The sequence below is a fragment of the Leifsonia aquatica genome (assembly GCF_014190775.1).
Lineage (GTDB): Bacteria > Actinomycetota > Actinomycetes > Actinomycetales > Microbacteriaceae > Leifsonia > Leifsonia aquatica.
This window is the reverse complement of the sequence record NZ_JACHVP010000001.1, coordinates 1,862,381-2,058,765: the sequence shown is the minus strand read 5'-3', so window position 1 is coordinate 2,058,765 and position 196,385 is coordinate 1,862,381. Positions and strand designations below refer to the sequence as shown.

Annotated in this window: 175 protein-coding genes, 3 tRNA genes, 1 pseudogene and 1 riboswitch (1 of these 180 cut by a window edge); of the genes and pseudogenes, 96 read left to right on the top strand and 83 right to left on the bottom strand. The window is 70.8% G+C overall.

Features of this window, described 5'->3' with window-relative positions:
* Positions 1–818, bottom strand: an 818-nt coding sequence (serC, locus tag FHX33_RS09835; RefSeq protein WP_183428399.1) for a phosphoserine transaminase, incomplete at its 3' end; no start/stop codon positions are given.
* Positions 819–948: 130 nt separating this feature from the next.
* Here serC and FHX33_RS09830 point away from each other — a divergent pair.
* The 4 genes from FHX33_RS09830 to FHX33_RS09815 all read left to right on the top strand — a co-directional run bounded on the left by FHX33_RS09830 (position 949) and on the right by FHX33_RS09815 (position 3,803).
* The gene (locus FHX33_RS09830; protein WP_039920651.1) at positions 949–1,644 is read left to right on the top strand and encodes an iron-dependent transcriptional repressor DtxR; all 696 of its coding nucleotides are present in this window, start codon (positions 949–951) and stop codon (positions 1,642–1,644) included.
* Between the two features lie 221 nt (positions 1,645–1,865).
* Positions 1,866–2,840 (top strand): C40 family peptidase, encoded by a 975-nt coding sequence (locus FHX33_RS21360; protein ID WP_221209342.1) that lies wholly within the window; start codon positions 1,866–1,868, stop codon positions 2,838–2,840.
* 360 nt (positions 2,841–3,200) lie between these two features.
* Positions 3,201–3,698 carry an HNH endonuclease gene (locus tag FHX33_RS09820; RefSeq protein WP_021763774.1) on the top strand — a complete coding sequence of 166 codons (498 nt, stop codon included), beginning with the start codon at positions 3,201–3,203 and terminating at the stop codon, positions 3,696–3,698.
* Between the two features lie 33 nt (positions 3,699–3,731).
* Positions 3,732–3,803: transfer RNA gene (locus FHX33_RS09815), tRNA-Arg, on the top strand.
* A gap of 515 nt (positions 3,804–4,318) precedes the next feature.
* Here the strand turns inward: FHX33_RS09815 and FHX33_RS09810 are convergent.
* From FHX33_RS09810 to FHX33_RS09795, 4 genes are all read right to left on the bottom strand, one after another.
* On the bottom strand, positions 4,319–5,524 hold the full coding sequence (locus FHX33_RS09810; protein WP_021763772.1) for an exonuclease domain-containing protein: 1,206 nt from the start codon (positions 5,522–5,524) through the stop codon (positions 4,319–4,321).
* Between the two features lie 445 nt (positions 5,525–5,969).
* Positions 5,970–6,599, bottom strand: coding sequence for an SHOCT domain-containing protein (locus FHX33_RS21355; RefSeq protein WP_021763771.1), 630 nt, complete (start codon positions 6,597–6,599; stop codon positions 5,970–5,972).
* 9 nt (positions 6,600–6,608) lie between these two features.
* Positions 6,609–7,847, bottom strand: coding sequence for an McrC family protein (locus tag FHX33_RS09800; protein WP_021763770.1), 1,239 nt, complete (start codon positions 7,845–7,847; stop codon positions 6,609–6,611).
* A gap of 2 nt (positions 7,848–7,849) precedes the next feature.
* Positions 7,850–9,616 (bottom strand): McrB family protein, encoded by a 1,767-nt coding sequence (locus FHX33_RS09795; protein ID WP_021763769.1) that lies wholly within the window; start codon positions 9,614–9,616, stop codon positions 7,850–7,852.
* Positions 9,617–10,160: 544 nt separating this feature from the next.
* Here FHX33_RS09795 and FHX33_RS09790 point away from each other — a divergent pair.
* The 4 genes from FHX33_RS09790 to FHX33_RS09775 all read left to right on the top strand — a co-directional run bounded on the left by FHX33_RS09790 (position 10,161) and on the right by FHX33_RS09775 (position 14,342).
* Positions 10,161–11,978, top strand: coding sequence for an ankyrin repeat domain-containing protein (locus tag FHX33_RS09790; RefSeq protein ID WP_081704011.1), 1,818 nt, complete (start codon positions 10,161–10,163; stop codon positions 11,976–11,978).
* A 438-nt stretch (positions 11,979–12,416) separates the two neighbouring features.
* Positions 12,417–13,598, top strand: coding sequence for an HNH endonuclease (locus FHX33_RS09785; RefSeq protein WP_021763766.1), 1,182 nt, complete (start codon positions 12,417–12,419; stop codon positions 13,596–13,598).
* Between the two features lie 85 nt (positions 13,599–13,683).
* Complete coding sequence (locus tag FHX33_RS09780) at positions 13,684–13,911, top strand: RNA-binding S4 domain-containing protein (protein WP_021763765.1); 228 nt, start codon at positions 13,684–13,686, stop codon at positions 13,909–13,911.
* 83 nt (positions 13,912–13,994) lie between these two features.
* On the top strand, positions 13,995–14,342 hold the full coding sequence (locus FHX33_RS09775; RefSeq protein ID WP_021763764.1) for a LysR family transcriptional regulator: 348 nt from the start codon (positions 13,995–13,997) through the stop codon (positions 14,340–14,342).
* Between the two features lie 20 nt (positions 14,343–14,362).
* On the opposite strand, the gene FHX33_RS09770 is transcribed toward FHX33_RS09775, so the two are convergent.
* The 3 genes from FHX33_RS09770 to FHX33_RS09760 all read right to left on the bottom strand — a co-directional run bounded on the left by FHX33_RS09770 (position 14,363) and on the right by FHX33_RS09760 (position 17,415).
* Positions 14,363–16,078 (bottom strand): DUF2075 domain-containing protein, encoded by a 1,716-nt coding sequence (locus tag FHX33_RS09770; RefSeq protein ID WP_021763763.1) that lies wholly within the window; start codon positions 16,076–16,078, stop codon positions 14,363–14,365.
* Positions 16,065–16,385 carry a nucleotide pyrophosphohydrolase gene (locus FHX33_RS21350; protein WP_039922812.1) on the bottom strand — a complete coding sequence of 107 codons (321 nt, stop codon included), beginning with the start codon at positions 16,383–16,385 and terminating at the stop codon, positions 16,065–16,067. The genes FHX33_RS09770 and FHX33_RS21350 overlap by 14 nt, the downstream gene beginning before the upstream one ends.
* Positions 16,386–16,476: 91 nt before the next feature.
* Positions 16,477–17,415 carry a winged helix-turn-helix transcriptional regulator gene (locus tag FHX33_RS09760; RefSeq protein WP_183428398.1) on the bottom strand — a complete coding sequence of 313 codons (939 nt, stop codon included), beginning with the start codon at positions 17,413–17,415 and terminating at the stop codon, positions 16,477–16,479.
* A gap of 225 nt (positions 17,416–17,640) precedes the next feature.
* On the opposite strand from FHX33_RS09760, the gene FHX33_RS09755 reads away from it, so the two are divergent.
* From FHX33_RS09755 to FHX33_RS09735, 5 genes are read left to right on the top strand one after another with little or no spacing between them, the layout of a single operon-like run.
* On the top strand, positions 17,641–18,987 hold the full coding sequence (locus FHX33_RS09755) for an MFS transporter (RefSeq protein ID WP_039923520.1): 1,347 nt from the start codon (positions 17,641–17,643) through the stop codon (positions 18,985–18,987).
* Positions 18,988–18,990: 3 nt separating this feature from the next.
* Positions 18,991–20,664: an amidohydrolase gene (locus FHX33_RS09750; RefSeq protein ID WP_021764718.1), complete on the top strand. Its 1,674-nt coding sequence runs from the start codon at positions 18,991–18,993 to the stop codon at positions 20,662–20,664.
* A gap of 26 nt (positions 20,665–20,690) precedes the next feature.
* Complete coding sequence (locus FHX33_RS09745; RefSeq protein ID WP_183428397.1) at positions 20,691–22,313, top strand: thiamine pyrophosphate-binding protein; 1,623 nt, start codon at positions 20,691–20,693, stop codon at positions 22,311–22,313.
* Between the two features lie 57 nt (positions 22,314–22,370).
* Entirely contained in the window at positions 22,371–23,381 is a 1,011-nt protein-coding gene (gene speB, locus FHX33_RS09740) for an agmatinase (protein ID WP_021764949.1), read from the top strand.
* Entirely contained in the window at positions 23,374–24,363 is a 990-nt protein-coding gene (locus tag FHX33_RS09735) for a C-terminal binding protein (protein WP_021764948.1), read from the top strand. The genes speB and FHX33_RS09735 overlap by 8 nt, the downstream gene beginning before the upstream one ends.
* 54 nt (positions 24,364–24,417) lie before the next feature.
* On the opposite strand, the gene FHX33_RS09730 is transcribed toward FHX33_RS09735, so the two are convergent.
* Complete coding sequence (locus tag FHX33_RS09730; RefSeq protein WP_183428396.1) at positions 24,418–24,978, bottom strand: DUF4352 domain-containing protein; 561 nt, start codon at positions 24,976–24,978, stop codon at positions 24,418–24,420.
* 173 nt (positions 24,979–25,151) lie between these two features.
* Between FHX33_RS09730 and FHX33_RS09725 the strand changes: the two genes are divergently transcribed.
* Both FHX33_RS09725 and FHX33_RS22120 read left to right on the top strand, forming a co-directional pair.
* Entirely contained in the window at positions 25,152–26,420 is a 1,269-nt protein-coding gene (locus FHX33_RS09725; protein ID WP_081703902.1) for a sensor histidine kinase, read from the top strand.
* A 38-nt stretch (positions 26,421–26,458) separates the two neighbouring features.
* Entirely contained in the window at positions 26,459–27,112 is a 654-nt protein-coding gene (locus tag FHX33_RS22120; RefSeq protein ID WP_021759928.1) for a response regulator, read from the top strand.
* Between the two features lie 37 nt (positions 27,113–27,149).
* Here FHX33_RS22120 and FHX33_RS09715 read toward each other — a convergent pair whose 3' ends face one another.
* Together FHX33_RS09715 and FHX33_RS09710 are read right to left on the bottom strand one after the other, a co-directional pair.
* On the bottom strand, positions 27,150–28,061 hold the full coding sequence (locus tag FHX33_RS09715; RefSeq protein WP_183428395.1) for a DUF2510 domain-containing protein: 912 nt from the start codon (positions 28,059–28,061) through the stop codon (positions 27,150–27,152).
* 53 nt (positions 28,062–28,114) lie between these two features.
* Entirely contained in the window at positions 28,115–28,786 is a 672-nt protein-coding gene (locus FHX33_RS09710) for an MmpS family transport accessory protein (protein WP_021765684.1), read from the bottom strand.
* Between the two features lie 205 nt (positions 28,787–28,991).
* Between FHX33_RS09710 and FHX33_RS09705 the strand changes: the two genes are divergently transcribed.
* Positions 28,992–29,186, top strand: coding sequence for a hypothetical protein (locus tag FHX33_RS09705; RefSeq protein WP_021765685.1), 195 nt, complete (start codon positions 28,992–28,994; stop codon positions 29,184–29,186).
* Between the two features lie 112 nt (positions 29,187–29,298).
* Complete coding sequence (locus FHX33_RS09700) at positions 29,299–29,466, top strand: hypothetical protein (protein WP_021765686.1); 168 nt, start codon at positions 29,299–29,301, stop codon at positions 29,464–29,466.
* A 33-nt stretch (positions 29,467–29,499) separates the two neighbouring features.
* Here FHX33_RS09700 and FHX33_RS09695 read toward each other — a convergent pair whose 3' ends face one another.
* Positions 29,500–31,854, bottom strand: a complete 2,355-nt coding sequence (locus FHX33_RS09695; RefSeq protein ID WP_021765687.1) for an arylsulfatase — start codon at positions 31,852–31,854, stop codon at positions 29,500–29,502.
* A gap of 207 nt (positions 31,855–32,061) precedes the next feature.
* Between FHX33_RS09695 and FHX33_RS09690 the strand changes: the two genes are divergently transcribed.
* The 3 genes from FHX33_RS09690 to FHX33_RS09680 all read left to right on the top strand — a co-directional run bounded on the left by FHX33_RS09690 (position 32,062) and on the right by FHX33_RS09680 (position 35,978).
* On the top strand, positions 32,062–32,835 hold the full coding sequence (locus FHX33_RS09690) for an SDR family NAD(P)-dependent oxidoreductase (RefSeq protein ID WP_021765688.1): 774 nt from the start codon (positions 32,062–32,064) through the stop codon (positions 32,833–32,835).
* Between the two features lie 131 nt (positions 32,836–32,966).
* Positions 32,967–34,418 (top strand): rifampin monooxygenase, encoded by a 1,452-nt coding sequence (gene rox, locus FHX33_RS09685; protein WP_021765689.1) that lies wholly within the window; start codon positions 32,967–32,969, stop codon positions 34,416–34,418.
* A gap of 138 nt (positions 34,419–34,556) precedes the next feature.
* Entirely contained in the window at positions 34,557–35,978 is a 1,422-nt protein-coding gene (locus FHX33_RS09680) for an LPXTG cell wall anchor domain-containing protein (protein WP_021765690.1), read from the top strand.
* 252 nt (positions 35,979–36,230) lie between these two features.
* On the opposite strand, the gene FHX33_RS09675 is transcribed toward FHX33_RS09680, so the two are convergent.
* On the bottom strand, positions 36,231–37,637 hold the full coding sequence (locus FHX33_RS09675) for an MFS transporter (RefSeq protein ID WP_021765691.1): 1,407 nt from the start codon (positions 37,635–37,637) through the stop codon (positions 36,231–36,233).
* A gap of 225 nt (positions 37,638–37,862) precedes the next feature.
* On the opposite strand from FHX33_RS09675, the gene FHX33_RS09670 reads away from it, so the two are divergent.
* Positions 37,863–38,798, top strand: a complete 936-nt coding sequence (locus tag FHX33_RS09670; protein WP_183428394.1) for a patatin-like phospholipase family protein — start codon at positions 37,863–37,865, stop codon at positions 38,796–38,798.
* 35 nt (positions 38,799–38,833) lie between these two features.
* Here FHX33_RS09670 and FHX33_RS09665 read toward each other — a convergent pair whose 3' ends face one another.
* Positions 38,834–39,550: a DUF3592 domain-containing protein gene (locus tag FHX33_RS09665; RefSeq protein WP_021763156.1), complete on the bottom strand. Its 717-nt coding sequence runs from the start codon at positions 39,548–39,550 to the stop codon at positions 38,834–38,836.
* Between the two features lie 98 nt (positions 39,551–39,648).
* On the bottom strand, positions 39,649–40,743 hold the full coding sequence (locus FHX33_RS09660) for an epoxide hydrolase family protein (protein ID WP_021763157.1): 1,095 nt from the start codon (positions 40,741–40,743) through the stop codon (positions 39,649–39,651).
* Between the two features lie 70 nt (positions 40,744–40,813).
* Between FHX33_RS09660 and FHX33_RS09655 the strand changes: the two genes are divergently transcribed.
* Positions 40,814–41,422, top strand: a complete 609-nt coding sequence (locus tag FHX33_RS09655) for a DnaJ family domain-containing protein (protein WP_183428393.1) — start codon at positions 40,814–40,816, stop codon at positions 41,420–41,422.
* A 4-nt stretch (positions 41,423–41,426) separates the two neighbouring features.
* Here the strand turns inward: FHX33_RS09655 and FHX33_RS09650 are convergent, their stop codons facing one another.
* The 4 genes from FHX33_RS09650 to FHX33_RS09635 all read right to left on the bottom strand — a co-directional run bounded on the left by FHX33_RS09650 (position 41,427) and on the right by FHX33_RS09635 (position 43,837).
* Complete coding sequence (locus FHX33_RS09650) at positions 41,427–42,164, bottom strand: hypothetical protein (RefSeq protein WP_183428392.1); 738 nt, start codon at positions 42,162–42,164, stop codon at positions 41,427–41,429.
* Positions 42,161–42,628: a DUF6114 domain-containing protein gene (locus FHX33_RS09645; RefSeq protein ID WP_021764389.1), complete on the bottom strand. Its 468-nt coding sequence runs from the start codon at positions 42,626–42,628 to the stop codon at positions 42,161–42,163. Before FHX33_RS09645 ends, FHX33_RS09650 begins: the two co-directional genes overlap by 4 nt.
* Positions 42,619–43,215 (bottom strand): DUF6230 family protein, encoded by a 597-nt coding sequence (locus tag FHX33_RS09640; protein ID WP_021764390.1) that lies wholly within the window; start codon positions 43,213–43,215, stop codon positions 42,619–42,621. The genes FHX33_RS09645 and FHX33_RS09640 overlap by 10 nt, the downstream gene beginning before the upstream one ends.
* Positions 43,216–43,291: 76 nt before the next feature.
* Positions 43,292–43,837 (bottom strand): hypothetical protein, encoded by a 546-nt coding sequence (locus FHX33_RS09635; protein ID WP_021764391.1) that lies wholly within the window; start codon positions 43,835–43,837, stop codon positions 43,292–43,294.
* Between the two features lie 72 nt (positions 43,838–43,909).
* Between FHX33_RS09635 and FHX33_RS09630 the strand changes: the two genes are divergently transcribed.
* Together FHX33_RS09630 and FHX33_RS09625 are read left to right on the top strand one after the other, a co-directional pair.
* Positions 43,910–44,482 (top strand): TetR/AcrR family transcriptional regulator, encoded by a 573-nt coding sequence (locus FHX33_RS09630; protein ID WP_183428391.1) that lies wholly within the window; start codon positions 43,910–43,912, stop codon positions 44,480–44,482.
* A gap of 9 nt (positions 44,483–44,491) precedes the next feature.
* Entirely contained in the window at positions 44,492–45,091 is a 600-nt protein-coding gene (locus tag FHX33_RS09625; RefSeq protein WP_021761759.1) for a TetR/AcrR family transcriptional regulator, read from the top strand.
* On the opposite strand, the gene FHX33_RS09620 is transcribed toward FHX33_RS09625, so the two are convergent.
* Together FHX33_RS09620 and FHX33_RS09615 are read right to left on the bottom strand one after the other, a co-directional pair.
* A complete protein-coding gene (locus FHX33_RS09620; RefSeq protein WP_021761757.1) occupies positions 45,088–45,384 on the bottom strand; it encodes a hypothetical protein in 297 nt (98 codons plus the stop codon). The two genes, FHX33_RS09625 and FHX33_RS09620, sit on opposite strands and share 4 nt — an antisense overlap.
* A 110-nt stretch (positions 45,385–45,494) precedes the next feature.
* The gene (locus FHX33_RS09615) at positions 45,495–46,400 is read right to left on the bottom strand and encodes a DsbA family protein (RefSeq protein WP_246396894.1); all 906 of its coding nucleotides are present in this window, start codon (positions 46,398–46,400) and stop codon (positions 45,495–45,497) included.
* 181 nt (positions 46,401–46,581) lie between these two features.
* Between FHX33_RS09615 and FHX33_RS09610 the strand changes: the two genes are divergently transcribed.
* Complete coding sequence (locus FHX33_RS09610; protein ID WP_248616239.1) at positions 46,582–47,214, top strand: G5 domain-containing protein; 633 nt, start codon at positions 46,582–46,584, stop codon at positions 47,212–47,214.
* Between the two features lie 29 nt (positions 47,215–47,243).
* Here the strand turns inward: FHX33_RS09610 and FHX33_RS09605 are convergent, their stop codons facing one another.
* The 3 genes from FHX33_RS09605 to FHX33_RS09595 form a co-directional block, all read right to left on the bottom strand.
* Positions 47,244–48,500 (bottom strand): alpha-hydroxy acid oxidase, encoded by a 1,257-nt coding sequence (locus tag FHX33_RS09605; protein ID WP_021761749.1) that lies wholly within the window; start codon positions 48,498–48,500, stop codon positions 47,244–47,246.
* 10 nt (positions 48,501–48,510) lie between these two features.
* Positions 48,511–49,275 carry a FadR/GntR family transcriptional regulator gene (locus tag FHX33_RS09600; RefSeq protein ID WP_021761747.1) on the bottom strand — a complete coding sequence of 255 codons (765 nt, stop codon included), beginning with the start codon at positions 49,273–49,275 and terminating at the stop codon, positions 48,511–48,513.
* 341 nt (positions 49,276–49,616) lie between these two features.
* Positions 49,617–51,062 (bottom strand): MDR family MFS transporter, encoded by a 1,446-nt coding sequence (locus tag FHX33_RS09595; protein ID WP_039921654.1) that lies wholly within the window; start codon positions 51,060–51,062, stop codon positions 49,617–49,619.
* Between the two features lie 75 nt (positions 51,063–51,137).
* Here FHX33_RS09595 and FHX33_RS09590 point away from each other — a divergent pair, with 75 nt between their 5' ends.
* A complete protein-coding gene (locus tag FHX33_RS09590; RefSeq protein ID WP_021761743.1) occupies positions 51,138–51,749 on the top strand; it encodes a helix-turn-helix domain-containing protein in 612 nt (203 codons plus the stop codon).
* Positions 51,746–53,035: an MFS transporter gene (locus FHX33_RS09585; RefSeq protein WP_021761741.1), complete on the top strand. Its 1,290-nt coding sequence runs from the start codon at positions 51,746–51,748 to the stop codon at positions 53,033–53,035. The genes FHX33_RS09590 and FHX33_RS09585 overlap by 4 nt, the downstream gene beginning before the upstream one ends.
* Here the strand turns inward: FHX33_RS09585 and FHX33_RS09580 are convergent.
* Entirely contained in the window at positions 52,971–56,630 is a 3,660-nt protein-coding gene (locus FHX33_RS09580) for an SCO7613 C-terminal domain-containing membrane protein (RefSeq protein ID WP_183428389.1), read from the bottom strand. The two genes, FHX33_RS09585 and FHX33_RS09580, sit on opposite strands and share 65 nt — an antisense overlap.
* Before the next feature lie 198 nt (positions 56,631–56,828).
* Here FHX33_RS09580 and FHX33_RS09575 point away from each other — a divergent pair, with 198 nt between their 5' ends.
* Positions 56,829–60,590: an ATP-binding protein gene (locus FHX33_RS09575; RefSeq protein WP_021764131.1), complete on the top strand. Its 3,762-nt coding sequence runs from the start codon at positions 56,829–56,831 to the stop codon at positions 60,588–60,590.
* A 31-nt stretch (positions 60,591–60,621) separates the two neighbouring features.
* On the opposite strand, the gene FHX33_RS09570 is transcribed toward FHX33_RS09575, so the two are convergent.
* Positions 60,622–61,593 (bottom strand): SGNH/GDSL hydrolase family protein, encoded by a 972-nt coding sequence (locus FHX33_RS09570; protein ID WP_021764130.1) that lies wholly within the window; start codon positions 61,591–61,593, stop codon positions 60,622–60,624.
* 237 nt (positions 61,594–61,830) lie between these two features.
* On the opposite strand from FHX33_RS09570, the gene FHX33_RS09565 reads away from it, so the two are divergent.
* A complete protein-coding gene (locus FHX33_RS09565; protein ID WP_021764129.1) occupies positions 61,831–62,016 on the top strand; it encodes a hypothetical protein in 186 nt (61 codons plus the stop codon).
* A gap of 22 nt (positions 62,017–62,038) precedes the next feature.
* Here the strand turns inward: FHX33_RS09565 and mscL are convergent, their stop codons facing one another.
* From mscL to FHX33_RS09550, 3 genes are read right to left on the bottom strand one after another with little or no spacing between them, the layout of a single operon-like run.
* Positions 62,039–62,476, bottom strand: a complete 438-nt coding sequence (gene mscL, locus FHX33_RS09560) for a large conductance mechanosensitive channel protein MscL (protein WP_021764128.1) — start codon at positions 62,474–62,476, stop codon at positions 62,039–62,041.
* 43 nt (positions 62,477–62,519) lie between these two features.
* A complete protein-coding gene (locus tag FHX33_RS09555) occupies positions 62,520–62,882 on the bottom strand; it encodes an FmdB family zinc ribbon protein (RefSeq protein WP_021764127.1) in 363 nt (120 codons plus the stop codon).
* A gap of 42 nt (positions 62,883–62,924) precedes the next feature.
* A complete protein-coding gene (locus tag FHX33_RS09550; protein ID WP_021764126.1) occupies positions 62,925–63,509 on the bottom strand; it encodes a 5-formyltetrahydrofolate cyclo-ligase in 585 nt (194 codons plus the stop codon).
* 59 nt (positions 63,510–63,568) lie between these two features.
* Here FHX33_RS09550 and galU point away from each other — a divergent pair, with 59 nt between their 5' ends.
* From galU to FHX33_RS09525, 5 genes are all read left to right on the top strand, one after another.
* Entirely contained in the window at positions 63,569–64,522 is a 954-nt protein-coding gene (gene galU / locus FHX33_RS09545; protein WP_021764125.1) for a UTP--glucose-1-phosphate uridylyltransferase GalU, read from the top strand.
* Positions 64,523–64,581: 59 nt separating this feature from the next.
* A complete protein-coding gene (locus FHX33_RS09540; protein WP_021764124.1) occupies positions 64,582–65,250 on the top strand; it encodes a GNAT family N-acetyltransferase in 669 nt (222 codons plus the stop codon).
* Between the two features lie 54 nt (positions 65,251–65,304).
* On the top strand, positions 65,305–66,390 hold the full coding sequence (locus FHX33_RS09535) for a hypothetical protein (protein WP_183428388.1): 1,086 nt from the start codon (positions 65,305–65,307) through the stop codon (positions 66,388–66,390).
* 58 nt (positions 66,391–66,448) lie between these two features.
* Positions 66,449–66,521: transfer RNA gene (locus FHX33_RS09530), tRNA-Ala, on the top strand.
* A 138-nt stretch (positions 66,522–66,659) separates the two neighbouring features.
* Positions 66,660–67,883: an MFS transporter gene (locus FHX33_RS09525; RefSeq protein ID WP_021762701.1), complete on the top strand. Its 1,224-nt coding sequence runs from the start codon at positions 66,660–66,662 to the stop codon at positions 67,881–67,883.
* 31 nt (positions 67,884–67,914) lie between these two features.
* Here FHX33_RS09525 and FHX33_RS09520 read toward each other — a convergent pair whose 3' ends face one another.
* Entirely contained in the window at positions 67,915–68,814 is a 900-nt protein-coding gene (locus FHX33_RS09520) for a helix-turn-helix domain-containing protein (protein WP_183428387.1), read from the bottom strand.
* 46 nt (positions 68,815–68,860) lie between these two features.
* Positions 68,861–69,460: a LysE/ArgO family amino acid transporter gene (locus FHX33_RS09515; RefSeq protein WP_021765096.1), complete on the bottom strand. Its 600-nt coding sequence runs from the start codon at positions 69,458–69,460 to the stop codon at positions 68,861–68,863.
* A gap of 69 nt (positions 69,461–69,529) precedes the next feature.
* Here FHX33_RS09515 and FHX33_RS09510 point away from each other — a divergent pair, with 69 nt between their 5' ends.
* A complete protein-coding gene (locus tag FHX33_RS09510; protein WP_183428386.1) occupies positions 69,530–70,420 on the top strand; it encodes a LysR family transcriptional regulator ArgP in 891 nt (296 codons plus the stop codon).
* Here the strand turns inward: FHX33_RS09510 and FHX33_RS09505 are convergent, their stop codons facing one another.
* Positions 70,421–73,291, bottom strand: a complete 2,871-nt coding sequence (locus tag FHX33_RS09505; RefSeq protein ID WP_183428385.1) for an aminotransferase — start codon at positions 73,289–73,291, stop codon at positions 70,421–70,423.
* 102 nt (positions 73,292–73,393) lie between these two features.
* Here FHX33_RS09505 and FHX33_RS09500 point away from each other — a divergent pair, with 102 nt between their 5' ends.
* Positions 73,394–73,777 (top strand): DUF3054 domain-containing protein, encoded by a 384-nt coding sequence (locus FHX33_RS09500; protein ID WP_039923230.1) that lies wholly within the window; start codon positions 73,394–73,396, stop codon positions 73,775–73,777.
* A gap of 82 nt (positions 73,778–73,859) precedes the next feature.
* Here FHX33_RS09500 and FHX33_RS09495 read toward each other — a convergent pair whose 3' ends face one another.
* The 4 genes from FHX33_RS09495 to FHX33_RS09480 are packed head-to-tail and all read right to left on the bottom strand — an operon-like array spanning position 73,860 to position 78,226.
* Positions 73,860–75,146 (bottom strand): DUF445 domain-containing protein, encoded by a 1,287-nt coding sequence (locus FHX33_RS09495; RefSeq protein ID WP_338092014.1) that lies wholly within the window; start codon positions 75,144–75,146, stop codon positions 73,860–73,862.
* The gene (locus FHX33_RS09490) at positions 75,143–76,255 is read right to left on the bottom strand and encodes an aminopeptidase P family protein (RefSeq protein WP_021764372.1); all 1,113 of its coding nucleotides are present in this window, start codon (positions 76,253–76,255) and stop codon (positions 75,143–75,145) included. Before FHX33_RS09490 ends, FHX33_RS09495 begins: the two co-directional genes overlap by 4 nt.
* A gap of 6 nt (positions 76,256–76,261) precedes the next feature.
* Positions 76,262–77,419, bottom strand: a complete 1,158-nt coding sequence (locus FHX33_RS09485) for an acyl-CoA dehydrogenase family protein (protein WP_021764373.1) — start codon at positions 77,417–77,419, stop codon at positions 76,262–76,264.
* 51 nt (positions 77,420–77,470) lie between these two features.
* On the bottom strand, positions 77,471–78,226 hold the full coding sequence (locus FHX33_RS09480; RefSeq protein ID WP_021764374.1) for an SDR family NAD(P)-dependent oxidoreductase: 756 nt from the start codon (positions 78,224–78,226) through the stop codon (positions 77,471–77,473).
* Between the two features lie 58 nt (positions 78,227–78,284).
* On the opposite strand from FHX33_RS09480, the gene FHX33_RS09475 reads away from it, so the two are divergent.
* Together FHX33_RS09475 and FHX33_RS09470 are read left to right on the top strand one after the other, a co-directional pair.
* Positions 78,285–78,887: a TetR/AcrR family transcriptional regulator gene (locus FHX33_RS09475; RefSeq protein ID WP_021764375.1), complete on the top strand. Its 603-nt coding sequence runs from the start codon at positions 78,285–78,287 to the stop codon at positions 78,885–78,887.
* Positions 78,888–78,911: 24 nt separating this feature from the next.
* Complete coding sequence (locus FHX33_RS09470) at positions 78,912–79,706, top strand: alpha/beta fold hydrolase (RefSeq protein WP_021764376.1); 795 nt, start codon at positions 78,912–78,914, stop codon at positions 79,704–79,706.
* Between the two features lie 48 nt (positions 79,707–79,754).
* Here FHX33_RS09470 and FHX33_RS09465 read toward each other — a convergent pair whose 3' ends face one another.
* Complete coding sequence (locus tag FHX33_RS09465; protein WP_021764377.1) at positions 79,755–80,354, bottom strand: TetR/AcrR family transcriptional regulator; 600 nt, start codon at positions 80,352–80,354, stop codon at positions 79,755–79,757.
* Between the two features lie 103 nt (positions 80,355–80,457).
* Here FHX33_RS09465 and FHX33_RS09460 point away from each other — a divergent pair, with 103 nt between their 5' ends.
* Both FHX33_RS09460 and FHX33_RS09455 read left to right on the top strand, forming a co-directional pair.
* On the top strand, positions 80,458–81,600 hold the full coding sequence (locus FHX33_RS09460) for an ABC transporter permease (protein WP_183428384.1): 1,143 nt from the start codon (positions 80,458–80,460) through the stop codon (positions 81,598–81,600).
* Between the two features lie 66 nt (positions 81,601–81,666).
* Entirely contained in the window at positions 81,667–82,647 is a 981-nt protein-coding gene (locus tag FHX33_RS09455; protein ID WP_021758254.1) for an aldo/keto reductase, read from the top strand.
* A gap of 76 nt (positions 82,648–82,723) precedes the next feature.
* On the opposite strand, the gene FHX33_RS09450 is transcribed toward FHX33_RS09455, so the two are convergent.
* The gene (locus FHX33_RS09450; RefSeq protein ID WP_021758253.1) at positions 82,724–83,614 is read right to left on the bottom strand and encodes a hypothetical protein; all 891 of its coding nucleotides are present in this window, start codon (positions 83,612–83,614) and stop codon (positions 82,724–82,726) included.
* A gap of 127 nt (positions 83,615–83,741) precedes the next feature.
* Entirely contained in the window at positions 83,742–84,953 is a 1,212-nt protein-coding gene (locus FHX33_RS09445) for an MFS transporter (RefSeq protein WP_021758252.1), read from the bottom strand.
* A gap of 309 nt (positions 84,954–85,262) precedes the next feature.
* Between FHX33_RS09445 and FHX33_RS09440 the strand changes: the two are divergent.
* A pseudogene (locus tag FHX33_RS09440) lies at positions 85,263–87,817 on the top strand (ribonucleoside-diphosphate reductase subunit alpha).
* A 46-nt stretch (positions 87,818–87,863) separates the two neighbouring features.
* Positions 87,864–88,853 carry a ribonucleotide-diphosphate reductase subunit beta gene (locus FHX33_RS09435; RefSeq protein ID WP_021763909.1) on the top strand — a complete coding sequence of 330 codons (990 nt, stop codon included), beginning with the start codon at positions 87,864–87,866 and terminating at the stop codon, positions 88,851–88,853.
* 65 nt (positions 88,854–88,918) lie between these two features.
* On the opposite strand, the gene FHX33_RS09430 is transcribed toward FHX33_RS09435, so the two are convergent.
* Together FHX33_RS09430 and FHX33_RS09425 are read right to left on the bottom strand one after the other, a co-directional pair.
* Positions 88,919–90,352 (bottom strand): DHA2 family efflux MFS transporter permease subunit, encoded by a 1,434-nt coding sequence (locus FHX33_RS09430; RefSeq protein ID WP_039922916.1) that lies wholly within the window; start codon positions 90,350–90,352, stop codon positions 88,919–88,921.
* A 90-nt stretch (positions 90,353–90,442) separates the two neighbouring features.
* Positions 90,443–90,994: a TetR/AcrR family transcriptional regulator gene (locus tag FHX33_RS09425; RefSeq protein ID WP_021763907.1), complete on the bottom strand. Its 552-nt coding sequence runs from the start codon at positions 90,992–90,994 to the stop codon at positions 90,443–90,445.
* 80 nt (positions 90,995–91,074) lie between these two features.
* Here FHX33_RS09425 and FHX33_RS09420 point away from each other — a divergent pair, with 80 nt between their 5' ends.
* The 4 genes from FHX33_RS09420 to FHX33_RS09405 all read left to right on the top strand — a co-directional run bounded on the left by FHX33_RS09420 (position 91,075) and on the right by FHX33_RS09405 (position 95,858).
* Positions 91,075–91,908, top strand: a complete 834-nt coding sequence (locus tag FHX33_RS09420; RefSeq protein WP_183428382.1) for a sulfurtransferase — start codon at positions 91,075–91,077, stop codon at positions 91,906–91,908.
* Positions 91,909–92,000: 92 nt separating this feature from the next.
* The gene (locus FHX33_RS09415) at positions 92,001–93,023 is read left to right on the top strand and encodes a PLP-dependent cysteine synthase family protein (protein ID WP_183428381.1); all 1,023 of its coding nucleotides are present in this window, start codon (positions 92,001–92,003) and stop codon (positions 93,021–93,023) included.
* Positions 93,024–93,051: 28 nt separating this feature from the next.
* Positions 93,052–94,353: an NtaA/DmoA family FMN-dependent monooxygenase gene (locus FHX33_RS09410; protein WP_021765082.1), complete on the top strand. Its 1,302-nt coding sequence runs from the start codon at positions 93,052–93,054 to the stop codon at positions 94,351–94,353.
* Positions 94,353–95,858, top strand: coding sequence for an aromatic amino acid ammonia-lyase (locus FHX33_RS09405; protein WP_183428380.1), 1,506 nt, complete (start codon positions 94,353–94,355; stop codon positions 95,856–95,858). The genes FHX33_RS09410 and FHX33_RS09405 overlap by 1 nt, the downstream gene beginning before the upstream one ends.
* Here FHX33_RS09405 and FHX33_RS09400 read toward each other — a convergent pair.
* Complete coding sequence (locus FHX33_RS09400) at positions 95,822–96,358, bottom strand: GNAT family N-acetyltransferase (protein WP_021764336.1); 537 nt, start codon at positions 96,356–96,358, stop codon at positions 95,822–95,824. The genes FHX33_RS09405 and FHX33_RS09400 overlap by 37 nt on opposite strands.
* Positions 96,359–96,576: 218 nt before the next feature.
* On the opposite strand from FHX33_RS09400, the gene FHX33_RS09395 reads away from it, so the two are divergent.
* From FHX33_RS09395 to FHX33_RS09380, 4 genes are all read left to right on the top strand, one after another.
* Positions 96,577–97,485: an ABC transporter substrate-binding protein gene (locus FHX33_RS09395; protein WP_021764337.1), complete on the top strand. Its 909-nt coding sequence runs from the start codon at positions 96,577–96,579 to the stop codon at positions 97,483–97,485.
* 5 nt (positions 97,486–97,490) lie between these two features.
* Positions 97,491–98,477: an amino acid ABC transporter permease gene (locus tag FHX33_RS09390; RefSeq protein ID WP_183428379.1), complete on the top strand. Its 987-nt coding sequence runs from the start codon at positions 97,491–97,493 to the stop codon at positions 98,475–98,477.
* Complete coding sequence (locus tag FHX33_RS09385; RefSeq protein WP_021765484.1) at positions 98,474–99,262, top strand: amino acid ABC transporter ATP-binding protein; 789 nt, start codon at positions 98,474–98,476, stop codon at positions 99,260–99,262. Before FHX33_RS09390 ends, FHX33_RS09385 begins: the two co-directional genes overlap by 4 nt.
* Before the next feature lie 82 nt (positions 99,263–99,344).
* Positions 99,345–100,130 carry an SDR family oxidoreductase gene (locus tag FHX33_RS09380; RefSeq protein ID WP_021765485.1) on the top strand — a complete coding sequence of 262 codons (786 nt, stop codon included), beginning with the start codon at positions 99,345–99,347 and terminating at the stop codon, positions 100,128–100,130.
* 93 nt (positions 100,131–100,223) lie between these two features.
* Here the strand turns inward: FHX33_RS09380 and hrpA are convergent, their stop codons facing one another.
* Positions 100,224–104,078, bottom strand: coding sequence for an ATP-dependent RNA helicase HrpA (gene hrpA / locus FHX33_RS09375; RefSeq protein WP_021765486.1), 3,855 nt, complete (start codon positions 104,076–104,078; stop codon positions 100,224–100,226).
* A 76-nt stretch (positions 104,079–104,154) separates the two neighbouring features.
* Between hrpA and FHX33_RS09370 the strand changes: the two genes are divergently transcribed.
* The 3 genes from FHX33_RS09370 to FHX33_RS09360 are packed head-to-tail and all read left to right on the top strand — an operon-like array spanning position 104,155 to position 106,681.
* Positions 104,155–104,763 (top strand): hypothetical protein, encoded by a 609-nt coding sequence (locus FHX33_RS09370; protein WP_021765487.1) that lies wholly within the window; start codon positions 104,155–104,157, stop codon positions 104,761–104,763.
* Between the two features lie 5 nt (positions 104,764–104,768).
* Positions 104,769–105,059 (top strand): transcriptional regulator, encoded by a 291-nt coding sequence (locus FHX33_RS09365; protein ID WP_021765488.1) that lies wholly within the window; start codon positions 104,769–104,771, stop codon positions 105,057–105,059.
* A 56-nt stretch (positions 105,060–105,115) separates the two neighbouring features.
* The gene (locus FHX33_RS09360; protein ID WP_021765489.1) at positions 105,116–106,681 is read left to right on the top strand and encodes a long-chain-fatty-acid--CoA ligase; all 1,566 of its coding nucleotides are present in this window, start codon (positions 105,116–105,118) and stop codon (positions 106,679–106,681) included.
* Positions 106,682–106,696: 15 nt separating this feature from the next.
* Here FHX33_RS09360 and FHX33_RS09355 read toward each other — a convergent pair whose 3' ends face one another.
* Positions 106,697–107,113: a hypothetical protein gene (locus tag FHX33_RS09355; protein ID WP_021765490.1), complete on the bottom strand. Its 417-nt coding sequence runs from the start codon at positions 107,111–107,113 to the stop codon at positions 106,697–106,699.
* Between the two features lie 24 nt (positions 107,114–107,137).
* Complete coding sequence (locus FHX33_RS09350) at positions 107,138–107,971, bottom strand: aldo/keto reductase (protein WP_021765491.1); 834 nt, start codon at positions 107,969–107,971, stop codon at positions 107,138–107,140.
* Between the two features lie 54 nt (positions 107,972–108,025).
* Between FHX33_RS09350 and FHX33_RS09345 the strand changes: the two genes are divergently transcribed.
* Complete coding sequence (locus FHX33_RS09345; RefSeq protein ID WP_183428378.1) at positions 108,026–109,954, top strand: thioredoxin domain-containing protein; 1,929 nt, start codon at positions 108,026–108,028, stop codon at positions 109,952–109,954.
* A 317-nt stretch (positions 109,955–110,271) separates the two neighbouring features.
* Here the strand turns inward: FHX33_RS09345 and FHX33_RS09340 are convergent, their stop codons facing one another.
* The 3 genes from FHX33_RS09340 to FHX33_RS09330 form a co-directional block, all read right to left on the bottom strand.
* A complete protein-coding gene (locus tag FHX33_RS09340; protein ID WP_039923102.1) occupies positions 110,272–110,607 on the bottom strand; it encodes a hypothetical protein in 336 nt (111 codons plus the stop codon).
* 131 nt (positions 110,608–110,738) lie between these two features.
* Complete coding sequence (locus tag FHX33_RS09335; protein ID WP_021764174.1) at positions 110,739–111,644, bottom strand: aminodeoxychorismate lyase; 906 nt, start codon at positions 111,642–111,644, stop codon at positions 110,739–110,741.
* Positions 111,645–111,806: 162 nt separating this feature from the next.
* Positions 111,807–112,082 carry an acylphosphatase gene (locus FHX33_RS09330; RefSeq protein ID WP_021764173.1) on the bottom strand — a complete coding sequence of 92 codons (276 nt, stop codon included), beginning with the start codon at positions 112,080–112,082 and terminating at the stop codon, positions 111,807–111,809.
* Positions 112,083–112,113: 31 nt separating this feature from the next.
* Between FHX33_RS09330 and FHX33_RS09325 the strand changes: the two genes are divergently transcribed.
* A complete protein-coding gene (locus FHX33_RS09325; protein ID WP_338092012.1) occupies positions 112,114–113,652 on the top strand; it encodes a DUF7059 domain-containing protein in 1,539 nt (512 codons plus the stop codon).
* Between the two features lie 3 nt (positions 113,653–113,655).
* On the opposite strand, the gene FHX33_RS09320 is transcribed toward FHX33_RS09325, so the two are convergent.
* The 10 genes from FHX33_RS09320 to FHX33_RS09275 form a co-directional block, all read right to left on the bottom strand.
* Positions 113,656–114,111: an iron chaperone gene (locus FHX33_RS09320; RefSeq protein WP_021756061.1), complete on the bottom strand. Its 456-nt coding sequence runs from the start codon at positions 114,109–114,111 to the stop codon at positions 113,656–113,658.
* A 312-nt stretch (positions 114,112–114,423) separates the two neighbouring features.
* The gene (locus FHX33_RS09315; RefSeq protein WP_039920794.1) at positions 114,424–115,797 is read right to left on the bottom strand and encodes an LLM class flavin-dependent oxidoreductase; all 1,374 of its coding nucleotides are present in this window, start codon (positions 115,795–115,797) and stop codon (positions 114,424–114,426) included.
* Between the two features lie 2 nt (positions 115,798–115,799).
* Positions 115,800–116,948, bottom strand: coding sequence for an acyl-CoA dehydrogenase family protein (locus FHX33_RS09310; RefSeq protein WP_021756065.1), 1,149 nt, complete (start codon positions 116,946–116,948; stop codon positions 115,800–115,802).
* A complete protein-coding gene (locus FHX33_RS09305; RefSeq protein WP_021756067.1) occupies positions 116,945–117,916 on the bottom strand; it encodes an ABC transporter permease in 972 nt (323 codons plus the stop codon). Before FHX33_RS09305 ends, FHX33_RS09310 begins: the two co-directional genes overlap by 4 nt.
* Positions 117,913–119,001 (bottom strand): ABC transporter permease, encoded by a 1,089-nt coding sequence (locus FHX33_RS09300; protein ID WP_021756069.1) that lies wholly within the window; start codon positions 118,999–119,001, stop codon positions 117,913–117,915. The genes FHX33_RS09305 and FHX33_RS09300 overlap by 4 nt, the downstream gene beginning before the upstream one ends.
* Positions 118,998–120,497, bottom strand: a complete 1,500-nt coding sequence (locus tag FHX33_RS09295) for an ATP-binding cassette domain-containing protein (protein ID WP_183428376.1) — start codon at positions 120,495–120,497, stop codon at positions 118,998–119,000. Before FHX33_RS09295 ends, FHX33_RS09300 begins: the two co-directional genes overlap by 4 nt.
* A gap of 30 nt (positions 120,498–120,527) precedes the next feature.
* The gene (locus FHX33_RS09290) at positions 120,528–121,550 is read right to left on the bottom strand and encodes a BMP family ABC transporter substrate-binding protein (RefSeq protein ID WP_021764886.1); all 1,023 of its coding nucleotides are present in this window, start codon (positions 121,548–121,550) and stop codon (positions 120,528–120,530) included.
* A 143-nt stretch (positions 121,551–121,693) separates the two neighbouring features.
* Entirely contained in the window at positions 121,694–122,410 is a 717-nt protein-coding gene (locus FHX33_RS09285; protein WP_183428375.1) for a UTRA domain-containing protein, read from the bottom strand.
* A gap of 11 nt (positions 122,411–122,421) precedes the next feature.
* Entirely contained in the window at positions 122,422–123,522 is a 1,101-nt protein-coding gene (gene add / locus FHX33_RS09280) for an adenosine deaminase (protein ID WP_183428374.1), read from the bottom strand.
* Between the two features lie 201 nt (positions 123,523–123,723).
* The gene (locus FHX33_RS09275; protein WP_039923515.1) at positions 123,724–124,755 is read right to left on the bottom strand and encodes an aldo/keto reductase; all 1,032 of its coding nucleotides are present in this window, start codon (positions 124,753–124,755) and stop codon (positions 123,724–123,726) included.
* A gap of 48 nt (positions 124,756–124,803) precedes the next feature.
* Here FHX33_RS09275 and FHX33_RS09270 point away from each other — a divergent pair, with 48 nt between their 5' ends.
* Positions 124,804–125,301, top strand: coding sequence for a metallophosphoesterase family protein (locus FHX33_RS09270; RefSeq protein ID WP_021764706.1), 498 nt, complete (start codon positions 124,804–124,806; stop codon positions 125,299–125,301).
* A 7-nt stretch (positions 125,302–125,308) separates the two neighbouring features.
* On the opposite strand, the gene FHX33_RS09265 is transcribed toward FHX33_RS09270, so the two are convergent.
* On the bottom strand, positions 125,309–125,902 hold the full coding sequence (locus FHX33_RS09265) for an NADPH-dependent FMN reductase (protein WP_021764705.1): 594 nt from the start codon (positions 125,900–125,902) through the stop codon (positions 125,309–125,311).
* Between the two features lie 120 nt (positions 125,903–126,022).
* Between FHX33_RS09265 and FHX33_RS09260 the strand changes: the two genes are divergently transcribed.
* Positions 126,023–126,292 carry a hypothetical protein gene (locus FHX33_RS09260; RefSeq protein ID WP_183428373.1) on the top strand — a complete coding sequence of 90 codons (270 nt, stop codon included), beginning with the start codon at positions 126,023–126,025 and terminating at the stop codon, positions 126,290–126,292.
* Between the two features lie 73 nt (positions 126,293–126,365).
* A complete protein-coding gene (locus FHX33_RS09255) occupies positions 126,366–129,284 on the top strand; it encodes a helix-turn-helix transcriptional regulator (protein WP_183428372.1) in 2,919 nt (972 codons plus the stop codon).
* Between the two features lie 6 nt (positions 129,285–129,290).
* Here FHX33_RS09255 and FHX33_RS09250 read toward each other — a convergent pair whose 3' ends face one another.
* Positions 129,291–130,310, bottom strand: coding sequence for a LacI family DNA-binding transcriptional regulator (locus tag FHX33_RS09250; RefSeq protein ID WP_021765531.1), 1,020 nt, complete (start codon positions 130,308–130,310; stop codon positions 129,291–129,293).
* Between the two features lie 127 nt (positions 130,311–130,437).
* On the opposite strand from FHX33_RS09250, the gene FHX33_RS09245 reads away from it, so the two are divergent.
* Genes FHX33_RS09245 through rhaS form a run of 4 tightly spaced genes read left to right on the top strand, consistent with a single transcriptional unit; the run spans position 130,438 to position 135,134 of the window.
* Positions 130,438–131,967: an ATP-binding cassette domain-containing protein gene (locus FHX33_RS09245; RefSeq protein WP_179701685.1), complete on the top strand. Its 1,530-nt coding sequence runs from the start codon at positions 130,438–130,440 to the stop codon at positions 131,965–131,967.
* Complete coding sequence (locus FHX33_RS09240) at positions 131,964–133,013, top strand: ABC transporter permease (protein WP_021762494.1); 1,050 nt, start codon at positions 131,964–131,966, stop codon at positions 133,011–133,013. Before FHX33_RS09245 ends, FHX33_RS09240 begins: the two co-directional genes overlap by 4 nt.
* Positions 133,010–134,050 carry an ABC transporter permease gene (locus FHX33_RS09235; protein ID WP_021762493.1) on the top strand — a complete coding sequence of 347 codons (1,041 nt, stop codon included), beginning with the start codon at positions 133,010–133,012 and terminating at the stop codon, positions 134,048–134,050. Before FHX33_RS09240 ends, FHX33_RS09235 begins: the two co-directional genes overlap by 4 nt.
* Before the next feature lie 37 nt (positions 134,051–134,087).
* On the top strand, positions 134,088–135,134 hold the full coding sequence (rhaS, locus tag FHX33_RS09230) for a rhamnose ABC transporter substrate-binding protein (RefSeq protein ID WP_021762492.1): 1,047 nt from the start codon (positions 134,088–134,090) through the stop codon (positions 135,132–135,134).
* Positions 135,135–135,195: 61 nt separating this feature from the next.
* Here the strand turns inward: rhaS and FHX33_RS09225 are convergent, their stop codons facing one another.
* Positions 135,196–135,606: a TraR/DksA family transcriptional regulator gene (locus FHX33_RS09225; RefSeq protein ID WP_021762491.1), complete on the bottom strand. Its 411-nt coding sequence runs from the start codon at positions 135,604–135,606 to the stop codon at positions 135,196–135,198.
* Between the two features lie 81 nt (positions 135,607–135,687).
* On the opposite strand from FHX33_RS09225, the gene FHX33_RS09220 reads away from it, so the two are divergent.
* Complete coding sequence (locus FHX33_RS09220) at positions 135,688–135,957, top strand: hypothetical protein (RefSeq protein WP_021762490.1); 270 nt, start codon at positions 135,688–135,690, stop codon at positions 135,955–135,957.
* Positions 135,958–135,984: 27 nt separating this feature from the next.
* On the opposite strand, the gene FHX33_RS09215 is transcribed toward FHX33_RS09220, so the two are convergent.
* Positions 135,985–136,473 carry a glutathione peroxidase gene (locus tag FHX33_RS09215; RefSeq protein WP_021762489.1) on the bottom strand — a complete coding sequence of 163 codons (489 nt, stop codon included), beginning with the start codon at positions 136,471–136,473 and terminating at the stop codon, positions 135,985–135,987.
* Positions 136,474–136,557: 84 nt separating this feature from the next.
* Entirely contained in the window at positions 136,558–137,472 is a 915-nt protein-coding gene (locus FHX33_RS09210; protein WP_246396892.1) for a MurR/RpiR family transcriptional regulator, read from the bottom strand.
* 130 nt (positions 137,473–137,602) lie between these two features.
* Here FHX33_RS09210 and FHX33_RS09205 point away from each other — a divergent pair, with 130 nt between their 5' ends.
* Together FHX33_RS09205 and FHX33_RS09200 are read left to right on the top strand one after the other, a co-directional pair.
* The gene (locus FHX33_RS09205) at positions 137,603–138,532 is read left to right on the top strand and encodes a BadF/BadG/BcrA/BcrD ATPase family protein (protein ID WP_183428371.1); all 930 of its coding nucleotides are present in this window, start codon (positions 137,603–137,605) and stop codon (positions 138,530–138,532) included.
* Entirely contained in the window at positions 138,529–141,354 is a 2,826-nt protein-coding gene (locus tag FHX33_RS09200) for an FAD-linked oxidase C-terminal domain-containing protein (RefSeq protein WP_183428370.1), read from the top strand. The genes FHX33_RS09205 and FHX33_RS09200 overlap by 4 nt, the downstream gene beginning before the upstream one ends.
* Here the strand turns inward: FHX33_RS09200 and FHX33_RS09195 are convergent.
* Positions 141,305–142,198 carry a rhodanese-like domain-containing protein gene (locus FHX33_RS09195; RefSeq protein ID WP_183428369.1) on the bottom strand — a complete coding sequence of 298 codons (894 nt, stop codon included), beginning with the start codon at positions 142,196–142,198 and terminating at the stop codon, positions 141,305–141,307. The two genes, FHX33_RS09200 and FHX33_RS09195, sit on opposite strands and share 50 nt — an antisense overlap.
* Before the next feature lie 288 nt (positions 142,199–142,486).
* A complete protein-coding gene (locus tag FHX33_RS09190; RefSeq protein ID WP_021762457.1) occupies positions 142,487–143,872 on the bottom strand; it encodes an L-serine ammonia-lyase in 1,386 nt (461 codons plus the stop codon).
* Positions 143,873–144,099: 227 nt separating this feature from the next.
* Here FHX33_RS09190 and FHX33_RS09185 point away from each other — a divergent pair, with 227 nt between their 5' ends.
* Positions 144,100–145,116: a daunorubicin resistance protein DrrA family ABC transporter ATP-binding protein gene (locus tag FHX33_RS09185; RefSeq protein WP_021762458.1), complete on the top strand. Its 1,017-nt coding sequence runs from the start codon at positions 144,100–144,102 to the stop codon at positions 145,114–145,116.
* Positions 145,113–145,931, top strand: a complete 819-nt coding sequence (locus FHX33_RS09180) for an ABC transporter permease (RefSeq protein WP_021762459.1) — start codon at positions 145,113–145,115, stop codon at positions 145,929–145,931. Before FHX33_RS09185 ends, FHX33_RS09180 begins: the two co-directional genes overlap by 4 nt.
* A gap of 114 nt (positions 145,932–146,045) precedes the next feature.
* Here the strand turns inward: FHX33_RS09180 and FHX33_RS09175 are convergent, their stop codons facing one another.
* Complete coding sequence (locus FHX33_RS09175) at positions 146,046–149,333, bottom strand: BTAD domain-containing putative transcriptional regulator (protein ID WP_183428368.1); 3,288 nt, start codon at positions 149,331–149,333, stop codon at positions 146,046–146,048.
* Positions 149,334–149,393: 60 nt separating this feature from the next.
* On the opposite strand from FHX33_RS09175, the gene FHX33_RS09170 reads away from it, so the two are divergent.
* Positions 149,394–149,975 (top strand): methyltransferase domain-containing protein, encoded by a 582-nt coding sequence (locus tag FHX33_RS09170; protein ID WP_021759898.1) that lies wholly within the window; start codon positions 149,394–149,396, stop codon positions 149,973–149,975.
* 77 nt (positions 149,976–150,052) lie between these two features.
* Here the strand turns inward: FHX33_RS09170 and FHX33_RS09165 are convergent, their stop codons facing one another.
* Entirely contained in the window at positions 150,053–150,625 is a 573-nt protein-coding gene (locus FHX33_RS09165) for a CoA-binding protein (protein WP_021759900.1), read from the bottom strand.
* Positions 150,626–150,627: 2 nt separating this feature from the next.
* Positions 150,628–151,920 carry an O-acetylhomoserine aminocarboxypropyltransferase/cysteine synthase family protein gene (locus FHX33_RS09160; protein ID WP_021759902.1) on the bottom strand — a complete coding sequence of 431 codons (1,293 nt, stop codon included), beginning with the start codon at positions 151,918–151,920 and terminating at the stop codon, positions 150,628–150,630.
* 101 nt (positions 151,921–152,021) lie between these two features.
* A riboswitch (guanidine-III (ykkC-III) riboswitch) is annotated at positions 152,022–152,087 on the top strand.
* A 12-nt stretch (positions 152,088–152,099) separates the two neighbouring features.
* On the opposite strand from FHX33_RS09160, the gene FHX33_RS09155 reads away from it, so the two are divergent.
* Positions 152,100–152,417: a DMT family transporter gene (locus FHX33_RS09155; RefSeq protein ID WP_021759904.1), complete on the top strand. Its 318-nt coding sequence runs from the start codon at positions 152,100–152,102 to the stop codon at positions 152,415–152,417.
* 15 nt (positions 152,418–152,432) lie between these two features.
* Here the strand turns inward: FHX33_RS09155 and FHX33_RS09150 are convergent, their stop codons facing one another.
* Positions 152,433–154,049 carry a S53 family peptidase gene (locus FHX33_RS09150; RefSeq protein ID WP_183428367.1) on the bottom strand — a complete coding sequence of 539 codons (1,617 nt, stop codon included), beginning with the start codon at positions 154,047–154,049 and terminating at the stop codon, positions 152,433–152,435.
* A gap of 75 nt (positions 154,050–154,124) precedes the next feature.
* Complete coding sequence (locus tag FHX33_RS09145) at positions 154,125–155,738, bottom strand: dolichyl-phosphate-mannose--protein mannosyltransferase (RefSeq protein ID WP_039923152.1); 1,614 nt, start codon at positions 155,736–155,738, stop codon at positions 154,125–154,127.
* Between the two features lie 63 nt (positions 155,739–155,801).
* Between FHX33_RS09145 and rsmI the strand changes: the two genes are divergently transcribed.
* Positions 155,802–156,623, top strand: a complete 822-nt coding sequence (rsmI, locus tag FHX33_RS09140) for a 16S rRNA (cytidine(1402)-2'-O)-methyltransferase (RefSeq protein ID WP_021764249.1) — start codon at positions 155,802–155,804, stop codon at positions 156,621–156,623.
* Positions 156,624–156,672: 49 nt separating this feature from the next.
* On the opposite strand, the gene FHX33_RS09135 is transcribed toward rsmI, so the two are convergent.
* A complete protein-coding gene (locus FHX33_RS09135) occupies positions 156,673–157,236 on the bottom strand; it encodes a dihydrofolate reductase family protein (protein WP_021764250.1) in 564 nt (187 codons plus the stop codon).
* Positions 157,237–157,362: 126 nt separating this feature from the next.
* Here FHX33_RS09135 and FHX33_RS09130 point away from each other — a divergent pair, with 126 nt between their 5' ends.
* The 7 genes from FHX33_RS09130 (at position 157,363) to FHX33_RS09100 (ending at position 161,586) form a co-directional block, all read left to right on the top strand.
* A complete protein-coding gene (locus FHX33_RS09130) occupies positions 157,363–157,785 on the top strand; it encodes a YbaB/EbfC family nucleoid-associated protein (RefSeq protein ID WP_021764251.1) in 423 nt (140 codons plus the stop codon).
* Positions 157,786–157,811: 26 nt separating this feature from the next.
* Positions 157,812–158,129: a hypothetical protein gene (locus FHX33_RS09125; protein WP_021764252.1), complete on the top strand. Its 318-nt coding sequence runs from the start codon at positions 157,812–157,814 to the stop codon at positions 158,127–158,129.
* Between the two features lie 7 nt (positions 158,130–158,136).
* The gene (locus tag FHX33_RS21570; RefSeq protein WP_021764253.1) at positions 158,137–159,426 is read left to right on the top strand and encodes a WXG100 family type VII secretion target; all 1,290 of its coding nucleotides are present in this window, start codon (positions 158,137–158,139) and stop codon (positions 159,424–159,426) included.
* Positions 159,427–159,645: 219 nt separating this feature from the next.
* Positions 159,646–160,017: an SseB family protein gene (locus FHX33_RS09115; RefSeq protein WP_039923153.1), complete on the top strand. Its 372-nt coding sequence runs from the start codon at positions 159,646–159,648 to the stop codon at positions 160,015–160,017.
* Positions 160,018–160,050: 33 nt separating this feature from the next.
* The gene (locus FHX33_RS09110) at positions 160,051–160,848 is read left to right on the top strand and encodes an ADP-ribosyltransferase family protein (protein ID WP_021764256.1); all 798 of its coding nucleotides are present in this window, start codon (positions 160,051–160,053) and stop codon (positions 160,846–160,848) included.
* Positions 160,849–160,948: 100 nt separating this feature from the next.
* Complete coding sequence (locus FHX33_RS09105; RefSeq protein WP_021764257.1) at positions 160,949–161,311, top strand: hypothetical protein; 363 nt, start codon at positions 160,949–160,951, stop codon at positions 161,309–161,311.
* Positions 161,311–161,586, top strand: coding sequence for a hypothetical protein (locus FHX33_RS09100; RefSeq protein WP_021764258.1), 276 nt, complete (start codon positions 161,311–161,313; stop codon positions 161,584–161,586). Before FHX33_RS09105 ends, FHX33_RS09100 begins: the two co-directional genes overlap by 1 nt.
* A gap of 7 nt (positions 161,587–161,593) precedes the next feature.
* Here the strand turns inward: FHX33_RS09100 and FHX33_RS09095 are convergent, their stop codons facing one another.
* Positions 161,594–162,001, bottom strand: a complete 408-nt coding sequence (locus FHX33_RS09095; protein WP_021764259.1) for a type II toxin-antitoxin system VapC family toxin — start codon at positions 161,999–162,001, stop codon at positions 161,594–161,596.
* Entirely contained in the window at positions 161,998–162,291 is a 294-nt protein-coding gene (locus tag FHX33_RS09090; protein ID WP_021764260.1) for a hypothetical protein, read from the bottom strand. Before FHX33_RS09090 ends, FHX33_RS09095 begins: the two co-directional genes overlap by 4 nt.
* Before the next feature lie 126 nt (positions 162,292–162,417).
* Here FHX33_RS09090 and metG point away from each other — a divergent pair, with 126 nt between their 5' ends.
* From metG to FHX33_RS09070, 4 genes are read left to right on the top strand one after another with little or no spacing between them, the layout of a single operon-like run.
* The gene (gene metG, locus FHX33_RS09085; protein ID WP_183428366.1) at positions 162,418–164,007 is read left to right on the top strand and encodes a methionine--tRNA ligase; all 1,590 of its coding nucleotides are present in this window, start codon (positions 162,418–162,420) and stop codon (positions 164,005–164,007) included.
* Entirely contained in the window at positions 164,004–164,933 is a 930-nt protein-coding gene (locus FHX33_RS09080; RefSeq protein WP_021763292.1) for a TatD family hydrolase, read from the top strand. Before metG ends, FHX33_RS09080 begins: the two co-directional genes overlap by 4 nt.
* Complete coding sequence (gene rsmA / locus FHX33_RS09075; protein WP_021763291.1) at positions 164,930–165,778, top strand: 16S rRNA (adenine(1518)-N(6)/adenine(1519)-N(6))-dimethyltransferase RsmA; 849 nt, start codon at positions 164,930–164,932, stop codon at positions 165,776–165,778. Before FHX33_RS09080 ends, rsmA begins: the two co-directional genes overlap by 4 nt.
* A gap of 56 nt (positions 165,779–165,834) precedes the next feature.
* Complete coding sequence (locus FHX33_RS09070; RefSeq protein WP_179701711.1) at positions 165,835–166,779, top strand: 4-(cytidine 5'-diphospho)-2-C-methyl-D-erythritol kinase; 945 nt, start codon at positions 165,835–165,837, stop codon at positions 166,777–166,779.
* Positions 166,780–166,949: 170 nt separating this feature from the next.
* Here FHX33_RS09070 and FHX33_RS09065 read toward each other — a convergent pair whose 3' ends face one another.
* Positions 166,950–169,790: a helix-turn-helix transcriptional regulator gene (locus tag FHX33_RS09065; RefSeq protein ID WP_338092011.1), complete on the bottom strand. Its 2,841-nt coding sequence runs from the start codon at positions 169,788–169,790 to the stop codon at positions 166,950–166,952.
* Between the two features lie 111 nt (positions 169,791–169,901).
* Entirely contained in the window at positions 169,902–171,074 is a 1,173-nt protein-coding gene (locus tag FHX33_RS09060) for an ROK family transcriptional regulator (protein ID WP_021765073.1), read from the bottom strand.
* Positions 171,075–171,302: 228 nt separating this feature from the next.
* Between FHX33_RS09060 and FHX33_RS09055 the strand changes: the two genes are divergently transcribed.
* The 7 genes from FHX33_RS09055 to FHX33_RS09025 all read left to right on the top strand — a co-directional run bounded on the left by FHX33_RS09055 (position 171,303) and on the right by FHX33_RS09025 (position 178,436).
* Complete coding sequence (locus FHX33_RS09055) at positions 171,303–172,427, top strand: substrate-binding domain-containing protein (protein ID WP_021765074.1); 1,125 nt, start codon at positions 171,303–171,305, stop codon at positions 172,425–172,427.
* 85 nt (positions 172,428–172,512) lie between these two features.
* On the top strand, positions 172,513–173,517 hold the full coding sequence (locus FHX33_RS09050) for a phosphotriesterase family protein (protein ID WP_021765075.1): 1,005 nt from the start codon (positions 172,513–172,515) through the stop codon (positions 173,515–173,517).
* The gene (locus FHX33_RS09045; protein ID WP_183428364.1) at positions 173,514–174,449 is read left to right on the top strand and encodes an ROK family protein; all 936 of its coding nucleotides are present in this window, start codon (positions 173,514–173,516) and stop codon (positions 174,447–174,449) included. The genes FHX33_RS09050 and FHX33_RS09045 overlap by 4 nt, the downstream gene beginning before the upstream one ends.
* Entirely contained in the window at positions 174,446–175,426 is a 981-nt protein-coding gene (locus FHX33_RS09040) for an ABC transporter permease (protein ID WP_021764309.1), read from the top strand. Before FHX33_RS09045 ends, FHX33_RS09040 begins: the two co-directional genes overlap by 4 nt.
* Before the next feature lie 9 nt (positions 175,427–175,435).
* The gene (locus tag FHX33_RS09035) at positions 175,436–176,662 is read left to right on the top strand and encodes an alanine racemase (protein WP_021764310.1); all 1,227 of its coding nucleotides are present in this window, start codon (positions 175,436–175,438) and stop codon (positions 176,660–176,662) included.
* Positions 176,659–177,399: an ATP-binding cassette domain-containing protein gene (locus tag FHX33_RS09030; protein ID WP_021764311.1), complete on the top strand. Its 741-nt coding sequence runs from the start codon at positions 176,659–176,661 to the stop codon at positions 177,397–177,399. Before FHX33_RS09035 ends, FHX33_RS09030 begins: the two co-directional genes overlap by 4 nt.
* 14 nt (positions 177,400–177,413) lie before the next feature.
* Entirely contained in the window at positions 177,414–178,436 is a 1,023-nt protein-coding gene (locus tag FHX33_RS09025) for an SIS domain-containing protein (RefSeq protein WP_021764312.1), read from the top strand.
* A gap of 9 nt (positions 178,437–178,445) precedes the next feature.
* On the opposite strand, the gene FHX33_RS09020 is transcribed toward FHX33_RS09025, so the two are convergent.
* A complete protein-coding gene (locus FHX33_RS09020; RefSeq protein ID WP_183428363.1) occupies positions 178,446–180,257 on the bottom strand; it encodes an ABC-F family ATP-binding cassette domain-containing protein in 1,812 nt (603 codons plus the stop codon).
* Positions 180,258–180,286: 29 nt separating this feature from the next.
* Positions 180,287–180,823, bottom strand: a complete 537-nt coding sequence (locus FHX33_RS09015) for a GNAT family N-acetyltransferase (RefSeq protein WP_338092010.1) — start codon at positions 180,821–180,823, stop codon at positions 180,287–180,289.
* A 37-nt stretch (positions 180,824–180,860) separates the two neighbouring features.
* Here FHX33_RS09015 and FHX33_RS09010 point away from each other — a divergent pair, with 37 nt between their 5' ends.
* On the top strand, positions 180,861–182,462 hold the full coding sequence (locus FHX33_RS09010) for an acyl-CoA dehydrogenase family protein (RefSeq protein ID WP_183428362.1): 1,602 nt from the start codon (positions 180,861–180,863) through the stop codon (positions 182,460–182,462).
* A 13-nt stretch (positions 182,463–182,475) separates the two neighbouring features.
* On the opposite strand, the gene FHX33_RS09005 is transcribed toward FHX33_RS09010, so the two are convergent.
* Positions 182,476–184,992: a glycosyltransferase gene (locus FHX33_RS09005; protein ID WP_021757011.1), complete on the bottom strand. Its 2,517-nt coding sequence runs from the start codon at positions 184,990–184,992 to the stop codon at positions 182,476–182,478.
* Positions 184,993–185,133: 141 nt separating this feature from the next.
* Entirely contained in the window at positions 185,134–185,646 is a 513-nt protein-coding gene (locus tag FHX33_RS09000; protein ID WP_021757010.1) for a MarR family winged helix-turn-helix transcriptional regulator, read from the bottom strand.
* Between the two features lie 85 nt (positions 185,647–185,731).
* On the opposite strand from FHX33_RS09000, the gene FHX33_RS08995 reads away from it, so the two are divergent.
* From FHX33_RS08995 to FHX33_RS08985, 3 genes are all read left to right on the top strand, one after another.
* Positions 185,732–185,803 (top strand) — tRNA-Gln (locus FHX33_RS08995).
* Positions 185,804–185,834: 31 nt separating this feature from the next.
* Positions 185,835–187,259 (top strand): bifunctional UDP-N-acetylglucosamine diphosphorylase/glucosamine-1-phosphate N-acetyltransferase GlmU, encoded by a 1,425-nt coding sequence (gene glmU, locus FHX33_RS08990; RefSeq protein WP_021757009.1) that lies wholly within the window; start codon positions 185,835–185,837, stop codon positions 187,257–187,259.
* On the top strand, positions 187,260–188,237 hold the full coding sequence (locus tag FHX33_RS08985; RefSeq protein ID WP_021757008.1) for a ribose-phosphate diphosphokinase: 978 nt from the start codon (positions 187,260–187,262) through the stop codon (positions 188,235–188,237). It begins immediately after the preceding gene.
* Here FHX33_RS08985 and FHX33_RS08980 read toward each other — a convergent pair.
* Positions 188,194–189,519 carry a glycosyltransferase gene (locus tag FHX33_RS08980; protein ID WP_021757007.1) on the bottom strand — a complete coding sequence of 442 codons (1,326 nt, stop codon included), beginning with the start codon at positions 189,517–189,519 and terminating at the stop codon, positions 188,194–188,196. The genes FHX33_RS08985 and FHX33_RS08980 overlap by 44 nt on opposite strands.
* A 71-nt stretch (positions 189,520–189,590) precedes the next feature.
* Here FHX33_RS08980 and FHX33_RS08975 point away from each other — a divergent pair, with 71 nt between their 5' ends.
* A complete protein-coding gene (locus tag FHX33_RS08975) occupies positions 189,591–190,262 on the top strand; it encodes a TetR family transcriptional regulator (protein WP_183428361.1) in 672 nt (223 codons plus the stop codon).
* Here the strand turns inward: FHX33_RS08975 and FHX33_RS08970 are convergent.
* The 3 genes from FHX33_RS08970 to FHX33_RS08960 form a co-directional block, all read right to left on the bottom strand.
* On the bottom strand, positions 190,231–190,575 hold the full coding sequence (locus FHX33_RS08970) for a hypothetical protein (RefSeq protein WP_021757962.1): 345 nt from the start codon (positions 190,573–190,575) through the stop codon (positions 190,231–190,233). The genes FHX33_RS08975 and FHX33_RS08970 overlap by 32 nt on opposite strands.
* Before the next feature lie 104 nt (positions 190,576–190,679).
* Entirely contained in the window at positions 190,680–192,137 is a 1,458-nt protein-coding gene (gene gndA, locus FHX33_RS08965; RefSeq protein WP_039921009.1) for an NADP-dependent phosphogluconate dehydrogenase, read from the bottom strand.
* Between the two features lie 53 nt (positions 192,138–192,190).
* Positions 192,191–193,114 (bottom strand): NAD(P)-dependent oxidoreductase, encoded by a 924-nt coding sequence (locus FHX33_RS08960; protein ID WP_021757959.1) that lies wholly within the window; start codon positions 193,112–193,114, stop codon positions 192,191–192,193.
* A 93-nt stretch (positions 193,115–193,207) separates the two neighbouring features.
* Between FHX33_RS08960 and FHX33_RS08955 the strand changes: the two genes are divergently transcribed.
* From FHX33_RS08955 to FHX33_RS08945, 3 genes are all read left to right on the top strand, one after another.
* Positions 193,208–194,260 (top strand): D-2-hydroxyacid dehydrogenase, encoded by a 1,053-nt coding sequence (locus FHX33_RS08955; RefSeq protein ID WP_039921008.1) that lies wholly within the window; start codon positions 193,208–193,210, stop codon positions 194,258–194,260.
* A 27-nt stretch (positions 194,261–194,287) separates the two neighbouring features.
* The gene (locus FHX33_RS08950) at positions 194,288–195,088 is read left to right on the top strand and encodes an IclR family transcriptional regulator (RefSeq protein ID WP_021757956.1); all 801 of its coding nucleotides are present in this window, start codon (positions 194,288–194,290) and stop codon (positions 195,086–195,088) included.
* A 170-nt stretch (positions 195,089–195,258) separates the two neighbouring features.
* Positions 195,259–196,385 carry the 5' portion of an MFS transporter gene (locus tag FHX33_RS08945; RefSeq protein WP_039921010.1) on the top strand. 304 nt of this gene lie beyond the right edge of the window, so only the first 1,127 of its 1,431 coding nucleotides appear in the window; the start codon lies at positions 195,259–195,261; its stop codon lies beyond the right edge, outside the window.

Here is a 196,385-nt window from a genome sequence, read left to right as displayed (position 1 = left end):
GCGTCGGCCCAGGCGAGACCGCCGTTGCCGTTCATCCACTCGATCTGGTTGTCGAGGAGGGCGAGGGTCGCGACGGCCGGGGTGTTCAGCGTCTGGTTGAGGCGCGAGTTGTCGATCGCGTTCTTGATGCTGAGGAACTCGGGGATGTAGCGGCCGCTCGCGGCGATGCGCTCGACGCGCTCGATCGCGGCGGGGGAGAAGAGGGCGAGCCAGAGGCCGCCGTCCGACGCGAAGTTCTTCTGCGGCGCGAAGTAGTAGACGTCGGCCTGCGACGCGTCGATGTCGACGCCTCCCGCAGCGCTCGTTGCGTCGATGACCGTGAGCGCGCCGGCGTCGCCGTTCACGCGGGTGACCGGCGCCATCACGCCGGTGGAGGTCTCGTTGTGCGGCCAGGCGTAGACGTCGACGCCCTCCACGACCTCCGCGGTGCTGCGGGATCCGGCGGCCGCCTCGATCACGTGCGGGGCGTCCAGCCACGGCGCGGCCGCGGCCTTGGCGAACTTGCCGCCGAACTCGCCGAAGACGAGGTTCTGGCTGCGCTTCTCGATGAGGGAGAACGCCGCGGCGTCCCAGAAAGCGGTGGAGCCGCCGTTGCCGATGACGACCTCGTAGCCCTCCGGCAGGCGGAACAGGTCGGAGAGGCCCTGGCGGACGCTGCCGACGAGGTTCTTGACCGGTGCCTGGCGGTGGGAGGTGCCCAGCAGCGCCGCGCCCGGGCCGGCCAGGTAGGCGAGCTGCTCGGGGCGGACCTTGGACGGGCCGCAACCGAAGCGGCCGTCGGCGGGCAGGAGGTCAGTGGGAATGGTCACATCCGGCATAAAGAGAGTGTATTGGCTGTTGGATAGCGCGGAGGGCCGCACGGGCCCCATCGACGCGCCTGCACGTTTCTGTCATCGGCAGCAAGTAGGCTCTAGTGCGACATTCGCGTGCCTGCAAGTGGAGGGGTTCATGACCGATCTGATCGACACGACCGAGATGTACCTTCGCACCATCTTGGAGCTCGAGGAGGACAACATCGTCCCCCTGCGGGCGCGCATCTCCGAGCGCCTCGGCCACTCCGGTCCCACGGTCTCGCAGACCGTCGGACGCATGGAGCGCGACGGCCTCGTCGTCGTCTCCGGCGACCGCCACCTCGAGCTCACCGAGGAGGGCCGCCGCAAGGCCGTCAACGTCATGCGCAAGCACCGCCTCGCGGAGCGTCTGCTCAGCGACGTGATCGAGCTCGAGTGGGAGTACGTCCACGAAGAGGCCTGCCGCTGGGAGCACGTCATGAGCGAGCAGGTCGAGCGCAAGCTGCTCACCATGCTCGGCCACCCGACGGAGTCGCCCTACGGCAACCCCATCCCGGGCCTCGGCGATCTGGGCGATCTCGGCACCACCGAGGCCGCCACGCAGAACCTCGTGAACCTGGTCGACGTCGTGCGCGGCTCCGACTCCGGGGTGACTGCCAGGATCCGCCGCCTCGGCGAGCCCGCGCAGGTCGACCCCGAGCTGCTGCTGCAGCTCAAGCAGGCCGGTGTGTTCCCCGGCTCGACCGGCACTTTCTCTGCCGCCGGCTCGTACGTCGGCGTGCAGATCGAGGGCTTCGAGACCGGCCTGGAGCTGCCCAACGAGCTCGCCGCCCACATCTTCGTCGAGGCCTGAGTTCCGTTACCAGTTCGTTAAAAAAGCTCCGAAAAGATGTGACAAACGGGTAACCGTCCCGTAGTCTCTTACGAGTCCGAACGGGCCACAACCGGCCCACCAGGACCCGAACCGGGACGCTCCACACCCCCTGAACCCGTCTCCCGGTTCGTGAAGCCGAAGCCAATTCGCATCGGGCGGGGGCAGCCACCCTAGGGCTGCCGGAGCGCAGGAGGATGCACTTGGCCAACTCGAGTACGCCCGGCCCTGCCCAGGACCGCACGAGCACCGAAGCCACACCGACGACCGCCGCGACCGGCACCCCCGCCGACTCCGCACTGGTCTCCCGCCGCTCGCTCCGCGCTGAGCGCACCGCGCAGGCTGCCGCCCCGCAGCGCACGAGCACCGCCGCCCGTGCCGCCGCTCCGGCAAAGCCCGCCGCATCCTCGTCGTCCGGCGGTTCCGCCTCCACCGGCTCCTCCGCCGTCGTGAAGAAGACCCCCGCCAAGAAGCGCAAGGGCGGCTGGGCCATCAACGTCGCCGTCATGACCGTCGCGACCGGCATCATCGCCACCATGTCGCTCCCCGCCTTCGCCTTCAACCCGGACAACGCCGAGGGCTCGGCCTTCGGCCCCTCCGCGGCCGACAGCATGAAGAAGGCCCAGTCGCAGACCGTCGAAGTCGGCACCACGGTCGCCTCCACCGCCGTTGCCCGCGACGCCGCCTCCGCCACCACCGAGGAGCAGCTCGCCACGCAGAAGGCCGCTGCTGCCGCCGAGGCCGCCCGTCAGCGGGCCGCCGTCACGCTGACGAACTACGCGAACAGCTACTCCGGCCCCTCCGTCTCCGACTTCCTGGCCAACCCGCCCTACCCGAACTTCAGCCTCGACTCCGTCTTCTCGGTGGCCCAGCAGTACATCGGCACCCCGTACGTCTTCGGTGGCGCGTCGCCCGCCGGTTTCGACTGCTCCGGGTACGTGCAGTTCGTGTACGCCCAGTTCGGTGTCTCCCTCCCGCACTCCGTGTCGGGTCAGGCTGCGGCCGGCAAGCGCATCTCCATCGAGGACGCCCGCCCCGGTGACATCGTCATCATGTCGGGTCACGACGGCTTCTACGCCGGCAACGGCAACATCATGGATGCGCCCGAGGTCGGCCGGTCCATCTCGGTGCGTCCCATCTGGACGAGCGACTTCTACATCGTCCGTCTCGGTATCTGATTCGTGTCCGGCCGGTGAACTCCTCCCGGCCCGGCTGTGAAACGGCGCGCCTCGAATAGGAGGCGCGCCGTTTCTGCGTTACTCTGATCCCCTGATGTCGCTTCTTCCGGTGGACGATGTGCCCGGAGTCAGGTCGCCGCGAGTGACCCGACGGGCGAAGCACGGCCTTCTGGCGGCCGAGCGTCAACGCGATTTCCTGCTGTGCCGTCACCACGTGGAGCACTGCCTCCACCATCACGTGGTGCGTCACCACCACCATGCCGTTCCTTCATTGGGCGCTGTCCGCACGGACAGTGCCCTTTTTGTTTGCACTGCGGTACCCCTCACCCCTTCGCCTCTCGTCTTCCCGGAAGGTCGCAGATGAAGACTCTCGTCCTGAACGCCGGCTACGAACCCCTCGCGGTCGTCTCCTACAAGCGCGCCATCGTCCTGGTCCTGAATCAGAAGGCGACCGTGCTCGCCAGCGATGGTGAGCACCCCGTGTGGAGCATCTCCGGCAGCTACGAGAGACCGTCCGTCATCCTGCTCACCCGCTACGTGCGCCTCCCGCACGGCCGCACCGTCCCCGTCAGCCGCCGCGGCGTCCTCCGCCGCGACCTGCACCGCTGCGGCTACTGCGGCAAGTCGGCCACCACCATCGACCACGTGCTGCCCCGCTCCCGCGGCGGCCGCGACAGCTGGGAGAACCTCGTCGCCTGCTGCCTGCGCTGCAACAACCTCAAGAGCGACCGCACGCCCGCCGAGATGGGCTGGACCCTCAACATCACCCCGCGCGCCCCACGGGACGCCTCGTGGGTCGTGCGCGGCTCGGAGGCACCCCTCCCCGACTGGCAGGACTACCTGGCGCCGGCGGCGTGACAGGTTTTCGTTTTCGCTAGACTCGATGGGCTGGCCTCTGTAGCTCAATGGAAGAGCTGCTCCGTCCTAAGGAGAAGGTTGGGGGTTCGAGTCCCTCCAGGGGCACCGTCGTGGCGATAGTGATGCCGAGGTTTCGCACGGCCAGGGCTACTGAGGGGTCTTTCGGCGGCCATGCCGGACGGTGCGTCCGCGCCGACCGAGGTGTGCTGTGGCCACGCTGTCCTCTGCATATGCCGCCAGCCACACGGTGGCTCGGACGCGTCGTTCCTGAGTTATAAGCGCGTGAACCGCGAAAGGCGAGAGGGCGACGGCCGCGGAGATTCCGAGAACAATGCCGGTGATCAGGTTGCTCGGCCAGGGAAACTGTTCAAGATGTATCGGACTTGTCGGCGCGACCAAGAGTGCGATGAATGCGATCACGAGTCCAGCTAGTGCAAGCTCGATGTTGGATGAGTCATCGGCGGCGCGACGTTGCAGCTCGGCCCGAACTTGAAGGCGAACGCTCGGTGGTTCGCGTCTTAGGTCTCTAATTCGCGGAATTGTGACGTTGGTGTCGCGGTGGATGTGTCGTTTGATATCGTTCGGAACTCGGGCCATATGCGGGCTACCTCGGGCGGCTGCTAGACATCGAGGAGCTTCTCGAGGCCGGCTTCATTGACGATCGTGATGTCGTAGTCTCGGGCGGTTCTGGCCTTTCCCGAAAGGGAGTCGGGGTCAGCGGCGACGAGGAGCTTTGTCTTCTTGACGACGTTGTTCTTCACGATGAGCCCGAGTTCGGTGAGGACTTCCGCCCAGGCTTCTCGTGGCTTTGTCATCTCCCCGGTGAGGACCACGATGTCGCCTGGCTGGAGTCGGAAGCCGCTCGTCATCAGTGGTGCGGGTGCGGTCGGTGCCGCGGCTAGCGAGGTGGCGACGACGTCTTCGTTGATTGAGAGGATCTCCCCGATGCTTCGGATCTCTGTGGACTCGGCTTCGGTGAGGATGTGGTCCTCCCATGCCGTAGCGACGAGCCCATCGAAGTACGCGCGGTGAGCAAGCCAAACATCATCGGGGGTGAGACCGATCTCTTGGGCGAGCGCTTCGAGTGCCGAGGCTTCTGACACTGAGACGACGCGATCAAGGAGTACCCGGTCGAGTAGAGCAAGGTAGTCGACGTTGAGTTGTGGACCCAGGCGAGTGGCCGTGAGCGAGCCCACTAGTCGGTCAACGAAGGAGTGGTCCTGTTCGAAAATCTCGGTGCGAGCGATCCATCGAACGCTCGGGTCGACAGCGAAGGGGCCGTACTTTCCAGCCGAAGCAAGCCAGGAGTCCCAGTACGACCGATCCGAGACGGTCTGCATATACACGCTGAGGAGCTGTGCAGTCGCCAGTGCGTCCCCGGCAGCGCTGTGGGCGTCAGCCAGTTCCACTCCGACTGCTGTGCAGCATTCAGCCAGCCGACGATAGCCTGAGACGCCTTCGCTCATCCGCATGGTGCAGAGCCATCGCTCCGGCTCGGCCACTCGCAGGCCGGCCTGTGCCATCTGAAAACCGAGGAACCGAGAGTCAAACGATGCGTTATGCGCGACTGGAACGCGGTCGTCCAGCAGATCGGCTACGTTAGCGGCGATTTGTTCGAATAGGGGCGCTCGCGCCGCGGCTGCGGCCGCGATGCCGTGGATGTGTTGGGCGCCCATGTCGCGATTCGGGTTGACCAGAGTCTCGTGGCGAGTCTCGATCTCGCCGTCCGGCGACATCAGCACGATCCCGATCTCCACGATGCGGTCATGCTTCGTGGGAAACAGACCCGTCGTCTCCAAATCGACGACTGCGAACCCCTTGCCCATGCGTCACCTCCTCAGTGAGGCTAACGATCGAGAGAGGTCGTACGAAGCCGCCAAAACGGGTTACAGTCACCCGGCGGTGCTGAACAGAGTGCGCACCTGACTGCGGTTTCGCTTAAGTGCCTGCAGGCTTCGCTTCGGTTTCGATCACTGTGGCCTTGTTCTCGTCTATTTGGCCCAGGGTGCACTAACAATCGAGTGCGGTCATCTCCGACCGTCGAGCGCGCAGAGTTTCATTGATTTGGCATCACAGTACCGAGCTTTATCGACGCAACTACTTTCGCTGCGCTCCGGCGGGACGGCTGTTTCCAAGTTGCTCCCGCCCAGCTCTCGTCGAGTGCGAGGGAGGCCACCTGAGAACAAACAGCGCGTCATCCAGTAGCGCGCCGCATACGTCGAATGCTTTTCTTCGGGTGGGCCGACCCGCTGAGTAGCTCTTCTGTGGCAGTCAGAGCCGCTCCAGCAGCTCCGCCTTCTTGGCCCGGAACTCCTCCTCCGTAAGGACCCCTGAGTCCCGCAGTACGGCAAGCCGCCCAAGCAGGTCAGCGACGTCGATAGCGGACCTGTCCGTCTCCTCAGCTCGCTTCGGAGCGGGCAGACGGTCTCTGATAAGGCCAGAAACCATCGTGAACGCTTGCTCGGCCACGGTCGGCTTCTCCGTCGGCGTCGGCGCCACGTCGAGCTCGCCAGCGGATGGCTCAGCGCGGATAGCGCGCTGATCTTCGAGGACAAGTTCGAGGTGCTTGTACATTCCGTCGGTCAGCTTGATGAGAGATCGCTTGCCGTCGGTCCAATTGACTCTCACAACGCGCGATCGGTTCATGGAATCGAAGGTCGCATCGACCGCTGCCGATGCTGCCTTGCCGAAGCGGCCGGGCAGAGCGGCCCCCGCGACGGCAACGCCCACTTTGGCGATGGGGTTACCCGTGCCGTCGGTTGCGACATCGTCCCACTCTTCCACGTTCTCGGGAGTCAGTTTGCGGAACTTCAGCCCGGCCTGCACCACGAGGGTGCTTCCGACTGGTGTCGACACTGTCGCGCCCTTGTAGTCCCCGCCGATGACACGCCCATATCCCATGGCGTTACTCTAGCCACGGCGGGGGACAGCCGATGACGGCTGTGAACTCCGTGTTGCGCGCCAAGGCACGTCGACCGGAGCGGATGCAACAATCGCCTCTGCGAGGCGGTCGATGCTCGCGAGTATCTTCCCAGGCGAGCCGGTCAGGTCCAGGGCGTGGCAGTGCACGGTAATTGGCGCTCCGATGATGTCCACGGTCTTGGGTGTCTCTTCGCCGGATGCATAGACGAGGTGGCCGTCCCGTAAGCCGTACCGCGTGCAGTACGTTACCATCTGGTAGAGGTCGGCGTTGGGGTAGCCGGCCGGCCGCTCCGCCTTGTACTTGGCATCGATGACGGCGTCGATCCGTTCGTGACGCTGCCAGACAATGTCCGGGCGCACCACTGCGTGCCCCAACGCATCGAGCCGGTCGCTTCGCTGACTGAGCACCTGGCCGCCCGAGCGTTCGAGGGAGTCTCGAAGCGCGACGGACACGAAGTCTTCGAAGACCTGGGCGACGTCGACGAGGAATGCGGACGCCGTGTGCTCGCCGACGCGGTGCTCGATCGAGGCGTTCGTCAGGATGAGCCGAGCCAGTGACAGCGCGGGCTGATAGTGCTCGCTGCGACGATCGTCGCGGGTCCGGGGCAGAGGCAGCCCGCGCGGCAGGGCCTCGACTCCGGCGAACATGCCGCGGAAGTGAAGCAGCGTGCGTCTCGCAGCGGGGTCCAGGAGGGGCAGTCGCAGGAGTCGCTCTGCGGCAGCCGCCAGAATCCGGTTCTCGTCGATGTCGACGGTGAACTCGTCGAACCGCAGTTCAAGCGGTGAGGCGAGCCCTGGTCGTCGCTTGAACTGCTCTACGAAGTCGATCCGTCCGCGCACGACGGTGTCGCTGTCGTGGCGCTCCCGGTACCCCTGCAGAAGGCCCTGTTCGACGGCGACGCCGAGCTGCCGCAGAAACGCGATCGCGATGGCGAGCACGAGATCGGGTGCCGAGTCGAGGCGCGTGTCCTCCGCCAACCACAGCCGGCGGCGCTGGGCATAGCCGAAAAGGAAGAACAGCCTGCTGATCGAGAGCTTCGGACGGATGTCGACGCGGTGCCCGTCGATCATGAGCGAACCGACCTTCCGGACCTGGCTCACCGTCCAACGGCCATCGATCTCGGTGGGGACCACGGATGCCACCTGGCGCGAATTCAGCGCGGATGCGACCGCGCGCGGAAGGTCGACCTCCCGGGGCGCGGCCCACTCGTCGAGCTGGATGTGCATCTTCAGGCGGAACGACGGTCGAGTTCGGCCCTGAGAGCCTCCAGCCCGTAGCGGGCGTTCACGTCGACCCCATCGCCATAGTGATGCTCGGCGAGCAGAGGAAGCACTTCGAACGTCCAGATCTCGTCGAGCCGGGCAGGGCTCAGGTCGCCATCGCGTGCCATCACGTAGCTCGGCCCGATTCGGAAATCCCTGTCCTCGATGCGGTCATTGAGGAGCGCGAAGAGCTCCCCCACCTCTGCCGGGAGATCGTTGGCCTGAAGCCAACTCGGGAGGACCTGGGCAACGGGAGCTTCCCCGGGGTGAAGCTCGATGAAGGCGAACCGTCTACGCATGGCGGCGTCCATGAGCGCGATCGATCGGTCGCTGGTATTCATCGTGCCGATGATGAACACGTTCGCCGGGAGGGCGAAGGTTGTCTCGGGCTCGTACAAGAGGCTGACGCGCTCGTCTCGATACTCGAGCAGGAAGTACAACTCGCCGAAGATCTTGGCCAGGTTGCCGCGATTGATCTCGTCGATGATCAGAACGTAATTGAGCTCCGGATTCTTGGCGGCCTCGTCCGCAATCCGCTTCATCGGTCCCGCCTGGAGCGTGTAGGTGAGCGCGCCATCCTTCGTGCTGGGCCGGAGTCCCTCGAAGAAGTCCTCGTACGAGTAGCTAGGGTGGAATTGGACGAGCCGGATGCCCCCGTCGCCTCCGGTGATGTGGTCGGCCAGCGCGCGAGCGATGAAGGTCTTTCCGGTGCCGGGCGGTCCGTAGAAGATGATCTGCTTGCGGCGATGGAGGACGGCAAGCGTCCGGTCGAGCCAGTCGGTTCCGATGAAGACCCGCTGGGCCAGCTCCTCGGTCGCCGCCGGATAGTCGGAGACGGGGGTCGGTGCGAAGTCTTCTTTGTCTTCCGGCTGCGGAGCCTCCTCTGGTCGCCAAACCCGGAGGTACTCCTCGTCATAGAAGTCGAACGGCTTGCCGCCCTTCGTCTGCAGGGCGAGCGAGATGCGGTTCAGGTCGGCGTCGATGTCCTCGGCCGTGCCACCCGCGTCGCCGATGAAGGCGTCCCGGATGGCGAGCTTGTGATCGGCGGCCACGATGGACTGGAAGTAGTCCGGACGGATCAGATAGAGAAGGGCGTTTCGCTGTGTCGGGAACGATTCGCCGGCGACCTCGTCGCGAATGAAGTCGCGCAGGCGCAGCGGGTGTTCGAGGAGGTCTTCCTGTCGCTCGGGTGAGAGCTGAGTCCACGCCTTCACCATGTTGACGATGATCGTCATCGCTTCGTACAACTGGCTGCCCATCCGCGTACCGGGATTGAAGGCGCCGGCCGGGAACGCGGCGAGGATGGTCTCGGGGATGGTCACCGGATGCTCCATCAGGCGGAGGACGGCCTCGATGCGCGCCCGCTTCTTCTTCTCGCCGATGGTGCCGATCCAGATCGGAAGCAGTTGCCAGGTCACCAACTCGGCCATGAGCAGCTTGGCGTCGCCCGGCGCATCCTGCAGTTGCTGGGACAGCTTCTCAAGGAAGGAACCGCCCGCCACATGCGGCTGTTGGACGAAAAGGGTCACCAGCGCGTCGACATTCGCCTGCGTCCACACGGCCCGTCCGGGCGCGAAGACCGAGTCGCCCCGCTTGAGGCCGGCGTCGACGAAGAGTGCTGCGGCATCGCGCACGGACTGGTCTCCTCGTCCGTTAGGCAGGATGACGGAGGCCAGTTGCTGCTGAAGCTCGGCGTCGTCGTGGGCTTGCGTCGGCGTCTCAGCGAAACTCATCTTCGTCCTTTCGCAGGCGGTGGGGTGGCACACAATGAACCATATCGACCGGTATCCGTAGGGCGGCAGCGCCGGGCGTGCCCTACGCGGTGTTTGTCAGTGGGCCTGCTTCCAATAGCCTGTGGATCGAGCAGTAGATGCCCGGATGGATGTGGGAGACCGGCGTGGACGATGACATCGACATCGACATCGACATCGACTTCGATATGCGGTCGGACGCGAATGGGCGCGACCCGGATGCAGCACCCTGCGTGCGGGTAACCACTTCTCCAACTCGGTCCGTTGGCTGCCGGCCACTGCCCTTACGGTGGCCAGCGTCCTGGCTGGAGTCAAGCAAGTGGTGGAATAGCCTTCGCATCCTCGCTTGGCCTTCGCTTCACCGAGCGAGCTTCTAGCCGCCTGCGACGCTGCCAAACGGAGCGACGCACCCCCGAACGAGGTTCTGTCGGCTCGCACCGTAACTTGAGAGTCTTCATAGGCGAGTCGATTGCAGCAGGTCAACTCGTTTCGCGGACGCTGCAATAACGGTGAGAAGGATGGCTGGATGACACGGCAACTTTCGAGATGGTTTGGAAAACGACGGCTCGCCAGCCAGCCGACAAGCGTCACCCCCGCCACTACCACCTCACCCGGTGTCGAGGCGCGCCTTTCCGCCCAAGTAACTGCCACTCCCATGCTCCCTGGGTTCGAACATCTTCAATTCTTGGGTTTCTCCGACGTGTTGCGCAATTTCGCGCAGGGGACCTGCAACGGCTTCCGAACGGCTGGATACGCCTTGCGGCAGGACGGAGCCGTCCTGAAATGGGAGACCAGAAGTGCCCTCGTTAGCGACAACCAGCAGGGTGTGTTCGAGGCTGTGCGGTTCCCGACTCGCCTCTTCGGCGGTCTGGATCGAATCGTGACGCTCGCCGGCAGCTTCAATGGTGATGCTCGCGGTTATGTGCTTGCGCTGTCGGAAAACGGCACTGTTTGGGGGTGGGGTGAGAATCTTTACAGGGACCTCGGTATCGAGGGCCGCAACTACGAGAGGCCGGTTCAGCTGGATCCATTGCGCAACATCGTCAGCATTGTCAGTAGTGAGGACGGGGCGACCCGTTTCGCTGTCGGCAACGACGGGAAGCTATGGGCGTGGGGGAGCGGCTATAGCGGATGGCTAGGCGGCGGAACGCGCGACTCTCGAACGCACCCAGCTCAAGTCTCCAGCCTTCCTGCGATCGCAGAAATTCGACTTGAACGCCACGGAGTGAATGCTCTCGCAATCGACGGGACGGTGTGGACGTGGGGCGAGGATCCTGCCGCGGTAGAAGAAGACAACCGTGTTCTCGCTCCCAGTCAGGTTGAGGGGATACCAGCGATTGCCAGTCTCGGCGGCGGTAGAACGGCGATAGACCGGAACGGATCGGTATGGACGTGGGATGTGGACCTTGAAGCAACCCAGGTTTCAGGCCTGACCGGGATCCGCGACGTCGTGTACGGCAAGGACCTTCGATGGTGGGAAGAGAAGGCTGGACCTACGTTCCATGCCCTGAGTATGGATGGCCAAGTTTGGGGGTGGGGCGCAAACAACGCCGGCCAGGTGGGGGATGGAACCACAGCCGAAGTAACCGCCCCGAGTCGACTCCCCAATCTTTCGAACGTCGAGAAGATTATTGCCCTAGAAACCAGCCGCTACGCACTCCTTGCGGACGGATCGGTGACGGTATGGGGAGCTGTCGGAGCGGTGACGACCTCATCGGCTGGCGAAGAACCTGATCCGGGATTCGGTTCCTCCCCACGGCCCCTGTCCTTGCCCACGATCCGAGACGCCGCGTTCTCCGAAAAATGGGGAGCAGTGGATACCACGGGGCTCGGTTCTGAAGGAATCCGCGACCAGGTATGGGACCTGCGGGAGGGGCGAACCATGCTCATGGTTTGTGCTGCGGTCGGTGACATCGAGGAACTCCAGCTGATGCTCGAATACGGCGCAAACGTCGACCAGGCGGACGACGACGGCGACACAGCCCTCTACTACGCGGCAAGTAAAGGCAACACCTCGGCTGTTCGGATGCTACTGTCAGCGGGCGCCAACCCGAACGTTGCGAGCTCAACCGTCACACCTTTGCGGATCGCTGCACGGTCCTGTCTCTCGAACCTGACGGGGCAGATCATTCCGCCGGGGCGAACACACGCGGATTTCATGCACACGGTAATGGCTTTGCTTCGAGCAGGCGCCGACCCGGCACCCATCTACGAAGACGACTTGGTTCTCGCGCGGCACACGGCACAAGGAATTACGATCATCGAACGGCAGCACGTATCCGACCACCTCCGATACGACGACCTCCTCCTCGCAATCCGAGACCCTCGTTCTCGTCTGTGGTGATAGGTCCATCGGGGCGAAGTTCACACTCCGTCGTAGTTGGCGCCTGGTTACCTTCTGGGCGACGACTCGATTTGCCCACAATATGCTCACTATCGAGCGAGTTTCCATGTGATCAGAGCCATCTCTAGAAGCCCAAAGGCGTATATTTCCGCGTATTTCGGGATACCAGCAACGGTGATTAAAGACCCGTCCGAGTTTACGAGTCCCTCCAGGGGCAAGTTATCGCGCAGATGGCCATGATGAGTCGCCGACGGACTTGAATCTCTAGGGCGTCTTCTGACGTGGGGTATTCGAGGAACTCGAATCTGCGTCAGCGACCGAGACCTGTCCGTATTCTCGGTCGACAATGGGGGCTCATCATCTATCGTTCTAGGTTAGTCACCTCGCAAGCCGCGTGGGTCCATCAACTGGGGACGGCTGTATACCAGTATTCATTGCATGTCCCTCACTTCTCAGGTGCGGCTGCGCGAGCTGATCTTGGCGTTTCTTGTTCAAGCGGGAGGCGGTGCGCGACGTGCTGACGTTCTTGCGGGTGTCGATTCACTCAACCGCTCCGCTTGGACCTCGGACGATTTACGTGCTCCCGCGTCGCGACCATTTGAGAGCAACTGGCGCAATCGCGCCAGCTTTGAGCGGCAACGGATGGTCGACCTGGGACTGCTGGAACGTCGCGCTGACGGTAACTGGGTTCTGACCTCAGCGGGCACGTCGCTCGCCCAGCGAGGCGGAGCTACCGACTGGAGGGCCGCAGAAAGCAAGAGGCGAGAACTCCTGTGGACGTCGCTATTAGCTCGCGGTGGGCCGGCAGATGTGCCGGCCGGCCTGATACGTGAACTTGGCATCTTCTCCGGAGGGCGTGGCGTCTACGCGAATCAAGAGCTAACGAAGTCAGCTTGGGCGATTTCCGGTGCGGCGGTTTCCTTTCTGCACCTGGGACACGCATATGCAGATGAGATCTCTTCCACGGGGATCGGTTACCACTACCCAACGACTGCTAAGCCAGGTCGCGATGAGGCGGAAATCGCCTCAATGAGGTCGGCATTCGAAGCAGCGCTCCCTGTCTTCGTGATCGAGAACGGATCGAAAGGAGCGACCCGCACTGTTCATCGTGGCTACATCGAGCAGCTGAATGAAGTACTCAAAGTCGCCCTCGTGACGTTCGCCAACGACGGAGAGCTGCCACCCGTCCCGGCTCTCGACCACGAGAACCCGTTCGTCCTCGTCGAGGCAGATGCCGAGTGGACCTTGCAAAGGCGACGGGCAAGACCTAATCAGGCGCGTTTCGCCTTTGAAGTGTTGGCTCGATACGGAGCAAAATGCGCAGTCTGCGATGTCGATTCCGTTGAGGTTATGCAGGCTGCGCATCTTCGTCCCAAGGCGTCGAATGGGTCAGATGACCCGCGAAACGGAATCGCGCTGTGCGCCAATCATCACCTCCTTTTCGATCGTCTGATCTGGGGGATCGAGCCGGCGTCGCATCGTATCGTCCTGGCCCCAGGAAGTCGGTCTTACGAATCTCTAGGTATTGCCTATTCCAACCTCGCTCATCTCTCGATGCCTCCACACGAGGACGCGGTGATCGACTCCTGGAGCCGCTGGCAGAAGCAGCATTCACGGTGAATGGCTCGATGGGGATGTTGGTACCGGCGGATGGCGACGACACCGACCGGCTCAGAGGGCCAGACGCTTCGGCTAGCATTTCGGCATGGCCACCTCCTCATCGATCGACGATATCCCGATCGGCGGTGACTCGATCCGCCTCGGCCAGTTCCTCAAATTCGCCGGCCTTCTCGACTCCGGCGGGAACGTCAAAGAGGCCATCGTCGATGGCTACGTGACCGTGAACGGCGAGGTCGATCGGCGGCGTGGGCGGCAGCTGCAGCTCGGTGACATCGTCACGTTCGAGGGGCGCAGCGTTCGCGTCTGCCCGTGACGAACCGGCATGCGCTCGCGCGCAGGGGTCCGCTTCCGTACGGTAGGTAGCGCGCCTGCTACTCCATCCATGAAGGGCCTTCCGTGAACATCACCCTGCTCGTGCGCTTTGTCGCCGTCGCCGAGGAGCTGCACTTTCCGCGGGCGGCGAAGGCGCTCAACATCCCGCTGGCGTCGCTCTACTCGTCGATCGCGAAGCTGGAGGAGCAGGTGGGGACTCCGCTCTTCGTCCGTGACTCCGCGGAGACCCGGCTGACGAATGCCGGGACGCTCTTCCTCGCCACGGCCAAGGACGAGATCGCGGCTGCGCCCGCACCGGCGGCGAAACCGGTCGTTCCGGCCGGTGGCAAGGCGAAGGCGTCGAAGGGCAAGGGACGCGCGCCGGCCGTCAAGGGGCAGCCGAAGCCGTACAAGAAGCGGCAGGGGCGTTAGCTCCTCGAAGAAGAGACGGGTTAGGCGCGAGTCCTGCCGAAGTAGGGCCTCAAGTACTCGCGCAACCCGCCATCGCACACATACACATAGGTCCCGCGAATCCCGCGCGTGAGCAAGACGCCATAGATGTTCTTCACGTACTCGAGGATGTCGTCGTCCGAGTAGCGAATGCCGCGCTTTCGGTTGTCTTCCATTCCCTTCTTGTCGAAATAGCTTGTGCGATCGAACCAGATGCCGCGACCAGGCTCGTATCGGAGATCCGGTCCGATGATCACGCCGGCGTAGTTCAGGTCGTAGCCCTGGACCGTGTGGATCGAGCCCACCTCGTCGAGAGATCCCGGAGAGTTGATCCAGTCGGTCTGTGTGCTGTTCCAGCGAAGCGCCACCCCGTCGAGCTCGATGTCGAACGCAGCGGGATTCTTGCGACTCTGCCATTCCCAGGCATATCCCGCGACCATTCGTGAGAGACCGGCCTCGGCATCGCGAGCGAGGACTTCCTCTCGCATCGTCGCGAGGTCCTCGAAGAATCGCAGGTCGTACCCATCGAATGCCCGAGGGTCGGGCGAGTCGCCGCGCAGGATGGCGCGAATGTAGGCCGTGTAGTCATCACCAGCCTTGACGCGAAGCTGCGAGTGCAGACGGTAGAACTGGTGACCGTTCTTGGCCTCACTGATCAGCTCGCGCACCGCGGCTGAGGGCAGATCCGACGGACGAACCGACTGCTCGCCGTCTACGAGAAGTACCTGGTGATGGCTCTGCGCGAGAATCCAGTCCAACTGCGTGAACTCGTAGTCATCGCGCCCGAAGAGTTTCTCGTTGATGCGGGGAAAGAGCGCGTTGAGCGGCCCGGCAGGTTGGTTTGCGCGGTGATTCAATCGATGCGCCTCGTCGACGATGAGCAAGTCGAACTTGGTTTCGCTCGTCCCGACCTGGAACGGGGTGAGTACGCGGACCTCCTTGAGGCCGGGAACGCGTTTGAAGACCCTCTCGAGCGTCCGGCGGAGTGACTGTTGAGGCACTACCAGCCCGACGGTGGAACGCTCGAGGAGCTCCTGGTTCTCCGACACGAAGAAGTCCGAGAACCTCGAGTCCTCGTCCGGCTCCAAGGTGCCTCGACCTTCGCCGATATCGCGGAGGAGCTTGATGAGATAGATCGCCACGATCGTCTTGCCGGTGCCGGGATCGCCCTGGATCACGATCGGCTTTCCGCGAGGCATCCGATAGTCGTGCAGGAGACCTTCGACGATGTTCTCGACGGCAACCGCCTGGTCGGTGGTCAGGGCCTTGAACGGGGAGAACTTGAAGAGATCGGAGTTCTCGATCTGCGGAATGGTGCGTTCGAACAGCCCACGGGAGCGCAAGCTCTCGAAAATCACGTTGAAGTCGGCTTGATAGCGCTCGCGATCGAAGTACTGCGCATCGGTGACGCCCTCGTTGCGGTTGAGGACCTCGAAAGTGCCGTCGCCCGCGAACATTCTGATCAGGAACGACTCCAGGTCGAGGCAGACCGACTTATTGAACTCGTCGTGAAGGATGACTCGCACCGAGGCCAACGAGTCTTTGGACCGATCAGCGTTGTGCTGGCGCATGCGACTCGTAGCGCTGAGCGTCTCGCCGACATACACACTCGACGAATCATCCATCACGTAGACCACCGGCCAATTGAGAAGGCGCGCATCACCGGTATCCCCGCTCGGCTCCGTGCGGAGGAGCGGGACGATGTCAAAGCTGGTCATACTTCGTGCTTCGACCGCGGGCACTCTCGACCGGATACTTGGCACGAGTGCGCGCAAGCTTCTCCAGCATGATGGCGTGCGGGTCCACACCCAGACGATCGGCAAGAAGATAGCAGTAGGTGAGCACGTCGGCGAGCTCGTCCTTCACTCGATCGGTGTCGAAGTCGCTACCCCATTGGAAGCACTCCAGAAGCTCGCCGGACTCGATGGCGACACTCTTGGCGAGATTCTCGGGAGAGTGGAACTGCGCCCAGTCGCGCTCGGAAACGAATGTGCGGAGCTCGTCACGCACTGTGTTATCTGCCACGTGCTTCACCGTAGCAACGGCAGGGCACTGGATCCGGTCTTTCTCGTGTCATCAGGCAGTGGCATACGCATCGCTGCGGCAGCTAAACGCCTCACCCCCGCACAATCCTCCCCAGCGTCCGCGTGTAGTCCTCCTTGATGATGTCGAGGTGCGCCCACGTCTCGAGCGAGCCGACCTCGGGCAGCGCGCGCAGATCCTCGATGACGGAGAGGACGCCGGTCCGGGTCGTGCCGACGATGGTGGCGATGACGTCGTAGGCGCCGTGGGCGTCCGCGGCGAGGTCGACCGCGCGCGCGTCCACGAGGTAGCGGTGCACGGGCTCGGCCGAGCCGCGCAGGCCGATGCCGACGCCGACGGCGACGCGGTTGCGGGAGAGGCCGCCGGCGTCGATGGCGGCGATGCGGATGACGCCGGCGTCCAGGAGTCGACGCACGCGCGCCCGTGCTGAGGAGGGGGACAAGCGCACCTTGTCGGCGAGCTCGCGGTAGCTGGCGCGGCCGTCATCCTGCAGCACGGCGATGAGGTCGTGGTCGAGGCGATCCAGCTTCACGGAGGTGACCGAGGCGGCGGTGATGAACTCCTTGAGCAGCGCGTCGTAGGTGCTGACGCGCAGGCCGCGGACGCCGGGGATCTCGCGGATGGCGGTGAGGGTGGCGTGCAGCTCGTCGAGGTCGCCGTGGCGGGACTCGAACACGACGGGGGAGGAGCCGCCGACCAGCGAGACGAAGACCGTGTCGGGGAGGTCGGCGAGCTGCTCGGCGACGGGGCGGGCGCGACCGTCGACGGCGACGAGGCCATGAATCAACACGTTGAGGCCGGCGAAACCGGGGTCGAGGGCGGCGACGACGCGGAGGCCATCCCTCCCGATGAGGGTGCCGAGGCGGCGGGAGACGAGGTCGCGGGAGACGCCGAGGGTGCGGGCGAGCTCGTGGATGCTGGCCCGGCCGTCCGCCTGCAGGGCGCGAACGAGGCTGCTATCGAGGGCGTCGGTGTCGCGCTCGGGGACGGTTCGGTCGGGACGGATCGGCACATCCGCAGAATACCCGGAAACGCCCGCCGACGACCGCAGATCGGCGGCGACAGACAAGGGCAGCGGACGAATCGCGATAGTTTTGTCCTCATCCCCTGACAAATCGACGGTGCACAGCCGCGCCCGACGCCGAACTGCGCTTGCGCATCCTCAGCGACGGGATGAGACTTCACGTCGAAACGAGCACGACAATCGAACAAGGCAATACGAGCAAAGGAGCTTTGTGTGTCTGTAACCGCAACGCAACCCCCAGGGCATGCCCGTGCGTTGAAGGCCGGCCTGGCGTCCGTCGTCGGCACGACCATCGAGTGGTACGACTTCTACGTCTACGCGACGGCCGCCGCCATCGTGTTCCCCCAGGTGTTCTTCCCCGAGATCAACCACGCCCTCGGCACCCTCGCCTCGTTCGGCACCTACGCGGTGGCGTACTTCATGCGACCGCTGGGCGGCATCATCTTCGGCCACATCGGCGACAAGCTGGGCCGCAAGCGGGCGCTGACGATCACGCTCTTCATCATGGGCGTCGCGACCGTGCTGGTCGGCTGCCTGCCGGGCTACAACACGATCGGGATCATGGCGCCGATCCTGCTGATCGTCCTCCGCGTCGCCCAGGGCCTCGCGGTCGGCGGCGAGTGGGGCGGCGCGAGCCTGATGTCGGTGGAGAGCGCTCCGCCGAAGTTCAAGAACTTCTACGGCGGCTTCACCCAGCTGGGCAACCCGCTCGGCGCGCTGATGGCCTCCGGCGCCTTCTGGATCCTGTCCGGGATGGGCGACGAAGTCCTCCTGACCTGGGGATGGCGCGTGCCGTTCCTGTTCAGCATCGTGCTGATCGGCGTGGGCATCTGGGTGCGGTACCGCGTGGAGGAGACGCCGGTCTTCGAGGAGAAGATCGAGGGCCACACGCAGTCCACCCCGATCCTGTTCGCGCTGCGCAACAACTGGCTGGCGATCATCCTCGGCTTCTGCATCATCGCGATGTCGTCCGGCGGCTACGTGATCGCCACGGTCTTCGTGCAGAACTTCGCGACCAGCCCGGAGGTCGGCCTCGACGCGAGCGTCATCCTCGGCGCCATGACGGTCGCCTCCTTCATCGAGGCCCTGGTCACGCTGCCGCTGGCCCTGCTCGGCGACAAGTGGGGCGGCAAGCGGGTCATCATGCTCGGATCGCTGCTCTCGTTCATCGCCGTGATCCCGCTGGTGCTGGTCATCCAGAACCACCAGGTGACGCTGATCTACATCTTCGTCAGCGTGATCCGCATCACCCTGAGCGGTGCGTGGGCTCCGCTGTCGACGGTGATGACGCAGATGTTCAGGCCGCAGGCGCGCTACACCTCGATGTCCCTCTCGTACGGGATCGGTGCCGCGGTCTGGGGCGGCCTGTCCCCGGCCATCGCGACCGGCCTGATCGCCATCACCGGAACGTTCTGGTCGGCGATCTGGTTCTTCGGCGCCCTCGCGCTCATCGCCATCGTCGGCACCTGGTTCGCGCCGCAGCACTCCGACTCCGCGCCGGCGACGGGATCGTTCAACCCGCGCCTCGACACCACGGCCATCAAGACCACAAGGATCTGACCCATGCGACACCTCGCCACCTACGACGCCCGCGACTCCACCCCCACCATCGTCACGGCCGACGTCATCCTCACCATCGACGACGACAACCCGCACGCGGAGGCCCTGCTCACCGCGGGCGGCACCATCCTCGCGGTCGGCACGCTCGCCGAGGTCGAGGAACAGGCGCGCGAGGCGGGGATCGAGCCGCAGCGCGCCGACTTCCCGGGGGCGACCATCGTCCCGGGCTTCATCGACGCGCACGCGCACCCCCTGATGTACGGGCAGCTGCTCACCTGGGTGGACGTCAGCCCCGCCAAGGCGGCGTCCATCCCGGAGATCGTGGAGCTGATGCGGGAGGGCGCCCAGCGGCTGCCCGCCGGCGTCCCCCTCCGCGGCTACGGCTACGAGCAGCGCAACCTGGCCGAGCGGCGCCACCCCACGAAGGAGGAGCTCGACCTCATCGCGACCGACCGCGAGGTGTACATCATGAACGCCTCCGGCCACGGGGGAGTGGTCAACAGCTTCACCCTCGCGAAATACGGCATCACCCGCGACTCCCCGAACCCCGAGGGCGGCGAGTTCTTCCGGGATGCGGACGGCGAGCTCACGGGCGAACTCTCCGACGCGGCCTGCAACGTGCTCACCGGACTGCACGGCGTGAAGATCGGACACCACGGCCCGAACTTCCACCTCGGCGACGAGCCGGCCGAGCACCAGCGTCAGCTCGACATCGCGCAGCGCGAGTTCCTGTCGGCGGGCGTGACCGCGCTCGGCGACGCGCAGGTCTCGAAGCGGGAGTTCGCGGCCTACCTGGCCATGGCCGACCGCGGCGAGCTCTCGGTGCGCGTCTCGATGTACTTCCTCTCCCACCTGCTCGACCAGGTCATCGATCTCGGGCTCACCGGCCCGTTCGGCAACGCCTTCCTGTCGGTCGCGGGCATCAAGCTCTACGCCGACGGCACGCTCGGGGGATGGACGGCCTACTTCCCCGAGGGCTACGTCGGCGACCCCTGCCGCACCGGCCAGCTCTACCACGAGCCCGCCGAGTACGCCGGGCTGGTGGCCAAGGCGCACGCCGCCGGGCTGCAGACCGCGACGCACGCGCAGTCGCCGACCGCCATCGCGATGGTGGTGGATGCGGTGGAGCAGGTGCTCACCGAGCGCCCCGACGCCGACGCGCGCCACCGGATCGAGCACTGCGGCCTCCCCGCGGTCGAGGAGATCCAGCGGATGGCGCGCCTGGGCATCCGCCCGGTGAACCAGACGCAGCACTACTACAACTGGGGCGAGGGCGTGGAGCAGGCCATCGGCACCCCGGGCGAGCGGTTCAACCCGCTGGGCGAGTTCATCGAGGCCGGTGTGCCGGTGACGATCTCGTCGGACGCGCCGGTCGCCGAGCCGCGCCCGCTCGAGGCGATCCAGGCCGCCGTGACCCGTGTCACGCGGCGCGGGCACAAGCTCGGCCCGGACTCGCTGCGCATCAGCGCGGAGCAGGCGCTCCGGGCGCACACGCTGGAGGGTGCGATCACCCTCGGCCGCGAGAACGAGCTCGGCTCCCTCGCCGCCGGCAAGCGCGCCGACTTCGTCGTGCTGGGCGCGAACCCGCTGACGGTGGAGGCGGAGACGATCGCCACCATCCCGGTCCAGGCGACCTGGGTGGACGGCTCGCCCCGCTTCGCCGCCGCCGCCAACTGACCCCGACTCGCAAAGGACGCATAGGCATGGAGACACGCGCCGCACGCACGACCGGATGGGTGCTCATCGAGACCCTGCGCAACTACGGCGTCGACACGGTGTTCGGCATCCCGGGCACCCACAACCTCGAGTTCTACCGACCGCTGACCGCGCTCGGCGTGCATCCCGTGACCACGCGGCACGAGCAGGGCGCGGGATACGCGGCCGACGGCTGGTCGCTGCAGACCGGCAAGCCCGGCGTCGTCATCACGACGAGCGGCCCGGGGCTGCTCAACGCGCTCTCGGCCGCCGGGACCGCGTACTGCGAGTCGCGGCCGATGATCCTGCTCTCCCCGGGCCCGGCCCGCGGGCGCGAGTTCGCCGACGTGGGCACCCTGCACGAGACGAAGGACCAGCTGGGCGCCGCCTCCGCCATCGTCGAGTGGGGACGCCGGGTGCAGTCCGCCGAGGAGGCCGTGCAGGCCGTCCACGACGCGTTCGCGCTCTTCGCCACCGGGCGGCCGCGCCCCGTCTACATCGAGGTGCCGCTGGATCTGCTGGAGGAGGAGACGGAGCTGCCGGCCGAGTCGCTCGCGGCTCGCGCTCCTGCGGCTGCGACGGCGCCCGACGCGGCCGCGGTCGCCGAGGCCGCGCGGCTGCTGGCCGCCGCGAGCGATCCGGTGATCCTCGCGGGCGGCGGCTCCCGCGGCGCGACGGACGAACTGCGTGCCCTCGCCGAGCGCCTGGGGGCACCGGTCGTCACGACCCTGAACGCGAAGGGCGTGCTCGACGAGCGGCATCCGCTCTCCCTCGGCTCCAACCTCCGGCTCGCCGCGGCCCGCAACCGGGCCCGGGATGCCGACGTGCTGCTCGTCGTCGGCTCGAAGCTGGGCGAGGCCGAGCTGTGGGTCGACGCGCTGGAGGCTCGCGGGCACGTCATCCGCGTCGACCGGGTGGCGTCGCAGCTCGACAAGAACCAGGTGGCGGAGGTGGGGATCGTCGCGGACGCGCCGGTCGCGCTCGCCGCGATCGTGGCGGCGCTGGGAGACGCGGGGGCTGCCGCCAGCGAACCGCAGCGCGATGCCCGCGTGCCGGAGACGCTGGAGGCCGTGGCCGCCGAGTGCGCCGAGCTCTCCGCCGTCAACACGGCCCTCGCCGACGCCATCGCTGCGGCGCTCCCGGCCGGCGCCATCGTCACGACCGACTCGTCGCAGATCGCCTACTGGGGTCTGCTGAACCGCCTCCAGGTCGCGACGCCGAACTCCACGCCGTACATGGCGACCTACGCGACGCTCGGCTACGGCCTCCCCGCCGCGATCGGCTCCCGCGTCGCGCGGCCCGACCGCCCGGTGTTCGCGGTGGTCGGCGACGGCGCACTGATGTTCTCGCTGCAGGAGTTCATCACGGTCATCGAGCAGCGGCTCGACGTCACCGTGATCGTCGTCGACAACGGCGGCTACGCGGAGATCAAGCAGAACGAGGTGGATGCGGACATCGCCCCGATCGCGGTCGACCTGGTGCAGCCCGACTGGGCGGCCGTCGCGGATGCGTTCGGCGGCACGGGGCACCGCGTCGGCACGGCAGCCGAGCTGGACGCGGCGGTGACGGCCGCGGGCGCTGCGGGCGGCCTGCACGTCATCCACCTCCCGCAGTCCACCTTCACGAGCTGACGCGCACCGAACTGACGCGCACCGAACCGACCCACGGAACAGGCACGAGGAACCACCATGAGCACACCTCCCATCGGCCCCGCCGACGCATCGAAGACCCCGCGTTACGCCGGGCTCTCCACCTTCGCCCGGCTGCCGCGCCTCGAAGACGTGCCGGCCGTCGACCTCGCCGTGGTCGGCATCCCCTTCGACACCGGCGTCAGCTACCGCCCGGGCGCCCGCTTCGGTCCGGAGCACGTGCGCGCCGCCAGCCGCCTGCTGCGGCCGTACAACCCGGCGCAGGACTTCTCGGCGTGGGAGGCCGTGCAGGTCGCCGACGCCGGCGACATCGCGGTGAACCCGTTCCACATCGACGAGGCCGTGCGCCAGATCGCGGAGGCGGCGAGCGAGCTGGGCAGCCGCGTGCAGCGCATCCTGACCATCGGCGGCGACCACACCATCGCCTACCCGCTGCTCAAGGCCATCAGCGAGAAGCACGGGCCGGTCGCGGTGCTGCACTTCGACGCGCACCTCGACACCTGGGACACCTACTTCGACGAGCCGATCACGCACGGCACGCCCTTCCGGCGCGCGTCGGAGGAGGGGTTCCTCGACCGCACCGCGTCCGTGCACGTCGGCACCCGCGGCCCGCTCTACAGCAAGCAGGACCTCGAGGACGACGAGCGCCTCGGCTTCTCGATCGTGTCGAGCGAGTACATCGAGGAGAACGGCATCCCCGCCGCACTCGACCGCATCCGCCGCCGCGTCGGCGACCGGCCGCTCTACATCTCCATCGACATCGACGTGCTCGACCCCGCGCACGCGCCCGGCACCGGGACCCCGGAGGCCGGCGGCCTGACCAGCCGCGAGCTGCTGCGCCTGCTCCGCGGCCTGACCGACCTGAACATCGTCGGCGCGGACGTCGTGGAGGTCGCGCCCGCCTACGACCACGCCCAGGTCACCGGGATCGCCGCGTCGCACGTCGCGTACGAGCTGATGACCGCGATGGCGCAGGTGATCGTGCGGGAGGCCAGCGCTCACCCGCGCGGCGTCGACGGTGCCTCCAGCGAAGCCGGCGCCGATGACTGACGCCGCCCGCCGCCCCGTCGCCGTCTACACCGACGTCGAGGACACCGATCCCGCGCCCGGCATCGCGCTGCTCGAGGCGCACGGCTTCGAGGTGCGCGTACTCGGCACCCGCGACCCGGCCGCGATCATCGCGGGCGCGCAGGACGCGGACGCCCTGCTCCCGGGGTACGCCGCCATCTCCCGCGAGGTCATCGCCGCGCTCCCGCGTCTGAAGGTCATCGCGCTCATGTCGATGGGCTTCGACTACGTGGATGTGGAGGCTGCGACCGAGCACGGCGTCTGGGTGACGAACGTGCCCGGCGCCGCGACCGAAGAGGTGGCGACGCACGCGCTCGCCCTGCTGCTCGCCAGCGCACGGCAGCTCACCTTCTATACCGCCTCAGCCACGTCGGAGCGCTGGAATGAGCGCGCTCCGGAGGCCCCGCCGCGCGTGAGCGAGCGGACGCTCGGCATCGTCGGACTCGGCAAGATCGGCCGGGAGTTCGCCCGGCTGGCCGGCCCGCTGTTCGGCCGCGTGCTCGGCTACGACCCGATGCTGCCGGACACCCCCGAGGTGACGGCCGACCTCCAGCGCCTCGGGATCGAGCGGGCGAGCCTGGACGACGTGCGCCGCGCCTCCGACGCCCTCTCCCTGCACGTGCCGCTGACCCCGGAGACCGCGCGGATGGTGGATGCCGCGTTCCTCGCCGACATGCCGGCCGGCGCCATCCTGGTCAACGTCTCCCGCGGCGGCCTCATTGACAACGAGGCCCTCGTCGACGCGCTCGACAGCGGCCGCCTCTCGAGCGCGGCCCTCGACGTCCTCGACGAGGAGCCGCCGCCGCCCGGTCACCCGCTGGTCGGCCGCGACGACGTCGTGCTGACCCCGCACATCGCCTACTTCTCGCGCTTCACCGAGGTCGAGTACGTGCGCGTGCAGGCGCAGAACGCGGTGAGTGCGGTCGTGGCGGGGGTGCCGGAGGCGCCGGTGAACCGGGTCTGAGGCGCAGAACGCGGCGGCGGACGGTTCGGGTTCCGTCCGCCGCCGCCATCCCCCTCAGCCGAGGGTGATCGTCTTGCCCTTCGCGAAGGCGTTGTCACTGACCTGGATGCTCGCCGGGGCGGTTCCGGCGGGGACGTCGAAGAGGATCGGGCCCTGGATGGCGTTGCCCGGGTTGATGCCGGCGACCCACGCGTTCTGGTCCGGGCTCGCGTACAGGGTCGCGCTCGCGTCGGCGTCGTAGGTCTTGCCGGCCGCGTCGACGAGCTTCACGTAGTTGACGATGAAGGTCGCGGAGCTGTTGCCGGTGTTCGCGATCTTCAGGTCGACCTGCAGGAACGTGCCCTGCGCGGTCGCCGTCAGCGGCGAGGTGCCCGCGGTGGCGCCGATGTCCTGAACGCCGAGCGCGGTGTACTCGAAGGAGCCGACCGTGAGCGGGGTGTTCAGGCCGGGCGCGGCGGGCGCAGCAGGAGCTGAAGGTGCCGCGGACGCGGAGCTGCCGGTCGTCGCCCCGCCACCCGCGGTGCCGCCCGCGGTCGTCCCGGCGCTGCAGCCGGTGAGGGCGAGGCCCGCGGCGATCGCGGTCGCGGCGGTGACGAGGGTGATACGACGGAACATGGGAGTGCCTCCTGGTGAGTTCGTGGGGCCGGGTTTCGGCTTCCACCAGCACACCGCGAGGAGGCCGGGCAGCGGCACCACGGATCGGTCGTACCTGACCGCACGAACGGAGGGGGCCCGCCCCTCCGAAAGGCGGTACAGGGGTCGCGGGGTTCGCCCATACGATCGTGGACATGAGCGTCACCTCTCCCACACCGAGCGCGTCGGCACCGCCAGGGGCGACGGTGCCGTCGCGTGCCCGCCGGGCGGGGGCTTTGGTGGGATCGATCGCCATCGCTCTGCTGTGCGCCCTGCTGGCGCTGTCGGCGGGCGGCATCCACGGTGCGGGCACCTCCACGTTCCCAGAGCCCGTCAAGCTCCTCGCGACCGTCGGGACCTTCGTCATGATCGGCGTCTCGGTGATGCTCGTGTGGCGGCACCGGTATCCCGTCTTCGTCGCGTTGCTCGCCATCGGTGTGACGCTGGCCTTCCCCGCGTCGCCGGTCGCGGTGCTCGTGAGCGTGGCGGCGGTGACGGCCGTGACGACCGGGTGGCGGCAGTGGGCGTTCGTCGCCGGGACGTATGCGGCCGTCGTGGTGGCGCTCAGCTGGGACGTCATGACGCACGCGTCGCTGCTCGCGGGCTTCGTCGGCGACCCGCCCGAAGGCACACCGGCGCGGCTCGCGTTGTTCTGGGTGGCCCCGATCCTGGCGGCGGTGGCGGTCGTGCCGTTCGCCGCGTTCGGGATGACGCGCCGGCTGCGCGCGGAACGGGACGCCGCAACACGCGGGACGGCCGTCGCCAATCGCAACGTCGCCGTGCTTCACCGCGAGGTCGAGCGCGAGCGGGAACGGCAGGAGCTCGCGCGTGAGCTCCACGACACGCTCGCTGCGCAGCTCAGCTCCCTCTCCCTCCACGCCGGCGCGCTCGAGCTGACCGTCGGCGGCTCGGACGAGAAAGCCGCCGCGGCGGCCCGCGCCGTGCGGGAGACCGCGCAGAACTCGCTCGACGAGCTGCGCAACGTCGTGCACGTGCTCCGCAATCCCGCCGCCGCAGGGGTCGACCACGGCCTGGCCGACCTCCCGGCGCTGGTGGACGACGCACTGCGCGATGGCGTCGACGTGCGCGCGCAGCTGCTCGTCAGCGACATCGCTTCGTGCGACCCGCGGGTCGCTCACGCCTGCTACCGGATCGTGCAGGAGGCCCTCTCGAACGTGCGACGTCATGCTCCCGGGACGGCCCTGAGCGTGGAGGTCCGCGGCGACCCGGTGAACGGGGTGTCCGTCGCCACCGCGAACTGGCTCGCACCTGGCACCGTCCCGACCTCCGTCGGAGGCGGCCACGGGCTGAGCGGGATGAGCGAGCGGGTCGCGCTCGTCGGCGGGTCGTTCCGGGCGGGTGCGACGCCGGAGGGGACGTTCGCGATCGTGGCGTGGTTGCCCTGGTCGCCTCCGCACAGGTGACAGCCCGAGCGTTGGCCGGGCATCGATAGACTCCCAGGGTGAACGACCCCCGCATCCGTGTGCTCGTCGTCGACGACGACCCGATGGCGGCGGCCGGGATCACCGCCGTGCTCGGCGCCTCCACCGACATCGATGTCGTCGGGCGATGTGCGGACGGCGATGAGGTGGCGGCGGCCGTCGCGGCGCACCACCCGGACGTGGTCCTCTGCGACGTGCGGATGCCGCGGATGGACGGTGTGGCGGTGGTCAGGGCCCTGGGCGGCTCCACCCCGCGCTTCCTCATGATGACGGCCTTCGACGAGGACGGCCGGGTGCTGGACGCGGTCTCCGCGGGAGCGTCCGGCTTCATGCTGAAGGACGAGGACCCGCAGCGCATCATCGACGCGGTCCGCCAGGTCGCCGCCGGTGACGCGGCCTTCTCGCCGCGCGCCGCACGGCAACTGTCGATGTGGGTCCGGGACTCGCGCGGCACGGACGCGCGTCGCGACGCTGCCGCGAAGATGGAGCAGCTCACGACGCGCGAGCGCGAGTTCGCGATCGCCGTGACCGATGGCGCGTCCGACGCCGACATCGCGCAGAGGTTCTTCGTGGCGGAGACGACCGTCAAATCCACGCTCGCCGTCATCCGCGGCAAGTGGGGTGTGCGCACTCGGACCGAGCTCGCGGTCGTCGTCGCCCGCTCCGGCGCGTGAGCCACGCCGCGTGATCTGCCGGACCTGACCCCCGAGGTCAGCGGAGCGTGACCGTCGCGCCGTCGCCGCCCCACCAGCTCGTGATGAGCTTCACCCGATCCAGGGTCGCACCGGCAGGAACATCGAAGAACACCGTGCAGTCGACCGAGAGGCCCGGGTTCACGGTGCTGAAGTAGTCATCGTCGCCGAAGCGGGCCAGGCCGCTGTCCGCCTCGTAGCGTGCGTTGCCGATGTAGCCGAAGACATCGGACGCGGACAGGTTCTGCGGCTGGGTGCTGCCGTTCGCGACGACGAAGTCGATCCGGCAGAACTGACCCTTCGGAGCGACGTCGCCGAACACGTCCTGCTGGGCGCCGAGTCCGCACTCCACACCGGTCACGGTGAACGAGACGCCGGAGCGGCTGGTCACGGCCTGCCCGAGTCCGGGGAGGGCGGGAACCGTCGGGGTCGGGCCGGCGGACGGGGTCGCCGGGGGTGCGCTGGCGGTCGGCGACGCGGTCGGCGTGCTGCTCGAGACCGCGGCGGCTTCGGGGGACGACGGCGCGCCGGCGGGCAGCAGAGCGAACGACCCGAGACCCACGACCAGGGAGAACAGCCATCCGATGCCCGCGACGACGATCGCGGAGATCGAGCTCCCGCGGCCGGCTCGACGTCTCACGAGGGCACGGATCGCGAGGATCAGGGCGGGAACGAACGCCAGCCAGGCGAACCAGGCGGCGAACGGGAGGACGCCGAGGACGAAGCCGACGATCGCCAGGACGAGGGCCAGGACGGCCGGGGTGGCGTCGCGATTCGCGGGGGCCGGCGCGTCCGGGGCGGATGGCGCCGCGGCGACCTCGACGGAGCGGGGAGCCGGCGCGCGATTCACGGTCCAGGCGGTGCCGTCCCAGTAGCGCAGCTGTCCCGGGTACTCCGGATCGGGATACCAGTCGGCGGGTGCGTTCGTCATCATCGTGCGGGACGGGCTCTCGCCGCCAGACGCCGGCGAGAGCCCGCAACGAGCTACTCGCCGTCGGTGCCCGTGGCGAGGCAGCTGACGACGGCGTACTGCCCGGTCGCCGACTGCTCAGCGACGACCTTGCCGGCGACGGTGAGCTTGCAGGCGAGGTCGCCGCCATCCATTCCGGCCGTCGCGACGACGCTGAAGCTGCTGAAGTCGAAGGTGCCGCCCTTCTTGACGGTGATCGACTTCGTCCACGGCAGGGCCTGAGCGGACGCGGTCTCGGACTTGGACGCGCCGTCCGCGTACGTCGAGTAGGTGATGTTGCTGTCGGTGCTGGTGCCCGTGACCTCGTAGACGACCTCCACCGGCTGCGACGCGACGACGTCGTCCTTCTTGATCTGCTCCTTGATCGAGTCGTTGACCGCCGACGCGAACGCGGCCGTGTAGACGATCGAGAGGATGATCGACAGGATGATCGCGACGCCCGAGAGGATCGTGCCCGTGAGGGCCGTCCCCTTCTTCTTGTTCTTCTGCACCAGGGCGACGATGCCGAGGATCAGGCCGATCAGGCCGAGCACCCAGGCGCCGTAGTTCAGGAACGGGATGAACGCGCCGATCAGCGCCAGGATGCCCAGGATCAGCGCGGCGATGCCGAGGCCGTTGCCGGACTTCTCCGGGGCGGGCGCGGCGTACTGCTGGTCGGGTGCAGGGGGCGGAGGGATGGTGCTCATTCTGGTGTTCCTTTGCAGATTCGGATTCACTGCAGAGGCATAGGCTCCCCACAGCCTTCTCAGACTCTCAGAATCGGGACCTGCTCCTCCAACCCCCGAAGAAGGGGTGCCGGTCGGTTTTCGTCGCCGCCGCGATCTTCCGACAACCGTCCTGGCCCCGCCCCTCCCTCCGGGTGCAGGATCGAACCAACGGAAGGAGCGGCACATGGACATGTCGAACACGGGCGGCGTCGAGTATCCGGACGAGGCGGGTTACCCCGACGGCGAGGGGACGCTCGACGAGGGGACCGGCGCGTTCCGCGATGGGGACGCGGTGAGCGGCGTCGAGGTGGAGGTCGAGGAGCCGCAGGGCATCGACCAGCTCGACGAGTTCGACGCGGCCGACGCGCGGGACGAGTGACCGCGAGGCTGCGCATCACCCGCTGATCGGGCCGGGCCGCTAGTAAGTGGACGCCCCCGGACGTACGCTCGCAGCAGCCCGGGCCACTGCGCCCGGGACTCTGGAGGTCACCATGGTGGCAACGATCGTCATTCTGCTCGTGGTGTGGGCCATCCTCGCCGTCGTCGGCTTCGCCATCAAGGGGCTGGTCTGGCTGGCGATCATCGGGATCATCCTGTTCGTCGGGACGATCGTGTTCGGGTTCGTGCGACGGGCGGCCTCGAAGAACAAGTCCGCGTAGAGCGCGCCCTCGGGGCCGCCCGTCGCCTCCCGGCTACTGGTGGCGCATCGCGGCCGCCAGCCACTCCTCGGGATCGAGGAGGTGGCTGTGGTCGTCGAGCCCGAGATCGATCTGGGCCCAGTCGATGGTGCCGGTGAAGGTGCCGTGCGGGGTGGTGTAACCCTCGTAGGCGGGCATGCCGGTGTCGGTTCCGACATCCAGGCCCTCGTCGAACGAGAAGTACATCGGGTGGGTGCGCTTCACCTCGGCGGTGCCGGCGGCGCCTCCGTCGATGTAGAGCGTCACGGTGCCACCGCGGCCGATGCCGCCGCCCGCGTACGCGAACTCGGCGCGCACCTGGTGCGTGCCGGCGCCGATGGGCTTCTCAGAGAGCGCGGTGCTGCGGATGAGGCCGCAGAAGTTGTAGTGGAACCCGAGCTTGCCTCCCTCCGCGAAGAAGGACCAGCCTCCCGTGCGGCCGCCCTGCGCCAGGATCGCCCCGTCCACCTCACCGCTCTCGGGCACGACGATCTGCGCGGTCGCCGACCAGGACCGGTTCTTCACGTTGATCGCGACGTTCTCGTTCAGGCGCACCATGCCGGGGTAGAGCCGGAGGGAGGTGCCGGAGACGAGCGTGGGGCGCCCCGCGAACTCGGGGTTCATCCGCTGGGCCGCGCGGTCGTCCATCGGGATGACGTTGTAGCGGGTCGCCTCGATGAGGAAGAGCTGCTGCAGCTCGGCCAGCTTCTCGGGGTTCGACTTCGCCAGGTTGTTCGACTGGGTCCAGTCGACGGTGGTGTCGTAGAGCTCCCACACGTCGTCCGAGAAGTCGGGAGCGGCGCTGACGACGTCCCACGGGGTGCGGTGGCGCGTCTGCGCCGTCCAGCCCTTGTGGTAGATGCCGCGGTTGCCCATGATCTCGAAGTACTGGGTGAGGTGCCGTTCGTCGGCGGCCGCGTCGTCGAAGGTGTACGTCATCGAGACGCCGTGCATCGGCACCTGGGTGACGCCGTTGACGGTGTGCGGCTGCGCGAGCCCGGCGAGCTCCAGGATGGTCGGCGCGATGTCGATCACGTGGTGCCACTGGTTGCGCACCTCGCCGCGGGCGGCGATGCGGTTCGGCCAGTGCACGATCGTGCCGTTGCGGGTGCCGCCGTAGTGGCTGGCGACCTGCTTGGTCCACTGGTACGGCGTGCACATGGCGTGCGCCCAGCCGACGGCGTAGTGGTTGTACGCCTCCGGGCCGCCGATCTTGTCCAGGTTCTCCTGCCAGAACTCGACGGTCTCGTACTCGGCCCCGCCGTTGGCCGCGGTGGAGAGCATGAACGCGCCCTCGAGGCCGCCCTCGGCGGAGGCGCCGTTGTCGCCGATGATGTAGATCACGAGGGTGTCGTCCAGCATCCCGAGACCCTCGATGGCGTCGATGACGCGGCCGGTGTGGTGGTCGGCGTACTCCAGGAACGCGCCGTACACCTCCATCTGGTGCGACAGGATGGGGCGGCGCTCGGCGGGGACGTCGTCCCACGCCGGGATGCCCTCGGAGCGCTCGGTCAGCTCGGCATCGGCGGGCACGATGCCCAGCTCCTTCTGCCGGGCGAAGGTCTCCTCGCGGAGCGCGTCCCAGCCCTGGTCGTACTTGCCCTGGTGCTTGGCGATCCACTCCCGGGGCACGTGGTGCGGCGCGTGCGTGGCGCCGGGCGCGAAGTAGACGAAGAACGGCTTGTCGGGCGTGAGCGCCTTCTGCTGGTTGATGTACTCGATGGTCTTGTCGGCCAGGTCGGGCATCAGGTGGTAGTCGGGGTCGTCCGGCGGCTCGATGAGCGAGACGCCGTCGACCAGGGCGGGCGTCCACTGGTTGGTCTCGCCACCGATGAACCCGTAGAACTTCTCGAAGCCGCTGAACGCGGGCCAGTGGTCGAAGGGCCCGGTCGGTCCGCTCTCCCACACCGGCACCTCGTGGCACTTGCCGAACTGCGCCGTGTTGTACCCGGCCTGGCGGAGGATCTCGGGCAGGGGGACGCACGAGTTCGGCCGCGTCGACCGGTAGCCGGGCGCGGGCGTCGCAGTCTCGGTGATCTGACCCATGCCGACCTGGTGGTGGTTGCGGCCGCTCAGGAGGGCCGCGCGGGTGGGCGAGCAGATGGCGGTGGTGTGGAAGCGGCTGTACCGCAGCCCCGCGCCCGCCATGCGCTCGGCCGTCGGCATCGGCACCGGCCCTCCGAAGGCGCTCGATGCTCCGAACCCGACGTCGTCGAGCAGCACGAGGAGCACGTTGGGCGCCTGCTTCGGCGGCCGCTTCACCTCGATCGGATCGCGCTTGACGTCGAGTTTCTTCTCGTCCACCGTGATCGGCCCCACATAGGCCTGATCGGGCGTGGGAAGAACGGACCCGGGCAACACCTCTGACATGCTTCACCCCTCGCTGGCGGAATGATCGTGCCCGTGCGGCACGACCTGACCGCTGTGCTGGCGAGCCTGCCACGGCCCCGGCGGGCACGGCAATGCTCGACACGGGCGCGAACTTGTGGCATACGACGGCCCGGATGGGCGGGCTGATGTCTGCCTCCACTCGATCACCTCTGGTGCGCAGGGCCACGCGCACGCCATAGTCGCGACGTGGACCTTCATCTCACAGGAAAATCCGCCGTCGTCACCGGAGCAAGCCGGGGGATCGGTCTCGCGACCGCTCGCGCCCTGCTCGCCGAAGGTGCGACCGTCGTCGGCGTCGCCCGCAGTGCGACCGACGAGACCACCGCGCTCGCCGCGGACCCGCGGTTCCGCTTCGTCGCGGCCGACCTCTCCGATCCAGCGCAGATCGACCGGCTGCGCGACGCGGTCGGCGACCGCGTCGATGTGCTCGTCAACAATGTCGGCTCGGCGCCTCCCCGCCCCGGCGGATTCGCCTCCATCACCGACGACGACTGGGTGCGCACCTACGAGCTGAATGCGCTCGCGGGCGTCCGGGTGACGCGCGCGCTCCTGGACCTGCTGCCGGAGGGGGCGGCGATCGTCACCATCGCGAGCGAGAATTCGATGCTCGCGGACCCGCTCGTGATGGACTACAGCGCCGCGAAGGCCGCGGCCCTGAGCTTCTCGAAGTCGCTGTCGAAGGAGCTGGGCCCGCGCGGCATCCGCGTCAACTCCATCAGCCCGGGACCGGTGGCGACCGCGCTGTGGCTGGGGGATGGCGGGGTGGCGCAGACGGTGTCCGCGGCCGGCGGAGGCTCGCCCGACGAGGTGCGGCACGGCGCGGAGCAGGCGATGGTGACGGGGCGGTTCACCACTTCGGAGGAGGTCGCGGCGCTGGTGACGATGCTCGCGAGCCCGCTGCTCGGCAACCTGACCGGTGCCGATGTCGTGATCGACGGGGGGATGCGGCAGACCATGTGACCGTCCGGCCGCGCTGCCGTGTTCCCGCATTTCCAGGATACCGGAGGGGTGGGGCCTTGCGGCAAGGGCCCCCGCATGGTCCAGAATTGCTGGTCGCGGCCGGAATCGGGCCGCGGGGAAGCAGGGTGCGCATGGATTCCGAGACCTACGACGTGATCATCAGCGGGGGCGGACCGACCGGGATGATGCTGGCCGCCGAGCTGCGGCTGCACGGGGTGCGCGTGCTCGTGCTCGAGCGGGATGCGGAGCCGACGACCGCGGTCCGCGCGCTGGGGTTACAGCCCCGCACCATCGAGATCATGGATCAGCGCGGACTGCTCGGACGGTTCCTCGCACACGGGACGCAGTATCCGGGCGGCGTGGGATCGTTCGCCGGCATCGCCGCGCCTCGGCCGGTCGCGCTCGACAGCGCGCACGCCTTCATCCTGGGCATCCCGCAGCCGGTCACCGACCGCCTGCTCACGGAGCACGCCGCCGAGCTCGGCGCCGAGATCCGCCGTGGGGCGGAGCTCGCCGGGTTCGATCAGGACGATGACGGTGTGACCGTCGAGCTCGTCGACGGCTCGCGGGTGCGGGCGCTGTGGCTGGTCGGCGCCGATGGCGGCCGCAGCCTGGTGCGCAAGCGGCTCGGGATCGGCTTCCCCGGCGAGGCCGCGACGACCGAGTGGCTGCTCGGCGAGGTGGAGGCCACGGCCTCCGCGGAGGAGATCGCCACCGTGGGGGAGGAGGTGCGCCGGACGCACCGCGGGTTCGGCATCGGGCCGACCGGCGACGGTCTGTATCGCGCCGTCGTGCCGGCGGCGAGCGTCTCCGAGGATCGCACGGTGCCGCCGACGCTGGACGAGTTCCGCGCGCAGCTGTGGGCGTACGCGGGCACCGATTTCGGCATCCACTCGCCGCGCGCGCTCTCGCGCTTCACCGACGCGACCCGGCTCGCCGAGCGGTACCGGGAGGGCCGCGTCTTCCTCGCCGGAGACGCCGCCCACGTGCACCCGCCGCTCGGCGGCCAGGGCCTCAACCTGGGTGTGCAGGACGCGTTCAACCTCGGCTGGAAGCTCGCCGCCGCGGTCGCGGGATGGGCGCCGAGCGACCTCCTGGACACCTACTTCGCCGAGCGCCACCCGGTGGCCGACGGCGTGCTGACCATCACGCGCGCGCAGAGCGTCCTCATCTCTCCCGAGCCGGGTCCGCAGGCGGTGCGCCGACTGATGGGCGAGCTGATGGCGTTCGACGACGTCAGCCGGCTGCTGGCGGAGCGCGTCAGCGGCACCGGGATCCGCTACGACCTCGGCGACGGTCCCGAGCTGCTCGGGCGGCGGCTGCGCGACCTCCCGCTCGCCCGCGGCGGTCGGCTCTACGAGAACCTGCGTACCGGGCGCGGTCTGCTGCTCGACCAGACCGGTCGGCTCTCGGTCGGGGGATGGGCGGATCGTGTCGACCGGCTCGCCGACGTCAGCGATGAGCTCGACGCGCCCGCCGTGCTGCTGAGACCCGACGGGTACGTCGCGTGGATCGGCGACGATCAGGGCGGGCTCGACGCGCGGCTCGGGGAGTGGTTCGGCGCGGCTGTCGTTGAATCGTGAAAATCACCCCCATGCGGGGGATAGTTGCATCTGTCAACCAACCATAGGCTCGAATGGATAACAGGGGGAATCGCACGTTCGTGCGCGCGTCCCCTTTCACCAGACGAGCGACACCGACGTGAATGGGTCATTGACAACGTGAATTCGAAGAAGAACAACACCTGGGCCGCACGCGCTGCGGCCCTCGGTCTGAGTGTCGCGATCGCGGGTGGAGCGGCCCTCGTCGCCGCCGCGCCCGCGCAGGCCGCGCCCGCCACCGTGAAGGTCACGCAGAGCGACATCCGGTCCAACGAGGACAGCTACCCGGGCTGGCACCAGGGCTACGATGACGCGGCCGACCGTGCACGGGTCGGGGTCAACGGCCTCGAGCTGTTCAACCAGTCCCAGATCATCGACGGCTTCACCCCGGAGCAGTACATCTCGGGCGACACTCTCGCGGATGTCGTCGCGACCGGTTCCTGGACGACGACGACCGGCCCGTCGTACTTCCAGCTGCCGTTCCTCTACAACGGCGGCCAGTCTTCGCAGAGCTTCACCACCCTCCGACCCGCCTCACCCTCCACCGGCGCCGCGGCCGTCTCGCTGGACGACGTGTGGGCGACGAGCAGCGCCATCAAGGATGCTGACGGCGCTGTCGTCTACGAGAAGGACGCCACGGCGACCCTCCGTGAGTTCCTGAACACGCTCGACTCCGCTCAGCTGATCGGCTTCGGTGTGCTGACGGACGGCGTCTACGACCCGTCCGCCGTCTACCCGACCGCGTACATCGAGTCGATCGCCTTCAACGGCACGACCTACACCTTCGGCACGACGGGCGCCGCCACCGTGTCCGGGACCGCCGCCATCGGCTCCACGCTCACGGTCTCGACCGCCGACTTCCCGCAGGGCAGCACCTTCTCGTACGAGTGGTACTGGAACGGCGGTCAGCGGGGCGGCCCGATCGACGGTGCCACTGGCACGAGCTACACGGTGACCGATGACGTCGCCGGCAGCGTCGTCGGCGTCCTCGTCACCGCCAAGCTCGCCGGCTTCACCACCGCACGGGTCTACAGCAACCTGACCGACGTCGTCCCGTTCGTCCAGAAGCCGGCCGCGGCCGCTCCGGTCGCGAACTCGACCGACCTGCCGGCCTACCTCGCGTCGCACGGCGTCACCCCGGGCACCCCGCTCTCCGCCGGCCTCCCGGCCACCCTGGACCCGACGAAGGGCTACACCGCGTCGGTCGAGTGGACGGCGAACGACGGCTTCGTCGACGTGTACCTGTACTCGACCCCGATCCTGCTCGGCAGCTTCCCGGTCGTCGACGGCAAGGTCCAGGTCACGCTGAGCGCCGACGTGCTCGCCAAGCTCGCCGCCGGCTCGCACACCCTCGTGCTCGTCGGTCAGAGCTCGGGCGGAGTCCAGGCCGTGGCGCTGAGCGTCGCCGCCGTCACCGGCACCGCGGCCCTGGCCGCGACGGGTGACAACAACGTGATCCCGGCGACCCTCGCGGGTCTCCTGGTCCTGCTGGGTGCCGCGGGCGTGCTCGTCTCGCGCCGCCGTCGCGCCACCCAGGCGTAACGCACCTCACCACACGAAGGCCCTCGCTCGGTGAGCGGGGGCCTTCGTGTGCAGCGCAGCGATGCGCGAGCACTCGTTGTACGCGCTGTCCTCGATCGCGCTGCGATTGGCCAGCGCGTCCATTCAGCGCCCCTCGAGGCCGCCGTAGCATCCAGTGCATGCCTGCCAGCATCGCCATCGAAGACGAACTCGACATCGAACGGATGCGAGACGAGGACGTCGTCATCCTCGGTTACGACTGAGCGCGCACCGCTAGGGCGCGGCCCGGCGTCGGACGCCGAGAAGATCCGGCACCATCCCCACGGCGACGGCCGACGCGGCCACCAGCAGAACGGCGCACACAGCGAGGCCCGCTTGGAGCCCGTCGCGGCTCACGTCGATCCCGGCGCTCCCGAACGCCACGCCGGTCACCAGCGCCACGCAGAACGTCGCCGACAGTCGCTGGGCCAGCTGCAGGAAGGACGCGGCCAGCCCGTACTCGCCGGGCCGCGCGTACGACAGGGTGAGCGCCCGCATGGGCGGCTCGAATGCGCCGCTCGCCGCTCCGATGAGGGTCTCGAGGAGCACGATCGCGACGACCAGCGCGATCGCGTCGGTGAGCCCGGCCAGCACGACGAGGAGCGCACTGCACACCGTCTGGAGGCCGAGGAAGGCCACGAGCGTCCATCGCCCCAAGGCGTCGTTCAGGCGGGAGCTGAGCGCGGAAGTCGCGATCCGTGCCGCCGCACCCGGCGCGAGGAGGAGCGCGACGACCAGAGCGGGCATCCCGAAGCTCTGCAGCAGGAACACCGTGACGATCGCCGACTGCGCGACCGCGGAGCCGAACCAGAGCAGGGCGATCACGCTGCCGCCCGTGAAGCCGCGCGAGCGGAGCAGGGCGGGAGAGAACAGCGGGCGGCCGCCGCGCCGGGCGTACCGGCGCTCCCACCAGATCAGCGCGAGGACTCCGGCCGCGACCCCGCCGATCGCGAGGCCGGTCCGGACCGGCCCGAGACCCGGGTCGATCACGGGAGCGGTCGCCAGCAGGACGACGATGCCCGTGACGCCGATGCCCACGAGATCGAGGGAGGGACGGCCCGGCGTCCGGCCACCTCGCGGCACGAAGCGCGCGGCCAGCATTGCGACCGCCAGGATGAACGGCACGTTGATCGCGAGGATGACGCGCCACGCGAACTCCGCGGGGATGGTCGCCAGGATGCCGCCCGCGACGAGCGGTCCGACGATCGCCGAGGCCGACGCCGCCATGCCGTACGCCGCGAGCGCGCGGATTCGCGAACGACCGGCGAACACATCCTGGATCACGCCGAGGACCTGCGCGCTCACGATGCCGGCGCCGAACCCTTGCACCGCGCGTCCCGCGATCGCCCACCCGATGCCGGGAGCGAAGACGGAGAGCGCGGCGCCGACGAGGAAGAGCAGGAGGCCGCCGACGAACATCCCGCGTCGTCCGTATGCGTCGCCGAGCCGCCCGCCGGGCACGAGCCCGACACCGAACGTGAGCGAGTACACCGCGAGGAACCACTGCACGCCGCCCGCTGTGGCGCCCAGCTCGGGGCCGAGCGAGGGGATGGTGTACGTCACGACCGACTGGTCCAGGAGGGTCGCGAAACCCGCGCCGACGCACGCGGCCAGGGCGAAGCGCTCGCGGGAGGATGCCATCCGACCGTTCTACCGACCGCGGCGCGGACGGCCACGCGTGTGTGACGGCCTGTTGCGCGGCAGACCGCCGCGTGTTAGCGTCGCTGCCGATCGTGATCCGTCGGCAGGAGGTGAGACCCATGAACGCAGTATCCACATCGGGTGCTCCCCTGCAGTCCACGATCGCGCGGCTGAGGTAGTCGTCACAGGGAGCCCCCGGCAGGCATTTCGCGAAAGGCGACTCCCATGAACACTTCACCTTCTTCTGCTCTGCCCTCCTCCGGTCGGCGCGACCGCGCGCTGGTCCTCGGCGGTGGCGGCTCGGCCGGCAACGCGTGGGAGATCGGCGTGCTCGCCGGTCTCTTCGACGGCGGACTCGACGTGACCGACGCCGATCTGACCATCGGCACCTCCGCCGGCGCGACCGTCGCCGCCCAGATCAACGGGGCGACCCCGCCGGAGCTCCTCGACGCCATCCTCACCGCCGTGCCGCCGCAGCGTCCGCGCGCGGCCGGTCCCGGCGGGCGCCCACCCGGCGGCCTCGCGGCCGGCGTCTCCGTCGTCAACCACATGGAGCGGACGGACCGCATCATCGCCGCCTCCTCCGACGCCGCGGACATGCGCCGCCGGATGGGCGCCGCCGCCCTCGAGCTGGAGGACCCCGATGGCGCAGGCGGCCGGTGGCGCGAGATCGTCGCCGGCCGGCTGCCCGACCCCGACTGGCCGCAGCGCGCGATCGCCATCACGGCGATCGACGCCCGCACCGGCGAGGGTGTGGTGTTCGACCGGGACAGCGGCATCGAGCTGGTGGATGCCGTCGCCGCCAGCACCTCCAACGGGTTCGGTGTCCCGCCGTACCGGATCGGCGACAAGCGCTATCTCGACGGCGGCTACCGGCGCAACGAGAACGCCGATCTGGCGGCGGGATACGCGCGCGTGCTGGTGCTGTCACCCTTCGGCGGGCGCACGCGGCATCCACTGGAGTGGAGGATGCAGCTCGCGGCGCAGGTCGACGAGCTCCGCGCCGGCGGCAGCACGGTCGAGACGGTGTTCCCGGACGCCGCCGCGCTGGCTGCGTTCGGCGACAACATGATGGATCTCTCGACCCGTGCGCCCGCCGCGCGAGCCGGCGCCGACCAGGGTCGTGCTCTGGCCGAACGGCTCACGGCGTTCTGGGCCTGATCCGGTGACCGTTCCGCCGGCGGTCGCGTCCGCGGCTACCGGCGGAACGCCCGGTCTCTCGCCAGCTCGACGACGATGCCGCGGGTGTCGCCGGGATTCGTGGCGTCGTACCAGAGTCGCGTCTCCTGACCCACGACGATCGGGTCGGCCTGCTCGATCACCATCGTCTTCTGCACCCAGCGCTGCGTGCCCTGCAGATCGCGGAAGGTGAAGGTGACGGCGGTGATGATGCGCGAGCTCTCGTGGAAGAAGTCGTAGCCCTTATCGCTCACGGTGGCCGTGGTCAGGGTGCCGGTCGTGGCCGTCTGCGCGTCGCGGGCCTTCTGCCGCCGCCGCTTCGTCGCCGCGACGACGCCGAGCAGGAGGGCCAGCGCGCCGAGGACGTACAGGGCGACGGCGATCGCGATGGCGACGGTGGGGAAGCCGTTCGGGGAGGCGGCGACGACCAGTCCCGTCCCGGCGCCGAGCAGCACGGCGGTCGCGCCGTAGCCGAGGCCGATGTCGGAGCGCTTGAGCAGCATCGCGGCCCAGCCGATCGAGCCGAGGATGGTGAGCAGCAGGCCGCCGATGATGCCGACGATCGCGGTCCACGGCGGCTCGCCGTAGGCCTCGAACATCCCGAACGCTCCCCAGCCGTAGCCGAGGCCGAACCCGCCGATGAGCTGCAGCAGGGCGAAGAACAGCACGCGTGCGGTACTGGGTCGCTTCGCCAGCCGTGCCTTCCGGGCGAGCGTCGGGTCGACGGTGCTCATCCTCCCAGTCCACCCAGCATCGTCGCCCCCGTTCGCGGTTCTGCGGACACCCTACCGTGCGAGAGCGCTGGGCCGCCCGCCGACAGCGGGGGATGGGGTCAGCCGCGCACCTGCGCCTCGAGCGCCAGGACCGTCGACGCCACGGCCTCCGGTGCCTCCCATGCGGTGAAGTGCCCGCCGTGCTCGAGCCGCTCGAACGAACGGATATCGGTGTAGGTCTTCTCCGCCAGGGATCGCGGATACGCGGCTTCGTGGGTCTGGATGACGATGGCCGCCGGCACCTCGATCAGCGGGTGCAGGGGGCCCCCGGCATTGTCGCTGTACGGGCGGAAGCTGGTGCCGATGGAGCGGGAGATCCAGTAGAGCATCGTGTTCGTCAGCACGTCGTCGACGTCGAACGTCTCGAGCGCGGCGCCATCGCTCCAGCCCGCGACCTTCTCCGTGATCCAGGCGAGGAGGCCGCTGGGGGAGTCGAGCAGCGCGGCGGCGAGCGTGTCGGGACGGGTGCCCTGCAGGTGCGCGTAGCCGGACTCCGCGGCCGGGGCGACGGAGGCGAGGAAGGCGCGCTCGGCGTCGTCCAGCTCCACGCCCGGCCGCTCGCGGGCGGAGAACGAGGCGTGCGCGGCCACGATGCCGGCCACGGATTCGGGATGCGTGGCCGCCAGATAGTCGCTGACCTCGGCGCCGACATCCTCGCCGTAGGTGAGGTAGCGGTCGTGGCCGAGCACCTCGGTCATCAGGGTGTTCCAGCGCTCGGCGACGGCGCGGCTGCCGTACGCGCCCGGCAGTGGCGAGGAGAAGCCGTACCCGGGGACCGACGGCGCCACGACCTCCAGCTCGCCGCTGAGGGCCTCCGCCAGGGGCAGCATCGCCGCGAAGGTGTACGGCCAGCCGTGCGTCAGCACGATCGGCAGTCGCCCGGGCCGCGCCTCACCGACGCGGGCGACGTGGATGCGGCAGCCGTCGATCTCGACCGCGTGCTGCTCGAACCCGTTGAGCCGGCGCTCGACCGCCCGCCAGTCGTACACGGTGCGCCAGTACTCCACGAGGTCGGCCAGCACGGCCGGCGGGATGCCACGGCTCCAGTCGGCGGGATCCACCGCCTCGCGTGGCGACGGCAGGATCGTGTTCTCGAGGCGCTGGCCGAGATCGGTGAGCTCGTCGTCGGTCACGCGGATGCGGAAGTCCTCCATGTGCCGAGAGTACGGCCGACCACCGACGGGCGAGGTTCAGGCAGCGCGCCGCCGAGCGTAGGCTGAATGCATGCCCGAGACGCGCGAGCCCGCCGCATCGCAGCCCGGGGACGCGCGTGTCGAGGCGGTCCGCTACCGCCTCCGCCGTCAGGCCGAGGAGCGCGGCGAAGAGGTCGAGGAGACCAACGCCGGCCAGCCCAGCATGGACCAGCGCGCGCACGTGATCGAGAACGCCATCCAGCAGGCCATCCGCCGCGGCGACTTCGACGACCTCCCCGGAGCGGGCAAGCCGCTGCCCGGCCTCACCGGGACGCATGACCCCGACTGGTGGATCCGCCGCAAGATCGAGCGCGAGCAGCTCACCGGTCTCGGACCTCCCGCGCTCACCCTCCGCACGGAGGACAAGGAGTTCGCCGACCGCCTCGACCGGCTCGCCTCGGAGCGGACGGTGCGCGAGCACGTGGAGGACTTCAACCGGCGCGTCCGGGAGGCCCGGCGCCAGCTCCAGGGCGGCCCGCCCGTCGTCACGCCGATGCGCGACGCCGACGCCGAGGTCGCGGCGTGGCTCGATCGCCGCACGGCACGGCTCCGGGAGGCGGAGGAGCGGCGCCGGGCGGAGGCCGACGCGCTCGCCTCCCTCACCTGGCGCGAGCGCCGGCGGCGCAAGCGCGGACGCTAGCCCGTCACTCCGACAGGTGCTGCTTCGTGTTCGTGTAGACGATGGAGTCCGCGGTCGCACCGACCAGGCCGAGCGTCACCCGTAGCAGGTCGTTCGGAACGCCGTCCGCGGGCGGCGGGGTGTCGGCGCCGAGCGTGAGGGCGTGGCCGTCGGCCGTCGTGGCCGTGATGGAGTTCAGGTAGACCTGCACGTGGCCGCGCAGCGTCATGGTGTCGGCCGTGGTCGCCAGCGACGGGCCCGTATCGTGCCGGACCGTGAGGCTGAATCCGCCGATCGTGATGCTCTCGGCGGAGATGCGGAGCGCGGGGACGCGGCTCCCGTCGGCCAGCGGGACGTTCACGATGCTGATGCCCGACAGCCCCGTGAACGACAGCGACTGGCTGCCGAGCTGTGCGGGCGGCTGGGTGAACACGGGCGCTCCCGTGTCGTCGGTCGGCGCGGGCGCCGGTGTCGCGGGTGCCGGGGTCGCTCCCGGCGCGGTGGGGGCGGGCGTCGGGATGAGCGGGTCCAGCGGCGACCCCGGCGTCCCGGAGCCCGTGCCGGGCACGGACGAGCCCGGCGTCGGCGTGGGAGTGGGGGTCGGCGAGGGCGTCGAGCAGGGCAGGAGGATCGGGATGCAGAGCTGCGCAGGAGCGGCGGAGGGGACCCGCGCCGCACCCAGGCCCGCGACGGCCACGACGACGCACGCCAGCAGGGCGCCGACGACCGTGCCGGGGCGGTTGCGGGTGCGTCGCGGGCTCATCGCTCCACGCCCTCCGTCTCCGGCGTCGGATCCTTCGCCGGCTGATCCTTCGCCGCGCGGCCCTTCGGCATCCACGCCACCGTGAGGATTCCTCCGACGCTCGCCAGCAGCATCCCGATGAAGAAGCCGCCCAGGTTGACCCCGACGAGGGAGTAGACCGCCACCGCCAGCGCGATCACGCCGTAGAACATCCGGTGCGCGGGCATCGCGATGACCAGGATGCCGAGCAGCACGAGCACGATCGGGATGATGGTCGCCTGCAGGCCTTCGATGCCGAGCTGCACGTGGATCTTGCCGATGTCCAGCTGCCCGGAGAAGAACAGCTCCACACCGCCGAGCGCGGTCAGCAGGCCGCCGACGAACGGGCGGCTGCGGCGCCAGGCGCGGAAGCGCTCCCGCCGGGTCAGGCCGTCGCCCGCGTGCGCGGCCCCCGCAGCCCCGGCGGTCGCCGCGTTCAGAAGCACCCCTTCGATCCGTCCGTCAGCTGCACGTGCATCCCGGTGAGGGTGAACACGGAGGCCTGGGTGCTCCAGGCCGTCTGCTGCAGGTTGTCGATGGTGACGGTGTCGGCGTCCTGGGCGAAGTCGCCCGCGGTACCTTTCGCCGCGGTGTTCACGGCGGAGGCGTCGACGCCGATGCGGATGTTGCCGAACTTCGAGTCGCCCTTGAGGTCGGTCATCCCGATCTGGAGGTCGGAGGCCGAGGCGGGGTTGCCACCACCGCCGGCCGTGATGAGCATGCCCACCTTGCCGAGCGGGGTGTCGGTGACGACCGACTGGCACAGATCGGCGAGCGTCGCGGACTTGATGTTGGCGATCGCCACCTGGTGCTCGGTGCCCGCCGTGTCCGGGGCGACGCCCGCGTACTGCGAGAACCCGCTGCCGTCCAACTTGGAAGCACTGATCTGGAACTGGCTGCCCGAGACCGCGAACGACACGGGCACGGCGCCCTGCGCCACCCCCGCCATTAGCAGTGTCGACACCACGGCGACGGGCACGGCGGCGAGCACGATGCGGCCCGTGTGCGTGCCGGCGAACTTTCGAAACGACATCGATCCTCCTGTTCGGGGGCTTGACGCGCCAGTGCAGTCAAGTCCAGGAGCAAACCTAGACGCTATTGACCGTTTGTCAATAGCTGGCACCCGTTCGAGGGGCCGGGCGCGGCCAGATCGTATAGCTGACGGCCCAGACGAGGTCCACTCCGACGACGATTCCGAGGATCGGGAGGAACGCCGTGACCGCTGCCGAACGCTCGGCGTCGCCCGTGATCACGGCGAGCAGCCCGATCACCGCGGCGGCGACCACCGCACCGATCGCCGTGCGCAGGAGGTCGCGCCAGCACGCGCGGGTATAGGCGGCTCCCGTGAGCTTCACCGGCGCCGGGCCACCCGCGAACCGGTGGGCGAAGCGCGCGTCGGCCCAGCGGATCATCGCGTGGCCGTACGCGACCGAGAATCCGAGGTAGAGCGCCGCGAGCCCGTGCGCCGGTGTCGCGGTCCCGCCGCCGGCGAGGTCGAGCGCCGTCGCCGCGAGGAGGGCGACGTCGGTGACGGGGGAGAGTGCGAGCAGCACGGCGCCGAGGCGGCGGCGCCGGAGCAGATACCGGGCGCACAGGCCCAGTGCGATGAAGACCCAGAACAGGATCTCGCAGGCGACGATGACGGCCACGATCACGGCGGGCTCCTCGAGTTTGCTAGTACGGTCGTGCTAGCAAGGAGAGTAGCACGACCGTGCTAACCTCCGACCATGCCGCGCACGATCGACCGGGACGCCCGCAAGGCCCAGCTGGCGGAGGCCGTCTGGCGCGTGATCGTGGAGCGCGGCATCGGTGCCGTGTCGGTGCGCACCGTCGCCGCCGAGGCGGGCGTCGCGGTGGGCTCGCTACGCCACATCTTCCCGACGCGCACGGAACTGCTGGAGTTCTCCGCCGAGCTCATGGTCGACCGCGCCACCGCGCGCATCCTGGCTCTGCCCGTGGGCGACCCGCGAGAGCACGCCCTCGACGTGCTCCGGCAGCTGCTGCCCCTGACTCCGGACAGCCGGGCCGAGCTGGAGGTCAACATCGCGCTGATCGCCGAGGCCCCGGCCCTCCCCGGGCTCGCGCGCATCCGCGACGAGGCCGACCGGGCGCTCACCGGCGCGTGCCTCGGCCTGGTCGAACGGCTCGCCGGCCGCGCGGCCGACGACGACCTGCAGCGGGAGGCGCTGCGCCTCCACGCGCTCGTCGACGGCCTCGCCGTGCACCTGCTCGTGCGCGGCGGCGACCCCGGCTGGGCGCTGGCCGTGCTGCAAGACGAGGTCGACAGGCTGGCCGGATAGGCTCGCAGCATGTCCACGGACCGGCGCACACGGCTCACTCCGGACGAGCGCCGGGCGCAGCTCGTGGCGCTCGGGGTGGCCTTCCTCGCCGAGAGCCCGCTGGACGAGCTCACCATCGACACGCTCTCCGAGCGCGCGGGCGTCTCGCGAGGCCTGCTCTTCCACTACTTCGGCTCCAAGCAGGGGCTGCACCGGGAGGTCGTCCGCACGGCGCGGGACAGCATGCTCCACGCGACCGAGCCGATCCCGGAGCTGCCGCCGCTGGACCGCCTCCACGACACCCTCGTCCGCATCGTTCGGTTCGTGCGCGAGCACGGCGGCACGTTCTACTCGCTCGTGCGCGGTGTGGCGAGCGGTGACAGCGAAGTGCGCGCCGTCGTCGAGGAGGCGCGGGAGGAGCAGGCCGTCCGGGTCGTCGCCGCCTTCCTCGAGCTGGGCGTGCCGGACACCCCGCTGCTGCGGATCGCTCTGCGCTCGTGGGTCGCGTTCGCCGAGGAGGCCCTGGTCGAGAGCGCGCTCGGCACCGACCTGTCGGCGGACGAGATCGTCGCCTTCCTCGAGCGGAGCGTGCGCGCGGTCGTCGCGGCGCTGGATGCGACGTCGGGCTAGATGCCCTCCTCCTCGACGTCCGCCTCCGTGAGCACGCCCTCGTCGGGGTCGTCGAGCGGGTCGTGCTCGTCCTCGATGGGGGACGCCTCGTTGCCGGCGCTGTTGCCCCAGACGGTCTCGCCGGCGACGCCGTCGGTCGTCACGAGCTCGTCGGCGAAGTCGGCCTCGGCGATCGGGTCGTCCGCGGCGTAGTCGACATCGCCATCGGCCGCGTCGACCCAGCCGGCCGTGTCCCCGCCGTCGCCGTCGCCGTACTGCTCGTCCTCGACGCCGTCCTCGGGGATGCGGTCCATGGCGGTCTCCTCTTCCTGTCGTCTGCGGCGAACCTACACCCGCCGCCGGGAACGCAGAAGGCGGCCGGTCCGAGGACCGGCCGCCTTCGTCAGCGGTGCGTGCGGGAGGGTCAGCTCGCCTTCGGGAAGGTGACCGAACCGCTGTCGCCGGCGTCCTTCACCGCGGCGGCGACGAAGGAGGCGAACTGCGTCGCGTCCGTGAAGCCGCCCTGGTAGCGCTCGCCGTTGACGAACACGGTCGGGGTGCCGAAGCCGCCGCTGGTGGGGTTCGCGAGCTGCTTGCTGGCGACCGCCTCCTTGGTGCGGTTGGTCACGAACTGCGCGTACGTCTGGTTGTTCACGCAGTCGGTGATCTGCTTCGACTCGACCCCCGCGTCCTTGAACAGCTTCAGCATCTCGGCGTTCGTGAGCCCGCTGCCGGTCGATTCGTCCGGCTGGTTGGCGAACAGGGCGCTGTTGATGTCGAAGAACTTGTCCGGGTCGTAGTTCGCGACGCAGGAGGCCGCGGCCGCTGCACGTGTGGAGTACTTGTTGTTCGTCGACGAGTCGAGGATGGCGACCGGGTGGATCTCGAGGGTCGCGGTGCCGTCGGCCATCATCTGCTTCATCTGGTCGCTGTTGGTGGTCTCGAACTGGTCGCAATAGGGGCACTGGTAGTCGAGCCAGATCTGGATGTGCGCCGTCTTGCCGTCGAGCTTCTGCGTCGTCGGCGTCGGGGCGTCCCCTCCGGAGATCGCCGCGCTCTTCACGGCCTGGTCGGCCTGGGTCAGCACGATGCCGCCGCTGATCATGTTCTTGGGGTTCGCGACGTTGCTGGACGCGCTGACGCCCGAGTAGACGATGAGGCCCACGATGGTGAGCACCGCGAGCACGCCCACGATGACCGAGCTCTGAACGATGACCTTGCGGCGCTTCGCCTTCTTGGCGGCCTCTTCGCGCATCAGTCGCGCGGTCTCCCGCGCCTCTTCCCGACGATCGCGCTTGGTGGGGCCGGCGGCCCCTCTACCCGTTGCCATTCAGTTCATCCCGTTCGACATGTGGACATTCCCCCACCGATCGTAGGGGTAATTTCCTTTGAGAGGGCTGGTGGTATCTCCCGGGTGCGGGCGGCTGCGGTCGCACGTGCCTCGTTCGGGTCCCTTGCCGCGGGCGGGCGCGCTCGCCAGACTGCTGCGAGCACGACCCGAAGGAGTGAACGTGGCACGACCCAGGCTGGGCAAGGGCGGCTGGTCGATCGTCGGAGGCGCCGCCGCGCTGGCGGTCCTGGTCTCCGTCTCGGCGTATGCGGCCGGTGGGCAGCCTCCTGCCGAGACCGCCGAGACGGACGCCATCTCGGTGCAGACGCAGCGGAACGCGACTCCGACGCCGACGCCGACGCCCGTGACGGAGGTGACGACAGTGGACGTCGACACGGCGATCCCGTTCGCAGCAACCACCGTCGACGACCCGGCCCGGGATGTCGGGACGAGCGCGGTCACGACCGCAGGGCGCGACGGCGTCAAGACCAGCACGTACAGTGTCACGCTGGTCGACGGGACGGAGACCGGGCGCACGCTCGTCTCCGAGGCGGTGACGACACCGCCGGTCGATCAAGTCACGAGCGTGGGGTCGCGCCAGCCCGCGCCGGCTGCCCCGCCCGCACCACCCGCGGCCGAAGCGCAGGGCGGATGCGACCCGAACTACGCCGGGGCCTGCGTCCCGATCGCGAGCGACGTGGACTGCGCGGGAGGCAGCGGCAACGGGCCCGCGTACGTACGCGGCCCGGTCCAGGTCGTGGGGACCGACATCTACGACCTGGACCGCGACGGCGACGGGGTGGGCTGCGAGTAGCGGCCGCGTGCGGAGCGACGGGCTGGCGACTAGCCGACGGTCACCGGACTCGTCGAGGCGACCGGCACCAGGCGCTGCAGCTGGGTGACGTGCGCCGGGGTCAGCTCGGCCAGCGACGAGACCTCCAGCAGCTGCATCGTGCGCACGATCTGGTCCGAGAGGATCTGGATGGTGCGGTCGACGCCGGCGCGGCCTCCCGCCATCAGGCCGTACAGGTAGGCACGGCCGATGAGCGTGAACTTGGCGCCGAGCGCGTAGGCGGCGATGATGTCGGCGCCGTTCATGATGCCGGTGTCGATCGCGACCTCCGTGTGGTGCCCGACCTCCTGCACCACCTTCGGCAGCAGGTGGAAGGGGATGGGCGCGCGGTCGAGCTGGCGCCCGCCGTGGTTGGAGAGCACGATGCCGTCGACGCCGAGGTCGACGAGCTTCTTCGAGTCCTCGACGTTCTGCACGCCCTTGATGACGATCTTTCCGGGGAAGAGGTCGCGGATGATCGCGAGGTCCTCGAAGCTGATGGACGGATCCATCGCCGCGTTGAGCAGGTCGCCGACGGTGCCGCCGGTCGACGACAGCGACGCGAACTCGAGCTTCGGCGTGGTCAGGAAGTCGTACCACCACCACGGGCGGGGGATGGCGTTGACGATCGTGCCGAGGGTGAGCTGCGGCGGGATCGAGAAGCCATTGCGCTTGTCGCGCAGGCGCGCACCGGCGACAGGGGTGTCGACGGTGAAGAAGAGGGTGTCGAACTGCGCTGCCGCGGCACGCCGGACGAGTTCGTACGAGATCTCCCGCTCCCGCATCACGTAGAGCTGGAACCAGTTGCGGCCGGTCGGGTTGGCCGCCTTCACGTTCTCGATGGAGGTGGTGCCGAGCGTCGAGAGGGTGAAGGGGATGCCCGCGGCGCCGGCGGCGCCCGCTCCCGCGATCTCGCCCTCGGTCTGCATCAGCCGGGTGAAGCCGGTGGGCGCGATGCCGAAGGGGAGCGCGGAGGGGCCGCCCCAGATCTCGCAGGACGTGTCGACGACCGAGACGTCCTTGAGGATCGACGGGTGGAACTCGATGTCCTGGAACGCCTGGCGGGCGCGCGCCAGCGACAGCTCGCCCTCGGCGGCGCCCTCGGTGTAGTCGAAGGCGGCCTTCGGCGTGCGGCGCTTCGCGATGCGCTGCAGGTCCTCGATGGTGAGGGCGCCCTGCAGGCGGCGCTTCTTGCCGTCGAGCTCGGGCTTCTTGAACTTCATCAGGTCGAGCAGTTCGGCGGGCTTGGGGACTTGACGGGTGACCATGTGCTGCTGCCTATCTGGATTCGTGGGCGGAGGGTGTGCGGGCGGAGGGTGTGCGGGTGGAGGAGTCGTCGAGCGGTTCGGGGGAGGCGTCGCGGTAGTAGCCGCTGATGTGCGCGTGGATGCGGGTGCGCGCGGCTGCAGCATCCCCGGCGGCGATCGCGGCGATCACCTCGCGGTGCTCGGCGCGGAGCCGGGCGGCCATCGCCTCCCAGTCGGGGATGCGCGCGAGCCCGGCGATCACGTAGCCCTCGATCGAGGTGCGCAGGCCCGCCATCGTCGCGGCGACCACCGCGTTGCCGGAGGCTTCGGCGAGGACGAGGTGGAACTGCGCATCGAGCGCGAGGAACTCCTGCGGCGTGAGTGCCGGGTCGTCCATGGCGTCGAGCAGCTGGCGGGCGTCGGAGAGGTCGACGGTGGAGGGGCGCTCGGCGAGCTCTTCGGCCACGGCGGTCTCGAGGAGGAGGCGGGTGCGCACGACGTCGGCGACGGGGAACCCGCTGGCCGCGACCTGGAGGCGCATGAACGCCTGCATCCCGCCGACGGGGCGCGCGACGATGATCGCGCCGGAGGTCGGGCCCGAGCCGGTCTGTGTGCGGACGAGGCCCATCGCCTCCAGCACCCGGATGGCCTCCCGGACGCTCGACCGCGAGACGCCGAGGTCGGCCGAGAGGGCGCGTTCGGCTGGGAGGTGATCGCCCGGGCGCAGCCGACCGTCGACGAGACGCGCTTCGATGTGGGCGAGCACGCCCTCCCAGGCCCGCGGCTCCGCGGTCATAGCGCCTCCTGTGGTCAGACCATGTGGTCGGACCACACTAGCACGCGTGCGCCGGCGACCGTCGAGACGGCGAGGGCCGCCCTCGGGTTCTCCGGATACATGCGCGCGAGCGGGGCGAGGCGCCGGAGTTCCGGAGAACTGAGCGGCGCGGCGCGCGGAGTCGCCGGAGTTACGGCACGGCGCCCCGCGAGCGGAGCGGTCTCAGTAGCTCCGGAAGCCGACCGCGGCTCGCCGCTCAGTTCGCCGGAACTCCGGAGAATCGAGCCGAAATGGCGCAATTGGCCGTAACTCCGGAGTTGCGGCGTCGCGAGCGGGCGAGCGGGCGAGTGGGTGAGGGGGCGCTACTCGGCCGCGGGCGTCGCGGGGCGCAGCTCCACGTCTTCGACGCGCGAGCGCGGCATGGCGATGCCGGCGACGATCGTGAAGGCAGCGGCGATCGCGACGGCGACGAAGACCGCGGTGGAGGCCGCCTGGACCGTGCCGGGATCCTGGGCGCCGCCCGCGGAGGAGGCGATGATGCCGTTCGCGATGGCGCCGAACAGGGCGACGCCGACCGAACTGCCGATGGAGCGCGAGAACATGTTCGTGCCGGTGACCACGCCGCGCTCGTTCCAGGCGACGCTCGACTGGGCGGCGATCAGTGTCGGGGTGGCGACCAGGCCCATCCCGAGCCCGACCACGAAGCAGCTCATCGCGACGAACGCGACGCTCGGGTGGACGGACGTGACGGCGAGCGCGATCGCACCGACGATGGCGATGGAGGTGCCGAGCAGCGCGGTGCTGCGGAATCCGATGCGCAGGTAGAAGCGGCCGGAGAGGCTGGCGGCGATCGGCCAGCCGATCGTGAGGGCTGCGACCGCGAGCCCGGCGATCAGCGGGGAGGCGCCGGTCGTCGACTCGAGGTAGGTCGGCACGTACGAGGTGAGGCCGATCAGGATGGCGCCGATGCCCAGCGAGATGAGGGTCGTGGTCACGAGCAGCCGGCGGGAGAACACCCAGAGCGGCAGGATGGGTTCGGCCGCCCGGCGCTCCACGAGCAGGAACGCGATCAGCAGGAGGCCGCCGAGCACGAACGAGCCGATGCTCCAGGCCGAGTCCCATGCCCACGCCTGGCCGCCTTCGAGCACGGCGAGGATGAGGAGGCTCATCCCGACGGTCAGCAGCGTGGCCCCGGCGTAGTCGATGCGGTGCGGGCGGCGCTCGACGTTCTCGTGGAAGTTGCGCGCCAGCATCCACGCGGCCAAGAGGCAGAGCGGGATGTTGACGAAGAAGATCCAGCGCCACGAGGTGAACTGCGAGAACAGGCCGCCGAGGGTCGGTCCGACCACCGAGGAGATCGCCCACACGCTCGCCAGGTAGCCCTGCACCTTCGCCCGCTCGGCGATCGTGTAGATGTCACCCGCGATGGTGATCGCGATCGGCTGGATGGCGCCGGCGCCGAGGCCCTGGATGACGCGGAAGGCGATGAGCGCGGGCATCGACCAGGCGACGCCGCAGAGGATGGACCCGAGCAGGAAGAGCCCGATGCCGATGAGCACGAGCGGCTTGCGCCCGACGGTGTCGGCGAGCTTCGCGTAGACGGGCACCGAGACGGCCTGCGCCAGCAGGTAGACCGAGAAGAGCCAGGGGAACTGCGAGAACCCGCCCAGGTCCGACACGATCGACGGCACGGCCGTCGCGAGGATCGTGGAGTCGATGGCGACCAGCCCCGTGGTGAGCATGAGGGCGATGAGCACAGGGCCGCGCTCGGAGCGGAAGCCGACGCTGGCACGGGTTGGTTGGTTCACATGTGTGAACAACGTCTCGCGCCGCGAGCCATTCCCGACTTGACGTGAAAGAGAAGGGCGCGGACAATCTGAAACATGTCTTTCAGATCGCCCGAGCGTCGCACGGTCACCGACCCGCGCGCCCTCCGCGCGCTCGCGCATCCCCTGCGCCTGGCGCTGCTCGACCACCTCATGACCTTCGGCCCACGCACCGCGAGCGAATGCGCCGAGGTCGTGGGCTCGACCCCGTCGAACTGCAGCTATCACCTGCGCGCCCTGGCCCGCTTCGGGCTGGTGGAGGCGGTGGAGGCCGACGACGGGCGCGAGCGGCCGTGGCAGTCCACGGCGACGGGCCTCACGTTCGGTCGCTCGGAGGATCCGGGCTTCCACCTCGGCGAGGACACGGCGGAGCGCCTGCTCGTCGACCGTCAGATCGACGACGAGGCCGCCCTCGTGCACCGCGCCGTCGCTCAGCGCGACGAGCAGCCCGCGGAGTGGCGCGACGCCTCCATCCTCACGGGGTACGCCCTGCGGCTGTCTCCCGCCGAATTGAAAGACCTCACCGAGAAGCTGGACGCCCTCATCCGCCCGTACATCGGTCTGACCCGTGCCGACGCGCCAGACGACGCCGACGTGGTCGCCCTGCACCTCAACGCGTTCCGTCACCCCGACGCGCAGCGGGCGGGCGGCGCGGGGGAGTCGTCGTGACCTCCCGTTCGCCGCTGCTGCGCCGCGACTATGCGCTGATCTGGTCGGCGGGCCTGGTCTCCGACACCGGCGACTGGCTGCTGATGATCGCGCTGCCCCTCTTCGCGTTCGGCGCGACCGGATCCGCTCTCGGCGCCTCCACCGTCTTCCTGGTGGAGCTCGTGCCGATGCTGCTGCTCGGCACCTTCCTCGGGGTTCTCGTCGACCGCTGGGACCGCCGCCGCACGATCATCGTCACCGCCCTGCTCCAGGCCGTTGCTCTGTTGCCGCTGCTGGCGGCATCCGCCGACCGCATGTGGATCGTCTACACGGTGGCCGCGGTGGAGGCCGTGCTCGGCGCGGTCATCAACCCGGCTCGTCAGGCGCTGGTCCCGAGCCTGGTCGAGCCCGACCAGCTCGCGCGCGGCAACGCGCTCATCGCCGTCAGCGACAGCATCGCCCGCCTCGTCGGCTCGCCGCTCGGCGGCATCGCGTTCGCCGCGGGCGGCCTGCCCGGGGTCGTGATCGCCGATGCGGCGACCTTCCTCGTGACCGCCGTCCTCGTCGCGTGCATGCGCCGTCATCCCGTACCCGTGGCAGCGGACGCGGACGCGGAGACGCCCGCGATCGTCGCCGAACGGCGGCTCCTGCGCGAGTGGGCGGAGGGGCTCGCGCTGATCGGCCGCTCGGGGACCCTGCGAACCCTCGCAGCCATCACCGCGCTCGGCAGCGTCTCGCAGGGGCTCTTCCTCGTCCTCTTCATCGTCTACGTCACGCAGGATCTCGGGGCGGGGGATGCCGGCGTCGGCCTCCTGCGCGGCGTGCAGGCGATCGGCGGGGTGCTCGGCGGCCTCCTCTCCGGCATGCTGGTGCGCCGGCTGAGCCCGCGGATGCTGGTGGGAGGCGGCTATCTCGTCTTCGGCCTCTTGTCCCTGATCACCTGGAACCTCGCGCCGTTCACCACGGCCATCGGCGTCTACGCCGGTCTCTTCATCGCGATGGGCATCCCGGCGGTCGCCACCGCGACCGGGGAGATCACCCTGGTGCAGACCGGCACCCCGCCGCACGCGCTCGGCCGGGTGATCGCGGCGATGACCACCGTCGCGGGAGCGGCGCAGGGCGTCGGCCTCCTCGCCGGCGGCCTGCTCGCCGAGCAGTTCGACGTGGTGGCCATCCTCGACGGCCAGGCCGCGCTCTACCTCCTGTGCGGCGTGATCGCGCTGGCGGCGCTCGGCAGCCGGTTCAGCGCAGGTCGCGTATCCGTGCCAGAGGCGAGCGCGGCCCGCTCGACCGACGTTCCGCGGTGACGGCGAGAGCGAGGAGGACGGCGCCGGCGGCGGCCAGTGTGATCCACCAGGGCATCGCCTCGATCGAGCGCCCGATCTGAACGGTGAACACGACCACGTTCTCGATCGGGAGGACGATGAGGCCGAGGACGAACGGCGCTGCCAGACGGAGGAGCGAACCCGCGAGGATGCACACCAGCGCGATCGCCATCACCAGGACGGCCCGCCAGGTGACCGGATCGGTTCCGGTCGCGGTGACCGACGGGGCGAGGAGCACGGCCAAGCCGGGGGCGAGCAGCGCCCAGCTCGATCGGAAGCCGGCGGGCCACGAGGTCGGAGTCGCCACCGCTCCGGGCCCCGGAGCCGGAGCCCGGAGCGCGATCACGCCCGCGGCCAGGAGAGCGGCGCCGAGGGGCAGTGAGAAGGCTTCCACCCGCAGCTCGCGCGTCGACCACGCGGCGACGGAGAGCGCCCACGCCGCGGCGAACCAGACCCACACCGGTGGCAGCCTCGTCGGGCCGCGGAGGCCGCGAACCGCCGTCGTGACCATTCCGGCGAGGAGGCACGCGGCGAGGACGGAGAGCAGCACCAGCGGGAGCGGATCGGAGCGGTTCGCCGTGAGCGGGCCGACGACGAGTAGGACGATGGCGGGGACGAAGAGGGCACGGCCTGCAGCGACGCGCGTCAGTTCGCGCCCGGCTCCGGCGGCGAGCGCCGCTGCCGGCACCGAGTACGCGACGACCGGCAGGATGACGAGCATCGCGGGGACGGCGGCCGTGTCGACCCCGAGCCCGTAGCGGAGGGCTTGAACCGAACCCGCCGTTGCCGCGACCATGGCGGCGACGGCGGAAGCCGGTGAGAGGGGACGCACGCCGTCACTCCACCGCGTGCGGCGTAGTGCGAGTGGCAGAGCCCACAGGGCGGTCGCCGAGAGGAGCAGGAGGTCGGTGCGCCAGGGAATCGCCGGCTGGGCGCCTCCGTCGGTTCCCGATGGTGTCGCCGACCCCGTCAGCACCAGCGCGAGCAGGCTGGGCGCGATGAGCGCTCCCGCGCCGACAGCGAAGAGAGGCAGGCCGCGCCGCCCTCGAGCGCTCGCCGCGATTCCGACGACGAGTGCCGCCAGAGCGGGCGGCGCGAGATACGCCTCGAGCACCGGTACCCCGAGCAGGCCCAGCAGACTCCACAGGGCGCCCGCCCACGCGGCGCCCGTGATCCACCAGCCCCAGCCGCGGTGAGCGATGCGGGCCATGGCGATGCCGCCGAGCCCGAGCAGCAGGAGGACCACAGCGGCGATGCCCGGCCCGGCGGCGGGACGGGCGAACGCGAGCAGCACGGCGATCATCCCCGTGAACAGCGACGCGGCCTCGCCGGAGAGCCGGATCGCCGGGATGTGCGTCACCCGGCGTCGCTCCAGAAGCGCTGCCAGCCGCTCCCCGCTCGTGACCGCCACTGCGACGAGGGCGGCGATGATCGGGAGGGTGATCGGCGATCCGCTCATCGGCAGGACCTGCGCGCCCAGGGTGACCACGATGACGGCGAGACCGGGGACGATGAGGGCCGCGGCCAGGCAGCGGAGCCAGACCGGGACGGGGCGCGACCGCTCCGTCAGCACCACGGCGGAGAGGGCGACGCTCGCGGACGTCGGAAGCGCCGTCCACGCTGTCCGTTCCACCAGGACCAGGCCGACGGTCACCAGGAACGGAGCGGCCGCCGAGCCGAGGAAGGCGATCCAGTCGGCGTTGCCGATCCGGCGCGAACCGGTCGCGACGAAAGCGGCCAGCACACCAGCCGTCACCGCGACGCAGAGCGCGGCGGTGACGTCGAGTCCGGTGAGCCGGACCAGGGCGGACACGAGCACGACCATCGCGTAGAGGACGCCGACGGCGATGTAGGCCGGGCGGGCACGGGGAGGTGCGAGCGTCGACGCGAGCACCGTCGCACCCACCGCACCGACGCCCACGACGAGGAGCGACCAGTCTGCCGCGAAGGCCGTGGCGGCCGCCGAGACGAGGAGGACGTGACCGGCGAGCACCGGGCCCGCGAACACCGCGTCTCCGGCCGCCCGCAGCGGAGCCCAGCGTTTGGCGAGGAACATCAGCGATGCACCGGCCAGCAGGGCGGCCGCACTGCTGACCGGCTCGGGAAGATCCCATCCGGTGGCCGCGATGATCACGACCAGGCTGAGGGAGGCGGACGCGACGACGCGGTCCGGTATCGCCATCGACGGTCTGGTCCTGCCGCGAACGGCGCCGGCGAGGGCGGCGATCGCCAGCGCGACGATGGCGGCGGCGACGGACGCGGTCACGTCGTCGGACGCCGGTGCGCGATCCGTCCGGGTCAGCGACGGGATGACGACGTATGCCGCAGGAACGGCGGTGAGCCGAGCCGCCGCCCAGCTCGCCCAGATCAGGGCGGCGCGATCCACGCCGCGCACGGCAGGGAGCCGGCCGATGCCGAGGAGCGCCGCGTGCCCGGCGAGCACCGCCGCCGGAAGGATCCACGGACCGGCGGCGAGAGGGGGGACGGCCAGCGGTACGGTGACCGCGGCCACGACGGCGAAGACGCCCGCGGCGGCGCTCCAGATCCGCGGCATCGCGGATCGCGCGCTCCCGGCGCAGACGACGCTGAGCGCCGCCAGTGTCGCGATGGAGACGGCGTCGGCGGAGAAGCGCTGGACCACCACGACGGCGAGTGCCGTGACGACGGCTCCGCCGGCCTGCAGCACGACGACGGTGATGCGTTCCGTCCGCAGCGGAGACCCGAGCGCGGGCGAGAGCCGGGAGAGGAGCGGGTGGAGGACGAGGCCGGAGGCAGCGACGGAGAGTCCCATGGCGTAGGAACCGGCGACGGCCGCCTCCGTGCCGGCGAGCGCCGACAGGATCAGCGCGGGAGAGAGTGCGGCTCCCACGGCCCCGCCCCAGACCCAGCTGCGCAGGCGCACCCGCCGGCCGCCCGCGAGCGCCGCTGCCGAGCACGCGAGGAGGACGACGCCGGCGAAGACCCTGGTCGCCGGACCATCGGGGACCAGGGCGGAGGCCGACGAGGCCGTGACCACGGCGAACACGAGACCGAGCATCCCGACGGTCTCGGCCGAGAAGGCGAGGCCTGCGCGACGGAGGGCCCACCCTGCCGTCAGGAAGAGGGCGGCCACCAGGGCCAGGACCGCGGAGCGCGCGGCCGCGTCGCTGAGATCGGGACTGAGGAAGGCGAAGACCAGGGAGGCGATCGCGATCAGTCCGGCCCCTGCGACGGAGAGCACGGACTGCACAGACAGCCTCCCGGCGCTCTGCACCGCGGCGGGGCGGTCAGGCGCAGACGGTTGAGCGCGCCACGGCGTCGGTCCTGCAGCCGGTGCGGAACCGGTGGTCGGCGTCGCGCCCGTCCTGAGGCGGTCGACGACCGTCTGCCGCCGCCGGAGAGCGATGGCGGCGGCGGCGGACGCTGCGCGCAGCTCGGCCAGCGACTCCTGGTCGATCTCGGCGCCGCAGGCCGGGCACGAGCCGTTCTCGACCACCGCTCGTGCGCAGCGCGGGCACGCGCGCTCACCGAGCAGATAGTCGATCGCGTCGGCCGTCCAGTGCGCTGACAGCGATGTCGTGACCGTCGGATCCGTCATCTGATGACCCCCTCGGCTGGGGAGCCTAGCCAGGGCTTGCATGCCGGGTCGTCATCCTTCCGGCGGAGAGCACAGCGCCGCGAGAGTGAGGTTCGACAGGGAGGGTACTGCCACCATCGGCGGTGCGCGGCCCCCGTATTGCCGCGAAACCCGCCCGGGTTGCGGGATGTTTCCGGGATTCGCACGTAGGGTGTCCGTGTGTGGCGACTGGATAGGAAGAACGAGGACGACCTGGTCGGGTCCGGCCTCGCGGACGACGACGCCCTGCATCCGGTCGCGAACTCGACCGCGCCGCATCAGTTGAGCCTGGGCGATCCGTCCCTCGTGGCCGGCAACATCGCCGACCCGGTCCGCAAGCGGTGGCAGGACGAGATCGCGTCGATCGGCGGCGTCTCGCCCCTCCTGCACTTCGAGGACAGCCCCCGTGCGCGCATCGAGCTGAGCACGACGCACCCGGGCGGGCTGCCGCAGTTCATCACGGGTAAGAGCACGCTGCTGTCGAGCCTGATCCGCGACGAGCTCGCGCTGCGCACCGCCCGTGCGGCCGCGAACGCGATCACGACGAAGGGCATCGAGCTGCGCACGGTGCGCGGCATCGAGTCCGTGCACCTGGCGATCGGCCTGGCGCAGTGGCGGCACGGCGGCGACGAGCTGACCGCGCCCATCCTGCTGCGCCCGCTGGCGATCCGCCGCTACGGCCGCGACTTCGAGCTGAAGCTGAAGGGCCAGCCCTTCCTGAACCCGGAGCTGTCGCGCGCGCTCGCCGAGCAGTTCCAGATCACCCTCGACGCGGACGCGTTCGTCGCGCTCGCGCTCAACAACGGCGTCTTCAAGCCCCAGCCCGTCATCGACCGGCTGCGCGGCCTCACCTCGCACCTGCCCTGGTTCAATGTGCAGCCGCGCCTGGTGGTGTCGTCGTTCGCCGACGTCGCCCCGGCGTTGCGGGCGGAGGCCGAGGACCTCGACACGACCCTCCTGAACGCGCTCGCGGGCAACCCGTCGGCGCGGACCACGATCGAGAGCGCCTTCAACCCGGTGGAGCAGATCCGCCAGGACGAGCGGCCGCCCGCGACCGACACCCTCCTGCTCGACGCGGACGAGGAGCAGGAGACGGTGGTCGCGCAGATCGCGGCCGGCAACTCCCTCGTCGTCAAAACCCTTCCCGGCACCGGCGGCACGCAGACCGTGGTGAACGCGATCGGTGCGCTCGTCGCCCAGCACAAGCGCGTGCTCGTGGTGAGCCCGCGCCGCTCCAGCCTCGACGACATCGCCCAGCGCCTCACGCGGGTGGGGCTGCCCGGGCTGGCCGTCACCCCGCGCACACTGCGCCGCGACCTGATCCAGTCGATCGGCCGCAACGAGAAGGCCACGCAGCCCCGCGTCACCGATGTGGACGAGGCGCTCGTGCGCCTGCGCAAGGTGCTGCTCGACTACCGCTCCGCCCTCGGGCGCCGCGACCCCGTGCTGAAGGTGTCCGTCCTGGATGCGCTGCGGGAGCTCTCACGCCTCGCTCTTCTGCCGTCGCCGCCGTCGACCACGGCCCGGCTCGGCCGCAGCTCCATCGAGGTGCTCGCCACCGACCGCGACGCCGCCTCCGACGCGCTCATCCGCGCCGCCCGGCTCGGCGAGTTCCGCTACGGCCCCAACGACTCGCCCTGGTACGGCGCGTCGTTCACCACGACCGAGGAGGGCAAGGCCGCCCACGACCTCGCCAAGAAGCTCAACCGGGCCGAGCTGCCCCGCCTGATCGACCGCGCCCGCGCGCTGATCGGCCAGACCCGGATGCGCCCGTTCGAGTCGATCGCCGAGCTCGGCGTGTACCTGCGCCTGCTGCTCGACATCCGCGAGACCCTCGACCGCTTCACGCCCGCCGTGTTCGACCGCTCCCTCGCCGAGCTGATCGCGGCCACCGCCTCCCGGCGCGAGTCCGCGACGATGACGAGCGCGAACCGCCGCCGCCTGCGCAAGCTGGCGCTCGAGTACGTGCGCCCGGGCGTGCACGTCACCGACCTCAACGAGAGCCTGCGCCGCATCCAGCAGCAGCGCATCCTGTGGAACCGGTTCGCCGTCGCCGGCGTGGTCCCGGAGGTGCCGGTCGGCATCGCCGATGTGCAGGTCGCGTACCAGCGCGTCGCGGAGGACCTCGCCCGCCTCGACATCCCGCTGCGCCGCACCGGGACGCCGCAGTCGCTCGCGGCCCTGCCGATCGAGGTGCTCACGCGCCAGATCGCCGGGCTCGCCGCCGAGTCCGAGGTGCTCGCCAACCTGCAGGAGCGCACCGCCCTGCTCGGACAGCTGCGCGACCTGGACCTCGACCCGCTCATCCAGGACCTCTCGGTGCGCCACGTGCCCGAGTCGCAGGTCAGCGCCGAGCTCGAGCTCGCCTGGTGGCAGTCGGTGCTGGAGTCGCTGCTCGCGGCCGACCGCGCCCTCCTGAGCGCCAACACCAGCGTGCTCGACCGGCTCGAGGCCGACTTCCGCCTGGTCGACGAGGCCCACGCCTCCGCCACCGGCAAGCAGCTCGCGTGGCTGCTCGCCGAGACCTGGAAGATCGGCATCGTCGACTGGCCGGAGGAGGCCACGGCGCTCAAGCGGCTCCTCAAGTCGGGCCAGCCGACGGCCGCGACGCTCGACGCCGCCGCCCCGCACCTCTCCCGTCCGCTCGCCCCAGTCTGGCTGATCTCGCCCTACGAGGTTCCCGAGCTCGGCACCGACCTGCCGTTCGACGCCGTCGTCCTCGTCGACGCCGGCGCGTCGACCCTCGCCGAGAACATCCCCGTGCTCCGACGCGCGAAGCAACTGGTCGCGTTCGGCGACCCGGTCACGCAGACCCCGTCGCGGTTCGACATCGGCGTGCACGAGTACGGCACGTCGTTCGAGGGCGTTCTGGAGGACGTGGATGCGATGCACGCGGACTCCGCGCTCGCCCGCCTCGCCGAGCTCCTCCCCGTCTACACGCTCAAGCGCAGCTACCGGGCCGGCGGCGAAGACCTCGCCGAGCTGGTCAACCGCCGCTTCTACGGCGGCATGATCGACTCGCTGCCCTGGGCCGGCACGTACCTCGGTCACGGCAGCCTCGCGCTGCACTACGTGTCCGGCGGCCAGGGCATGCCCGACAGCGACACCGGAGCGGTGGAGAGCACCGACGCCGAGGTCGCGAAGGTGGTCGAGCTCGTCCTGCAGCACGCCATCGAGCGGCCGCGCGAGTCCCTCATGGTCATCTCGGCGAGCGACCGGCACGCGGTGCGGGTCAACCAGGCGGTGCTAGCGGCCTTCGCCAAGCGCACCGACCTCGCCGACTTCATCCTGGGCGACCGCGCCGAGCCGTTCACCGTCGTCACGCTCGACCAGTCCGTCGGGCAGAGCCGTGACCGCGTCATCTTCTCGATCGGCTACGGCCGCACCCCGCACGGCCGTCTGCTGTCGAACTTCGGCGCCCTCGCCGAGCCGGGCGGCGACCGCCTGCTCGCGATCGGCATGACCCGCGCGCGCCGGGGGATGGACATCGTCTCCTGCTTCAAGCCGGACGACATCGACGAGTCCCGCATGCGTCACGGCATCGCCGCGCTCGCGCAGGTGCTGGGGGAGGCCGACGAGATCCAGGCGGCCGCGCCCGAGCACCTGAGCCCCGACGCGGACCCGATGATCATCGACCTCGCCAAGCGCCTGGCCCGGCGCGGGCTCGACGTGCACCTCGGCTACCGCGGCAAGCTCACGCTGATCGCCTCGCACGAGGGCCGCGCCGTCGTCGTCGAGACCGACGAGGACGTCAACAAGGGCAGCCTGCGCGAGTCGCTGCGCCTGCGGCCCGACGTGCTCCGCCGCCTCGGCTGGCACTACCTCCGCGTGCACAGCTTCGAGCTCTTCGCCGACCCCGACGCGGTCGCGGTCCGCATCGCGCGCCTCATCGGCGCGGGGGAGCCCGGCACCGAGACAGCACCGATCACCATCCCCGTCTGAGGCGACCGCGGCGTCGTCGTCAGAGCGGGAGTCAGGCGGGCGAACGCGACGGATAGGCGGCGGCGATGTTCGCCTCGATCCACGGAGCCATGAGCTGCATGGCCTCCGCCGTGAAGTGCACGCGGTCGACGCGGTAGATCGCCGCGCCTGTCGATGTCTTCGTCGCGCACTCTCCGCCCGGGCACACGGCCTCGTCGAGATCGAGAGGCCGGACCCGCGAGTGCGCCGCGAACAGCTCCGACTCGACATCCGTCTTGCACTTCAGGCGTTCGGGGGTGACGGTGGGGGACCAGGAGCGGGGGCGATCGTTGGACATCAGGATCAGCGGAGGGTTCTCGAACTGAGCGGTGGTGTCGACGAGGAGGCCGAGCTGGGCACGGTAACGCGCCGTCCATGTCGGCTGGCACGGCGAGATCCAGGCGCCCTGATAGAACTGATCCTCCACATCCCACTTGTTGTGCACGACGATGACATCAGGCCGGGCGTCGGCTTCGATCGCGCCGAGCTTGTCCCGCCATCCCCAGCACGACTTCTTCGAGTCCATCGTCCAGCCGTTGCCGGCCCTCGCCTTCTCGGCGTCGAACAGTCCGCAGCCTCCGTACGAGATCGAACGAGGAACCAGATCGGCCGTGCGGAAGTCCCGGAGCGCCTGGTACATGTTGCCGGCCACGGAATCGCCCAGGACGAGGACTCGGAGGGGGGAACCGTCCTCGCGGGTGGGGAGCGGGACGGGCTCGGCAACCGCGAACGGTTCACCGGCAGCGGGCTTCGATACGGGTGCCGCGGGTTTCGGTGCGACTGCCGCGGGCGCTTCCGACGGTTCGGAGGAGGACGCGCCGGCGATGCTCGTCGAGGGCTGCGTCAGGTAGATCGCGGACGCGACGACGAACCCGATCGCGAGCGTCACGCCGACCCCCGTCGTCAGGGAGCGGACGATCTCTCGCCTCCGTGACGGGCGCTGGAGCGCACGGGACTGCCGCCGCGTCATCTCGGGATCGGGCATCGCTTTCCTACCGCCTGTTCCATTCGTCGCCGACGCGAGCCGTCACCGAATGGCGGACGGAGAAGCGATCGTCGAAGGTCCCCGAGATTTTAGCGAGAACCTGTGGCCGCGGCGCTCTGGTCACACTCAGAATGAAGTGATATGGCGTAGATGTGCTGTATTTATCATGCTCTCACTCCGCGGTTCTCGCGCACCACCGCGTCCGACTCCCGCGTGCGCGGCGGATACCCTGGAGAGATGACCGACAGCACCTCCGATCAGCCGCGCGCCCGTCGCCACCGGCGCGTGCAGCGCGCGGGCGCACAGGGCGCCGACCCCACGCCGCACCTGCGGCCGGAGGCCGCGGAGGACGACACGGACCACTCGCCGTCGTTCGGAACGAACGACGAACAGCTGCGGCGGGACGTGCCGCCGCACTACTGACGCGCGCTGGTCGGCGCCGGGATCAGACCTGCGGGTCGGAGTGCTTGCCGGTCGCCTGCGGCGGGGATTGCTGCGCCTGCAGGATGTCGCGGATCTCGGTGAGCAAGTCCAGGTCGGTGACGGGAGCGTCGGGCTCGACGACGCCCTTCTTGCGGAGGCGCTCGGCGCGCTCCTTGACCAGGTTGAGCGGGTAGACGAAGACGAAGTAGACGACCGCTGCGACGATGACGAAGCTGATGATCGCTCCGACGACGGCGCCGAACTTGATGGTCGCGTCGCCGATCGGCACGTCCAGGGCGTTGTCGAGGCTGTCGGCCTTGAAGATCGCGCTGATGAGCGGGTTGAAGATGTTGCCGACGATCGAGTTGACGACCGCGGTGAACGCGGCGCCGATGACGACGGCGACCGCCAGATCGATCACGTTTCCGCGGAGGATGAACTCTTTGAAGCCTTTGATCACGATCGATCCTTTCGCCGGTGGAGGTGCAAGGGTGGGGTCGAGCTTAGGAGCCGGAGCCGCCGGAGGACGAGCCGCCCGAGGACGGCCCGCCGGACGAGCCGGAACCGCCGGAGGAGGACGAGCCTCCCGACGACGAGGAGCCGCCCGACGACGAGGACCCCGACGAAGACGAGCCCCCCGTGGACGAGCCGCCGGACGACGAGCCGCCCGACACTCCCGAACTCTTCGTACCACGCGAGTCGGTCCGGTAGAACCCGGAGCCGTTGAAGGTCACCCCGACGGCCCCGAAGACCTTGCGCAGCTGGCCGCCGCAGTTCGGGCAGACCGTGAGCGCGTCATCGGTGAACGCCTGCTGGATGTCGAAGGCGTGGCCGCAGTCGCGGCAGGCATAGGAGTAGGTGGGCATCAGTTTCCGCTTATTTCACGTGCGTCGGTCGGGTCGGGTGGGTCAGGTGAACTGGACGATGCGCGTCGGGGTGACGACGCCGTCGACCGCCTGGTCGTGCCGCTCGCGCGGGACCTCGTCCACGAGCTCGCCGTCGAAGAGGACGGCGTACACCGGGGGACATTTTTCCATGCTCCCGAGCGTCTTGTCGAAATAGCCGCGCCCCCAGCCCATCCGCATGCCCGAGGCGTCGACCGCGGCGGCCGGCACGAGGATGAGGTCGACGTCGTTGATCGCGATGGGGCCGAGCAGCTCGCCGACGGCCTCGGGCAGCCCGAACAGCCCTTCGGTCTCGGTCTCGCCGTCGCCGGTGGTCCAGTCGAGCAGGCCGTCCTCGCGGGAGATCGGGAGGAGCACCCGGAGGCCCTGCGCGTGCGCCCAGTTGAGGAACGGGCGCGTGTCCGGCTCGATGGTGGTCGAGAGGAAGCAGGCGACCGATCGCACGTTCAGGTCGGTCGTGAGATCGACGAGATGGCGGGTGAGACCGGCGGTCGCGCTCGCGCGCTCGGTGCTGGTGAGGTTCTGTCGCCGCTCCCGCAGTTCTGCGCGCAGAGCGCGTTTGCGGTGGGCGGCAGTATCCGGGTCCATAGCGCAATCCTAGAAGATGGGGCCGTGACCCCGGAGGAAATGCGGATACTGTAGGCGGCATGGCTAACCACGTCACCAAAGCTGTCATTCCGGCGGCGGGCCTCGGCACCCGCTTCCTGCCCGCCACCAAGGCGATGCCCAAGGAGATGCTGCCCGTCGTCGACAAGCCGGCCATCCAGTACGTCGTCGAGGAGGCCGTCGACGCGGGCCTGCACGACGTGCTCATGATCACCGGGCGCAACAAGAACGCGCTGGAGAACCACTTCGACCGCAACGCCGAGCTGGAGGACACCCTCCGGGCCAAGGGCGACACCGATCGTCTCGAGAAGGTCAACTACTCCACCGCCCTCGCCGACATGCACTACGTGCGCCAGGGCGACCCCAAGGGCCTCGGCCACGCCGTCCTCCGCGCCAAGATGCACGTGGGCCGCGAACCCTTCGCCGTGCTGCTCGGCGACGACATCATCGACTCCCGGGACCCGCTGCTCAAGCGGATGCTCGAGGTCCAGTTCGAGCTCAACACCACGGTCATCGCACTGATGGAGGTCGACCCCGACAGCATCCACCTTTACGGCGCCGCCGCGGTGGAGCCGACGGACGAGGACGACGTCGTGCGCATCACCGGTCTGGTGGAGAAGCCGGACAAGAAGGACGCCCCGTCGAACTACGCGATCATCGGCCGCTACATCCTGCGTCCCGAGGTCTTCGACGTGCTCGAGCGCACGGAGCCGGGCCGCGGCAACGAGATCCAGCTCACCGATGCGCTGCAGTCGATGGCGCACGCCCCCGACTGGACCGGCGGCGTCTACGGCGTCGTCTTCCGGGGCCGCCGCTACGACACCGGCGACCGCCTCGACTACATCAAGGCCATCATCCAGCTCGCCTCCGACCGCGAGGACCTCGGGCCCGACCTGCGCCCGTGGCTGAAGGACTTCGCGAAGGGCCTCGACGACACCCCGGACGAGGTCATCGAGGAGATGCCGGCCGAGCCCGTCGGCGAGCCGATCTCCTAGAGCCCCTCGAACCCGCCCACTGCAGAACGCACCTGCACAACAGCCCGCACGAAGGAGAGATGCCCGTGGCGATCGTCGTCCCCACCCTCGGTGAGGGGCCGGTGGGGTTGCGCCCCATCCGGCTGCGCGACGCCCGCGCGCTCGAACGCTCCCTGCTCGACAACCGCGGATGGCTGCGGCAGTGGGAGGCGACCAGCCCGTATGCGCCCGGGTCCTTCGACACGCGCGCCAGCATCCGCTCGCTGCTGTCGAACGCCCGGGCCGGGCACGGCCTCCCGTTCATCGTGGAGTACGAGGGCAAGCTCGCCGGCCAGCTGAACGTCTCGTCCATCGCCTACGGGTCGCTGTCGAGCGCGACGATCGGCTACTGGATCGCGCAGGAGTTCGCCGGGCGCGACATCACGCCGACGGCCGTCGCCCTCGCCACCGACTACTGCTTCTACCAGCTGGGCCTGCACCGGATGGAGATCTGCATCCGGCCAGAGAACAAGCCCAGCCTGCGCGTGGTCGAGAAGCTCGGCTTCCGCTACGAAGGTCTGCGCCGCCGCTACATCCACATCAACGGCGACTGGCGCGACCACTTCTGCTTCGGTCTCGTCTCGGAGGAGCTGACCCAGGGAGTGCTGCGACGCTGGCGCGACGGAGCCGTTCCGGCGGACGCCGCGACGGTGACCGCGGAGGACGTCGCGGCCGCCGCGCTGCCCCTGCCGATCGCCCGGATCCGCTGAGACACACCCTCCGTCTGCCCCGGCCGCACGGGCGCCGCCCCGTAGCGTAGAGACATGAACGGGGATGTGATGGGCGGAGGGGTCGTCGTCGCGATCGCGGCGGTGCTGTGGCTCGCCTATCTGATCCCCGTCTGGCTCCGCCGCCGCGAGTACGTCGCCACCGAGCGCAACGCGGTCCGGCTGCAGCAGACCCTCCGCATCCTCGCCGAGACCAGCGAGCTGCCGGACGAGGTGCGCATGGAGGCCACGGCCCGCACCGTCGCCGAGCAGCAGCGCGTGCTCCGGCGTGCCGAGCAGCGTCAACTCGTCGAGGCGCGCGCGGAGGCCGCGGCCCACGCCCGGCGCGAGCACGCCATCGCTGAGGAGCGGCGCATCGCGGCCGAGGAGGCCGAGCGTGCGGCGACCGCGGCGATCGCTGTCGAGCGGGCCTCCCGTGCCGCAGCGGCCCAGCGTGCGCGCGCCATCGCGACGGCCGAGAGCCGCCGCCCCGTCCTCTCCCCGCAGCGCCGCCGCCGGCTGCGTCGTGCGCGGGCTCTGAGCACCCTCGTCCTCGTGGCCGGGGTGATCGGCGTGATCGCCGGCACCGGCCTGATGCTCTCGACGGGCGCCTGGCTCGTCCCCGCCCTGTCCGCGGCCGTGTCGGTCGCCGCCCTCGGGATGCTCGGCCGCCTGGCCCAGCCGCAGGAGGCGCCTGCCGCGCCCACCCGTGCCGTCACCATCCCGGCCGCACCCGCCATCTACGACGACGCGCAGCACGACCTCCCCGTGCAGGAGCGGCTGCGCCAGAGCTGGACGCCGCGTCCGCTCCCCAAGCCGCTGCACCTCTCGCCCGGGACGGTGGCCGCCGCCGCCATGGCGTCCGTCGACGCCGCCACCGAGCTGCGCCGCGCCGCCGCTCGGGCCGACTTCGACCGCAAGGCCGCTGAGATCGCGCCGCCCGCTCCTGTCGCTCCTCCCGTCCCGCTGCGGCCCGTCGCGGTGGCCGAGGCGCCCGTCGCCTCCCTTCCGCGGATCGCCCCCGTCGCCCCGGCGCCGGAGCCCATCCCGAGCCGCTACGCCAGCATGGGCATCGTCGGCGAATCGGCCGACGGCGCCATCGACCTCGACGCGGTGCTCCGCCGCCGCCGGGCCGCGAGCTGAGCGGTGCTCGATTTCAACTCGGCGCGGGTGGGGTGCTAGGCTTTCAGAGCAGTTCCCCGGGGCTATGGCGCAGTTGGTAGCGCGCTTCGTTCGCATCGAAGAGGTCAGGAGTTCGAATCTCCTTAGCTCCACCGGAAAGCACGGAAAGGCCGCTCGCGAGAGCGGCCTTTCTGCTTGTCCGGGCGTCTCAGGTGACGTTCCGGACGCAGAGTCATCACCTCCGGACGACCGATCAGGTGCAGGCGTCGGCACGCCGCCAGCATGGAGGAATGACAGTCAGCGACACCGTTCCGACCTCTCCGACCGCCGCGGTCCGCGCGCAGAACGCGCCCGGCGGCGAGACCGCCCGCTGGGGTGGCGTCGTCGCGCTCCTCGTCGGGGTGTTCGTGCTGGTGACCAGCGAGTTCCTCCCGGCGAGTCTGTTGCCGTCGATGGCCGCCGAGTTCGGGGTGACCGAAGGGGTCGCGGGCCAGGTCGTGACCGCGACGGCGCTGGTGGGCGTGATCGCGGGTCCGGCGACGGCCCTGGTCTTCCCGCGGCTCGACCGGCGGCGCCTTCTGCTCGGACTGCTCATCCTGGCGCTCGCGGCCAACCTGGTGACGGCGATCGCACCGGCCTTCTGGATAGTCGTGATCGCCCGCATCGCGCTGGGCATGGCGATCTCGGGCACGTGGTCGATGGCCCTCGCCGTCTCGGCGCACCTCGTGCCGCCGCGTCACCTCGGCCGGGCGATGATGGTCGTCAACACGGGTGTGTCCGCGGCGACCGTCGCCGCCGTGCCGCTGGGCGCCCTGATCAGCTCGCTGGCCGGATGGCGCGTCGTCTTCTTCGCCGTCGCGGGCGCCACCGTGATCGCCATCGTCGTGATGGCGATCGTCATGCCGTCCGTGCCGGCCGCGGCCGGGACCGGTCTGCGGGCACTGGTCGCGACCATCCGCTCGAAGGCGATGATCGTCGGCCTGGTCGGCGTGCTGCTGATCGTCGCCGGGCACTTCGCGAGCTTCACCTACATCCGGCCCGCGGCCGAGAGCATCTCCGGACTGGGCGCCGGCGGCATCGCCGTCCTCCTCGCGGTCTACGGCGTGGGCGGCCTGATCGGCAACCTGGTGACCGGGTCGGTGGTCGACAAGCGGCTGGCGACGACGCTCGTCGTGCTGCCGACGATCCTCGGCGCGGCCGTCATCGTCTTCTCGTTCTCGACCGGCTCGGTCGTCTTCGCCTTCATCGCGGTCGCCGTCTGGGGCATGGCCTTCGGCGGCGTGCCGACCATGGCGCAGACCTGGTCGGCCCGGGTCGAGCCGGAGCGCATGGAGAGCGCGGGCGGGCTCACCGTGGCCACGTTCCAGCTCGGCATCTCGACCGGCGCCGTCGTGGGCGGCGTGCTGATCGACGCGACGAGCGTCTCCGTGGTGTTCGTGGCGGGCGGGATCTCGGCCGTGCTGGGCGGCCTGCTCATCGCCTCCACCCGGCGCTGGTTCCCGCGCCGCGGCTGATCGCTGCAGGCTGACGGCAGGCGGCCGGTTGTCAGGCGGTCGCGGCCAGCCGCCGCCACGCGGACGGGTTCGTGCCGGTGTGGCGGCGGAAGGCGCGGCTGAAAGCGGCCTCCGACCCGTAGCCGAGCGAGACCGCGGTCTGGGCCACGCTGACGCGGTCGTCGGCGAGAAGGGACTTGGCCCGCTCCATCCGCACCCGCAGCAGGTAGCGCGCGGGAGGCTCGCCGACGACGGTGTGGAACCGCTCGGCGAAGGCGGAGCGGGAGGTGCTGGCCACACGGGCGAGCCGCTCCAGCGTCCACGCGCCGCCCGGGTCGTCGCGGATGGCGTCGACGGCGCGCGCGATGTGCGGGTCGCTCGCCGGCAGGAGCCAGCCGTCCGGAGCGCAGCCGTTCTCGACCCACGCCCGCACCGCCGAGGCGGCGAGCACGCTCACGAGCCGGCCGGCGAACGCGCACGACGCGGGTCGCGCGCTGGCGACCTCGGCCACGAGCGCCTGCGCGAGCGCATTGAGGTGCGCATCCCGCCGCAGCAGCTGGCAGGCGATGAGCGCTTCGGGAAGGGCGCGGGCGAGGGGATGCTCGGTGCCGGCGGCGAGGCGCAGCGAACCCGCCACGACCTCGGCGTCGCCGACGGCGTGCACACGGTACGCGGTCGGCCGCGTGCGCAGCACGAAGTCGCCGCCGCGAAGCCGGTTGGTCTCCGCGTCGGTGCGCAGCTCGATCTCTCCGCTCAGCACGAGGAAGAAGGGGACCTCGCGTACGCGGCCGCCGATGGCCTCTCCGGAGGAGAGCTGGTGCCGGGCGAAGTCGACGAGCGTCCAGTCCATGGCCGCGAGCATCTGCTCCAGCATCCGGGCCGTGCGTTCGGTGAGCACGCCGGAGGCCACGAGGTCGGGGGCGGCGGGTGCGTCCGTTTCGATGATGCTCACGAGAGGCGCAACCGTCGTGGCGACCGCGGGATTCCCGGCCGGGCGATCACACCACCAGGAGCACGGCCAGCACGACCATGAGGACCGCGATCCCGGCATCCAGGATCCGCCACGACATCGGGCGCGCGAAGAGCGGGGCGGCGAAGCGGGCGCCGAAGCCGAGCACGCTGAACCAGAGCAGGCTCGCGGTCGCGGCCCCCGCACCGAAGACCCAGCGGCCGGGATCGCCGTGATCGGCCGAGAGGGAGCCGAGCAGCAGCACGGTGTCGAGGTAGACGTGCGGGTTGAGCCAGGTGATCGCGAGGCACATCCCGGCCGTGGCCAGGAGGGAGGGCGCGACACCCGACGCCGCCGTGAGCGCCGACGGCTTCAGCGCCCGCCGCGCCGCGAAGACCGCGTAGCCGAGGAGGAACGCGAATCCGACCCAGCGCACGATCTCGAGGGCGAGCGGCGCGGCCTTCACGAGCGCCCCGATCCCGGCCACGCCGGCGGCGATCAGCAGGGCGTCGCTGAGCACGCAGATCGCGACGACCGGGAGCACGTGCTCGCGCCGCAGTCCCTGGCGCAGCACGAACGCGTTCTGCGCACCGATGGCGACGATGAGGGAGGCGCCGGAACCGAGGCCGGTAAGGAAGATCGCGAGCACGCATCGACCCTATGGGCGGAATACGTCTTCAGTACAGCTTGTCTTTCTTACGAAGCATTAGCATCGCTGATGATGGATGCGAACGCCGAGCAGTTGAAGACCCTCGCCGCCGTGATCGACCACGGCACGTTCGAGCGCGCCGCCGTCGTTCTGCACGTGACGCCGTCGGCGGTGAGTCAGCGGGTCAAGGCGCTGGAAGAGCAGACCGGCCGCGTGCTGGTGCGCCGCACCAAGCCGATCGAGCCGACCGAGGCCGGCCGGGTGCTTCTGCGCCTCGCCCGGCAGGTCGCACTCCTGGAGGCGGAGGCCGCGGCCGAACTGGATGCCGCAGGCGGGGCCGCGACGACCATCCCGTTGGTCGTCAACGCCGACTCGCTGGCGACGTGGGTGCTGCCCGCGCTCGCGAGCCTCCCGGACCTGGTCTTCGACCTCACCCTCGATGACCAGGAGCACACGCTCGACCGGCTGCGCGACGGCACGGCGATGGCGGCGATCGGTTCCGACCCCGACGCGGTGCAGGGGTGCACCGTCTCGTCCCTCGGCGCCATGGTCTACCGGCCGGTCGCGAGCCCCGCGTTCGTCGAACGGTGGGCGCCGGAGGGATGGACTCCGGAGGCCGCCGCCGTCGCACCGATGCTCGTGTTCGACCGCAAGGACGCCCTCCAGGACCGCTACCTGGCCCGCTTCGCTCCCACCGCCCGGCCGCCCCGGCAGTACGTGCCCGCCTCGACCGAGTTCGTGCGCGCGGCGGAGCTCGGTCTCGGCTGGGGGATGCTGCCCGACCTCCAGACCGCCGGGCACCTCGCCGCCGGTCGCCTGACCGTGCTCGACGACGGCGGGGAGGAGGCGGTCGCCCTGCACTGGCACCAGTGGTCGATGCGGTCGGCGGCGCTCACCGCCGTCGCCGACGCCATCGCGGCGCGGGCGGCGGCGGAACTGCGGCCGCCGAGCCGGTCGTGACTAGAGCGTCGCCAGCACGAGGTCGAGCGCGTCCGCGAATCGGTCAGCGCTCTCGCGCGTGATGCACAGCGGCGGCTTGATCTTCAGCACGTTCTTGAAGTCGCCGGTCGGCTGCACGATGGCGCCCTCGGCGAGCATCCGGTCGCAGATCAGCGTCGCCTCGGCGGTCGCCGGGGTCATCTCGGCGCGGTCGAGCACCAGCTCGACGCCCAGGTAGAGGCCCATCCCGTGCACGGCGCCGACGATCGGGTGCCGCTCGCCGAGCTCGCGCAGCCGGTCGGCGAGGTGGTCGCCGACCGTGACCGCGTTCTCCTGGAGGCGCTCGTCGCGCATGACGTCGAGCACGGTGAGCCCGACGACGGAGCTGACGGGGCTGCCGCCGGCGGATGAGAAGAAGGAGCCCTCGGCCGCGAACGACTCCGCGATCTCCCGGCGGGTGATCACCGCGCCGAGGGGCTGCCCGTTGCCGACCGCCTTGGCGATGGTGATGACGTCGGGCACGACACCCTGCTGCTGCGAACCCCAGAAGTAGTGGCCGAGGCGGCCGAAGCCGACCTGCACCTCGTCGGCGATGCAGACGCCGCCGCGGGCGCGGATGCGCTCGTAGACGCCGGCGAGGTAGCCGTCGGGCAGCATGAGGCCGCCCGCGTTGCCGAAGACCGGCTCGGCGATGTAGCCCGCGACCTCGACGCCGGCCGCATCCAGGGCCGCCAGGTCGTCGTCGAGATCGGCGAGGTAGGCGCCCGCCGAGTCGGGGCCGCGGTGCACGCCGCGCAAGGAGTTCGGGGCGGCGACGAGCGTCACCCAGTCGGGCCGTGTCTCGAGTGCGCGCGGGTTGTCGCCCAGCGACGAGGAGACGGAGTCGGAGCCGACGGTCCAGCCGTGGTAGGCCTCCTTTACCGCGAGCACGGTGCGGCGGCCGGTGTGGGTCTGCGCGAGGCGCAGAGCGAGGTCGACCGCCTCGCTTCCGGAGTTGACCAGGAAGACGGTGTCGAGCCCCTCCGGAGCCAGCTCGGCCAGGCGCTCGGTGTACCGCGAGAGCTCCTCGTAGTGGAAGCGCGAGTTGGTGTTGAGCCGTGCCCACTGGTCGCGGACCGCCTCCACGAGCCGCGGGTGGCCGTGGCCGATCTGCGTCACGTTGTTCACCATGTCGAGGTAGCTCTGTGCGCGCGTGTCGAAGAGGTGGTGCCGCCAGCCGCGCTCGATGAGCGGGGGATGGGCGAAGTAGTGCTCCTGCACGCGCGCGAAGGTGTCGTCGCGGCGGGCGAGCGCTCCGGCGGGATCCGGGATGGAGGCGGTGACGTCGAGCCCGAAGAGGTCGGACGGGTCGGGGGAGACGGCGGACCACAGTGCGAACGGGGCGGTCGGGGTGACGAACGCAGGCGGACGGCCGCCGCCTGTCCGGCCGAGCTGAGCGGTGAGCCGGATGGTCGTGCCGATCTCGTCGCCCGCGGCGACCCTCGCGGTCGTGAGGGGGCGGGTCAGGCCGTCGAGCCACAGGTCGACCCCGTCGGCGCGGAGAGTCCAGGCGCCCTCGACCAGCGACAGCTCGCCCGCGAACGGGGCGAGGACGGGCATGCCGGCGGGGGCGTCGAAGGTGACGCCGAGCGCCACCGTCGCAGTGGCCTCGGCACGATCGCGGACCGCACGGGTCAGGCGCGCCTCGCCGTAACGGGTGATGGCGTGCCCGGCTTCCCGGCAGACGCGGGCCAGCACCTCGTCCTCGGCCGACGCCGCGGTCCATGCCCCGGCGTCCTGATCCCGGCCGAGCACCGACAGGTCGGCGAGGTTCGCGGGGCTGCTCTCCACGGCGATCAGCCGGCCGAGCTCGGGGAGCGCCGTGGTGCCGGCGAGCCGGTGACGGAGGAGGGCCTCCATCTCGTCCGCGTCGATGCGGCGGGCGACGTCGAACGCCAGCCACTCGTGGGCGCGGTTCTCGTCGGCGTACCGGTTGTCGCCATCCAGCGCCACCTGCTGCTCGCCGCTGACGACGAGCACCGCGCCGCGGAGGACCACCAGCGGCCAGAGCGCCGCGAGGTCCGCATCGTCGAGCGGGGAGCGCTCGTGGAACGCCGCGACCACGTCGAGCACGGCCGAGAACGGCTCCTCCGGCACGTGGTGCAGCACGCTCGTCACGGTGGCGGCGAGGTCGCCGGCGAGCCAGCCGTCCGCGACGTCGCCGAAGTCGATGACGCCGGGGCCGGCCTCGCCGAGCACGATGTTGTCGTCGGTCACATCGCCGTGCGTCGCCTGCACGCGCAGCCGCGAGCGCAGCGGTTCGAGGCGGGCGAGCGCGGCATCGGCGGCGGCGCGGACGACGCGGCGCTTGGCGGGTTGCTCCACGTGGTCGAGCAGGAGGTCGACGACCTCCCCGCCGATCCGCGAGTCCCACTGCGTCGAGCGGTCGAGCCCCGCGTGCTCCAGACCGGCCAGGCCGGCGGCGATTCCCCCGGCGAGCGTGCCGAGGGTGCGCAGCTGCTCGGTGCTGAGACGGGCGACCTCGGTGAGCGGTTCGCCGTCGAGGAAGGTCAGGACGCGGGCATGCAGTTCCACCCCGCGCACGTCGGCCGCGACCAGCTCGGCTCCGTCGATCGAGGGGACGACGGCGGGCACGCGGATACCGGAATCGGCAAGGGCCGTGAGCGCGGCGTTCTGCGCGAGAAGCTCGTCCGCCGTGAAGACGGGATTCGCGATCTTGAGCACGAAACGGCTCTCGCCCGTGTCGACGAGGAAGTTGCGATCCTGCTGGCTGCCGAGCTCGGTGACCGCGCCGCTCAGGCCGAAGCGTCCGGAGGCGATGGCGGCGGCTTCGCTCGGAGTGATGTCCGGGCGGGGAAGCGATGGCTGGTCGAGGAAGTCGGAATTCGGCACGGATGCTCCAGGGCTCGTCGGCGGGCTGAGGCCAGTCTAGTGACGGGCAACGCCCTCCCAGCACCCAGCGAATGCACGGGGATCGGCGCGTAGCATCGACGCGTGAAACCCTGGAGGTCGGCCCTCGTGGCATTCGTCATCGACGTCGCCTTCGTGCTGATCTTCGTGCTGGTCGGGCGCCGCAGTCACGGCGAGACGGCCGGGTTCACCGGCCTGATGACCACGCTCTGGCCGTTCCTCGTCGCGCTGATCGCCGGGTGGCTCGTCACCTGGGCCTGGCGTCGTCCGCTCGCCGTGGTCTGGCCCGGCATCCCGATCTGGCTGATGACGGTCGCGCTCGGGATGCTGATCCGCACCTCCGCGGGGCAGGGTGTGCAGCCGAGCTTCATCGCCGTCGCCTTCGTCGTGCTGGGCGCCTTCCTCGTGGGCTGGCGGCTCGTCGCGATGCCGTTCGTGCGCCGCCGCGCGCTGCGCCGCACCGCCTGATGGCCTCGCACATTCGTGCCGAATGTAGCGAATAGCGCCGCCATTCTCGACATTCGGCACGAATCGCGCAGCGCGAGCGCGGTCAGCGGACCGCGGCGGCGATGAGCGTCGCGACCGTGTAGATCGCGAGCCCCGCGAGCGCCCCGACGACGGTGCCGTTGATCCGGATGAACTGCAGGTCGCGCCCGACCTGCGTCTCGATCTTGTCGGTCGTCTCGGCCGCATCCCACCCGCGCACGGTCTCGCTGATGACCCCGGCGATGTCGTGCCGGTAGGCGGTCACGAGGTGCAGCGCGGCATCGGTAATGCGGGCGTTGAGGGAGGCGCGGAGCGCCGGGTCCGCGGCGACGCGGCGGGCGGCGTCGGCGAGGGCGACCTCCGCGCGGCTCCGCAGCTCGCTCTCCGGGTCGGACAGGGCGTCGACCGCGGCATTCCGCGCCGCCTCCCACGCCGATGCGGCGAGCTCCCGGATGCGCGGGTCGTCGAAGGCGCGCTCCTTGGCGCCCTCGAGCCGGGCGATCGTCTCGGGGTCGTGCTGCAGTCGATCGGCGAGCTGGCCGAGCGCGTCGTCGATCGCGTGCCGCATCCGGTGCTCGGGATCCCGCCGCACGTCGCCGAGGAAGCGCCGCGCCTCCGCGTGCAGCCGGTCGTCCACCATGCGGTCGACGAACGACGGCACCCAGGAGGGCAGCCGGCGCGAGACGAGGGTGGCGAAGGCGTCGGGATGACCGGCGAGCCATTCGTCCACTCGGTCCAGCACCAGGTCCACGACCTCGCGCTGTCCGCCGGACGCGAGCACCTTCTCGCCCAGTCGGCCGAGCGGAGGTCCCCACTCCGGCGCGATCAGGTGCGTGCGCACGACCGCCTCGATCGCGTCCCGCATCCGCTCGTCGTCGAGCAGCCCGGCCAGCCCGACGATCGCGGCGGAGCCCTCCGCAACGACGCGGCGCGCGTTCTCCGGTTCGGCCAGCCAGCCGCCGATGGCGCCCGCGATGTCGATCGACGCGAGCTTGCCCGCGACGACGTCGTCCGCAAGGAAGTTGGTCTCCACGAACTCGCCGAGGCTCTCGCCGATCTCGTCCTTGCGGGTCGGGATGATGGCCGTGTGCGGGATGCGCAGGCCGAGGGGATGCCGGAACAGCGCGGTCACGGCGAACCAGTCCGCGAGCGCGCCGACCATGGCCCCCTCCGCGGCCGCCCGCACGTAGCCGAGCCAGGGGTAGCGGTCCTGCAGCGCGAAGGCGACGGTGAAGATCACGGCGGCGACGACGAGCAGCGACGTCGCGAGGATTTTCATCCGGCGGAGGGCGCGCCTGCGCTCGGCATCGTGCTCCGCCGCGGGGGAGAGGACCTCGGGTGCGCGCGTCACTGGACCAGGTGCAGTTCGCGGCTCGTGTTGTTCAGCCGGTGCGCGCCGTCCTCCGCCGCGACCACGATGTCCTCGATGCGCACGCCGAACCGGCCGGGCAGGTAGATCCCCGGCTCGATCGAGAAGCACATCCCGGCCTCGATCGGCAGCTCCTCGCCCTCCACCAGATACGGCGGCTCGTGCGTGGTGGTGCCGATGCCGTGTCCGACCCGGTGGATGAAGAAATCGCCGTATCCCGCATCCCGGATGACGGCCCGGGCGAGGCGGTCGATCTCCTGCAGCGGGATGCCGACGGCGACGGCCTCGAACGCCGCCTGCTGGGCGCGCTTCACGATCTCGAAGACCTCGTGCTCCTCGTCGGTCGGCTCGCCGACGTGCACCGTGCGCGTGGTGTCGGACCCGTAGCCGTCCATCAGGCCGCCGAAGTCGAGCACGACCATATCGCCCTCGGCGATCGTCCGATCGCCGGCCTCGTGGTGCGGGTTGGCTCCGTTGGGGCCGGAGCCGACCACGGTGAAGTCGACCTGCGAGTGGCCGTGCTCGCGCAGCAGTCGGTCGAGGTCGGCCGCGACCTCCAGCTCGGTGCGCCCGGCGAAGCGGACGCCGAGGATGTGCTCGAAGGTCGCGTCGGCCGCAGCCCCCGCAGCGGCGAGCCGGTCGATCTCATCGGCGTCCTTCACCGCGCGCAGCATCGGCAGGGCGCGCGAGAACGCCGCGAACCGCGCCTCCGGGAGCTTCTGCTGCAGGCCCAGGAGGTGCATCGCCCAGAGCGCGTCCGACACCGCGTACTGGCCGGAGGCGTCGAGCAGCGCGGCGGTCGGCACGTACTCGTCCTCCCCGTCCGACCAGTCGACGATGCGGAAGGCGCCGTTTGCGCGGGTGGCCGCGGCGCTGTCGTGCTCGAGCACGGGAACGATCATCGTCGGCTCGCCCTCCGCCGGGACGACCAGGAGGGTGATGCGCTCGGTCGTCGCGATCGGAAGGTAGTCGGCGAAATAGGCGAGGTCGGGGCCCGGGGCGACGAGCAGGGCGTCGAACCCGGCGGCGCGGGCCTGTGCGGCTCCCCGCCGGAGCCGCTCGGAGAAGTGCTGCGCGGTGATCTGCTGCATGGTCGGTCAGCTCTCCGCCGGGCCGAGCCAGGCGTTCGCCACGGTGTTGTGGGCGGACTCGGCGTCGGAGGGATGGAAGATGCCGGCCAGCACGTCGCGGTAGAGCCGGCCGAGCTCGTTCCCGGAGAAGTAGGTCGAGCCTCCCGAGACCCGGATCGCCTGGTCGACCACGCGTCGGGCCGTCTCGGTCGCGCGGACCTTGAGCCCGACCAGCTTCGGGAACCAGAGCGCGCCATGGTTCGCCTGGGTGTCGATGTCGCGGGCGAGCGCGTCGAGCTGCGGGAGCAGCGCATCCTGATCGATCGCCGCCTCGGCCACCCGCCAGCGGATGTCGGGGTCGCTCGCGTAGCTGCGGCCGCCGTCCTTCAGGCTGGTGCGCCGGTGGGCGGCGGCGACGGCGAGGTCGAGGGCGCGGGCGCCGATGCCGGTGTAGACCGACGCGAGCAGGATCTCGAAGTTGGCGAAGATCGCGAAGACCAGCGGGTCGGGGTTGGGGCCAGGATCCAGCCGGCGCACAATCCGGTCGGCGGGGGAGCGGGCGCCGTCGAGGATCGTCGTGCGGCTCTGCGTGGCGCGCATCCCGATGGTGTCCCAGTCGTCGCGGATCTCGAAGCCGCCGTCGTCGCGGTCGACGAAGCCGTAGACGATCTTGGGGCCGTCGGGGCTCGTCGCGTCGAGTCCCATCGTGCCGAGCCGCGTCCAGGCGGGGGAGAGGGAGGTGAAGATCTTGCGGCCGTGGAAGGTGTACGAGCCGTCGTCCGCGGGCCGCGCCTCCGTCGTCGAGCCGAACAGCACGAGGTCGTTGCCTGCCTCGCTGAGGCCGAAGGCGAACACCTCGCCCGCGCCGGCCTCCCGGAGCACGAAGTCGAGGGAGTCGTCGCCGCGGTCGTGCAGGGTCTTGGCGATGCCCGTCCAGACCAGGTGCATGTTGACCGCGAGGGCGGTCGCCGGAGCGGCGCCGGCCAGGCGCACCTGCAGGCGGGCGGTCTGCTCGAGGCCCAGCCCGAGCCCGCCGAACTCGGTCGGCACGAGAGCGCGCAGATAGCCGATCTCGACCAGCTCGGCGAAGTCCTCGTCGAAGAAGCGGTTCTCGGCGTCGTAGACGGCCGCACGGCCCCGGAACCGCTCCAGGAGGTCGTCGCCCAACAGCTCGTGCTCGGTCACGCTCCTCAGCCTAGGGGAGCGCGACCGAGCACGATACGGGCTGTCGCCCGGTCACTGAGCGGTGTAGCCGCCGTCCACCAGGTGGTAGCTGCCGGTGATGAAGCTCGCCGCGTCGGAGGCGAGGAACGCGACCAGGGAGGCGACCTCCTCCGGCTCGCCCAGGCGGCCGAGGGCGTGCTTGCCCTCGAGGAACGCCAGCGCCTCGGCGGAGAGGTTGGCCTCCACGAGCGGGGTGCGGATGAAGCCGGGGCCGACCGCGACGACGCGCACCTTGTCGGCGGCGTACTCGAGCGCGGCGTTCTGCGTGAGGCCGAGCAGCGCGTGCTTGGCGGTGACGTAGGCCGACGAATTCGCGAAGCCGACGCTGCCCAGGATGGACGCCATGTTGACGATCGCACCGCCGCCGTTCGCGGCCATGGCCTTCAGCTGCGGCTGCATCCCGTAGAACACGGCGTTGAGGTTGACCTCGATGACCTTGCGCCAGCTGTCGAGCGAGTAGTCGCCGACGGTGGCGGCCTCGCCGCCGATGCCCGCGTTGTTCACCGCGATCTTGAGCGGTGCCAGAGCGTTCGCCGCGGCGACGCTCGCCTCGCCGAACGCGGGGTCGGTCACGTCGCCGGCGAGCGCGGCGGCCTTTCCGCCCGCGGCCTCGATCTCGGCCACGACGGCCTGCGCGTGCTCCTCGTTCAGGTCGGTGACGAGGACGGCTGCGCCGCTCGCCGCCAGGGTGAGCGCCACGGCGCGCCCGATGCCCGAGCCGCCTCCGGTCACGATCGCGGACCGGTCGGCGACGTCGTACTGAGCCATGAAAATCTCCCTTCAGATATCCGACACCTGTCGGATAACTCCATTGTACGATCGAAAAGTGGATGCACGCCAGGAGAAGACCCTCGGCCGCTTGACGGCGGCCATCCTCGACCTCGCGACGGCCGGCCCGGTCGCCGACGTGTCGGTCTCCGCGCTGGCGACGGCGGCCAGCGTTCACCGTTCGACCGTGTACACGTACGCCGCGTCGCCCGTCGACCTGCTCCAGCGCGTGCTGCGCTCGGAGCTCTACGACCTTCGAGCCGCATACCTCGTGGACATCGCCCCGGAGGACGCGGCCGCCGCCGTGCGGGGCGTGACGCGCGCGGTGCTCCAGCACGTGGATGCGCACGACGTGATCTACCGGCGCGGCCTCGGCGCCGAGAGCGGCAGCTCCAGCCTCCACGCCCTCCTGAGCGAGCACTTCGAGGGCTCCATCGAACTGCTGCTCGACCAGCACAGCGTCGACGTGCCCGCGGCCGACGACGTCGAGCGCCGGGCCATCGCGCGCTACCTCGCCGACGGCACGATCGGCGCGATCGACGTCTGGCTGAGCCGGCCGCGCCCGCGGGACGTGGACGGGCTGCTCGACCTCATCGGGCGGCTCACCCCGGCGTGGTGGCCGGACCGACCCGTGCCGGCGCGCGACTCCTCAGCCTCCTGAGAGGCCCGCACGGATAATGGAGGCATGGGCCGGCTGCGCGACACCCTCGACCGCTGGTTCCGCCGCGCCCCGCTGCTCCACGTCGCCGGTGACGAGGGGGAGGGGCCGGTCGTCGTCCTGGTGCACGGCATCGCGTCGTCCTCGGTGACGTTCCAGAACCTCGTCCCGCTGCTCGAGCCCGCGCACCGCGTGATCTCGATCGACATCCTCGGCTTCGGCCGCTCGCCGGCGCCGGAGGATGCGCAGTACACGCTCGAGGAGCACGTGGACGCCCTGCATCGCACACTGCGGTCGCTGCGGCTCCGCGCTCCGTTCGTGCTCATCGGGCACTCGCTCGGGAGCCTGATCGTCGCGCGCTACGCCGCCGACCATCCCGCTGCGCTCACCCGCCTGGTGCTGGTCGGCCCGCCGGTCTACGGTCCGCCCGCCGCGATCGGCGACCGCCGCGTGCGCACCCGGGTCAGCGCCTACCTGCGCGCGTACGAGTTCCTGCGGGCGAACAAGGAGTTCACGATGCGGAACGCCACCATCCTGGCGCGCACGCTCCCCATCAAGGGCGTCTTCGAGATCACCGAGCGCAACTGGACGCCCTTCGTCCGCTCGCTGGAGAACTGCATCGAACGGCAGACCCTCGTCAGCGACCTCGCCCGCGTGCGCGTACCGGTGCACGTCGTCTACGGGACGCTCGACGCCTTCATCGCCCCCGGGAGCCTCGCCGTGCTCGAAGCGCTGCGCAACGTGACCATGCACCGCGTGGAGGCCAACGACCACATCATCCGTAAACGGCTCGCGCGAGTGGTCGCGACGGCGTGCGGGTGAGGTGTGCGGGCGCCGCGCCCTCGCCGGGGCCGGCCCGGCCGATCCGCGTCAGTCGGTCGGCAGCGCGATCTCGTCGATCGCGGTGAGGTAGGCCTCGCCGTCGAAGCCGGTGAAGAGGGACGACTGCGTGACGTAGCCGTGGACCAAGCCGACGTAGATGCCCACATAGCGCTGGGCCAGCGTTGCGGCGCGATCCTCCGGCACGCCGAGGCCGCTCGCGTACCAGTGCGTCAGATAGTCGCGCAGCATCCCGGTGATCCGCTCGCCGATCTCGGCCGCCACCGTGCCGAGCTCGGGGTTGATCGGCACCTGCCCCCAGACCTGGAGGAGGAGCTGGAGCTCGCCGACCTGCTCCGTGAGACCGGAGACCAGGAGGCGTACGACCGCACCGGGCGAGGGGAGGGGGTCGCGGTCGCGCGCCGCCGCGACCTCGAAGAAGCGCGCATCCATGATCTCCGCGACGGCGAGGCGGATCAGCTCGTCCTTGCTCTTGTAGTGGCTGTAGATCGCACCGGCCGAGAGGCCGGACTCCTCGATGATGTCGGCCATCGACGTCGCGGCGAAGCCCGAGCGGGCGAAACGGCGGAGTGCCGCCTGCGCGATCTGCTCGCGCCGGGCGTTCTTGTGCTCCTCGGTGACTTTCGGCATCGCCGCCCTCCTCGCGCTCCGAAAACGAATGCTCGTTCTTGACAATAGCGGACCTGTGCCTCACTATAAAGAACGATCATTCGTTTTTAATGGAGGCGTCGTCATGTCTAGCAACACCCTCACCCCGCACACGCCGTGGCTGCGCTCGATCCTGCTCGCGCTCGGGGCCGCGGTCGCCGTACTGATCGTCGTCCTCGCCTTCCTCTGGCCGACGATGACCTCCACGGTCAAGGACCTCCCCGTCGCCGTCGCCGGAGACTCCGCTGCCGCCGCGCAGGTCGAGAAGCAGCTCGCCTCGTCCGCCGACGGCGTCTTCGACCTGACGACGGTCGCCTCCCGCGATGACGCCGTGCACCTCATCCGCACCCGCGCAGTCGACGGAGCGATCGTGCTCGGCGACCGGCCGGAGGTGCTCACGGCCTCCGCGAACGGCGCCGCGGTCAGCCAGTTGCTCGGGCAGGTCGCCGCGACCATCCAGAAGCAGGCGAACGCGCAGGCCTCCGCCGCCGTCGCGAAGGCCGTCGCCGCCGGGCAGGCGCCTGCAGGGACCGTCGCACCCACCATCACGGTCGCCGTCACCGACGTCGTCCCGCTTGCCTCGACCGACGCCCGCGGGCTCGGACTTTCGGCGGCCTCCTTCCCGCTCGTCCTCGGTGGGATGCTCGGTGGCGTGCTGATCTCCCTGCTGGTGGCCGGGAGCTGGCGGCGACTGACGGCGGTCGTCGTGTACGCCGTCGTGGGCGGTCTCGGTGTCGCCGCCGTCCTGCAGGCCGGATTCGGCATCCTCCAGGGCGACTACGCGGTCAACGCGCTCGCGGTGGGTCTCTCGATGTTCGCCACCGCTGCTTTCATCGTCGGGATGAACGCGCTCATCGGCACGGCGGGCATCCCGCTCGGCGCGGTGCTCACCATCCTCGTCGGCAACCCGCTGTCGGCCGCGGCTCAGCCGATGCAGTTCATCGCCGGGCCGTGGGGCGAGATCGGGCAGTGGTTCGTTCCGGGCGCCTCCGTCACCCTGCTGCGCGACCTGTCCTACTTCCCCGACGCCGACGCGAGCGGGTCGTGGCTCATCCTGCTCGGCTGGGCGGTGCTCGGGCTGATCGGGATGACCGTCGGGCACTTCCGCAACCAGCGGGTGGTGGCCGCAGCGGCGCCGGAGGTGTCGGGAGCGGGAGCCCTCGAGTCGACGGGTGCCGCCGGGCGCGCGGGTACGGCCGCACCGGAGGGCGCTGCCGTAGCCGTCTGAGGCGTCGCCCGCCGCGGGCGTTGGTCGCAGACCGCGGGACGCGGACCGCCCGGCTAAGGTGGGCGCATGGAGCAACGGACGCTGGGCAGGACCGGCCGCGAGGTCTCGGTCGTCGGACTCGGAACCTGGCAGCTCGGCGCCGACTGGGGCGACGTGCGCGAGGAGGACGCCTTCGAGGTGCTCGACGCGGCGGCCGAGGCCGGCGTCACCTTCTTCGATACGGCCGACGTCTACGGCGATGGTCGCAGCGAGCAGCTCATCGGCCGGTTCCGGGCGGCGCGGCCCGACCTCCCGCTGACCGTCGCGACCAAGATGGGCCGCCGGGAGGCGCAGGATCCCGCGAACTTCACCCTCGCGAAGTTCCGCGAGTGGACCGACCGCTCGCGCCGCAACCTCGGCGTCGACACACTCGACCTCGTCCAGCTGCACTGCCCGCCGACCCCCGTCTTCTCGAACGACGCGGTGTACGACGCGCTCGACACCCTGGTGGCCGACGGCGCGATCGCGAATTACGGCGTCAGCGTCGAGACCTGCGACGAGGCGCTCGCCGCGATCGCTCGTCCCGGGACCGCCAGCGTGCAGATCATCCTCAACGCCTTCCGCTTGAAGCCGCTCGACCAGGTGCTGCCCGCCGCGCGTGCAGCCGGCGTCGGGATCATCGCCCGCGTGCCGCTCGCGTCGGGGCTGCTCACCGGTCGCTACACCGAGCAGACCGAGTTCTCGGCGGACGACCACCGCTCCTACAACCGCCACGGCGAGGCGTTCGACGTGGGCGAGACCTTCTCGGGCGTCGACTATGCCGAGGGTGTGCTCGCCGCCCGCGAGTTCGCGGCGCTCGCGCCCGAAGGGTTCACCCCGGCGCAGACCGCCCTCGCCTGGATCATCGCCCAGCCCGGCGTCTCCACCGTCATCCCGGGCGCCCGCTCCGCCGAGCAGGCCCGGGCCAACGCCGAGGCGGCCCGCTTCCCGCACCTCCCGGACCTCGACCCCGCCGTCCACGCCATCTACGACACCCACTTCCGCGCCGCCATCCACCCCCGCTGGTAGCCGCCTCCCGCCCTTCCCGCCCCGCCCTTACGCGAGACGTGAGTAGTTGCGGGTGCGGGAGGCCCCACACCCGCAACTACTCACGTCTCGCGAGGAGTTTTCGCAGACGTGTGAGAAGTGCGGCGGGTTCGTGGAGGTCGGAGGCGGTCACGCGGACCATCCGCCAGCCGAGATCCTCCACCCGCTCGCGACGTCGCAGATCCTTCATCCAGACCTGGCGGTCGACGCGGTGGATGTCGCCCTCGTATTCGATCGCGATCTGCTCGATCGGATAGGCGAGGTCTGCGCGCGCGATCGCAGCGCCGACGCGATCGAGCAGGGTGAAGTTCACCGCGGGCTCCGGGAGACCCGCGTCGGTCAAGAGCAGCCGCAGGCGAGTCTCACCGGGCGAGTCGACGCCCGTGCGGACGGCCGGGAGCTGGGCTCGCGCCTGCTTCACCCCGCGCCGCCCCGGCCACGCCGCCACGATGCTCTCGAGGTGATCTCGTGTCGTCCACGGTGCCGATCCTGAGACCAGATAGTCGGCCACGGCGATCGACGATGAGCGGTCCAGCAGCGGGACCAGGTCGAGCCATGTCTGCGCAGGTGAGGTCACCGGAAAGGCACCGACCAGCGCGGGAGACCAGCTCGCGATCGTGTGGGAATGGATGCCCGCTATCTGTGGCGCACGCTCGCCTGCGGGGACGGTCACATGGATCGGGTCATCCACGTCGAGATGGCGGGGGAGCGGCGCGCCGTACAGCCGTGCCGCCGTGACATGGCTGAACAGGAGGCGATCGTCGCGGTGGCACAGCAGGGCTGAGCAGCGCTCCTGGAGCGTGGGCGCAGCCGCCGCGATCCGCACTCCGCGCAGGGGCGCGTGCAGATCGGACGCCCGGAGTCGCCCCGCGCTCACGCCGCTCTGCAGCGCATCCTGCACGTGGAAGGGCCCGCGGAGTGCGTGCGGGAGGGGTGTGATCCGTACCATCCCCTCACCCTGCCCGGACGTTCCCTTCGTCCGGTCCCTTATCCACACCCCTCCCTCGCGAGATGTGACTTGTTGCGGGTGGGGAGTGCCCCACACCCGCAACAAGTCACGTCTCGCGAGAAGCGGGTCAGGAGGGCTGGACGGGGACGGGCTCGGTGTCGGGGATGGGGGAGGCGTCGCGGCCGCGGAGATCGGGGTGGATGCGGTGCGCCAGGGCGGCGACGACGAATCCGACCAGGGCGAAGAGCGCGGCGGCCCAGAAGGCACCGAGGGCGCCGAAGCCGTCGATGAGGAACCCCGCGAGGGCCGAGCCGAGGGCCGCACCGATGAGCTGTCCGGTACCGACCCAGCCGTACGCCTCGGCGGTGTCGGAGAACTTCACGCTGGCGGAGACGATCGCGAAGAGCACCGCGAGGGCCGGGGCGATGCCCACACCGGCGATGAGGAGGGTGGCGGACAGGGCCCACGGCGACCAGAGCATGAAGCTCGAGAGGCTGACGCCGATGAACACGAGCAGCATGCGGCGGGCGGTGGCCCACGGCCCGATCGGGACGTGGCCGAAGGCGAGACCGCCGACGAGGGAGCCGACGGACCAGATGGCGAGGACGATGCCCGAGAGTGGGGAGCCTTCGTCGAAGGTGGCGACGACGCCCGCCTCGACGGCGGCGCACGAGCCGATGAGCAGGAAGCCGACGACCGTCGCCAGCAGCACGGGCGGCCGGGTGAGCACCACGCCGAAGCGCCGCTTGCTGCGCGGGATGCGCACGCGCCCGACCTCGGGCGACGCGATGAACCAGAAGCCGCCGAGCAGCATGATCGCCACGGACATCAGGATGCCCTCGACGGTGCCGATCTGGGTCGAGACGAAGGTGATCGCCACCGGACCCGCGATCCAGATGATTTCCTGCGCGGACGCATCGAGCGAGAAGAGCGGGGTGAGCTGCCGCGAGTTGACCATCTTGGGATAGATGGTGCGCACGGCGGGCTGGATCGGCGGCATGCTGAGGCCGGCGAAGAAGGCGACGGCCATCGTCACGGGGATCGGCATCACGACGAGGCCGATCACGGCGACGGCGACGGCGCAGAACGCCAGCGTCGTCCACAGCACCACGCGCATCCCGAGCACGCCCATGAGGCGGCTCGTCATCGGTCCGGCGATCGCCTGGCCGATGCTCATCGCGGCGAGCACGAGTCCGGCCGCCCCGTAGGAGTGGTGGACGCGCTCGATGTGCAGCAGGAAGGCGAGCGAGAGCATGCCGAAGGGGAACCGCGCCGTCAGCTGTGCGGCGATGATCCGCGCGACACCGGGGGTCTTCAGAAGGCTCGAGTAACTGCTCACAATCCGATCACTCTATCGGGCGGAAACGGCCTTCCACGAGGGTCCACGCAGAGTGCGTCACCCGCATGAGGGCCTGTGGATATGTGCATAACTCATGCACATCTGTGGACGACACGCCCACTAGATATGGGGGGATGGAAATGTCGGCACCCCGCTATATAGTGGTCAAACACGGATCGCCGCAGCACGCGGAAATCGCCTCGCTGCGGCTCGATCCACGGGGAAACAGCGCCGGACCAGCCCTTCGAGGGAGCCGGTGCACGACCATGCCGCCACTCGGGTTGACGGCAGTGCGAAGAGGGAGAGAACGTGCCAATCACCGTCGTGAAGCGGAATGGCGAGCGCGAGCCGTACGACGCCAACAAGATCAACCTGGCCATCGAGACGGCGGCCCAGGGTCTGGACGACAACATCACCTGGGTCACCCAGATCGCGAGCGAGCTCGAGCTCACTCTCTTCGACGGCATCACGACCCAGCAGCTCGACGAGGCCGTCATCCAGGTCGCCCTGCAGAACGTCAAGGACGACCCGGCGTTCGACACCGTCGCCGCACGCCTCCTCCTCAAGACGATCTACAAGCGCGTCCTCGGTGACTACGCCGACTTCGAGGAGCTCGTCTCCCTCCACGGCTCGCACTTCCGCGCGTACGTCGAGCGCGGCGTCGCCGAGACCCTCCTCGACTCCCGCTTCACCCAGCTCTTCGACCTCGACCGCCTCTCCTCCGCGCTCGACCCGTCGCGCGACGAGCTGCTCAAGTACATCGGCGTCGTGACCCTCAACAACCGCTACGGCATCAAGGCCCGCAACGGCGACTCGCTCGAGGTGCCCCAGTACTTCTGGATGCGCATCGCGATGGGCCTCTCGCTCAACGAGGCCGACCCGACGAGCCACGCCCTCGCCTTCTACGAGAAGATGTCGAAGCTCGAGTACCTGGCCGCGGGCTCCACGCTCGTCAACGCCGGCACCGCGTACCCGCAGCTCTCCAACTGCTTCGTCATGGAGATGCAGGACGACATCGAGCACATCGCCAAGTCGGTCCGCGACGTCATGTGGCTCACCAAGGGCACCGGCGGCATCGGCCTCTCGGTCACCAAGCTGCGTGCTCAGGGCTCGCCCATCCGCTCGAACAACACGACCTCCACCGGTCCGATCCCGTTCATGCACACCATCGACTCGGTGCTGCGCGCGGTCAGCCGTGGCGGCAAGAAGTTCGGTGCCCTGTGCTTCTACATGGAGAACTGGCACATGGACTTCCCGGAGTTCCTGGACCTGCGCCAGAACTCCGGCGACCCCTACCGCCGCACCCGCACCGCCAACACCGCGGTGTGGATCAGTGACGAGTTCATGAAGCGTGTCCAGAACGACCAGGACTGGTACCTGTTCGACCCGCTGGAGGTCTCGGACCTCAACGAGCTCTACGGCAAGGAGTTCTCGGAGCGCTACCAGCACTACATCGACGAGGCCGAGGCCGGCCGCATCGTGATGTTCAAGAAGATGAGCGCGCGCGCCCAGTTCAAGGACATCCTGATGAGCCTCCAGACCACCAGCCACCCGTGGCTGACCTGGAAGGACACGATCAACAACCGTGCCCTCAACAACAACACCGGCACCATCCACCTGTCGAACCTCTGCACCGAGATCACGCTGCCGCAGGACCGCGACAACGTCTCGGTCTGCAACCTGGCGTCGATCAACCTCTCCCGTCACATCGTCGACGGCAAGATGGACTTCGCCCGCATCGAGGAGAGCGCCCGCCAGGCGGTCCGCCAGCTGGACAACCTCATCGACATCACCGTGTCGAGCGTCGACGAGGCCGACTTCTCGAACCAGCAGAACCGCGCCATCGGCCTCGGCGTGATGGGCTTCACCGACATCGTCGAGCGACTCGGCCTCAGCTACGAGAGCGAGGAGGCGTACGCCCTGATCGACGAGATCATGGAGCACGTCTCGTACGCGGCGATCGACGAGAGCGCCGACCTCGCTCAGGAGCGCGGCGCGTACCCGAACTTCGAGGGCTCGCGCTGGTCGAAGGGCCTCGTCCCCTACGACTCGATCGCGCTCACCGAGGCCGACCGCGGCGTCCCGATCACCGTGGACCGCACCATCCGCCTCGACTGGGACCGCCTGCGCGAGAAGGTCAAGGGCGGCATGCGCAACGCCACCCTGATGGCGATCGCCCCGACGGCGTCGATCGGCCTCGTGGCCGGCACGACCCCCGGCTTCGACCCGCAGTTCTCGCAGATCTTCAGCCGGTCCACCTCGTCGGGCAAGTTCCTCGAGGTCAACCGCAACCTGGTCGCCGCGCTCCAGGAGCGTGGCCTGTGGGAGGACGTGCGCGAGTCCATCCTCCGTTCGCAGGGCGACATCCAGGGCATCGCTGCGATCCCGGACGAGATCAAGGCGACGTTCAAGACGAGCTTCCAGCTCTCGCCGCACGCCTTCATCGAGGTCGCGGCCCGCGCTCAGAAGTGGATCGACCAGGCCATCAGCCGCAACATGTACCTGGAGACCCGGGACCTCGGCGACATGATGGACATCTACTACGCAGCGTGGGAGAAGGGCGTCAAGACGACGTACTACCTCCACATGAAGCCGCGTCACCAGGCCGAGCAGTCGACGGTCAAGGTCAACAAGTCCGAGGAGATCTCGGGCGGCCGCAAGGGCTTCGCGACCGTCGGCGCCGGTGCGCCGGCCGCCGCGGCCGAGCCCGCCGCCGCACCGGCTCCCGCCGCCCCCGCTCGCCGCGGGTTCGGCTTCGGAGGTCTCTCGGGAGGTGACAAGTAATGAACACCGCCACCAAGATCGAGGAGTACTACGTGCCGGTCGACCCGATGGACGACCTGCAGTGCGAGTCCTGCCAGTAATCACGCACTGCGCGCGCCGTCGAGTCTGAAGAGGAGAAACAGAACTATGGGCATCCTGGGTACCGGGATCGAAGAGGGCCTGCTGCTCAAGCCGGTGAAGTACCAGTGGGCGATGGACCTGTACGACCAGGCCGTCGCGAACACCTGGTTCCCGAACGAGATCCAGCTCGGTGAGGACATCGCCGACTTCAAGAAGATGACCGACGAGGAGCGTCACGCGGTCACCTTCCTGATGAGCTACTTCAACCCGAACGAGCTCCTCGTCAACAAGGCGCTCGCGTTCGGCGTCTACCCCTACATCAACGCGGCCGAGGCGCACCTCTACCTCGCCAAGCAGATGTGGGAGGAGGCGAACCACTGCATGTCGTTCGAGTACGTCCTCGAGACGTTCCCGATCGACCGCGAGCAGGCCTACAACTCCCACGTCGACGTGCCGTCGATGGCCCGCAAGGAGGAGTTCGAGGTCCAGTTCATCAAGCGGATGACCGAGCAGACCCTCGACATCACGACGACCGAGGGCAAGCAGGACTTCATCCGCAACCTCGTCGCGTACAACGTGATCCTCGAGGGCATCTGGTTCTATTCGGGCTTCATGGTCGCGCTCTCGTTCCGCCAGCGGAACCTGTTGCGCAACTTCGGTTCGCTGATCGACTGGGTGGTGCGCGACGAGTCGCTGCACCTCAAGTTCGGCATCAACCTCATCCTCACGGTCCTCGAGGAGAACCCCGACCTGCAGACGCCGGAGTTCGCCAACGAGATCCGGCAGATGATCCTCGACGCCGTCGAGATGGAGGAGCAGTACAACCGCGACCTCCTGCCGGGCGGCATCCTGGGCCTCAACGCGAACTACATCAACCAGTACGTCCGCTACCTGGCCGACCGTCGCCTGGAGGAGCTGGGGTTCGAGGCTGAGTACAAGGTCTCCAACCCGGCCAAGTGGATGGCGACCGCCAACGACACCCTCGAGCTGGTCAACTTCTTCGAGTCGACCAACACCTCGTACGAGTCGAACGCGAAGGCGTCCACCGGGCACTGACGCACGCGCGCACACGAAGGGGCGGCCCCGGGACATCCCGGGCCGCCCCTTCGCCGTTCGCGCCGTCAGGCTCGGCGCCGCATGACGGTCGTCACGATCGCGCCCACCACGGCGAACCCGGCCACTCCGAAGAAGAGCAGCTGGAATCCGCCGGCCGTCGCGTCCACCGGCGTCGATCCCGAGTGCACGAGCGACGCCGTCTGGGCCGCTGCGATCCCGCCGAGGACGGCCAGTCCCACTGCGCCGCCGACCTGCTGACTGGTGTTGACGAGGCCGCTCGCGAGGCCGGACTCGGCCTCGACCGTACCGCGGACGGCGAGCTGGGTGGCCGTCACGAACGTCGCGCCCAGGGCGGCTCCGATGACCACGCTCGGGAGGATGAACCCGGTCACGAGCCCGGTCCGTCCGGCCAGCGCGAACCACGTCACGCCCGCGGCGAGCAGCAGGAGCGCGCCGGTGAGGGCGGGCCGCAGTCCGACGCGGGCCACCACAGCGGGGACCCCGCCTGCGACCGCGACCAGAGCGAGGGCGAGCGGCAGCTGGCTGAGGCCGGCGCTCAGGGCGTCGAGCCCGAGCACCTCCTGCAGGTAGACCGAGAGGGCGAAGAACAGGGCCACGGTCGAGCCTCCGACCAGCAGCATCACCACGTTGCCCGCGGCGGCATCCCGGTTGCGGAAGAAGCCGAAGGGCAGCAACGGGTGCGCGACGCGACGCTCGACGATGACGAACGCCGTGAGGAGGGCGAGCGCGGCGACGACGAGGCCGAGGACGATCGGGTGCGTCCAGCCCAAGACGCCACCCTCGCTCAGAGCAGCGACGGCGGACGCGAGGCCCAGGGTCGCGGTGACGGCGCCCGCGGTGTCGATCGGCGCACTGCTCGTCCGGGGGTCCCGGGAAAGCAGTCGCGGGAGCACGAGGACGACGAGGACCCCCACGGGTACGTTCACGAAGAACACCGACGCCCAGCCGAAGGAGGCGGTGAGCACCCCGCCGAGGAGCACGCCGGCGGCGCTTCCCATCCCGGCAACCGCGCCCCAGACGCCCAGCGCTTTGCCTCGGGCGGCGCCGTCGGGGAAGAGGAGCGTGAGCAGCGCAAGGGCCGCCGGCGCGAGCAGTGCCGCGAACCCGCCCTGGAGAGCGCGGGAGGCGAGCAGCATCCCTCCGCTCGTCGAGAGGCCCGCCAGCAGGGACGCCGCGGCGAACCCGGCCACCCCGACGAGGAACATCCGCCGGTGGCCGAAGCGGTCGGCCAGGCGCCCGCCGAGCAGGAGCAGGCCGCCGAACGGCAGCACGTATGCGGTGACGACCCACGCCAGGGAGGCGGTACCCAGGTGGAGTGCTGCGCCGACGCTGGGGAGGGCGATGTTCACGATGGACGCGTCCAGGACGACGAGGAACTGGGCCAGCGCCAGGACGGTCAGAGCCCACCACGGGTGCATGGAGCGGGCGCCGGATGCGAGGCCGCCGGGGTGAGGCGCGATGCGGGTTGACGATGTCATGTTCTGTCCTTTCGGTGTGAGTGATTGATCAATCACTCTTGAGGGATGGAGCAGGAATGGAGGGCCGATAGGGAGAAGCCGGCGGCCGCCTCAGGGGTGACGGATGCCGCGGGTGAGCGTGCGCGCCCACTCGTCGGGGAGGTCGTCGAGACCGAGGGTCACCGTCAGGTGGCACAGCTGGCCCCAGGCGATGAAGTGCTGGATGGCGGCGCCGTCTGCCCCTGAGCGCGTGGCTGCGAACCGGGTGACCCGGGCCAGGCCGCGGCGGAGCGCATCATGGATCTCGGGCACGTCGGCCGCGGACTGTGCGTGCACCTGCAGCATGAGGAGCGAGCGGTCGGAGATCAACTCGGCATAGGCGAGACCCATGGCATCGAGGATCTCGTCCGGGGTGCCGTCCGCCGCCGTACGGGCTCCGCGCTCGAGCGCGTCCTCGATGAGCTCGAAGCACCGGTCGAGGGCGGCGACGAAGAGGCTCTCCTTGCCGGGGAACAGCTTGAAGACGTACGCAGGGGAGATGTCGGCGTCCGAGGCGACGGCGGCGATCGGCGTGCCGAGGTAGCCGGTGCGGGCGAAGACGGTGATCGCACTGGCGAGCACGGCCTCGCGGCGGTCGTCGGCGGTGGAGAGCGTTCGTGGCATGTGAGTGACTGTACACTCACTCTCGTACGACCACAACGCCTCAGGCGAGAGCACGGCGGAAGCGGTGCGAGAATCGGGTCATGCGTCCTCTCGTCTCCGCTCCCGAACTCGCCGCAGAACTCGCGACGTCGACCCCGCCCCGGCTGCTCGACGTCCGCTGGAAGCTGGGCGGACCTCCCGGTGCCGCCGAGTTCGAGCGTGGCCACATTCCCGGAGCGGTATACGTCGATCTGGACACCGAGCTCGCCAGGCACGGCGCACCGACGGAGGGACGGCATCCGCTGCCCGACGAGGCCGAGTTCCAGGACGCCGCGCGCCAGTGGGGGCTGAACGATGGAGACGCGGTCGTGGTCTATGACGACGTCTCCGGGACCTCCGCCTCCCGCGCCTGGTGGCTGCTCCGCCACGCCGGGGTGCGGAATGTTCGTGTGCTCGACGGCGGCCTCACCGCCTGGATCTCGGCGGGCGGTGACGTGGAGACCGGAGCGACGGCCCCGGAGCCCGGACAGGTGTCTCTCGCGTTCGGCAGCCTCCCGACCATCGATGCGGACGATGCCGCGTCGTTCTCCGAGCGCGGCGTGCTCCTCGACGCCCGCGCCGGGGAGCGGTACCGCGGAGAGGTGGAACCGGTCGATCCGCGGGCGGGTCACATCCCGGGCGCGCTCAGTGCACCGACCGTGGAGGCGCTCGACGCCGACGGACTCCTGTTGCCGGCCGAACGGCTCGCCGAGCGGTTCGCGGCGCTCGGCGCGGTGCCCGGCACGGCCGTCGCCGTGTACTGCGGCTCCGGCGTGACGGCCGCGCACACCGTGCTCGCCCTGGAGGTCGCGGGCCTGCCGACGCCCGCCCTCTATCCCGGCTCGTTCTCCGCCTGGTCCAACGACCCCGCGCGGCCGGTCGCGACCGGGGAGTGAATCCGGGACGACCGTCCGCGACGCGCCCTGCTCGGTTGTAATACGCGGCAACAGGCGTGCGCCTTCCCAGCGTGAGCGCCTAGTCTCCCTCCATGACCACGCTCGACGTCCGCCCCTCCGACCTCCCCGGCGCCCTGCCGGAGGTCGAGGTCTGCGACTCGGTCGCGGCGCTCATCGGGAACACTCCCGTCGTCGAACTGCACACGCTGACGCGGGGGCTGGGCTCGCGCGTGCTCGTGAAGCTCGAGGGCCGCAATCCGGGTGGCTCGTCGAAGGACCGGATCGCGCTCAACATGATCCGGACCGCGGAGGCGTCCGGCGCCCTCGCGCCCGGTGCCACGATCGTGGAGGCCACGAGCGGCAACACCGGGATCGGCCTGGCGCTCATCGGCCGCCTGACCGGGCATCCCGTGGTCATCGTGCACGCCGCGGACGTCTCGGACGAGAAGCGCAAGGTGCTCGCCGCCTACGGCGCCCGCCTGGTGGAGGCCGACTGGGAGGCCGCACCGGACGACCCGGCCAACCCGCGTGCCCTCGCCGACCGGATCGCCGCCGAGACGCCCGGCGCCTGGCGACCGGCGCAGTTCGCGAACACCGCGAACCCCGACGCGCACTACCGCGGCACCGGCCCGGAGATCTGGCGGCAGACCGGCGGCCAGGTCACCCACTTCGTGGCCTCGATCGGCACCGGCGGCACGGTCAGCGGCACCGGCCGCTTCCTCAAAGACGTCACCGGAGGCGCCGTGCGCGTCTACGGCGCCAACCCGGTCGGCTCCACCTACGGCGGCGGCCCCGCCGGGCGCATCCTCGTCGACGGCGTCGGCAGCGCGTGGCCACGGGAGTTCTGGCCCGAGACGTTCGATCACGGGGTGGTGGACGAGGTCCACACCATCGAGGACGCCGAGGTGTACCGTACGGTGCGCCGTCTGGCGGCCGAGGAGGCCCTTCTGCTCGGCCCGTCGTCAGGGCTGGCGGTCGCGGCCGCTCTGCGCATCGCGGAGCGGGCTCCCGCGGGCTCCGTGGTCGTGGCGATCGCGCCGGACGGCGGCATCAACTACCTGACGAAGGCGTTCGACCCGCTGTGGCTGCAGGCCTCCGGCGTCGACGCCGACTGACGACTGACGACGCGGACGAAAGAGACACATGGCACTCCTCCATTTCGGCTGGTTCCTCGGCGCGGGCTTCGGCGTGCAGGGCTGGGGCGACCCGACCTACGGCGTCGGGTACGACTGGCGCCAGCCGCCGATCTACCAGGACGCCGCGCGCGCGTTCGAGGCGAGCGGCCTCGACCTGTTCATCATCGAGGACGGCGTCGCCGTGCCCGACACCTACGGCGGCAGCGCCGAGGTCAACCTCTCGGCCGCGCGGTTCGTCCCGAAGCACGATCCGCTGCCGCTCGTCCCGTACCTCCTCGGTGCGACGAGCCGGCTCGGCATCGTCCCGACCCTGAGCGCGAGCTTCTACGAGCCGTTCACCGCGGCCCGCCTGCTCAGCACGCTGCAGCATTTCGCGGGAGGCCGGCTCGGCTTCAATGTCGTGACCAGCGGCTCCGATCTCGCGGCGCAGAACTACGGCCTCGACAAGCAGATCGATCACGACCTCCGCTACGACCGCGCCGACGAGTGGGTGGATGTCGTCCGCAAGCTCTGGCGCAGCTGGGAGCCCGACGCGATCGTCGAGGACGTCGCGAACGGCGTCTACGCCGACTTCCGCAAGGTGCACACGATCGACCACGAAGGCCGGTTCTTCCGGGTGCGCGGGCCCCTGAACACTGCTCCTGCCGCCGAGGAGCCGGTGATGGTCCAGGCCGGCGCGTCCGGCCGCGGGCGCGACTTCGCGGGCAAGAACTCCGACGTGGTGCTGGCCCTGGCCTCGACGGCCGAGCGGATGCGGGAGTACCGCGACAGCATCCGGGCCGTCGCGGTCGAGAACGGCCGCGACGCCGACGCCATCAAGGTCCTCTTCGTCGTGCAGCCGATCGTCACCGCGAACGCCGAGGAGACCGCGACGGTGCGGGCCGCCCGCGCCGAGCTGACGCAAGCCGCGATCGATGAGCAGCTGCAGTCGATCTCGTACCTCACCGGGGTCGACTTCAAGACGTTCGATCTGGACGCGCCCCTGCCCGAACTCACGACCAACAGCAACCAGGGCACGCTCGACAACTTCGTCCGCTCGGCTCCGGCCGGTTCGACGCTGCGCGAGATCCTGCAGACGCGCGCCAAGAAGGACGGCCTGGCGATCGTCGGGACGGCGGACGGGATCGCCGACCACCTCGGCGAGCTGGGGGAGGCGGTCGGCGGCGACGGCTTCCTCTTCACCGGCCAGGTGCATCCCGCCAACGTGCACCGCACGCTCGACCCGCTGGTGCCCGCACTCCGGCGCCGTGGGCTGCTACGCACCGAGCTGGGCGACGGCGGACTGCGCCGCAACCTCCAGGACTTCTGATGGCCGCCGCCGCTCCGATCCGCCTCGGCGCCGCGGCCCCGCGCCCGGAGGACATCGCGGCCGTCGCCGACGGCGCGGTGGTGGAGCTGACGCCCGAGGCGCGCGAGACGCTCGCGGCCTCCCGTGCCGTCGTCGAACACGCCATCGCCTCGGGCGAGCCGGTCTACGGCCTGAACCGCCGGCTGGGTGCAGGCCGCGACGACGCCGTGGACCCGGAGGAGTTCGCCGCCTTCCAGCGCCGCACGATCGCGAACCACCGCGGCGGGGTGGGCGACCCGCTGTCGGAGCCGGAGGCGCGCGCGGTCGTCGTCGCCCGGCTGGCCGGCTTCACGCGCGGGGGAGCCGGGGTCCGTCCGGTGCTCGCCCAGGCCTACGCCGACATCCTGAACGCGGGCGTCGTCCCCTTCATCCCCTCACGGGGCTCGGTGGGCGCGGCCGACCTGACCGCGTTGGCGGAGGTCGTGGCCGTGGTGACCGGCGACGGCGCCGTGATCGACGGGAGCGTGAGCGGCGGCCCGGCCCGGGAGGCGCTGGCCGCGGCGGGACTCGAACCGCTCGATCCCGCGCCGCACGAAGCCCTCGCCGCCCTCAGCTCGAACGCGTACAGCATCGGCGTCGGCTCTCTCGCGCTCCTCGACGCCGAGGCGCTGACCGCCGTCGCGGACCATGCCGTGGCCCTCTCGCTGGAAGCCGCAGCCGCGGCGGGTCCTGCCGGGAACCCGAGCCCGTACACGGCGATCGTGGCCGAGGCCCGCGGCGGCCGGGGCCAGATCGACTCGGCGGCCGCGATCCGCGCGGCGCTCGACGGCAGCGTGCTGCACGACCCGGCGCGGCCCGTGACCGTGCAGGATCCGCTCGCCTTCCGCAGCGCACCGCAGCTGCACGGTGCACTGAGGGAGGCCGTCGAGCGTGTCCGCACGGAACTCGAGCTGGAGCTCGCCGCGCGCAGCGAGAACCCGGTCGTCGACATCGCCTCAGGCCGGCTGGTCTCGGGCGGCAACTTCCAGGCCCTCCCGCTCGCGCTCGCGTTCGAGGGGCTGCGGCTCGCGATCGCGCACGTCGCGGCGGCGTCCGAGCGGCGTACCGCGGCGCATTCCGTCGCACTGGCGCCTGCACGTGCCGACGGGCGCACCCGGGTCCCCGGACTGCTGCTGTATTCCGCGGCATCGGCGGCTGCTGAGCTCAAGCAGCTGGCGGTCCCCGCCACCCTGGGAAGCACGACACTCTCCGGAGTGGAGGATCACTCGTCCTTCGCCCCGCTGGCCCTTCGCCTCGCTCAGCGCTCGCTCGCCCTCGCGGCCGAGGTGTTCGCTGCCGAGGCGCTGCACGCCGTCGAGTTGCTCCACGCGAACGGCGCGCTCCCAGCCGGCTCCGTCACCGGGCCGTTGGCCATGCGCCTGGAGGAGGTCATCGAGGCCGGTGCTCCGGCCCGCACGCTGGTCGAGCAGGCCGCGGCGGAGCTGCGTGCTCAGCCGGCTGCGACGTCCTTGCGGAACCCCAGGTAGGAGACCTTCTCCCAGTCGTCGTCGAGATCGAACAGCGGCGCGTAGCCGAGCGAGAGGTAGAGGGCGACCGCCTCCGGCTGGCGTGCGCCGGTCGTCAGCACGATCGACCGGATGCCGCGGCGGGCTGCCTCCGCCTCGAGCTCGGCCATCACGCGGCGGGCCAGGCCCTGCCGGCGGTGCGCCGAGTGGGTCCAGACCCGCTTGACCTCGACGGTGTCCGCGTCCTCCCGCATGAAGGCCCCGCCGGCGACGGCGTGCCCCTCCTCGTCGACGAGCAGGAGGAACGTTCCCCCCTCCGCGACCGTGAAACGCTCGGCGGGGTAGCGGGTGAGCTCGACGGACGAGGGGATGCCGTCGTTCAGCCCGTAGCGCTCGTCGTACTCGCGCGAGAGCTCCTCGACGAGAGGCGCGGCGCGAGGGTCGTCGGGGCGGGTGACGACGACGCGGGCGGTCGCGGCCAGGGTCTGCTGCGGCGCGTCGCCGGATCTCGGTTCGGTCACGCATCGACGATACGACAGCTCAGCGACACGCGCGGGAGCGGGGTCACAGATCGTCATTCGCAACGGATTCCACGCAAGGAAACGCGAAATCTGTTGGAAACCTGCAGGAAAAGCGCCGTTTCACGCGCAAATTAGTGTGAGAACTGCGCCCGAGCGCTGGGGTATGCTCCCCATACCTCCTGCAACCCTTGCATCCAGGAAGAAGGACCATCACCATCATGCGTATCCGATCCGTGGCCCCGGTGGCCGCTTTCGCCGCTGTCGCCGCGCTGGCCCTCACCGGCTGTGTCGACAACTCCACCCCGTCCAGCAGCGGCACCTCGACGTCGAGCGCCGCCGCCGTCGACGTGAAGAAGGACGACGCCCTCGCCGCCTCGCTGCCCGAGAAGATCAAGTCGGCCGGCAAGCTCGTCGTCGGCATGGACAACACCTACCCGCCGAACGAGTACAAGGACGACAACAGCCAGCCCGTCGGCTGGGAGGTCGACCTGACTAACGCGATCGCCGCCAAGCTCGGCGTCAAGGTCGAGTTCGCCATCGCGAAGTTCGACAACATCATCCCGTCGGTCGCCGGCGGCAAGGACGATTTCGGCATGTCCTCGTTCACCGACACGACCGAGCGCGAGCAGCAGGTCGACTTCGTCAACTACTACAGCGCGGGCATCCTGTGGGCGTCCGCCAAGGGCAAGACCGTCGACCCCGACAACGCCTGCGGGCTGAAGGTCGCCGTGCAGTCGACCACGTATGAGGACACCGACGAGGTCCCCGCCAAGTCCAAGGCGTGCACCGACGCGGGCAAGGCGGCCATCCAGGTGCTCCGCTACGACACCCAGGACGACGCCACCAACGCGGTCATCCTCGGCAAGGCGGACGCCCTGAGCGCCGACTCGCCCGTCACCCTGTACGCGATCTCGAAGACCGACGGCAAGCTCCAGGAGGCCGGCAAGACGTTCGACGAGGCCCCCTACGGCCTCCCGGTCGCCAAGGGCTCCGACCTCACGCCGGTGCTGCAGAAGACGGTCCAGGCGCTGATCGACGACGGCTCCTACGGCAAGATCCTGGACAAGTGGGGCGTCTCCGACGGCGCCGTCACCAAGGCCGAGGTCAACGCCGCCTCGAAGGGCTGACACGCATGTCCCAGGGCAACCCGGGCCGGCCGGCGGCGGGGACGACCCCGCCGCCGGCCGGCGCCCCGGCCTCCGAGCCGATCAAGGCCATCAAGCTCAAGCACCCGTGGCGGATCGTCTTCGCCGTGCTGCTCATCCTGGTGCTCGTCTGGTTCGTCGTCGACGCGGCGCAGCGCAGCGCCTACGGCTGGGAGTACGTCGGCAAGTACGTCTTCGACCGGCGCATCAGTGCCGCTGCACTGGTCACCCTCCAGCTGACCGTCTACTCGATGGTCATCGGCGTCATCCTCGGCCTCGTGCTCGCGGTCATGCGCCTCTCCCCGAACCCGGTCGTCAAGTCGATCGCCTGGCTGTACCTGTGGATCTTCCGCGGGACGCCGGTGTACGTCCAGCTCGTCTTCTGGGGCCTGTTCTCGCTGATCTACCCGCAGATCGTGCTCGGGGTGCCGTGGACGGAGTTCCACTTCTCCTTCGACCTCGGCTTCATGCAGAACGCGTTCATCATCGCCATCATCGGCCTCGCACTCAATGAAGCCGCGTACATGGCGGAGATCGTGCGCGCCGGCCTGCTCTCGGTCGACGAGGGTCAGGAGGAGGCGGCGACCGCTCTCGGCATGTCGTGGTGGCAGACGATGACGCGCATCGTCATCCCGCAGGCCATGCGTGTGATCATCCCGCCGACGGGCAACGAGGTCATCTCGATGCTGAAGACGACCTCGCTGGTGGCGGCCATCCCGCTCACCACCGACCTGTACGGCGTGGCGCGCGACATCTCGGCGGTGACCTACACGCCGGTGCCGCTGCTGATCGTGGCCTCGCTGTGGTACCTGCTCTTCACCTCCATCCTGATGGTGGGGCAGTACTTCCTCGAGAAGCGGTTCTCGCGCGGCATCAACGCGCGCCGTCCCGACAACCGGGAGCCGGCACTCGCGACAGGCGCGCTGCCTGCGGCGGGAGCACCGGACGGAAACGACCTCGGAGGCAAGGGATGACCGACATCAACGCAGCCACGTCCGCGACGCCCATGGTCCTCGCGGAGGGCGTCTCGAAGAGCTTCGGCTCCAACGAGGTGCTCAAGAGCATCTCCCTGTCGGTGAAGCAGGGCGAGGTGCTCTGCATCATCGGCCCGTCCGGCTCCGGCAAGTCGACCTTCCTGCGCTGCATCAACCACCTCGAGCGGGTGGATGCGGGGCGGCTCTCGGTCGACGGGGAGGTCGTCGGGTACCGCCAGCACGGCGACAAGCTCTACGAGCTCAAGCCGAAGGAGGCGTCGAAGCAGCGCCGCGAGATCGGGATGGTGTTCCAGCGGTTCAACCTCTTCCCGCACATGACCGCCCTCGAGAACATCATCGAGGCGCCCATCCGGGTGAAGGGCCTGCCGAAGGCCCGCGCGGTCGAGCGGGCGAAGGAGCTGCTGGCGCGCGTCGGCCTCAGCGACAAGGGCGACCACTACCCGTCGCAGCTCTCGGGCGGTCAGCAGCAGCGCGTGGCGATCGCCCGCGCGCTGGCGATGGACCCGAAGCTGATGCTCTTCGACGAGCCGACCTCCGCTCTCGACCCGGAGCTGGTCGGCGAGGTGCTGGACGTGATGAAGGGCCTGGCGCAGTCGGGCATGACGATGGTCGTCGTCACCCACGAGATGGGCTTCGCCCGCGAGGTCGCGGACGAGCTGGTCTTCATGGACGGCGGCGTCGTCGTCGAGTCGGGCGACCCGCGCGAAGTGCTCGCGAACCCGCAGCACCAGCGCACGCAGGCCTTCCTCTCGAAGGTGCTCTAGCCTCCCGCCATCCGTTCCGGACTTCTGCACGCTCGCGCACCGCGTGTCGCGGACGGAAGTCCGGAACGGATAGCATCGCGGGATGAGCGACGAGGCGATCCAGGACGACGAGCGACGACCCGTGGTCCTGATCACCGGCGTCGGGCGGGCGCGGAGCATCGGCGCACAGATCGCCGCCGACCTGGCCACCGTCTACGACGTGGCGTTCTCGTACTGGGACGGCTACGACGCGACGATGCCGTTCGGCAGCGAGCCCTCGTTCCACGACGAGCTGGCCGCGCAGTTGCGCGCGTCGGGAGCGCGGGTGCTGCCTCTGGAGGCCGACCTCGCCGATCCGGAGACGCCCACTGCCCTGATCGCCCGTGTGCGCGACGAGCTGGGCCCGGTGCGGGCGATGGTGCTGAGCCACGCGCACTCGGTGGACAGCGGCATCCTCGACACGTCGGTCGAGAGTTTCGACGCCCACTTCGCGGTCAACACCCGGGCGAGCTGGCTGCTCATCAAGGCGTTCGCCGAGGCGTACGAGGGGCCGCACGGCTGGGGGCGCATCGTTGCGCTCACGAGCGATCACACCGCCCACAACCTCCCGTACGGCGCGAGCAAGGGAGCGCTCGACCGCATCGTGAAGGCGGCGGCCGTCGAGCTTGCGCACCTCGGGATCACTGCGAACCTCGTCAACCCGGGGCCGATCGACACGGGGTGGATGACGCCCGAGCTCGCGACCGAGCTGGCCGCCGAGACCGCGCTCGGCCGGCTCGGCACGCCGCAGGACACGGCGGACCTGGTCGGGTTCCTGCTCTCGCCCGCCGGCGGCTGGATCAACGGCCAGCTGCTCCACTCCAACGGCGGCTTCAACCTCGGCGTCTAGTCGCTCGCGCCGCTCGCACGTCGGCGAGTGCGCGAAAAGTACGCGTGTGACCGGACACTTCGTGCACTTTCTGCGCACTCGGCGAGCCGCGGCTCAGCCCGCGAGCACCTTGCGGATGCGTTGGAGAGAGACGCTCTCGGCAGTGCCGAGCGACTGGGCGAAGAGCGAGACGCGGAACTCCTCCAGCATCCACCGGGCGTGCGCGATGTTGGGCGGGCTGTTCGGGGCGAGCGGGATGCGGCCGCCGGCGTCGGTGTAGAGCGCCACGGCCGTCTCCACCTGGGTCTGCCACGCGCGGTCGCGGCCGGGGTTCACCGGCAGCGCCTGGATGCGCTGGGTGATGCCGGCCAGATACCGCGGCAGATGCCGCAGCTGCTCGATCCCCGTCGCCGAGACGAAGCCCGGATAGACCAGCCCGGCGAGCTGCGCCTTCGCGTCATTCAGGGAGGCGAGGAACACCAGCGAAGTCGCCCCGCCGATCGCCTTCTCGGCGGCGCGGGAGGCGGTGAGGATGCGGGTGACCAGCGCGACCGTCTCGAACATCGAGTCCATCACGATGGCGGAGACGCGGTCGCGCACCGCCTCGAACTCGGCGCGCATGAAGACCTGGCCGTCCGGCTTCATCCGGTAGAGCACCGAGTCGATCACGGCGAGCAGGCAATCGTCGAAGAGCGCCTTCGTGTTCGGGTACGGGCTCGCCGCGAGCGTGAGCTTCTCGTTGGCCGTCAGGTGCTGCTGCACGTACGCGACGGGTGACGGGATGCTCGCCAGCAGCAGCCTCCGCACCCCGCCCGGCATGGCCTTGGCCTGGTCGGCGGGCGTGCTCATGAGGCGGATGGAGACGCTCTGCCCGTCGTCGACCAGCGCCGGGTAGGCGCGGATGGTGTTCGTCGAGCCCCCTGGACCGGTGTGCGTGCTGTCGAGGAAGCGGGGGAGCTCGTCGAGGTCCCAGGTCGTGAGCCCGGTGCGCTCGATCGCGTCGGGCGTGCGCGCCTCGGCGACGCGGGCGACGGAGTCGCGGGCGCGCGAACGCAGGCTCTCCTGCAGGGCGCCGAGATCCTTTCCGCTGGCGAGCGGCCGGCCGCGCTCGCCGATCACCTGGAAGGTGGGGCGCAGGTGCGCGGGGAGCCGCTCGGCGTCGAAGTCCGTGCCGCTCACCCGCGAGCCGGTCAGTCGCGAGATCGTCGCAGCGAGGGTGTCGGTGAGGGAGGCGGCGGGCCGTTCGCCCTCGTGGGCGCGCATCCCCGCGGTCGTGGAGAGCTCGCCGAGCAGGCGCTGCGCCCAGTCGGCGGCGGGGACGACCTGGCGGCGGATCGCCTTCGGGAGCGACTTGATCAGCGCGGTGACCAGCTCGTGGCGGAGGCCGGGGACCTGCCAGTCGAAGCCGTCGGGAACGAGCCCGGCGAGCAGCGGGAGCGGCACCTGCACGGTGACGCCGTCATCCTCGGCGCCCGGCTCGAACCGGTAGCGCAGCGTGAGGCGCTGGTCGCCCTGACGCCAGACCGGCGGGAACGCTTCCTCGTCGATCTCCGCCGCATCCTCGTCGATGAGCGACTCCGGCGTCATGGTGAGCAGGTCGGGCGTCTCGGTGCGCGCCTTCTTCCACCAGCCCTCGAAGGTGCGGGTGGAGACCACCTCGGCCGGGATGCGCCGGTCGTAGAAGTCGAAGACGCTCTCGTCGTCGTTCAGGATGTCGCGGCGGCGGGTGCGCTCCTCCAGCTCGCGCAGCTCGGCGCGGAGCTTACGGTTGGCGCGGTCGAAGGCCTGGTGCGAGTCCCATTCGCCGTCGACGAGGGCGTGCCGGATGAACAGCTCGCGCGCGAGCGGCGCGTCGATGCGGGAGTACTGGATGCGTCGGCGCGGGATGATCGGCACGCCGAACAGCGTCACCTTCTCGTACGCGACGACGGAGCCCTGGCTCTTCTCCCAGTGCGGCTCGCTGTACTGCCGCTTGCAGAGATCGCCGGCGATCGGCTCGGCCCAGGCGGGGTCGATCGCGGCGTTCATCCGCGCGAAGAGCCGGCTCGTCTCGACCAGCTCGGCGCTCATCAGCGCGTTGGGCTGCTTCTTGGCCAGCGTCGAGCCCGGGAAGATCACGAAGCGTGCCTGGCGGGCGCCGAGGTACTCGGACTGGCGGGTGCGCGCGCCGCCCTTGTTGCCTGACTCGCGCAGGTCCTTCAACCCGATGTGGGACAGCAGGCCCGCGAGGAGCGAACGGTGGATGCCGTCGGGGTTCACCGACGCATCGCCGATCGTCAGGCCGAGCGGCTTGGCGAGCTGGCGGAGCTGGCGGTAGACGTCCTGCCACTCGCGCACGCGCAGGAAGTTGAGGTACTCGGCCTTGCAGAGGCGGCGGAAGGCGCTCGACGAGAGCTCCTTCTGCTGCTCCTCGAGGTAGTTCCAGAGGTTCAGCAGGGTGAGGAAGTCGCTGGTCGGGTCGGCGAAGCGGGCGTGCTTCTCGTCCGCGCTGCCCCGCTTCTCGACCGGGCGCTCACGCGGGTCCTGGATGGTGAGCCCGGCGACGATGGCCATCACCTCGCGGGAGGTGCTGTGGCGCTTCGACTCGACGACCATCCGCGCGAACCGCGGGTCGATCGGCAGCAGAGCGAGCGAGCGCCCGACCTTCGTGAGCGCAGGGTCTCCGCCTCGCGCCGTCGTGATCGCGCCGAGCTCGGTCAAGAGGTCGAGCCCGTCCTTGATTCCGCGGGAGTCCGGCGGGGTCAGGAACGGGAAGGCGGCGATGTCGCCGAGCCCGAGCGAGATCATCTGCAGGATGACGGCCGCGAGGTTCGTGCGCAGGATCTCGGGCTCGGTGAACTCGGGGCGCTTCTCGAAATCCTCCTGCGAGTACAGGCGGATCGCGATGCCGTCGCTGGTGCGGCCCGAACGGCCGGAGCGCTGGTTCGCGCTCGCCTGCGAGACGGCCTCGATCGGGAGGCGCTGCACCTTGGCGCGCGTGCTGTAGCGGCTGATGCGGGCGGTCCCGGCATCCACCACGTACTTGATCCCGGGCACGGTGAGGCTGGTCTCGGCGACGTTGGTCGAGAGCACGACGCGGCGGCGGACACCGGGCGTGGACGACGGCTGGAAGACGCGGTGCTGCTCGGCGGACGACAGGCGGCCGTACAGCGGCAGCACCTCGGTGCCCGGGAGGTTGCGGCCGCGGATGGCGTCGGCCGCATCCCGGATCTCGTTCTCGCCGGAGAGGAACACGAGCACGTCGCCGGGAGCCTCGCGCGCGAGCTCGTCGAGCGCGTCGTTGATGCCCTGCAGGTAGTCGCGGTCGGCGGTGGGGACGGGATCGGGGTCGTCCTCGTCCTCGAGCGTCTCGGCGACCAGGGGGCGGTAACGCACCTCGACCGGGAACGTGCGACCGGAGACCTCGACGATCGGCGCGGGTGACCCGTCGGCCGCGGCGAAGTGCGCGGCGAAGCTCTCGGGGTCGATGGTCGCCGAGGTGATGATCACCTTGAGGTCCGGCCGCTTCGGCAGCAGCTCGCGCAGGTAGCCGAGCAAAAAGTCGATGTTGAGGCTGCGCTCGTGGGCCTCGTCGATGATGATCGTGTCGTACTTGCGCAGCAGCCGGTCGCGGTGGATCTCGTTGAGCAGGATGCCGTCGGTCATCAGCTTGATGCGCGTCTCGGCCGACACGCGGTCGGTGAACCGCACCTGGTAGCCGACCAGCTCGCCGACGGTCTGGCCCAGCTCCTCCGCGATGCGCTCGGCGATCGTGCGGGCCGCGATGCGGCGCGGCTGGGTGTGGCCGATGGAGGTGCGGCCCAGCTCGAGGCAGATCTTCGGCAGCTGCGTCGTCTTGCCCGAGCCCGTCTCGCCGGCCACGATCACGACCTGGTTGTCCCGGATGGCGCGCGCGATGTCGTCCCGCTTCTGACTGACCGGCAGCTCGGGCGGGAACGTGATGCGGGGGAGGGCGGAGGTCGCAGTCATGAGCCCTCCATTCTATCCGGCGCAGCGATCACAAAATCGTTGTGGATGCAGAGCACTTTGTGCTACAAAGTTAATCATGAACGAAGACAACTCCGGCGACGCCCGGGAGATGCTCGACCTGATCGATGGTCAGCAGCGTCGCGTCGACCGCGGACTCCGCCTCCCCGTCGTGTGGCTCTACTCCATCTGGGCGTTCGCCTGGCTGGTCGGGTTCCTCGCGCTCTACCTGGCCGTGCTCGGCGTCCTCGACCCCGTGGCCGCCGGCATCGTCTTCGCGGTGCTGATCGTGGCCTCCATCGTCGCGTCCGCCGTCATCGGCTCGCGCATCGGGCGCGGGCTGCGCGGCCAGTCCCAGTTCGCCGGCACGGTCTACGGCATCTCGTGGTCGGTCTGCTCGATCGCGTTCGCCCTGCTCGGCATCGGCCTCCTGGCCCAGGGAATGCCGGACGACCTCGCCGGTATCTACTTCCCGAGCGCGTACGCCCTGATGTGCGGCACGCTGTATCTCGGCGGCGCGGCGCTCTGGCATGACACGGTGCAGCTGGTCCTCGGCCTGGCCCTGCTGGTCGTCGGAGCGGTCGTCCCGTTCCTCGGCCTCGGCCCGAACCTCCTGGTGCTCGCCATCGCGGCCGCCGTCATCTTCGGCTCCGGAGCGGTCATCACGGCGCGCTCGCTGCGGAGCTGAGGCCCGTGGACGAGCTCGACCCGGTCATCCACGCGGCCGCGCGCCTGAAGATCACGGCCACCCTCGCCACCGTCCCCGAGGACGGCAGCATGTCCTTCCTTCGGCTGCAGGAGCTGCTCGACCTGACCGCCGGCAACCTCGCCACCCACCTGCGCAAACTGGAGGACGCCGGCTACATCGCGGTCGAGAAGACCCACCGCGGACGCGTCCCCGTCACCTACCTCGCACTCACGACGACCGGCCGCCGCGCATTCGAGGATTACACGGCGGCACTTCGCAGCATCATCGGGGGGTGAATGGGGTAGGTTTCCCTCACCCGGTCCTTGTCAACGACGATGAAGGAGACCACCCCATGTCCCACGGCTTCGCCACCATGTCCGTCGCGAGCATCCTCGCGGAGACGGCGCATCGCAGCCCCGAGAGCATCGCGCTGATCTTCAACGGCGCGGAGATCAGCTACGGCGACCTGTGGGAGCAGACGCGCCGCTACGCCGGAGCGCTGCGCGACCGGGGGATCGGGCCGGACGACCGCGTCGCCCTGATGATCCCGAACGTCCCCGACTTCCCGCGCGTCTACTACGGCGCGCTGGCCCTCGGGGCGACGGTCGTCCCGATCCACGCGCTGCTGAAGGCCGAGGAGATCGCATACGTGCTCCAGGACTCCGGCGCCGCCGTGCTGATCTGCGCGGCGCCGCTGCTCGGCGAGGGCGCGAAGGGTGCGGCGCTCGCCGGCATCCCGGTGCTGTCGGTGCTGGTGCCCGACGAGCTGGCGGAGCAGCTGCCGTTCCCCCGGCTCGAGGTGGAGGCGGCCGCGGCGGAGCCCGTGGTCACCTACGTGCCGCGCGACCCGCTGGACACGGCCACCATCCTCTACACCAGCGGCACCACGGGCAAGCCCAAGGGCGCCGAGGGCTGCCACTTCTCGCTGATCGAGCAGGTGAACGTGCTGCTCGCCGGGACGCTCGACATCGAGCCCAGCGACCGCATCCTGGGCTGCCTGCCGCTGTTCCACACCTTCGGGCAGACCTGCGTGATGAACATGGGCTTCCGCGCGGGCGCCACGGTGGTGCTCGTCCCCAAGTTCGATCCCGCCACGGCTCTGCGCCTGCTGAACGAGCACGGCTGCACGATCATGACCGGCGTCCCCACGATGTACATCGCGCTGCTGGAGGCCGCCAAGACGAACCCGGAACGCCCGCCGCTGCGCTACGGCATGAGCGGCGGAGCGGCCATCCCCGTCGCCGTGATCGAGCGGATGAAGGAGGTCTACGGGATCGACGTGCACGAGGGCTACGGCCTGACCGAGACGTCGCCTGTCGCCTCCTTCAACCACCGCGGGCGCCCGACGCGGGTCGGCACGGTCGGCACGCCGATCTGGGGCGTGGACGTCGAGATCGCGGACGCCGAGGTCGACGACCGCATCGACCTGCTGCCCCGCGGCGAGCTCGGCGAGATCGTGGTGCGCGGGCACAACCTCATGAAGGGGTACCTCAACCTCCCGCAGGCGAACGCGGAGGCGGTGGTCGACGGCTGGTTCCGCACCGGTGACCTCGGCACGAAGAGCGACGACGACTACATCACGATCGTCGACCGCAAGAAGGACATGATCGTCCGCAACGGCTACAACGTGTACCCGCGCGAGGTGGAGGAGGTGCTCTCCACCCATCCCGCCGTCGCGATGGTCGCCGTGTTCGGCGTCGCCCACGACACGCACGGGCAGGAGGTCATGGCCGCCGTCACGCTCATGCCCGGCGCCGAGGCGACGGGCGAGGACCTCGTCGCGTTCGCGCAGGAGCACGTCGCGGCGTACAAGTTCCCGCGGCGCGTGGAGATCCTGGAGGTGCTCCCGCTCGGCCCGAGCGGCAAGGTGCTCAAGCGGGAGCTGGTCGCGCGTTACGAGGCCGCCGCGACCGTGTGACGTCGGCGTCCGGTGTCAGGCCGCCGTGTCCATCGTGAGCAGGCGCACCGACGAGTGCAGGTAGAACGCCGCCAGCACCGCGTAACAGACGCACGCCACGGTGGGAATGAACGAGTTCTCCGGCCGGCTGGCCAGAGCGCCGACGCACGAGACGAAGGCGGCCGCCGCGAGCCCGCCGCCGATCCAGAAACCGGCGGCGGGCCGGGCGGTCGCGCGCCACCAGGGGCGCGGGTCCTCGCGATTCTCACCGGCGCCGCGGAAGATGCGGACGCCGATGCCGACGTAGAGCAGGTTGAGGACGGCCACGATCAGCACGTCGACGGTCGCGTCGACGAGCTGCTGGAACAGGAAGACGTTCAACGCCAGCAGGAGGCCGTAGCCCCCGATGATGTAGGCGACCTTGCCCGTTGCCGTCGTGATCCTCAACTTCACGAGGGAGAGCTTATCCGGCGGGGGTCAGTTGACCTCGTTCGGGTGCGCGCTGACGCGGCCCTCGCGCTCGAGACCGGTGATCGCGGCGACCTCGGCGTCGGTGAGTTCGAAGTCGAAGACGTCGAAGTTCTCGGCCATGCGCTCGCGGCGGTTCGACTTGGGGAACACGATGTTGCCGGTCTGCAGGTGCCAGCGGATGACGACCTGGGCCGGGGTCTTGCCGTGCGCCTCGGCGGCGCCGGCGACTTCGGGCAGCTCGAACAGCGGGTACTTGCCCTGGCCGAGCGGGCCCCACGCCTCGATCTCGATGCCGTGCTCGCGCGCGAACGCGGTGACGGCCGGCTGCTGGTGCGCCGGGTGCAGCTCGATCTGGTTCACGGCCGGCACGATGTCGGTGTTCGCGAGCAGCTTCTCCAGGTGCGGGACGAGGAAGTTCGACACGCCGATGGCCTTCGCACGGCCCGACGCGTAGATGGTCTCGAGCGACTTCCACGCCTCGACGAAGGTGTCCTTCTCGGGGGTCGGCCAGTGGATGAGGTACAGGTCCACGTAGTCGAGGCCGAGCTTCTCGAGCGACTCGTCGAACGCGGCCTGCGCGTCGGTCTGCCGGTCGTTCCAGAGCTTCGTGGTGACGAAGAGCTCGTCGCGGGCGATGCCGGAGGAGGCGAGGGCGTCGCCCACACCCTTCTCGTTGCCGTAGATCGCGGCGGTGTCGATGTGGCGGTAGCCGACCTCGAGCGCATCCGTGACGATCCGCGTCGTCTCGGCCGGGTCGACCTTGAAGACGCCGAAGCCCAGCTGCGGGATGGTGGTTCCGTTGTTGAGGGTCAGTGTCGGAGTATTTGCGTTTGCAACCATATCCACCACGCTACCAGCCGTTGCGGGCGCGGTCTGCGGTCGTAGGGTGTGGCCATGGCGAATCGGCTGCAGGACGCGATCAGTCCGTACCTCCGCGCGCACGCGGACAACCCGGTCGACTGGTGGCCGTGGGGAGCGGAGGCCTTCGCCGAGGCCCGGCGGCGCGACGTGCCCGTCATGATCTCCATCGGCTACGCGACCTGCCTCTGGTGCCACGTCATGGCGCGCGAGAGCTTCTCCGATCCCGCGCTCGCCGCCGAGCTCGACGCGCGGTTCGTGCCGATCAAGGTGGACCGGGAGGAGCATCCCGAAGTGGACGCCGCCTACCTCTCCGCCGCGAGCGCCTTCACCGACAACCTCGGCTGGCCGCTCACCGTCTTCGCCACACCCGACGGCCGGGCGTTCTTCGCCGGCACGTACTTCCCGCCGATCCCGGTCGGCGGCCGTGCGTCGTTCCGTCAGGTGCTCGACGCCGTGGCCGACGCGTGGGAGCAGCGACGGGAGCAGGTGGAGACCGACGCGGGGCGCGTCGTGGCGGCGCTCGCCGCGGCCTCCGCGTCCGCGACGGCGGTCCACGACCTCCCGGACGACCGCGAGCTCGACACGGTGGTCGACCTCCTGACGCGGGCCGAGGACGAGGAGTTCGGCGGGTTCGGCACGGCGCCGAAGTTCCCCGTCGCGCCCGTGCTCGGCTTCCTGCTGGGCCGGCCGTCGGGAGAGGAGCTGGCGCACCGGACCCTGCGGCGCATGGCGGACTCCCCGCTCCGCGACCCGGTCGACGGCGGGTTCTTCCGCTACGCGACCCGCCGCGACTGGGGCGACCCGCACTACGAGCGGATGCTCTACGACAACGCGCTGCTGCTGGACGCGTACGCGACGGCCTGGCTGCAGACGCGCGAGCCGTGGGCGGAGCAGACCGCCGACGGGATCGCGGCGTTCCTGCTCGGCGTGCTGCGCCGCCCGGGAGGCGGCTTCGCCTCGGCACAGGACTCGGAGAGCGTCATCGACGGAGCGCGGGTCGAGGGCGAGTACTACAAGCGGCCGCCCGCGGAGCGCGGGCTGCTGGAGGCGCCACCGGTCGACGCGAAGGTGCTGACCGGCTGGAACGGCCTGGCGATCGGCGCGCTGGCCCGCGCGGCCCGCATCCTGAACCGGCCCGCGTGGATCGTCGCAGCGACCACGGCAGCGACGATGCTGCTGGAGCGGCATCACCGCGCCGACGGCACCCTCCTGCGCATGTCCCTCGACGATCGGCTCTCCGACGCGGAGGCGACGCTGGAGGACTACGGCGCGCTGGCCGCGGGATTGCTGGAGCTGGTGCTCGCGTCGGGGGAGCCGACGATGGCCGTCGCCGCGCGCGATCTCGTCGACATCTGTCTGGACGCGGCGGGATCGGCGGGGTCCGCGAGCTCCGCGGGCGTGGCTTCGGCGGCGTCGGGGCCGTTCGAAGCGCCGGGAGGCGGCGACCCGGTGCTCGCCGCGACGGGGCTGTCCGTACGCGTCGATCCCTCCGAGGGCGCGTATCCCTCGGGCCTGTCGTCGATGGCGGCAGCCGCGCACACGCTCTTCCTGCTGACCGGCGAGCGGCGCTACGAGCGGGCCGCGCGCGAGGGGATGCGGCTGGTCGCCGCGCAGGCGTTGCAGAGCCCGACCGGGTTCGGCGCCTCCCTCGCCCTGATGTCGCGCCTCGACGCCGACGCGGTGCAGCTCGTGACCGTGCTGCCGGCCGAGGCCGAACCGGGCGCGCATCCCTCGGGCCCGGCGGATCCGGAGGGCTTGCTGGGTGCGGTGCGGACCCATCCCGCAGCCGTGGTCGCCGTCGTCGGGGAGGCGCAGGCCGCGGCGCTCGCGGACGAAGGGTTCGACCTGTTCGCCGGGCGGACGGCGCACGACGGGCTCCCGACCGCGTACCTCTGCCGCGACTTCGTGTGCCGGCTGCCGGTCACGCGGCCGGAGCAGTTGCGGGAGGCCGCCGGCGCGTGAGCCGGGCGGGTGCGCGCGGCGGCGCATCCCGCGCGTGGCTCACCGCGCAACTCCGGTGATTTCGCCCGATCGGCGCGAAATCGCCGGAGCGACTGCGAACCGGTCGGCGTGTCGTCGAGGATCTCCGGAGTTGGCGCCGCGTTGGCCGTCGCGCCGGTGGCGCCGGTGGCACCGGCGGCACCGGCGGCGGCCGTGTGACTCCGGCAATCTGCCACGCCGCGCCGCTCAGTTCGCCGTTCGAACGGAGAACGGCCCGGGATGCCGGGAGATCTCCGGAGTTGGCACCGCGCTGGGCGCCGCGCTGGCGGCGCCGGCCGTCAGGCGCGCTCGAGCTTGTCGAGCATGCCCCAGACGGCTTCGCTGAGCTCGGGATGCTCCAGCGCGATGCGGCGCAGCACCGAGTACTCGAAGCGAGTGAAGATCTCGCGGCCCGCGGCAGGATGGTGCGCGCGCGACTGCTGCTCGCCGAGGTCGAACGCCTCGATCGCGGTCGCCCGCAGCGAGATGACGACCTGCTCGTCGACGCTCGGGAGGTCCGGGATGAAGTGCCAGGGGTCCTCGCCCGCCCGGCAGCGGTGCTCGATGATCGCGGAGAGCTCGTCGCGCGCCTGCTGACGGAGCACTTCGATGCTCCGGGGTACGTGTTCTGTCACGGGCGACCTCCCTCCGCTGACGGTGGATCCGGCCTCGTCGCCGGAACGGTGCGTTCAGCCTAGACGGCGCGACCGACGCTCGCGAATCGGGGCGTAACGAGAGGTCTACCGGCGGGAGGGGGCCGGGCCGCTCAGTCCGTGCGCGAGAGGAGGTAGGCGTTCAGGTCGGCGGTCAGCGCGTCGTCGACGGGGTAGTCGCGGTCGTCGAGCGCGGTGATGGGCGCGGCCTGCCGCACGCTGGACACCAGCCAGAGGGCGTCGGCGTCGCGCAGCTCGTCCGCGGTGATGCGGCGGTACTCGGTCGGGTAGCCGCGCTCCTCGAAGAACGCGAACACCGCGGCCTGCGTGGTGCCGGCCAGGATGCCCTGATCGGTCTGCGGGGTGCGCACGACGCCGTCGGAAAGCAGGATCACGTTGGAGGTCGGCCCCTCCAGCGCGTAGCCGTCGGAACTGAGGAAGATGACGTCGTCGGCACCCCGGCGCGCAGCCTCCCGGCCCGCCGCCCGGTTGATCGCGTACGACAGGGTCTTCGCGCCTGCGAGCAGCCACGGGGAGGTCTCGGCGACGTCGTGCCGCCAGCCGCGGTCGAGCGAGACGACGCGGATGCCGAGGCGCTGGGCCGAGAAGTCCTCGCCCTCGTCGACGAAGATCCACCCGCTCGCGCGCCCCTCGCCTTCGACGCCGCGGGTCAGGATGAGCTTGGCGAAGAGCTCTCCGCCGTCGCCGTTGCGGGACCGGTAGTCGGCGACCCCGGCCAGCACGGCCTCCCGCCACACGGCGGCATCCGGCTCCGGGAGGTCGAGCAGCGCCGCCGAGTGGGCCAGCCGCTCCAGGTGCGGTTCGAGCGCCTGCGCGTGCCCGTCGATCACGGCGACCGTCTCGAACACGCCGTCGCCGCGCGTGATGCCGAGGTCGGTGATGCGGACCTGCGGCGCGCCGAAATCGGCGAGCACGAATCCCGGGTCGCCGACGGCGCGGGTAGCGGCCGGGTCGGAGACGGTCGGTGCGGTCACGGTCAGCAGAGTGGCGCGGGTCATGCCCCCATTGTCCACCGCTGCGCGCCGCGGAACAGTGCCGAGCTCGCGCACGTGCGGCAGCGATGCATGTGTCGAGTGCGGTGTCACGGGACGTTTGCGCCGCGTCGCCGCGCCGCAGACGTACCTGGGCGCAGCGGTCGCCACCGCGGACCCGTCAGGCGGTCAGGCGGTCTGGCGGATGCGGAAGCCGTCGTCGCCGTCGGGGGCGGTGTCGGTGACGTCGAGGCCGGCCACCTCAGATCCGGGAGGCCCCTCCCGAAGCCACGCGAGCATCCGGTCGACCGCGGCGGGCTCGCCCTCGACCTCCACCTCCACGCTTCCGTCGGCACGGTTGCGCGCCCAGCCGGTCACGCCGATGGCCTGCGCCTGCTCGCGCGCCGCCCAGCGGAAGCCGACGCCCTGCACCGTCCCGGTCACGATCGCTCTCTTGCGGATCACACGCCCATTCTGCTCCTGCTTGAATGGTCCGGTGAGCTCACCCGCCGACCGCGCCGCATCGATCGCGGCACTCCGTTCCGACCTGACCGGGGCGGGGTTCACCGTCTCCGCCCTCACCGACCTGTGGGGCGAGGAGGCCGCAGAGGCGCTGCACCGCGGCCAGCGCGTCCCGGCCGAGCGGGCACTCGGCCGCCGCGAGCCGTCCCCCCTCGGCACGCTCGCCTCCCTGTTCGTGCTCGGCCGCGCGGCGACTGTCGAGGCGGCTGAGGCCGCCCTTCCCACGCTCGGCATCGAGGGCGCGCAGGAACTCGGACTGCTGCGCCGCGACGACGCACGCGTCACCCCGGCCGTCGACCTGCGCCCCTACTCCTTCGTGGACGCCCTCGGTCCGGCCGAGTGGTGGATCGTCTCCGATCTCGGCGAGCTGGCGCTGGGCCACGCGCTTCCGGAGGACCACGTGCTCGGCGTGGGCGGCGCCTCCATGACCCTCAGCGGGCTGATGCTGCAGCGGCCCGCGCGCACGGCGCTCGATCTGGGCACGGGATGCGGCATCCAGGCCCTGCACGCCCGCCGGCACGCAGAGCGGGTCGTCGCGACCGACATCTCGCCGCGCGCCCTGGAGCTCGCCGCGCTGAACGCCGACCTCAACGGCGTCGACGGCATCGAGTTCCGGCTCGGCAGCATGTTCGAGCCGGTGGCGGGGGAGCGATTCGACCACATCGTCTCCAACCCGCCCTTCGTCATCACCCCGCGCGTCGACGGCGTGCCCGCGTACGAGTACCGCGACGGCGGGATGGTCGGCGACGCCCTCGTCGCGGCCTTCATTGCCGGCTGCGGCGAGCACCTGGAGCCCGGTGGGGTCGCGCAGCTGCTCGGCAACTGGGAGTACCACGGCTACACCGACGCGCTCGATCGCGTGCGCGGATGGGTGGACGGCTCCGCCACGCCGCTCGACGCCTGGGTGATCGAGCGCGACACCGAAGACGCCGCCGGATACGCCGAGACGTGGATCCGCGACGGCGGCACCCGGCCCGGCACGGCGGCCTTCGACCAGCTGCTGGGCGCGTGGCTGGACGACTTCGAGGAGCGCGGCGTGCGGCAGGTCGGGTTCGGCTACCTGCTGCTGCGGCGGGCGGAAGGGGTGCCGACGCTCCGGCGCTTCGAGCGCATCCACGGCTCGCTCGGCGCGAACGAGGCCGGGCTGGGCGTGGCGCTGGATGCGGCGCTGGCCGCCCACGACCTCCAAGCCGCTCTCGACGACGACGCCCTCTCGGCGCTGCGGCTCGCGGTGGCCGGAGACGTCACCGAGGAGCGGCACCTCTGGCCCGGCTCGGACGCGCCGACCGCCATCCTGCTCCGGCAGGGCGGCGGCTTCGGACGCACCGTGTCCGCCGACACCGGGCTCGCGGCCCTGACCGGCGCGAGCGACGGCGAGCTGAGCGTCGCCGCGATCGTCGGTGCGCTCGCCCAGCTGCTGGAGGTGGATGAGGCCGCTCTGCGTGACGACCTGCTTCCTGCTGTGCGCGGGATGCTGGTGGACGGCCTGCTCACCGTCCCGCCGCAGGGCTGAGGGTCAGCCCGCCGCCTTCTCCAGCAGCGCGGCGATGATCTTCTCGTCGGCGGGGGTCAGCTCGATCACGGCGAACGCGGTCGCCCACATCGTGCCGTCGTCGAGCTGTGCCGGGTCGTTGAAGCCGATCGTGGAGTATCGGGCTTTGAACTTCGTGGCGGGCTGGAAGAAGACGATGTTCTTCCCGTTCTTGGCGTAGGCGGGCATCCCGTACCAGGTCTTCGGCGCGAGCGACGGGGCATGCTCGGCGACGAGCTCGTGGAGGCGGCGGGCGATGGCCTGCTCGTCGTCCGTCATCTCGGCGATCTTCGCCTGCACCTCGGCGGCGTCGGCGGCGGCCTGCTCCTCCTTCGAGAGCTTCTTCGACGCGCGTTTGGCCTTGATCTCCTGCGCGCGCTCCTTCATGGCGGCGCGCTCCTCGGCGGTGAAGCCGTCGTCGGCGGTCGTGGCGGGGCTCATGGTGTCCTCCCGGAGTTCTGGATGCTGACGAGTCCAGCCTCCCGCATCCCGCGCCCGCGCGCTTCTCCATTCCTGCTCGACCGGCCGTCGAGCGCGTGGGCGACGGAGGAGATTCTCGCAATAGGGCCAGGAATCTCCTCCGTTCACCGCGATCGGCCAGGTCGGCACGCCGAATCTCCTCCCATACCGACGCGGTGGGCACCGGAGGAGATTCGGGGCGCGAGCTGGGCAGAACGCGGGGAAGGGAGGAGATCCGTGCCCGAACGAGCAGTGATCTCCTCCCTTGCCGAATTGATGCGAGGCGACGCGGCCCTAGCCGCCGAACGCGGCGCGGCGGAAGCCGCGCGCGCGGTGCTCGTCGGGCAGGAACGGGCCGTTGCCGAAGACCTTCTCGCGCAGCGTGCCCTCGCGGTACTCGGTCTGCATGATCCCGCGGCGCTGGAGCTCGGGCGTCACGTGGTCGACGAAGTCCTCGAACGAGCCGGGGGAGACGACGTACTGCACGTTCATCCCGTCGACGCCCGCGTCCTGCCACGCCTCGACGTGGTCCGCGATCTGCTCGGGCGTGCCGACGACGCGGAGGTTGCCGAACCAGCGGACCAGCTCGCCGATCGTGTACTGCGGGTTCGGCGACATCGCGATGAGCTTGCCGACGATGCCCTCCTGGCCCTCGGGCCGCTTCGCGATCTCGTGGATCGGCTCCTTCGGGTCGAGCTGCCCGAAGTCGTAGCCGAGGAAGACGCTCTGCTTGGCGAGGTTGGCGTCGATGCTCTGGAAGTCGGTGATCTCCTCGTGGAGGCGCTTGGCCTCCTCCTCGGTGCTGCCGACGACGAAGCCCAGGATGCCGAAGAGCTTCACGTCCTGCGCCCGCCTCCCGTGACGCACGGCGGCGGCGCGCACGTCGGCGACGACCGGGGCGGCCTCGGCCGGACTGAGGGCGTTGATGAACAGGCCCTCCGCGTTGCGCCCGGCGAAGTCGCGCCCCCGCGGCGAGACGCCCGCCTGGATCAGGAACGGCGTCCGCTGCGGCGACGGCTCGGTGAGGTGCGGGCCGACGACGTCGTAGAACGGGCCGACGTGGTTGATCTCGTGCACCTTCGCCGGGTCGGAGTACTGCTTGCGGGCGAGATCGCGCACGACGGCGTCGTCCTCCCAGCTCGCCTCCCACAGCTTGTAGACCACGTCGACGTAGTCGTCGGCGCGCGCATAGCGGTCCTCGTGCTCCGGGAGGCCGGCGAGGCCGAGGTTGCGACCGGCGCCGGGCAGGAACGTGGTGACGATGTTCCACGCGATGCGGCCGCGGGTCAGGTGGTCGAGCGTCGACATCTTGCGGGCGAACGCGTACGGCGGCTCCTGTAGGATGTTCTGCGTCAGCACGAAGCCGAGGTTCTCGGTCGCGTAGGCGAGCGCCGGGATGAGCTCGCCGGGGTCGTTGATCGGGAACTGCATGCCGCTGTAGACCGCACGCTCGCGCGAGTTCTCGAACGCCTCGTACGGCGCGAGCACGTCCGCGAAGAACAGGGTGTCGAAGCGGCCCCGCTCCAGCAGCCGGGCGATGTCGGCCCAGTAGTCGATCGAGTTGTAGTCGAGCTGCTTGCTGCCCGGCCACGCCCACATCCCCTGGTCGTGGTGCGAGACGGAGAAGATGTTGAACGCGTTGAAGATCATCCTCTGACGGTCGGCCATGGTCACGCCACCTGCTCGTACTCGGCGGGGGACTCGACGACGCCGAGCACCTCTTTGCCGATCTCGCCGGCGAGCACTTCGGTCGAGTAGGCCATGAGCTGACCGGCCTGGGCGTTGCGCAGGTGGCGTTGGATGGGCGACTGCTTGAGGTAGCCGGAGGCGCCGCCCACGCGGACGCCGAGCTGGGCAACCTCCACCGCGATCTTGTTCGCCAGGTACTTGGAGCGGGAGAGGTTCGGGAAGAACTCGGGCCGGCCCGCGTCCGCCTCGGCGAGGGTGCGCTCGTAGAACGCGTGCACCGCCTCGAGCCGCGACTGCGCGTCGGCGACCTCGTGCTGGATCCACTGCTGGTGCGACAGCGGCTTGCCCAGGATGGAGCGGTTCTTGGCGTGGTCGACCAGCGCGGCGAGCGCGGCGTCGGCGATGCCGAGCGAGATCGCGGGCAGGCCGGCGGGCACCGCAGCGAAGTCGCCGGGACCGGGTGCGCGTCCGCGGTGCTCCTCGCTCAGGAGGGTGTCGCTGAACGACAGGAGCTGGCTGCGGGTGGCGCGCAGGCCGAGGGTGTCCCAGATCGGGATGATCGAGACCGTCTCGTCGGGGATGACGGCGAAGAAGGTGGGGGCGTCGTCGACGAGCGCGTTGACGAGCAGGTAGTCGGCGATCTCGCTGCCGGAGACGAAGCGCTTGGCGCCGTCGAGCAGCCAGCCGCCCTCGGTCGGCCGGGCGGCCTGCTGCGGGTTGAGGAAGCGGTTGCCGCTGGTCGGCTCCGAGAGCGCGTTGGCGAAGCGCTTGCCGGCGAGGAACTCGTCGGCGAAGAAGGAGCCCTTCTTCTCGCGGGTCAGCTCGGCGAGCCCGACGCCGGCACCGGTGTGCATCGTCACGATCGTGGCGATCGACGGGTCGGCGGCGGCGAGCACGCGCACGACCTCGCCGAAGGCCTGGTAGCTGAGGCCCTCGCCGCCCAGGTGCTCCGGGAGGGTCGCGCGGCTGAGACCGGCCTCGTGCAGCGCGGTGAGGCTGTCGACGGCGATCTCGGCGCGCTCGTCGTGAGCGGCGGCCTCGGTCTCGAAGCCGGCCGCGAGCGCGCCGACCTTCTCGAGCAGGGCGCGCTCGGCGTCCGGGAGGTCGTGCAGGCTGGTCGGGGCGGTCATCGGGCTCCTTCGGGTTCGGGGGAGGTGGAGGGCGTGGGGGACGTGGAGGACGTGGAGGCTCGGCGCGCGACACGGCTCCGCCGCCAGACGCGCCGGGAGACGACGCAGAGCACGACGAGCGTCGCCAGGTAGGGGAGGGCCTGGAACAGCTCGACCGGCAGCCCGAGGCTCTGGGTCTGGGCGAGCAGCGCGAGCGAGTTGAAGAACGAGAACAGCAGCGCTCCCGCGATCAGGCCGAACGGGTTGCGACGGCCGATGATGACGACCGCGAGGGCGACGAAGCCCGCGCCTCCCGTCATCCCGGGCGAGAACGTCCCGATGCTGGCGAGCGGCACGGTCGCTCCGGCGAGTCCGGCGAAGCCGCCCGCGATCACGGCCGCGACGAGCCGGAAGCCGGTGGGCGAGATGCCGCGGGTCCTCGCCACCGACTCGTCGTCGCCGACCGCGCGCAGCCGCAGCCCGAACCGGGTGTGGTCGAGCACCAGCCAGGAGAGCACGACGAGCAGGAGGGAGAGGTAGAAGAACGTGCCCGCGTGGGCGAGTCCCGGGCCGATCACCGGGATGCCCTCGATGAACGGCAGGTGCAGGGGAGGCTGTGTCTCGACGGTCTGGTTGGTCGAGCCGGCCGGGTTGAGCGCCTGGAACAGGAACACGCTGAGGCCGGCGCCGAGCAGCCCGATCGCGATGCCGACGATCACGATGTCGGCCTTGGCGATCGCCGAGGCGACGCCCATCAGCAGGCCGAGGACGAGCCCGGCGAGGATGCCGGCGAGCACGCCGACCCACACGCCGCCGACGTGAGCGCCGAGCACGCCGAAGACGGCGCCGACCAGCATCATCCCCTCGATGCCGACGTTGAACCCGCCGGTGCGCTCGAGGAAGATCTCGCCGAGACCGGCGATGACGATGGGCGCGCAGAGGGCGAGCGCCCCCGAGAGCACGACGGTCCAGAATTCGACGGGGCTCACGCGGGCACCGCCTCGGTCTTCGCGGCGATGGTGTCCGCCTTCTCGATGCGGCTGAGCTGCAGGGCCGCGAGGGCGAGCGCGGCCGTCAGCAGCAGGATGCCCTGGGTGACCGTGCCGATCGCGGTCGGGGTCGTCCCCGTGGCGATCTGGACGCCCGCCGCTCCGGTGCCCAGCGCGGAATAGACGATCGCGGCCAGCGCGATCCCGAGCGGGTTGCCCCGGCCGAGCACCGCGACCGCGAGCCCGGCGAAGCCGATGCCTCCCGACACCGACGGTTCGAGGCGCTGGGTGACGCCGGCGACCTGCATCCATCCCGCCAGCCCCGCGGCGGCGCCGGAGACGAGGAGGGCGGTGAGCACCGCGGAGCGCGGCGTCAGGCCGAGCCGCGCGGCGAGCACCGGACGCGACCCGTAGACCTCGAGCACGAACGCCCGCCGCGTGCGCGACCACCACCAGGCGCCGAGCAGGATCAACGCGACGATGACGATGCCGACGTGGATGCGGCCGCTCACCGGCAGCTGCGGGAGCTGCGACGGCAGGGGCAGAGGCGGCGACTGCGGGCTGGCGTTGGTCGCGGGATCCCGCAGCACCGTGCGGAGCAGGTAGGTCAGCAGCGAGACGGCGAGGTAGTTGGCGAGCAGGGTGAAGAGGATCTCGTTGACGTTCCAGCGGATCTTGGCGACCGCGGCTGGGAGTGCCCACAGCATCCCGCCGACGACGCCCGCGACCGCGCCGAGCGGGAGGGCGACGGCCGGGCTGGCCTCCGGACCGAGCAGGAGGGCGACCACCGTCGACAGGATGGCGCCGACGATCAGCTGCCCTTCCGCACCGACGGTGACGACGCCCGCGCGCAGCGCGACCGAGACCCCGATCGCCACGAGTGCGAGCGGCGTGGCGTTCGAGAGCGTCTGGGTGAGGTTGTAGCCGTCGCCGAACGCGCCGGTGAACCAGCCGCCGAGTGCCGCGCCGAGGTCGCCGCCGGTGGCGACGACGAGCACGAAGACGACGGCGAAGCCCGCGACGACGTAGAGGGCGGCGATCAGCGGTCCGCGGCGGCGGTGCAGCCAGGTGGCGAGGGCGGTCATGCGGTGACCTCCCCGCCGAGACCGGCCATGCCGCGCCCGATGCGGGCGCTGTCGAAGTCGGCGGCGTCGAGGCTGTCCACGATGCGTCCCTTCGAGAGGATGAGGATGCGGTCCGCGAGGTCGCGGATCTCGTCGGTGTCGGCGCTGACCAGCAGCACGGCGGTGCCGGCGGCGGCGGCCGCGCGCACCTCGCCGCGGATCACCGCGCTGGCGTGCAGGTCGAGCCCCTGGGTCGGCCCGTGCAGCACGGCGACCGCGGGGGCGCCGTCGAGCTCGCGCCCGACGAGCAGCTTCTGCTGGTTGCCGCCGGAGAGCGCGCGGGCCGGGAGGTCGGGGTTGCGCGGGCGCACGTCGTGGCGTTCGAGGAGGGCCGTGGTGAAGGCGCGCACCGCCCGGGTGTCGATGCGTCCGTGGCGCAGGAACCGGCCGCCCAGCCCGAGCGTGCGCAGCACGGCGGAGCGGGTGAGCGGGGCGTCGGGCAGCAGAGCGTCGATGCGCACTTCGGGCACGTAGGCGAGTCCCGCCTGGGCGGCGCGATCCGGTCGGCCCGTGACCGCGGTTCCGTCGACGGCGACCGTGCCCGAACGGAGGGGGAGGATGCCTGCGGCGGCCTCCGCGAGCGCGGTCTGGCCGTTGCCGGCGACGCCCAGCACGCCGACGACCTCGCCGCCGCGCACGCTCAGGCTGACGCCGTCGATGCCGGTGCCGGTGGTCCCGGTCGTCGCCTCGTGCAATTCGAGGCGCGCCTCCCCGGCGATCGTGTGCTCGCGCCGCGGCACCGGAGGCACGCTGCCGACCATCGCCCGCACGAGGTCCTCGTCGGTGACGTCGGCGACGGGGGAGGAGAGGGTCACGTGCCCGTGCGAGAGCACGGTGACCGTGTCGGCGACGAGACGCACCTCGTCGAGCCGGTGGGTGATGAGGAGCACGGCGTAGCCGGCCGCCGCGAGCGAGCGCACGCGATCGAACAGGGCGGCCGTCTCGAACGGTCCGAGCGCCGACGTGGGCTCGTCGAGCAGCAGGATGCGCGCGCCCTGGGCGAGCGCGATCGCCAGCTCGCCCAGCTGGCGCTGCGCGAGGCCCAGCTCCCGCACCCGCACGTCGGGCTCGACGGCGAGACCGGCCGAGCCGGCGGCCTCGCGCAGCAGCCGGGCGGCGCGGCGACGGCGGGCGAGGCGTTCGGGCTGCCCGAGCACGAGGTTCTCGGCGAGGGTGAGCTCGGGGATGAGGCTGAGCTGCTGCGGCACCAGTCCGATCCCGTGTCGGATCGCCGAGGCGCGGCCCGAGAAGACCGCGGCCTCCCCGTCGACCGTCACGGTTCCGGCGGTCGGCTGCTCCAGCCCGGCGAGGATCTTGAGTGCGGTGGACTTGCCCGCGCCGTTCTCTCCGACCAGGGCGTGGATGCTGCCCGGCTGCACAGCCAGGTCGACGGCGTGCAGCACCTGGGCGCCTCCGTACGACTTGGAGGCGCCCAGGAGGGCGAGGGATGCGGTCATCGCTGTCTGCGGTCCGGGGTGCGGTCGGTCCTAGCCGATGGCCGGGATGGTGACCTCGCCGCTCGCGAGCTTCTTGGCGAGCTCGTCGACCTGCGCGCTGATGTCCTTCGGCAGGTCCGGTGCGGCGTCGACGGCGTTGATGTCGGCGAAGATCAGGCCCTTGTTGGCGATGGTGGAGGTGTAGGAGTGCGTGCCGAAGTCGCCCTTCTTCAGGTGGCCGACGACCTCTTCGAGGGTGGGAGTGAAGTCGAGCTTCACCAGGCCGACGTTGACGGCCTTCGCATCGGACGAGGAGGTGCTGGACGCGCCGAGGGTCGCGATGCCGCCCGCCTTGGCGGCGGAGAGGACGCCCGAGGTGTAGCCCTCGGCGCCGGTGACGATCAGCTTCGCGCCGGCCGCGATCTGGGCCTTGGCGGCCTGGTTCGCCAGGGTCGGGTCCTCCCAGCTGCCGGTGAAGATCGGCTCGAGCTCGGTGGCCGTGGGGTTCGCCGCCTTCAGGCCGACGGTGAGGGCCTTGTACGAGGTCTCGTTGAACGGCGCGAGCTGGCCGTCCACGACGCCGATCGGGGAGAGCCCGGTCTTGCCGGCGACCCAGCCGGTCAGGTAGCCCTGCTGGTCGCTCGCGTACGTCCAGGTCTCGACGTTGGCGGTGGCCTTGTCCAGGATGTCGGCGGAGCCGGTGGCGACGAAGTGCGCCTTGGGCAGCTCCTTCGCGACGGTGAACACCGAGTTGCTGAAGTCGAGGCCCCAGCCGATGATCAGGTCGTAGCCCTGCGACGCGTACTGGCGGAAGGCCGCCTCGGCGTCGGACGAGCTGGTGACGGACTCGCGGATCTGGGCGGTGATCTCGCCCTTCTTCTCGAGGGCGTGCGCGGCGTCGGCCGCGTACTGGTTGAATCCGCCGTCGTTGGCGAGACCGCCGAGCACGACGGCGACCTTCGGCTTGTCCGCGGCGGCGGAGGTGGAGCCGGCGGTGGCGCCGGACGAGCAGGCGGCGAGCACGGCCACGACGGGCACGGCGAGCAGCGGGGCGAGCAGGGAGCGCAGCTTCATGGGGGTTCGGGGCCTTTCGGGGGATCGCGAAATCGCGAGGTCGCGGGACGGGTGCGGTGCAACTTGTCGACAAGTGTGCACGGGAGGCCATCCCGACCGCGATGCCGGCCGTAACGAAACGCCACAGAGCCCGGATCAGGGCGTCAGATCGCGTCCCACGGCGGCCGCACGGAGCGCACGAACGAGTAGCGCACGACTTCCGGCAGGTGGTGCTCGAAGGCGTAGAACAGGCGCCGGCCGCTCACCGAGACGCCGATGAGCTCGAAGGTGAGCACGGGCGTCCCCTCGGGCCGGCCGAGCAGGTCGGCGTCCGCTCCCGTGAGCGCGGCGGCGCCCGGTGTCGCGACCTCCCAGACCAGCGACTCGCCCCAGGCCTGGCCGACCGCGGTGAACACCGACGCGTCCAGCTCGCGCGGGGAGTCGTCCGGCAGCAGCAGGTACCCGGAGGCGAGCATGGCCGGTTCGCCGTCGGCACGCCACCGCTTCACGCTGCGGAGCGCGGGATGCCCGGCCTCCACGTCGAGGAGGGCGGCGACGTGCGCCGGCAGGGGCACGACCCCGGACTCCAGGATCTCGACGCCCGCCTGGTAGCCCATCCGCGAGAGCAGCACGGTGTGCTCGAACTGGTCCTCCAGCCGCACGCTCATCCGCAGCCCGACGTGGTCGACGGTGGTCGCTGCGCCCTGGCGGCGGCGAAGGATGCCCTGGCGCTCGAGCTCGGCGAGGGCGTTGCGCAGCTGCTGGCGCGTGCAGCCGAGTCGGGCGGTGAGCTCCAGCTCGCCGGGCAGCGCGGCGTTCGCGGCCGCGGCCTCCCGCACCTCGCGGAGCAGCTCGTTGTGCAGCCGCCTGTCGTCCGTCACAGTCACCGAACTTAGTGGGCGGCGAGGGTGGCGGCCAGCTCCGCCGTCAGGCGGCGTTTCGTGTCGTCATCGGCGAAAGAGGCGGCGATCGACGCCGCCGCGAACCCGGCCAGGTCGTCGTGCCCGAGGGCGAACGCCTCCGCGCACACGGCCCAGTCGGCCTCGAGCGTGGTGCCGAGCGGAGCGGGGTCGTCGGTGTTGATCGTCACGTTCACGCCGGCGTCGCGCAGCGCGAGGAGGGGGTGCTGCGCCCAGTCGTCGTAGAGACCGAGCACGATGTTCGAGCGCGGGCACACGCCGACCGGGATCTGCTCGTCGGCCAGACGCCGCACGAGCGCCCGGTCCTCGACGGAGCGGATGCCATGGTCGATGCGCTCGGCGTGCAGGAGGTCGAGGGCGTCGCGGACGCCCTCGGGCCCGCTGGACTCGCCCGCGTGCACGGTGCGATGGAGGCCGGCGTCGCGGGCGATCGCGAACGCCTCGGCGAAGCGCGCGCTGACACGGCCCGCGGCCCGCTCGTCGCCGTCGATCGAGAGCGCGACCACGTGGCGCGGCCGTGCGGCGGCGAGCCAGTCGGCGGCCTCCCGCGCCTCCGTCGCGCTCTGCTGGCGCAGCAGCGAATAACAGAGCCGGACCGGAGCGAGGCCGTCCTGCTCCGCCTCGTCGAGACCGGCGGCGAGCGCGTCGAACAGCTTGGGCACGCGGCCCTCCCAGGCGCTCCAGTGCGTCGGGTTGATGATCGCGTCGGTGTAGCGGATCCCCGACGCCGTCTGGCGTGCGGCGAACGTGTAGGCGTGGCGTGCCGCCTGCTCCGGCGTGCGGATGAGCCCGCACTCCCAGTCGAGGAAGCGGAGGAAGGCGCCGAGGTCGCCCGCGCCGTCGGAGTCGTGGTGGGTGGTGACGTCGAAGAGCGTCGCCGCCGGTCCGGGGAGCGGCTCTCCCGCCTGCTTGGCGAGGTCGAGCAGGTCGACCAGCGTGAAGTTGCCCTCCAGGTGCACGTGCACCTCCGCCTTCGGCAGGGCGCGGATCCACGACTCGTCGATGCGGGCGCGGCGCCCGGTCTCGGGCAGGTCCGTCGAGGATGGGTCTGTCTGGGGCAGGACGGTGGTCATCAGGCGCCATCCTTTCGCGGTGACAGGCCAGCCGACTCTAATCGGCGCCCCCGCTTGTTGACAAGTCGTGCGTCACGCTGTTGCGCGGCCCGACAGTCGCGAACGGAGGAGATTCGGGACGCGAGTCGCGGAGAAAGCGGGGAAGGGAGGAGATCCGGCCCGAACGAGCCGTGATCTCCTCCCTTGGCGCGCTCCTCGCGCCTACCGACCGCCCTCGCGCTTGCGGTGCCGCTGCGCCACGGCCTGCTCGCCGTACGGGTACACCTCCGCACGGGGAGTGCTCGCGTCGTCGAGGGTGCGGCGCAGGTCGTCGGGGAGGACCACATTCGCGGCGCCGAGGTTGTCGTCCAGCTGCTCGATCGTGCGCGCACCGAGGATGACCGACGTCACGGCGGGCCGGTCCGCCAGCCAGCGGAGCGCCACCTGCGACGGGCTCGCGCCGACCTCGGAGGCGACGTTCGCGACCGCGTCGACCACCTCCCACGTGCGCGGGTCGGCGTTGCGGGCCTCCCACGCCTCCATGCCGCGCGTCGGGTTCTCGCCCAGGCGGGTGGAGCCGGTGGGGGACTCGTCGCGGCGGTACTTGCCGCTCAGCCAGCCGCCGGCCAGCGGGGACCACGGCAGCAGCCCCATCCCGGCGTCGAGCGCGGCCGGCACGATCTCGTGCTCGATGCCGCGGACGAGGAGGTTGTACTGGGGCTGGAGGGTGACCGGGGGAGACCAGCCGTGCTCGGCCGCGAGCCGCACGGCCTTGGTGAGCTGCCAGCCGAGGTAGTTCGAGAAGCCGTAGTACGAGATCTTCCCCGCCGAGACGGCGTCGTCGAGGAAGCGCAGCGTCTCCTCCAGCGGTGTCAGGGCGTCCCAGGCGTGCAGCTGGTAGAGGTCGACGTGGTCGACGCCGAGCCGGCGCAGCGAGTCGTCGAGAGCGCGCCGAAGGTGCGTGCGGGAGAGACCGAGGTCGTTCGGCCCCGCCCCCATCGGGAAGCGGCCCTTGGTCGCGAGCACGATGCCGTCGCGGCGGCCGTGGTTGCGCGCCAGCCACCGCCCGATGATCGACTCCGAGACGCCCGCGCTGTACACGTCGGCCGTGTCCACGAAGTTGCCGCCGGCGTCGAGATAGCGCTCCAGGATGGCGTGGGAGGACTGCTCGTCCGCCTCCGCCCCGAACGTCATCGTGCCGAGCGCCAGCTCCGACACCATCGTCCCGCTGTTTCCGAGATTGCGAAGTTCCATACCCGCGAAGCTAGCCCTGCGCGGCGCGCTCGCCTACCGTTCGGAGGGATGAAGCTGCTGATGATCTCCGACACCCACGTCCCGAAGCGCGCACGGACGCTGCCCGAACAGGTGCTGGCCGCGGTCGACGCCGCCGATGTCGTCATCCACGCGGGCGACTGGGTGGATGCGGCCACGCTCGACGTGCTCGAGGAGCGGTCGCGCCGCCTCGTCGGCGTGTGGGGCAACAACGACGGCCCGGAGCTGCGCGGGCGCCTGCCGGAGGTGGCGCGGGTCGGGCTGGGCGGCCTCCGGTTCGCGGTCGTGCACGAGACGGGTCCGGCTGCCGGGCGCGAGACGCGCGCCGATGGCGACTACCCGGATGCGGATGTGCTGGTGTTCGGCCACTCCCACATTCCGTGGGACACGGTGTCGCCCGCGGGCCTGCGCCTCCTGAACCCGGGGTCGCCGACGGATCGCCGCCGTCAGCCCGAGTGCACGTACCTCACCGCGAGCGTGGCCGATGGCGCCCTCTCGGACGTGCGGCTCGTCCCGGTGCGTCGATAAGCGGGGGTCAGACCGGCTTCGGCACGACCGTGAGCACCCGCTCGATGTACTCGAAGAACGAGACCATGAAGCCGCGCAGGAACGCTTCGGTGCCCTCGTTCGTGACCGTGCCGTCCTCCTCGATCAGGCCCGGCTTCAGCTGGAGGTAGGCCTCCGGCGCGTTCATCTGCGGCGCCTGCAGGAAGCTGAGCACGCTGCGCAGCTGCTGCTGGGCGACCGCGGTCCCGATCGCGCCGGTCGATGCCCCGATGACGGCGGACGCCTTGCGGGCGATGACGTTCTCGCCGTGCGGGCGGCTCGCCCAGTCGATCGCGTTCTTCAGGGCGCCCGGGATGGAGCGGTTGTACTCCGGCGTGACGAAGAGCAGGGCGTCCTGTGCGGCGATCGTCGCCTTGAACTCCAGCGCGGAGGCGGGGAAGTCGCCGTCGAGGTCGCGGTTGTAGAGCGGGAGGCCGCCGATCTCGATCTCGGTGAACTCCAGCTCGGCGGGCGCGAGGCGGATGAGCGCGCGGGCGAGGTGCCGGTTGATCGACTTCGTGGAGAGGCTGCCGACGAAGTAGCCGACCCGGTACGGCGGTTGCAGGACGTTGATGGTTGCCATGCCGCCAGAGTGCACCCGGTCGCGGCGGAGCGGAAGACCGGAATAGGGCATCTGCCCGATGTTCGGCCGCTGCCTTAGCGAGCAGTCTGAGGTGGTCGGATCGACGAGAGGGATGGACGGATGCAACTGCTCGAAGAGTATGTGAACGCACGGGTCAACGCCGCGGAGGACGCCCGCCGGCAGGCGGAGCGGGAGATGCTGCGGCAGGTGCGCGAACGCGGGATCGTGGTGCGGTGGCGCGAGGCGCTGCAAGCGCGCCGGATCGTGCGCACGTCGCGGCGCGCGGGTCGCGTCGAGGAGACGCGGCGCCCGGTCGGAGTGGCTGGCGTGGCGGGCGCGCAGGCGACCACCGAGGCGGACGAGCGCGACCTGGCCGGCACCCCTCGGTGAGCGTTCTTCCGCCGAGCCCAGAGGGGTCGCAGGACCACTCACCGATGTCGGTGGCGCGTGCCAGCATGGAGGCATGCGATCACCGGCGTCGAGCCCCACGATGATCGGGCGGGAGTCCGATCTGACGGCGCTGCACGACGAGTTGGAGGCCGTGTCGGCCGGTGGCACCCGCGCGGTCGTGATCGGCGGCGAGGCGGGCATCGGCAAGACGCGGCTGATCTCCGAGTTCCTCGAGCAGGCGGAGCCGTCGGCGACCGTGCTGCTCGGCCGGTGCGTCGACCTCGGCAGCGACGGCGCGCCCTTCGGACCCTTCGCGGCGGCGCTCCGCCGCCTCATCGAACTGGTCGGCCTGGATGCCGTGCTCGCGGCCGCCGGACCGGGAGCCGGCGGCCTCTCCGCGCTGCTGCCGGAGCTGGCCGACCACACGTCGGTCCCCGCCCGGACCGGGGCGGAACGGCTCTACGAGCTGGTGACCGTGCTCTTCGAGAACCTGTCGGCCGAGCGCCCGATCGTGCTGGCCATCGACGACATCCACTGGGCCGACACCTCCACCCTGGAGCTGCTGCGCTTCGTCGTGCGCATGAGCGAGCGCGGTCGCGTGCTCGTCCTGCTCGGCTACCGCAGCGACGAGGTCACCCGCGGGCATCCGCTCCGCGCCTACCTGGCCGAGCTGGAGCGCACCCGCCGGGTCACCCGCTGGGAGCTGGGCCGACTCACCCGCGCCCAGGTCGCCGCCCAGCTGGAGCTGCTCCTCGGCTGCGTGCCCGACACCGCGACGGTCGACCAGGTCAACCGCTTCAGTGAGGGGGTGCCGTTCTTCGTCGAGGAGCTCGCCGGCATCGACGGACTCGCCACGGGCGACGACCTCCCCGAGACGCTGCGCGAGCTCCTGCTCGCACGCTACGAGCGGCTCACCGAACCGGCGCAGCGCCTGCTGCGCATCGTGTCCGCCGGCGGCGTGTGCGTCGAGCACGACCTGCTCACCGCCGTCTTCGACGGCACGCCCGAGCAGCTCGACGCCGCGGCCCGCGAGGCGATCGTCGCCAACGTCCTGGTCGCCGACACGACCGAGTACGTCTTCCGCAACGCCCTGGTGCGGGAGGCCGTGCACGCCGACCTCCTGCCGGGGGAGCGCACCCGCTTCCACACGCGGTACGCGGAAGCGCTGGAGGCCGGGCCGCAGCGCTCCGCCATCCAGCTCTCCACCCACTGGATGGCCGCGCACGATCTGCGCCGCGCCTTCACCTCGTCCGTCGAGGCGATGGACGAGGCGCGCCTCTCGTACGCCTACGCGACGGTCGCCGCGATGGGCGATCGCGCGCTCGAGCTGTGGGAGCGGGTCCCCGACGCCGAGGCGCTCGGCGGCCTGAGCCGGGTCGACCTCCAGGCGCGGACGGCCTCGGCGCTCCGCAACGCCGGAGACAGCGAGCGCGCCCTCGCGATGGTCTCCGTCGCCCTCGAGGACGCATCCGGCCTCGCGCCCACCCGGCACGCGCGGTTGCTGCGCGACAAGGCGCAGTACCTCACGAACCTCAACCGCCCCGGCAGCATCGAGCTCCTGCGGCAGGCTCTCGAACTCGTCCCGGCCGGGTCCGTCGGCCCGGGCGACGCTCTCCGCCCGCAACTGCTCGCCGAGCTGGCGGCACGGCTGATGCTCGCCGCGCGGTTCGACGAGGCGATCGACACCACCACCGAGGCCGTCGAGGAGCTCGGCGACGCCCCGGACCCCCGGCTCTCCATCGCCCACAACATCCGCGGCTGCGCGCTCATCGCCACCGGAGAGATCGAGCGCGGCTTGGCAGAGCTCGAGCGTGCGCGCGTCGTCGCCGGCGGGGACATCGCCGCGCTGCTCCGGCACGCGGTCAACGCCTCCGACGCCCTCAACGGGCTGGGCCGCTACGCCGACGCCGTGCGGATCGCCGAGGCCGGCGCCGCCCGAGCGCGCGAACGCGGGGTGGAACGCACCTCCGGCGTCATCCTCTCGTCCAACACGATCGAGCCCCTCCTCGCGCTGGGCGAGCTCGCGCGGGCGGAGGCGCTGCTCGACCCGGCGCTCGCGCTCGACCCGCCGCCCAGCTTCCGCGCGCACCTACAGCACCTGAAGCTCTGGGTGACCCTGTGGCGCGGCGACGTCGAGGGAGCGGACGCGCTGCTCCGCCGCTGGCGGACGGGTCTGCGGCTCCAGGGCGACCTCGAAGCCCAGTCGTTCCTGGGCGTGGCGCGCATCGAGGCGGAGATCGCACTCGCGCGCGGCGACGCCGGGCACGCGTGGAGCGAGGCGCGCGTCGTCCTCGACGAGGGCCACCGCTCCATCCCGGCGAAGGACCTCCCCGTGATCGCCGCCGCGGCCCGCGCACTGGCAGACCGGGCGCTGGCCGATCCGGAGAAGGAGCGCGCCGAGGTCCTGGCCGCGGCGGCCGAAGTGGAGGCGGCGCTCGCCCGTCACGCCGCGTGGCCCACCGCACCGGTGTGGGGTGCGATGACGACCGCCGAGATCGCGACCGCTCGTGCGGCCGTGGCCGTGGACGGTCGGGATGCCGCGTTCACCGCGGCGGTCGACGCCTGGCGTCAGGCCATCGAGGCGACGTCGTCCGCACTCGCGCCCGCGCAGCTGGGCCCATACGCGCTCGCCCGAGCAGCCCGCGTGGCGATCGCCGCGGGCGACCGACCGGCGGCCGACCGGCTGGCGGTGCAGGCCGGCGCCGCCGCCGACGCGCTCGGCTACGGCCTGATCTCCGTGGCCGCCGCGGCTCTCACCTCGCCGAGGGGCGTGCGCGCGCCGGCCGGTGTCTCCGGTCCGGGAGCGCCCCTGACGGAGCGGGAGGAGCAGGTGCTCGCCCTGATCGAGCAGGGGCTCAGCAACAAGCAGATCGGCGAACGGCTCTTCATCAGCGCGAAGACCGCGAGCGTCCACGTGTCCAGCATCCTGCGCAAAGTCGGGGCGTCCTCCCGCACCGAGGCGGTCTACCGCGCCGGGCAGGGCGTGCGATAAGCCTCCTCAGCGAACCTTCGGCGCGGTGGAGCGCCGGGCCACCAGCTCCGGCTGGAACACCGTCTGCCGCGGGATGAGCTCGGGGTCGCCCGTCTCCTCCAGCAGGATGCGCAGCGCCGTGCGCCCGATCATCGAGCGCGGCTGCCGCATGGACGACAGCGGGACGGCCGCGGCGCCGGCGAAGGCGATGTCGTCGAAGCCGATGATCGCGATGTCGTCCGGCACGACCACGCGGCCGTCGGCCACGATCGCCTGCAGGAGGCCGAGCGCGATCAGATCGTTCGCGGCGAACAGCGCGTCCGGCAGTTCGTGCCGGGGGCGGCTCAGGATGCGGGCGCCCGCCTCCGCACCCTGCTCGACCGTCATCGCCGCGGTCGCCACGACCTCCAGTTCGACGGGGGTCGTGGCGTTCTCCGCCGCGACCCGGGCGCCGGCGAGCCGATCCTGCACCTGCCGGATCTCGAACGGGCCGCCCACGAACGCGAGCCGGCGCCGTCCCGTGTCGATCAGGTGCTCGACCGCCATCCGGCCGCCCGCGACACTGTCGACCGAGACCGAGCTGAACCGGCTGCTGCCGCCGAAACGGTCGACGAGCACCGCGCGGATGCCGCGCTGACGCAGATGCTCCAAGCGGGGCTGGATGTCGCCGAACGGCGCGATGAGCACCCCGCGCACCTGCTGCTCCTCGAACAGATCGAGATACAGGCGCTCCCGGTCGACGTCCTCGTCCGTGTTGCCGTAGAGGATCGCGATGCTGTGCTTCGACGCCTCGTCCTCCGCGCCGCGGACCACGTCGTTGAAGAACGGGTTCTGGCCGTCGAGCACGACGAACCCGACGATCGTGCTGACGCCCTTGCGCAACCGGCGAGCGGCGTCGTTCGGCACGTAGCCGAGGGTCTGGATGGAGCGGGTGACGCGCACGACGAGCTCGGCCGAGACCTCGTCCGGCCGGTTCAAGACGTTCGAAACGGTGCCGACGGAGACGCCCGCGTGCTGCGCGACATCCCGGATACTGGCCGGTTGCATCGTTGCTCCTCGTCCGGTTCTCGTGTTCACGGGCCGCGCTTGACCGAGCCGCCCACCCCAAATATAGTGTAGCTGAATCGTCCATGAATCGATTCATGAATCCGTTCACCTCAACGAGGAGGCAGCAGTGTCCAGCAGCAACCCCACGACAGTGGCACCGCCGGTGCTGGAACTGTCGCGGGTGGTGAAGTCGTTCGGGGCCGTCGTGGCCCTGCGCTCCGGCAGCATCCGCGTCGAGTCCGGCTCGATCCACGCGCTCGTCGGCGAGAACGGAGCAGGCAAGTCGACGCTCGTCAAGATCGTCGCCGGTCTGTACCGCCGCGACGCGGGCGAGTTCCGCCTCCGCGGCGAGGACGTCGACTTCTCCACGACCGCTCAGTCCAAGGAGGCGGGCGTGGCGGTCATCTACCAGGAGCCCACCCTCTTCCCCGACCTGTCGGTCACCGAGAACGTCTTCATGGGCCGCCAGCCCACGGACAGGCTCGGCCGCATCGACCGCCGCCGCATGCGCCAGGAGGTCGACTCGCTCTTCCGCCGGCTCGGCGTGCGCATCGACCCCGACCGCCTGGCCGAGGGTCTCTCGATCGCCGACCAGCAGATCATCGAGATCGCCAAGGCCGTCTCGCTGGACGCGCGCCTCCTGATCATGGACGAGCCCACCGCCGCGCTCTCGGGCGTGGAGGTCGAGCGGCTCTTCGCGGTCGCCCGCAGCCTGCGCGACGAGGGCCGCGGCATCGTCTTCATCTCCCACCGCTTCGACGAGGTCTTCTCGCTCTGCGACACGATCACGGTCATGCGCGACGGCTCGTTCGTCTCCTCCGACCCGACGACCGCGGTCACCGAGGACGAGATCGTGCGCCGCATGGTCGGCCGCGACGTCACCGAGCTGTTCCCCAAGCAGGAGACCACGATCGGCGAGCCCCTCCTCGAGGTCGACGGGCTCACGTCGACGGGTGTGTTCGCCGACGTGCGCTTCACCGTCCGCTCCGGCGAGATCGTGGCTCTCGCCGGCCTGGTCGGCGCCGGGCGCAGCGAGATCGCCCGCGCGGTCTTCGGCGTCGACGGCTACGACAGCGGCACCGTCCGGCTCGCCGGCCGCGCCATCCCGAAGCGCCGCCCGACGGCCGCGATGGCCGCCGGCCTCGCGCTGGTCCCCGAGGACCGCCGCAAGCAGGGCCTCGTGCTGGAGGAGTCGGTGGCGCGCAACTCCACCCTCGCGATCCGCACCCGGCTCTCGAAGCTCGGCCTCATCCGCAACTCCGCCGAGAACGCGTCGGCGCGCGTCTGGGCGAGTCGGCTGCAGCTGAAGACCAACGCTCTCGACACGCTGGTCGGCACGCTCTCCGGCGGCAACCAGCAGAAGGTCGTCCTGGGCAAGTGGCTCTCGACCGAGCCGCGCGTGCTCATCATCGACGAGCCCACCCGCGGCATCGACGTCGGCACCAAGGCCGAGGTGCACCGCCTGCTCTCCGAGCTCGCCGGACGGGGGATGGGCATCCTGATGATCTCGTCCGAGCTGCCGGAGGTGCTCGGGATGGCGGACCGCGTGCTCGTCGTGCGGGAGGGACGCATCACCGCCGAACTGGATCGCGCCGACGCCGACGCCGAGAACGTCATGTTCGCCGCCACGCACGCCGCCGAGGAGGCCGCACGATGACCGCCCCGACCATCACCCCGCCCGCCCCGGCACCCGCCGGTTCGAGCGCGGCGAGCCGGATCTTCCGCTCGTTCACGCGAGCCCGCGAGACCGGCATCCTCGTCGCGCTGATCATCGTGATCGCGGTGACCACGGCGATCAACCCGGGCTTCCTGTTCAGCCCCGACGGCTGGCGCGACCTGCTGCTGACCCCGGCCATCCTGGCGCTCGTCGCCATCGGCCAGGCGATCGTCATCATCACCCGCAACGTCGACCTGTCGGTCGGCTCGGTGGTGGGGCTGACGGCATACCTGACCGGTCAGCTGTTCGTCGGCATCCCGGGCATCCCGATCATCCTGGTGTTCGTGATCGGCGCGATCGCCGGCGGCCTGCTCGGGCTGGTCAACGGCGCCCTGGTCGCCTACGGCAAGGTGCCCGCGCTGGTGATCACGCTCGGCACGCTCTACGCGTACCGCGGGATCAACGTGCTCTGGGCCGGCAGCAACCGCATCAACGCGAGCGACGTGCCCTCCGCGTTCCTGAACCTCGGCACGGGATCGTTCCTCAGCATCCCGTACCTGACGATCCTCGCCCTCGTGGTGCTGCTCGTCGCCGGCTGGTACCTGCGCAACCGCCGCGGCGGCCGCGAGCTCTACGCGATCGGGTCCGACCCGGCCGCCGCCGAGCTCTACGGCCTGAAGGTCACCCGCCGCGTGCTCACCGCGTTCGTGCTCTCGGGCGCGCTCGCCGGGCTCGCCGGCGTCCTGTTCGTCGCCCGCTACGGCACGGTCAGCTCGCAGACCGGCACCGGGCTCGAACTGCAGGCGGTCGGCGCGGCCGTCATCGGCGGTGTCGCCATCTTCGGCGGCAGCGGCTCGGTGTACGGCGCCGCCCTCGGCGCGATGCTCCTGCTCACGATCAACCGGGCGCTGCCGATCCTCGGCATCCAGGACTTCTGGCAGCAGGCGGTGGTCGGCGTGCTCATCATCGGCGCCATCGTCCTCGACCGCGTCCTCGCCCTGCGGCTCTCGCGCCGCCTCGTCGCCGAAAGGGAGGTCGGCGCATGACCGGCATCGACACCGCCGCCACGACAGCGGCACCCCGCACGTACCCCGACTACAGCCGCCCGCTCTGGCAGCGCTGGACGCTCACGCGCGAGACGGCGGTGATCGGCGCCCTCATCGTCGTCGCCGTGGTCGCCTCGGTGGTCGTCCCGAACTTCGGCACCACCGTGACGCTGGGCTTCCTGCTGCTGGACGTGACGCCCATCCTGATGATCGCCCTGCCGATGACCTTCGTGATCGTCTCGGGCGAGATCGATCTCTCGGTGGCGAGCACCCTGGGCCTCAGCAGCGTGCTGCTCGGTGTGCTGACGAAGGCCGGCTGGCCGATCGAGGCGGCGATGGTCGCCTGCCTCGTGGTCGGGCTGCTGGCAGGGGCCGTCAACGGCTTCCTCGTCACGGTCGTGGGCCTGCCCTCCCTCGCCGTCACCATCGGCACGCTCGCGCTGTTCCGCGGCATCGCCGTCGGTCTGCTCGGCACCACCGCGATCACCGACTTCCCGTTCTTCTGGCAGAACCTCGTGCAGATGCGGTTCGGCACCTCCGGGATCCCCGTGGTGATGGTCCTGGTCGTCGTGCTGATCATCGTGTTCGCCGTCGTGCTGCACGCGACGCCGTACGGACGCGGGCTCTTCGCCCTCGGACTCAGCAAGGAGACCGCGGCGTTCTCGGGCGTCAACGTCGCCCGCACGAAGTTCATCGCCTTCATGCTCACCGGACTGATCTCGGCCCTCGCCGGCATCTACTGGACGCTCCGCTACGGCAGCGCCCGCGGTGACAACGCGACCGGCCTGGAGCTGTCGGTCATCGCCGCCGTGCTCCTCGGCGGGGTGTCCATCTTCGGCGGAAAGGGCGCGCTCCACGGCGTCGTCGCCGGCGTGCTCCTCATCGGCGTGCTGCAGAGCGCGCTCCGCCTCGCCAACGTCAGCTCCGACGCCATCAACATCATCACCGGCGTCCTGCTGATCGTCTCCGTGCTCTCGCCGCGGGTGCTGGCCTGGTTCAAGGCCTCCCGCGCGACCAGGCACAGAACGCTCACCTGACCCTCCCGCACCACTGCAACCACCATCGAAAGGAACAATGATGTTGCCCTCCACCAAGCGCCGCGCCACGCGCCGGCTCCTCACCGTCGGCGCCGGAGTCGTCGCGGTCGCGCTCGCGCTGACCGCGTGCTCCTCCGGCTCGGGCTCGAGCTCGTCCTCCGGCGGTGACAAGAACTACAAGATCACCTTCCTGCCCAAGAACCTCGGCAACCCGTACTTCGACACCTCGGACAAGGGCGGCGAGACCGCCATCAAGTCCTTCAAGGGCACCTACAACCAGGTCGGCCCGTCGACCGCGACCGCGGACGCCCAGGTCAGCTACATCAACACCCTGACCCAGCAGCAGGTCGGCGCGATCGTGCTCTCGGCCAACGACCCGACGGCACTCGGCAGCGCCCTCACCCAGGCCAAGTCGGCCGGGGTGAAGATCGTGACGTTCGACTCCGACACCGACGCCAAGTACCGCGACGTGTTCGTCAACCAGGCGACCGCCGAGGGCATCGCCAAGGTCCAGGTCGACATCATCACCAAGGAGATCGGGGACAGCGGCGAGATCGCCATCCTCTCCGCCGCCGCCAACGCGACGAACCAGAACGCCTGGATCGACCTGATGAAGAAGGACCTCGCCGCGAACCACCCGAACGTCAAGCTCGTCGACACCGTCTACGGCAACGACGACGACCAGACCTCGTTCGACAAGACCGCAGCGCTCCTCCAGACCCACCCGGACCTGAAGGGCATCATCTCGCCGACCACGGTGGGCGTCGCGGCCGCCGCGCGCTACCTCTCCACCTCGGACGCCAAGGGCAAGGTCAAGCTGACCGGGCTCGGCACCCCGAACCAGATGCGCGAGTTCGTCAAGGACGGCACCGTCGACGAGTTCGCCCTCTGGAACCCGGAGGACCTCGGCTACCTGGCGGCCTTCACCGCCAAGGCGCTGATCGACGGCACCATCACCGGCAAGAAGGGCGACTCCTTCGAGGCGGGCAAGCTCGGCAAGTTCACGGTGGGTGACGACAACACCGTGCTCCTGGGCGACCCGTACGTGTTCAACAAGGACAACATCGACAAGTTCAACTTCTGATCGACGCGCCGCCGCGAGGCGGTGATGGGGACGGGTCTGCGCCGCGTGCGCCGGCCCGTTCTCAGCGTTCGGACGCGATCGCGCAGTGGATGCAGAACTCGGCGGTCGGGCGGGCGCGCAGGCGGTCGACGCCGATCGGCCGGCCGCAGTGGGCGCAGATGCCGAAGGTGCCGAGGCGGAGGCGCTCGCCGGCGGCGTCCACGGCCGCCAGATCCCGCGCGGTGTCGGAGCGCAGCGCCTGCAACCGGCTCCACTCCGAGCTGAGCGTGGGCCCCTCGGGATCGTGCTCGTCGTCCGCGGTCGACTCCGACCGCGAGGCCAGCAGCGAGCCCAGCGTCTCGGCGATGTGCTCGCCCTCGGCGATGTCGTCGTGGCGTCGTCGATCGAGCACGGCGGCGAACTCCTCGAGCTCGTCCTCGCTCAGACCGCTCACGCCGTAGAGATCGAGCGTTCCCGTATCCGTCGTGTGCATCGGCGCACTCCTTTCCCCCCGTCAGAGGGTAACCCCGGCTGCGCCCGTAGGCTCGGAGCCGTGCCTTCTTATCGTGTCATCGTGTCTGTCGGCGCTCTGCGCGCCGGGGTCGCCCCGCAGGCCGTCGAGCCGGCCGCTGCAGCTGCCGCCGCCGAACGGACGGTCGTCGAGGCCTCGAGTGTCGACGTGGTCGCACGGGAGGCCCGCCTCACCGTCCGCTTCGTCGCCGAGTCCGTGCCGGAGGCGCTCGACATCGCCGAGCACACGCTGGCGAGCGTGCGAGCACTGGCCGAGACATCCGGCTGGCGGCTCACCGAGCGCGTCGGCGGACGCTGGTTCCGCCGGGCCTGAACCGGCCTCCGGTCACCGAGGCGGCGCTCAGGCCGCAGCGGGCAGGGTCTCCTCGATCAGCGAGAGGATCGCCGGGTCGTCGGGCTCCGTCGTCGGACGGAAGCGGTGGACGGCGCCGTCGGGCGTCACCACGAACTTCTCGAAGTTCCACTTGACCTTGCCGGCCTTGCCCGCCTGATCGGGGTGCGTGGTCAGCTCCGCGTAGAGGGGGTGCGCCGAACGGCCGTTCACGCGCACCTTCTCCATCATCGGGAAGGTCACGCCCCACGTGGTGGAGCAGTACTCCTTGATGGCGTCGGTCGAGCTCAGCTCCTGGAGGAACTGGTTGCTCGGGAACCCGATCACGGTGAAGCCGCGATCGCCGTAGGTCTCCTGCAACTTCTCGAGCTTCTCGTACTGCGGCGCCAGGCCGCAGCGGGAGGCCACGTTGACGATCAGGATCACCTTGCCGGAGTAGTCGGCGAGCGAGGCGGGAGCGCCGTCGATGGTGCTGAAGGGGATGTCCATGAGGCTCATGATGCGAGCGTAAGACGTCTCGGCGCGGCTCGGGGCGCCGGGAGGCGGTCCACAGCGAAGACTCAGCGGCGGCTCAACCGCTGCTCACTCGTCGCGGTGCGGGTGGCGGTGGGTCTGTACCGCGTCGTAGGTCAGCTGCAGCGAGGGGAGGGAGTCGGGGTCGAGCCGCTGCACGATGCGCACGAACAGGAAGTCGACGACGGCGAGCTGCGCGATCCGGCTCGACATCGCGCCCGGCCGGTAGCGGGTCTCGCTGGCGCTGGTGACGAGCACATGGTCGGCGTGCTGCGCGATCGGCGACGCGGGGAAGTTCGTGACCGCGACCGTCGTCGCTCCGGACCGTTGCGCCGTCCGGAGGCTGTCCACGGCCTCCAGCGTCAGCCCGGAGTGCGAGAACCCGATCGAGACCGACCGCTCGGTCAGGAGGGCGGCGCCGGTGAGCGCCAGGTGGATGTCGCTGGTGTTGAAGGCGATGACGCCGATGCGGTGCAGCTTCTGCTGCAGGTCGATCGCGGCGAGGCTGCTGGAGGCGGCGCCGTAGATCTCGACGCGGTCGGCGGCGACCACGGCGTCGGCCACCGCGTCGAGGGTCGGGACGTCGACGCTGGCCGCGGTCGATTCGATCGCGCGGGCCTCGTGATAGGCGATCTTGGCCAGCACGTCGCGGCCGTCGTCGTCGGGCGCGATCTCGGCGTCGGCGACACCGAACCGGCCGAGCGACACCTCCTCGCGCCCGCGTGTGGAGGCCAGGTCGAGCCGCAGCGCGCCGTATCCCGCGTATCCGACGGCCTGGCAGAACCGGACGACGGTGGCGACGGAGACCTCGCAGCGCTCGGCGAGGCCGGTGATGGGCAGGTCGACGACCGCGGCGGGCTCGGCCAGGATCAGCCGGCCGACCCGCTGCTCCGACGGGCGCAGGCCCGGAAGGGCCTGCCCGATGCGGGCGACGGCGTCCACGTTCATCGCGTCCTCTCCGCGCGTTCCGGAGGAACGCGACATGTAAACGATATTCCTTCGAATTGAATCGGCGGTAAATTTGCGTCATGGTGTTTCCTGGCGGTCCGAGCGGACCGGCGGGTGCGACGAAGGAGGCGGCCGTGCGCCGAGGGATCGACGGGGTGACCGGAGCGTGAGCGTGCTCGCGATCGACATCGGCGGGACCGGCTCGCGCGCGGCGCTCACGGGGGAGGAGCCGGCGACCGGTCCCGGGGTCAGCGTCGGCCCCGACGGCATCCGCGTCGCGCCCCTGCTCGACGACCTGCTCGCCGGGCTGCCGACGGCGGGTCTCGCGGCCGTCGCCACGGTCTCGGTGGGGATGAGCGGCCTGCTCGGCCTGACCCCGCCCGACGCCGTCCTCGCCGAGCTGCGCCGACGCTGGCCGCACGCGCGCCTCCTGCTCGCCTCCGACGCCGTGACGGCTGCCGCGGCCGCCCTCGGCCTCGACGGCGGCGCCGTGCTCGCGGTCGGGACGGGCGTGGTCGGGCTCGCGACGGACTTCCACGAGTTCTGGCGCCGGGCCGACGGCTGGGGCCACCTCCTCGGCGATGAGGGTGGCGGCGCGTGGATCGGCCTCGCGGGGTTGCGCGCTGCGGTGCGCGAGCACGACGGCCGCCCCGGCGGATCGCCCGTGCTGCTGGCCGCCGCCGAGCGTCTGCTCGGGCCGGCCGAGAGCCTCCCGTCGCGCCTGTACACCCGCGGCGATCGCGCGGGCGTCCTCGCCTCCTTCGCTCCCGCGGTCGCCGATGCCGCCCGGGCAGGGGATGCGGTCGCGCTGGGGATCTGGCGCGACGCCGCGGAGGCGCTCGCCGCGACGGCGGGGGCATTGCTCGCCGCGCCCGTCCCGCGCAGGCTGGCCGTGATCGGCGGCGTGACCGGGGTCGGTGCGCTGCTGCTCGACCCGCTGCGCGAACGTCTCGCTCAGACGGCTCCGGGTGTGGAACTGCTGACCCCGGCGGTGCGCCCGCTCGACGGCGCACTCCTCCTGGCCGACGCGGACGGCCTGCCCGCCGGCGGTCACCCGCCCTACCTCACCATCGACCCTGCAGGAGACCGACCGTGACCGCCTCCACGAAAGCCATCGACCGCCACGCGGCCGCGCACGACGCGTCGCACTACCTGCTGGTCCCCGCCGAGGTCGCCCGCCCGGGCACGGCTCAGGAGGTCGCCGAGCTCCTCGTCTCCGCCCGCGATCGCGGTCTGCCGGTGACGTTCCGTTCGGGCGGCACCAGCCTGTCTGGCCAGGGGGTGACGGCCGGGGTCCTCGCCGACACGCGCCACGCGTTCCGCACCGCCGATGTGCTCGACGGCGGCGCGCGCGTGCGGGTGCAGCCCGGGATGACCGTCCGCCAGGTGAACGCCCGCCTCGCCCGGCACGGGCGCAAGCTCGGGCCCGACCCGGCGAGCGAGATCGCCTGCACGATCGGCGGCGTCGTCGCGAACAACTCGAGCGGCATGGCCTGCGGCATCGAGAAGAACACCTACCGGACCCTGGAATCGCTCGTCGTGGTGCTCCCCAGCGGGACGGTGCTCGACACCTCCCTCGCCGACGCCGACGAGCGCCTGCGCGCCGCCGAGCCGGAGCTGCACGCCGGGCTGCTCGCACTGCGCGACCGCGTGCGCGCCGACCCGGCCTCGGTGGCGACCGTCGAGCGCTTCTTCGCCATGAAGAACACCATGGGCTACGGCATCAATGCGTTCCTCGACTTCGACAGCGCGGTCGACATCCTGACCCATCTCATCGTCGGCAGCGAGGGCACCCTCGGCTTCGTGGCCGAGGCGGTCTTCCGTACGGTCACGCTGCATCCCGCCGCGACGACGGCGCTCGCGGTGTTCGCGACCCTGCGTGAGGCCACCGCCGCCCTGCCCGCGATCGTGGCCACCGGCGCGGCGACCGTCGAACTGATGGACTCCACCTCCCTGCGCCTGGCCGCCCGCGCCGACGACGCGCCCACGGAGCTGCGGGAGCTGACGATCGACGACCACGCCGCCTTCCTGATCGAGTTCCACGGGCCGGACGCGCAGGCCGCCGAGGCCGCGCGCGCCGACGCGGCGCCGGTCTTCGACGCCCTGCCGCTCAGCCTCCCGCTGCGCTTCACGACCGACGCGGCCGAGCGCGCGGCCCTCTGGCACATCCGCAAGGGCCTCTACACGACGGTCGCCGAAGCCCGCGCACCCGGCACCACCGCCCTGCTCGAGGACGTCGTCGTGCCGGTGCCGACCCTGCTCGACGCCTGCGCCGGCCTGCGCGACCTGTTCGCCGCCCACGGCTACGAGGACAGCGTGATCTTCGGGCACGCGAAGGACGGCAACATCCACTTCATGCTCAGCGAGCGGCTGGGGGAGCCCAGCGGCGTCGACCGGTACCGCGCCTTCACCGACGACATGGTCGAGCTGATCCTCGGCCTCGGCGGCTCGCTCAAGGCCGAGCACGGCACGGGCCGCATCATGGCGCCGTTCGTCCGCCGCCAGTACGGCGACGAGCTCTACGCGGTGATGCAGGAGGTCAAGCGGCTGTTCGACCCGCACGGCATCCTCAACCCGGGCGTGCTGCTGAGCGACGACCCGGACTCGTACCTGCGCGACCTCAAGACCGCGCCGCCGGTCGAGGACGAGGTCGACCGCTGCGTCGAGTGCGGCTACTGCGAACCGGCCTGTCCCTCCCGCGACCTCACCCTCACCCCGCGCCAGCGCATCGTGCTGCGGCGGGAGCTGCGGGCGGCACAGCTGGCGGGCGACGAGGCGCTCGCCGCCGAGCTGCGCGACGACTACGAGTACGCGGGCGTGCAGACCTGCGCGGTCGATGGGATGTGCCAGACGGCGTGCCCGGTCAACATCAACACGGGTGATCTGGTGCGCCTGCTCCGCGGGGAGTCCGCCTCCCGCGTCGCCGCCGGGGCGTGGGATGCGGCCGCCGCCGCGTGGGGACCGGTGAGTCGCGGGGGAGGCGTGGCGCTCACCGTAGCCGATGCGCTCCCGGCGCCGCTGGTGCGCGCGGCGACGGACGTCGGCCGTGCATTGCTCGGCGCGGACACCGTGCCCCGCTACGACGCCGGCCTGCCCCGGGGCGGCACGCGCCGTTCGCCGCGGACCGCTGCCGAGCCGCAGGCCGTGTTCTTCGCCGCCTGCATCGGCACGATGTTCGGGGCCGAGGGCGGTGGGATGGGCTCGACGGCCGCGTTTCTCGCCCTCTGCGAGCGCGCCGGCGTCGAGGTGACCGTGCCCGACGGCATCTCGTCGATGTGCTGCGGAACGCCGTGGAAGTCGAAGGGCTTCCACGACGGTAACGAGCGCATGTCCGAGCGCGTGCTGCCCGCGCTGCTCGCGGCCTCCCGTGGCGGCGAGCTGCCCGTCGTCTGCGACGCGGCCTCCTGCACCGAGGGCCTGGAGGCGCTGCGCGACGCGGCGGTGAAGGCCGGCGGCGACTACAGCCGGCTGCGGTTCGTGGACTCCGTGGACTTCGCCGCGACCGCGCTCCTGCCGGGCCTCGACGTGGTGGACGAGCTGCCGTCGCTGGTGCTGCACCCCACCTGCTCGACCCAGCGTCTGGGCGTCGACGGCGCGCTGCGGCGCGTCGCCGAGGCCGTCGCCGCCGACGTGACGGTGCCGATCGACGCCGGGTGCTGCGCGTTCGCGGGAGACCGCGGGCTGCTGCATCCCGAGCTGACGGCCTCCGCCACCGAGCGCGAGGCGGCCGAGGTCGGCGTGCTGGCGGCGGAGGCGGCGGCCGCCGGGACCGTGACCGCCTACGCGTCGGCCAACCGCACCTGCGAGCTCGGGCTGTCGCGGGCGACCGGACAGCGGTACCGCCACATCCTGGAGGTCGTGGAGGAGGCTACGCGACCGAGGCCAGCGGCGCCTGCGGGTCGGCCGTCCACTCGCTGAGGGACGCATCGTAGACCGCGACGTCTGTGCGGCCGAGCACGGCCAGCGCGAGCGCGTCGGCGGTCGCGGCGATGCCGCTGCGGCAGTACGCGACGATCGGATCGGGCGAGGCCAGCGCGTCGGCGAACAGCTCCCGCAGCTCCCGCGCGGGCAGGAACGTGTTGGTCTCCCGCGAGACCAGGCGCCCGGCCGGCACGCTGAGGCTGCCCGGGATGTGGCGGGCGGCGAAGTCGCGCGCCGGAAGCCCGCACAGCAGTGTGGCCGTGCGGTCGCCCGCGGTGATCTCGGCGACCGTGCTCTTGTCGGCCCAGAAGCCCGGCTGTTCGGCGGCGGCGAAGCCGGAGCCTGTGCGCGGCTCGACGTGCCCGCGGGCGACGGGGCGCCCTTCGGCGCGCCAGGCGGTGGCGCCGCCGTCGAGAACTGCAACACCCTCGTGGCCGAACGAGCGGAACAGCCACCACAGTCGGGCGGCCCACTGGCCGGCGGCCGCGTCGTAGATCACGACCGTCGTCCCGGCGTCGACGCCGACCGCTTCCGCAGCCGCTGCGAACGCTGCCGCATCCGGGCGCGTGAACGAGTACGGGCCCGTCGCGTCGCTGAACCCGTCGAGCAACTCGGCGAAGACGGCGCCCGGGATGTGCCCCTCCACCAGGTACTGATCGAGCCCGCTGACGAAGGTCGGGCGTCCGTCGGCGCCGGTGGCCGGGACGACCGTCGCGTCGAGCACGACGAGCCCGTCGGAGCCGAGGTGGTCGCACAGCCACTGCGTGGAGACCAACGGCCCGGCCAGGGCGGCGCCGAGCGCGGTCGAACGGTCGGCGGCGGATGCGGGTGTCGTGCTCACGGGACCACGCTAGGGGGCGCCACCGACGCCCGGCAGCCCCCTGCGCAACGCGGCGTAACCGGCCGCCGGACGCGCTAGCCGCGCGACCGCTCGCGAGGTGTGAGTAGTTGCGGGTATTCGCCCCGGAGTACCCGCAACTACTCACCCCTCGCGGCCGGGCGGCAGGCGACCTGTGGATGACTTCTCGCGAGGCGTGAGTTGTTGCGGGTGATCGCCCCGCAATACCCGCAACTACTCACCCTTCGCGAGACAGGCGGGCGCGCGGCGGGCGGGAGCGCGCCGCGGCGCTCAGCACTCGATGACGTTCACCGCGAGGCCGCCCTCGCTGGTCTCCTTGTACTTGGTGGACATGTCGATGCCGGTCTGCCGCATGGTCTCGATCACGGTGTCGAGCGAGACGAGGTGCGAGCCGTCGCCGTGCAGGGCGAGGCGGGCGGCCGAGACCGCGGTGGAGGAGGCGATCGCGTTGCGCTCGATGCACGGGATCTGCACCAGGCCGCCGACCGGGTCGCAGGTGAGTCCGAGGTGGTGCTCCATCGCGATCTCCGCGGCGTTCTCGACCTGACGCGGAGTGCCGCCGAGCACCGCGCACAGGGCCCCCGCGGCCATCGCGCAGGCCGACCCGACCTCGGCCTGGCAGCCTCCCTCGGCGCCCGAGATGGAGGCGTTCGCCTTGAAGAGCGAGCCGATCGCCGTCGCGGTCAGCAGGTAGCGGCGGATGCCGTCGGCGGTCGCACCGGGCACGAAGCGCAGGTAGTAGTGGGCCACGGCCGGCACGATGCCCGCAGCGCCGTTGGTCGGCGCGGTGACGACGCGGCCGCCGGACGCGTTCTCCTCGTTGACGGCCAGCGCGAACGCGTGCAGCCACTCCAGGGCCGTCGCCCGGCCGGGGTCGTCCTGCACGCGCTCCAGGTGCTCGCGCATGGCGGCCGCGCGGCGCGGGACCTGCAGTCCGCCCGGGAGGGTCCCCCTTCCGGCGAGGCCGTTGGCGACGCACTCCGCCATCGCCTCCCAGATCAGATCGAGCCGCTCGGCCGTGCGCTCCTCGCCGTGCAGGGCCGCCTCGTTGCGCCGGGCGACCTCGCAGATCGGGATGTCGAGCCGCTCGCAGATCGCCAGCAGCTCCTCCGCGGTGTCGTAGGGGAGGGGATGGGAGGCGCGCGCGGCCAGGTCGGCCTCCTCGCCGTCGCGGCGGATGAAGCCGCCGCCGATCGAGTAGTAGGTCTCCTCCCGCAGGGGGAGCGGCTCGCGTTCGCCGTCCGCGGCGCGTCCCCACGCACGCAGGGTCAGCGCATTGGGGTGACCGGGCAGACGGGTGCGCGGCTCGAAGTCGATGTCGTCGCGCGAGAACGGGATCTCCCGCGCACCGGCGAGCGCGATCGTGGCGTCGTCGGCGAGACCGCTCCACGCGCCGCGGACGTCCTCCGGGCGGCAGCTCTCGGGTTCGAGGCCGCGCAGCCCGGCGACGACCGCGTCGGGGGTACCGTGGCCGATCCCGGTCGAGCCGAGGGAGCCGTACAACGTGCAGGTGACCTGGTCGATGCGGTCGAGGATGCCCTCCTCCTGCAGTCGGACGGCGAACGCGCGGGCGGCCCGCAGGGGTCCGACGGTGTGCGAACTCGAGGGACCGATGCCGATCGAGAAGAGGTCGAAGGCCGAGACGTACGCTGTCACATCCCCAGTCTACGTCGGGCTGTGCGCACGGAATCGGCGTGCGGGCGCGATACGGCGCAGGGATCGTGCGCGACGGCCGCGCGTGGCGATGCCCCTTCGCGGACCTGCGCCCGACCCTTTCACGGGCGCTTTCACTGCCCGCTCGGCGCTGTAAGCGGCGCGTAAGGGCCGTGCAAGCGGGCGGCGGCAGCATCGAGACATCAACCGATCCGAAAGGAAGGACCACCATGACTCGCAGCTCCGAATGGGCGGTCGAAGCCCACGGGCTCGTCAAGGTCTTCGGCGACAACCGCGCGGTGGACGGCGTCGACCTCAACGTCCGCGCCGGCACCGTCTACGGTGTGCTGGGGCCGAACGGCGCCGGCAAGACCACCACCATCTCCATGCTCGCCACCCTGCTGAAGCCGGATGCCGGCGAGGCCACCATCTTCGGCCACGACATCCGCAAGGAGCAGCAGATCGTGCGCCAGCTCCTCGGCGTCACGGCGCAGTTCGCGTCGGTCGACGAGACGCTCTCGGCCAACGAGAACCTCATGATCTTCGCCCGGCTGCTCGGGCTGAGCGGCCGGGAGGCCAAGGCCAAGACCGCCGAGCTCCTCGAGGAGTTCGGGCTCACCGACGCGGCCAAGCGCCCGCTCAAGAAGTTCTCCGGCGGCATGCGCCGCCGGCTCGACCTGGCCGCCAGCCTCATCGCGCAGCCGCCGCTGATCTTCCTCGACGAGCCGACCACGGGCCTCGACCCGCGCACCCGCTCGCAGATGTGGGACACCATCCGGCGACTCGTCTCCACCGGCTCCACCGTGCTGCTCACCACGCAGTACCTGGACGAGGCCGACCAGCTGGCCGACCGGATCGCGGTCATCGACCGCGGCCGCGTGGTCGCCGAGGGCACCAGCGACGAGCTCAAGGCGTCCGTCGGCGAGTCCTCGCTGCAGCTGCGCCTCGCCGACGCGGCCGACGTCGAGGACGCCCGCCGTGCGATCGCGACGGTGCTCGGCGTCGACGCGGTCGTCTCCCCCGAGGGAGCGCGCCTGACCGCGCCGATGCGCGACGCCGACGCGGTGACCGACCTGTTCATCACGTTCCGCGAGGCGGGCATCCACCTGGCGGAGATGTCCGTCCAGAAGCCGACCCTCGACGAGGTGTTCCTCACCCTCACGGGCCACGGCGTCGAAGAGGAGAACGCCGACGCGGAGTCCACCGACACCGAGAAGGCCGCCGCAGCAGAAGGAGTCCGGGCATGAGCGCCATCGCCACCATCACACCGCCCTCGGAGCGGAATCTGAAGAACCACGTCAGCGTGCGCCAGACCCTGGCCAACACCCTGACCATGGCCCGCCGCGGCCTCCTGAAGATCAAGCGGACGCCCGAGCAGCTGTTCGACGTCACACTGCAGCCGATCATCTTCACCATCATGTTCGCCCTGCTGTTCGGCGGCGCGCTCGCCGGAGGCGTGAGCGCGTACCTGCCTTACCTCATCCCCGGCATCCTTGCCCAGACGGTGATCACGACCTCCGTCGTCACCGGCGTGCAGCTGCGGGAGGACATGGACAAGGGTGTGTTCGACCGGTTCAAGTCGATGCCGATCGCGCGCATCGCCCCGCTCTCGGGTGCGCTGCTCGCGGACACGCTGCGCTACGCGATCGCGACGACCATCACGTTCCTCACCGGGTTCGTCATGGGCTGGCGCCCCGCTGCGGGCATCGGGTTCGTCATCCTGGCCGGCCTGCTCGTCATCGTCTGCGCCTGGGCGATCAGCTGGATCTTCGCCTTCTTCGGCGTGATCGCCCGCACGGCGGGTTCGGTCCAGGGGATCTCGTTCCTCGTGCTCTTCCCGCTCACGTTCTTCTCGAACGCGTTCGTGCAGTCGAGCACCCTCCCGGACTGGCTGCAGACCTTCGTGAACATCAACCCGGTGTCGCACCTGGTCACGGCGGTGCGGGACCTCGCCAACAACGGCACGTTCCCCGCAGACGGCTGGTGGGCACTGCTCGGCGCGGCCGTGATCGTGGCGGTCTTCGCCCCGCTCACCGTCCGGGCGTACATGCGCAAGGCCTAGGCCCGGCGCTCGCGGACAGCGGCCGTCGCACCCTGCGGAGGGGTGCGGCGGCCGCTCCGCGTTCCACGGATGCGGATGTGGATGTGGATGCGGGCGCTCGGCGCCGCGCCCGGTTCAGCGGGCCGGCTTCGCCCAGCGCAGCAGCTCGAGGCCACGGGCGGAGGCCTCGTCGAGCGAGAGGCCGGACGCCGCGTCCACGGCGGCCGCGAGGCGCTCCGCACCCCAGGCCGCCGCGATCGGAGCGGAGAGGCGCTCGCGCTGCATGCTCGCCAGGTCCTGGCGGGAGTTCAGTCGCGTGGCCAGCCCGACCAGCTCGTGCCCGGCCGCCACCCACTGCTCGTCGTGCGCGGCGGCGGTGTGCGGATCCAGCATCCAGACGGCGTAGCCCAGGAGGCCGCTGCCCAGCACGGGCTTGTCGACGTACCACGTGCTCAGCCGGGTGTAGACGAGCACCCGCACCCGCAGCCGCCGGGCGAGTTCGTCGGTGGCCTCCCACGTCACCGTCCCCGGCTCGATCTCGTCGGGTCCGGCGGCGTGCGCGCGCACGTGCACGACCAGCTCGGCCGCCCCCAGCATCGTCATCCACGGGTTCGTGAGGGTCTCGCGCTGGGCGGCGCCGTCGTCGACGAAGACGCCGACGGCCTCCGCATAGCGGCGAAGTCCCTCGGCCAGATCGCCCTCGGCGAGTGCGATCTCCGCCATGCCGCCGTAGCCGATGCCGTAGTAGTCGACGTAGTCGAAGCCCGTCCGGTCGACCTCCACGCTCAGATAGGTGTCGAGCAGCTCGCGGCCGCGGACGGTGTCGCCCACGGTGATGGAGTTGATCGCGATCAGCCAGTCGAGCTGCCGCAGGTCGCCCGCCGCCTGCAGCGGCGCCAGCCCGTCGTGGGCGCGCTGGGCCCAGCGGAGCGCTTCCTCCGGGTGCGCCAGCTGGCTGTGGAGCTGCGCGAGGGCCTGTGCCGCCGACGCTGTCGACCACGCATCGTCGACCTCCAGGCCCTGCGTGTACGACCGGTGCGCCTCGACGAGACCCTGCCGCAGCTCGCCGGCGTTCTCGTGCAGCTGGGCCAGCAGCAGGTTGCCCATCACGGCGACCTCGGGATCGCTCGACGCGGCGTACTCGGCCAGCATCCGCATCCCGGGCTCGACCTTGCCCGCGACGGTGATGAGGCTCGACATGGCGTTCAGGCGCGGATCGGCGAAGTCCCGCTCCCGGCGGAGGCGCTTGAGGCGGGAGATCGCGCGGACCGACGTGCGCAGATCGACGTACAGGAAGGTCCCGCCGATGATGGTGAAGCAGACGGCGGCGTCCTCGCGCTCGCCGTCGACCGGCTCCCACCCCGCCAGCGCGGCCAGCACCGTCGGACCGAAGCCGAGCACCTCGGAGTGCGCGCTGCGGAGCGACCAGTAGTAGGAGAGCAGACCGAACACCGCGGCGACGGTGGCCGGGCGCCCGCCGTCGATGGCGGAGCGCAGCACGCCCACCAGGTTGTCCTGCTCGGCGGTCACGCGACCGAACGTCTGCACCAGCTCCGGGCCGTGCATGTGCTCCATCGCGCGGTGGGCGAAGGCCACCGCCCACGCGTCCATCCCGTCCCGCACCTCGTCGCCTTCGCCGGCCTCGGCCAGCTCGCGGTCGCCGAACTCGCGGACCGTCTCGAGCATGCGGTAGCGCAGGAGGCCGGTCGTCGCGTCCTCCGTCACCGTCACGAGGGACTGGGCGACCAGGGCGTCGAGGTCGTCGAGCACCGAGCTCGCGCCCGGACCGGCGACGGATTCGGCCGCCTCGGCGCTGAACCCGTCGGGGAACGCGGAGAGTCGCCGCAGGAGCGCCTGCTCGGAGCCTGCGAGCAGATTCCAGCTCCAATCGATGACGGCGAAGAGGGTGCGGTGCCGCTCGGGGGCCGTGCGCTCGCCGCCGGTCAGGAGGGCGAAGCGGTTGCCGAGTCGGCGCTCGATCTCCTCGACCGAGAGCGACCGGGTGCGCGCGGCGGCGAGCTCGATGGCCAGCGGGAGGCCGTCGAGCCGGTCGCAGAGGCGGGCAACTGTGTCGAGCGGAAGCACGACGCCGGGCCGCGCCGCCCGCGCGCGCTCCACGAAGAGCTCGACGGCCGGACCGCCTCCCGCGCTCGGCAGCGAATCGAGGGGGTACACGCGCTCCGCGCCGATCGCCAGCGGGGCGCGGCTGGTGGCCAGCACCCGGACGGTCGTCGTCGCGTCGAGGATGTCGGCGATGTAGGTCGCCGCCGCGTCGACGATGTGCTCGCAGTTGTCGACGATGAGCAGCGTCTCGCGCTCGGCGAGCAGTCCGAGGATGCGGGAGTGGATGTCGACGAGCGCTCCCGGGTCGCCGGAGCGGGTGCTGCGCGCCTCCCGGATGCCGAGGGTGGAGGCGAACGCGAGCTCGATGTCCTCCGCGCTGCGCACGCTCGCCAGCTCCACGAAGACGACGGACGGTGTGTGGATCGCGCGGCGGCCGATCTCCTGTGCCAGCCGGGTCTTGCCCAGGCCGCCCGCGCCGAGGATCGTCGTCAGGCGGGAGGTGGCGATCACGTCCTCGAGCGCCTGCAGGTCGTACTCGCGGCCGAGGAGCGCGTTCGGAGCGCTCCGCAGACCGATGCGGACCTGCTTGGCGGTGCTCGGCTCGGGCTGGTCCTCCTCCGCGAGCAGGCGGGCGTTGAACGCGACCAGCTCGGGACCGGGGCGCGTGCCGAGGCGGTCGAGCAGCGCCTCCTTGAGTTCGGCGAACGCGAGGAGGGCCTCGCTGCGCCGCCCGGCCTCGGCGAGCGTGGCCATCCGCTCGAGCTGCAGGGACTCGTCGAGCGGATGCGCCTGCAGCAGAGCGGCGAGATCGTCGAGGGCGGCGTCGTGGTCGGCGGCCGCCCGTCGCGCACGCGACCGGACCAGCAGCAGCTCGTCGCGGAGCGCCGCGGCGGTGCGGGCCAGGTCGTCGGCGAGCGGGACGTCGCCCAGCTCGGCCCCCGGGTCGCCGCGCCACAGGTCGAGGGCGACGGTCGCTTCCCGCGCGGCCGCTCGCGCGTCGCCGGCGGCGAGGAGGTCGCGGGCCGATGCCGCGCGGCTGCGGGCGAGCCCGAGGTCGGTCTGCTCGGCGGGGATCGCCAGCGCGTAGCCGCCGGCGGTCGACTCCACCAGCCCGTCGGCGCTGGAGGTGCGGAGGCGCGACACGAGGGTCTGGAGGGCGGCGCGCTCCTGCCGGGGCGGAGCGTCGTCCCAGAGGTCCGCCACGAGCGACGACACCGACACCGGGCCGTGCGCGAGCGTCAGCGCGACCAGGAGCCGCTTCGAGCGCGCTCCGGCGGGCTCGGTCAGCGTGCCGGTGCGATCCTCCACCCGCACGGGGCCGAGGACGGCGACGCGGGGGGACGAAGGCGCGGACTCCACTCGCCGAGTTTAGCCAGCCGAGGGGGCGCGACGGGTGCGCACGCGCGTAGGCTCGGCCTCATGGCGTTCGACTGGTCGCAGTTCTACGAGCAGCAGGGCGGCCGCAGTGTGCGCCCGACGTTCGCGAGTGCACTCGGCGCGTGGGCGGGGGAGCCCGGTGACGCGATCGATCTCGGGTGCGGCGACGGCGTGGAGGCGCGGCATCTCGCGAGCCGCGGCTGGCGCGTGCTGGCCATCGACTCCGACCCCGGGGTGGAGGAGCGGGTGGTCGTCGGCCTCAGCCCCGAGCAGGCGTCCCTGCTCGACGTGCGCTCGGCCCCGTTCGAGTCGCTCGGCGACCTCCCGCCCGCCGACTTCGTCTACGCCGGCTTCGCACTGCCGTTCTGCGACGCGGATCGGTTCCCGTACGTCTGGGCCGACATCCGCGACGCCCTGCGGCCCGGCGCCCTGTTCGCGGGCGAGTTCTTCGGCCCGCACGATGACTGGTTCGGCCGGCCCGGGATGAACTTCCACGATCGCGCCGGGGTGACCGGTATGCTCGCGGGCATGGAGGTCCTCCAGCTCGTCGAGGACGACCGTCGCGGGATGTCGTTCGAGGGCCCCAAGCACTGGCATGTCTTCCACGTCATCGCCCGCGCCTGACGCGACACTCGTGCCGAATGTCGCGAAAGCGCCGCCGATACCCGACATTCGGCACGAATGTGGGCACGCGGCGCGCGTCAGCGCAGGGTCTTGCGCGCCGTGATCTGGCCGGTGTCGAAGCCGAGCAGGTGCAGCCCGCCGTGGAAGCGCGCGTGCTCGATCTTGATGCAGCGGTCCATGACCACCGTGAGGCCCTTCGACTCGCCGTACTCGGCGGCCTCCTGGTTCCAGATGCCCAGCTGCACCCACACCGTCGGCGCGCCGACCGCGATGGCCTCGTCGATGACGGCGGGGATGTCGCTCGGCTTGCGGAACACGTCCACGATGTCCGGCACCTCGGGCAGTGACGCGAGGTCGGGATAGGCGGGCTGGCCGAGGATGGTGTCGGCGTTGGGGTTCACGAAGTACACGCGGAAGTCGCTCGACTGCTGTAGGTAGGTTCCGACGAAGTAGCTGGAGCGCGCCGGGTTGGGCGAGGCGCCGACGATGGCGACGGACTTCGCGCCGCGCAGGATCTTCAGGCGCTCCTTGGCGTCCGGGCCGATCCAGGTGCGCTGCGACTTCAGCAGCTTCGCCAGCGGGGAGTCGGCGGGGAGGGAGCAGCTCAGTCCGTTGACGAGCTGGACCTCGGTGGTGTCGGTCGCGCTCATGCTCACGCCTCCTTGACGGCCTCGGAGAGGGCCTGGTCGAGATCGTAGATGATGTCGTCGGCGTCTTCGATGCCGACGCTGATGCGCACCACGCCGGGCAGCACGCCCGCGTCGAGCAGCTGCTGCTCCGTGAGCTGCGCGTGGGTCGTGGAGGCGGGATGGATGACCAGCGTCTTGGCGTCGCCGATGTTGGCGAGGTGGCTGGCCAGGTTCACCGACTCGATGAGCTTCTGGCCGACCGCGCGGCCGCCCTTCACGACGAAGCTGAACACGCTTCCCGCGCCGGCGGGGAGGTACTTGCGAGCGCGGTCGTGGTGCGGGTGGTTCGGCAGCCCCGCCCAGTAGACGTGCTCGACGCGCGGGTCGGCCTCCAGCCATTCCGCCACCTTGCGCGCGTTGTCGACGTGCGCCTGGACGCGGTACGGCAGGGTCTCGACGCCCTGCGCGAGCAGGAAGGCGGAGTGCGGGGCGAGCGACGGGCCGATGTCGCGCAGCTGCTCGGCGCGGAGCCGGGTCAGGAACGCGTACTCGCCGAAGTTGCCCGACCACTGCAGCCCGCCGTAGGACGGCACCGGCTCGGCGAACAGGGGGAAGCGCTTAGAGTGCCAGTCGAACCGGCCGCTCTCGACCACGACGCCGCCGAGGGTGGTGCCGTGGCCGCCGAGGAACTTGGTGGCCGAGTGGATGACGATGTCGGCGCCCCACTCGATCGGCCGGTTGAGGTACGGGGTGGCGATGGTGGAGTCGATGGCGAGCGGGACGCCGGCGGCGTGCGCGACGTCCGCGAGGCCCTCGATGTCGGCGATCTCGCCGGAGGGGTTCGCGACGGTCTCGGCGAAGACGACCTTCGTCTTGTCGGTGATCGCGGCCGCGTAGTCGGACGGGTCGGAGCTCTGGATGAACGTCGTCTCGACCCCGAACCGGCGCAGCGTGACGTCGAGCTGGGTGATCGAACCGCCGTAGAGGTTGGCGGACGCGACGATGTGGTCGCCCGCGCCGGCGAGCGAGGCGAAGGTGATGTACTGGGCGCTCAGTCCCGAGGCGGTGGCGACGGCGCCGAGGCCGCCCTCCAGGCTCGCGATGCGCTCCTCGAACGACGCGACGGTCGGGTTCGCCAGGCGGGAGTAGATGTTCCCGTACTTCTGGAGCGCGAAGCGCGCCGCGGCGTCGGCGGTGTCGTCGAAGACGAAGGCGCTGGTCTGGTAGATCGGCAGCGCGCGGGCTCCCGTCACGGGGTCGGGGATGTTGCCCGCGTGGATCGCACGCGTGCGGAAACCGTATTCGCGATCTGCCATGCGCTCACGCTACCGGACCGCTCCGGTGCGGCCGGAGGCCGTGCGTAACAGACGTAACAGAGTGACACGGAGGCTTGCCGACCCGTTGTGGTACACTCGTACTAGATCGCCGTGGGAGCGATCCCGGACGACGGTTCAGTACCCGGTGCGCGACAAGACTGGCCAGGGAGACCGTCGTCATGTCGTGGATCGTCCTCATCCTCTCCGGTGTGCTCGAGGCCGTCTGGGCCACCGCTCTCGGCAAGACCGAGGGGTTCACCCGCCTCTGGCCGACCGTGATCTTCGGTGTCGGTCTCGTCGCCTCGATGGGCGGGCTCGCCTTCGCCATGCGCGAGATCTCGACGGGCACCGCCTACGCCGTCTGGGTCGGGATCGGCGCCGCACTGACCGTGCTCTACGCCTCGATCTTCGGCGGCGAGGGCTTCTCGCTCGTGAAGGTGCTGCTCATCCTGGGCCTCGTCGGCTGCGTGGTCGGCCTCAAGCTCGTCGACCACTGAGCCCGGTCGCGCCCCTCACAGGGCGCCAAGCAGCCGCGCGCCGTCGGGAACGCCCAGCCCGGTGCAGGCGTCCCAGCCTGTCGTCGCGGTGTACGCGCCGTTGTCACCCTGGGTGATGTCGCGGAAGCCCGCGGCCACCTGGCCGGCTCGCACCGAGTCGTACAGCGCCGGCTGCGCCAGTCCGAGCGGGCGTCCCGTCTTCTGCACGATCCGGGCGACGAGGGCGGCCCAGAGCGGTGCGACCGCGCTGGTCCCGCCGATGACGGTGTCCTTGCCGTCCACGCGCACGCGGTAGCCGGTCTGCGGATCCGCGACCGCGGAGACATCGGGCACGCCGCGTCCACCCGGTCCGTTCGCGCTGCCGCCGGCGTCGGCGCCGCCCGCACCCGAGGGCACTCCGACACCGCCCTGCCAGGACGGGAGGGGGAAGACCGCGCTCACTCCGCCGCCGGTCGCGCCGCCTCCCGTGCCGTTGTTCCACACCGTCTCGCTGCTGACTGCGCCGGTGGAGCCGTTCGCCTCCAGCCGGGTGCCCCCGCAGGCCAGGGCGTGCGGGGAGGAGGCGGGGAAGTCGACGTGCGCCGCGCCGTCGCCCACCCGGTCGCTGCTGCCGTCGTCGCCGGCCGCGACGGTGGTCGTCGCGCCGAGCGCCGCGGCATCCTGCAGGGCCTCGTCGAACGCGGTGCGGGCCTGCGCCGTCCACTGGTCCTCGGCCTGTCCCCAGCTGATGCTGATGGCGGCGGGAGTGGGGGAGGCGTGCGCCGCCGTCGTCACCGCGTCGAGGAAACCGGCGTCGGTGTTGGGGGCGAAGTACACGACGAGGGAGGCGCCGGGCGCGAGCGCACCCGCGACCTCGATGTCGAGCATCACCTCGCCGTCGGCGCCGTTCGGGTCCGCTCCGGGCTGGTTGGCGCCGCCGTCCACGCCGACGGCCGTCACCGACGGTGTCGGGAGGCCGAGGCCCGCGAAGTACGTGTCGAGGTCGGCCTGCTCGTAGCCGCCACCGAGTTCGATGATCGCGATCGTCTGCCCGCTGCCGTCGGTCCCCTCGGGGAAGTCGTAGACGGCGCCGAGCTCGGGAGGCGTGTAGCTGACCGACACCGCGGCCGGTCGGGCGATGCGGAACTGTGCCCGCGCCTGGGGGCGGTCGTCGAGGCCGAGGACGGCGGTCACCACGCCGCCGAGCGCGCGCGGGATGCTGAGGCCGCCGGAACGCTGCCGATACGGAGCCCCCGCCTCATCGTCGGAGTCGGCGCGCGCCGAGCGTGCCAGGTCCGTCCCGAACACCCGCGCGACGATCCGGGCCGGACCGCTCACCCGCACGGTTCGCCGTGCGGCATCCGCCTCGTCGACCGAGAGGCCGAGCGCGCTCAGCGTCGTGCTGACGAGCTCCACATCGGCCGGGTCGGCGCCGTACTGCTCCGCGAGCTCGTCCCGGCTCAGCCGCGCGGTGAACGCGCTCTCCGGGAGTTCGGCCCGGCGGCGCAGCACCAGGGTCGCGGACACCACCGCGTCCGGGTCCAGGGCGCCATGGGCTCGGAAGCCCGGGCGCTCCGGTCGCTCGCTCCCGGGCAGGGAGACGAGGTCGAGATGGTCGAGCCGGTCATCGCCGGGCAGCTCCGCGTCGGTCATACCCACGGTCTACACCCGCCTGCCGACAGCGCCCACGGGTGAGCGGTCGGCGGGGACGCATCCCGAGGCCCTGCACTATACCCAGCTGGGCAACCACATGTGCATCTGCCAGAACCAGAACGGGATCTGCTCGCCCGTCCAGATCGGCCAGAAGTAGGCGGTCAGGAGGGCGGACACTCCGAGGAAGACGGCGACCCAGGCGATCCCGCGCCGCCGTCGTGGCGTGGGATCCGTGCGTCTGCCGAGCACCACCGCGATCGCGGCCGCGAGGCCCAGGATGAGGTACGGCTCGAACGCGATCGAGTAGAACTGGAAGATCGTGCGGTTGATGTAGAGCAGCCACGGCAGGTAGCCGGCGGCGAGCCCGGTCAGGATGAGGCCGATCTGCCATTCTCGGTACCGGGCCAGCCGGTAGATCAGGTAGAACACCGCGGCCGCGCCCGCCCACCAGATGAGCGGATTGCCGAGGGAGGTGATCGCCGCCGAGCAGCTCGAGACGTCGCAGCCGCCCTGTCCCTGCGTCGTGCCGACGTAGTACATGCTCGTCGGGCGGATCATGAACAGCCAGGTGAGCGGATTGGACTGGTAGGGGTGCGGCACGTGCAGGTTGATGCTGTAGTTGTACATCTCGGTCTGGTAGTGCCAGAGGTTCTGCAGCCACAGCGGCACCCAGCTCAGCGCGCCGCCCCACTGGAGGTGTGTCGCCTCCGCCCAGTGCCGGTAATAGCCTCCGTCCGTGACGATCCAGCCGGTCCACGTCGAGATGTAGACGACGAGCGCGATCGGGACCATGAGCACGAACGTCGCCGGGCCCTGCTTGAGGGCCGCGCCGCTCAGGTAGAAGGCGAGGCCGGCTCGCCGGCGCGCCACCGCATCCACCACCACGGTGTAGACGGCGAAGAACGCGAGGAAGTAGAAGCCGCTCCATTTGACCCCCGCGCACAGGCCGCACAGGATGCCCGCGGCGATCAGCCAGGGTCGCCACCAGAGCACCGGGCCCCAGGCCGGATCGCGGCCGGCCGAGCGCGCCGCTGAGACGGCGGCCGCCAGCCGGGTCGCATGCCATCGCCGGTCCAGGAGGATGCAGCCGAAGGCCAGGAGGCCGAAGAACATCACCGAGTTGTCGAGCAGCGCCACCCGGCTCATCACGATCGCGTGGCCGTCGATCGCCATCAGGAATCCCGCGATCGCTGCGATGACGGTCGAGGAGAACAGGGCCCGGGCGATCAGGAAGACCACCAGCACCGCGAGGATGCCGACCACCGCGGTCGACACGCGCCAGCCGAACGAGTTGCCCGCGCCCGTCGTCGCCATCCCGAGCGCGATGAGCCACTTGCCGAGGGGGGGATGCGCGACGAACGACGGCGACGACGTGAAGATGTCCGTGTTGCCCGCATTGAACTGCTGGTCGGCCTTGTCGGGCCAGCTGCCTTCGTACCCGAGGTGGAGCAGCGACCAGGAGTCCTTCACGTAGAACGTCTCGTCGAAGACGAGGGAGTGCGGGGACCCGAGGTCCCAGAGCCGGAGCACCGCCGCGAGCAGGGTGACGCCGATCGGCGCCCCCCAGTACCAGATGCGCAGCCGCGTCGGAGTGCGCAGCACGCGCGCCCACCAGTCGTCGATGCGGCTGCCGATCGGCCCGGGCGCGACGTGCGCGGGGACGGGATCGGTCACGGGAAGCGAGCTCACCAGGCAATCGTACGGGGACGGGACTCGCAGGGCGCCGACCGCGCCGCCTGTCAGACTGAGGACATGATCATCCTGGCCGCGACTCCCATCGGCAACCTCGGCGACGCCTCCGCCCGCCTGGTCGAGGTGCTGTCGGCGGCGCCGATCGTCGCCGCCGAGGACACCCGGGTCGCGCAGCGGCTCCTGGCCGGTCTCGGTGTCGAGAACCGTCCGCGGCTCATCGCCCTGCACGACCACAACGAGCGCGACCGCGCCGGCGAGCTCGTGGAGCTTGCCCGCGAACAGGATGTCGTCGTGCTCTCCGACGCCGGGATGCCCACCGTCTCCGACCCCGGCTTCCACCTCGTGGAGGCGGCCGCGGCGGCGGGTGTCGGCGTGACCGCGCTCCCCGGCCCCTCGGCGGTGCTGACGGCGCTCGCCGTGTCCGGGCTGCCGACGGACCGCTTCACCTTCGAGGGCTTCCTCCCGCGCAAGCCGGGGGAGCGGTCCTCGGCGCTGCGCGCGCTCGCCGCGGAGCCGCGCACGATGGTGTTCTTCGAGTCGCCCAACCGCATCGCCGCCTCCCTCACGGCGATGGCGGAGGAGCTCGGCGCCGACCGTCGCGTCGTCGTCTGCCGCGAGCTCACCAAGCTCTTCGAGGAGGTGCGCCGGGGCACCGCCGCCGAGCTCGCCGCCTGGGCGGCCGAGGGCGTGCGCGGTGAGATCGCTGTCGTCGTCGCCGGGGCCCCGGCTCGCTCCGTCGACCCGGACTCCGCCCTCGAGCAGGTGCTCGCGCTCGTCGCCGCCGGGACGCGGCTCAAGGACGCCGCCGCCGAGGTCTCCGAGGCCACCGGTCTCGGCCGACGGGATCTGTACCAGGCCGCGCTGGAGCGCAAGGGCCGCTGACCGGATCGTCTGCCGCGACCGTCCGCCGGGCCGCCCGCGCCCGGCTGGGTCAGGTCGGAGTCGGCCGGTACCGCACGGCCACCGCGCCCGAGCGGAACTCCTGCCGATGCACGGCGTCGAGCTGGATGCTGTCGGGCAGGCCCGCGAGCAGGGTCGGTCCGCGACCGGCGAGCACCGGCTGCACGACGAACTCGTACTCGTCGATCAGCCCGAGCCCGGCCAGGGCGGTCGGGAGGGTCACACCACCCACCCACAGCCCCTCGCCGGGTTCCTCCTTGAGCCTGCGAACGGCCTCGGCGACGTCGGGGCCCAGCAGCTCGGCATTCCAGTCGACCTCGCTCAAGGTACTGGACACGACGTACTTCTTCGCCGCGTCGATCGCCTCGGCGAAGGAGAGCTGCCAGTCCGGCATCCCGTCGGGCCATGCGCCTGACGCGGGCCTCCGCCACGCCGACTGCATCATCTCGTAGGTGACGCGGCCGAACAGCAGCGCGTCGGCCTGCTCCATTTGCCCGGCCCAGTACGCCATCGACTCGGCGTCGGGCGGCAATCCGACCTCGTGGGACGCGGAGCCGTCCAGCGTGACATTGATGGAGTATCTCAGCGGCCTCATCCCGGCGCCTTCCTCTGATGTCGATCCAGCATCGTGCGGGCAACACGGTGATCGCGTCTCGCCACCACTGTAGGTGCGTGCGGTGCTCCTGGACAGGAGGTCCGCCCTGGCGGTTATGCTGACCCGGTGACCGACTTCTTCTCAGCCGATGCGGATGCCGATCTCGCCGTTGCGCGGATCGAGGAGCAGATCGCCGAGGCGCAGGAACGTGCCCGTCGTGCCGGCGAGGTCCGGCAGGAGATCGATGCGCTCCGCGGTTCGGCGACGTCGCCCCGCCGGGAGCTCACCGTGACCGTGGATGCGAGCGGCCGGCTCGTCTCCGTCGACGTGAACGATGCCGCCTACCGGCTGTCTCCCCGCGATCTCGGCCGGCTCATCGTCGAGACCGCGAACGCCGCGCAGCGCCAGGCGGGAGCCAAGGCCGTCGAACTCGCGAGCGAGGCGTTCGGCGAGGAGTCCGGTATCGTGGCGCACCTGCGCGACGAGGTCGAGCGGTCGACGCGTCCAGCCGCCGGGGGAACGGGCGACGGGACGCGGATCCAGTACTGAGATCCGGCGCTGAAGGGGGAGTAGCGATGGCGAAGAAGATCGCCGTGGATGCCGAGCTCATCCACGCGCACGCTGCACGCGTCGAGCGGGTCGCGGCCGATGTCGGGGTGGCCAGGCAGGCGGCGGCCGCCACGAACATGGGCGGCGGCGCCTTCGGCGTGATCTGCGCCTTCCTCGTGCCGCCGGCGACCCTCGCGGCGTCGATGGCGGCCTCGGCGATCGGCGCTGCGGAAGGCATGCTGACGCGCAGCGCGCGGGAGGTCCGCGGGGTCGCCACGGACATGGCCGCCGTCGAGGACGACATCGTCCAGGCGGTGCGCGCGCTCGAGAAGGGTCTGGGGTGACGCGCCGGTGACCACGAATGCCCTCGTCGCCGCCCCGGTCGACACCGCGACGCCGTTCAGCGGCGCGGGTCTGCTCGACTCCGGCTCGCAGCTCGTCTCGGCCATCGAGTCCGGTGACTGGGTCGAGGGCGGCATGGCCGCGTTCTCGGCCGCCGCCGACACGATCGCGACCGTCTCGGACCCTCTCGGCTCGCTCATCGCGGCCGGCCTGGGCTGGTTGATCGACCACTTCGAGCCGCTCAAGGGATGGTTCAACGACCTCACCGGCGACGCGGGCGAGGTGCAGGCCTTCGCTCAGACTTGGACCAACATCCAGACGCAGCTGCAGCAGTCGGGCGACGAGCTCACGCGCATCCTCGGCGACGTCGACGAGCTGACCGGCGAGGCGATGGACGCCTACCGGCGGTTCCAGCAGGATTCCGCGCAGCACCTGCACGGTGCGGCGACCTGGGCCGGCGCGATGGCGACCGGGCTCAGCGTCGCGTCCACGATCGTGCAGGTGGTGCACGACATCGTGCGCGACGTGCTCTCGCAGCTCGTCGGGTCGGCGATCTCGTGGGCGTCGGAGGCCGTGCTCACGCTGGGACTCGCGACACCGTGGATCGTCGAGCAGGTCTCGACCCGCGTCGCCTCCTGGGTCGCGAAGATCGGCTCCAAGATGACCGCCCTCGTGCGCTCGGTGAAGGCGCTCTCGAAGCTCCTCGACGAGCTGCGCGGCCTCCTGCGGCAGGCCGACGACCTGTTCGCGTCGGTGCTGAAGGGTGGGAAGGGTGGAGCCGGTCGTGGGCTGGGGCGTGAGGGGGATGCGGACGGCGTTCCTCCGCTTCACGGTCTCGCAGACGGTGATGATGACGGCATCACCGAACTCACTCGCTTCTTCGGCCCGGACCAGTTGAAGTACTACATGGGGGAGGATGCGACCTTCGGGCGCCCGGGCGACGCGATGTTCGTCATGCCCGACAGCGACTCCCGCGTGATCAAGGACGCCCTGGATGCGGCGATCCACAGTGGTATGGCGCCATCGGCTCTCCGGGCGTGGGAAAACGGCGAGGACATATTCGGAGTCACTGTGCCACGCGGAGCGTTCCCTGACTTGCGGCTGCCGACGGCCGCAGATGCCAAGGATTGGCCGCACTTCTTGCCGGGAGGCCACACTGCGGTGAGGGTGGGTGACGAATGGATCGTCAACTCGACTCGCGAATTCGTCGTAGACGGAGGCAAGGCGATGCCGCCGGGGACGATGGTGTTCCGGCTTCTGGACGGAGGTGTGCGGGATGTCATCGCGCTCTTCGGATGACGCATTCGCGCCGTCCCCTGCTGAAAAGGGGTGCGGCTGGTGCCGTGGGTTTTACTACGCTTGGTCGAACGACGCGCCCGACGTTGTTGCTGAATTCGAGGATGGCGTGCTGACTCTTCGGCGCTGCCGGCACTGCGGGAGCTACTGGCTCGAGAACGTCTTCAGCTTTCCGGAACAGATCGATGATGAGCGCGCGGGTCGTCTCATCGAGGAGGAACGATGACTGAATCGACACTGGAGCGTGCGATGGTGCGCGCGGACGCGGGTGAGGCCCGTCCAAGCGAGATCATCGACATCCTGATCGACGAGAACTCGGTTGTCGCTGTGCCGATGCTGGGCAAAGGGGCCGAGGCGTACCCCCTCAGCCTCACCGGTCCACGCGGTTCGTTCGTCCCTGTGTTCAGCAGTGTCGAACGGATGGCGCAGTTCCCGCCCGCCGCGGGTGTTGCCACGGCTGCTTCGGTTCCCACGCGAGGGATGATCTCGACCTTGGCCGACGGTGTCGGCCTCCTCGTCAATCCCGGGTCGGCAGCGGGGTTCGAGCTTCCCGCCGACGCTGTCGCGCGCTTGCGAGCCCGGCTCGCCGGCTGACGGCGTCGGCCATGTCCGCGGAGAGGTGACCCCGTGAGCTGGAAAGATTTCGACCTCGCGCCGAGGGTGGTGTCGGGCGACCCCGAGTACGGCTGGCGGAGCGACAATCCGGTCGACGCGGCCCCCGTTCATGTCGGTGCCGATCTGGTTGGCTACCTCGCGACCTCGGTCGACGCCTCCGAGAACGTGCTCAAGCTCTTCACCTCCGCGTCTCACTCCGACTACTTCAACAACGGTTCGCGCTTCTGGCGCGACCGGATCGCCCGCGCGGGCGCGCAACGGGTTCCGGCTCACGAAGCCTTCCGTGCGCTCCTCGGGATGGAGGGCCCGGACGGGGCAGGTCGCGTGTCGGCCCAGACCGAGCGGTTCGAGAACACGGATGCCGTCGTCGAACGTCTCGACCCGGGCGCGGGACCCACACGCGATGAGATCGACGCCGTCCTGCGCGGCCAGGCCCGCCCCACTCCCGAGATCCAGGCACGCATCGCCGCCCTCGATGAGGCCACCCATGTGCGCACTGCTCCCGAGGACGTCCTCGTCGCACTCGCCTACGATCCCGCGAGCCTCCCCGCCGGGGCCGCGGTCGGGACGGTGGTGCACGAGCCCACCTTCCTGACCTCGACCTTCCTGACGGGCCAGACGCGGATCGACGCCCCCACCACGCTGATCCTCCGCGTCACGAAGGGCACCCCAGCGCTGTACACGCCGCCCGGACCGGGCGAATCCGGCGCCGGCGTCCTGCTGCTCGGCCGCGGAATCGACTGGCAGATCACCTCTCTCGCTCCCGGCGAGCTCCAGGGCACCGTCCTCCGGGCCGAGCCCCGGTCGTAGGCGGGGACGGGGTCCCGGTCGTGAAGTACAAAGAACTCGTCGCCAGGGTCGCGGCCATGCCGGGGAGAAGCTCCAGGAGGCCCGCGCACCCCGTCCGCCGGTGGACCCGGAGCAGCGGGCCCGTGACAAGGCATCCGGCGACGAGATCCGCCGACGGTGGGCGGAGTTCGAGGTGAACCTCGATGACGCCGTCGTCGCCTTCACCGGCTTCGGGCGGGGGAAGTTCCCGACAAGCGATCAGGAGGCGGTCCTCGCCCTGAGCCCCACCATGGGCACCGCTCTCCTGAACGCAGCGGAGGAGGCGGCCCGGGTCTCCGACACCATCACCTTCGACGAGGTCGCCCCCTTCGACACGGAGCTTCGGGAGCGTCTCCACCAGCGCCTCCGCGTCCTCCTCCCGTACCTCGGACCCACGGCCGTGGAGGCGCTCGGCTGGCGCTGGGGCTTCCTCAATCTCCGCTGATGGATCGGCGGCTGAGCGCGGCGATCGTCGCCTACATCTGGGGCGAGGGCTCGCCCCTCCCGGGCCGCCATCCCGAGCGCGTCCCCGACCCGGATCTGCGCGCCCGGGTCGAAGCGGTCATCCGCCGGCTCGACGCGATCCGGCCGGACGAGACGGCTCGCGACCTGCTGACCTGGGCGGACGGACAGGCCGCCGCCGTCGCCGCGGTGTCGGGCGGCCTCGCGCCGGAGGCCGTCCGCGCGTTGCGTGACCTCCTGAGCTGGGAATGGCGCTGAACCGGACCTAGGCCCAGGGCCGCTGGGGGAGCAGCCGGATGTCGACCTCCGGATAGCGCGTGAAGCCCTCGTCCTCCGTCAACAGCGGAACACCGACGGCGTGAGCGTGCGCGGCGATCAACGCGTCCTTCAGCCTCCCGGCGCTGCGCGGCTCGACGGTGAGCGCGCCGTAGCTGTCCGAGGCGGCGCGGTCGAAGGGCAGCCAGAAGCCGGGCAGTTCGTCGAGTGTCCGGATGAGCTCGCGCCGCTGGCCCGCGGCTGCCTGTCGCCGCTGATCGGACCGGAAGGCGACCAGACCCTGGATGAGCTCTCCCCGGCAGATCATCGACGAGCGGTACGCGTCGATATCGTCGACCACGTCGTCGGGGAGGCCGCTGATCAGAACGCTCGTATCGAGCATGCCCAGCACGGTCATCGTGCCTCGGGAACGGTGTCGGCGTCGCGTGAGGCACTCAGCCGCCGACGCTCCTCCTCGACGGCCTCCCGGTCGGCGAGACGGGCCAGGAGGCGCAGCTGCGCCTTCGTCGCCTCGAGAGCAGGATCGGGATCCTGGACGGAGTCGTCGACGACGGGGAGGAACGCTGCGCTGACCCGGCCATGGGTCGTGACGGCCGCGCCGGTCGCCAGGTAGTGGGCGGGGTTGGCTTTGAAGGTGCTGATCGGCACGTGGGGCAGGCCGTCCACATCGGCTGCTGTGAGGGTCATTTCTGCTCCGTTCCGTCCTGCTCGGAGCTATTTTAGCGTCGTCGGCTCCGAATCCGTTCGGAGACCGTCTTTCCGGGCGCCGACACACAACGAGCCACACCCTCCCGCGCCCGTAGGATGGTCAGCATGTCCGACGGCTCTTCGTTCTACATCACCACGCCGATCTTCTACGTGAACGATGTCCCGCACATCGGCCACGCCTACACGGAGGTCGCCGCGGACGTGCTCGCGCGCTGGCACCGCCAGGCCGGCGACGACACCTGGCTGCTGACCGGGACGGACGAGCACGGCCAGAAGATCCTGCGCACCGCGACCGCCAACGGCACCACCCCGAAGGAGTGGGCGGACCGCCTGGTGACCAACGAGTGGCTGCCGCTGCTGAAGACCATCGACATCGCCAACGACGACTTCATCCGCACCACGGACGAGCGCCACGAGGCCAACGTGCAGAAGTTCCTGCAGAAGCTGTACGACGACGGCTTCATCTACGCGGGCGAGTACGAGGCGCTGTACTGCGTCGGCTGCGAGGAGTTCAAGCCGCAGAGCGAGATCGTCGACGGCACGGGCGAGTACGAGGGCCAGAAGGTCTGCGCCATCCACTCGAAGCCGCTGGAGCTGCTGCAGGAGAAGAACTACTTCTTCCGGATGAGCCAGTTCGCGGACAAGCTGCTCGCCCTCTACGAGGAGCGCCCCGAGTTCGTTCAGCCGGAGTCGGCCCGCAACGAGGTCGTCAGCTTCGTGCGGCAGGGCCTCAGCGACCTCTCGATCTCCCGCTCCAGCTTCGACTGGGGCATCAAGGTGCCGTGGGACGAGTCGCACGTCGTCTACGTGTGGTTCGACGCCCTGCTCAACTACGCGACCGCGGTCGGCTACGGCCAGGACCCGGAGAACTTCGACCGGCGCTGGCCGGCCACCCACATCGTCGGCAAGGACATCCTGCGCTTCCACGCGGTGATCTGGCCCGCGATGCTGATGGCCGCGGGCGTCGACGTCCCGCACCGCGTGTACGGCCACGGCTGGCTGCTCGTCGGCGGCGAGAAGATGTCCAAGTCGAAGCTCACCGGCATCGCCCCGACCCAGATCACGGACACGTTCGGCTCGGACGCGTTCCGGTACTACTTCATGCGCGCGATCAACTTCGGCCAGGACGGCTCGTTCAGCTGGGAGGACCTCGCGGCCCGCTACCAGGCGGAGCTCGCCAACGGCTTCGGCAACCTGGCCTCCCGCGTGATCGCGATGGTCACCCGTTACTTCGAGGGCGTGGTGCCGGCCGCCGGCGAGTACTCCGATGCCGACCTGCGCGTGCAGCGCACGGTCGCCGAGGCGACGGCGAACGCCGACGCGGCGATCGAGCGGCTCGCGATCCACGACGCCCTCACCGCGGTGTGGACGGTCGTCGACGAGCTGAACGGCTACATCACCCTCCAGGAGCCGTGGAGCCTCGCCAAGGACGACGCGCAGCGCGAGCGTCTCGGCACGGTGCTCTACACGGCGGCGGAGGGCCTGCGCGCCCTCGCCGTGCTGCTCTCGCCGGTCGTCCCGCAGGCGACGGCGAAGCTGTGGGAGGCGCTCGGCGCCGAGGGCGAGCTCGGAGCGGTGACCGCGCAGCCGCTGCGGCGCGCGGGCGACTGGGGCCAGCTCCCGCCCGGCACGACCGTCAACGGGCTGGAGGCGCTGTTCCCCCGGATCGACGCGGACGCGGTGCCGGGAGCATGACCGACCCGGCGTTCATCCGGCAGCGGCACGTCACCGACGGCCGCGACCTGGCCTACCCGCCGCTCCCGGAGGCGCTGGTCGTCCCCGTCTACGACAACCACACGCACCTCGAGATCGCCGACGGCGACGACCCGTTGGACTACCGCGAGCAGCTCGACCGCGCGTCGAGCGTGGGCGTGCGCGGCGTGGTCCAGGTCGGCAACGACGTCGAGACGTCCCGGTGGTCGGCGGAGATGGCGGCCGTCGAGCCGCGGATGCTCGCCGCCGTCGCGCTGCACCCGAACGATGCCCCGGACTACGCCGAGCGCGGCGAGCTGGACGACGCCCTCGCGGTGATCGACGAGCTGGCCGGCCGCCCGCGCGTGCGCGCCGTCGGAGAGACCGGCCTGGACTTCTACCGCACCGAGGAGGGACCGCGCCGCGACGCGCAGTTCCGCTCCTTCGAGGCCCACATCGAGATCGCGAAGCGGCACGGGATCGCCCTGCAGATCCACGACCGCGACGCCCACGCCGAGGTCGTCGCCACACTCAAGCGCGTCGGCGCCCCCGAGCGCACCGTCTTCCACTGCTTCTCCGGCGACGTCGAGCTCGCGCGCATCTGCGCCGAGAACGGCTGGTACATGTCGTTCGCCGGCACGGTGACCTTCAAGAACGCGCCCGCGCTCAGGGGGGCCCTGCGCTCGGCTCCGCGCGACCTCATCATGGTCGAGACCGACGCGCCGTTCCTCACGCCGTCGCCCTACCGCGGGCGGCCGAACGCGCCGTACCTCATCCCGCTCACGCTGCGCGCGATGGCCGAGACGATCGACACCGACGCCTCCACGCTCGCCGCGCAGATCAATTCGAACACCGAGCTCGTCTACGGCCGCTGGGACAGCGAACCGGTCTCGGCCCCGCCGACGACGCCGATCGGGCGCATCGCGTGAGCGACCTGCGCCTGCTCGGCCCGGCCGAGATCCGCGATCTGGCCGAGCTGCTGGACGTCACGCCGACCAAGAAGCTCGGCCAGAACTTCGTCATCGACGGCAACACCGTCCGCCGCATCGTGCGCGTCGGCGAGGTCGAGGCGGGGGATGTGGTCGTCGAGGTCGGTCCGGGACTGGGCTCGCTGACGCTCGGCCTCCTCGAGGCGGGCGCCCGCGTGGTCGCGGTGGAGATCGACGGCCGGCTGGCCGCTCAGCTCCCCGTGACGGTCGCGCAGATGGCGCCCGGCGCCGCCGAGCGCCTCTCCGTCGTGCACCGTGACGCGCTGGCGATCACCGAGCTCCCGGAGCAGCCGGACCGGCTGGTGGCCAACCTCCCGTACAACGTCTCCGTGCCCGTGCTGCTGCACCTGCTGGAGCACTTCCCGTCGCTGCGCTCGGGAGTCGTCATGGTGCAGGCCGAGGTCGGTCACCGCATCGCGGCCCAGCCGGGTTCGAAGGTGTACGGCGCGCCGAGCGTGAAGGCCGCCTGGTACGGCGTCTGGCGGACCGCCGGCAACGTCAGCCGGCAGATCTTCTGGCCGATCCCGAACGTCGACTCGGTGCTCGTGGCGTTCGATCGCCACGCGACGCCGCCCGGCGACGAGGAGCTGCGCAAGCGCACGTTCGAGCTCGTCGACGCGGCGTTCCAGCAGCGGCGCAAGACGCTCCGCCAGTCGCTCTCCCGGGTCTACGGCGACCCGACCGCGGCGGCCGACGCGCTGGAGGCCGCCGGGCTCTCCCCCTCGCTCCGTGGCGAGCAGCTGTCGTTCGACGACTTCGCCCGCCTGGGCGCCGCGCGCGCCTGAACGGATCCACCGGGCCGGTGCTCGGAGACCCCGTCGCACCCCTGTAGGTTTGAAGCATGGTCGAGCGCGAACGCGGGTGGAGCGGGGATGCCGTGCACGTGCGGGCACCCGGCAAGATCAACGTCTTCATGCGGGTCGGCGCGGTCATGGACGACGGCTACCACGACGTCGCGACCGCCTACCAGGCGGTGTCGCTGTACGAGGATGTCCGTGCGTACCCCGCCGACGACTTCTCGGTCAGCTTCGGCGGACCGATCGACACCAGCGGCCTCCGCACGGACGGCTCCAACCTCGCCATCAAGGCGGCCAAGCTGCTCGCGAAGCGCACCGGGTACACCGGCGGCGTCCGGCTGCGCATCGACAAGCGCGTCCCGATCGCCGGCGGGATGGGCGGCGGTTCCGCCGATGCCGCCGCGACCCTCGTGGCCTGCGACGCGCTCTGGGGGACCGACGTCGGCCGTGACGAGCTGCTCGCGCTGGCCGCGCGCCTCGGCGCCGACGTGCCGTTCGCGCTCGTCGGCGGCACCGCGATCGGCACCGGGCGCGGGGACCGGCTCAGCCCGGCCCTGGCGACGGGCACTTTCCACTGGGTGCTCGCGCTACCCGAGACCGAGCTGAGCACGCCGCAGGTGTACAGCGAGCTCGACCGGCACCGGGAACGGCACGCGCGCGACATCGCGCCCGCCCAGCTCACCCCGAGCGTCGACGCCCAGGTGCTGCAGGCCCTGCGCGCCGGGGACCCGGTCATGCTCGCCGAGGCGCTCGCCAACGACCTGCAGGCCCCGGCCATCCACCTCGCTCCGCCGATCGCCGACGTGCTGGAGCTGGGCGAGCTGAACGGCGCCCTCGCCGGGATGGTGTCGGGCTCCGGCCCGACGGTCGCCTTCCTCGCGGCCGACCTGGACTCGGCGCTCGACCTGCAGATCGCGCTGAGCGCCTCCCGGATCACGGCCGTTCGGGCCACCGGGCCGGTCCACGGCGCGCGCATCATGGGGGACTGACGGGCCGTAGCGCCCGAGGATGCCCGGACGGGCGCATGTCGGGTTGAGACGATTCGTCGGACGGAAACGTTTCCATGCACCCGGGGCCGGGCATCCCGGGTCCCCTCAACCTAACGACGTGACGACCCTCGAACCAGGGGTACGGGCGGAAACCGTCAAGAGTTGACGGGTCACCCGCGGACGGCGCTGCTGCTGCTCGTACGGGCGGGGCGGCGGCGGGCGATGCCGAGGCTGCGCAGGTCGCGACGCGAACGCAGGCCCAGCTTCGACAGGATGTTGCGGACGTGGAAGTTGACGGTCGTCACCGAGACGTACAGCCGCTCGGCGATCTCCTTGTTGGTCATGCCGGCGGCGAGGGCGTGGGCGACCTGCCGCTCGCGCGTCGTCAAAGCCGCGAGGGGGTCGGCGGCCTCGGTCGCCGGCGCCGCGACCTGGAGCGCGTCGAGGAGGTGCGCGCAGCGGGCGAGGTAGCCGGACGCGCCCAGACGGCGGAACGTGGCCGCGGCATCGCTCAGCAGGCGGGTCGCGCGGTCGTCGTCGGCGCGGGAGTCGACGAGCAGCCGGGCAGCGTCGAGGGAGGCGACGGCGCGCGGGAAGGGGAACGGGGCGGCGGCGGGATCGTCGATGCTGTCGAGGTATGCGGCGACCGCGTCCTCGGTGCCGCCCTCGGCCTCCAGCACCCGGCCCTCGAGCCAGCGCAGGGAGCCGTAGTACGGCCGCCACAGCCCGGGCTCCGTGCACCGCTCGTAGGCGGCACGGGCGTCCGGGGCGCGGCCGAGGGTGGCGAGCGCGTCGACCCGGTAGGTGAGCCAGCCGAGGGTGGAGGCGCGGGTGGCCGCCTTCTCGGCGTCGGCGGTCGCCGCGAGCTGGTCCTCCGGGCGCCCGGTCGCGCGGGCGAGCTCGGCGCGGGCGATGAACGGCAGGTCGCCGTCGTACGAGCCGGTGATGCGCGGGTCGGCCTGCGCCGCCGCACGCAGGCGCTCCTCCACGGCCTCGGTCTCGCCGCGGCCGGCGCGGACCAGCGCGGACGCCCAGAGCGCGATCGGCCAGCAGGAGAGGTCCGTCTCGTCGAGGGCGAGGGCGACCGCGGTATCGGCCAGGGTGACCGACTCCTCCCATTCGCCGACGAGGAAGAGGATGTGGGCGAAGATCGTGCGGGCGAAGCCGGCCGTCCAGCTCGACGGGAACCGGCGGACGAGGTCGTTCGCGGCGCTGAGGTCGATCCGGGCGCGCTCGATGTCGCCGCCCAGCACGGACACCCGCGAGCGTGAAACCAGGGCGTCCACCGCCGCCGGCGATTCATGGCGGGAGAGGAGGTCGTCGAGCTCCAGCGTCAGGGGTCCGTAGAGGTCGGGCCGGCGGGCGTGGGCGGCGGAGTTGAGCGCCCAGCCCAGGAGGCGCACGAGATGCTCCTCGGGATGCGCCATCCAGCGCAGCGCCGGGTCGGCGACCTCCTCGGGCCGCGGGCAGTCCGCGATCAGCTCGCGGGCGCGGTCCAGGTGGTCGAGCACGGAGGCGAAGTCGCCCATCGCCATGAAGACCTTCGGCAGCGCTTCGGCCACGTGGGTGCGGATGGCACGCTCGTCGGGCGTGGTCGCCGGGGCGGCCTCCAGCGCGAGGCCGAGCGCCAGGGCACCGGGGGCGTCGCGGGAGAGGGTGCGCAGCTCGAGCAGCACGGCGTCGCGCACGGGAGACGGTGCGATGGCCTCGATCGCGTCGCGCAGGTCGAGCACGCGCTCGTGCATGCGGAACCGCATCGCGAGCAGCCCGATCTCCAGCAGCGCGCGGTCGCGCTCCGCCCCGGTCGCCAGGTGCACGGCCGAGCGCGCGTAGCTGAGCGCCTGCTCGGCCCGGCCGAGTTCGGCGGCGTCGAGGGCGGCGGTGAGCAGCTCGTCGACGAGGGTCGGGTCGGTGCGGTCGGCGGCCTCCACGCGGTGGCGGAGTGCGCGGTGCCCGGTCAGCACCTCGGAGGCGATGCGGTGGACCGCGACGCGGCGGTCGAGCGTGAGGTCGGCGGCCAGCGCGTCGGCGAGGATGGCGTGCGCCGGCTCCACCCAGAGGACCCCGTCGCGGGGGGAGGCGAGCACCAGCCCGCGGGAGACGGCGCCGTGCACGTCGGCGGAGACGCCGAGCCGGTCGGCGATCGTCCCGACGACAGGCATCGGGAGCGGGTCGCGGAGCACGGCGACGATCTCGGCGGCGGTGCGCACGGCCGGATCGGCGCCTTCGAGGGCTGAGGAGATGGCGGTGGAGAGCGGCGTGATGGCGGCGACCGGGAGGTCCCAGCCGGCGGGGTGCAGCGCCTGCGCGAACGTGTCGCGCAGCTGGCCGAGCAGCACGCTCAGCAGCAGGGGAGAGCCCTGGGTCGCATCGGTGAGGCGTGTGGCCGTGCGCCGCGAGATCGCGTGGCCGAGGAGGTGCTGCGCAAGGTCCTGGGTGTCCGCGACGGTCAGCGGCGTGAGCTCGACCCGGGCGTGGTTGACCGTCGAGGCGGCCACATCGTCGAACAGAGCGACGACGCTGTTCGGCTGCGGCCGGGTGGCCGCGGCGAACAGGAAGCCCTGGTCGGTCAGCCGGCGGACCACGAAGCGCAGTGCGCGGGCGGAGGGCTCGTCGACCCACTGCGAGTCGTCGACGATCAGGCACACGGGCCCGGACACTCCATCGATCGCGTCGAGCAACAGGCGCCCGACGGTCAGGGGGTCGTCACCGGGCGCGGGAGGCCGGATGCCGGCGCCGCTGATGCTGTTGAGGCCGCGCACCAGGGTCTCCACGGTGGCGTAGGCGAGGTCGGACTCGAACGAGTCGGCGTGCACGCGCAGGACGGTCCAGCCGTCCAGTCGCTCGGCGACGTCGGTGAGCAGGGTCGTCTTGCCGAGACCCGCCTCTCCGGTGACGAGGACGGCGCCGCCGCGGTCCATCGCACGGTGGGCGACGAGCAGCACGGTCTCGCGAGCGCGTTCACGGCCGAAGAGCGGCCTGGCGGCCGCCGGCTGATCGTCGCTGCTCACGTGGCTCCCCGTCTCCGACCGGCTGCCGCGGGCGGGTCGGGGCGGGACAGCTGATCCGTTCGATCCTCCCATATCGTGAGTGCCTCTCAGCATCACCCGTCCAGGGGGCGATCAGCCGCCGAGAGGAGGGAGATCCACGACGATCGCGTCCCCGCCAGGCAGGCGGACGATGGTGTCGGGATGCACTCCCAGCTGTGCGTAGATCCGGTGGACGGCGGCGACCGCTGCGCCGACCGCGCCGGAGTAGGCGCCGAGGCGGGCCGTGACGATCGCCGGCGACACCCGCAGGCTCTGCTCGAGTGCGATCCGGTATCGGTCCAGCGCCGGCGCGAGCGAGGTCGCGATCCCGCCGCCCAGCACGATGGTCTGGGGATCACACGCGACGGTCACTGCCGCGAGCACGATGCTCAGGGCCTGATCGAACTGGGCGCGGAGGCCGAGGAGAGCGGGCGGTGCGTCGGCGGCGAACAGCTCGGCCGGCTCGGCGAGGGCCACCCCGGCTTCCGCCGCGCGCCGCATGATCCCGCTTCCGGTGACCATGTGCTCGAGGCGCGCTCCGAGCGGACCGATCGGGAGCTGACCGAACTCGCCGATGAGCCCGCGCTCGCCTTGGAGGATGCGACCGTCGATCGCGAGGCCGGCTCCGAGGCCGAATCCGATCGTCAGCATGGCGGCGTTCGGAGAGTTCGTCGCCGCGCCGTAGTGCAGCTCGCCGAGGAGGGCGTAGTTGGCATCATTGTCGAATCCCATCGGGCGCGCGAGGGCCTTCTCCACACCGTCGAGGAAGCCCGGCGTCTCGACCTGAGGCAGATTCGGGGCATTGGAGACGGTCCGCTGCCGCCCGACGGCGCCCGGCATGCCGAGGCAGACGGAGGCGACCCGATCCCAGGCGTCCCCGGCGGTCGCCGTCACCTCGCGGGCGAGCCACTCGGTGAGGAGCTCGACGTCCTCGTGGGTCGGCGTCGGCACGGACCGGCGCACGATCGTGCGGCCCAGCAGATCGATGACGAGGATCCGGGTGTTCGTCGCTCCGAAGTCGATGCCCATGGCGAAGTGGCGGTCGGCGACGATGTCGAGTTCGACGGCCCGTCGCCCGCGTGACTCCGAGATGATCTCGCTCGTCTCGGTGACGATGCCCTCCGCGAGGAGCTGCTCGACCGAGCGGGTGACCGTGGCGGGCGAGATGCCGGATCGTTCGGCGATGAGTTTGCGACTGGCCGGGCGGGAGGCGAAGAGCGCCGTGAGCACGGCTTCTCGATTGAGCTGACGGGTGTCCTGCACCATTCACCATCCCCATTCTCGTCAGTGTGAACTCAAATCTAGCCGAATTCGCGCTCGGAGTGATGGTAATTGGCATTTCACGCCACCGAAACACGCCTGACACAAAATTCCTCTTGACTTTGATTGCTTGTTGAAATCAAAATGATTCAACAAGTCAACGGTGACGGGGTGCGCTTACCCGGGGGACATCACCGCGACAGGAGTCCACAAACCGCTCCCGGAAGGTAACCCATGAACACAGCACACCCCCTGCGACGCCGCGGCCTGCGCGCCGCGCTCGTCGGCGCCGTCACCGTGATCCTCGCTCTCTCCGGCTGCTCGGCAGCCGACACCCCGGCCGCCTCCTCCACCCCGGCCGCCAAGCCGAGCCTCGAATTCACCGGCCCGAACGGAGAGAAGCCCGGCCCGCTTTCGGACCTCACTCTGACGGCGGACGAGGAGGCGAAGGTGAAGGCAGGAACCTACACGGCCGCCTTCGTCTGGCACACCTCCTCCGATTTCGTCACCGCGGTCGAGAAGGGCGCGCGGCAGGAGTTCGCGAAGCTCGGCATCAAGGTGGTGGCCAGCACGCAGGCCGGGTTCAACGCTGCGACCCAGGCCAACAACGTCCAGACCGTGCTGGCCCTGCACCCGAGCATCGTCGTCGCCATCGCCGTCGACCCGACGTCGGCCGCGACGGCGTTCAAGCCGGTCGTCGACGCCGGCATCAAGCTCGTCATCATGACCACGCCGCCGGCAGGGTACAAGGCAGGCACGGACTTCGTCTCGATCGTCACCGAGGATCTCGCGAAGGCCGGGCGCGACAACGCCGAGATCCTCGGTGACGCACTCGGCAAGAAGGGCGAGATCGGATACCTCTCGTACAACGCGAACTTCTGGTTCACGAACCAGCGGGACACCTCCTTCAAGAACTGGCTCGCCTACGAGTACCCCGACGTGAAGATCGTCGACGACGAAGGATTCGCCGACGAGACCGCGACCCAGAGCATCGCCGCAGCCATGATCGCCAAGCACCCGAACCTCAAGGGGATCTACGTCTCGTGGGCGACCGCCGCCCAGGGAGTGGTCGCCGCGATCAAGGCCTCCGGGCGCACCGACATCAAGGTGGTCACCAACGATCTGGACACCACCCTCGGTGCGGCGATGGTGTCGGGAGACACCGTCGCGGGCATGGTCGGCAACGGATCGCTCGGCATCGGCAAGGGGCTCGCTCTCGCCGGAGCCTACGGCGTGATCGGCAAGGCCGCCCCCGAACTCGTCGCCTCGGATCCGACCAAGGTCACCAAGGCCGATCTGGACAAGGGCTGGGAAGCCGACTACGGCACCAAGCCGCCGTCGTCCGTCACCGGCGGCTGACCGACCGGCGGGCGGTCGATCTCCCCCGTCGGCCGCCCGTCTTCTTCTCCCACATGCACGCTCCGCACCACAGGAAGAGAACCCGATGACGTACGTCACCACCGTCCTCGGGCCCGTCCCCGCCGACCAGCTCGGCCGGGTCATGCCCCACGAACACCTGCTCTCGCTCGTCCCCGGCCCCTGGCTGACAGGTGGAACGCGGCCCGATGCCGTCGAGCGTGCCGTCGAAGCCCTGGCCGGCCTCCCCGAGCTGGGCTTCCGCACCGTCGTCGACCTCAGCCCCTACAACGTCGTCGGACGCGACGCCGACGGGGACAACGTCTCCCTCCTCGTCGAGATCGCCGAGCGCACCGGGCTCCACATCGTCACGGGAACGGCGCTGTATCTGCAGTCCTACGCTCCGGCCTGGGCACGGGAGGCGGGAGTCGACGAGTTGACGGCGCGACTGGTCGCCGACGCGACGACAGGGATCGGGCGCTCGGGGGTTCGAGCGGGAGTCTTCGGCGAACAGGCGACCGGCCTCGGTGAGATCACCCCGCACGAGGAGAAGTGCTTGCGGGCCGTGGCCCGCGCTCAGCGGGAGACGGGGCTCTCCATCATGACCCACACCACCCATGGGACGGAGGCCATCGAGCAGCTGGACATCCTGCGTGAGGAGGGCGTCGACCTCGATCGCGTCGTCGTCGGTCATGTCGACACGCAGTTGACGGCCGAGCTTCCGCGCCGGGTGATCGACGCGGGTGCACGTATCGCCGTCGACACCATCGGCAAAGAGGACTGGGACTTCTTCCTGGGCCCGGACGGGGATCGGTCCGACGGCGAGTACGGCAAGCGCGCCTTCCACCGCTCGGATGCGGGGCGTGCCGACCTCGTCGCCGGCCTCGTGGAGGACGGCCTGGCGGACCGCGTCCTGCTCGCGCAAGACCTCACCGGAGCCGAAGTCTGGCTGAACCCCGGCACTCACGGCATGCACGGCTACTCCTATCTCGGCGCCGTGTTCCTGCCGCTGCTGCGAGAACGCGGCGTCACGGAGGACGCCATCGATCAGCTGACCGCGGTGAACCCGGCGACTGTGCTGGGAGCGGCATGAGCGCGGGAGGCGCACGCGAGGTCGTGGTCGGCATCGATCTCGGTGGCACGAAGGTCCGGGCCGGGATCGCGGGAGTCGACGGAGCGGTGCTGAACGAGCTCGTCGAGCCGACCCGGCGCGGCCCGGAACTGCTCGGCCAACTCGAGCGGTTGGTGGAGCGGCTCACCGCATCCGTCGGCGGTGCACGCGTCGTCGCGACGGCGATCGGCGGAGCCGGAGTCCCGGATGACGAGGAGGGCACGTTCAGCCTTGCACCGAACCTCGGAGAGCTGGACGACGTGGGTCTGGTCGGAGAGCTGGAGGCCCGGCTCGGCCACCCGGTGGTGATCGAGAACGACGTGAACATCGCCGCCCTCGGCGAGCTGACCGACGGGGTCGGCCGGGGCGAGTCCAGTTTCGCGTTCGTCGCCGTCGGCACCGGTATCGGGGTCGGCCTCGTGCTCGACGGCCGACTCTGGAGCGGTGCGTCGGGCGGAGCGGGCGAGGTCGGGTACCTCCCGATCGGGACCGACCCGCTCGACCCCCGGAACCAGCGTCGCGGGGCGCTCGAGGAGAAACTCGCCGGCGACGTGCTCGCCCGCCGCTACGCGGAGGCCGTGGGCGCGACGGGGGAGATCACGGCCCACGACGTCTTCGAGCGCGCCGGCGCAGGAGACCCCGACGCGCTCGCAGCCCTGGACGAGGAAGCCCGCTGGCTGGCCCATGCGCTCGTCGCCCTCGACGCCGTCGTCGACCCCGGCCTGTTCGTGCTCGGAGGCGGCATCGGCGGCCGGGTCGAGCTGCTCCCTCCGCTTCGCACCTGGCTCGCCCGCCTCGGCCGCCCCGCGCTCCGCGTGCGCGTCAGCGCGCTCGGGTCGGCCGCCCCCATCCTCGGGGCCGTCCGGCTCGCCATCGACACCCTCGTGACCAGCACAGAAAGAGAAGCATCATGACCGTGACCCAGCACGATGGGAGACCGACGGTAGCCGAGCGGCTCCGTCGTACGGACTGGCGGCAGTACGTCGTCTACATCGGATTCGTCGTCGTGTTCGCGTATTTCGCGGTCACCCAAGGCGCGAACTTCCTCAACGCCACGACCCTCGTCAACATCGTCACCCAGGCCACGCCGATCACCGTCATGGCCGTCGGCGCGGTCTTCGTCCTCAGTCTCGGCCAGATCGACCTGTCGATCGGCTCGGTCGTCGCGCTGGCGGCGCTCGCGGCGGCGGTGACCCTGCAGGGCACCCATCAGTGGTGGCTCGCTGCGCTCGCCGGACTCGCCACCGGTGCGGTGGTCGGGCTCGTCAACGGCATCTTCGTCACGCTGGTGCGTCTGCCCTCGTTCCTGGTCACGCTGGCGACGATGGGGCTCGTCGCCGGACTCGCGCAGCAGGCGACGAATCTGCAGTCCGTCCCCGTGACGGAGCCGGTGTTCACCTGGATCTTCGGCGGCGGCACGCTGCTCGGCATCCCGATCCTGGTGTGGTGGAGCGTGGCGGTCGTGGCCATCGGCTGGCACGTCCTCCGCCAGCGGCGGTTCGGCGCGCACGTACTGGCGGTGGGCAACAAAGCGGCCGCGGCGTCGGTCAGCGGCATCCGCACGACACGCATCACGATGATCGTGTTCGTGATCTCGGGTGCGACGGCCGGCCTGGCCGGTCTGCTCTACGCGGGCCGTCTCTCGGGTGCCACCTACACGTTGGGCGGGTCCGACCTGATGAGCGTGCTCGCCGCGGTCATCGTCGGAGGAACGGCCCTCACCGGTGGCAAAGGCTCGATGATCGGCGCCCTCGTCGGCAGTCTGTTCATGAGCATGATCAACTACGGCCTCCTCCTCGGCGGCCTCACGGTGGCGCAGCAGATGATCGTGCGCGGCGTCATCATCCTCATCGCGGTGTCTCTGTCGCTCCGCGCCAAGAAGAGCAGTTAGGACCGCAGGATGTTCCTCGACCTCCTCCGCCGCCGCAACCCGGACCTCCTCCGAGCCGCGGCCCGCTTCCACCGTTCCGGCGAGATCCCGCCGAACACCTACGTCATCGACCTGGATGCCGTCACTCGAAACAGCGCCGTGCTCGCGGCCGAGGCCGCTCGGCTCGGCCTGACCCCCTTCGCGATGACCAAGCAGATCGGGCGCAACCCCGATGCGTCGCGTGCGATCGCCGCGGGCGGCATCGACCACGCCGTCGGGGTCGACCTCGAGTGCGCCGTGGCTGCGGCAGCGGGCGGACTGCGGACGGGTCACCTCGGACATCTGGTCCAGATCCCGCGGCACCGCGCTCGGGAAGCCGATGCCCTGGCACCGCTCTACTGGACGGTCTTCGACGACCGGAAGGCTGCGGAAGCCGGCGCGGCCGCCCTGGCTTCGGGACGCGAGCAGGACGTCCTGGCCCGGATCGCGGCCCCGGGCGACCGGTTCTACCGCGGGCACGAGGGCGGCTTCGATGCGGCCGACATCGTGGCCGTCGCGGATCGGCTCGACGCGGTGCCCGGTATCCGCTTCGCCGGCGTCACCACCTTCCCGGCGACGTTGTTCGACGCCGGTACGGGGACGGCCCGGCCGACCCCGAACCTCGGCACCCTCACGCGGGCCCTCCGAGCACTGGAGGCTGCGGGCCGCACCGGCGTGCAGGTGAACGCGCCCGGCACCACCTCTGCGAGCATCCTCTCGTCACTCGCGGAGGCGGGGGCGACACAAGTGGAGCCGGGGCACGGTCTCACGGGGACGACTCCGCTGCACGCGGTGCAGGATCTCGCCGAAGACCCCGCCATCGCCTACGTCTCCGAGGTCTCCCACCTCTATCAGGGCGATGCCTATGTGTTCGGTGGCGGACTCTACGTCGACCCCGTTCTCGGAGACGGCAGGACCGACGCGCTGCTCGTCGGCGACGGCGTCGACCCGGTGGACGCTCCCGCCCTGCGGGTCGATATGCCCGCGGCCGAGGCGATCGACTATTACGCGACGGTGCCGCTCGAGGGTCGCGCCGTGGTACCCGGCGACACCGTGCTCTTCGGTTTCCGTCCGCAGGTCTTCGTCACCCGTGGACTCACCGCCGGGATCGCCGGCCTCTCGACAGGCACACCCTCCGTCGCCGGCATCTGGTCGGCCGACGGCTCCGCACCGCTCACCATCGGCGACGCTCTCGCCGGCATCGGGAGGAAAGCATGACCGCACCCGCACCGCTCCGTCTGGACGGCATCACCAAGCACTTCGGCGGCATCGTCGCGATCAAGCGCTTCGACCTGGAGGTCGAGGCCGGTCAGATCGTGGCCCTTGTCGGCGACAACGGGGCCGGCAAGTCGACCCTCGTGAAGATCATCTCCGGCCTTTACCAGCCCACGGCGGGCGAGATCCGGCTGAACGGCGAGCGGACCGCGTTCCGCGACCCCTCCGACGCCCGCGCGAAGGGTGTGGAGGTCGTGTATCAGGATCTGGCGCTCGTCGACCTGCAGCCGGTCTACATGAACATGTTCCTCGGCCGTGAGCTGCGGCGCCCGCCGTTCGGCACGCTGGACCGCAAGCGGATGGCCGCGGAGACCCAGACCCTGGTGGATCAGCTGGACGTGCGCATCCCCTCGGCCCGTGCCACGCTCAGCGATCTCTCGGGCGGCCAGCGTCAGGGGATCGCGATCGCCCGCGCGACGCACTGGGCCAGCAGCCTGGTGCTGATGGACGAGCCGACCGCCGCGCTCGGCGTCGCCGAGACCGCCAAGGTCGAGGAGCTCATCCTCAAGCTCAAGGAGCGCGGTGCGGCCGTGCTGATCGTGAGCCACAACATGGAGCAGGTGTTCCGGATCGCGGACCGGGTGACCGTGCTGCGACGAGGGACCCAGGTGGCGACGCACGACGTCGCGGATGTCTCGCACAACGAGCTCGTCGCCATGATCACCGGTCTGCGCTCGTGACCGGGGGAGAGTGGATGCGGGCCGAGATCGCGGAGCAGCCCGCCCGCTGGCGCGTTCTCCTCGCCCGGCGCGACGAGATCGACGCAGCTGCTGCCGTCATCGCTCGCGCCGATCCGGAGCTGATCCTCCTCGCGGCGCGCGGGTCCAGCGACCACGCGGCGATGTACGCGCAATATCTGGTCCACACGGTGCTCGGAGTTCCGGCGGCGCTCACCACGCCGGCCAGCGTGACGGTGCACGGGGCGCGGTTGCGTTACCCACGAACGGTCGCCCTCGCGGTCTCGCAGTCGGGCCGGTCGCCGGACCTCCTGGCGACGGTTCACGCGATCTCCGATGCCGGTGTTCCGGTGGTGTCCTACACCAACGACCGGACGAGCGCTCTCGCGCTCTCGGGCGACGTCTCGGTCGACCTCGCTGCCGGCACGGAGCTCGCCGTCGCAGCGACGAAGACCTACACGGCCGAACTCCTCGCCTTGGCCCTGACGATCCTGCGCGCAGCCGGCCGCGACTGGTCCGAGCTGGACGATGCGATCGACCGGCTCGCGGACGGAGTGGCTGCAGACCTGCGGGAGGACGCGGACATCCTCGCCGCGGCCGACGAGCTCGCCGGGCGCGACCGCGTGCTCGTCGCGGGGCGGGGGCTCTCGATGTCCTCCGCCAAGGAGGCAGCGCTCAAGCTCATGGAGACGAACGCGATCGCGGCATCGGGCTGGAGTGCCGCCGACGCGATCCACGGACCGCTGGGGCAGGTCGTCCCCGGAACGGCGGTCGTGCTGCTCACGGCCGCCGAAGCCGGGCGGGCGTCCGTTCTGGAGTTCGGGGAGCGCGCGGCGGACCTCGGTGCGGTCGTCGTCGAGGTCGGCCCGGGGATCGTCCCGTCCGCTCGCGTGCGTCTGCGTGTGGCGGCCGTCGGGGAGACGTGGGCTCCGCTCGCCGAGATCGTTCCCCTGCAGCGTCTCGCCCTGGCGCTCGCCATCGCCTCGGGCAAAGACCCGGATCAGCCGGAGGGGCTGCGGAAGGTCACGCTCACGACCTGAACGGGACGACTATCCCAGCGCCTCCGTCAGCTCGAACCAGCGGGTCTCGAGCTCCTCGACCTCGCGCTCCTGAGCGCTGATGGCCTCCATCTTCGTGCCGAGTCCGACGTAGTCGGCCTGGTCGTGGTCGGCGAGGGCCGTGCGGGCCTTGTCGATCTGCTGCTGGAGCTTGCCGAGGCGACGTTCGAGGGCGGCGACCTCCTTCTGAGCCGCGCGCAGGTCGGCGCCGCCGAGTGCGGGAGCGGCCGAGCCGGACGTCGGGGCCGCGGTCGCCGCGGATCCGGCGCCGCTGCCGGCGTGCTGCTCCTCCAGCTTGCGCAACCGCAGGTATTCGTCCACTCCGCCGGGCAGGTGACGCAGATGCCCGCCGAGGATCGCGAACTGCTGGTCGGTGACGCGCTCGAGGAAGTACCGGTCGTGCGACACGACGATGAGCGTGCCCGCCCACGAGTCGAGCAGGTCCTCCATCGCCGCGAGCATGTCCGTGTCGAGGTCGTTGGTGGGCTCGTCGAGGATCAGCACGTTGGGCTGGTCGAGCAGGATGAGGAGCAGCTGGAGGCGGCGCTTCTGGCCTCCCGAGAGGTCCTTCACCGGCGTGGAGAGCTGGGCGGACGAGAAGCCGAGGCGTTCGAGCAACTGGGCCGGGGTGAGCGCCTGCGCCTTGGAGCCCGTGCCGATCGTGTACTCCGTGCGGAGGCTGCTGATCACCACACGCACCGGGTCGTCGAGGTGCTGCTCCAGTTCGTCGAGCCGCTGGGTGAGGGTCGCGACCCGCACGGTCTTGCCGCGCTTGACCCGGCCGCTCGACGGCTCCAGCGTCCCGGACACCAGGTCGAGGAGGGTGGACTTGCCGGCGCCGTTGACGCCCAGGATGCCCGTGCGCTCGCCCGGGGCGATGCGCCACTCGATGTCGCGGAGCACCGGCTTCTCGCCGTAGGAGACGGAGACGTCGAGCAGGTCGACGACGTCCTTGCCGAGACGGGCGACCGCGAGCGACTGCAGAGCCACCCGGTCGCGGATCTCGGGCACGTCGGAGATGAGCTCGTTCGCCGCGTCGATGCGGAACTTCGGCTTGGAGGTGCGGGCCGGGGCGCCGCGCCGCAGCCAGGCCAGCTCCTTGCGGGCGAGGTTCTGACGGCGCTGCTCGATCGAGGCGGCCTGCCGGTCGCGCTCGACGCGCTGCAGGATGTAGGCCGCGTAGCCGCCCTCGAAGGCGTCGACGACGCGGTCGTGCACCTCCCACGTGATCGTGCACACCTCGTCCAGGAACCAGCGGTCGTGCGTGACGACCAGCAGCCCGCCGGAGCTGGCCGCCCAGCGCCGCTTCAGGTGCTCGGCCAGCCAGGTGATGGCCTCCACGTCGAGGTGGTTGGTCGGCTCGTCGAGGGCGAGGATGTCGTGGTCGCCGCCGAGCAGCCGCGCGAGGGCGACGCGGCGGCGCTGACCGCCCGAGAGCGTGCCGAGGCGCGCCTCCCAGTCGAGGTCGCCGAGCAGACCGGCGATGACGTCGCGCACGCGGGGATCGCCCGCCCACTCGTGCTCCGGGGCGTCACCGACGACGGCGTGCCCGACGGTGTCGTCGTCGTCGAGGGTGTCCGCCTGGTCGAGCACGCCGATCCGGACCCCGCTGCGCACGGTCACCCGGCCGGAGTCGGGGGAGCGCAGCCCCGCCAGCATCCCGAGCAGGCTCGACTTGCCGTCGCCGTTGCGGGCGACGATGCCGATGCGGTCACCCTCGTTCACGCCCAGCGAGACGGAGTCGAAGACCACACGGGTCGGATATTCGAGATGCAGGGCCTCGGCCCCGAGAAGATGTGCCATGTCCTCTCAAGGGTACCGAGGCCGCGGGGTCACGCGGTCCGCTCGAACAACTCCATCGTGGAGTTGTAGTACGCGTCGCTGAGGCCGAGGCTGCGCATCCCGATCCGTTCGCACACGCGTTGCGACGCGACATTCTCCGGATACGTCACCGCGAGCACGCGGGCGAGCCCGCCGTCGAGGGCCGCGCGGAGCAGTGCGCCCGCCGCCTCGGTCGCGTACCCGCGGCCCCAGCGGGCCGGGTGGAAGTGCCAGCCGATCTCCGTGTCCCCGCTGGGCCGCAGGGGTTCGGCCGGACCGGAGGCGGGCAGCGGCTGGAGCATGACCGTGCCGACGGCCTCCCCGCCGTCCGCGAGCACGACCACCCGGTAGGCCCGGTGCGCGTCCTCCCGCCGCCGCAACCGGCGCACGAGCGTCTCGGCCTCGGCGGGGTCGGACATCACGCGCGGCGCGCGGCCGAGGAAGCGCTGCACCTCCCACTGCGAGTAGAGATCGAACGCGAACGGCGCGTCGTCCGGGCGCCAGCGCCGCAGCAGCAGGCGTTCGGTGTGGAGGTCCGGGATGCGCACCGGATCATCGTAGACGCGCGCAGTAGACTCCCCTCGCATGGGCACCCACACCGTCGTGAACCAGCCTCCGCCGCGCGTCGACCTCGACGAGTACGCCGCGAACGTCCCGCTGCAGGAGGCCGTCGAGCGCTACGACGCCGGCTGGGCGACGGCGGAACTCGGAGAGGTCGGCCGGCACGTCGGCACGGCCGCGTTCCAGGCCGACGCCGAGCGCGCCAACGTGCGCGAGCCGCAGCTGCGCGCCTTCGACCGGTGGGGCAACCGGATCGACGAGGTCGACTACGACGAGAGCTACCAGCGCATCATCCGCTCGGCCGTCGCCGCCGGCGCCCACACCGCTGCATGGGCCGAGCCGCGCCCGGGCGCGAACGTCGCCCGCGCCGCGACGTTCATGCTGTTCGCACAGGTCGAGCCCGGCCACGCCTGTCCGATCTCGATGTCGCACGCCGCCGTCCCCGCCCTCGCCGCGAATCCCGTGCTGGCGGAGGCGTGGGTGCCGCGCCTGCTGAGCCGCGAGTACGACGGACGGCTCGTCGCGGGCAAGACGTCGGCGCTGTTCGGGATGGCCATGACCGAGAAGCAGGGCGGCTCGGACGTGCGCGCCAACACGACGCAGGCGATCGCCGCCGGTGACGGGCGCTGGCTGCTCACCGGTCACAAGTGGTTCTGCTCCGCCCCGATGTCGGACGGGTTCCTGGTGCTCGCCCAGACCGGGGGCGGCCTGAGCTGCTTCGTCGTGCCGCGCGTGCTGGAGGACGGCACGCGCAACGTGTTCCTCATCCAGCGGTTGAAGGACAAGCTGGGGAACCGGTCGAACGCGTCGAGCGAGGTCGAGTTCGACGGGACCGTCGGGTACCTGCTGGGGGAGGAGGGACGCGGGGTGCGCACCATCCTCGAGATGGTCAACCGCACGCGGCTCGACTGCATCCTCGGCAGCGCGGCCGGGATGCGGCAGGCCGTCGCCGAGGCGACGTGGCACGCACGCCACCGCGCGGCCTTCGGCGGCCGCCTCGTCGAACAGTCGGCGATGACGGCCGTGCTCGCCGACCTCGCGCTCGAGTCGGAGGCCGCGACCGCGGTCGCCCTGCGGCTCGCGCGCGCCCACGATGCCGACGCGCCCGAGTCCGACGTCGCCTTCCGCCGCCTGGCAACCGCCGTCACCAAGTACTGGGTCTGCAAACGCGGCCCCGGCCACGCGTACGAGGCGCTCGAATGCCTCGGCGGCAACGGGTACACCGAGGCCTTCCCGCTGGCCCGGCGCTACCGGGAGCAGCCCGTGATGGCGATCTGGGAGGGGTCGGGCAACGTCATCGCCCTCGACGTGCTGCGCGCTCTGGGCCGCGAACCCGCCAGCCGGGAGGCCTTCGACGCCGAGCTGGCTGCGGCCCGCGGCGGCCACGCCCAATTCGACGCCCATCACGACCGGCTCCGTGCCGCACTCGCGACGGCCGACGAGTCGTCGGCGCGCCCGCTCGTCGCCGCGCTCGCCGTCGCCCTGCAGGCCGCGCTGCTCATCCGGCACGCTCCGGCCGCGGTCGCCGACGCCTTCGTGGCCGCGAGGCTCGGCCCGGATCGCGGCTCCCTCTACGGCGAGCTGCCCTCCGGAGTCGACGCCGCCGCGATCGTCGCGCGCGCCTGATCTGCGTCGTGGGCTACGGGGTCTGCTCGGCGAGCACGGGGGCCGCGCCGATCGCGCGGTAGAACTCGCCGACCGCCTTGCGGTTGTACGCCGCGTAGTCGAACCGGCTGTCCGGTACCCCGCCTGCGAGGAAGGCGCGCAGCCCGTCCGCCACGCCCTCGTCGGTCTGCGGGACCACGAGCCCGCTGCCGGCGGGGAGGGCGTTCTTGGCCGAGGCGAACTCGACCGTGACGATCGGGAGGCCGAGCACGAGCGCCTCCAGGATGACCATCGGCTGGCCCTCGTAATCGCTGGAGAGCACGAAGCAGTCGGCCTTCGCCATGATCGCGTGCGGGTTGCGCTGCATCCCGGTGAGGAAGGCGGCGCCGTCGAGTCCCAGTTCGGCGATCAGCGCCTCCAGCTCGCCCGCCAGGGGACCGTCGCCGACGATCACCAGGCGGGTCTTCGGGTTCTGCGCGTGGACGGCGGCGAAGGCGCGCACGAGCCGGCCCTGGTTCTTCTCGGGGGAGAGGCGACCGACGTTCACGAACGTCGTCACGTCGTCGTCCGCCAGCAGCGCCTGCGCCCAGTCGGGGACGCTGCCGGTCTCGTCGTCGAAGGTGATCTCGTGCAGGTCGGCCTGCGCGTTCTCGAGGATGTGGTCGGCGTCGACGGTGTTCAGGGCCGAGAGGAACTTCTCGGGCGCCGCGTATTCGGCGAGCGACTCCCGGTTGATGTCCGACAGGGTCGGTGACACCGAGACGAGGTGGTCGTACTGGCCGTAGAGGGTGAAGATCTGCGTGAGGCTGTGCAGCATCTTCTTCTCGCCGTTGACCTCGCGGTGCGCGTCGGCGGCCAGGTCGTTGTGCAGCCAGATGGCGCGCTGCGCGTCCGGAGAGTGCAGCAGCAGTGCGGCCCAGAACGGGCCGTAGCCCGAGAAGTCGACCACGTAGTCGAAGCGGCTCTCACCGAAGCAGCGGTACCACTCGTCGTCCCACAGCTGGTTCTGCGCCGGGATCTCGGCGTGCTCGGCGATCCGGCCGCGGCGGAAGTGGAGGTGCCGGGCCAGGTGGAGGAGCTTCGCGCCGTTCATCCCGCCCACCCGCGGGAACTGCCGCACGGCCGGGTGGATCTGCTTCTGCTTGGCGATCGACGCACCCGAGCGGCTCTGCGAGAACAGCGCGGAGACGTCGTACCGGTCGTGGTCGATGTTGTTCAGGAGGTTGAGGGCCGAGGTCGTGATGCCGTTCGGGCGCATCCCGCCCAGGTAGAGCAGGATCTTCCGACGTCCGTCCTGGTCGAGTCCGGTGCGGAGGCGGTACCCGTCGCGGGCGCGGCGGAACACGATGTCGACGACGCGCTCGGCGGCGTGACCGTCTTCGTAGGGCGTGAAGCGCTCCTGCATCGAGGCGTACCGTTCACGAGCCTCCTCGGGCACGCGGTCGTCGTCGGCGGCGATGCGGGCGATCTGCTCGCCGACCTCCCGTGCCGACTCGTACACCGGGCCCGGCCACTCCTCCGGCTCGAAGTACAGCCCGCGGGTGCCCGCGTAGTCGGCGAGGTCGGGGGTGAAGAAGACGATCGGCCGGCCGGTCTGCAGGAAGTCGAAGAAGATGCTCGAGTAGTCCGAGATGAGCAGGTCGGAGACGCCCAGCACGAGGTTTGTCGGGATCTCGTTGGGCACCAGCAGTCGCTGCAGCTCGGGCCGGTGGGCGGCGAGCTTGTGCACCGACTGGTGCGTCTTGAGCAGCACGGCGTAGCGGCTGGTGTCGATCTGCTCCTCGATGCGGTGGATGTGGTCCAGCAGCTCGTCGAGGTCGTCCGTGGGCCGGCCGAAGGTCGCGCCCTTCCAGGTCGGCGCGTAGAGCACGACCTTGCGATCGCCGAGCGGGATGCCGGCGGCGACCAGGCGGGCGCGCACGTCGTCGCGCGCCGCGTCGTCCAGGAACTGCCGGTCGATGCGCGGGTAGCCCTCCTCGACGATGGCGCCGCGGTAGATGCCCGTCAGCTTGTAGGCCGACTCGTACATCTGCTCGCTCATGAACGGGTTCGCGGAGAGCAGGTAGTCGGACTGCACGAAGTTGCGGATGATGTTGGCGGTGCCGAGCGCGCCGTCCTCGATGTCGTAGCCCATCCGCTTCAGCGGGGTGCCGTGCCAGGTGTTGAGGTAGACCTGGCCGGGACGCTTGGAGAAGTCGGGCGGGAAGGTCGCGTTGTTGACGAGGTACTCGCTCGTCGCGAGCGCGCGGTAGTACGCGGCGGAGCCGTAGCGGACGAAGCTCACCCGGCTGTCGCCCGCGAACTCTTCGACCGTCGACCGGTACTGGTCGAGGTCGGACAGCGCCCAGATGTGGGTCAGGCCCTGGAGGTCGGGGGCGTCGAGCAGCGCGCGGAACACGGCCTCGGGGTTGTCGAGCATCCCGTTGCCCGAGAAGGACTCGTAGAAGACACTGCCGGCGACCAGCGGCTGGCGGCGCCAGTGCGCGTGGATCTCGAAGCGGGCGGCGCGTTTCACCCGCGACGGCAGGCGCTTCAGTCGGGAGAGTCTCATCCCTGCGAGTTTATGAGAGCGGGATAACGGTCTCCTGGGAGTGCGACAGGAGACCGCTGCGTGCGGCGCCCCGCACATTCGTGCCGAATGTGGGGTTTGGCGCGCGCTTTCGCGACATTCGTCACAAATGTGCGCGAGGCGTCAGGAGTCGAAGCTCAGGCTGAGCTTGCGGAGCAGGGCCGCCAGGCGCTCCTGATCCGAGGGGGAGAGCGCCTCGAGGAGGTCGGCCTCGGCGTCGACCAGCCGCGTGATCGCCGCGTCGACGCGGGCGAGACCCTGCGCCGACATCTGCACCAGGATGCCCCGGCCGTCGTTCGGGTCGGTCCGGCGCTCCACGAGGCCGCGCGCGACGAGCCGGTCGATGCGGTTCGTCATCGTGCCGCTGGAGACGAGGGTCTGCTGGAGCAGCGACTTCGGGCTCAGCTGGTACGGGGAGCCGGCGCGGCGGAGGGCCGAGAGCACGTCGAACTCCCAGGAGTCGAGGTCCGAGCGGTCGAAGGCCGCCCGGCGGGCCCGGTCGAGGTGCCGGGACAGGCGGTCGACGCGCGAGAGCACCTGGAGCGGCGAGAAGTCGAGGTCGGGGCGCTCGCGCAGCCACGCCCCGACGATGCGGTCCACTTCGTCGCGCGGTCCACCGTCGCGTGCGTCACCCATCCCTCCATCGTATTCACCGTCCGACGTGTACACCTCTCGCACACGACGGGTCTGGCAGACTGTCACCTGCGCGTTTTCCGCGTGTTCCGCCTTGGTGTAATGGCAGCACGACAGCCTTTGGAGCTGTTAGGTCCAGGTTCGAGTCCTGGAGGCGGAGCGGCAGTGGCCACACCGACCCCGGGAGGGACATGACCGACCAGAATCTCGCCATCGTCGTGCTGGCGGCGGGCCAGGGCACGCGGATGAAGTCCTCGACCCCGAAGCTGCTCCACGAGCTCGGCGGCATCCCGATCGTGGGCCACGTGCTGGCCACCGCCCGGGAGCTGGACGCGGCGCACGTCGTCGCCGTCGTGCGGCACGAGCGCGACCGCCTCGCCGCGGTCATCGAGGCCGACCTCCCGGAGGCCGTGATCGTCGACCAGGACGAGGTCCCCGGCACCGGCCGCGCGGTCGAGCAGGCCGTCGCGGCGCTGCCCGCCGGCTTCTCCGGCGACGTGCTCGTCGTGAACGGCGACGTCCCCCTGCTCGACGCGGCCACCCTGCGCGAGCTCATCGCCACGCACCGCGACAGCGGGTCGGCGGCGACCATCCTCTCCAGCTTCCCGGCCGACGCGACCGGCTACGGCCGCATCGTGCGCAACGCGGCCGGCACCCTCGACCGCATCGTCGAGCACAAGGACGCGACCGACGACGAGCGGGCCATCGGCGAGATCAACGCCGGCATCTACCTCTTCGGCGCGGCCGCGCTGCGCGACGAGCTCGCGGCGATCACCACCGACAACGCGCAGGGCGAGAAGTACCTCACCGACGTGATCGGGCTGCTCCGCGAGGCGGGCTTCGATGTCGACGCGCTCCCGGTGGCCGACTCGTGGCTCGTCGAGGGCATCAACGACCGCGCCCAGCTCAGCGAGATGGCGGCGAAGCTCAACGCCCTCCTCGTGCGCACCTGGCAGCTCGCCGGCGTGACCGTGCAGGACCCGGCCACGACGTGGATCGACGTGCGGGCGAAGCTCGCACCCGACGTCACCATCCTCCCGGGCACCCAGCTGCGCGGCGCGACCGTGGTCGAGACCGGCGCGGTCATCGGCCCGGACACCACTTTGCTCGACTGCGAGGTCGGCGAGGGCGCGACCGTCAAGCGCACGGACGCCACCCTGGCGGTCATCGGCGCGGGCGCGACCGTCGGCCCGTTCGCCTACCTCCGCCCCGGCACCGTGCTGGGCGAGGGTGGCAAGATCGGCACCTTCGTCGAGACCAAGAACGCGACCATCGGCGCCGGCACCAAGCTCGCGCACTTCAACTACGTCGGCGACGCCGAGGTGGGCGAGAAGTCCAACCTGGGTGCGGGCGTCATCACCGCCAACTACGACGGCGTGAACAAGCACCGCACCGAGATCGGGTCGCACGTGCGTGCGGCCACGAACACGGTGTTCGTGGCGCCCGTTAGGATGGGTGACGGAGCGTACACGGGAGCAGGCACCGTCGTCCGCAAGGACGTCCCGGCGGGCTCGCTCGCCATCACCGTCGCCCCGCAACGCAACATCGAAGGCTGGGTCGCGCAGAAGCGACCGGGCACCGACGCCGCCCGAGCTGCGGAAGAGAGCGGAGAATAAGTGTCTGGGATCACCGCGAACGGCCAGAAGCGCCTCGTCCTCATCTCGGGGAGGGCGCATCCCGCCCTCGCACAGGAGATCGCCGAGTGCCTCGGGAGCGAGTTGGTCCCGACCGACGCCCGCACCTTCGCCAACGGCGAGATCTACGCCCGGTTCGATGAGAGCGTGCGCGGCTCGGATGCGTTCGTCATCCAGTCGCACACGTCGCCGATCAACGAGTGGCTCATGGAGCAGCTGATCATGGTGGACGCGCTGAAGCGCGCCTCCGCCAAGCGCATCACCGTCGTCGCCCCGTTCTACCCGTACGCCCGTCAGGACAAGAAGGGCCGCGGCCGCGAGCCGATCTCGGCCCGCCTGGTCGCCGACCTGTTCAAGGCGGCGGGAGCCGACCGCATCATGTCGGTCGACCTCCACGCCGCTCAGATCCAGGGCTTCTTCGACGGCCCGGTCGACCACCTCTTCGCCATGCCGGTGCTGCTCGAGCACATGAAGCGCGAGCTCGACCCGTCGACCCTCACCGTGGTCTCGCCGGACATGGGCCGCGTGCGCGTCGCCGACATCTGGAGCGACAAGCTGGGCGCACCGCTCGCGATCATCCACAAGCGCCGCGACCCGCTCGTCCCGAACCAGGTCTCGGTGCACGAGATCGTCGGCGACGTGAAGGGCCGCGTCTGCCTCCTGGTCGACGACCTGATCGACACCGGCCGCACGATCGTGAAGGCCGCCGAGGCCCTCAAGGCCGCCGGCGCGACCGGCGTCGTCGTGGCTGCGACCCACGCCGTCTTCAGCGACCCGGCCGTCGAACTGCTGCAGTCCGACGTCATCGACTCGGTCGTCGTCACCGACACGCTGCCCCTCCCGGAGCACAAGCGCTGGGACAAGCTCACCGTCCTCCCGATCGCGCCGCTGCTGGCGGACGCGATCGAGCAGGTGTTCACCGACGGCTCGGTGACGTCGATGTTCGACGGGGCGGCGTAGCGCCCGGCACACAGGCCGCGACGACGGCACGCTCGACCCCGTCGAGCCCCGACGACGAACGGATGTCGGCGCCGATCCGCGCGCTCGCCTCGGCGTAGCGGCGGTCGGCGAGCACCGTCAGCACGGCATCGGCGATCGCCTCCTGCGTCGGCCGGTTGGTGCGGAGGCTGACGCCGACCCCCGTCCACGCGACGCGGGCGGAGACCTCCGTCTTGTCCTCCGTGGTCCCGGCGATCACGATCGGGACGCCGTGCTCCATGGCGTAGTGCACGCCGCCGTACCCGCCGTTGGTGACGTACACCGCCGTGCGCGGCAGGAGCTCGTCGTACGGGAGGTACGGCGCGACGCGCGCGTTGGCCGGCAGGCTCTCCCCGAGGTCGACCACGGGACGGCCCCCGGTGCTCGCGACCACCCAGACGTCCGCGCCGGCGAGGGCCCGGATCGTGGGGAGGACGAGGTCGCCGAGCTCCCGGTTCGCCACGGTGCCCTGGGTGACGTGGACGATCGGCCGGCCGTCGGCCAGGTCGCCCCACCAGGCCGGGAGCGGAGTGTCTGAGCGCTGCGTCCGCGAGACCGGTCCGACGAAGTGCACGGGGACCGTGACGTCCGGGCGCGGGTACTCGAACGACGGCACCGTGAACTGCACGACGCCGTCCGATCGGGACGGCCAGTCCAGGATGAAGCCGCCGAGGGGTGCGCCGGTTTCGAGGGCGATGAGCCGAGCCTCCTTCTGCACGGGTGCGAAGATCGCCTTCTCGGCGACGAGGGTGAGTGCGGCGTTGCGAAGCCGGCCGGCCGGGCCGGGCTTCGGCGCGACTCCCAGGCCGAACGGCGCGGTGTGGCGGCTCTTGAGGCCGAGCGGCACGATGCCCAGGTTGAGGACGGCCGGGCGGGAGGCGCGCGGACGGGCGGTCAGCAGGGCGGCACCGAGGAAGAGGCTCTCGGCGAGGACGACGTCGATCCCGTGCCGAGCGATCGCGGCGTCGACCGCCGTGAGCTGGGCGTGGGCGGGTGCCAGGAAGATGGCGCGCATGTCGTAGCGGATGCCGGCGGGGCCGGTGAGGCCGACCCGTCCCGGGAACGCCGCGTCCATGTCGGTGTCGTCGTAGTCGGCCTCGGCCGGGAGGGGGAGGACGGTCGCGCCGGTGTCGGCCGCCCGGCCGGCGTAGCGCGCGCCGGTGAGGAAGAAGACGCGGTGGCCGCGCTCGACGAAGGCCCGGCTCACGGCGAGGAGCGGGGTGACGTGGCCGTGGACCGGGGTGCTGCAGAGAAGGATGTTCATGGGTGCTCGCATTTCGGGTTAGAGTCGAGTAAACGTCAACAGTATTCACTACACGCGAAGGGTAGTCAATAGTGCCGGAGCCGACCACGCGCCCCTACCGCTCGTCACTGCGCCAGGAGCAGGCGCGGCAGACCCGCGAGCGCATCCTCGACGCGGCCGCCGCTGTCTTCGCCGCGCGCGGGTACGCCGGAGCGTCCCTCGCCGAGATCGCGACCACCGCGGGCGTCTCCGTCGAGAGCGTCAAGGTGCACGGGCCGAAGCGCGCGCTGCTGCTGGGCGCTTTCGAACGCGCGTTCGCCGGGGAGGCCGGGGAGGAGTCCCTGGCGGACCGCCCGGAGGTGGCCGCGATCGCCGCCCTGGACGACCCCGACCGGATGCTCGCGGGGCTCGTCCCGTTCATCGCCGACGCGAACGCCCGCACGGGCGGCCTGTGGGCGGCCTTCACCTCGGCCGCGCGCGACGACGCCGAGGTCGGCGCGGCGATGTCCGGACTGCTCACGCGGCGGCACGCCGACTACGGGAGCATGGTCGACCTCCTGGCCACGCGGGGCGCGGAGGGCGCCCGTGATCTCGACGAGGCAGGGCGCCGCGACCTGGCGGATGCGCTCTCGTTCGTCATGTCGCCGGAGGGGCACCAGCAACTGGTCGGCGAGAGCGGGTGGACGTTCGAGCGCTACAGCACCTGGCTGCTCGCGACCGTGCGGCTGCTCGTCAGGGAAGCCGGTGCGGCGTCGAGGGGATGAGGCCCAGCGGCGCCACGAACGTCGCGTCGCCCTCGGTGTTGAGCGCGTAGCACTGCCATCCGGGTCCGGTCGGGCCGGTGAACTCGAACCGCGCCGACGAGTCCGTCGCGTCCGGCTCGTAGTGGCGCACGTACACGGCGCAGGTGTTCTCGGCGGTGGAGGTCTGCATCCCGACGGTCAGGAGGATCCCGGGCAGCAGGAGGCCGGAGAGCGCGAGGATCACGAACACGCGCGTGAGGACGACCCGCCGCTGCCGCGGCGAGCGGTCGAGCGGCTCGTACTCGGCCAGCTCCGGGTGCTCATCGAACGTCACGTGTCGAGTCTCGTCGCCCGCAGCCCCCGAGTACAGGAAAAGTGCTCCGAATCGGGCGGATTCGGAGCACTTTTCCTGTACTCGACGGCTGGGGACTCAGCGTGTCAGTGGCTGGAGCCCTCGGACTCGATCTCGGTGCGGTCGCCCGACCACAGCGTGTGGAAGGTGCCGTCCTTGTCGACGCGCTTGTAGGTGTGCGCGCCGAAGAAGTCGCGCTGACCCTGCACCAGGGCGGCCGGCAGGCGCTTCGACGCGAGCGAGTCGTAGTACGACAGCGCGGCGCCGAAGCCGGGGACCGGCACGCCCGAGAGCGCGGCGGTGGCGACGATGCGGCGCCAGGCGGCCTCGCCCTCGCGCACCGCGTCGGCGAAGTACGGCGCCTCGAGCAGCGTGGCGATGTCGGGGTTCTCGTCGTACGCGTCGGCGATGCGGTTGAGGAACTGGGCGCGGATGATGCAGCCGCCGCGCCAGATCTTGGCGATCTTGTCCTTGTTGATGTCCCAGCCGTACTTCTCGGCGCCGGCGATGATGGCGTCGAAGCCCTGGGCGTAGGCGACGACCTTCGACGCGTAGAGCGCCTTCGAGACGTCGTCGGCGAAGGCGGCGACGTCGTCGGCCTTCTGCACGTCCGGGCGCGACTGGATGGTCGCCTGCACGGCGGCGCGCTGGTTCGGCTTGGACGAGACGGCGCGCGCGAAGACGGCCTCGGCGATGCCGCCGACCGGTACGCCCAGGTCGAGGGCGTTCTGCACGGTCCAGACGCCGGTGCCCTTCGACCCGGCCTGGTCGAGGACGATGTCGACGAACGGCTTGCCGGTCTCGGCATCCACCTGGCGGAGCACCTCGGCGGTGATCTCGATCAGGTACGACTCGAGGTAGCCCTTGTTCCACTCGGTGAACACGTCGGCGATGGCGGCCGGCTCCAGGCCACCGACGGTGCGCAGGAGGTCGTACGCCTCGGCGATGAGCTGCATGTCCGCGTACTCGATGCCGTTGTGGATCATCTTCACGAAGTGGCCGGCGCCGTCGGTGCCGACGTGGGTCACGCACGGCTCGCCTTCGGCGACCGCGGCGATCGACGCCAGGATCGGGCCGAGCGTCTCGTACGACTCGGCCGAGCCGCCGGGCATGATCGACGGGCCCTTGAGCGCGCCCTCCTCGCCGCCGGAGATGCCGGTGCCGACGAAGTGGATGCCGGAGGGGCTGATCCGCTTCTCGCGCTCGATGGTGTCGAGGAAGTTGGCGTTGCCGCCGTCGACGATGATGTCGCCCGGCTCGAAGCGCTCGGCGAGCTGGTCGATGACGGCGTCGGTGCCCTTGCCCGCCTGGACCATGATGATCGCCGTGCGCGGCTTCGCCAGCGACGCCACGAAGTCGTCGATGGACTCGGAGGCGACGAACCCGGCCTCCGGGTGGGCGCCGATCAGCTCGTCGGTGCGGGCGTAGGTGCGGTTGTAGACCGCGACCGTGTTGCCCTCGCGGGACGCGAGGTTGCGGGCCAGGTTGGACCCCATCACCGCCAGTCCGACGACTCCGATGTTGGCGGTTGCTTCCTGTGACACGTGGTGCTCCTTCGTGCTCGGTGGTCTGCTGCGGCGGGTGCCGCGACGGGAGGTCAGGGGAGGGTGTGCTCCGGGGAGGGGGAGGAGGCGGCGATGAAGCCCTGCGCGACCGTGATGTCGTCGTCGCCGAGGCCGGCCTCCACCAGTCGGCCGAAGAAGTCCTGCAGCGTCGTGAGCTGGGGCGTGGCCGTCGCGGTGCGCTCCGCCTCCGCGCGGGCGAAGCCGAGGTCTTTCACCATGAACTTCGCCGGCCCGGAGACCGAGTAGTCCTTCTCGGCCAGACGCTGTTTGCGCGACTCGAGCAGACGGCTTCCAGCGTAGCCGCCGCCGAGCAGGTCGAGCAGTCGCGTTACGTCCAGCCCGGCGCGCTCGGCGATCACGGTGGCCTCGCTGAGGGCGACGATGGTGGAGGCGACGATCATCTGGTTGCAGGCCTTGGCGACCTCGCCGGAGCCGAGCGGGCCGAGCAGGACGGGCGTCCCCATGGTGGCGAGCACAGGCTCCGCGCGAGCGAAATCGTCCGGGTCGCCGCCGACCATGATGGCGAGAGCGGCGGCCTCGGCGCCGTCCGTGCCTCCGCTGACCGGTGCGTCGAGCACGCGGACGAGGCCGTCGGTGCGGGAGCCGAGCTCGGCGGCCAGCTCGCGGATGCCGTCGGGCGCGGAGGTGGAGCCGACGACCAGCAGCAGCGGGTGGTCGAGGCCGGCCAGCAGGCCATCGGGGCCGTCGAGCAGATCACGCAGCTGCGGGAGGTCGGGGAGCATCGAGAGCACGATGTCGCTCTGCGCGGCGAGCTCCCGCACGGTTGGGGCGACGTTCGCGCCTGCGGCCTCCGCCTCGTCGAGGGTGGCGCGCGTGCGTCCGTGCACGACGACGGAGGCGATCCCGCTGCGGAGCAGGTTGAGCGTCATCGGGCGGCCCATGTTGCCCAGCCCGAGGACGCCGACGGTGGAGCGAGGCTGTCGTTGGCTCGTCATGTGATCAGTATAGTGAACGCGGTTCAGTAGAGTGAATTCTTGATAGACTGTGTCCGTCTACCGGACTCTACCCCGCAGACAGTGAGGACGAAGGTGACCACAACCGAGCTCCGCGTCGCCGTGGCGACGCCCCTGAAGCCCGAGCACGCCGACCTCCTGGTGGAGCGCGAGCCGCGCATCCGCCTGGACCACGACCCCGAGCTGCTGCCGCCGATGCGGCACCCGGCTGATTTCGGCGGGGATCCCGCCTTCCGCCGGACGCCCGAGCAGCAGGAGCGCTTCGAGGCGATGATCGATGCGGCCGACGCCGTGTACGGCGTCCCCGACCTCGACGCCGCGCAGATCGCCCGCGCCGTGCGCGCGAACCCCGGCCTCCGCTGGATGCACACGATGGCCGCGGGAGGCGGCGGCACCGTCAAGGCCGCCGGCCTCACCGAGGCGGAGCTGGAGCGCGTCGCCTTCACGACCTCTGCCGGAGTGCACGGCGGGCCGCTCGCCGAGTTCGCCCTGTTCGGCCTGCTCGCCGGAGCGAAGGACCTTCCGCGCCTGGCGGCGGACCAGCGCGACCGTCAATGGCCCGGACGCTGGGGGATGGGACAGCTGGCCGAGCAGACCGTGCTCGTCCTCGGCCTCGGCGGCATCGGGGCGGAGGTCGCGCGACTGCTGAAGGCCTTCGGTGCGCACGTGATCGGGACCTCCCGTCACGAACGCGCCGTGCCCGACGTCGACGAGGTGGTGAGCCCGGCCGCGATCGCGGAGGTCGCCGGCCGCGTCGACGCCGTGGTGGTCGCCCTCCCCGGGACGGCCGCGACCGAGCGCATGCTGGGCGCCTCCTTCTTCGAGGCCGCGAAGCCCGGGGTGACGGTGGTCAACGTCGGCCGCGGCACCGTGATCGACGAGGAGGCCTTGCTCGCCGCACTCGACGCCGGACGGGTCGGCTTCGCCGCCCTCGACGTCACAGCGGTCGAGCCGCTGCCGCAGGAGAGCCCGTTGTGGACGCACCCGCGCGTGCTGATGAGCCCGCACACGGCCGCGTTGACGACCGGCGAAGAGCGGCGCATCGCAGAATTGTTCGCAGACAACGCCACGCGCCTGCTGGATGGGCGCCCGCTGCGCAACCGGGTCGACACCGTCGACTTCTACTGACGCGGCGACGACCGATGAGGAGCCGACATGACCGATGCCGCAGAGAAGGCTCCCGCGGTCGCGCGGGCCGTGCGGGTGCTCGACCTGCTCGGCGACGCGCTCGGTGAGCCGCTGACCCTGAGCGAGCTGGCGCGCGGCCTCGGCGCCGCGAAGTCGTCGACCCTCAACGTGATCTCCGCGCTGGAGGAGGGCGGCCTGGTGCGCCGCAGCGACACCGGCTACGTGCTGGGCCGCAAGGTCGTCGAGCTGGGCGGGGCGTACCTCCGCGCGTTCGATCCCGTGCTCGAGTTCTACCGCGCCTGCGCCGACTCCGAGGTCCTGCGACACGAGCGCACGCAGCTCGCGGTGCTGGACGGGACGCACGTCATCTATGTCGGCGCGCACGTGGGTCGCGCGCCGTTCCGCCTCTCGGCCGGCATCGGCTCCCGCTATCCGGCCTCCATCACTGCCGTCGGCAACGCCCTGCTCGCCGAGCTGAGCAACGACGAGATCGCGCGCCGCTTCGCCGACGACGAGACGCGGCCGGCGTTCACCGACCGCTCCACGACCTCCCTCGACGGACTGATCGCGAAGATCGACGCGACCCGCGAACGCGGCTACAGCCTCGACCACGGCGAGGTCTATCCGGGGCTCGCCGGGTTCGCCGTCGTGGTCCCGCCGCAGTCGAGCGGTGAGGTCTCGCTCGCGCTCGGCGCCTCGCTGCTGGAGTCCGCGTTCACCGACGAGGTGCTCGCCGAGCTGCTCACCGAGCTCCACATCGTCGGGCGCCGGATGTCGAACCCGATGAACCTGGCGACCGAGGCGCTGACGGGCCACATCGTCACCTGAGGCACTCCGACGCATCCAAAAGTGTTCAGTGGGTTGAACCGTGTTCAGCAGAGTGTTATGGTCGACGTCAGCGGGCGACGACGCCCGTGCAAGCCGACCCCCGGACGACGATGTCACGCGACGACGTCACGCGACGATGCCGACGGGGTCCTGTGCAGGAGGACACCCCCATGAGCACTGACCGCTCTGCGAGCGAACTGCGCGGTTCGAACGACCCCGACTACGCGGCCAATCTGCGCCGCGCCACCCTGGCCTCCAGCGTCGGAAGCGCGCTGGAGTACTACGACTTCGCCCTGTACGGCCTGGCCTCCGCGCTCGTGTTCGGGCAGCTGTTCTTCCCGGCCCTCGGCCCGGGCGCCGCGGTCGCCGCCGCGTTCGCCACCTACGCGGTCGGCTTCTTCGCCCGGCCGTTCGGCGGCCTGTTCTTCGGAGCGCTCGGCGACAAGATCGGCCGCAAGACCGTCCTGATCGTCACGATCTCGCTCATGGGCGGGGCGAGCACGCTGATCGGCGTGCTGCCGACGGGAGAGCAGATCGGCATCTGGGCGCCGATCCTCCTCGTGATCCTGCGCCTGCTCCAGGGCTTCGGCGCCGGCGCGGAGCAGGCCGGCGCGACTACCCTGATGGCCGAGTACGCGCCGGTGCGCCGCCGCGGCTACTTCGCCTCGCTGCCGTTCGTCGGCATCATGGTCGGGACCATCCTGGCCTCGGTCGTCTTCTTCCTCCTCGGCCTGGTGGACCCGCAGATCGTGCACGACTGGCTGTGGCGCATCCCGTTCCTGGCCTCGGTGCTCCTGATCATCGTCGCCATCTTCATCCGCCTCCGCCTGCGCGAGTCGCCGGCCTTCATCACCCTCGAGGCGCAGGAGCAGGTTGCGAAGAACCCGCTCGGCGAGGCGTTCACGCAGTCGTGGCGCACGATCATCCGCGGCATCGGCCTGCGGATGGCCGAGAACGGCGGATCCGCGCTGTACCAGACCCTCGCGGTGACCTTCGTGACCACCGTGGTCGGGGCCGAGCCGTGGATGGGCCCGCTCGCGATCGCCATCGGCGCCGCCCTCGGCATCTTCGTCATCCCGTTCGCGGGCAGCCTCAGCGACCGCTTCGGCCGCATGCGCGTCTACCGCATCGGTGCGATCATCCAGCTCGTCCTGGCGATCCCCGCCTGGTGGCTGATGTCGATGGGCTCGGTGTGGCTGATCATCCCGGTGCTCGCCATCACCTACGGCGTCGGCGTGAACGTGATGCTCGGCGCCCAGTGCGCCACCCTCCCGGAGCTGTTCGGCAACCGCCGCCG

Excerpts from the sequence above, each read along its gene's own strand:
- FHX33_RS09830 (WP_039920651.1), top strand. The coding sequence starts at position 949 with ATGACCGATCTGATCGACACGACCGAGATGTACCTTCGCACCATCTTG.
- FHX33_RS09820 (WP_021763774.1), top strand. The coding sequence starts at position 3,201 with ATGAAGACTCTCGTCCTGAACGCCGGCTACGAACCCCTCGCGGTCGTC.
- FHX33_RS09810 (WP_021763772.1), bottom strand. The coding sequence starts at position 5,524 with ATGGGCAAGGGGTTCGCAGTCGTCGATTTGGAGACGACGGGTCTGTTT.
- FHX33_RS21355 (WP_021763771.1), bottom strand. The coding sequence starts at position 6,599 with ATGGGATATGGGCGTGTCATCGGCGGGGACTACAAGGGCGCGACAGTG.
- FHX33_RS09800 (WP_021763770.1), bottom strand. The coding sequence starts at position 7,847 with ATGCACATCCAGCTCGACGAGTGGGCCGCGCCCCGGGAGGTCGACCTT.
- FHX33_RS09795 (WP_021763769.1), bottom strand. The coding sequence starts at position 9,616 with ATGAGTTTCGCTGAGACGCCGACGCAAGCCCACGACGACGCCGAGCTT.
- FHX33_RS09790 (WP_081704011.1), top strand. The coding sequence starts at position 10,161 with ATGACACGGCAACTTTCGAGATGGTTTGGAAAACGACGGCTCGCCAGC.
- FHX33_RS09785 (WP_021763766.1), top strand. The coding sequence starts at position 12,417 with ATGTCCCTCACTTCTCAGGTGCGGCTGCGCGAGCTGATCTTGGCGTTT.
- FHX33_RS09780 (WP_021763765.1), top strand. The coding sequence starts at position 13,684 with ATGGCCACCTCCTCATCGATCGACGATATCCCGATCGGCGGTGACTCG.
- FHX33_RS09770 (WP_021763763.1), bottom strand. The coding sequence starts at position 16,078 with ATGACCAGCTTTGACATCGTCCCGCTCCTCCGCACGGAGCCGAGCGGG.
- FHX33_RS09750 (WP_021764718.1), top strand. The coding sequence starts at position 18,991 with ATGCGACACCTCGCCACCTACGACGCCCGCGACTCCACCCCCACCATC.
- FHX33_RS09745 (WP_183428397.1), top strand. The coding sequence starts at position 20,691 with ATGGAGACACGCGCCGCACGCACGACCGGATGGGTGCTCATCGAGACC.
- speB (WP_021764949.1), top strand. The coding sequence starts at position 22,371 with ATGAGCACACCTCCCATCGGCCCCGCCGACGCATCGAAGACCCCGCGT.
- FHX33_RS09735 (WP_021764948.1), top strand. The coding sequence starts at position 23,374 with ATGACTGACGCCGCCCGCCGCCCCGTCGCCGTCTACACCGACGTCGAG.
- FHX33_RS09730 (WP_183428396.1), bottom strand. The coding sequence starts at position 24,978 with ATGTTCCGTCGTATCACCCTCGTCACCGCCGCGACCGCGATCGCCGCG.
- FHX33_RS09725 (WP_081703902.1), top strand. The coding sequence starts at position 25,152 with ATGAGCGTCACCTCTCCCACACCGAGCGCGTCGGCACCGCCAGGGGCG.
- FHX33_RS09715 (WP_183428395.1), bottom strand. The coding sequence starts at position 28,061 with ATGACGAACGCACCCGCCGACTGGTATCCCGATCCGGAGTACCCGGGA.
- FHX33_RS09710 (WP_021765684.1), bottom strand. The coding sequence starts at position 28,786 with ATGAGCACCATCCCTCCGCCCCCTGCACCCGACCAGCAGTACGCCGCG.
- FHX33_RS09705 (WP_021765685.1), top strand. The coding sequence starts at position 28,992 with ATGGACATGTCGAACACGGGCGGCGTCGAGTATCCGGACGAGGCGGGT.
- FHX33_RS09700 (WP_021765686.1), top strand. The coding sequence starts at position 29,299 with ATGGTGGCAACGATCGTCATTCTGCTCGTGGTGTGGGCCATCCTCGCC.
- FHX33_RS09695 (WP_021765687.1), bottom strand. The coding sequence starts at position 31,854 with ATGTCAGAGGTGTTGCCCGGGTCCGTTCTTCCCACGCCCGATCAGGCC.
- rox (WP_021765689.1), top strand. The coding sequence starts at position 32,967 with ATGGATTCCGAGACCTACGACGTGATCATCAGCGGGGGCGGACCGACC.
- FHX33_RS09675 (WP_021765691.1), bottom strand. The coding sequence starts at position 37,637 with ATGGCATCCTCCCGCGAGCGCTTCGCCCTGGCCGCGTGCGTCGGCGCG.
- FHX33_RS09670 (WP_183428394.1), top strand. The coding sequence starts at position 37,863 with ATGAACACTTCACCTTCTTCTGCTCTGCCCTCCTCCGGTCGGCGCGAC.
- FHX33_RS09665 (WP_021763156.1), bottom strand. The coding sequence starts at position 39,550 with ATGAGCACCGTCGACCCGACGCTCGCCCGGAAGGCACGGCTGGCGAAG.
- FHX33_RS09660 (WP_021763157.1), bottom strand. The coding sequence starts at position 40,743 with ATGGAGGACTTCCGCATCCGCGTGACCGACGACGAGCTCACCGATCTC.
- FHX33_RS09655 (WP_183428393.1), top strand. The coding sequence starts at position 40,814 with ATGCCCGAGACGCGCGAGCCCGCCGCATCGCAGCCCGGGGACGCGCGT.
- FHX33_RS09650 (WP_183428392.1), bottom strand. The coding sequence starts at position 42,164 with ATGAGCCCGCGACGCACCCGCAACCGCCCCGGCACGGTCGTCGGCGCC.
- FHX33_RS09640 (WP_021764390.1), bottom strand. The coding sequence starts at position 43,215 with ATGTCGTTTCGAAAGTTCGCCGGCACGCACACGGGCCGCATCGTGCTC.
- FHX33_RS09630 (WP_183428391.1), top strand. The coding sequence starts at position 43,910 with ATGCCGCGCACGATCGACCGGGACGCCCGCAAGGCCCAGCTGGCGGAG.
- FHX33_RS09625 (WP_021761759.1), top strand. The coding sequence starts at position 44,492 with ATGTCCACGGACCGGCGCACACGGCTCACTCCGGACGAGCGCCGGGCG.
- FHX33_RS09620 (WP_021761757.1), bottom strand. The coding sequence starts at position 45,384 with ATGGACCGCATCCCCGAGGACGGCGTCGAGGACGAGCAGTACGGCGAC.
- FHX33_RS09615 (WP_246396894.1), bottom strand. The coding sequence starts at position 46,400 with ATGGCAACGGGTAGAGGGGCCGCCGGCCCCACCAAGCGCGATCGTCGG.
- FHX33_RS09605 (WP_021761749.1), bottom strand. The coding sequence starts at position 48,500 with ATGGTCACCCGTCAAGTCCCCAAGCCCGCCGAACTGCTCGACCTGATG.
- FHX33_RS09600 (WP_021761747.1), bottom strand. The coding sequence starts at position 49,275 with ATGACCGCGGAGCCGCGGGCCTGGGAGGGCGTGCTCGCCCACATCGAA.
- FHX33_RS09590 (WP_021761743.1), top strand. The coding sequence starts at position 51,138 with ATGTCTTTCAGATCGCCCGAGCGTCGCACGGTCACCGACCCGCGCGCC.
- FHX33_RS09580 (WP_183428389.1), bottom strand. The coding sequence starts at position 56,630 with ATGACGGATCCGACGGTCACGACATCGCTGTCAGCGCACTGGACGGCC.
- FHX33_RS09570 (WP_021764130.1), bottom strand. The coding sequence starts at position 61,593 with ATGCCCGATCCCGAGATGACGCGGCGGCAGTCCCGTGCGCTCCAGCGC.
- FHX33_RS09565 (WP_021764129.1), top strand. The coding sequence starts at position 61,831 with ATGACCGACAGCACCTCCGATCAGCCGCGCGCCCGTCGCCACCGGCGC.
- FHX33_RS09555 (WP_021764127.1), bottom strand. The coding sequence starts at position 62,882 with ATGCCCACCTACTCCTATGCCTGCCGCGACTGCGGCCACGCCTTCGAC.
- FHX33_RS09550 (WP_021764126.1), bottom strand. The coding sequence starts at position 63,509 with ATGGACCCGGATACTGCCGCCCACCGCAAACGCGCTCTGCGCGCAGAA.
- galU (WP_021764125.1), top strand. The coding sequence starts at position 63,569 with ATGGCTAACCACGTCACCAAAGCTGTCATTCCGGCGGCGGGCCTCGGC.
- FHX33_RS09540 (WP_021764124.1), top strand. The coding sequence starts at position 64,582 with ATGCCCGTGGCGATCGTCGTCCCCACCCTCGGTGAGGGGCCGGTGGGG.
- FHX33_RS09535 (WP_183428388.1), top strand. The coding sequence starts at position 65,305 with ATGAACGGGGATGTGATGGGCGGAGGGGTCGTCGTCGCGATCGCGGCG.
- FHX33_RS09525 (WP_021762701.1), top strand. The coding sequence starts at position 66,660 with ATGACAGTCAGCGACACCGTTCCGACCTCTCCGACCGCCGCGGTCCGC.
- FHX33_RS09510 (WP_183428386.1), top strand. The coding sequence starts at position 69,530 with ATGATGGATGCGAACGCCGAGCAGTTGAAGACCCTCGCCGCCGTGATC.
- FHX33_RS09490 (WP_021764372.1), bottom strand. The coding sequence starts at position 76,255 with ATGCAGCAGATCACCGCGCAGCACTTCTCCGAGCGGCTCCGGCGGGGA.
- FHX33_RS09480 (WP_021764374.1), bottom strand. The coding sequence starts at position 78,226 with ATGGCTCAGTACGACGTCGCCGACCGGTCCGCGATCGTGACCGGAGGC.
- FHX33_RS09470 (WP_021764376.1), top strand. The coding sequence starts at position 78,912 with ATGGGCCGGCTGCGCGACACCCTCGACCGCTGGTTCCGCCGCGCCCCG.
- FHX33_RS09465 (WP_021764377.1), bottom strand. The coding sequence starts at position 80,354 with ATGCCGAAAGTCACCGAGGAGCACAAGAACGCCCGGCGCGAGCAGATC.
- FHX33_RS09460 (WP_183428384.1), top strand. The coding sequence starts at position 80,458 with ATGTCTAGCAACACCCTCACCCCGCACACGCCGTGGCTGCGCTCGATC.
- FHX33_RS09455 (WP_021758254.1), top strand. The coding sequence starts at position 81,667 with ATGGAGCAACGGACGCTGGGCAGGACCGGCCGCGAGGTCTCGGTCGTC.
- FHX33_RS09450 (WP_021758253.1), bottom strand. The coding sequence starts at position 83,614 with ATGGTACGGATCACACCCCTCCCGCACGCACTCCGCGGGCCCTTCCAC.
- FHX33_RS09435 (WP_021763909.1), top strand. The coding sequence starts at position 87,864 with ATGGGCATCCTGGGTACCGGGATCGAAGAGGGCCTGCTGCTCAAGCCG.
- FHX33_RS09430 (WP_039922916.1), bottom strand. The coding sequence starts at position 90,352 with ATGACATCGTCAACCCGCATCGCGCCTCACCCCGGCGGCCTCGCATCC.
- FHX33_RS09425 (WP_021763907.1), bottom strand. The coding sequence starts at position 90,994 with ATGCCACGAACGCTCTCCACCGCCGACGACCGCCGCGAGGCCGTGCTC.
- FHX33_RS09420 (WP_183428382.1), top strand. The coding sequence starts at position 91,075 with ATGCGTCCTCTCGTCTCCGCTCCCGAACTCGCCGCAGAACTCGCGACG.
- FHX33_RS09415 (WP_183428381.1), top strand. The coding sequence starts at position 92,001 with ATGACCACGCTCGACGTCCGCCCCTCCGACCTCCCCGGCGCCCTGCCG.
- FHX33_RS09410 (WP_021765082.1), top strand. The coding sequence starts at position 93,052 with ATGGCACTCCTCCATTTCGGCTGGTTCCTCGGCGCGGGCTTCGGCGTG.
- FHX33_RS09405 (WP_183428380.1), top strand. The coding sequence starts at position 94,353 with ATGGCCGCCGCCGCTCCGATCCGCCTCGGCGCCGCGGCCCCGCGCCCG.
- FHX33_RS09395 (WP_021764337.1), top strand. The coding sequence starts at position 96,577 with ATGCGTATCCGATCCGTGGCCCCGGTGGCCGCTTTCGCCGCTGTCGCC.
- FHX33_RS09390 (WP_183428379.1), top strand. The coding sequence starts at position 97,491 with ATGTCCCAGGGCAACCCGGGCCGGCCGGCGGCGGGGACGACCCCGCCG.
- FHX33_RS09385 (WP_021765484.1), top strand. The coding sequence starts at position 98,474 with ATGACCGACATCAACGCAGCCACGTCCGCGACGCCCATGGTCCTCGCG.
- FHX33_RS09380 (WP_021765485.1), top strand. The coding sequence starts at position 99,345 with ATGAGCGACGAGGCGATCCAGGACGACGAGCGACGACCCGTGGTCCTG.
- hrpA (WP_021765486.1), bottom strand. The coding sequence starts at position 104,078 with ATGACTGCGACCTCCGCCCTCCCCCGCATCACGTTCCCGCCCGAGCTG.
- FHX33_RS09370 (WP_021765487.1), top strand. The coding sequence starts at position 104,155 with ATGAACGAAGACAACTCCGGCGACGCCCGGGAGATGCTCGACCTGATC.
- FHX33_RS09360 (WP_021765489.1), top strand. The coding sequence starts at position 105,116 with ATGTCCCACGGCTTCGCCACCATGTCCGTCGCGAGCATCCTCGCGGAG.
- FHX33_RS09350 (WP_021765491.1), bottom strand. The coding sequence starts at position 107,971 with ATGGTTGCAAACGCAAATACTCCGACACTGACCCTCAACAACGGAACC.
- FHX33_RS09345 (WP_183428378.1), top strand. The coding sequence starts at position 108,026 with ATGGCGAATCGGCTGCAGGACGCGATCAGTCCGTACCTCCGCGCGCAC.
- FHX33_RS09335 (WP_021764174.1), bottom strand. The coding sequence starts at position 111,644 with ATGACCCGCGCCACTCTGCTGACCGTGACCGCACCGACCGTCTCCGAC.
- FHX33_RS09320 (WP_021756061.1), bottom strand. The coding sequence starts at position 114,111 with ATGAGCCCCGCCACGACCGCCGACGACGGCTTCACCGCCGAGGAGCGC.
- FHX33_RS09315 (WP_039920794.1), bottom strand. The coding sequence starts at position 115,797 with ATGGCCGACCGTCAGAGGATGATCTTCAACGCGTTCAACATCTTCTCC.
- FHX33_RS09310 (WP_021756065.1), bottom strand. The coding sequence starts at position 116,948 with ATGACCGCCCCGACCAGCCTGCACGACCTCCCGGACGCCGAGCGCGCC.
- FHX33_RS09300 (WP_021756069.1), bottom strand. The coding sequence starts at position 119,001 with ATGACCGCCCTCGCCACCTGGCTGCACCGCCGCCGCGGACCGCTGATC.
- FHX33_RS09295 (WP_183428376.1), bottom strand. The coding sequence starts at position 120,497 with ATGACCGCATCCCTCGCCCTCCTGGGCGCCTCCAAGTCGTACGGAGGC.
- FHX33_RS09290 (WP_021764886.1), bottom strand. The coding sequence starts at position 121,550 with ATGAAGCTGCGCTCCCTGCTCGCCCCGCTGCTCGCCGTGCCCGTCGTG.
- add (WP_183428374.1), bottom strand. The coding sequence starts at position 123,522 with ATGACCACCGTCCTGCCCCAGACAGACCCATCCTCGACGGACCTGCCC.
- FHX33_RS09275 (WP_039923515.1), bottom strand. The coding sequence starts at position 124,755 with ATGGAACTTCGCAATCTCGGAAACAGCGGGACGATGGTGTCGGAGCTG.
- FHX33_RS09270 (WP_021764706.1), top strand. The coding sequence starts at position 124,804 with ATGAAGCTGCTGATGATCTCCGACACCCACGTCCCGAAGCGCGCACGG.
- FHX33_RS09265 (WP_021764705.1), bottom strand. The coding sequence starts at position 125,902 with ATGGCAACCATCAACGTCCTGCAACCGCCGTACCGGGTCGGCTACTTC.
- FHX33_RS09260 (WP_183428373.1), top strand. The coding sequence starts at position 126,023 with ATGCAACTGCTCGAAGAGTATGTGAACGCACGGGTCAACGCCGCGGAG.
- FHX33_RS09255 (WP_183428372.1), top strand. The coding sequence starts at position 126,366 with ATGCGATCACCGGCGTCGAGCCCCACGATGATCGGGCGGGAGTCCGAT.
- FHX33_RS09250 (WP_021765531.1), bottom strand. The coding sequence starts at position 130,310 with ATGCAACCGGCCAGTATCCGGGATGTCGCGCAGCACGCGGGCGTCTCC.
- FHX33_RS09240 (WP_021762494.1), top strand. The coding sequence starts at position 131,964 with ATGACCGCCCCGACCATCACCCCGCCCGCCCCGGCACCCGCCGGTTCG.
- FHX33_RS09235 (WP_021762493.1), top strand. The coding sequence starts at position 133,010 with ATGACCGGCATCGACACCGCCGCCACGACAGCGGCACCCCGCACGTAC.
- rhaS (WP_021762492.1), top strand. The coding sequence starts at position 134,088 with ATGATGTTGCCCTCCACCAAGCGCCGCGCCACGCGCCGGCTCCTCACC.
- FHX33_RS09225 (WP_021762491.1), bottom strand. The coding sequence starts at position 135,606 with ATGCACACGACGGATACGGGAACGCTCGATCTCTACGGCGTGAGCGGT.
- FHX33_RS09215 (WP_021762489.1), bottom strand. The coding sequence starts at position 136,473 with ATGAGCCTCATGGACATCCCCTTCAGCACCATCGACGGCGCTCCCGCC.
- FHX33_RS09210 (WP_246396892.1), bottom strand. The coding sequence starts at position 137,472 with ATGTCGCGTTCCTCCGGAACGCGCGGAGAGGACGCGATGAACGTGGAC.
- FHX33_RS09185 (WP_021762458.1), top strand. The coding sequence starts at position 144,100 with ATGACTCGCAGCTCCGAATGGGCGGTCGAAGCCCACGGGCTCGTCAAG.
- FHX33_RS09180 (WP_021762459.1), top strand. The coding sequence starts at position 145,113 with ATGAGCGCCATCGCCACCATCACACCGCCCTCGGAGCGGAATCTGAAG.
- FHX33_RS09170 (WP_021759898.1), top strand. The coding sequence starts at position 149,394 with ATGGCGTTCGACTGGTCGCAGTTCTACGAGCAGCAGGGCGGCCGCAGT.
- FHX33_RS09165 (WP_021759900.1), bottom strand. The coding sequence starts at position 150,625 with ATGAGCGCGACCGACACCACCGAGGTCCAGCTCGTCAACGGACTGAGC.
- FHX33_RS09160 (WP_021759902.1), bottom strand. The coding sequence starts at position 151,920 with ATGGCAGATCGCGAATACGGTTTCCGCACGCGTGCGATCCACGCGGGC.
- FHX33_RS09155 (WP_021759904.1), top strand. The coding sequence starts at position 152,100 with ATGTCGTGGATCGTCCTCATCCTCTCCGGTGTGCTCGAGGCCGTCTGG.
- FHX33_RS09150 (WP_183428367.1), bottom strand. The coding sequence starts at position 154,049 with ATGACCGACGCGGAGCTGCCCGGCGATGACCGGCTCGACCATCTCGAC.
- rsmI (WP_021764249.1), top strand. The coding sequence starts at position 155,802 with ATGATCATCCTGGCCGCGACTCCCATCGGCAACCTCGGCGACGCCTCC.
- FHX33_RS09135 (WP_021764250.1), bottom strand. The coding sequence starts at position 157,236 with ATGAGGCCGCTGAGATACTCCATCAATGTCACGCTGGACGGCTCCGCG.
- FHX33_RS09125 (WP_021764252.1), top strand. The coding sequence starts at position 157,812 with ATGGCGAAGAAGATCGCCGTGGATGCCGAGCTCATCCACGCGCACGCT.
- FHX33_RS09115 (WP_039923153.1), top strand. The coding sequence starts at position 159,646 with ATGACTGAATCGACACTGGAGCGTGCGATGGTGCGCGCGGACGCGGGT.
- FHX33_RS09100 (WP_021764258.1), top strand. The coding sequence starts at position 161,311 with ATGGATCGGCGGCTGAGCGCGGCGATCGTCGCCTACATCTGGGGCGAG.
- FHX33_RS09095 (WP_021764259.1), bottom strand. The coding sequence starts at position 162,001 with ATGACCGTGCTGGGCATGCTCGATACGAGCGTTCTGATCAGCGGCCTC.
- FHX33_RS09090 (WP_021764260.1), bottom strand. The coding sequence starts at position 162,291 with ATGACCCTCACAGCAGCCGATGTGGACGGCCTGCCCCACGTGCCGATC.
- metG (WP_183428366.1), top strand. The coding sequence starts at position 162,418 with ATGTCCGACGGCTCTTCGTTCTACATCACCACGCCGATCTTCTACGTG.
- FHX33_RS09080 (WP_021763292.1), top strand. The coding sequence starts at position 164,004 with ATGACCGACCCGGCGTTCATCCGGCAGCGGCACGTCACCGACGGCCGC.
- FHX33_RS09070 (WP_179701711.1), top strand. The coding sequence starts at position 165,835 with ATGGTCGAGCGCGAACGCGGGTGGAGCGGGGATGCCGTGCACGTGCGG.
- FHX33_RS09060 (WP_021765073.1), bottom strand. The coding sequence starts at position 171,074 with ATGGTGCAGGACACCCGTCAGCTCAATCGAGAAGCCGTGCTCACGGCG.
- FHX33_RS09055 (WP_021765074.1), top strand. The coding sequence starts at position 171,303 with ATGAACACAGCACACCCCCTGCGACGCCGCGGCCTGCGCGCCGCGCTC.
- FHX33_RS09050 (WP_021765075.1), top strand. The coding sequence starts at position 172,513 with ATGACGTACGTCACCACCGTCCTCGGGCCCGTCCCCGCCGACCAGCTC.
- FHX33_RS09045 (WP_183428364.1), top strand. The coding sequence starts at position 173,514 with ATGAGCGCGGGAGGCGCACGCGAGGTCGTGGTCGGCATCGATCTCGGT.
- FHX33_RS09040 (WP_021764309.1), top strand. The coding sequence starts at position 174,446 with ATGACCGTGACCCAGCACGATGGGAGACCGACGGTAGCCGAGCGGCTC.
- FHX33_RS09035 (WP_021764310.1), top strand. The coding sequence starts at position 175,436 with ATGTTCCTCGACCTCCTCCGCCGCCGCAACCCGGACCTCCTCCGAGCC.
- FHX33_RS09030 (WP_021764311.1), top strand. The coding sequence starts at position 176,659 with ATGACCGCACCCGCACCGCTCCGTCTGGACGGCATCACCAAGCACTTC.
- FHX33_RS09025 (WP_021764312.1), top strand. The coding sequence starts at position 177,414 with ATGCGGGCCGAGATCGCGGAGCAGCCCGCCCGCTGGCGCGTTCTCCTC.
- FHX33_RS09020 (WP_183428363.1), bottom strand. The coding sequence starts at position 180,257 with ATGGCACATCTTCTCGGGGCCGAGGCCCTGCATCTCGAATATCCGACC.
- FHX33_RS09010 (WP_183428362.1), top strand. The coding sequence starts at position 180,861 with ATGGGCACCCACACCGTCGTGAACCAGCCTCCGCCGCGCGTCGACCTC.
- FHX33_RS09005 (WP_021757011.1), bottom strand. The coding sequence starts at position 184,992 with ATGAGACTCTCCCGACTGAAGCGCCTGCCGTCGCGGGTGAAACGCGCC.
- FHX33_RS09000 (WP_021757010.1), bottom strand. The coding sequence starts at position 185,646 with ATGGGTGACGCACGCGACGGTGGACCGCGCGACGAAGTGGACCGCATC.
- glmU (WP_021757009.1), top strand. The coding sequence starts at position 185,835 with ATGACCGACCAGAATCTCGCCATCGTCGTGCTGGCGGCGGGCCAGGGC.
- FHX33_RS08980 (WP_021757007.1), bottom strand. The coding sequence starts at position 189,519 with ATGAACATCCTTCTCTGCAGCACCCCGGTCCACGGCCACGTCACCCCG.
- FHX33_RS08960 (WP_021757959.1), bottom strand. The coding sequence starts at position 193,114 with ATGACGAGCCAACGACAGCCTCGCTCCACCGTCGGCGTCCTCGGGCTG.
- FHX33_RS08950 (WP_021757956.1), top strand. The coding sequence starts at position 194,288 with ATGACCGATGCCGCAGAGAAGGCTCCCGCGGTCGCGCGGGCCGTGCGG.